Annotated in this window: 226 protein-coding genes, 4 tRNA genes and 2 pseudogenes (2 of these 232 running past the window's edge); 101 read left to right on the top strand and 131 right to left on the bottom strand. The window is 63.5% G+C overall.

The window, feature by feature from the left end; genetic code table 11:
• From EN818_RS01685 to EN818_RS01670, 4 genes are all read left to right on the top strand, one after another.
• Nucleotides 1-227 carry the 3' portion of a RidA family protein gene (locus tag EN818_RS01685; RefSeq protein WP_095805902.1) on the top strand. The gene continues 235 nt to the left of window position 1, outside the view, so the window shows 227 of its 462 coding nt (coding positions 236-462); the start codon falls outside the window, past its left edge; the stop codon is at nucleotides 225-227.
• Nucleotides 228-238: 11 nt separating this feature from the next.
• Nucleotides 239-967 (top strand): glycerophosphodiester phosphodiesterase, encoded by a 729-nt coding sequence (locus EN818_RS01680; RefSeq protein WP_095805903.1) that lies wholly within the window; start codon nucleotides 239-241, stop codon nucleotides 965-967.
• 54 nt (nucleotides 968-1,021) lie between these two features.
• Complete coding sequence (locus EN818_RS01675; protein ID WP_095805904.1) at nucleotides 1,022-2,236, top strand: GNAT family N-acetyltransferase; 1,215 nt, start codon at nucleotides 1,022-1,024, stop codon at nucleotides 2,234-2,236.
• An 89-nt stretch (nucleotides 2,237-2,325) separates the two neighbouring features.
• On the top strand, nucleotides 2,326-2,757 hold the full coding sequence (locus EN818_RS01670; RefSeq protein ID WP_095806148.1) for an HIT family protein: 432 nt from the start codon (nucleotides 2,326-2,328) through the stop codon (nucleotides 2,755-2,757).
• An 82-nt stretch (nucleotides 2,758-2,839) separates the two neighbouring features.
• Here the strand turns inward: EN818_RS01670 and clpA are convergent, their stop codons facing one another.
• The 3 genes from clpA to EN818_RS01655 form a co-directional block, all read right to left on the bottom strand.
• Nucleotides 2,840-5,299, bottom strand: coding sequence for an ATP-dependent Clp protease ATP-binding subunit ClpA (gene clpA / locus EN818_RS01665; protein WP_095805905.1), 2,460 nt, complete (start codon nucleotides 5,297-5,299; stop codon nucleotides 2,840-2,842).
• Nucleotides 5,300-5,305: 6 nt separating this feature from the next.
• A complete protein-coding gene (clpS, locus tag EN818_RS01660; RefSeq protein WP_165350036.1) occupies nucleotides 5,306-5,632 on the bottom strand; it encodes an ATP-dependent Clp protease adapter ClpS in 327 nt (108 codons plus the stop codon).
• 281 nt (nucleotides 5,633-5,913) lie between these two features.
• A complete protein-coding gene (locus EN818_RS01655; RefSeq protein ID WP_095805906.1) occupies nucleotides 5,914-6,243 on the bottom strand; it encodes a phasin family protein in 330 nt (109 codons plus the stop codon).
• A gap of 286 nt (nucleotides 6,244-6,529) precedes the next feature.
• Here EN818_RS01655 and EN818_RS01650 point away from each other — a divergent pair, with 286 nt between their 5' ends.
• Nucleotides 6,530-7,990 (top strand): D-alanyl-D-alanine carboxypeptidase, encoded by a 1,461-nt coding sequence (locus tag EN818_RS01650; protein WP_135903930.1) that lies wholly within the window; start codon nucleotides 6,530-6,532, stop codon nucleotides 7,988-7,990.
• 42 nt (nucleotides 7,991-8,032) lie between these two features.
• Here the strand turns inward: EN818_RS01650 and EN818_RS01645 are convergent, their stop codons facing one another.
• The 3 genes from EN818_RS01645 to EN818_RS01635 form a co-directional block, all read right to left on the bottom strand.
• Entirely contained in the window at nucleotides 8,033-8,731 is a 699-nt protein-coding gene (locus EN818_RS01645; RefSeq protein ID WP_095805908.1) for a molecular chaperone DnaJ, read from the bottom strand.
• A gap of 125 nt (nucleotides 8,732-8,856) precedes the next feature.
• Nucleotides 8,857-9,294: a DUF1489 family protein gene (locus EN818_RS01640; RefSeq protein ID WP_095805909.1), complete on the bottom strand. Its 438-nt coding sequence runs from the start codon at nucleotides 9,292-9,294 to the stop codon at nucleotides 8,857-8,859.
• 76 nt (nucleotides 9,295-9,370) lie between these two features.
• A complete protein-coding gene (locus EN818_RS01635; protein ID WP_095805910.1) occupies nucleotides 9,371-10,774 on the bottom strand; it encodes an L-serine ammonia-lyase in 1,404 nt (467 codons plus the stop codon).
• Nucleotides 10,775-10,971: 197 nt separating this feature from the next.
• Here EN818_RS01635 and EN818_RS01630 point away from each other — a divergent pair, with 197 nt between their 5' ends.
• Nucleotides 10,972-11,691 (top strand): DUF599 domain-containing protein, encoded by a 720-nt coding sequence (locus EN818_RS01630; RefSeq protein ID WP_095805911.1) that lies wholly within the window; start codon nucleotides 10,972-10,974, stop codon nucleotides 11,689-11,691.
• Here EN818_RS01630 and EN818_RS01625 read toward each other — a convergent pair.
• The 5 genes from EN818_RS01625 to EN818_RS01605 all read right to left on the bottom strand — a co-directional run bounded on the left by EN818_RS01625 (nucleotide 11,664) and on the right by EN818_RS01605 (nucleotide 15,600).
• Complete coding sequence (locus tag EN818_RS01625) at nucleotides 11,664-12,461, bottom strand: YdcF family protein (protein ID WP_095805912.1); 798 nt, start codon at nucleotides 12,459-12,461, stop codon at nucleotides 11,664-11,666. The two genes, EN818_RS01630 and EN818_RS01625, sit on opposite strands and share 28 nt — an antisense overlap.
• Nucleotides 12,462-12,491: 30 nt before the next feature.
• Complete coding sequence (locus EN818_RS01620) at nucleotides 12,492-14,057, bottom strand: amidase family protein (protein ID WP_095805913.1); 1,566 nt, start codon at nucleotides 14,055-14,057, stop codon at nucleotides 12,492-12,494.
• Nucleotides 14,057-14,515, bottom strand: coding sequence for a GNAT family N-acetyltransferase (locus EN818_RS01615; protein WP_095805914.1), 459 nt, complete (start codon nucleotides 14,513-14,515; stop codon nucleotides 14,057-14,059). Before EN818_RS01615 ends, EN818_RS01620 begins: the two co-directional genes overlap by 1 nt.
• Before the next feature lie 3 nt (nucleotides 14,516-14,518).
• The gene (gatC, locus tag EN818_RS01610) at nucleotides 14,519-14,806 is read right to left on the bottom strand and encodes an Asp-tRNA(Asn)/Glu-tRNA(Gln) amidotransferase subunit GatC (protein ID WP_095765337.1); all 288 of its coding nucleotides are present in this window, start codon (nucleotides 14,804-14,806) and stop codon (nucleotides 14,519-14,521) included.
• Between the two features lie 86 nt (nucleotides 14,807-14,892).
• Nucleotides 14,893-15,600 carry a metal-dependent hydrolase gene (locus EN818_RS01605; RefSeq protein ID WP_095805915.1) on the bottom strand — a complete coding sequence of 236 codons (708 nt, stop codon included), beginning with the start codon at nucleotides 15,598-15,600 and terminating at the stop codon, nucleotides 14,893-14,895.
• A 106-nt stretch (nucleotides 15,601-15,706) separates the two neighbouring features.
• Here EN818_RS01605 and ruvX point away from each other — a divergent pair, with 106 nt between their 5' ends.
• Nucleotides 15,707-16,189, top strand: a complete 483-nt coding sequence (gene ruvX, locus EN818_RS01600) for a Holliday junction resolvase RuvX (RefSeq protein WP_095806150.1) — start codon at nucleotides 15,707-15,709, stop codon at nucleotides 16,187-16,189.
• Here the strand turns inward: ruvX and EN818_RS01595 are convergent.
• The 3 genes from EN818_RS01595 to EN818_RS01585 form a co-directional block, all read right to left on the bottom strand.
• Nucleotides 16,131-16,472 carry a DUF6105 family protein gene (locus tag EN818_RS01595; protein WP_095805916.1) on the bottom strand — a complete coding sequence of 114 codons (342 nt, stop codon included), beginning with the start codon at nucleotides 16,470-16,472 and terminating at the stop codon, nucleotides 16,131-16,133. The two genes, ruvX and EN818_RS01595, sit on opposite strands and share 59 nt — an antisense overlap.
• Nucleotides 16,472-16,819 carry a hypothetical protein gene (locus EN818_RS01590; protein WP_135903928.1) on the bottom strand — a complete coding sequence of 116 codons (348 nt, stop codon included), beginning with the start codon at nucleotides 16,817-16,819 and terminating at the stop codon, nucleotides 16,472-16,474. Before EN818_RS01590 ends, EN818_RS01595 begins: the two co-directional genes overlap by 1 nt.
• 165 nt (nucleotides 16,820-16,984) lie before the next feature.
• On the bottom strand, nucleotides 16,985-18,613 hold the full coding sequence (locus EN818_RS01585) for a DNA alkylation response protein (RefSeq protein WP_095805918.1): 1,629 nt from the start codon (nucleotides 18,611-18,613) through the stop codon (nucleotides 16,985-16,987).
• A gap of 166 nt (nucleotides 18,614-18,779) precedes the next feature.
• Between EN818_RS01585 and EN818_RS01580 the strand changes: the two genes are divergently transcribed.
• From EN818_RS01580 to dprA, 4 genes are read left to right on the top strand one after another with little or no spacing between them, the layout of a single operon-like run.
• Nucleotides 18,780-19,760 (top strand): aspartate carbamoyltransferase catalytic subunit, encoded by a 981-nt coding sequence (locus EN818_RS01580; RefSeq protein ID WP_095805919.1) that lies wholly within the window; start codon nucleotides 18,780-18,782, stop codon nucleotides 19,758-19,760.
• Entirely contained in the window at nucleotides 19,757-21,043 is a 1,287-nt protein-coding gene (locus tag EN818_RS01575) for a dihydroorotase (RefSeq protein ID WP_095805920.1), read from the top strand. The genes EN818_RS01580 and EN818_RS01575 overlap by 4 nt, the downstream gene beginning before the upstream one ends.
• A gap of 59 nt (nucleotides 21,044-21,102) precedes the next feature.
• Nucleotides 21,103-21,684 carry a glycerol-3-phosphate 1-O-acyltransferase PlsY gene (plsY, locus tag EN818_RS01570; protein WP_095805921.1) on the top strand — a complete coding sequence of 194 codons (582 nt, stop codon included), beginning with the start codon at nucleotides 21,103-21,105 and terminating at the stop codon, nucleotides 21,682-21,684.
• On the top strand, nucleotides 21,681-22,817 hold the full coding sequence (gene dprA, locus EN818_RS01565) for a DNA-processing protein DprA (RefSeq protein ID WP_135903926.1): 1,137 nt from the start codon (nucleotides 21,681-21,683) through the stop codon (nucleotides 22,815-22,817). Before plsY ends, dprA begins: the two co-directional genes overlap by 4 nt.
• 71 nt (nucleotides 22,818-22,888) lie before the next feature.
• Here dprA and EN818_RS01560 read toward each other — a convergent pair whose 3' ends face one another.
• From EN818_RS01560 to EN818_RS01545, 4 genes are all read right to left on the bottom strand, one after another.
• Nucleotides 22,889-24,031 carry a hypothetical protein gene (locus EN818_RS01560; protein ID WP_095805922.1) on the bottom strand — a complete coding sequence of 381 codons (1,143 nt, stop codon included), beginning with the start codon at nucleotides 24,029-24,031 and terminating at the stop codon, nucleotides 22,889-22,891.
• A gap of 99 nt (nucleotides 24,032-24,130) precedes the next feature.
• Nucleotides 24,131-24,319: a hypothetical protein gene (locus tag EN818_RS01555; protein WP_095805923.1), complete on the bottom strand. Its 189-nt coding sequence runs from the start codon at nucleotides 24,317-24,319 to the stop codon at nucleotides 24,131-24,133.
• A 177-nt stretch (nucleotides 24,320-24,496) separates the two neighbouring features.
• Nucleotides 24,497-25,036 carry a J domain-containing protein gene (locus EN818_RS01550; RefSeq protein WP_095805924.1) on the bottom strand — a complete coding sequence of 180 codons (540 nt, stop codon included), beginning with the start codon at nucleotides 25,034-25,036 and terminating at the stop codon, nucleotides 24,497-24,499.
• Nucleotides 25,037-25,152: 116 nt separating this feature from the next.
• Nucleotides 25,153-25,228 (bottom strand) — tRNA-Lys (locus tag EN818_RS01545).
• A 302-nt stretch (nucleotides 25,229-25,530) separates the two neighbouring features.
• On the opposite strand from EN818_RS01545, the gene EN818_RS01540 reads away from it, so the two are divergent.
• The gene (locus EN818_RS01540) at nucleotides 25,531-25,986 is read left to right on the top strand and encodes a BA14K family protein (RefSeq protein WP_135903924.1); all 456 of its coding nucleotides are present in this window, start codon (nucleotides 25,531-25,533) and stop codon (nucleotides 25,984-25,986) included.
• A gap of 58 nt (nucleotides 25,987-26,044) precedes the next feature.
• Here EN818_RS01540 and EN818_RS01535 read toward each other — a convergent pair whose 3' ends face one another.
• The 15 genes from EN818_RS01535 to EN818_RS01465 form a co-directional block, all read right to left on the bottom strand.
• The gene (locus EN818_RS01535) at nucleotides 26,045-26,524 is read right to left on the bottom strand and encodes a DUF6882 domain-containing protein (protein WP_095805926.1); all 480 of its coding nucleotides are present in this window, start codon (nucleotides 26,522-26,524) and stop codon (nucleotides 26,045-26,047) included.
• Nucleotides 26,525-26,545: 21 nt separating this feature from the next.
• Nucleotides 26,546-28,039 carry a glycerol kinase GlpK gene (gene glpK, locus EN818_RS01530; RefSeq protein WP_095805927.1) on the bottom strand — a complete coding sequence of 498 codons (1,494 nt, stop codon included), beginning with the start codon at nucleotides 28,037-28,039 and terminating at the stop codon, nucleotides 26,546-26,548.
• Between the two features lie 92 nt (nucleotides 28,040-28,131).
• Nucleotides 28,132-29,859 (bottom strand): ABC transporter substrate-binding protein, encoded by a 1,728-nt coding sequence (locus EN818_RS01525; protein WP_095805928.1) that lies wholly within the window; start codon nucleotides 29,857-29,859, stop codon nucleotides 28,132-28,134.
• Nucleotides 29,860-29,935: 76 nt separating this feature from the next.
• Nucleotides 29,936-30,223 (bottom strand): DUF2160 domain-containing protein, encoded by a 288-nt coding sequence (locus EN818_RS01520; RefSeq protein ID WP_095805929.1) that lies wholly within the window; start codon nucleotides 30,221-30,223, stop codon nucleotides 29,936-29,938.
• A gap of 67 nt (nucleotides 30,224-30,290) precedes the next feature.
• Nucleotides 30,291-31,205, bottom strand: a complete 915-nt coding sequence (locus EN818_RS01515; RefSeq protein WP_095805930.1) for a carbohydrate ABC transporter permease — start codon at nucleotides 31,203-31,205, stop codon at nucleotides 30,291-30,293.
• A gap of 1 nt (nucleotide 31,206) precedes the next feature.
• Nucleotides 31,207-32,073, bottom strand: a complete 867-nt coding sequence (locus tag EN818_RS01510) for a sugar ABC transporter permease (protein WP_095805931.1) — start codon at nucleotides 32,071-32,073, stop codon at nucleotides 31,207-31,209.
• Nucleotides 32,074-33,141 (bottom strand): ABC transporter ATP-binding protein, encoded by a 1,068-nt coding sequence (locus EN818_RS01505; RefSeq protein ID WP_095805932.1) that lies wholly within the window; start codon nucleotides 33,139-33,141, stop codon nucleotides 32,074-32,076.
• Between the two features lie 10 nt (nucleotides 33,142-33,151).
• On the bottom strand, nucleotides 33,152-34,231 hold the full coding sequence (locus EN818_RS01500) for an ABC transporter ATP-binding protein (RefSeq protein ID WP_095805933.1): 1,080 nt from the start codon (nucleotides 34,229-34,231) through the stop codon (nucleotides 33,152-33,154).
• A 39-nt stretch (nucleotides 34,232-34,270) separates the two neighbouring features.
• Nucleotides 34,271-35,791 (bottom strand): glycerol-3-phosphate dehydrogenase, encoded by a 1,521-nt coding sequence (glpD, locus tag EN818_RS01495; RefSeq protein ID WP_095805934.1) that lies wholly within the window; start codon nucleotides 35,789-35,791, stop codon nucleotides 34,271-34,273.
• Between the two features lie 125 nt (nucleotides 35,792-35,916).
• Complete coding sequence (locus EN818_RS01490; RefSeq protein ID WP_095806151.1) at nucleotides 35,917-36,684, bottom strand: DeoR/GlpR family DNA-binding transcription regulator; 768 nt, start codon at nucleotides 36,682-36,684, stop codon at nucleotides 35,917-35,919.
• 168 nt (nucleotides 36,685-36,852) lie between these two features.
• Nucleotides 36,853-37,584 carry a peptidase gene (locus EN818_RS01485; protein ID WP_095805935.1) on the bottom strand — a complete coding sequence of 244 codons (732 nt, stop codon included), beginning with the start codon at nucleotides 37,582-37,584 and terminating at the stop codon, nucleotides 36,853-36,855.
• A 119-nt stretch (nucleotides 37,585-37,703) separates the two neighbouring features.
• Nucleotides 37,704-38,498 carry a transglutaminase family protein gene (locus EN818_RS01480; RefSeq protein WP_135903922.1) on the bottom strand — a complete coding sequence of 265 codons (795 nt, stop codon included), beginning with the start codon at nucleotides 38,496-38,498 and terminating at the stop codon, nucleotides 37,704-37,706.
• A 29-nt stretch (nucleotides 38,499-38,527) separates the two neighbouring features.
• The gene (locus tag EN818_RS01475; RefSeq protein ID WP_095805937.1) at nucleotides 38,528-39,469 is read right to left on the bottom strand and encodes an alpha-E domain-containing protein; all 942 of its coding nucleotides are present in this window, start codon (nucleotides 39,467-39,469) and stop codon (nucleotides 38,528-38,530) included.
• Between the two features lie 132 nt (nucleotides 39,470-39,601).
• Complete coding sequence (locus EN818_RS01470; RefSeq protein WP_176478369.1) at nucleotides 39,602-41,014, bottom strand: circularly permuted type 2 ATP-grasp protein; 1,413 nt, start codon at nucleotides 41,012-41,014, stop codon at nucleotides 39,602-39,604.
• A 166-nt stretch (nucleotides 41,015-41,180) separates the two neighbouring features.
• Complete coding sequence (locus EN818_RS01465; protein ID WP_095805938.1) at nucleotides 41,181-41,417, bottom strand: Lrp/AsnC ligand binding domain-containing protein; 237 nt, start codon at nucleotides 41,415-41,417, stop codon at nucleotides 41,181-41,183.
• Nucleotides 41,418-41,704: 287 nt separating this feature from the next.
• Here EN818_RS01465 and EN818_RS01460 point away from each other — a divergent pair, with 287 nt between their 5' ends.
• On the top strand, nucleotides 41,705-42,124 hold the full coding sequence (locus tag EN818_RS01460) for a DUF4864 domain-containing protein (protein ID WP_095805939.1): 420 nt from the start codon (nucleotides 41,705-41,707) through the stop codon (nucleotides 42,122-42,124).
• 144 nt (nucleotides 42,125-42,268) lie between these two features.
• Here EN818_RS01460 and tgt read toward each other — a convergent pair whose 3' ends face one another.
• Genes tgt through coaD form a run of 6 tightly spaced genes read right to left on the bottom strand, consistent with a single transcriptional unit; the run spans nucleotide 42,269 to nucleotide 46,600 of the window.
• Entirely contained in the window at nucleotides 42,269-43,399 is a 1,131-nt protein-coding gene (tgt, locus tag EN818_RS01455; protein WP_095805940.1) for a tRNA guanosine(34) transglycosylase Tgt, read from the bottom strand.
• Entirely contained in the window at nucleotides 43,392-44,489 is a 1,098-nt protein-coding gene (gene queA, locus EN818_RS01450) for a tRNA preQ1(34) S-adenosylmethionine ribosyltransferase-isomerase QueA (protein ID WP_095805941.1), read from the bottom strand. Before queA ends, tgt begins: the two co-directional genes overlap by 8 nt.
• On the bottom strand, nucleotides 44,489-44,935 hold the full coding sequence (locus EN818_RS01445) for a DMT family transporter (protein ID WP_095805942.1): 447 nt from the start codon (nucleotides 44,933-44,935) through the stop codon (nucleotides 44,489-44,491). The genes queA and EN818_RS01445 overlap by 1 nt, the downstream gene beginning before the upstream one ends.
• 14 nt (nucleotides 44,936-44,949) lie before the next feature.
• Nucleotides 44,950-45,462 (bottom strand): peptidylprolyl isomerase, encoded by a 513-nt coding sequence (locus EN818_RS01440; protein WP_095805943.1) that lies wholly within the window; start codon nucleotides 45,460-45,462, stop codon nucleotides 44,950-44,952.
• Between the two features lie 29 nt (nucleotides 45,463-45,491).
• The gene (locus tag EN818_RS01435; protein WP_095805944.1) at nucleotides 45,492-46,082 is read right to left on the bottom strand and encodes a peptidylprolyl isomerase; all 591 of its coding nucleotides are present in this window, start codon (nucleotides 46,080-46,082) and stop codon (nucleotides 45,492-45,494) included.
• A gap of 17 nt (nucleotides 46,083-46,099) precedes the next feature.
• Complete coding sequence (gene coaD, locus EN818_RS01430) at nucleotides 46,100-46,600, bottom strand: pantetheine-phosphate adenylyltransferase (RefSeq protein ID WP_095805945.1); 501 nt, start codon at nucleotides 46,598-46,600, stop codon at nucleotides 46,100-46,102.
• Between the two features lie 192 nt (nucleotides 46,601-46,792).
• Here coaD and EN818_RS01425 point away from each other — a divergent pair, with 192 nt between their 5' ends.
• Nucleotides 46,793-46,945, top strand: coding sequence for a hypothetical protein (locus tag EN818_RS01425; RefSeq protein ID WP_095805946.1), 153 nt, complete (start codon nucleotides 46,793-46,795; stop codon nucleotides 46,943-46,945).
• A gap of 51 nt (nucleotides 46,946-46,996) precedes the next feature.
• On the opposite strand, the gene gyrA is transcribed toward EN818_RS01425, so the two are convergent.
• A complete protein-coding gene (gene gyrA / locus EN818_RS01420; protein ID WP_095805947.1) occupies nucleotides 46,997-49,789 on the bottom strand; it encodes a DNA gyrase subunit A in 2,793 nt (930 codons plus the stop codon).
• A gap of 208 nt (nucleotides 49,790-49,997) precedes the next feature.
• Complete coding sequence (locus EN818_RS01415) at nucleotides 49,998-50,828, bottom strand: AraC family transcriptional regulator (RefSeq protein ID WP_095805948.1); 831 nt, start codon at nucleotides 50,826-50,828, stop codon at nucleotides 49,998-50,000.
• Nucleotides 50,829-50,913: 85 nt separating this feature from the next.
• On the opposite strand from EN818_RS01415, the gene EN818_RS01410 reads away from it, so the two are divergent.
• Both EN818_RS01410 and EN818_RS01405 read left to right on the top strand, forming a co-directional pair.
• Complete coding sequence (locus tag EN818_RS01410; RefSeq protein ID WP_095805949.1) at nucleotides 50,914-51,435, top strand: hypothetical protein; 522 nt, start codon at nucleotides 50,914-50,916, stop codon at nucleotides 51,433-51,435.
• Between the two features lie 170 nt (nucleotides 51,436-51,605).
• Entirely contained in the window at nucleotides 51,606-52,235 is a 630-nt protein-coding gene (locus tag EN818_RS01405; protein WP_095805950.1) for a MarC family protein, read from the top strand.
• 23 nt (nucleotides 52,236-52,258) lie between these two features.
• On the opposite strand, the gene EN818_RS01400 is transcribed toward EN818_RS01405, so the two are convergent.
• Together EN818_RS01400 and ssb are read right to left on the bottom strand one after the other, a co-directional pair.
• Nucleotides 52,259-52,684, bottom strand: coding sequence for an OsmC family protein (locus EN818_RS01400; RefSeq protein ID WP_095805951.1), 426 nt, complete (start codon nucleotides 52,682-52,684; stop codon nucleotides 52,259-52,261).
• A gap of 193 nt (nucleotides 52,685-52,877) precedes the next feature.
• Nucleotides 52,878-53,396, bottom strand: coding sequence for a single-stranded DNA-binding protein (ssb, locus tag EN818_RS01395; RefSeq protein WP_095805952.1), 519 nt, complete (start codon nucleotides 53,394-53,396; stop codon nucleotides 52,878-52,880).
• Between the two features lie 198 nt (nucleotides 53,397-53,594).
• On the opposite strand from ssb, the gene EN818_RS01390 reads away from it, so the two are divergent.
• The 8 genes from EN818_RS01390 to EN818_RS01355 all read left to right on the top strand — a co-directional run bounded on the left by EN818_RS01390 (nucleotide 53,595) and on the right by EN818_RS01355 (nucleotide 60,936).
• Nucleotides 53,595-53,975 carry a cupin domain-containing protein gene (locus tag EN818_RS01390; RefSeq protein WP_165350030.1) on the top strand — a complete coding sequence of 127 codons (381 nt, stop codon included), beginning with the start codon at nucleotides 53,595-53,597 and terminating at the stop codon, nucleotides 53,973-53,975.
• 44 nt (nucleotides 53,976-54,019) lie between these two features.
• Complete coding sequence (locus EN818_RS01385; protein ID WP_095805953.1) at nucleotides 54,020-54,334, top strand: metalloregulator ArsR/SmtB family transcription factor; 315 nt, start codon at nucleotides 54,020-54,022, stop codon at nucleotides 54,332-54,334.
• Nucleotides 54,331-54,807 (top strand): SRPBCC domain-containing protein, encoded by a 477-nt coding sequence (locus EN818_RS01380; RefSeq protein ID WP_095805954.1) that lies wholly within the window; start codon nucleotides 54,331-54,333, stop codon nucleotides 54,805-54,807. The genes EN818_RS01385 and EN818_RS01380 overlap by 4 nt, the downstream gene beginning before the upstream one ends.
• Nucleotides 54,808-54,825: 18 nt before the next feature.
• Nucleotides 54,826-55,431, top strand: coding sequence for an ATP-dependent Clp protease proteolytic subunit (locus tag EN818_RS01375; protein ID WP_095805955.1), 606 nt, complete (start codon nucleotides 54,826-54,828; stop codon nucleotides 55,429-55,431).
• Nucleotides 55,432-55,554: 123 nt separating this feature from the next.
• Entirely contained in the window at nucleotides 55,555-55,779 is a 225-nt protein-coding gene (locus tag EN818_RS01370; protein WP_245420339.1) for a hypothetical protein, read from the top strand.
• A 905-nt stretch (nucleotides 55,780-56,684) separates the two neighbouring features.
• Nucleotides 56,685-59,606: an excinuclease ABC subunit UvrA gene (gene uvrA / locus EN818_RS01365; protein WP_095805957.1), complete on the top strand. Its 2,922-nt coding sequence runs from the start codon at nucleotides 56,685-56,687 to the stop codon at nucleotides 59,604-59,606.
• 40 nt (nucleotides 59,607-59,646) lie between these two features.
• A complete protein-coding gene (locus EN818_RS01360) occupies nucleotides 59,647-60,105 on the top strand; it encodes a GNAT family N-acetyltransferase (protein ID WP_095805958.1) in 459 nt (152 codons plus the stop codon).
• A 27-nt stretch (nucleotides 60,106-60,132) separates the two neighbouring features.
• Entirely contained in the window at nucleotides 60,133-60,936 is an 804-nt protein-coding gene (locus EN818_RS01355; RefSeq protein WP_095805959.1) for a DUF72 domain-containing protein, read from the top strand.
• 580 nt (nucleotides 60,937-61,516) lie between these two features.
• On the opposite strand, the gene EN818_RS32495 is transcribed toward EN818_RS01355, so the two are convergent.
• Nucleotides 61,517-61,693 carry a hypothetical protein gene (locus EN818_RS32495; protein ID WP_095805961.1) on the bottom strand — a complete coding sequence of 59 codons (177 nt, stop codon included), beginning with the start codon at nucleotides 61,691-61,693 and terminating at the stop codon, nucleotides 61,517-61,519.
• Between the two features lie 645 nt (nucleotides 61,694-62,338).
• Here EN818_RS32495 and EN818_RS01345 point away from each other — a divergent pair.
• The gene (locus tag EN818_RS01345) at nucleotides 62,339-62,728 is read left to right on the top strand and encodes a hypothetical protein (protein WP_095805962.1); all 390 of its coding nucleotides are present in this window, start codon (nucleotides 62,339-62,341) and stop codon (nucleotides 62,726-62,728) included.
• 59 nt (nucleotides 62,729-62,787) lie between these two features.
• Here the strand turns inward: EN818_RS01345 and EN818_RS01340 are convergent, their stop codons facing one another.
• Entirely contained in the window at nucleotides 62,788-63,495 is a 708-nt protein-coding gene (locus EN818_RS01340) for a DeoD-type purine-nucleoside phosphorylase (RefSeq protein ID WP_135903918.1), read from the bottom strand.
• Nucleotides 63,496-63,561: 66 nt separating this feature from the next.
• On the bottom strand, nucleotides 63,562-66,141 hold the full coding sequence (locus tag EN818_RS01335; RefSeq protein WP_095805964.1) for an ATP-binding protein: 2,580 nt from the start codon (nucleotides 66,139-66,141) through the stop codon (nucleotides 63,562-63,564).
• A gap of 219 nt (nucleotides 66,142-66,360) precedes the next feature.
• On the opposite strand from EN818_RS01335, the gene EN818_RS01330 reads away from it, so the two are divergent.
• Nucleotides 66,361-67,074, top strand: coding sequence for a flagellar biosynthetic protein FliO (locus tag EN818_RS01330; protein ID WP_095805965.1), 714 nt, complete (start codon nucleotides 66,361-66,363; stop codon nucleotides 67,072-67,074).
• A gap of 107 nt (nucleotides 67,075-67,181) precedes the next feature.
• Here the strand turns inward: EN818_RS01330 and dksA are convergent, their stop codons facing one another.
• The gene (gene dksA, locus EN818_RS01325) at nucleotides 67,182-67,598 is read right to left on the bottom strand and encodes an RNA polymerase-binding protein DksA (RefSeq protein ID WP_095805966.1); all 417 of its coding nucleotides are present in this window, start codon (nucleotides 67,596-67,598) and stop codon (nucleotides 67,182-67,184) included.
• Nucleotides 67,599-67,838: 240 nt separating this feature from the next.
• Here dksA and EN818_RS01320 point away from each other — a divergent pair, with 240 nt between their 5' ends.
• From EN818_RS01320 to EN818_RS01305, 4 genes are all read left to right on the top strand, one after another.
• Nucleotides 67,839-68,342, top strand: a complete 504-nt coding sequence (locus EN818_RS01320; RefSeq protein ID WP_095806154.1) for a histidine phosphatase family protein — start codon at nucleotides 67,839-67,841, stop codon at nucleotides 68,340-68,342.
• Nucleotides 68,343-68,497: 155 nt separating this feature from the next.
• Nucleotides 68,498-69,970, top strand: a complete 1,473-nt coding sequence (locus tag EN818_RS01315) for a YcjX family protein (protein ID WP_095806155.1) — start codon at nucleotides 68,498-68,500, stop codon at nucleotides 69,968-69,970.
• Nucleotides 69,967-71,049: a YcjF family protein gene (locus tag EN818_RS01310; protein WP_095805967.1), complete on the top strand. Its 1,083-nt coding sequence runs from the start codon at nucleotides 69,967-69,969 to the stop codon at nucleotides 71,047-71,049. Before EN818_RS01315 ends, EN818_RS01310 begins: the two co-directional genes overlap by 4 nt.
• A gap of 135 nt (nucleotides 71,050-71,184) precedes the next feature.
• Nucleotides 71,185-71,703, top strand: a complete 519-nt coding sequence (locus EN818_RS01305; RefSeq protein WP_245420349.1) for a hypothetical protein — start codon at nucleotides 71,185-71,187, stop codon at nucleotides 71,701-71,703.
• Nucleotides 71,704-71,774: 71 nt separating this feature from the next.
• Here EN818_RS01305 and EN818_RS01300 read toward each other — a convergent pair whose 3' ends face one another.
• Nucleotides 71,775-72,041, bottom strand: a complete 267-nt coding sequence (locus EN818_RS01300; RefSeq protein ID WP_095805969.1) for a hypothetical protein — start codon at nucleotides 72,039-72,041, stop codon at nucleotides 71,775-71,777.
• Nucleotides 72,042-72,281: 240 nt separating this feature from the next.
• On the opposite strand from EN818_RS01300, the gene EN818_RS01295 reads away from it, so the two are divergent.
• Together EN818_RS01295 and EN818_RS01290 are read left to right on the top strand one after the other, a co-directional pair.
• The gene (locus EN818_RS01295; RefSeq protein WP_095805970.1) at nucleotides 72,282-74,117 is read left to right on the top strand and encodes a monovalent cation:proton antiporter-2 (CPA2) family protein; all 1,836 of its coding nucleotides are present in this window, start codon (nucleotides 72,282-72,284) and stop codon (nucleotides 74,115-74,117) included.
• Between the two features lie 10 nt (nucleotides 74,118-74,127).
• Complete coding sequence (locus tag EN818_RS01290) at nucleotides 74,128-74,676, top strand: DUF924 family protein (protein ID WP_095805971.1); 549 nt, start codon at nucleotides 74,128-74,130, stop codon at nucleotides 74,674-74,676.
• A gap of 10 nt (nucleotides 74,677-74,686) precedes the next feature.
• Here EN818_RS01290 and folK read toward each other — a convergent pair whose 3' ends face one another.
• From folK to folP, 3 genes are read right to left on the bottom strand one after another with little or no spacing between them, the layout of a single operon-like run.
• Nucleotides 74,687-75,199, bottom strand: a complete 513-nt coding sequence (gene folK / locus EN818_RS01285; protein ID WP_095805972.1) for a 2-amino-4-hydroxy-6-hydroxymethyldihydropteridine diphosphokinase — start codon at nucleotides 75,197-75,199, stop codon at nucleotides 74,687-74,689.
• A complete protein-coding gene (gene folB, locus EN818_RS01280; RefSeq protein ID WP_095805973.1) occupies nucleotides 75,183-75,542 on the bottom strand; it encodes a dihydroneopterin aldolase in 360 nt (119 codons plus the stop codon). The genes folK and folB overlap by 17 nt, the downstream gene beginning before the upstream one ends.
• Nucleotides 75,543-75,544: 2 nt before the next feature.
• Nucleotides 75,545-76,396: a dihydropteroate synthase gene (gene folP / locus EN818_RS01275; protein WP_095805974.1), complete on the bottom strand. Its 852-nt coding sequence runs from the start codon at nucleotides 76,394-76,396 to the stop codon at nucleotides 75,545-75,547.
• 82 nt (nucleotides 76,397-76,478) lie between these two features.
• Here folP and EN818_RS01270 point away from each other — a divergent pair, with 82 nt between their 5' ends.
• A complete protein-coding gene (locus tag EN818_RS01270; protein WP_095806156.1) occupies nucleotides 76,479-77,096 on the top strand; it encodes a DUF922 domain-containing protein in 618 nt (205 codons plus the stop codon).
• A gap of 227 nt (nucleotides 77,097-77,323) precedes the next feature.
• Nucleotides 77,324-78,808: an MDR family MFS transporter gene (locus EN818_RS01265; RefSeq protein ID WP_095805975.1), complete on the top strand. Its 1,485-nt coding sequence runs from the start codon at nucleotides 77,324-77,326 to the stop codon at nucleotides 78,806-78,808.
• A 21-nt stretch (nucleotides 78,809-78,829) separates the two neighbouring features.
• Here the strand turns inward: EN818_RS01265 and EN818_RS01260 are convergent, their stop codons facing one another.
• The 3 genes from EN818_RS01260 to EN818_RS01250 all read right to left on the bottom strand — a co-directional run bounded on the left by EN818_RS01260 (nucleotide 78,830) and on the right by EN818_RS01250 (nucleotide 80,751).
• Entirely contained in the window at nucleotides 78,830-79,861 is a 1,032-nt protein-coding gene (locus tag EN818_RS01260) for an NAD(P)/FAD-dependent oxidoreductase (protein WP_095805976.1), read from the bottom strand.
• A gap of 93 nt (nucleotides 79,862-79,954) precedes the next feature.
• Nucleotides 79,955-80,275, bottom strand: a complete 321-nt coding sequence (locus tag EN818_RS01255) for a 2Fe-2S iron-sulfur cluster-binding protein (RefSeq protein ID WP_095805977.1) — start codon at nucleotides 80,273-80,275, stop codon at nucleotides 79,955-79,957.
• A 107-nt stretch (nucleotides 80,276-80,382) separates the two neighbouring features.
• On the bottom strand, nucleotides 80,383-80,751 hold the full coding sequence (locus EN818_RS01250; protein WP_095805978.1) for an Hpt domain-containing protein: 369 nt from the start codon (nucleotides 80,749-80,751) through the stop codon (nucleotides 80,383-80,385).
• Nucleotides 80,752-81,041: 290 nt separating this feature from the next.
• On the opposite strand from EN818_RS01250, the gene EN818_RS01245 reads away from it, so the two are divergent.
• Nucleotides 81,042-87,134, top strand: coding sequence for a kinesin (locus tag EN818_RS01245; RefSeq protein WP_135903916.1), 6,093 nt, complete (start codon nucleotides 81,042-81,044; stop codon nucleotides 87,132-87,134).
• 98 nt (nucleotides 87,135-87,232) lie between these two features.
• Here the strand turns inward: EN818_RS01245 and EN818_RS01240 are convergent, their stop codons facing one another.
• From EN818_RS01240 to EN818_RS01225, 4 genes are read right to left on the bottom strand one after another with little or no spacing between them, the layout of a single operon-like run.
• Nucleotides 87,233-87,940: an ABC-type transport auxiliary lipoprotein family protein gene (locus EN818_RS01240; RefSeq protein ID WP_095805980.1), complete on the bottom strand. Its 708-nt coding sequence runs from the start codon at nucleotides 87,938-87,940 to the stop codon at nucleotides 87,233-87,235.
• Nucleotides 87,918-89,291, bottom strand: a complete 1,374-nt coding sequence (locus EN818_RS01235) for an MlaD family protein (RefSeq protein ID WP_095805981.1) — start codon at nucleotides 89,289-89,291, stop codon at nucleotides 87,918-87,920. The genes EN818_RS01240 and EN818_RS01235 overlap by 23 nt, the downstream gene beginning before the upstream one ends.
• A 14-nt stretch (nucleotides 89,292-89,305) precedes the next feature.
• Nucleotides 89,306-90,118: an ABC transporter ATP-binding protein gene (locus EN818_RS01230; RefSeq protein ID WP_095805982.1), complete on the bottom strand. Its 813-nt coding sequence runs from the start codon at nucleotides 90,116-90,118 to the stop codon at nucleotides 89,306-89,308.
• A gap of 1 nt (nucleotide 90,119) precedes the next feature.
• Nucleotides 90,120-91,307, bottom strand: coding sequence for an ABC transporter permease (locus EN818_RS01225; RefSeq protein WP_095805983.1), 1,188 nt, complete (start codon nucleotides 91,305-91,307; stop codon nucleotides 90,120-90,122).
• A gap of 77 nt (nucleotides 91,308-91,384) precedes the next feature.
• Between EN818_RS01225 and dgcA the strand changes: the two genes are divergently transcribed.
• On the top strand, nucleotides 91,385-92,368 hold the full coding sequence (gene dgcA, locus EN818_RS01220) for an N-acetyl-D-Glu racemase DgcA (RefSeq protein WP_095805984.1): 984 nt from the start codon (nucleotides 91,385-91,387) through the stop codon (nucleotides 92,366-92,368).
• Here the strand turns inward: dgcA and EN818_RS01215 are convergent.
• Complete coding sequence (locus EN818_RS01215; RefSeq protein WP_095805985.1) at nucleotides 92,339-93,553, bottom strand: MFS transporter; 1,215 nt, start codon at nucleotides 93,551-93,553, stop codon at nucleotides 92,339-92,341. The genes dgcA and EN818_RS01215 overlap by 30 nt on opposite strands.
• 176 nt (nucleotides 93,554-93,729) lie before the next feature.
• Entirely contained in the window at nucleotides 93,730-94,560 is an 831-nt protein-coding gene (locus tag EN818_RS01210; RefSeq protein ID WP_095805986.1) for a UDP-2,3-diacylglucosamine diphosphatase, read from the bottom strand.
• Between the two features lie 120 nt (nucleotides 94,561-94,680).
• Here EN818_RS01210 and EN818_RS01205 point away from each other — a divergent pair, with 120 nt between their 5' ends.
• Together EN818_RS01205 and EN818_RS01200 are read left to right on the top strand one after the other, a co-directional pair.
• Nucleotides 94,681-95,460 carry an SDR family oxidoreductase gene (locus EN818_RS01205; protein ID WP_095805987.1) on the top strand — a complete coding sequence of 260 codons (780 nt, stop codon included), beginning with the start codon at nucleotides 94,681-94,683 and terminating at the stop codon, nucleotides 95,458-95,460.
• 172 nt (nucleotides 95,461-95,632) lie between these two features.
• A complete protein-coding gene (locus tag EN818_RS01200; RefSeq protein ID WP_129553941.1) occupies nucleotides 95,633-97,957 on the top strand; it encodes an NADP-dependent malic enzyme in 2,325 nt (774 codons plus the stop codon).
• A 5-nt stretch (nucleotides 97,958-97,962) separates the two neighbouring features.
• Here EN818_RS01200 and EN818_RS01195 read toward each other — a convergent pair whose 3' ends face one another.
• Entirely contained in the window at nucleotides 97,963-98,583 is a 621-nt protein-coding gene (locus tag EN818_RS01195; protein WP_245420340.1) for a DUF1287 domain-containing protein, read from the bottom strand.
• A gap of 134 nt (nucleotides 98,584-98,717) precedes the next feature.
• On the opposite strand from EN818_RS01195, the gene EN818_RS01190 reads away from it, so the two are divergent.
• Nucleotides 98,718-99,923 (top strand): DUF2865 domain-containing protein, encoded by a 1,206-nt coding sequence (locus EN818_RS01190; protein WP_095805990.1) that lies wholly within the window; start codon nucleotides 98,718-98,720, stop codon nucleotides 99,921-99,923.
• On the opposite strand, the gene gltX is transcribed toward EN818_RS01190, so the two are convergent.
• Nucleotides 99,841-101,214, bottom strand: coding sequence for a glutamate--tRNA ligase (gene gltX, locus EN818_RS01185; RefSeq protein ID WP_095805991.1), 1,374 nt, complete (start codon nucleotides 101,212-101,214; stop codon nucleotides 99,841-99,843). The genes EN818_RS01190 and gltX overlap by 83 nt on opposite strands.
• Before the next feature lie 723 nt (nucleotides 101,215-101,937).
• Between gltX and EN818_RS01180 the strand changes: the two genes are divergently transcribed.
• The 6 genes and pseudogenes from EN818_RS01180 to EN818_RS01155 all read left to right on the top strand — a co-directional run bounded on the left by EN818_RS01180 (nucleotide 101,938) and on the right by EN818_RS01155 (nucleotide 108,084).
• A complete protein-coding gene (locus tag EN818_RS01180; protein ID WP_135903914.1) occupies nucleotides 101,938-105,696 on the top strand; it encodes a vitamin B12-dependent ribonucleotide reductase in 3,759 nt (1,252 codons plus the stop codon).
• A 19-nt stretch (nucleotides 105,697-105,715) separates the two neighbouring features.
• The gene (locus EN818_RS01175; RefSeq protein ID WP_165350123.1) at nucleotides 105,716-105,907 is read left to right on the top strand and encodes a type II toxin-antitoxin system HicA family toxin; all 192 of its coding nucleotides are present in this window, start codon (nucleotides 105,716-105,718) and stop codon (nucleotides 105,905-105,907) included.
• A 1-nt stretch (nucleotide 105,908) separates the two neighbouring features.
• Nucleotides 105,909-106,115 (top strand): type II toxin-antitoxin system HicB family antitoxin, encoded by a 207-nt coding sequence (locus EN818_RS01170; RefSeq protein WP_095805994.1) that lies wholly within the window; start codon nucleotides 105,909-105,911, stop codon nucleotides 106,113-106,115.
• 70 nt (nucleotides 106,116-106,185) lie between these two features.
• Nucleotides 106,186-106,553: pseudogene (locus tag EN818_RS33470) on the top strand (VOC family protein).
• A gap of 331 nt (nucleotides 106,554-106,884) precedes the next feature.
• On the top strand, nucleotides 106,885-107,115 hold the full coding sequence (locus tag EN818_RS01160; protein ID WP_095806157.1) for a hypothetical protein: 231 nt from the start codon (nucleotides 106,885-106,887) through the stop codon (nucleotides 107,113-107,115).
• Nucleotides 107,116-107,175: 60 nt separating this feature from the next.
• A complete protein-coding gene (locus EN818_RS01155) occupies nucleotides 107,176-108,084 on the top strand; it encodes a complex I NDUFA9 subunit family protein (RefSeq protein WP_095805995.1) in 909 nt (302 codons plus the stop codon).
• A 341-nt stretch (nucleotides 108,085-108,425) separates the two neighbouring features.
• Here the strand turns inward: EN818_RS01155 and EN818_RS01150 are convergent, their stop codons facing one another.
• From EN818_RS01150 to EN818_RS01135, 4 genes are all read right to left on the bottom strand, one after another.
• A complete protein-coding gene (locus EN818_RS01150) occupies nucleotides 108,426-108,896 on the bottom strand; it encodes a YbhB/YbcL family Raf kinase inhibitor-like protein (protein WP_135903912.1) in 471 nt (156 codons plus the stop codon).
• Between the two features lie 324 nt (nucleotides 108,897-109,220).
• Entirely contained in the window at nucleotides 109,221-110,339 is a 1,119-nt protein-coding gene (locus EN818_RS01145; protein ID WP_095805997.1) for a GH25 family lysozyme, read from the bottom strand.
• 100 nt (nucleotides 110,340-110,439) lie between these two features.
• Nucleotides 110,440-111,261 (bottom strand): phosphodiester glycosidase family protein, encoded by an 822-nt coding sequence (locus EN818_RS01140; RefSeq protein ID WP_095805998.1) that lies wholly within the window; start codon nucleotides 111,259-111,261, stop codon nucleotides 110,440-110,442.
• A gap of 158 nt (nucleotides 111,262-111,419) precedes the next feature.
• Nucleotides 111,420-112,292, bottom strand: coding sequence for an undecaprenyl-diphosphate phosphatase (locus tag EN818_RS01135; protein ID WP_095805999.1), 873 nt, complete (start codon nucleotides 112,290-112,292; stop codon nucleotides 111,420-111,422).
• A gap of 178 nt (nucleotides 112,293-112,470) precedes the next feature.
• Here EN818_RS01135 and EN818_RS01130 point away from each other — a divergent pair, with 178 nt between their 5' ends.
• Nucleotides 112,471-113,379, top strand: coding sequence for a hypothetical protein (locus tag EN818_RS01130; RefSeq protein ID WP_095806000.1), 909 nt, complete (start codon nucleotides 112,471-112,473; stop codon nucleotides 113,377-113,379).
• 14 nt (nucleotides 113,380-113,393) lie between these two features.
• On the opposite strand, the gene EN818_RS01125 is transcribed toward EN818_RS01130, so the two are convergent.
• The 3 genes from EN818_RS01125 to EN818_RS01115 form a co-directional block, all read right to left on the bottom strand.
• On the bottom strand, nucleotides 113,394-113,606 hold the full coding sequence (locus tag EN818_RS01125) for a hypothetical protein (protein ID WP_135903910.1): 213 nt from the start codon (nucleotides 113,604-113,606) through the stop codon (nucleotides 113,394-113,396).
• Nucleotides 113,607-113,734: 128 nt separating this feature from the next.
• Complete coding sequence (locus tag EN818_RS01120; RefSeq protein WP_095806002.1) at nucleotides 113,735-114,130, bottom strand: GFA family protein; 396 nt, start codon at nucleotides 114,128-114,130, stop codon at nucleotides 113,735-113,737.
• A 119-nt stretch (nucleotides 114,131-114,249) separates the two neighbouring features.
• Nucleotides 114,250-114,498, bottom strand: a complete 249-nt coding sequence (locus EN818_RS01115) for a ParB N-terminal domain-containing protein (RefSeq protein ID WP_095806003.1) — start codon at nucleotides 114,496-114,498, stop codon at nucleotides 114,250-114,252.
• A 142-nt stretch (nucleotides 114,499-114,640) separates the two neighbouring features.
• Between EN818_RS01115 and EN818_RS01110 the strand changes: the two genes are divergently transcribed.
• From EN818_RS01110 to EN818_RS01090, 5 genes are all read left to right on the top strand, one after another.
• The gene (locus EN818_RS01110; RefSeq protein WP_095806004.1) at nucleotides 114,641-116,293 is read left to right on the top strand and encodes a N,N-dimethylformamidase beta subunit family domain-containing protein; all 1,653 of its coding nucleotides are present in this window, start codon (nucleotides 114,641-114,643) and stop codon (nucleotides 116,291-116,293) included.
• Nucleotides 116,290-117,657, top strand: a complete 1,368-nt coding sequence (locus EN818_RS01105) for an aspartate aminotransferase family protein (RefSeq protein WP_095806005.1) — start codon at nucleotides 116,290-116,292, stop codon at nucleotides 117,655-117,657. The genes EN818_RS01110 and EN818_RS01105 overlap by 4 nt, the downstream gene beginning before the upstream one ends.
• 11 nt (nucleotides 117,658-117,668) lie before the next feature.
• Nucleotides 117,669-118,595, top strand: a complete 927-nt coding sequence (locus tag EN818_RS01100; RefSeq protein ID WP_095806006.1) for a 3-keto-5-aminohexanoate cleavage protein — start codon at nucleotides 117,669-117,671, stop codon at nucleotides 118,593-118,595.
• 181 nt (nucleotides 118,596-118,776) lie between these two features.
• Nucleotides 118,777-119,199, top strand: coding sequence for a GNAT family N-acetyltransferase (locus EN818_RS01095; RefSeq protein ID WP_095806158.1), 423 nt, complete (start codon nucleotides 118,777-118,779; stop codon nucleotides 119,197-119,199).
• Between the two features lie 2 nt (nucleotides 119,200-119,201).
• On the top strand, nucleotides 119,202-120,230 hold the full coding sequence (locus tag EN818_RS01090; protein ID WP_095806159.1) for a histone deacetylase family protein: 1,029 nt from the start codon (nucleotides 119,202-119,204) through the stop codon (nucleotides 120,228-120,230).
• A 1-nt stretch (nucleotide 120,231) separates the two neighbouring features.
• Here the strand turns inward: EN818_RS01090 and EN818_RS01085 are convergent, their stop codons facing one another.
• From EN818_RS01085 to EN818_RS01075, 3 genes are all read right to left on the bottom strand, one after another.
• Entirely contained in the window at nucleotides 120,232-121,500 is a 1,269-nt protein-coding gene (locus EN818_RS01085) for a cysteine desulfurase-like protein (protein WP_129553940.1), read from the bottom strand.
• A gap of 21 nt (nucleotides 121,501-121,521) precedes the next feature.
• Entirely contained in the window at nucleotides 121,522-122,586 is a 1,065-nt protein-coding gene (locus EN818_RS01080; protein ID WP_095806008.1) for an aldo/keto reductase, read from the bottom strand.
• Nucleotides 122,587-122,804: 218 nt separating this feature from the next.
• Entirely contained in the window at nucleotides 122,805-123,263 is a 459-nt protein-coding gene (locus tag EN818_RS01075; RefSeq protein ID WP_095806009.1) for a hypothetical protein, read from the bottom strand.
• A gap of 389 nt (nucleotides 123,264-123,652) precedes the next feature.
• On the opposite strand from EN818_RS01075, the gene EN818_RS01070 reads away from it, so the two are divergent.
• A complete protein-coding gene (locus tag EN818_RS01070) occupies nucleotides 123,653-123,817 on the top strand; it encodes a hypothetical protein (protein WP_095806010.1) in 165 nt (54 codons plus the stop codon).
• A gap of 108 nt (nucleotides 123,818-123,925) precedes the next feature.
• Here EN818_RS01070 and EN818_RS01065 read toward each other — a convergent pair whose 3' ends face one another.
• On the bottom strand, nucleotides 123,926-124,432 hold the full coding sequence (locus EN818_RS01065) for a DUF1993 family protein (RefSeq protein WP_095806160.1): 507 nt from the start codon (nucleotides 124,430-124,432) through the stop codon (nucleotides 123,926-123,928).
• Between the two features lie 144 nt (nucleotides 124,433-124,576).
• On the opposite strand from EN818_RS01065, the gene EN818_RS01060 reads away from it, so the two are divergent.
• Complete coding sequence (locus EN818_RS01060; protein ID WP_095806011.1) at nucleotides 124,577-125,626, top strand: DUF1176 domain-containing protein; 1,050 nt, start codon at nucleotides 124,577-124,579, stop codon at nucleotides 125,624-125,626.
• Between the two features lie 15 nt (nucleotides 125,627-125,641).
• Here EN818_RS01060 and EN818_RS01055 read toward each other — a convergent pair whose 3' ends face one another.
• The 6 genes and pseudogenes from EN818_RS01055 to EN818_RS01030 form a co-directional block, all read right to left on the bottom strand.
• Entirely contained in the window at nucleotides 125,642-126,499 is an 858-nt protein-coding gene (locus EN818_RS01055; RefSeq protein ID WP_095806012.1) for an alpha/beta hydrolase, read from the bottom strand.
• Nucleotides 126,500-126,610: 111 nt separating this feature from the next.
• Complete coding sequence (locus EN818_RS01050) at nucleotides 126,611-128,233, bottom strand: molybdopterin-binding/glycosyltransferase family 2 protein (protein ID WP_129553939.1); 1,623 nt, start codon at nucleotides 128,231-128,233, stop codon at nucleotides 126,611-126,613.
• Nucleotides 128,230-128,934: an XdhC family protein gene (locus EN818_RS01045; protein WP_095806014.1), complete on the bottom strand. Its 705-nt coding sequence runs from the start codon at nucleotides 128,932-128,934 to the stop codon at nucleotides 128,230-128,232. The genes EN818_RS01050 and EN818_RS01045 overlap by 4 nt, the downstream gene beginning before the upstream one ends.
• Nucleotides 128,935-128,940: 6 nt before the next feature.
• Nucleotides 128,941-129,279, bottom strand: a complete 339-nt coding sequence (locus EN818_RS01040) for an XdhC family protein (RefSeq protein ID WP_095806015.1) — start codon at nucleotides 129,277-129,279, stop codon at nucleotides 128,941-128,943.
• A 53-nt stretch (nucleotides 129,280-129,332) separates the two neighbouring features.
• A pseudogene (locus EN818_RS01035) lies at nucleotides 129,333-129,500 on the bottom strand (VWA domain-containing protein); the annotation flags it as partial.
• Nucleotides 129,501-129,615: 115 nt separating this feature from the next.
• A complete protein-coding gene (locus EN818_RS01030; protein WP_129553938.1) occupies nucleotides 129,616-130,110 on the bottom strand; it encodes a flavin reductase in 495 nt (164 codons plus the stop codon).
• A gap of 177 nt (nucleotides 130,111-130,287) precedes the next feature.
• Between EN818_RS01030 and EN818_RS01025 the strand changes: the two genes are divergently transcribed.
• Together EN818_RS01025 and EN818_RS01020 are read left to right on the top strand one after the other, a co-directional pair.
• A complete protein-coding gene (locus EN818_RS01025; RefSeq protein WP_095806016.1) occupies nucleotides 130,288-131,358 on the top strand; it encodes a branched-chain amino acid ABC transporter substrate-binding protein in 1,071 nt (356 codons plus the stop codon).
• Complete coding sequence (locus EN818_RS01020) at nucleotides 131,358-132,377, top strand: P1 family peptidase (protein ID WP_135903908.1); 1,020 nt, start codon at nucleotides 131,358-131,360, stop codon at nucleotides 132,375-132,377. The genes EN818_RS01025 and EN818_RS01020 overlap by 1 nt, the downstream gene beginning before the upstream one ends.
• Before the next feature lie 70 nt (nucleotides 132,378-132,447).
• On the opposite strand, the gene EN818_RS01015 is transcribed toward EN818_RS01020, so the two are convergent.
• A complete protein-coding gene (locus EN818_RS01015) occupies nucleotides 132,448-132,702 on the bottom strand; it encodes a DUF2171 domain-containing protein (RefSeq protein WP_095806018.1) in 255 nt (84 codons plus the stop codon).
• A 278-nt stretch (nucleotides 132,703-132,980) separates the two neighbouring features.
• Here EN818_RS01015 and purB point away from each other — a divergent pair, with 278 nt between their 5' ends.
• Nucleotides 132,981-134,288 (top strand): adenylosuccinate lyase, encoded by a 1,308-nt coding sequence (purB, locus tag EN818_RS01010; protein ID WP_095806019.1) that lies wholly within the window; start codon nucleotides 132,981-132,983, stop codon nucleotides 134,286-134,288.
• Nucleotides 134,289-134,367: 79 nt separating this feature from the next.
• Here the strand turns inward: purB and EN818_RS01005 are convergent, their stop codons facing one another.
• Nucleotides 134,368-135,180: a VOC family protein gene (locus EN818_RS01005; protein ID WP_095806162.1), complete on the bottom strand. Its 813-nt coding sequence runs from the start codon at nucleotides 135,178-135,180 to the stop codon at nucleotides 134,368-134,370.
• Between the two features lie 196 nt (nucleotides 135,181-135,376).
• Between EN818_RS01005 and EN818_RS01000 the strand changes: the two genes are divergently transcribed.
• Nucleotides 135,377-135,934 carry an alpha/beta hydrolase gene (locus tag EN818_RS01000; RefSeq protein ID WP_095806163.1) on the top strand — a complete coding sequence of 186 codons (558 nt, stop codon included), beginning with the start codon at nucleotides 135,377-135,379 and terminating at the stop codon, nucleotides 135,932-135,934.
• 15 nt (nucleotides 135,935-135,949) lie between these two features.
• On the opposite strand, the gene EN818_RS00995 is transcribed toward EN818_RS01000, so the two are convergent.
• Together EN818_RS00995 and EN818_RS00990 are read right to left on the bottom strand one after the other, a co-directional pair.
• Entirely contained in the window at nucleotides 135,950-136,723 is a 774-nt protein-coding gene (locus EN818_RS00995; RefSeq protein ID WP_135903906.1) for an HpcH/HpaI aldolase/citrate lyase family protein, read from the bottom strand.
• Nucleotides 136,724-136,880: 157 nt separating this feature from the next.
• On the bottom strand, nucleotides 136,881-137,201 hold the full coding sequence (locus EN818_RS00990; protein WP_095806020.1) for a DUF1476 domain-containing protein: 321 nt from the start codon (nucleotides 137,199-137,201) through the stop codon (nucleotides 136,881-136,883).
• Nucleotides 137,202-137,476: 275 nt separating this feature from the next.
• On the opposite strand from EN818_RS00990, the gene purC reads away from it, so the two are divergent.
• Genes purC through EN818_RS00970 form a run of 4 tightly spaced genes read left to right on the top strand, consistent with a single transcriptional unit; the run spans nucleotide 137,477 to nucleotide 139,694 of the window.
• Nucleotides 137,477-138,271 carry a phosphoribosylaminoimidazolesuccinocarboxamide synthase gene (gene purC / locus EN818_RS00985; protein WP_059185109.1) on the top strand — a complete coding sequence of 265 codons (795 nt, stop codon included), beginning with the start codon at nucleotides 137,477-137,479 and terminating at the stop codon, nucleotides 138,269-138,271.
• Nucleotides 138,272-138,328: 57 nt separating this feature from the next.
• A complete protein-coding gene (gene purS / locus EN818_RS00980) occupies nucleotides 138,329-138,568 on the top strand; it encodes a phosphoribosylformylglycinamidine synthase subunit PurS (protein ID WP_095806021.1) in 240 nt (79 codons plus the stop codon).
• A 2-nt stretch (nucleotides 138,569-138,570) separates the two neighbouring features.
• Nucleotides 138,571-139,239 (top strand): phosphoribosylformylglycinamidine synthase subunit PurQ, encoded by a 669-nt coding sequence (gene purQ, locus EN818_RS00975; RefSeq protein WP_095806022.1) that lies wholly within the window; start codon nucleotides 138,571-138,573, stop codon nucleotides 139,237-139,239.
• Between the two features lie 44 nt (nucleotides 139,240-139,283).
• Nucleotides 139,284-139,694, top strand: a complete 411-nt coding sequence (locus tag EN818_RS00970) for a hypothetical protein (RefSeq protein ID WP_095806023.1) — start codon at nucleotides 139,284-139,286, stop codon at nucleotides 139,692-139,694.
• 149 nt (nucleotides 139,695-139,843) lie between these two features.
• Here EN818_RS00970 and EN818_RS00965 read toward each other — a convergent pair whose 3' ends face one another.
• Nucleotides 139,844-140,092: a DUF1127 domain-containing protein gene (locus EN818_RS00965; RefSeq protein ID WP_095806024.1), complete on the bottom strand. Its 249-nt coding sequence runs from the start codon at nucleotides 140,090-140,092 to the stop codon at nucleotides 139,844-139,846.
• A 91-nt stretch (nucleotides 140,093-140,183) separates the two neighbouring features.
• Between EN818_RS00965 and EN818_RS00960 the strand changes: the two genes are divergently transcribed.
• The 6 genes from EN818_RS00960 to EN818_RS00935 all read left to right on the top strand — a co-directional run bounded on the left by EN818_RS00960 (nucleotide 140,184) and on the right by EN818_RS00935 (nucleotide 146,851).
• A complete protein-coding gene (locus EN818_RS00960) occupies nucleotides 140,184-141,593 on the top strand; it encodes a PLP-dependent aminotransferase family protein (protein ID WP_095806025.1) in 1,410 nt (469 codons plus the stop codon).
• A gap of 142 nt (nucleotides 141,594-141,735) precedes the next feature.
• Complete coding sequence (gene purL, locus EN818_RS00955; protein ID WP_095806026.1) at nucleotides 141,736-143,967, top strand: phosphoribosylformylglycinamidine synthase subunit PurL; 2,232 nt, start codon at nucleotides 141,736-141,738, stop codon at nucleotides 143,965-143,967.
• Complete coding sequence (locus EN818_RS00950; protein ID WP_095806027.1) at nucleotides 143,964-144,488, top strand: hypothetical protein; 525 nt, start codon at nucleotides 143,964-143,966, stop codon at nucleotides 144,486-144,488. The genes purL and EN818_RS00950 overlap by 4 nt, the downstream gene beginning before the upstream one ends.
• 103 nt (nucleotides 144,489-144,591) lie before the next feature.
• On the top strand, nucleotides 144,592-144,825 hold the full coding sequence (locus EN818_RS00945; RefSeq protein ID WP_023674714.1) for a BolA family transcriptional regulator: 234 nt from the start codon (nucleotides 144,592-144,594) through the stop codon (nucleotides 144,823-144,825).
• A gap of 210 nt (nucleotides 144,826-145,035) precedes the next feature.
• Nucleotides 145,036-145,371, top strand: a complete 336-nt coding sequence (grxD, locus tag EN818_RS00940; RefSeq protein WP_095806028.1) for a Grx4 family monothiol glutaredoxin — start codon at nucleotides 145,036-145,038, stop codon at nucleotides 145,369-145,371.
• 280 nt (nucleotides 145,372-145,651) lie between these two features.
• Entirely contained in the window at nucleotides 145,652-146,851 is a 1,200-nt protein-coding gene (locus EN818_RS00935) for a multidrug effflux MFS transporter (RefSeq protein ID WP_165350121.1), read from the top strand.
• Nucleotides 146,852-146,860: 9 nt separating this feature from the next.
• Here the strand turns inward: EN818_RS00935 and EN818_RS00930 are convergent, their stop codons facing one another.
• The 8 genes from EN818_RS00930 to EN818_RS00895 all read right to left on the bottom strand — a co-directional run bounded on the left by EN818_RS00930 (nucleotide 146,861) and on the right by EN818_RS00895 (nucleotide 152,546).
• A complete protein-coding gene (locus EN818_RS00930) occupies nucleotides 146,861-147,688 on the bottom strand; it encodes an inositol monophosphatase family protein (protein WP_095806030.1) in 828 nt (275 codons plus the stop codon).
• A complete protein-coding gene (ttcA, locus tag EN818_RS00925; RefSeq protein ID WP_095806031.1) occupies nucleotides 147,678-148,565 on the bottom strand; it encodes a tRNA 2-thiocytidine(32) synthetase TtcA in 888 nt (295 codons plus the stop codon). The genes EN818_RS00930 and ttcA overlap by 11 nt, the downstream gene beginning before the upstream one ends.
• Before the next feature lie 107 nt (nucleotides 148,566-148,672).
• Entirely contained in the window at nucleotides 148,673-149,290 is a 618-nt protein-coding gene (rpsD, locus tag EN818_RS00920; RefSeq protein ID WP_095806032.1) for a 30S ribosomal protein S4, read from the bottom strand.
• Nucleotides 149,291-149,632: 342 nt separating this feature from the next.
• Nucleotides 149,633-149,818 (bottom strand): DUF3008 family protein, encoded by a 186-nt coding sequence (locus EN818_RS00915; RefSeq protein WP_095806033.1) that lies wholly within the window; start codon nucleotides 149,816-149,818, stop codon nucleotides 149,633-149,635.
• A gap of 59 nt (nucleotides 149,819-149,877) precedes the next feature.
• On the bottom strand, nucleotides 149,878-150,678 hold the full coding sequence (gene murI, locus EN818_RS00910) for a glutamate racemase (RefSeq protein WP_129553935.1): 801 nt from the start codon (nucleotides 150,676-150,678) through the stop codon (nucleotides 149,878-149,880).
• 106 nt (nucleotides 150,679-150,784) lie between these two features.
• A complete protein-coding gene (locus EN818_RS00905) occupies nucleotides 150,785-151,396 on the bottom strand; it encodes a hypothetical protein (protein WP_095806035.1) in 612 nt (203 codons plus the stop codon).
• Nucleotides 151,397-151,474: 78 nt separating this feature from the next.
• Nucleotides 151,475-152,326: an RNA methyltransferase gene (locus EN818_RS00900; RefSeq protein ID WP_095806036.1), complete on the bottom strand. Its 852-nt coding sequence runs from the start codon at nucleotides 152,324-152,326 to the stop codon at nucleotides 151,475-151,477.
• Complete coding sequence (locus tag EN818_RS00895; RefSeq protein WP_129553934.1) at nucleotides 152,313-152,546, bottom strand: hypothetical protein; 234 nt, start codon at nucleotides 152,544-152,546, stop codon at nucleotides 152,313-152,315. Before EN818_RS00895 ends, EN818_RS00900 begins: the two co-directional genes overlap by 14 nt.
• Between EN818_RS00895 and EN818_RS00890 the strand changes: the two genes are divergently transcribed.
• Entirely contained in the window at nucleotides 152,533-153,744 is a 1,212-nt protein-coding gene (locus EN818_RS00890) for an NADP-dependent isocitrate dehydrogenase (RefSeq protein WP_095806038.1), read from the top strand. The genes EN818_RS00895 and EN818_RS00890 overlap by 14 nt on opposite strands.
• 168 nt (nucleotides 153,745-153,912) lie before the next feature.
• Nucleotides 153,913-154,572 (top strand): glutathione S-transferase family protein, encoded by a 660-nt coding sequence (locus EN818_RS00885; protein WP_095806039.1) that lies wholly within the window; start codon nucleotides 153,913-153,915, stop codon nucleotides 154,570-154,572.
• On the opposite strand, the gene EN818_RS00880 is transcribed toward EN818_RS00885, so the two are convergent.
• From EN818_RS00880 to recA, 5 genes are all read right to left on the bottom strand, one after another.
• Nucleotides 154,541-155,335: a PhzF family phenazine biosynthesis protein gene (locus EN818_RS00880; RefSeq protein ID WP_245420341.1), complete on the bottom strand. Its 795-nt coding sequence runs from the start codon at nucleotides 155,333-155,335 to the stop codon at nucleotides 154,541-154,543. The two genes, EN818_RS00885 and EN818_RS00880, sit on opposite strands and share 32 nt — an antisense overlap.
• A 48-nt stretch (nucleotides 155,336-155,383) precedes the next feature.
• Complete coding sequence (locus EN818_RS00875; RefSeq protein ID WP_095806040.1) at nucleotides 155,384-155,863, bottom strand: DUF2269 domain-containing protein; 480 nt, start codon at nucleotides 155,861-155,863, stop codon at nucleotides 155,384-155,386.
• Nucleotides 155,860-157,155 (bottom strand): SDR family oxidoreductase, encoded by a 1,296-nt coding sequence (locus EN818_RS00870; protein ID WP_095806041.1) that lies wholly within the window; start codon nucleotides 157,153-157,155, stop codon nucleotides 155,860-155,862. The genes EN818_RS00875 and EN818_RS00870 overlap by 4 nt, the downstream gene beginning before the upstream one ends.
• A 6-nt stretch (nucleotides 157,156-157,161) precedes the next feature.
• Entirely contained in the window at nucleotides 157,162-159,831 is a 2,670-nt protein-coding gene (gene alaS, locus EN818_RS00865; RefSeq protein ID WP_095806042.1) for an alanine--tRNA ligase, read from the bottom strand.
• 347 nt (nucleotides 159,832-160,178) lie between these two features.
• A complete protein-coding gene (gene recA / locus EN818_RS00860) occupies nucleotides 160,179-161,276 on the bottom strand; it encodes a recombinase RecA (protein ID WP_095806043.1) in 1,098 nt (365 codons plus the stop codon).
• Between the two features lie 281 nt (nucleotides 161,277-161,557).
• On the opposite strand from recA, the gene EN818_RS00855 reads away from it, so the two are divergent.
• On the top strand, nucleotides 161,558-162,496 hold the full coding sequence (locus EN818_RS00855; protein ID WP_095806044.1) for a carbohydrate kinase family protein: 939 nt from the start codon (nucleotides 161,558-161,560) through the stop codon (nucleotides 162,494-162,496).
• 50 nt (nucleotides 162,497-162,546) lie between these two features.
• Complete coding sequence (locus EN818_RS00850; protein ID WP_095806045.1) at nucleotides 162,547-163,464, top strand: pseudouridine-5'-phosphate glycosidase; 918 nt, start codon at nucleotides 162,547-162,549, stop codon at nucleotides 163,462-163,464.
• 2 nt (nucleotides 163,465-163,466) lie between these two features.
• Here the strand turns inward: EN818_RS00850 and EN818_RS00845 are convergent, their stop codons facing one another.
• The gene (locus EN818_RS00845) at nucleotides 163,467-163,790 is read right to left on the bottom strand and encodes a TfoX/Sxy family protein (protein WP_095806046.1); all 324 of its coding nucleotides are present in this window, start codon (nucleotides 163,788-163,790) and stop codon (nucleotides 163,467-163,469) included.
• Nucleotides 163,791-163,882: 92 nt separating this feature from the next.
• On the opposite strand from EN818_RS00845, the gene EN818_RS00840 reads away from it, so the two are divergent.
• Nucleotides 163,883-164,380, top strand: coding sequence for a GFA family protein (locus EN818_RS00840; RefSeq protein ID WP_095806047.1), 498 nt, complete (start codon nucleotides 163,883-163,885; stop codon nucleotides 164,378-164,380).
• A 144-nt stretch (nucleotides 164,381-164,524) separates the two neighbouring features.
• Here EN818_RS00840 and sufA read toward each other — a convergent pair whose 3' ends face one another.
• The 7 genes from sufA to EN818_RS00805 all read right to left on the bottom strand — a co-directional run bounded on the left by sufA (nucleotide 164,525) and on the right by EN818_RS00805 (nucleotide 171,693).
• Entirely contained in the window at nucleotides 164,525-164,902 is a 378-nt protein-coding gene (gene sufA / locus EN818_RS00835) for a Fe-S cluster assembly scaffold SufA (protein ID WP_095806166.1), read from the bottom strand.
• A 108-nt stretch (nucleotides 164,903-165,010) separates the two neighbouring features.
• Nucleotides 165,011-165,397 carry an SUF system Fe-S cluster assembly protein gene (locus EN818_RS00830; RefSeq protein ID WP_095806048.1) on the bottom strand — a complete coding sequence of 129 codons (387 nt, stop codon included), beginning with the start codon at nucleotides 165,395-165,397 and terminating at the stop codon, nucleotides 165,011-165,013.
• A 5-nt stretch (nucleotides 165,398-165,402) separates the two neighbouring features.
• Nucleotides 165,403-166,644: a cysteine desulfurase gene (locus EN818_RS00825; RefSeq protein ID WP_095806167.1), complete on the bottom strand. Its 1,242-nt coding sequence runs from the start codon at nucleotides 166,642-166,644 to the stop codon at nucleotides 165,403-165,405.
• Between the two features lie 40 nt (nucleotides 166,645-166,684).
• Nucleotides 166,685-167,956, bottom strand: coding sequence for a Fe-S cluster assembly protein SufD (gene sufD / locus EN818_RS00820; RefSeq protein WP_095806168.1), 1,272 nt, complete (start codon nucleotides 167,954-167,956; stop codon nucleotides 166,685-166,687).
• A 25-nt stretch (nucleotides 167,957-167,981) separates the two neighbouring features.
• A complete protein-coding gene (sufC, locus tag EN818_RS00815) occupies nucleotides 167,982-168,737 on the bottom strand; it encodes a Fe-S cluster assembly ATPase SufC (protein WP_095806049.1) in 756 nt (251 codons plus the stop codon).
• 27 nt (nucleotides 168,738-168,764) lie between these two features.
• On the bottom strand, nucleotides 168,765-170,282 hold the full coding sequence (gene sufB, locus EN818_RS00810) for a Fe-S cluster assembly protein SufB (RefSeq protein ID WP_095806050.1): 1,518 nt from the start codon (nucleotides 170,280-170,282) through the stop codon (nucleotides 168,765-168,767).
• A 232-nt stretch (nucleotides 170,283-170,514) separates the two neighbouring features.
• Complete coding sequence (locus EN818_RS00805) at nucleotides 170,515-171,693, bottom strand: cysteine desulfurase family protein (RefSeq protein ID WP_095806169.1); 1,179 nt, start codon at nucleotides 171,691-171,693, stop codon at nucleotides 170,515-170,517.
• A 245-nt stretch (nucleotides 171,694-171,938) separates the two neighbouring features.
• On the opposite strand from EN818_RS00805, the gene EN818_RS00800 reads away from it, so the two are divergent.
• Nucleotides 171,939-172,613 (top strand): alpha/beta hydrolase, encoded by a 675-nt coding sequence (locus EN818_RS00800; RefSeq protein WP_095806051.1) that lies wholly within the window; start codon nucleotides 171,939-171,941, stop codon nucleotides 172,611-172,613.
• A gap of 59 nt (nucleotides 172,614-172,672) precedes the next feature.
• Here EN818_RS00800 and EN818_RS00795 read toward each other — a convergent pair whose 3' ends face one another.
• Both EN818_RS00795 and EN818_RS00790 read right to left on the bottom strand, forming a co-directional pair.
• Complete coding sequence (locus tag EN818_RS00795) at nucleotides 172,673-173,488, bottom strand: phosphatase PAP2 family protein (RefSeq protein WP_095806052.1); 816 nt, start codon at nucleotides 173,486-173,488, stop codon at nucleotides 172,673-172,675.
• A 44-nt stretch (nucleotides 173,489-173,532) separates the two neighbouring features.
• Entirely contained in the window at nucleotides 173,533-175,176 is a 1,644-nt protein-coding gene (locus EN818_RS00790) for a glycosyltransferase family 39 protein (RefSeq protein WP_135903904.1), read from the bottom strand.
• 339 nt (nucleotides 175,177-175,515) lie between these two features.
• On the opposite strand from EN818_RS00790, the gene tyrS reads away from it, so the two are divergent.
• A complete protein-coding gene (gene tyrS / locus EN818_RS00785; protein WP_095806054.1) occupies nucleotides 175,516-176,769 on the top strand; it encodes a tyrosine--tRNA ligase in 1,254 nt (417 codons plus the stop codon).
• A gap of 9 nt (nucleotides 176,770-176,778) precedes the next feature.
• On the opposite strand, the gene EN818_RS00780 is transcribed toward tyrS, so the two are convergent.
• A complete protein-coding gene (locus EN818_RS00780) occupies nucleotides 176,779-180,177 on the bottom strand; it encodes a DUF3971 domain-containing protein (protein ID WP_095806055.1) in 3,399 nt (1,132 codons plus the stop codon).
• 95 nt (nucleotides 180,178-180,272) lie between these two features.
• On the opposite strand from EN818_RS00780, the gene EN818_RS00775 reads away from it, so the two are divergent.
• Together EN818_RS00775 and EN818_RS00770 are read left to right on the top strand one after the other, a co-directional pair.
• Nucleotides 180,273-180,740, top strand: a complete 468-nt coding sequence (locus tag EN818_RS00775) for a peroxiredoxin (protein WP_135903902.1) — start codon at nucleotides 180,273-180,275, stop codon at nucleotides 180,738-180,740.
• 140 nt (nucleotides 180,741-180,880) lie between these two features.
• A complete protein-coding gene (locus EN818_RS00770) occupies nucleotides 180,881-182,158 on the top strand; it encodes a M23 family metallopeptidase (protein ID WP_095806057.1) in 1,278 nt (425 codons plus the stop codon).
• 64 nt (nucleotides 182,159-182,222) lie between these two features.
• On the opposite strand, the gene EN818_RS00765 is transcribed toward EN818_RS00770, so the two are convergent.
• Nucleotides 182,223-182,298 (bottom strand) — tRNA-Val (locus EN818_RS00765).
• 218 nt (nucleotides 182,299-182,516) lie between these two features.
• Here EN818_RS00765 and EN818_RS00760 point away from each other — a divergent pair.
• Together EN818_RS00760 and EN818_RS00755 are read left to right on the top strand one after the other, a co-directional pair.
• Nucleotides 182,517-182,593: transfer RNA gene (locus EN818_RS00760), tRNA-Asp, on the top strand.
• A gap of 387 nt (nucleotides 182,594-182,980) precedes the next feature.
• Complete coding sequence (locus EN818_RS00755) at nucleotides 182,981-183,193, top strand: hypothetical protein (RefSeq protein ID WP_095806058.1); 213 nt, start codon at nucleotides 182,981-182,983, stop codon at nucleotides 183,191-183,193.
• Nucleotides 183,194-183,348: 155 nt separating this feature from the next.
• Here the strand turns inward: EN818_RS00755 and rbsK are convergent, their stop codons facing one another.
• The 3 genes from rbsK to ugpC are packed head-to-tail and all read right to left on the bottom strand — an operon-like array spanning nucleotide 183,349 to nucleotide 185,835.
• A complete protein-coding gene (gene rbsK, locus EN818_RS00750; RefSeq protein ID WP_095806059.1) occupies nucleotides 183,349-184,293 on the bottom strand; it encodes a ribokinase in 945 nt (314 codons plus the stop codon).
• Nucleotides 184,294-184,297: 4 nt separating this feature from the next.
• A complete protein-coding gene (locus EN818_RS00745; RefSeq protein ID WP_095806060.1) occupies nucleotides 184,298-184,750 on the bottom strand; it encodes an RbsD/FucU family protein in 453 nt (150 codons plus the stop codon).
• Nucleotides 184,751-184,776: 26 nt separating this feature from the next.
• On the bottom strand, nucleotides 184,777-185,835 hold the full coding sequence (gene ugpC / locus EN818_RS00740) for a sn-glycerol-3-phosphate ABC transporter ATP-binding protein UgpC (RefSeq protein ID WP_095806061.1): 1,059 nt from the start codon (nucleotides 185,833-185,835) through the stop codon (nucleotides 184,777-184,779).
• A 279-nt stretch (nucleotides 185,836-186,114) separates the two neighbouring features.
• Between ugpC and EN818_RS00735 the strand changes: the two genes are divergently transcribed.
• The 3 genes from EN818_RS00735 to EN818_RS00725 all read left to right on the top strand — a co-directional run bounded on the left by EN818_RS00735 (nucleotide 186,115) and on the right by EN818_RS00725 (nucleotide 189,928).
• Nucleotides 186,115-187,779 (top strand): sugar ABC transporter substrate-binding protein, encoded by a 1,665-nt coding sequence (locus EN818_RS00735; protein ID WP_095806062.1) that lies wholly within the window; start codon nucleotides 186,115-186,117, stop codon nucleotides 187,777-187,779.
• Between the two features lie 97 nt (nucleotides 187,780-187,876).
• Nucleotides 187,877-188,998, top strand: a complete 1,122-nt coding sequence (locus EN818_RS00730) for a sugar ABC transporter permease (RefSeq protein ID WP_095806063.1) — start codon at nucleotides 187,877-187,879, stop codon at nucleotides 188,996-188,998.
• A 12-nt stretch (nucleotides 188,999-189,010) separates the two neighbouring features.
• Nucleotides 189,011-189,928 carry a carbohydrate ABC transporter permease gene (locus EN818_RS00725; protein WP_095806064.1) on the top strand — a complete coding sequence of 306 codons (918 nt, stop codon included), beginning with the start codon at nucleotides 189,011-189,013 and terminating at the stop codon, nucleotides 189,926-189,928.
• A gap of 43 nt (nucleotides 189,929-189,971) precedes the next feature.
• Here the strand turns inward: EN818_RS00725 and EN818_RS33465 are convergent, their stop codons facing one another.
• The 3 genes from EN818_RS33465 to EN818_RS00710 all read right to left on the bottom strand — a co-directional run bounded on the left by EN818_RS33465 (nucleotide 189,972) and on the right by EN818_RS00710 (nucleotide 191,737).
• Complete coding sequence (locus tag EN818_RS33465; RefSeq protein WP_245420342.1) at nucleotides 189,972-190,166, bottom strand: hypothetical protein; 195 nt, start codon at nucleotides 190,164-190,166, stop codon at nucleotides 189,972-189,974.
• A 265-nt stretch (nucleotides 190,167-190,431) separates the two neighbouring features.
• Nucleotides 190,432-191,178 carry a creatininase family protein gene (locus EN818_RS00715; RefSeq protein ID WP_095806066.1) on the bottom strand — a complete coding sequence of 249 codons (747 nt, stop codon included), beginning with the start codon at nucleotides 191,176-191,178 and terminating at the stop codon, nucleotides 190,432-190,434.
• Between the two features lie 4 nt (nucleotides 191,179-191,182).
• The gene (locus tag EN818_RS00710; protein ID WP_135903900.1) at nucleotides 191,183-191,737 is read right to left on the bottom strand and encodes an SIS domain-containing protein; all 555 of its coding nucleotides are present in this window, start codon (nucleotides 191,735-191,737) and stop codon (nucleotides 191,183-191,185) included.
• Nucleotides 191,738-191,918: 181 nt separating this feature from the next.
• Between EN818_RS00710 and EN818_RS00705 the strand changes: the two genes are divergently transcribed.
• Entirely contained in the window at nucleotides 191,919-192,941 is a 1,023-nt protein-coding gene (locus tag EN818_RS00705; protein WP_095806068.1) for an aldo/keto reductase, read from the top strand.
• 87 nt (nucleotides 192,942-193,028) lie between these two features.
• On the opposite strand, the gene hupB is transcribed toward EN818_RS00705, so the two are convergent.
• The 4 genes from hupB to clpP all read right to left on the bottom strand — a co-directional run bounded on the left by hupB (nucleotide 193,029) and on the right by clpP (nucleotide 198,393).
• Nucleotides 193,029-193,301 (bottom strand): DNA-binding protein HupB, encoded by a 273-nt coding sequence (gene hupB / locus EN818_RS00700; RefSeq protein ID WP_027166452.1) that lies wholly within the window; start codon nucleotides 193,299-193,301, stop codon nucleotides 193,029-193,031.
• Nucleotides 193,302-193,498: 197 nt separating this feature from the next.
• Nucleotides 193,499-195,910 (bottom strand): endopeptidase La, encoded by a 2,412-nt coding sequence (gene lon / locus EN818_RS00695; protein ID WP_095806069.1) that lies wholly within the window; start codon nucleotides 195,908-195,910, stop codon nucleotides 193,499-193,501.
• 283 nt (nucleotides 195,911-196,193) lie between these two features.
• A complete protein-coding gene (gene clpX / locus EN818_RS00690; RefSeq protein WP_040969491.1) occupies nucleotides 196,194-197,468 on the bottom strand; it encodes an ATP-dependent Clp protease ATP-binding subunit ClpX in 1,275 nt (424 codons plus the stop codon).
• A 295-nt stretch (nucleotides 197,469-197,763) separates the two neighbouring features.
• On the bottom strand, nucleotides 197,764-198,393 hold the full coding sequence (clpP, locus tag EN818_RS00685) for an ATP-dependent Clp endopeptidase proteolytic subunit ClpP (protein WP_095806070.1): 630 nt from the start codon (nucleotides 198,391-198,393) through the stop codon (nucleotides 197,764-197,766).
• 343 nt (nucleotides 198,394-198,736) lie between these two features.
• On the opposite strand from clpP, the gene EN818_RS00680 reads away from it, so the two are divergent.
• Complete coding sequence (locus tag EN818_RS00680; protein ID WP_095806071.1) at nucleotides 198,737-199,330, top strand: hypothetical protein; 594 nt, start codon at nucleotides 198,737-198,739, stop codon at nucleotides 199,328-199,330.
• 64 nt (nucleotides 199,331-199,394) lie between these two features.
• Here EN818_RS00680 and EN818_RS00675 read toward each other — a convergent pair whose 3' ends face one another.
• The gene (locus EN818_RS00675; protein WP_042644432.1) at nucleotides 199,395-199,598 is read right to left on the bottom strand and encodes a DUF3126 family protein; all 204 of its coding nucleotides are present in this window, start codon (nucleotides 199,596-199,598) and stop codon (nucleotides 199,395-199,397) included.
• 229 nt (nucleotides 199,599-199,827) lie between these two features.
• A complete protein-coding gene (gene cysE / locus EN818_RS00670) occupies nucleotides 199,828-200,676 on the bottom strand; it encodes a serine O-acetyltransferase (RefSeq protein WP_095806170.1) in 849 nt (282 codons plus the stop codon).
• Nucleotides 200,677-200,800: 124 nt separating this feature from the next.
• On the opposite strand from cysE, the gene EN818_RS00665 reads away from it, so the two are divergent.
• Complete coding sequence (locus EN818_RS00665) at nucleotides 200,801-201,403, top strand: hypothetical protein (RefSeq protein ID WP_095806072.1); 603 nt, start codon at nucleotides 200,801-200,803, stop codon at nucleotides 201,401-201,403.
• A gap of 6 nt (nucleotides 201,404-201,409) precedes the next feature.
• Here the strand turns inward: EN818_RS00665 and EN818_RS00660 are convergent, their stop codons facing one another.
• The 3 genes from EN818_RS00660 to EN818_RS00650 are packed head-to-tail and all read right to left on the bottom strand — an operon-like array spanning nucleotide 201,410 to nucleotide 203,326.
• On the bottom strand, nucleotides 201,410-202,177 hold the full coding sequence (locus EN818_RS00660) for an alpha/beta hydrolase (RefSeq protein ID WP_095806073.1): 768 nt from the start codon (nucleotides 202,175-202,177) through the stop codon (nucleotides 201,410-201,412).
• 14 nt (nucleotides 202,178-202,191) lie between these two features.
• Nucleotides 202,192-202,704 (bottom strand): DUF192 domain-containing protein, encoded by a 513-nt coding sequence (locus EN818_RS00655; RefSeq protein WP_095806074.1) that lies wholly within the window; start codon nucleotides 202,702-202,704, stop codon nucleotides 202,192-202,194.
• 25 nt (nucleotides 202,705-202,729) lie between these two features.
• The gene (locus EN818_RS00650; protein ID WP_095806075.1) at nucleotides 202,730-203,326 is read right to left on the bottom strand and encodes a cold-shock protein; all 597 of its coding nucleotides are present in this window, start codon (nucleotides 203,324-203,326) and stop codon (nucleotides 202,730-202,732) included.
• Nucleotides 203,327-203,586: 260 nt separating this feature from the next.
• On the opposite strand from EN818_RS00650, the gene gloA reads away from it, so the two are divergent.
• Entirely contained in the window at nucleotides 203,587-204,027 is a 441-nt protein-coding gene (gene gloA / locus EN818_RS00645; protein WP_095806076.1) for a lactoylglutathione lyase, read from the top strand.
• A gap of 3 nt (nucleotides 204,028-204,030) precedes the next feature.
• Here the strand turns inward: gloA and EN818_RS00640 are convergent, their stop codons facing one another.
• Complete coding sequence (locus EN818_RS00640; protein ID WP_135903898.1) at nucleotides 204,031-204,300, bottom strand: SDR family NAD(P)-dependent oxidoreductase; 270 nt, start codon at nucleotides 204,298-204,300, stop codon at nucleotides 204,031-204,033.
• Nucleotides 204,301-204,621: 321 nt separating this feature from the next.
• Here EN818_RS00640 and EN818_RS00635 point away from each other — a divergent pair, with 321 nt between their 5' ends.
• Nucleotides 204,622-204,921, top strand: coding sequence for a DUF2218 domain-containing protein (locus tag EN818_RS00635; protein ID WP_095806078.1), 300 nt, complete (start codon nucleotides 204,622-204,624; stop codon nucleotides 204,919-204,921).
• A gap of 5 nt (nucleotides 204,922-204,926) precedes the next feature.
• Here EN818_RS00635 and EN818_RS00630 read toward each other — a convergent pair whose 3' ends face one another.
• Complete coding sequence (locus EN818_RS00630) at nucleotides 204,927-205,487, bottom strand: DUF1697 domain-containing protein (RefSeq protein WP_095806079.1); 561 nt, start codon at nucleotides 205,485-205,487, stop codon at nucleotides 204,927-204,929.
• Nucleotides 205,484-206,740, bottom strand: coding sequence for a threonine ammonia-lyase IlvA (gene ilvA / locus EN818_RS00625; protein ID WP_095806080.1), 1,257 nt, complete (start codon nucleotides 206,738-206,740; stop codon nucleotides 205,484-205,486). The genes EN818_RS00630 and ilvA overlap by 4 nt, the downstream gene beginning before the upstream one ends.
• A 126-nt stretch (nucleotides 206,741-206,866) precedes the next feature.
• Here ilvA and EN818_RS00620 point away from each other — a divergent pair, with 126 nt between their 5' ends.
• The 3 genes from EN818_RS00620 (at nucleotide 206,867) to EN818_RS00610 (ending at nucleotide 210,732) form a co-directional block, all read left to right on the top strand.
• A complete protein-coding gene (locus EN818_RS00620; protein WP_129553931.1) occupies nucleotides 206,867-208,270 on the top strand; it encodes a M24 family metallopeptidase in 1,404 nt (467 codons plus the stop codon).
• Nucleotides 208,271-208,371: 101 nt separating this feature from the next.
• The gene (locus tag EN818_RS00615) at nucleotides 208,372-209,448 is read left to right on the top strand and encodes an alpha/beta hydrolase (protein WP_095806171.1); all 1,077 of its coding nucleotides are present in this window, start codon (nucleotides 208,372-208,374) and stop codon (nucleotides 209,446-209,448) included.
• Nucleotides 209,449-209,568: 120 nt separating this feature from the next.
• Nucleotides 209,569-210,732, top strand: a complete 1,164-nt coding sequence (locus EN818_RS00610; protein WP_095806082.1) for an alpha/beta hydrolase — start codon at nucleotides 209,569-209,571, stop codon at nucleotides 210,730-210,732.
• A gap of 108 nt (nucleotides 210,733-210,840) precedes the next feature.
• Here the strand turns inward: EN818_RS00610 and ade are convergent, their stop codons facing one another.
• Nucleotides 210,841-212,673, bottom strand: a complete 1,833-nt coding sequence (gene ade, locus EN818_RS00605; protein WP_095806083.1) for an adenine deaminase — start codon at nucleotides 212,671-212,673, stop codon at nucleotides 210,841-210,843.
• Nucleotides 212,674-212,818: 145 nt separating this feature from the next.
• On the opposite strand from ade, the gene EN818_RS00600 reads away from it, so the two are divergent.
• The 3 genes from EN818_RS00600 (at nucleotide 212,819) to EN818_RS00590 (ending at nucleotide 214,673) form a co-directional block, all read left to right on the top strand.
• Nucleotides 212,819-213,670, top strand: coding sequence for an alpha/beta hydrolase (locus EN818_RS00600; RefSeq protein ID WP_095806084.1), 852 nt, complete (start codon nucleotides 212,819-212,821; stop codon nucleotides 213,668-213,670).
• Between the two features lie 33 nt (nucleotides 213,671-213,703).
• Nucleotides 213,704-213,916 carry a hypothetical protein gene (locus tag EN818_RS00595; RefSeq protein ID WP_095806085.1) on the top strand — a complete coding sequence of 71 codons (213 nt, stop codon included), beginning with the start codon at nucleotides 213,704-213,706 and terminating at the stop codon, nucleotides 213,914-213,916.
• Nucleotides 213,917-214,007: 91 nt separating this feature from the next.
• Nucleotides 214,008-214,673, top strand: a complete 666-nt coding sequence (locus EN818_RS00590) for an outer membrane protein (protein WP_095806172.1) — start codon at nucleotides 214,008-214,010, stop codon at nucleotides 214,671-214,673.
• Nucleotides 214,674-214,916: 243 nt separating this feature from the next.
• Here the strand turns inward: EN818_RS00590 and EN818_RS00585 are convergent, their stop codons facing one another.
• The gene (locus EN818_RS00585) at nucleotides 214,917-215,141 is read right to left on the bottom strand and encodes a hypothetical protein (RefSeq protein ID WP_095806086.1); all 225 of its coding nucleotides are present in this window, start codon (nucleotides 215,139-215,141) and stop codon (nucleotides 214,917-214,919) included.
• A gap of 365 nt (nucleotides 215,142-215,506) precedes the next feature.
• Between EN818_RS00585 and EN818_RS00580 the strand changes: the two genes are divergently transcribed.
• Nucleotides 215,507-215,767: a hypothetical protein gene (locus EN818_RS00580; protein ID WP_245420343.1), complete on the top strand. Its 261-nt coding sequence runs from the start codon at nucleotides 215,507-215,509 to the stop codon at nucleotides 215,765-215,767.
• 119 nt (nucleotides 215,768-215,886) lie between these two features.
• Here the strand turns inward: EN818_RS00580 and EN818_RS00575 are convergent.
• Nucleotides 215,887-215,972, bottom strand: a tRNA-Leu gene (locus EN818_RS00575).
• 724 nt (nucleotides 215,973-216,696) lie between these two features.
• On the bottom strand, nucleotides 216,697-217,275 hold the full coding sequence (locus tag EN818_RS00570) for an NUDIX domain-containing protein (RefSeq protein ID WP_095806087.1): 579 nt from the start codon (nucleotides 217,273-217,275) through the stop codon (nucleotides 216,697-216,699).
• A 150-nt stretch (nucleotides 217,276-217,425) separates the two neighbouring features.
• On the opposite strand from EN818_RS00570, the gene EN818_RS00565 reads away from it, so the two are divergent.
• From EN818_RS00565 to EN818_RS00530, 8 genes are all read left to right on the top strand, one after another.
• The gene (locus tag EN818_RS00565) at nucleotides 217,426-218,529 is read left to right on the top strand and encodes an NADH:flavin oxidoreductase/NADH oxidase (RefSeq protein WP_095806088.1); all 1,104 of its coding nucleotides are present in this window, start codon (nucleotides 217,426-217,428) and stop codon (nucleotides 218,527-218,529) included.
• Between the two features lie 86 nt (nucleotides 218,530-218,615).
• The gene (locus EN818_RS00560; RefSeq protein ID WP_095806089.1) at nucleotides 218,616-218,894 is read left to right on the top strand and encodes a DUF982 domain-containing protein; all 279 of its coding nucleotides are present in this window, start codon (nucleotides 218,616-218,618) and stop codon (nucleotides 218,892-218,894) included.
• Nucleotides 218,895-218,925: 31 nt separating this feature from the next.
• Nucleotides 218,926-219,165 (top strand): DUF2188 domain-containing protein, encoded by a 240-nt coding sequence (locus EN818_RS00555; protein ID WP_095806090.1) that lies wholly within the window; start codon nucleotides 218,926-218,928, stop codon nucleotides 219,163-219,165.
• A 223-nt stretch (nucleotides 219,166-219,388) separates the two neighbouring features.
• The gene (locus EN818_RS00550) at nucleotides 219,389-220,129 is read left to right on the top strand and encodes a competence/damage-inducible protein A (protein WP_095806091.1); all 741 of its coding nucleotides are present in this window, start codon (nucleotides 219,389-219,391) and stop codon (nucleotides 220,127-220,129) included.
• Between the two features lie 87 nt (nucleotides 220,130-220,216).
• On the top strand, nucleotides 220,217-221,050 hold the full coding sequence (locus EN818_RS00545; protein WP_095806174.1) for a universal stress protein: 834 nt from the start codon (nucleotides 220,217-220,219) through the stop codon (nucleotides 221,048-221,050).
• Between the two features lie 110 nt (nucleotides 221,051-221,160).
• Nucleotides 221,161-221,661, top strand: a complete 501-nt coding sequence (gene gpt / locus EN818_RS00540) for a xanthine phosphoribosyltransferase (protein ID WP_095806092.1) — start codon at nucleotides 221,161-221,163, stop codon at nucleotides 221,659-221,661.
• A gap of 211 nt (nucleotides 221,662-221,872) precedes the next feature.
• Nucleotides 221,873-222,361: an NUDIX hydrolase gene (locus tag EN818_RS00535; protein ID WP_135903895.1), complete on the top strand. Its 489-nt coding sequence runs from the start codon at nucleotides 221,873-221,875 to the stop codon at nucleotides 222,359-222,361.
• 230 nt (nucleotides 222,362-222,591) lie between these two features.
• A protein-coding gene (locus EN818_RS00530; protein ID WP_095806094.1) for a PilZ domain-containing protein crosses the window boundary here: on the top strand, nucleotides 222,592-222,871 show its 5' portion. It continues 32 nt past the right edge of the window; only the first 280 of its 312 coding nucleotides appear in the window; the start codon lies at nucleotides 222,592-222,594; its stop codon lies off the right edge, out of view.

The following is a 222,871-nucleotide window of genomic DNA, read 5'->3' as shown; positions in this document are numbered from 1 at the left end:
AGGCCGCGCTCGGCGATCTGGAAAAGATCCGCCGGCTGGTCAAGATTACGGTGTTCGTCGCTTCGGCGCCCGACTTCGTCGAGCAGCATCTGGTTGCCAACGGCGCTTCCGATTTTCTGGTCGCCGCGCTTGGCGAACGCGGCAAGCATGCCCGCTCGGCCGTCGGCACGGCCTCGCTGCCGCTCAATGCCGCGGTGGAAATCGAAGCGATCTTCGAAGTCGAGTGAACGAGCCTGATATGACCGACCTTTCCTGGCTGATTGCGCGCCCCGTCGCGCATCGCGGCTTTCATGACACGAACAAGACGCGGTGGGAGAACACGCTGTCGGCCTTCGCGGCGGCAGCCGAGCGCGGCTATGCGATCGAATGCGACGTGCATATCTCGGCCGACGGCGTCCCGATCGTCATCCACGACGGTGATCTGAAGCGCCTGACCGGCGAGGACGGTTTCATCTGGCAGCGCACTGCGGGCGAACTGGCCACGCTCAAAGTAGGCGGCACCGCCGACCATCTGCCGACGCTGCAGGAAGCGCTGGATCTGATCGACGGCCGCGTCCCGCTTGTCGTCGAACTGAAAGGCGTGCCCGGCCATGACAAGGATCTGGTGGCGAGCGTCGGCCGGCTGCTCAAGCGCTACAAGGGCAAGGTCGCGATCATGTCGTTCGACCACTGGCTGATCCGCGATTTCGCCAGGGACGCGCCGGGCATTCCGGGTGGGCTGACCGCCTATGGCAAGGAGAACCAGTTGATCGAGGCGCATTTTTCCATGCTGGCGCATGACATCGCCTTTACCTCCTATGCTGCTGGCGACCTGCCGAACCCCTTCGTCAGCTTCGTGCGTGAAAAGCTCAAGATGCCGGTGATCACCTGGACCGTTCTCGACCAGCCGGCGGTCGACCTCACCTTTAGATATGCCGACCAGATGACCTTCGAGGGATTCGAGCCCGATCTGGTCAAAATCGCCTGAGGCAGTACCTGAAACGTGACTTGTAGCGCCCTCGGCAACGCTTAAATAAGCGCCATGGATCAGGGTGAAGACGACGATGGACACGCGGCGGATGCGAACTATGCGATCCGCGTCGCGGCGGGCATCGGCGCCTTTACCTGCGAGGAATGGAATGGCTTTGCCGGAACCTCGCGGGGCGACAAAGAAAACGGCTACAACCCGCTCGTTTCGTTCGCCTTCCTAAGCGCTCTCGAAGACTCCGGTTGCGCCGTGCGACGCACCGGCTGGCAAGGCCACCACCTGAGGCTGGAGACGGCCCAAGGCAAGCTGCTCGGCGCCGTTCCCTGTTATCTCAAGTCGCACAGCCAGGGCGAATATGTATTCGATCATGGCTGGTCCGACGCGTTCGAGCGCGCCGGCGGGCGCTATTACCCCAAGCTGCAGTGCTCGGTGCCGTTCACGCCGGTGACCGGCCCTCGCCTGCTCGTCGGCAAGGGTGAGGACGCCAGCGCCGTGAAGGCGGGCCTCGCCGCCGGTCTCAGGATGGTGACCGACAGGCTTGGCGTCTCCTCTGCCCATGTCACCTTCGCGAGCGAACCCGACGTTAGGACGCTGGAAGCGGCGAGCTTCCTGCACCGCACTGACCAGCAGTTCCATTTCTTCAACGAGGGGTTTTCCAGCTATGACGACTTCCTCGCCACGCTTGCCTCGCGCAAGCGCAAGGCGATGAAGAAGGAGCGGCGCGAGGCGCTGGCGGACGGCATCAGCATCGACTGGCTGACCGGCAAGGACCTGACCGAAAAGGTATGGGACGACTTCTTTGCCTTCTACATGGACACCGGCGGGCGGAAATGGGGCCGGCCTTACCTCAACCGCCAGTTCTTCTCGCTGATCGGCGAGCGCATGGCTGACGACATTCTCCTGGTGATGGCCAAGCGCAGCGGTCGCTACATCGCGGGGGCCATCAACTTCATTGGATCGGACGCGCTCTACGGCCGCAACTGGGGCTGCATCGAGGATCATCCCTTCCTGCATTTCGAAGTCTGCTACCATCAGGCGATCGACTTCGCGATCGAGCGCAAGCTGAAGGTGGTCGAAGCTGGCGCGCAAGGCGAGCACAAGCTGGCGCGCGGCTACCGGCCGGTGACCATGCATTCGGCGCACTACATCTCCCATCCGGGCCTGCGCAATGCGGTCGCCGACTATCTGCGCCGCGAGCGTCGCGAGGTCGAACGGATGGGCGAATATCTCGAGGAGCACACGCCGTTCCGCAAGGATCTCGGGGAATAGGCCCAGGCGTGTCCCGGCTTGCCGCACCGTCTTGCCGCTTGGAACCGGCTTCGCTACACCGGACGAAACAGCAATCGGGAGTGCCGATCATGACCGAAGCCGCTTACGACCCCGGCAACATCTTCGCCAAGATATTGCGCGGCGAGATTCCGTCGCAACGCGTCTATGAGGATGACGCTGTCGTTGCCTTCATGGACGTGATGCCGCAAGGGATTGGCCATACGCTGGTGGTGCCGAAGGCGCCCTCGCGCAACATCCTCGACGCCGATCCCGCCTCGTTCGGTGCGCTTTTTGCCGTTGTGCAGAAGGTGGCTGTCGCCGTGAAGAGAGCCTTCAGCGCCGACGGCGTCACCATCCTGCAGTTCAACGAGCCCGCCTCGGGACAGACGGTCTATCACCTCCACGTCCACGTCATACCGCGCTTCGAAGGCGTGCCGCTGAAGCCGCACAGCGGGCAGATGGAGAAACCTGAGGTGCTGGCGGAAAATGCCGGCAAGATACGCGCGGCGCTCGCAAGCTGAGACAGGCGCCTCTGCATTCTCGTGCGCCGCCCTAAAAAAAAGCCCCGTCGCCGGGGCTTTTTTGCATTTTGAGAAGGACTTCTTAGCCCTTGCGCGGCAGTTGCGGCACCAGGCTGCGCTTGCCGCCGTCCTTGCCCTTCGGCTCCTGCTTCGCCACTGCCTTCTTGGCCGGCTTCTTCGCCGGGGCCTTGCGGGCTTTCGGCGCGTTCTCGGGCTCTTCCTTCTTCGGCTTCACCGGGGCCTCGTCGGCCAGCGACTCGAGCTTCAGCCCGGTCTCGCCGGTTTCCTTCTTCTCGACGGTGACGCGCACCGTGCCGCCCTTCTTCAGCTTGCCGAACAGCACCTCGTCCGCCAGCGGCTTCTTGATGTGTTCCTGGATGACGCGACCCAGCGGACGCGCACCCATGCGCTCGTCATAGCCCTTGTCGGCCAGCCAGGCGATCGCCTCGGGAGCAAGGTCGAAGGTAACGCCACGCTCGGAAAGCTGGGCTTCCAGCTGCATGACGAACTTCTGCACCACCTGATGGATCACCGGCACCGGCAGCGAGCCGAACGGAATGATCGCATCGAGACGGTTGCGGAACTCCGGCGTGAACAGCCTGTTGATCGCCTCGACGTCGTCGCCTTCCCGCTTGGTCGAGCCGAAGCCGATCGCCGCCCGCTGCGCATCCGACGCGCCGGCATTGGTGGTCATGATCAGGATGACGTTGCGGAAGTCGATCTGCTTGCCGTTGTGGTCGGTCAGCTTGCCGTGATCCATGACCTGCAACAGTATGTTGAACAGGTCCGGATGCGCCTTCTCGACCTCGTCGAGCAGCAGCACGCAATGCGGATGCTGGTCCACGCCATCGGTCAGGAGGCCGCCCTGGTCGAAGCCGACATAGCCGGGAGGCGCGCCGATCAGCCGCGAGACGGTGTGGCGCTCCATATATTCCGACATGTCGAAACGGATCAGTTCGACGCCCAGCGAGGCGGCAAGCTGCTTGGCGACTTCGGTCTTGCCGACGCCGGTGGGGCCGGAGAACAGGTAGGATCCGATCGGCTTTTCCGGCTCGCGCAGGCCGGCCCGCGCCAGCTTGATCGCCGAGGTCAGAGCGGTGATCGCGGTATCCTGGCCATAGACGACGCGCTTCAGCTCGACATCGAGGCCCTGCAGCACCTTCTCGTCGTCGGCCGAGACCGTCTTCGGCGGGATGCGCGCCATGGTGGCGATTGTTGCCTCGATCTCCCTGATGCCGATCGTCTTCTTGCGCTTGGCCTCCGGCACCAGCATTTGCGAGGCGCCGGTCTCGTCGATCACGTCGATCGCCTTGTCGGGCAGCTTGCGGTCGTTGATGTAGCGGGCCGAGAGTTCGACCGAGGCCTTGATGGCTTCGCTCGTGTAGCGGACCTTGTGGAACTCCTCGAAATAGGGCTTCAGGCCCTTCATGATCTCGATGGCGTCCTCGACCGTCGGCTCATTGACGTCGATCTTCTGGAAGCGCCGCACCAGCGCGCGGTCCTTCTCGAAGAACTGGCGGAACTCCTTGTAGGTGGTGGAGCCGATGCAGCGGATGGCGCCGGACGAGAGCGCCGGCTTCAACAGGTTCGACGCATCCATGGCACCACCGGAAGTGGCCCCTGCCCCGATCACCGTATGGATCTCGTCGATGAACAGCACCGCGCCCGGATAGTCCTCGAGTTCCTTGACGACCTGCTTCAGCCGTTCCTCGAAGTCGCCGCGATAACGCGTGCCGGCCAGCAGCGTGCCCATGTCGAGCGCGAAGATGGTGGCGTCCTGCAGCACTTCTGGCACATCGCGTTCGACGATGCGCTTGGCCAGGCCTTCGGCAATCGCCGTCTTGCCGACGCCGGGATCGCCGACATAGAGCGGGTTGTTCTTGGAGCGGCGGCACAACACCTGGATGGTGCGGCTGATCTCGCTTTCACGTCCGATCAGCGGGTCGATCTTGCCGGATCTCGCCTTGTTGTTGAGGTTGACGCAATAGGCCGTCAGCGCGTCCTGCTGCTTCTTCTTGCCGCTCTCTTCCTGCGGCTCGGCGCCGTTCTGGCCGCCCTGCTCGTCCTCTGCGCCGCGCGGCGTGCGCGACTCCGAGGCACCGGGCCGCTTGGCGATGCCATGCGAGATATAGTTGACCGCGTCGTAGCGGGTCATCTGCTGTTCCTGCAGGAAATAGGCGGCGTGGCTCTCGCGCTCGGCGAAGATGGCGACGAGCACGTTGGCGCCGGACACCTCCTCGCGGCCGGACGACTGCACATGGATGACGGCGCGCTGGATGACGCGCTGGAACCCGGCGGTCGGCTTGGAGTCTTCATCGTAGCCGGTGACGAGGTTGTCGAGCTCGGTGTCGATATAGGTCAGAACCGTGTGCTTGAGCTCGTCGAGATCGACATTGCAGGCGCGCATCACGGCGGCCGCCTCGGTGTCGTCGATCAATGCAAGCAGCAGGTGCTCGAGCGTGGCATATTCATGATGCCGCTCGTTGGCGAACGTCAGCGCCTGATGCAGCGCCTTTTCCAGGCCTTGTGAGAAAGCCGGCATGTTACCTCACTTCTTCTCCATCACGCATTGCAGCGGATGCTGATTCTGTCGGGCGAAATCCATGACCTGAGACACTTTGGTCTCGGCCACCTCGAATGTGTAGACCCCGCACTCGCCCACTCCATGATTATGAACATGCAGCATGATGCGTGTGGCGGCCTCGCGGTCCTTCTGGAAGAAACGCTCCAGCACGTGAACCACGAACTCCATCGGAGTGTAGTCGTCATTCAGGATGAGGACCCTGTAGAGACTGGGCTTCTTGGTCTTGGTTTTGGTGCGCGTGATGACAGCGGTGCCGCGACCGGGATCGTTGCGGTCGCCGTCATTCTGCATTCGCACCACGTCTGCCGTGGCAGTCAAACCGATCGTCACGTAGTCCTGCCTCTTCGAATCCCCATGCGAGTTCAACATGTAGGTTCTCGATGGCCGATTTTAAGCCCTTCTGTTTAGCTGACAATATGGCTAGGTGAGCAAACCTCAGCGAATTTCTCAATCGTGAATGCGGCAGGGGCCAAGCGGTTGCGGCCGCGCACAAAAAAACCCGGCCGCGCATGCGCGGCCGGGTCTCTTCTACGGGCCAATCGGCGGCCCTTGCCAGACAGTGACCGGCGAAATTACTTCGCTTTGGCGACGATCGATTCGAACGGCTTGTACGCTTCCTTGGCGAGTTCGGCATAGAGATCGCTGATCTTGCCGGCCTCGGCCACGAAGCTCTCGTAGCTCTGCTTGGCATAGTCGGTCTGGATCTCGATCACTTTTTCGATCGACTTGGCCGAGAACAGCTTCTCGAATGCGGCGCTGCCGGCTTCGAAGCTCTTCTTGGTGTAGTCGCCCGCCTCGGCGGCGATCGCCTGCGCGCCCTTGGTCAGCGAAGCGAAGCTCTTCAATCCGTTGTCGGCAAACTCCTTGCCGTATTTCGCGAAGTCCTCATAGGTCTGGGTCATTTCTCACTTCCCTTGGTTGAAACGCCCATTTTGCCCCGGGCGCCCTTGTGCAATGCACCCCAATATATTGTGCGCTGCACAAAAGTCAAGTTTCCCTTGATATGCAAGGGTTGCAGCGCCTGCAGCGGCTAAAAACCGAATAAAAAGAAGCTCAAATCGCCGCAAAATGGTGAACGCCGCGGTTACCATAAACGGATTGGTAACGCTGACCGCGATAGCTTGGCCGGAAGCGAGGCAGGCTCTCTCCCGCCGCCTCCGGGGCAACGAAAATTCAGGGTAAGTAGCGGTGCGTCAGACGTTGTCGGGCTTGGTCTCGAAATTCTCATTCAAGACCATCATGGTCGCCGCGCTCGCGGTCACGTTCGTCGCGGCGGATGCCGCTTCGGCTCTTGCCGCGAAGTCCGCGGCCATCGTCGTCGACGCCAAGACCGGCAAGGTTCTTTATTCGTCCGACGCGAACGGCCGGCGCTATCCCGCTTCGCTGACCAAGATGATGACGCTCTACCTGACCTTCGAGGCGCTGGCCAAGGGCAGGATCAGCAAGAACACGCCGGTGCCGTTTTCGGCGCACGCGGCCTCCGAGCCGCCGACCAAGCTCGGCGTGCGTGCCGGCGGCGCGGTGCCGGTCGAGACGGCGATCCTTTCCATGGTGACGAAGTCGGCCAATGATTCGGCGACCGCCTTGGGCGAGCTCCTCGGCGGCAGCGAAGACAATTTCGCGCGCATGATGACGGCAAAGGCACGCCAGCTCGGCATGAGCGGCACCGTCTTCCGCAATGCCAATGGCCTGCCGGATCCCGGCCAGTTCACCACCGCTCGCGACATGGCGACGCTCGGCATCGCGCTCAGGGAGCACTACCCGCAATATTACGGCTATTTCTCACAGCGCTCCTTCCTTTTCGGCCGTCAGCGCATCAACGGCCACAACCGCCTGCTTGGCAGAATCAAGGGCGTCGACGGCATCAAGACCGGCTACACCCGCGCTTCCGGCTATAATCTCGTCTCCTCCGTCGCCGACGGCGATCGCCGCCTCGTCGCAGTGGTGATGGGCGGTGCCTCCGGCCGCAGCCGCGACAATCAGATGGCCTCGCTGATCAACACCTACCTGCCGCGGGCCTCGACCCGCGGCGGCGGCAATCTGGTCGCCAAGGCAGGCAGCGACAGCCCGATCAAGACCTTGGCCAAGGTCCTGCTCCCCAAGCATGACGCGCCGACCCCGGACGAAAAGCCGGCGGTTGAGGACGTTGTGGTTGCGTCGGCGGATGACAGCGCGCCAGTCGTGGACACGCCAGTGGTGGACGCGCCGGTCGCTGAAGAGCCCAAGCCGCTTGTTCCGATCAGGAAAGTCAAGACGGTTGCGGTGTCCGCCATGGCTCCGGTCCCGGCGCCCCAGGACGTTCCATCCCAGGCTGAAACCACGTCCCCGGCCGTTGCCGCCTACGCCGAGCCGGCGCCGGCTGCCGCGCCGACCGTCGATCCGGTCAAGACGGCGTCGGTGCCTACGGGATGGGTGGTGCAGGTCGGCTCATCGCCTACGCAATCGGGGGCTCAGGCGCTGCTCGACAAAGCGAGCAAGCAGGCGCCGAGGATCCTCGCTGACGCTTCGGGCTTCACCGTCGCCTTCGACAAGGACGGGGCCACCTATTACCGCGCCCGCTTCGGCGGCTTCGGCTCGAAGACTGCTGCTTGGAAAGCCTGCGATGCGCTGAAGCGCAAGAAGATCGAGTGCTACGCCGTCCAGCAATAGGCGGTTTTTGAAATCTCCCGGAAAGTTCCGCGTCGAAGGAGACTAGTCGTGATTGGAGAGCAAGACGTCCTTGGCTTCATTGATCCGCGCCGCCAGGACAGACGTGCCGCCGACGTCGCCGTGCAGGCGCTGCATCAGGCGGCGGTGCGCCTTGCGGATATCCGCCGCGGCAGCCCCCGCTTCAAGACCAAGGATCTTGTAGGCCTCCTCCTTAGTCATGGCGCCAGGACCTGGCGCAACACTCAGCCCTTCGCCACGGTCCGGCTGCGCGTCCTTGCGCCAGACGGGAAAACGGCCGTCAAGATACGTCTCTAGGAGCTGTCGGCTCTCCGGGTCGGCGGCGAGTTCGCCGTAGAGCCGCTGCAAGTCCGCGATCCCCATGGCGCCGAGTATCTTGCCTTCGTAACGGCCTGCCAAGACAAGACCCTCGAGCTTGCCGCTCCTATGGTCGAGCTCCATCTCGAGTGCGGCAGTCCGCACGGTCGAGCGTCTCGAGGCGATAGCTCTAGCGGCTGGCCGCCTCGTCCGCATCCAAGCATACCAAAGTGCTGCCGCCGTCAGTATCAGGCCGCCAATGCCGCTGCGGCCGACCAGCAGCACCACTGCGCCGATCAGTCCCAGCAGCGCAGGTCCAAGGGTGCGCAGACTGTCCGCCATCTTTGCCGCGTCGGCACGCACGAAAATTGTCACGAAGCCGAAAAGCACCGCAAGCACAGCCGCCAATGCTATGATCACGCCCATCGGTTTGCACCGCCATCCAGATGATTGTGCATGCACTTCAAGGATGGGGTTCGGATCCGCCGCTTGCAAGTCCCACATCGGGCAAGCCGAAAGGCCAGCGCCGAAATGATGGCGCGAGCGCAGCGTTACAGGAGGCCGAGCTCGGCGAGTTCCAGCCGCAGTTTCGGAGGCATTTCGGCGAGCGCTGCCTTGCCCTTGCCGAGGTCGGCCGGCGCATCGGAAGGCTTGAGATAGCGCCAGCCCTGGAAGGCGCGGCGCGGCTGCCAGTCGGTGCGCACCACGTCAGGATCCAGCACCAGATGGCAGCGGCCGATGCCGTCGCCGTCGACGAAGGGCCGGATTTCGGTGATCAGCTGCCGGCACTGCACGTTGCCCTTGATCACCCAGTAGAGCGATCCGCCGTCCGTGATCTCTTCGCCGCGCGTCGGCACCATGCGCGTGGTATGCCAGTGCTCCGCCTTCTCGCCGGCGCGGCGCCGCTCGTCGAGACGGAAGGCGATCCACTCTTCCAGGTCCTCGACGCTGTCGCAGCCGACGCACAGTTTGATGAGATTGAGAGACATGGCCCCAAGATTTAGCCCTGCAGCCGGATGCGTCAACGCCCTGTGCGGCATCGTCCACAGGGCCAAACGACGCGGTTCAGCACTCGACCACGTTGACGGCCAGCCCGCCTAAGCTGGTTTCCTTGTACTTCTCGCTCATGTCCAGGCCGGTCTGGCGCATGGTCTCGATGGCCGCGTCGAGCGGCACGAAATGCGTTCCATCGCCCTTGATGGCAAGCGAGGCTGCTGTCACGGCTTTGACCGCGCCGAGCGCGTTGCGCTCGATGCAGGGCACCTGCACCAGACCGCCGACCGGATCGCAGCTCATGCCGAGATGGTGTTCGAGCGCGATCTCAGCTGCGTTCTCGACTTGCTGAGGCGTGCCGCCCATCACCGCGCAGAGCCCTGCCGCCGCCATCGCCGAAGCAGAGCCCACCTCGCCCTGGCAGCCGACCTCGGCTCCCGAGATCGAGGCGTTGAACTTGATGATGCCGCCCACGGCAGCGGCCGTGAGCAGGAAGTCCCGGATGCTCGGCTGGTCGGCCTCAGGGTAGAAATGCAGCCAATAGCGCAGCACCGCAGGCAGCGTTCCGGCAGCTCCGTTGGTCGGCGCCGTCACCACGCGTCCGCCGGCTGCGTTCTCCTCGTTGACCGCCATGGCGTAGATCGACAGCCAGTCGTTGGCAAGCAACGGATTGGGCCGGTTCTGCTGCCACTGCTCCTGCAGCTTCTCATGCAACCGGCGCGCGCGGCGGCGCACCTTCAGCCCGCCCGGCATGATACCGTCCTGCGACAGCCCGCGATCGATGCAGCCATTCATGGCGCTCCAGATCGCGTCGAGCCCGGTATTGAGCTCCTCGCGCGACATCTGCGTCTCCTCGTTGACGCGCTTCATCTCGGCAATGGAAAGCCCGCTCCTGGCCGCCATCGCCAGCATCTCGACGGCGTTGTTGAAAGGGTACGGCACCTTCTTGCCTTCCGTCCTCACGGAGCCCTTGGCCTTGATGCGCTGAAGTTCTTCCTCGGAGACAACAAAGCCGCCGCCGATCGAATAATAGATGCGCTTGACCAGCAGCCGGTCGGATGCGTCATAGGCATAGAAGGCCATGCCGTTGGCGTGGCCGGTGAGCCGCGTCTTGCGGTCGAGCACGAGGTCCTTTGACGGATCGAAACGATAGGTCGGATGACCGGGCGGCGAGATGTGCTTTTCATCGTTGATGCGCTCAAGGATTCCATCCGCCTCGTCCGGATCGACGGTCTGCGGCGTCTCGCCGGCCAGGCCGAGGATGACGGCGCGGTCGGAGCCATGCCCGACGCCGGTATAAGCGAGCGAGCCATGTAGGCTGGCGCCGATGCGCTCGACCTTGGCACCCGCCGGCCGGGGCCAGTCGCCGGCGAGAATTTCGTCCAGGAAACGGCGCGCAGCCGTCATCGGCCCCATCGTGTGCGAGCTCGATGGACCGATGCCGATCTTGAACAGGTCGAAAACCGAAAGGAACACGCGCCCTTGTCTCCTGAAGGCTGCTCGAATCCAAATATAGGAATTCCTACACACATATAGGAATTCGCACGATGTTTCCGCTGTTTTGAGTGTCGCGGCGCGGCCGCTGCCGACCCGCTTTGCCTCGACAGCGACATCGCCGGCGTCCAGCCTTCTCGGGCGTCGAAGCGTCCTCCGGACCTGTGTTAGAAGAATGGATGGGCGATTCCTTCAATCTGTCGACGGCCGATCTTGCGGCGCTCGCTTTCTTCCTACTCACATGGGTGCTGCACACGCTCGCCTCGGACGGCAGGCTCGTCAGCCGCGTTTCGCTGACAATGGCAATGAACGCCCAGCGCGAGGCCTGGATGCGCAACATGGCCGAGCGGGAGGTGCGCATCGTGGATACCGCCATCATGAGCGGCCTGCAGCAAGGCACCGCCTTCTTCGCCTCGAGCTCGCTCATAGCGCTCGGCGGCTGCTTTGCACTGCTCGGGGCTTCCGACCGTGTTCTAACCGTGCTGGCCGACCTGCCGTTGGCGGCGACTTCTTCCCGCGAAGCTTTCCAGACCAAGGTCTTCGGACTGGTGCTGATTCTCGCTTTCGCATTCTTCAAATTCGGCTGGGCCTACCGCCTGTTCAACTACTGCTCGATCCTCATCGGCGCAGTGCCGATCCCGCATGGCGCGGCCTCGCGCAACCCCGTCAGCGAAACGGCGGTGTGGCGGGCGACGCGCATGAACATCCTCGGCGGCAAGCACTTCAATTCCGGCCTGCGCGCGGTCTTCTTCGCGATTGGCTATCTGGGCTGGTTCGTCGACCCCGTGGTGTTCGTGATTTCGACGCTGCTGCTGCTTGCCGTGCTGGTGCGCCGCCAGTTCTTTTCGGCTGCAAGGCAAGCGGTGATCGGTCAGGGACCTGGTGCAGGGAAGAACTGATCGATCTTGCCGGTCAGCCTATAGGCGAAGAGCCCTATCCATTCGCGGATGGCCATGGTGGTCGCCTCAAGCGAGTCGGCCGGGTTGTCGCGAAACAGGCCGATGCCTTCCCGGCCGCTGGTTCGGTAGTCGACCGGCCACGGAACTGTCGGAAAACCTGCCTTGTCGAACAGCGCCTTGGCCCGCGGCATATGGAAGGCGGAGGTCACCAAAAGCCAGGTCTCGCCCGGTTTCGGCTCGATCAAGTTGCGGGTGAAGACGGCGTTCTCGTAGGTGTTGCGCGACCTGTTCTCGAGCACCAGGCGATCGGCCGAAACGCCGAGCGCGCCGAGCAGGCGCGGCGCGGTGTCGCTATCGCCTTCGGCGTCGAGGAAAAGCGAGCCGTTGCCGCCGGACACGACCACTCTTGCTTGCGGGAAGCGGCGGGCGAGGATCGCGGCTTCCACCATGCGGTCGCCGCTGCTGTTCAGTTCGTAGCCACCGCGCGCAAAGTTGATGGCGCCTTCCAACCCGCCGCCGAGCACGATGATACCGTCGACGTTCTGCGGCAGCGGCGGCTTGGGAAAGCGCTCCTCCAGCGGGTTGAGCATCATCGCGCCAAGCGAAGTCCAGGCTGAGAGGGCAAGGATCAGGAACGCGAGCCCGCCAGCCCTGACAGCAAGGCGTTTGCGGCCCAAAGCTATTGCCAGCAGACCGGCAAGCAGCAGGAAGATCGCCAGGTTGAGCGGCTGGATGAAGAACCAGAAAATCTTGGAAAGGTAGAAGAACATCCCCCAGCCCTATTCAGATGAGGGAGGACGTTACCACCACTTTTCCGGCTGAAAATTACCGGCCGCCTGTTCGATGACATGCGCTGTCTGGAACAGCGTTTCCTCGTCGAACGGCCGGCCAATGAGCTGAAGCCCGAGCGGCAGGCCCTTGCCGTCGAGGCCGGCCGGCACCGAAATCCCGGGAAGGCCGGCCATGTTCACCGTCACCGTGAAGATGTCGTTGAGGTACATCTTGACCGGATCGGAGGCCATGTCCTCGTCGGCGATGCCGAAGGCGGCCGACGGCGTCGCCGGCGTCAGGATGACGTCGACGCCGGCGGCAAAGACGTTCTCAAAGTCGCGCTTGATCAGCGTGCGAACCTTTTGCGCCTGCAGATAATAGGCGTCGTAATAGCCGGCCGACAGCACATAGGTGCCGATCATGATACGGCGCTTGACCTCGCGGCCGAAGCCGGCAGCGCGCGACTTCTCATACATGTCGACAATGTCCTTGCCGGGCACGCGCAAGCCGTAGCGCACGCCGTCATAGCGGGCGAGGTTGGACGACGCTTCGGCGGGAGCCACGATGTAATAGGCTGGCAGCGCGTATTTCGTATGCGGCAGCGAGATGTCGACGATCTCGGCGCCCGCATCCTTCAGCCAGGCGATGCCCTTCTGCCATAGCGCCTCGATATCCTGGGGCATGCCCTCGATTCGGTATTCCTTCGGAATGCCGACCTTCATGCCCTTGATTGGTCTGCCGATTGCCGCCTCGTAGTCCGGTACTGGGCGGTCGACGGAAGTCGTGTCCTTCGGATCGACGGAAGCCATGGATTTCAGAAGGATCGCGGCGTCGCGCACATCGCGCGCGATTGGTCCGGCCTGGTCGAGCGACGAGGCGAAGGCAACGATGCCCCAGCGCGAGCAGCGGCCGTAGGTCGGCTTGATGCCGACGGTACCGGTAAGCGCTGCCGGCTGGCGGATCGAGCCGCCCGTGTCGGTCGCGGTGGCGCCGGCGCACAGGAAGGCGGAGACCGCCGAAGCCGATCCGCCGGACGAGCCGCCCGGCACCAGCTGGGCATTGTCCAGCGTGCGCGCCGTCTTGGTGCCGCCGTCGGAGACGAAGCCGCCGTCGCCCTGATGCGTGGTCGGCATCACCACCGTATCGAGACGCGAACGCCGCCACGGATTGATGACCGGGCCGTAATAGGAGGTCTCGTTGGACGAGCCCATGGCGAACTCGTCCATGTTGAGCTTTCCGAGCATGACGGCGCCGTCGGCCCACAGATTGGTGGTGACGGTCGATTCATAGTGCGGCTTGAAGCCGTCGAGCACATGGCTGCAGGCCTGGGTGTGGATGCCTTCGGTGGCGAACAGATCCTTGATGCCGAGCGGAATGCCTTCGAGCGCACCGCCCTCGCCCTTGGCGAGTTTCATATCGGAGGCCTTGGCCATGTCGCGCGCCTTGTCCCCGGTCACGGCAATATAGGCATTGAGCACTGGATTGGCGCGCTCGATCGCTGCGAGATAGGCCTCCGTGATCTCGGCGGCCGTGATCTCCTTGCCGCGCAGCCTGGCGCGGGCCTCGGAAATGGTCAGATGTGTGAGATCGCTCATCAGGCAAGGCTCTTTTCGTAAAACACCGACCACTCGGAGTCGGGATAATCCAGCACCGGCCCGCAGCGCGAGAATCCGGCGCGCTCATAGACGGCCCAGGCAGCGGGGTGGCGGTCCCCGGTTTCGAGAACCAGGCGCTTCAGTCCTTCTTGCCGCGCCAGCGCCTCGACCCGGGCGACGATCTGCGCGCCGATCTTGCGGCCGCGATGCGATGGCCGCGTGTACATGCGCTTGACCTCGCCAATGGCATTCTCATGCCGCTTCAGCGCGCCGCAGCCGATGGCCAGGCCATTGTCGCGGGCAATGAACACGGTCGTATCCTGGCCGGCCATCTGCTCGACGGTCAGGTGGTAGCAATGTTCCGGCGGCGTCAGCTCGAGCAGCGCGTCATTGAGCTCCGCCACCAGCGCGCGCACGTCGTCCTGCAAGGGCGTCTCGACGGCAATCTCGATGGCCACGCTTTACTCCACCACCTTCGGAACGAGGAAGAAATTCTCATCCGTTGCCGGGGCGTTGGCGACGATGTCGGCAGCCTTGTTGCCGTCGGTGACGGCGTCCTGACGCTTCTTCATCTCCATCGGCGTGACCGAGGTCATTGGCTCGACGCCCGAGACGTCGACCTCGTTCAATTGTTCGACGAAGCCGAGGATGGCGTTCAGTTCGCCAGTCATGCGCTCGGCATCCTCCTCGCTCACAGCAATGCGGGCAAGGTGAGCGACGCGCTTCACGGTCTGAAGATCAACGGACATGTTCTATTGCCTCGGGAAAACCAGTGCGGGCTATAGCGGCGCGCCGCTTGCCGCGCAACATCGATCGTGCCGGATGGCGGGATAGCCTAGACGGTGATCGCTTTGCCGATCTCCGGCAGCGCCACCTTGACCCCTGACCCCTCCATGCCTGCCACGAATTTGTCGGCGGTCTGATCAATCAGCGGGAAGGTGCCGAAATGACAGGGAACGACGGTATCGAAGCGGAAGAAGCGCCGGCAGGCCAGAGCCGCCACGGCGCCGCCCATGGTGAAGCGGTCGCCGATCGGCACGAGGCCGATCTTCGGTTCGTGCAGCTCATTGATCAGCGCCATGTCGGAGAAGATGTCGGTATCGCCCATGTGGTAGAGGGTTTTGTCCTCGGCAAAATGCAGGACCAGGCCGCCAGGATTGCCGAGATAGGTGTTGGCCCCGCCGTGTCCGCCGAAGGAGGAGGAATGCAGCGCCTGGACGAAGGTGGTGGTGAAGGGCCCGCAGTCCACGGTGCCGCCGATATTGCCCGGATTGATTTTCTTCTCGCTGACGCCCTGGCCGACGAGATACATGCAGATCTCGAAATTCGCGACCAGCATGGCGCCGCTCTTCTTCAGCACTTCGGTCGCACCGCTGATATGATCGCTGTGGCCATGGGTCAGCAGAACATGCGTGACCCCTTCCGCCGGTCCTTCCCAGCCGCCGGTCCACGATGGATTGCCGACCAGATACGGGTCGATGAGAATGTTGGCGTCCTTGGTCTCGACGCGGAATGCCGAATGTCCGTACCAGGTCAGCTTCATGGATGGTTCCTCGATTTTCTCGTTGTCAAAGGATAGAACGCCAACAGCAAAATTAAAGTCCTGCGGCTCATCAAAAGGCCGCGCGGCACAGCACCCGGGAGAGTTGGTGAGCATCATCGCGATAGAGCAGTTGCCGGCTCGGCTGGCGGGCGGGCGCACGCTGGCCGGTCTCGACCTCGGCGACAAGACGATCGGCGTCGCGGTGTCGGACCGTGGGCTTTCCTTCGCCCATCCGCGCCCGGTCATCCTGCGCAAGAAATTCTCGGCAGACGCCGCCCAGCTGCTGGCGCAGTTGGAGAAGGACAATGTCGGCGCGATCGTGCTCGGCCTGCCCGTCAACATGGACGGATCGGAGGGGCCGCGCGCCCAAAAATCGCGTGCCTTCGTGCGCAACATGGCGCCACTTTCCGATCTGCCTTTCGTGCTGTGGGACGAACGATTATCGACCGTCGCGGCGGAACGGACGCTGATCGAGATGGATTTCTCGCGCAGGAAGCGCGCCGGGAAAATCGATTCGGCCGCGGCCGCCTTTATTCTGCAGGGAGCGTTGGACCGGCTCCAGTCGCTCGGGCGAACCGCTCGGGATTGACCGGCCCCTCGCGGCGCTGCCCGATCCATTCGGCGATCCGGCGCCGGCGGCGGAACGCCACCAACCCCAGCAGCAGGAAGCTGTCGAACACGCAGGCCCGCGCCACCATGCCCGGGATGATCGCCGGATCGACGCCGAGCACCTGGCCATAAAGCTGGAACGCCAGATCGTGCAACTGGCGGCTCAGCATGACATAGCCGAAATTGATGTCGTTGAGTGACAGGAAATACCAGCCCCAGAACAGGACCAGCGGAGCGGCCCAGAATGCGAGAAGGCTGCGCATCAGCGGCGAACTCCCCGTTTGCCGTCCGGCCGATCGGATAGGCGTGAAGGCAGGGAGGTGTTCGCGGCACTCTTGGCCATATGGTGGCTGGCTAAACCGACATCGCTTTTGTGCGCCACCATGGCCGCGACGGCCCGGCGCCGTTCGGCAATGACCGCGACCCAGGAGGCGAGCAGCGCCACCGCCACCGCATGTTCCAGACCTGGGAAGCGGCTGGCCGGCGCGGAACCGCCGAGCACGCCAAACGCCGATACAATGCCCCAGCTGCCATCCATGCAGATGTAGGCGAGCAGGGCGAAAATCAGCGCCCTTTGCAAGGCCAGAAGTGAGCTCAATACGTGCCGCATGGCATTCCTGCTTGATGAGGCAGCGGAAGGCTATGGTTAAGCGTTCCCTACTTCAGTCACGACAGTGACCCTTGCGATGCCTCCCCGCAACGGAAACCATTTGTTAAGGTTAACCGCCATCCACAGGCCAGCGCGCGTTTACAGATCAAGTCCTGGGGGCTGCGCTCAGGTCAGAGGCGGGTAAAGCGTGTCGATGATCATACGCGCGTCGTGGCGCGAATCGAGCATGCCATAGGTGGTGCGCCACTGACCTCCGAGGCGCGTCTCGACGAAGGCGTCCGCGATTCGTCCGGCCCCAAGCCGGCGCAACTCGGCGGCCGCGGCCGACAGCGCCAGTTGCTCGGTAAGCAGCCGCGCCGAACCCTCGTCGGTTCCGGCCACCTGCATTGCGGCCTTGAGCACGCCGATCGTGCCGCGACCGCCGGCGCCCAAGTCGCGGTCGATGCCGGCCAGCACCTCCTCGAACAGGGCCGGCGCGCGGCCGAGCACGCGCAGCACGTCAAGCGCCATGACGTTGCCCGAGCCTTCCCAGATCGCGTTGACCGGAGCTTCGCGATAGTAGCGGGCAAGCGGCGCCTCCTCGACATAACCGTTGCCGCCCAGGCATTCCATCGCCTCGTACAGCAGCGGCGGCGCGAGCTTGCAAACCCAGTACTTGACCACCGGCGTCATGGCCCGGGCAAAGGCCGCCTCGCCGCGATCGCTGGCAGCTTCGTCGAAAGAGCGCGCCAGGCGGAACGACAGCGCCGTCGCGGCGGCGACATCGAGCGCCATGTCGGCGAGCACGCGCTGCATGAGCGGCTGGTCGATCAAATTGGTGCCGAACACCTGGCGATGGCGCGTGTGGTGGATGGCTTCGGCGAGCCCTGCCCGCATGATCGCCGAGGAAGCGACCGCGCAATCCAGCCGCGTCAGCGTCACCATGTCCATGATCGTCTTTATGCCGGCGCCCGGCTCGCCGACCATCTCGCCGATCGCATTGACGAACTCCACTTCCGACGACGCGTTCGAGCGGTTCCCGAGTTTGTCCTTCAACCGCTGGAAGCGGAAGCCATTGCCGGAACCGTCGCCCAGGATGCGCGGTACGAGGAAGCAGGAAAGCCCTTCCGATGCCTGGGCAAGCACCAGGAACGCGTCCGACATCGGCGCCGACATGAACCATTTGTGTCCGGTGAGCCGGTAGAAGCCGCTTCCCGTGCGCTCCGCCTTTGTGACGTTGGCGCGCACATCGGTGCCGCCCTGCTTCTCGGTCATGCCCATGCCGAGGGTGAGGCCGGTCTTTTGTACCGGCGGTTTCTGGCTCTGATCGTATTTGCGCGTCGTCACCCGCGGCGCCCATTCGCGAAACAGCTTCGGGCTTGCCATCAGTGCCGCCAGTGAGGCGCTGGTCATGGTGATGGGACAGAGATGCCCCGTCTCCAGTTCGGCAGTGAGATAAAAGCGGGCGGCCCGCACCTGATGCCGCCGGCCGATCTCGGCGTCGCCATTCTCCCACACCGAGGAATGCAGGCCTCCGGCGATCGAGCGGCGCATCAGGGCATGATAGGCCGGATGAAACTCGACGAGATCCAGGCGCCGGCCCTGGCGATCATGCGTCCTGAGATTTGGCGTGTCGGTATTGGCGAGGCGGGCGAGTTCCTGCGCCTCCTGCGTCATGACGAACCGGCCGAGCCCGTCGAGATCCTTGCGCACCGGCTCGGAAAAGCGCTCCGCAAGCTGGATGAGCAACGGATCGCCCCGCCAGGCGTTGCCGCCCGTCAGCGGCGGCGGCTGGTTGATCACGTCGTCGGTCACGCCACTGTCCTTACCATCTGAAAGGCCGCGGTCGCGAATCCGAAGCCATTGCCGCGTTATAGCCCAAGCGACACAAGGCGCGCGACGAAAATACCGGGGAGAAAGCCCGCAATCCAAAGCTGGCGCTTGCGGCTGGCCGGGGCGCACCCTATAGCAGCGCCTTGAGATGACCGACGCTTCGTCCCTGCCGCTCTTTCCTCACCGCCACCTTCTGGGCATCCGCGACCTTTCCCCGGCCGATATCGAGCTGCTGCTCGACCGCGCCGACCGGGCCGTCGCCATCTCGCGGCAGTCTGAGAAGAAGACCTCGACATTGCGCGGCCGTACCCAGATCAACCTGTTCTACGAGGCCTCGACCCGTACGCAGTCGTCCTTCGAACTGGCGGGGAAACGCCTTGGCGCCGATGTCATGAACATGTCGGTGGCAAGCTCTTCGGTGAAGAAGGGCGAGACGCTGATCGATACGGCCATGACGCTCAACGCCATGCGGCCGGACATCCTGATCATCCGTCACCAGTCCGCCGGCGCTGCAGCGCTTCTGGCGCAGAAGGTCGGCTGCTCGGTGGTCAACGCCGGCGACGGGGCGCACGAGCATCCGACGCAAGCGCTGCTCGACGCGCTCACCATCCGCCGCGCCAAGGGCCCGCTGTCGAAGCTGATCGTGGCGATCTGCGGCGACATCCTGCATTCGCGCGTCGCCCGCTCCAACATCATGCTCTTGAATGCGCTGGGCGCGCAGGTGCGCGTCGTGGCGCCCTCGACGCTGCTGCCTTCGGGCATCGAACGGATGGGGGTGATCGTCGCGCGCTCCATGGCCGAGGGGCTGAAGGACGCCGACGTGGTGATGATGCTGCGCCTGCAGCGCGAGCGCATGGAGGGCGCCTTCGTGCCCTCGATCCGCGAATATTTCCGCTATTTCGGCCTTGACGCCGAAAAGCTCAAGGCCGCCAAGCAGGACGCGCTGGTCATGCATCCCGGGCCGATGAACCGCGGCGTCGAGATTGCCTCGGAAATCGCCGACGGGCCGCAAAGCGTCATCCAGGAACAGGTCGAGATGGGCGTGGCTGTCCGCATGGCCGTGATGGAAGCGCTGCTCGACCCCCGTCGCAATCATGAGGGCCGCAACCAGGAGGGGAGCGGCGCATGACGACGACAGTTTTCAGCAAGGCGCGGGTCGTCGACCCGTCGCGCGGCATCGATGAAGTCGGCACCGTCATCGTCGACGGCCGCAAGATCGCGGTCGCCGGCAAGGCGGCGCTGAACCAGGGCGCTCCCGAAGGGGCTGTCGTCATCGACTGCACCGGCAAGACGGTCATGCCGGGTCTCGTCGATGCCCGCGTCTTCATCGGCGAGCCAGGCGGCGAACATCGCGAGACCATTGCCTCGGCAAGCGTGGCGGCAGCGGCCGGCGGCGTAACCTCTATCGTCATGATGCCCGACACCAATCCCGTGATCGACAATGTGGCGCTGGTCGAATTCGTGCTGCGCACGGCGAGGGACACGGCGAGCGTCAACATCTTTCCGGCGGCGGCGATCACCAAGGGCCTCGAAGGCCGCGAGATGACCGAGTTCGGCCTGCTGCGCGAAGCCGGTGCCGTCGCCTTCACCGATGGACGCCACACGATCGCGAATGCGCTGGTGATGCGCCGCGCGCTCACCTACGCCCGAGATTTCGGCGGCGTGATCGCGCACGAGACGCAGGATGCGGATCTCGCCTCCGCCGGCGTGATGAACGAAGGTCTCTACGCCAGTTGGCTCGGCCTTGCCGGCATTCCGCGCGAAGCCGAGTTGATCCCGCTGGAACGGGATCTGGCCTTGGCGCGGCTGACACGCGGGGCCTACCACGCCGCCAAGATCTCGACGGCGATGGCGGTCGGCGCCGTAAGCCGGGCAAAGACCGACGGCGCCAGTGTCACGGCGGGCGTGGCGATCCACAACCTGTCGCTCAACGAGAACGATGTCGGCGAATACCGCACCTTCTTCCGGCTGACCCCGCCGCTGCGCGCCGAAGAGGACCGGCTGGCCATGATCGAAGCGATCAAGGACGGCACCATCGACATCATCGTTTCCTCGCACGATCCGCAGGACGTCGATACCAAGCGGCTGCCCTTCGCCGATGCCGCCGCTGGCGCAATCGGCCTGGAAACGTTGCTCGGCGCAGCACTTCGGCTCTACCACAATGGCGACATTCCCCTGCCCCGGCTGATCGAGACGCTTTCGACCGCTCCGGCAAAGCTGTTCGGCCTGCCGGGCGGCACGCTGAAGCCCGGTGCGCCAGCCGACCTCGTAGTGGCGGACCTCGATGAGCCGTGGATCGTCAGCGAAAGCGGCCTGCACTCGCGCTCCAAGAACACCTGCTTTGAGGGCGCGCGCCTTCAGGGCAAGGTCTTGCAAACGATGGTTGCGGGCCGCACAGTGTTTTCGGCCTGAGAGCACGAGAGCGGGACAGAGCGACCGATCCGGCTGAAGACAAAAAGCGGGGGAAATCAATGAGCTACGTCCTGTCTTTGCTGTTCGGCTATTTGCTCGGCTCGATTCCCTTCGGTCTGCTGATTACCCGCGCGGCCGGGCTTGGCGATGTGCGCAAGATTGGCTCGGGAAACATCGGTGCAACCAATGTGCTCAGGACCGGCAACAAGGGTCTCGCCGCCGCGACACTGCTCCTCGATGCGCTGAAGGGCACCGCGGCAGTTCTGATCGCCGGGCATTTCGGGCTGGAATTTGCGCTTTGGGCCGGCTTCGGCGCCTTTCTCGGCCATCTCTTTCCGGTCTGGCTCGGCTTCAAGGGCGGCAAGGGCGTCGCCACCTATCTCGGCGTGCTGGTCGGACTGGCCTGGCAGGGCGCTCTGATCTTCGCCGTCATCTGGCTCGCCGTTGCATTCCTGTTCCGCTACTCATCGCTGGCGGCATTGGTCGCCGCGGTAATCGTGCCGATCGCGCTCTACCTCATTAGCACGCCGCAGATCGCTGGCCTTCTCGCGGCGATGAGCCTCATCGTCATCGTCAAGCACCGCGCCAACATCTCGCGGCTGCTCGCCGGCAGCGAGGGCAAGATCGGGGCCAAGGGATGAGCGCGCCAGCCGCCGGCCCGCGCCTCAGCGACCGGCAGAGGCTTGCCTGGCTTCGCCTGATCCGCACGCCGAATGTCGGCCCGGCCTCTTTCCGCGAACTTGTCAACCGCTTCGGCTCGGCCGAGGCCGCGCTGGAGATGTTGCCCGAACTGATGATCTCGGGCGGCGCCAGCCGCATCGCCCGAATTCCGAGCATTGCCGAAGCCGAGTCGGAACTCGAGGCGGCGCGCCGGGCCGGCGCCCGCTTCGTCGGAATCGGTGAAGCGGACTATCCGCTTCTGCTGAAAACCATGGACAACCCGCCGCCGCTGCTCGCCATGAAGGGCGAAGGCGCGGTGTTCCGGCTGCCGGCGGTGGCGATTGTCGGCGCCCGCAACGCCTCGCTTGCCGGCATCAAGATGGCGCGCATGTTGGCGGCAGACCTCGGTCGCGAAGGCTATGGTATCGTTTCCGGCCTTGCACGCGGCATCGACACCCCGGCGCATCAGGGCAGCCTTTCAACCGGCACCGTCGGCGTTCTGGCGGGCGGTCTCGATCAACCCTACCCGCCTGAAAATGCCCGCCTGTGCGACGACATCGCCGAGCGCGGCGGCGCCGTGGTTTCGGAAATGCCGTTCGGCTGGCAGCCGCGCGCGCAGGATTTTCCGCGCCGCAACCGCATTGTTGCCGGCATGGCGCTGGGTCTGATCGTGGTCGAGGCGGCGCAGCGCTCCGGCTCGCTGATCAGCGCCCGCCTGGCCAATGAGATGGGCCGGCTGGTCTTCGCGGTGCCCGGTTCGCCGCTCGATCCGCGCGCCGCCGGCTGCAATGCCCTGCTCAAGGATGGCGTCACGCTCGTCACCGAGGCGGCCGACGTCCTGGGCGCATTGGCTCCGCTTGCCGGCACCCGCCCGCCACGAATTGCGCCGCTGGCCGAAGCGCCCGACCTGTCGGCACTGCCGCCGCCGGGCGAGAACCAGCGCGCCGACGTGCTGGAAGCGCTCGGCCCGACGCCGATTGCGGTGGACGACATCATCCGTCACACCGGCATGAGCGCCGCTCAAATAGCGATGGTGCTGCTCGAACTCGACCTTGCCGGACGGCTGGAGCGTCATGCCGGCGGCAACGTGTCGTTGGTGTTGGGCAGCGGCTGACATCTGACGTGCAAGGACAATGTCCGGCTCCGGGTAAATGAGCGAGGCCGCAACCTGCTTTCCTGGTCGCCTCAGCGGAACAGATACCGCGACACCTCCGGGTTGCCGCGGCGCCACATCACATTGTCCAAAAAGTAGTGATGGACGTTGATGAAGATCAGCACGATGAAGAAGAACAGCGAGGACCCGAGGACCTGCTTGTCGTAGGGTATCAGGGCAGTCATCGCCATCGGGATCAGCCAGAAACCGAGATATCCCAGCGCAGCGCCACCAACGATGAATCCCAGGACGCGCAGCCTGTAGAGCGGCCCCAGCAAGGACAGGACTTTCAATCGCGGATAGCCGACGGCACCAGAGCCGTCGCGCTCGACATTGGTCTGGTAGCGCCAGACCACCGCCAGATATTGCAGCGAATGGAGCGCCGGCACCACCAGCAGCCAAAGCGGATTTATTCTTGCAATCAGGATCCAGAGATAGAGCGACGCGACATAGGCCACGAGCCCGTTATACGGCAAGGCACGGCCATTGCGGCGCCAGCGATTGATCAGCATCGCCACGGTCGCCGCCGTCGAAGCAATGGCCGCCAGCAGGGCGATGTTGGCGATCCACGAAGGGGCTGAAAATGTATAGTATTCCAGGCCGTAGTAGTTGCCCTGGGTAACCGCGGTGTTCGTCTGCAGCCAAGCTAGGATCCACACGGCATAGCTGTTGACCAGCAGCACCTTCTTGTCCCGATCGTCGAAGAACTTGCGCTTCAGCACCGCATCCACCATCAGCATGCCGTAGCCTTGCTTGACGTAGTGCCAGCCGACGAAAAAGAACATCGCATTGGCCGCGTAGCCCAGCAGGCGCGCATTGGCCGTTGCCGCGCCATAGGCGAAGAACACACCCATGATCACCGGCACGACGATACCCGCGAAAATGTAGCGACGTTGGAGGTTCTTGTCATATCCGTCGCCCCGGACCTTCCGCCCGAAATTCCGGTAGAAGATCTGATATGAATGGGCAAAGTGCGGATAGTTTACCGCGTAGGCCACGATGACCATCGTCGCGGCCACCGGACCTTCATATTCAAGCGGCACCAGCAGCAGGATCGGCAGGATCAGGAAGGCGCTGCCGCCGAGCATGAGGAAGTCGGCGACGGGGCCGAAGAGGTATTTGCCGGGTGTCGCCGCCTTACGGGCGGAAGTCTCTACCGAAAGGTCAAGTGCCATCCTGGAGCCTCCTTCGGGAAATCAGACTTTAACCGCCCCCCACTCCGGTCACAAGGATGGGTTGTCTTGCGCCCGGCCCGAGGGGATGGATCAACGCCGTTACAAGGTCGATAGCTGCGCCCGTCCCGGCGACTGCAGTTCGCGCCCCATCTTCGCCGCCTGAAAGATCGTCATCAGAACCATGATCGGTTCGCCATCGGTCGGGTTGACCACCAGGGCCACGCGACCGAGTTCGTCGCTCATGGCGCAGGTCCAGTCTTTGACCGCGATCACCTTCTTCTTAGACATTTTGCCTCCCCTTGGACCCTCCAGACCGGCCGGAGCACACCACGCGAGTTGCACGCTTCCGTGGAAATCGGGGTATGGAGCGGCCGATCAATCCTTTCGCTGGGCAACCATGACCCCGCAAGCAGCCGCGACTGTCGGAAAGGCTGACCGACACCTGCCAAGGCTTCAGCGCTGGTTTCAGCTCGTATGATCCAGCAGCCTAGTCGTGGCGACGTCACGACGATGTTCGGAATTTGCCCGATCGATGCCGTCGACGGTTATGGCGAACATACCGTTTTCGATCCTCGCGATCCAACCTTTTGCTTTCAGGTACCAGAGATGAAACTCCAGATGTTCGCGCGGACAGCCTGACAAGCGTTCGAGTTCCTCATCACCAATCCCCGGATTGTTGACGTCTTGTCGGCGCCTCACATAAAGAAGCGACAGCAGCTTGGCCTGGATGACCACATCCCGCTCAAGACCTTTGGCGTTGCTGGCCTCCTCAGTCAGTTCACGGCGAAGGCTCAAATGTTCCTTATACTGAATGTCGTATTGCGCGCGCTTGACCGGATCTTTGAGCGTATTATGGGCTTCTACGATTTCGCTAAAGCGTGATTCATCGCCGGTTTCCCGATTGTCGGGATGATAGCGCATGGCAAAATAGCGGAATATCCGTTCGATCGTTTCGGAGTTGGCGTTGGGGCTGATTTCGAGCAGCTCGTAGTAATCGACGAACATAGTGGTGCCCCTTCCACGATATCGCTGTTGCCGACACCACGCCCCAAACCAGCATCGCCCAACCGTTTCGCCCTTGCAAGCCAGCTTGCCAGGCGAGCATGAGATTATCGGAGAATTGGTGAGCGCGATGGGATTCGAACCCATGACCTACTGATTAAAAGTCAGTTGCTCTACCGGCTGAGCTACGCGCTCCCGTGGGCTTGAAAAGACCGCCCTCGAAATTGCGCGGAACATAGGGAGACTGCCGCGACCGGTCAACCGGAAAAAGATGATGCTTCAACGCCGATTTCGACCGGCCTCGCAGGCAACGCTCGTCCCCGCCTTCAATGCCATTTCTTGCCCCGCCGATGGGGCGCCCGATTGCTGACCCGGTCACCGGCCAATCCAAGAAAACAACGCAATAACAAAGGTTTGAAGATTGGTTTGGAACCATTGCAACCTTTGTCCTGTTTTTCTCGCATAGGGACGTCCATCAACTCTCCAGGAGGAGATCAATGAACAGGATCGCATCAGGTTTGCTGGCAGCCGCCCTCTCGGGGTCGTTCGTCGCGGCAGAGATTGTGCCGGTCAGCGCCCAGCCAGCGTATGTGCCGCAAATCCAGGGCATGTCGTCGGATGTCCAGACTGTCCAATACCAAGATTGGAGAAGGCACCGCACCTTCAACCGCAACGTCGTCCGCAATAACGGCGTCGTCTACTGGAACGGCCATCGTGGCTACCGCGAATATCGCCGCGGCTATCGCCGGCACGGCGACTACTGGTTCCCGCTGGCTGCCTTTGCCACCGGCGCGTTGATTACCGGGGCCATCATCAACAGCCAGAACCGTGTCTACCGTGGTGGCGACGCGCATGTGCAGTGGTGCTACGACCGCTATCGCTCGTACCGCGCCTGGGACAATACCTTCCAGCCCTACAACGGCCCGCGTCAGCAGTGCATTTCGCCCTACTGACGGCCTCAAGTCAGTATCCAAGGCCCGCGCTGAAAGGCGCGGGCTCTCTGCATACAATTCAGTTCGCCCATCCAACTGTCTTGAAAACCAGATACAGAGCCCCACCTTCGCCCCGCGGAGAACGATAGGTCCCAAGCGCGTCGCAAAGTCGAACCGTCGCTGCACTCAAATCCCAACCCAAGGCTTCCAGGTCGTTGTCCTCGTTTGTCACATAGGGCTGACTCAATTCGTCGATCCCGTTTTCCTCTCCGAAGGAGCGGGCACGCTTGGCGTCTTCAAGAAGGCAACCGGGCAGGTTGGAATTTGCCCATGCCCAAAGCCAATTGTCGGCTTTGACGCTGGTTGAACCGGCAAGCTGGATTTCAGCGACGACCTTGGTGATCCCGTTGTCGGAGAACAGAAGCTTCCCAGCCGTCAGGTCATAGTCATAACGAGGCCAGTGGCCGAGGCGAAATTCATCTTCCAAGCGTTTGTTCTTTGCGACCAGTTCGTCGAAGGCTTCTTCTTGCCAGTCGGGATACCAGGCTGGATGCTTCATCTCTTGTCGCCTCAGCAGTCTTTAGTGCCCGCTCAGCGTCCGGCTCACCGCGTGACGCCATCCTGCAAGCTTTGCCGAGCGCGTGGCTGCATCCATGTCCGGCTTGAAGCGGCGGTCGAGCGCCCAGCTCTTGGCGAACTCCTTCGCCTTCGGCCACACGCCGGCCTTCGAGCCGGCGAGCCAGGCCGCCCCTAGCGCGGTCGTCTCCAGGATTGTCGGCCGATCGACCGGCGCATCGAGGATGTCGGCCAGCCGCTGCATGGTCCAGTCGGATGCGACCATGCCGCCGTCGACACGAAGCACGGTCTTGGCCGAGGCACCCTTCCAGTCCTTGCGCATCGCGTCGAGCAGGTCGCGCGTCTGGAAGGCGACGGATTCCAGTGCGGCGCGCGCAAACTCCGCCGGTCCCGAATTGCGCGTCAATCCGAAGATGGCGCCGCGCGCCTCGGCGTCCCAGTGCGGCGCACCGAGGCCGACGAAGGCCGGCACCAGATAGATCTGCTGCGCCGGATCGGCGGTCGCGGCAAGCGCGCCGCTCTGGTCGGCCTTGCCGATCACCTTGATGCCGTCGCGCAGCCACTGCACGGCCGCACCCGCGATGAAGATGGAGCCTTCAAGCGCATAGGTGGTCTTGCCGTTCAGCCGGTAGGCGATGGTGGTCAGAAGCCTGTTCTTCGAACGCACCAGGTCGGCGCCGGTGTTGAGCAGCGCAAAGCACCCGGTGCCATAGGTCGATTTCATCATGCCCGGCTCGAAACAGGCCTGCCCTATGGTCGCCGCGTGCTGGTCGCCGGCGACGCCAAGTATCCTCATTTCAGTGCCGAACAGGCTTTTTTCGGTCACGCCGAAATCATCGGCGCAGTCCTTTACCTGCGGCAGGATCGCGGCCGGGATCTTCAGGATGGACAGCAGTTCCTCGTCCCAGACATTCTTCTCGATGTTGTAGACCAGCGTGCGCGACGCGTTGGTGGCATCGGTGGCGTGCACTTGGCCAGCGGTCAGCCGCCAGATCAGAAAACTGTCGATGGTGCCGGCAAGCAATTCGCCCTTCTCGGCCCGCTTCCTCGCACCCTTCACCTTGTCCAGCATCCAGGCGATCTTGGTGCCGGAGAAATAGGGATCCAGCAGCAGCCCGGTCTTGCTTGTGAATGTCTTCTCCAGCCCTTGCTTCTTGAGCTTATGGCAGAGCGGCGCGGTGCGGCGATCCTGCCAGACGATGGCGTTGTGGATCGGCTTGCCGGTCGCCTTGTCCCAGATCACAACCGTCTCGCGTTGGTTGGTGATGCCGATCGCCGCCACGTCCGCGGCTGTGCGGCCGGCCGCCTTCAGCGCCGCCTTGGCGGTCGCGACCACGCTTGTCCAGATGTCCTCCGGGTCGTGCTCGACCCAGCCCGATGCCGGATAATGCTGCGTGAATTCCTGCTGGCCGACGCCTGCAACCTTCATCTTGTCATCGAACAGGATCGCCCTGGTCGAAGTGGTGCCCTGGTCGATCGCCAGCACAAAACCGCTCATTCCTGATCCCTCCACTTCTCATGCAACAGGGGAGACGGCAAAGCCGCCTCCCCTGCATTTCCTACATGGGCGAGCACGCCCGCGTCATGCGGTTACTTCTGCCAGCTCTTCACCAGCTCGTCGTAGTTGATGGTGATCGGCTTTTCCTTCTCGTTCTCGATCTTCAGCTGCGGCGCGAGGTTGCCCTTCGAGACCGCATCCTTGTTCCAGTATTCGAGATCATGCTCTTCGGCCATCTTCGGGCCGATATCGCCCTGGACCCCCGACTTCTCGATGCGGCTCATGACCTTTTCCTGCTCGGCGCAGAGCGAGTCCATCGCTTCCTGCGCCGTCTTGGCGCCCGACGAGGCGTCGCCGATCGCCTGCCACCAGAGCTGAGCCAGCTTCGGATAGTCAGGCACGTTGGTGCCGGTCGGCGACCACTGGACGCGGGCCGGCGAGCGGTAGAACTCGATCAGGCCGCCGAGCTTCGGAGCCCGCTCGGTGAAGCTCTTGTCGTGGATCGTGCTCTCGCGGATGAAGGTCAGGCCGACATGGCTCTTCTTCACGTCGACCGTCTTCGAGGTGACGAACTGCGCGTAGAGCCAGGCAGCCTTGGCGCGGTCGGTCGGGGTCGACTTCATCAGCGTCCACGAACCCACGTCCTGGTAGCCAAGCTTCATGCCGTCCTTCCAGTAGACGCCGTGCGGCGACGGTGCCATGCGCCATTTCGGCGTGCCGTCGTCGTTCAGCACCGCCTTGGCGCTGGCGTCGACCATCGAGGCGGTGAAGGCGGTGTACCAGAAGATCTGCTGGGCCACCGCACCCTGCGCCGGAACCGGGCCGGATTCGGAGAAGGTCATGCCCTGCGCTTCAGCCGGAGCGTAGGCCTTCAGCCAGTCTAGATACTTCTGGATCGAGTAGACCGCCGCAGGTCCATTGGTGTCGCCGCCACGCGCGGTGCAGGAGCCGACAGGACGCGAATTCTCGTCGACCTTGATGCCCCATTCGTCGACCGGCAGGCCGTTCGGAATGCCTTTGTCGCCATTGCCGGCCATGGACAGCCAGGCGTCGGTGAATCGCCAGCCGAGCGACGGATCCTTCTTGCCGTAGTCCATGTGGCCGTAGACCTTCTTGCCGTCGATCTCGCGGCCGGTGAAGAACTCGGCGATGTCCTCATAGGCCGACCAGTTGACCGGCACGCCGAGGTCATAGCCGTATTTGGCCTTGAAGTCGGCCTTGTTCTTCTCGTCGTTGAACCAGTCGTAACGGAACCAATAGAGGTTCGCGAACTGCTGGTCGGGCAGCTGATAGAGCTTCTTGTCGGGTGCGGTCGTGAACGAGGTGCCGATGAAGTCCTTCAGGTCGAGGTTCGGGTTGGTGACATCCTTGCCGTCGCCTTCCATCCAGTCGGTCAGGTTGCGCACCTGCTGGTAGCGCCAGTGGGTGCCGATCAGGTCGGAGTCGTTGACCCAGCCGTCATAGATGTTCTGCCCCGTCTGCATCTGGGTCTGGATCTTCTCGACGACGTCACCTTCCTGGATCGTGTCGTGCGTGACCTTGATGCCGGTGATGGCGGAGAAGGCTGGTGCCAGCACCTGCGACTCGTACGAGTGGGTGGCGATGGTTTCCGACACGACCTTGATTTCCATGCCGGCGAACGGCTTGGCAGCGTCAATGAACCACTGCATTTCCTTTTCCTGATCGGCGCGCGAGAGCGTCGAAAGCGGGCCGATCTCCTTGTCCAGGAAAGCCTTGGCCTCGTCCATGCCGGCATAGGCATTGCCGGCCCCCAGCAACAGGACAATGGCAGTCGTTGATGTTAAAATTTGCCGTCGCATGTGTTTCCTCCGTTTTAGGTTGCAAGTGCGATCTGGAGCGGCCGCCGGCACGCGGCCGCTCCAACAGTTTCCCCCTCTATACGTAGCGGAACACGCCGACGGCGTAGACTACGGAGAGAGCGAGAGCCCACCACAGGTTGGATCCGACAAGACCCAGCCAAGCGAGATGAATAAAGGCGCTGCCGAGCAGCGAAAGAAAGAGGCGGTCGCCGCGCGTCGTCTCAATGCGCAGGATGCCCACGCGAGGATTGCCGCCCGGCGAGGCATATTCCCACGCCGCCATACCGCAAAGCAGTAGGAAGATGGTGCCGAAGAACGCGGCCGTCGGCCAGGTCCACGCCATCCAGGAGAGGTCGAGATTCATGGTCACACCCTCCCCAGGGGAAAGCCCTTGGCGATGGTGCTGAGGATGAACTTATGCGTTCGTTTCATCACACTCTCCCCAGGGCGAAGCCCTTCGCGATGTAATTACGGACGAACCAGATGACGAGCGCGCCGGGGATCAGCGTCAGCACGCCGGCGGCGGCGAGCAGGCCCCAGTCCATTCCGGCGGCCGATACGGTGCGTGTCATGGTGGCAGCGATCGGCTTGGCATCGGTGGTGGTCAGCGTGCGCGCGATCAGCAGCTCCACCCATGAGAACATGAAGCAGAAGAAGCAGGCGACGCCGATGCCGCTCGCGATCAGCGGCATGAATATCTTCACGAAGAAGCGCGGGAAGGAATAACCGTCGATATAGGCGGTCTCGTCGATCTCCTTCGGCACGCCGGACATGAAGCCTTCCAGGATCCACACCGCCAGCGGCACGTTGAACAGGCAGTGCGCAAGCGCCACGGCGATATGCGTGTCGATCAGGCCGAACGCCGAGTAGAGCTGGAAGAACGGCAGCGCGAAGACCGCCGGCGGAGCCATCCGATTGGTCAGCAGCCAGAAGAACAAATGCTTGTCGCCGAGGAAACGGTAGCGCGAAAAGGCGTAGGCCGCCGGCAGCGCCACGGTGACCGAGATCACCATGTTCATCACCACATAGGTGATCGAGTTGATGTAGCCCGAATACCAGGATGGATCGGAGAAGATGGTGCGATAGTTGGCGAGCGTCGGCGCATGCGGATAGAGCGTCAGTGACGAGACGATCTCGCCATTGGTCTTGAAGCTCATGTTGATGAGCCAGTAGATCGGCAGCAGGATAACGACGATGTAGATGGTGGGCACGATCCACCACCAGCGCGATTCCTCGCCGCGCCGGCGCATCAGCCTTGCAACTTCGTCCTGCGACAGCGTGCTGCCCACGTCATCCGAAACCGTCGTCTCGCTCACCCGGTCGGATCTTTCGTTGACCCCGGTCATCTCAGCGCTCCGCGTCGTAGTTAGTCATCACGGTGTAGAACACCCATGACAACAACAGGATGATCAGGAAGTAGACCAGGGACATGGCGGCTGCCGGGCCGAGGTCGAACTGGCCGAGCGCCGTCTTGACGAGGTCGATCGACAGGAAGGTGGTCGAGTTGCCGGGTCCGCCGCCGGTGACGACGAAGGGCTCGGTGTAGATCATGAAACTGTCCATGAAGCGCAAAAGCACAGCAATCAGCAGCACGCGCTGCATCTTCGGCAGTTGGATGTAGCGGAACACAGCCCAACGCGAGGCGCCGTCGATCTTGGCCGCCTGGTAGAAGGCGTCGGGAATGGAGACCAGGCCGGCATAGCAGAGCAGCACGACCAGGCTCGTCCAGTGCCAGACGTCCATGACGATGACCGTAACCCAGGCGTCGATCGGATCCTGCACATAGTTGTAGTCGATGCCGAGCGCATTGACGTAGTAGCCGAGCAATCCGATGTCGTTGCGGCCGAAGACCTGCCAGATGGTACCGACGACATTCCACGGGATGAGCAGCGGCAGCGCCATCAAGACCAGGCAGACCGGCACGCCCCAGCCCTTCTTCGGCATGTTGAGCGCGATGAAGATACCGAGCGGCACCTCGATCGCCAGGATGATCAAGGAGAAGATCAGGTTACGCACCATCGCTTCCCAGAAGCGGTCGGAGCCAAGCAGCTCCTCGAACCACTCGGTGCCGGCCCAGAAAAAGACGTTGTTGCCGAACGTGTCCTGAACTGAATAGTTGACGACGGTCATCAGCGGGATGACGGCCGAGAACGCCACCAGCACCAGCACCGGCAGGACGAGGAACCAGGCCTTGTTGTTCCAGGTCTTTTCCATCTAGGCCCCCATCTCGACGCGCCATGAATCGGCATAGATGTTGATGCCGGCCGGATCGAAGCGAACCTTGGGTTCGGCCGGCACCTCGTCGTCCTCGCCGATGACGGCCGCGATCTCCCTGCCCTCGAGATTGGCGCGCACCACCTTGTGGCGGCCGACGTCCTCGACCTTGCTGACGGACACCGACATCCCTTCCCGGCCGAGCCGAACATATTCCGGACGGATGCCGAGCTCGACTGTGCCGGCTTCGGCCTTGGGCACGCCGGGCAGTTCTATGCGCTGTGAGCCGAGCATCACCGTCCTGCCATCGAGGGCAACCGGCAGCACGTTCATGCCGGGCGAACCGATGAAATAACCGACGAAAGTGTGGCGCGGGCGCTCGAACAGCTCGGCCGGCGTGCCGATCTGCACGATCTCGCCGTCATACATGACAACGACGCGATCGGCGAAAGTCAGGGCCTCGGTCTGGTCATGCGTGACATAGACCATGGTGTAGCCGAAGCGGCGATGCAACTGCTTGAGCTGCGAACGCAGCACCCATTTCATATGCGGGTCGATGACGGTGAGCGGTTCGTCGAACAGGATAGCGTTGACGTCCGAGCGCACCAGGCCGCGGCCGAGCGAGATCTTCTGCTTCTGGTCGGCGGTGAGCCCACGCGCCTTCTTCCTGGCCAGCGCGGCGAGATCGATCATGTCGAGCGTCTCGCGCACCTTGCGGTCGACATCGGCCTCCGGCACGCGTCGATTGCGCAGCGGGAAGGCCAGATTGTCGTAGACGGTCATGGTGTCGTAGATGACCGGGAACTGGAACACCTGGGCGATGTTGCGCTCCTGGGTCGACAGAGTGGTAACGTCCCGGCCGTTGAACAGAAGCTTGCCGTGCGAGGGATGCAGCAGCCCCGAAATGATGTTGAGCAGTGTGGTCTTGCCGCAGCCCGACGGCCCGAGCAGCGCATAGGCGCCGCCATCCTCGAAGGTGTGATGCACTTCCTTCAGCGCGAAATCCGAATCCTGCCGCGGATTGGGCAGGTAGGAATGGCGGATATGGTTGACGTCGATGCGCGCCATCGCTTCCTCCTCAGGCCGCCAGCTTCGACGCCGTCACGGCGCGGCCGTTCTGGTCGAACACCATGATATGGCGGGCATCGATGAAGACCTCGACCTCGTCGTCGGTCTCGAAATCGAGGATGCCATGCGCAAGCATCACCCAGCGCGCATCGGCGAAATCGAGATGGACGAAGCTTTCCGAGCCGGTGATCTCGGTGATGGTGACCTTGGCCCGCACCGGCACCGCGGCGGCATTGGGACGCTCGAGTGACAGATGGTGCGGCTGGAAGCCGATCGTGTAGCTGGCGTCGGCAATGCCGTTGAGTTCCGGCGGCACCGGCAGCTTGACGCCGCCTTCGAGCAGGAAATCCGGACCCTTCTTGGCAAGCACGATGGTGTTGAGCGGCGGATCGGCGAAGGTCCGCGCCGTCACCAGATCGACCGGCCTGCGGAACACTTCGACGGTCGGGCCGAACTGGGTGACGCGGCCCTCGCACAGCGTAGCGGTGTTGCCGCCGAGCAAGAGCGCCTCGTGCGGTTCGGTGGTGGCATAGACGAAGATGGTGCCGGCGGCGGCGAAGATCTTCGGCAGTTCGGCGCGCAACTCCTCGCGCAGCTTGTAGTCGAGATTGGCAAGCGGTTCGTCGAGCAGCACCAGGCTGGCATTCTTGACGATGGCGCGGGCGAGCGCTGTGCGCTGCTGCTGCCCGCCGGACAGGTTGAGCGGCGTGCGGTCGAGATAGGGCGTGAGCTTCAGCAGCGCTGCGGCGTTGCGCACCTCCTTGTCGATCTTGGCCTGCTCGACACCGGCGACCCGCAGCGGCGAGGCGATGTTCTCGTACACCGTCATCGCCGGGTAGTTGATGAACTGCTGGTAGACCATGGCGACGTTGCGTTTCTGCACCGGCTGTCCGGTCACGTCCTTGCCGTCGAACCAGACCGAGCCTGACGTCGGCGCGTCGAGCCCGGCCATCAGCCGCATCAGGCTCGTCTTGCCCGAAAGCGTCGGGCCGAGCAGGACGTTCAGCGAGCCGTGCTGAAGCGTCAGCGACACGTCGCGGATATGCTCCTGCGCGCCGACCGTCTTCGTCACGTTTCTCAGTTCCAGCATCACGCCTCCTCCCGGACTTTGCGCATCATCGAGCGGTCCTCATTCGGCCGCCGCGACGTGGCGCCGGCCACGCATGAATTCTTCGAGTGCCGCCGTCTGCTCGCGGCTGAAATGCAGGCCGCGCTTGGTCCTGCGCCACAGCACGTCCTCGGCCGTGACCGCCCATTCGTTCTCCACGAGATAGCGCACTTCGGCCTCGTAGAGGTCGGCGCCGAAATTGCGGCCGAGATCGGCAATCGACTTGGCCAGCCCGAGCAGCTTCTCGGCGCGTGTGCCGTAGAGCCGGGTCAGCCTGCGCGCCAGCCGCTGGTCGAGGAATGAATAGGCCCGCTTGAGCTTTGCCACCTGAGCCTCGAAGCCGGTCGCCGCGAAATCGCCGCCAGGCAGCGGCGCGTCATGCGTCCACGACTTGCCGCGCTTGCCGAGAAAACCTTCGATCTTCTCCAGCATCGATTCCGACAGCCGGCGATAGGTGGTGATCTTGCCGCCAAAGGCATTGATCAGAGGGGCCGCACCCTCCTCGCCATCGGCCTTCAGAACATAGTCGCGGGTCGCCTCCTGCGCCTTCGAGGCGCCGTCGTCGTAAAGCGGGCGCACGGCCGAATAGGTCCACACGATATCCGAGCGCTTGACGGGATGAGCGAAATATTCGCTCGCCGCTGCGCACAGGTAATCGATCTCGGCGTCGCTGATCTTCACGTCGTGCGGGTCGCCGGGATAATCGCGGTCCGTCGTGCCGATCAGCGTGAACTCTTCTTCATAGGGAATGGCGAAGATGATGCGGCCGTCCTTGTTCTGGAAAAAGTAGGCCCGAGGATCGTCGAACTTCTTGCGGATGACGATATGGCTGCCCTGCACCAGTCGGACATTGTGAACGTCGTTCTGGCCGACGGTCTTGGCCAGAACCTGGTCGACCCATGGTCCCGCGGCGTTGACGAGAAGCCGGGCGCGCACATCCTCGGTCTCGCCTGTCAGCACATTCTCCATCTTTATGGTCCACAGGGCGCCGTCGCGGCGGGCGCTGACCACCTTCGTGCGGGTGCGGATGATCGCGCCGCGGTCGGCCGCGTCACGGGCGTTCAGCGCCACCAGACGGGCATCGTTGACCCAGCCGTCCGAATATTCGAACGCCTTGCGAAACAACGGCTTCAGCGGCTTGCCGGCCGGATCGCTGGCCATGTCGAGCGTTTTCGTCGCCGGCAGCAGCTTGCGCCCGCCGATATGGTCGTAGAGGAAGAGGCCGAGCCGGATCAGCCAGGCCGGCCGCAGACCCTTGGCGTAGGGCAACACGAAGCGCATCGGCCAGATGATATGCGGCGCGTTCTTCCACAGCACCTCGCGCTCCATCAGCGCTTCGCGCACCAGTCGGAATTCGTAGAACTCGAGATAGCGCAGGCCGCCGTGGATCAATTTGGTCGAGCCGGAAGAGGTCCCACTGGCGAGATCGTTCATTTCGGCCAGGAAAACCGAAAATCCACGACCGACAGCGTCGCGTGCGATGCCGCAGCCGTTGATGCCGCCGCCTATGACAAAAATGTCATGGATCGGTGATGCGTCCACAGGGTTCCTCCACGATTTCGCATTGCACCATTTTTGTGTTTCGCGAAACCGTGGCGGGATTAAATCGAACTCAGAACGAATGTCAAACGAAATATCACGGGGCCGTGAAGCGGCAGTGAAAGCCGCTATTCGAGCGTCGTTTCGATCAAGCGAACCTCCCTCTCCTCGCAGATCCGGCGTACCGAGGGGATGTCGCAGCGGTCGGTGATGAAGGTGTTGACCTGCGACAGATGGCCGATGCGAACGGGTGCCGTGCGCTCGAATTTGGTCTGGTCGGAAACCAGAATCACGTGCCGGGCATTGGCGATGATGGCTTGCGCCACCTTCACCTCGCGGAAATCGAAGTCGAGCAGCGCGCCATCATGGTCGATCGCCGACGCACCGATGACGGCGTAATCGACCTTGAACTGCCGGATGAAATCGACCGCGGCTTCGCCGACGACGCCGCCGTCGGAGCCGCGCACCACTCCGCCGGCGATCACCACCTCGATCGAGGGATAAATGCGCATCCTATTGGCAACATTGATGTTATTGGTGATGACCATCAGCCCGCTATGGTCGAGAAGCGCCTTGCTGACGGCTTCCGTTGTGGTGCCGATGTTGATGAACAGCGAGGCGTTGTCGGGGATCAGTCTGGCCGCGGCGCGGCCGATCGCCTCCTTCTCGTCGGCGGCGATCTTGCGCCTCGCTTCGTATTCCATGTTTTCGATGCCGGACGGGAACAGCGCGCCGCCATGGATACGCGTCAACAAGCGCTGGTCGCACAGGTCGTTGAGGTCCTTGCGAATGGTTTGCGGCGTGACGTTGAAATGCGTGGACAGGTCGTCGACCAGAACCCGGCCATGATCCTTCGCCATCTGGATGATCTCGGCATGGCGTGGCGAAAGAAACATCCGGCGTCCCTCCACTTTCGTTTTTTTCACCTATAATGGAAAACGAAACCGAAGAAAAGGCAGTAGCCGGCTAACGAAATCGACATGACCGTAAAGGCAAACCGGTTCGCAACCGGCCCGACCTCCTTCGTCTTCCCATCATCGACCACCGGCAGGGCCGGACCAACCCTACCCGGGAAAATCCGGCAGACTGGCAAAGGCGGTCTTCAAAGCATCCGACCAGCCGTCGGAGATGGTGCGATAGTACTGGTCGTCCTGGCCGATGCGCTTTTTCAGGCCGACCCTGAAGGCGTCCGTCTCCAGAAAGAGCAGGTCGAGCGGCAGTCCGACCGACAGGTTCGACTTCAGCGTCGAGTCGAAGGAAACCAGCAGCAGCTTCACCGTCTCGGCCAGGCTCATCGCGCGATCATAGGCACGGATGATGATCGGCTTGCCGTATTTCGTCTCGCCGATCTGGAAGAACGGCGTGTCGTCGGTCGACTCGATGAAATTGCCCTCGGGATAGATCATGAACAGGCGGGGCGGGCTGCCCTTGATCTGGCCGCCGAGGATGAATGAGGCGTTGAAATAGGAATCGGCCTTCTCGCCGGCCGGCGACGATTGCGCGATGACCTCTTTCACCGTTTCGCCGACCAGTCGGACCGTCTGGTACATGGATGGCGTTTCGCGCAGCTTCTCGTGCCGGTCGCTGACAGCCTTGTTGCGCTCATCCAGCAGGCTGACCACGGCCTGGGTGGTGGCAAGATTGCCGGCAGACATCAGGACGATGACGCGCTCGCCTGGCTCTTCCCAGACATGCATCTTCTTGAAGGTGGAGATCGAGTCCATGCCGGCATTGGTGCGCGTGTCCGACATGAACACGAGCCCGCGATCGATCTTCAGGCCGACGCAATAGGTCATGGGTCTTCTTCCAGCGAATCTCGGGCCATTGCAGGAAAACTGTATGACGGTTTTGGGTCCGGAACTGCGTAAAAGAGCAAGTCCAGCCGCTCTATCGGGCGCCGGTGTGCCCTGGGAAGCTACTGTTCCACCGTGACGGTCACGGCAAGCTTCTCTTCCGCCTGGCCGAGCAAGATCCCCGATACCGGCGATGCATCGCGATAGTCGCGTCCCGTCGCCACGCGCACATAGCGTTCGTCCGGGGAGATGCCGTTGGCGGGATCGAAGGCCACCCAGCCGAGGCCCGGAACATGCGCCTCCGCCCAGGCGTGGCTTGCAGCCTGCTCGATGGCCGCGTCCATCATCAAATAGCCGCTGATGTAGCGAGCGGGAAAGCCCATGGCCCGCGCGGCGGCGACGAAGATCTGGCTGTGATCCTGGCAGACGCCGGTCTTTTGCGCCAGCGCCTCCTCGGCCGGCGTGACGACGCTGGTGGTGCCCGGCTTATAGGCGACACGCTCCCGGATCACGCCCATCAGCCTGTGCAGCCGCTCGATATCCGTCCCCTCGCCGTTCGAGGCAGCGAGCTCGCGGATGCCGCTGCCGGCGGCGGTCAATTGTGTGTCGAGGCCAAACAGCCACAAGGGCGCAAAGCCCTGATGCGGGCCCGATACGCCCGCCGTGTCGCGCGTGATCACCTCGCCCGCGGCTTCGAGCGTGATGGTGTTGTGGCCGCCCTCGGCGCTCACCAGCCGCGTGTCGTTGCCGAAATGGTCGGTGAAACGCACCTCCGCGCGCGCGCCGTCGATCTTGATCGACCAGGATTGCACGGTCTGCGTCTGTCCGCTCTGCGGCAGCAAGCGAAGTCGCTGCAGCAGATACTGCACCGGCGCATCGTAGCGGTACTCGGTCCTGTGAGTGATCTTGAGCCGCATGGCGCTCGCCCCTTACTGTTCAAGCACGCTCAATAGAACCGGTAGTCCTGGGCGATCTCGTCGCCCAGCCTAGTGTTGTCGCGGATGAAGCCGGCCAGGAACTCATGCAAGCCGGTATCGAATATGTCCTTGATCGATCCTTTTCTGAGCATCGCCTGCGTCTTTTCAGCCGTGGCGTGGCAGGCATGGCGCTCGCCATAGTCGTCGCCAAGGAATTTCAGGTGCTCGGCAAGGAAACGGTAGCAGAAGGTCAGCGAGCGCGGCATGCGGACATTGAGGATCAGGTAGTCCGCGATGTTGGTCGGCTTGTACTCCGCATCGTAGACCCAGCGGTAGGAGCGATGCGCCGAGACCGAGCGCAGGATCGATTCCCACTGATAGTTGTCGAGCGTCGACCCCACCCAGGAGATCGACGGCAGCAGCACATAATATTTGACGTCGAGGATGCGAGCGGTGTTGTCGGCGCGCTCGACATAGGTGCCGAGCTGCGAGAAATCGAAGATCTCGTTGCGCAGCATGGTGCCGTAGAACGAGCCGCGGATCAGCGCCGTCTCGCGCTTGATCGCGTCGAGAACGGTCGGCAGGTCGCGCTCGTCGATCGGTCTCGCCAGCATGCGTTTCAGCGACATCCAGGCTTCGTTGATGCTTTCCCAGGTTTCGCGAGTCAAAGCGGTGCGAACCATGCGGGCATTGTGGCGGGCCGTCTCGATCGACGACATGGTGCTCGACGGGTTCGAGGTGTCGCGCAACAGGAAATCGGAGACATTGGCGGCGGTGTAGTCCTGATACTTCTGCGAGAAGGCAAGGTCGGAGCCGGCGCTGAGCAGCACCGAGTTCCACTCCTCCGACGCATTCTGCGTGCGCGTCAGCGCCATACGCAGCCCGGCATCGACAAGCCGCGCCATGTTTTCCGCCCGCTCGATGTAGCGGTTCATCCAGTAGAGCCCGTTGGCGGTGCGGCCGAGAAGCATGTAATGGCCCTTCGGGCTAGTGAGTAGTGAGTAGTGAGTAGTGAATAGTGAGCTTTCGAACTTCGACGGAATGTGGCATTGCTTCTTTCCTCTACTGACTACCGACTACTCACCATTCCCTACGCGCTCGCTTTAGTCATCCAGCACCCACGTATCTTTCGTGCCGCCGCCTTGCGATGAATTGACGACCAGCGACCCTTCCTTGAGCGCAACGCGGGTGAGGCCGCCCGGGACGAGCTGGATGCGGTCGGAGACGAGCACATAGGGTCTGAGGTCGACATGGCGCGGCGACAGACCCTTTTCCGTCAGGATCGGGCAGGTCGACAGCGCCAGCGTCGGCTGGGCGATGTAGTTCGAGGGCTTTGCCTGCAGCTTCTTGGCGAAGTCCTGGCATTCCTTCTTGGTCGCCGCCGGCCCGACCAGCATGCCATAGCCGCCGGAACCGTGCACTTCCTTGATGACCAGCTCGTGGATGTGCTCCAGCACATATTTCAGGCTGTCCGCTTCCGAGCAGCGCCAGGTCGGGATGTTGCCGAGGATCGCTTTGCGGCCGGTATAGAACTCGACGATCTCCGGCATGTAGGAATAGATCGCCTTGTCGTCGGCGATGCCGGTTCCCGGCGCGTTGGCGATGGTGATGTTGCCGGCGCGGTAAACATCCATGATGCCCGGCACGCCGAGCGCCGAATCCGGGCGGAAGGTGAGCGGATCGAGGAAGGCATCGTCGACGCGTCGGTAAAGCACGTCGATCTGCTTGTAGCCTTCGGTGGTGCGCATCGCGACATGGCCGTCGACGACGCGCAAGTCCTGCCCCTCGACCAGTTGCACGCCCATCTGGTCGGCAAGGAAGGCGTGCTCGAAATAGGCTGAATTGTAGCTGCCGGGCGTCAGCACGGCGATAGTCGGCGTGCCCTTGGTGCTCTGCGGCCGCACCGCAGCCAGCGACTGGCGCAACAACTGCGGATAGTTCTCGACCGGCCGCACCTTGATCTGCTGGAACAGCTCCGGAAAGAGCTGCATCATCGTCTCGCGGTTCTCCAGCATGTAGGAGACGCCGGATGGCGTGCGCGCATTGTCCTCCAGCACGTAGAATTCGTTCTCGCTGATGCGGACGATGTCGACGCCGATGATGTGGGTGTAGACGCCGGCCGGCGGCCTGACGCCGATCATCTCGGGCAGGAAGGCCTCGTTCCTGGCAACCAGATCCCTGGGGACGCGCCCGGCACGCAGGATCTCCTGGCGATGGTAGATGTCGTCGAGAAAGGCGTTCAGCGCCTGAACCCGCTGCTCGATGCCTTGGGTCAGGCGGCGCCATTCCTGGCCGGAGATGATGCGGGGAACGATGTCGAAGGGGATCAGCCGTTCCGAGGCTTCCTGCTCGCCATACACGGCAAAGGTGATGCCGGTTTTGCGAAAGACGCGCTCGGCATCCTGCATTTTCTCGGTAAGTCTGGCCGGATCCTGCTCCTTCAGCCAGTGGTCGTAAGCCTGATATGGTCTTCTCAATCCGGAAACTTCCGGAAGCATTTCGTCGAACGCTGCCAATCGCGTACTCCCCTCTGAAGCCATTTCACTGACCTCGATGGAGAAAATCAAGCGCAATCGGTGATTTGAGAGGCGATGGCAGCCACTCTATGAGAAATGCTTAAGATTGAGGCAGCCTGGAGAAGGCCAAGTCAGGCCATGACTTCCGGCCGGGCAACGGCGAACGTCAGAACGCCCGGAAGGTGACGGTCGTGAAGGTGTCCTTGATTCCAGGCAGGTTCTGCACCTTCTCGTTGACGAAGTGGCCAATGTCCTCCCCGTCTTCGACATAGAACTTGGCCAGCAGGTCGTAATTGCCGGCGGTCGAATAGATCTCGGAGGCGATTTCGGCATCGGCGAGTGCGCTGGCGACCTCATAGGCCTTTCCCAGGTCGCACTTTATCTGCACGAAAAACGCCTTCATTGCCGTCCTGCCAACCTTCCCGCTGGAATAGGAGGCACTTGTGGCAGACTGCCGCCGTGCTTTCAAGCTTGTGCGGAATTCGGGCTAGCCAAGTTTTGGCGATTGCGTGCCGCATTCGTTCCAGCGCCAGACAGCCGCGACGACGATCAGCGCCGGCGCGCTGCTGGCCTGGGAGCCCGGCCCGATGTCGGCGCGGACGAGATTTCCTGCGGGACGAATGAAACCCCGGCCTGCCGGCCAGCGTATGTTAGATTGTGCTTTCACAACGCGAATTCTGGAGACAGGCCATGCACCGCGCTTTGTTCGCATTCGCACTCGTTCCGATGCTGGTTGCATCCATGGCCTTTGCCGGCGATGCCGAGATCAAGGCGGCGCAGACGGTGATCGACAGCCAGCTCAAGGCCTTTATCGCCGATGACGGCGCAGCGGCCTACAGCTTTGCCGCCCCGAACGTGAAGCGGATCTTCCCGACCGTCGACACCTTCATGAACATGGTGACCAACGGCTACGCGCCGGTACGCAAGCCGCAAACCTATTCGTTCGGCAAGGTCGAGCAGACCGGGCCGACCTCGATCATCCAGCAGGTGCTGATCGTCGGGCCTGACGGCAAGGATTACGAGGCGGTCTACACGCTCGAGCAGCAGCCGGACGGCAGCTTCAAGATCACCGGCTGCAGCCTTCGCGCATCGACCTCGGTCAGCACCTGAGCCGTGATCAGTACCGCGCCCTGCCGCCAGACATGTCGACCACCGCCCCGGTGTTGCCGTCAAAGTCGTATGTCACGGTCATGGCTGATCCCCCGGGGGCCGCATCTCTGCGCCCGAGCAGCCCCTCCGTCAATTGCGGGGGCTTTAGATGGCGGGGATGTCGCCTCGCGCCCAGCCTTCAGAAATCTCGGCCGCGCGCGCTTCGAAGGCTTGCGCCTCGATCGCGGCGCGGATGTCCCGCATCAGCGTCTGATAGTAGGACAGGTTGTTCCAGGTGAGCAGCATCGCGCCCAGCGACTCCTGCGAGCGCACCAGATGGTGCAGATAGGCACGCGAGTAATCCCGCGCCGCCGGGCAATCGCTTTCCTCGTCGAGCGGACGCGGATCGTCCGCATGGCGGGCATTCCTAAGATTGACCTTGCCGCGGCGCGTATAGGCCAAGCCATGGCGGCCGGCCCGCGTCGGCATCACGCAGTCGAACATGTCGATGCCGCGCGCCACCGATTTCAATAGATCGTCCGGCGTGCCGACGCCCATCAGGTAGCGCGGCCTGTCCGCCGGCAGTTCGGGACAGGTGATGTCGAGCATCTCCAGCATCACCGCCTGCGGCTCGCCGACCGCCAGCCCGCCAACGGCGTAGCCCTTGAGGTCCATCGCTGTCAGCGCCTGCGCCGAGCGTACGCGCATGACCGCGCTGTCGCCGCCCTGCACGATACCGAACATCGCCTTGCCCGGCTGGTCGCCGAACGCTGCCTTGCAGCGCTCGGCCCAGCGCAGCGACAATTCCATCGCTCGCTCGATCTCCTTGGGCTTGGCCGGAAGTGCGGTGCACTCGTCGAGCTGCATCTGGATATCGGAATCGAGCAGCCCCTGGATCTCGATCGAGCGTTCGGGCGACATCTCGTAGGGCGCGCCATCGATATGCGAGCGGAAAGTGACGCCCTTTTCGCTGACTTTTCTCAACTTCGACAGCGACATCACCTGGAAGCCGCCGCTGTCGGTCAGGATCGGGTGAGGCCAGCGCGCGAATTCATGCAGTCCGCCGAGCTTTGCCACGCGCTCGGCACCCGGCCGCAGCATCAGATGATAGGTATTGCCGAGTATGATATCGGCGCCGACGCCACGCACCTGGTCCATATACATGGCCTTGACGGTGCCGCCGGTGCCCACCGGCATGAAGGCCGGCGTGCGGATCTCGCCGCGCGGCATCGAGATCAACCCGCGCCGCGCCTTGCCGTCGATGGCAAGCAGCTTGAAAGAGAAGGCGTCAGTCATTGAGGTCCTTTTCGGGCTTCCTCGCCCGGAAAAGCAGGCTGGCGTCGCCATAGGAGTAGAACCTGTAGCGGGTCTCGATGGCATGCGCATAGGCCGCGCGCATTGTCTCCAGCCCGCTGAAGGCCGAGACCAGCATGAACAGCGTCGAGCGCGGCAGATGGAAATTGGTCATCAGCATGTCGGCGGTCCGGAAGCGATAGCCGGGCGTGATGAAGATGTCGGTCGGCCCTGACCATGCCTCGATCATTCCATCCTCGGTCGCGGCACTTTCCAGCAGGCGCAGCGATGTCGTGCCGACGGCCACGATCCGCCCTCCCCGCGCCCTGGCTGCGTTCAGCGCCGCTGCCGTCTCGGCGCTAACCGAGCCGGTCTCGGCATGCATCTTGTGATCGACGGTGTCATCCGCCTTCACCGGCAGGAAGGTGCCGGCGCCGACATGAAGCGTGACGAAGCGGCGCTCGACGCCCTTGGCATCGAGCGCGGCGAACAGTTCCGGTGTGAAATGCAACCCCGCGGTCGGAGCGGCGACGGCGCCCTCCTCCCTGGCATAGATCGTCTGGTAGTCGCTGCGGTCGCGCTCGTCGTCGTCGCGCTTCGAGGCGATGTAGGGCGGCAGCGGAATGTGGCCGACGGCATGCAGCGCCTCGTCGAGAAAAGGCCCGGAGAGGTCGAAACCGAGCAGCGCCTCGCCGGCTTCGCCCTTCTCGATCACCGTCGCATCGAGTTGGCCGAGGAAGCAGGAATTCTGGTCATGGCCGAAATGGATTCTGTCGCCGGCGGCAACGCGCTTGCCGGGCCGCATGAAAGCCTGCCAGCGGTCCGGTGCCACCCGCATGTGCAGGGTCGCCTCGACCTGAGCCGTGGCCTCGCCACGCTTGCGGATGCCCTTCAATTGCGCCGGGATGACCTTGGTGTCGTTGAACACCAGCACATCTCCCTGACCGAGCAGCGACGGTAGATCGCTGACGGTCCGGTCTTCCAGGCCTTGACGCGGCCTTACAACCAGCATCCTGGCGCTGTCGCGCGGCTCAACCGGGCGCAGCGCGATGCGCTCATCCGGCAGGTCGAAGTCGAACAGGTCGACGCGCATCAAAACAGCCGGATGAGCAGCGCTCCGGCGAGCAGCAAGACGGCCCCGGCGACGCGGCCAAGCGATATCTCGCGCACGGCGACACCGAGGAAGCCGACGCGGTCGACGAGCATGCCGGCGATCAGCTGGCCGGCGACGAGGAACGCCATCAAAGCTGCAGCGCCGATACGCGGCGTGAGAATGGTGGAGAGCGTCACATAGAAGCCGCCGAGCACGCCGCCGGCGACGAATAGCCACGGCGCCGGCGCCTTCCAGTCGAGCGACAGCCCCTGCAGCTTCACCACCGCGATGGCAATGATGCCGAGCACGATCGCGCCGGACAGGAAGGAAAAGGCCGCGGCCGCGACCGGAAGGCCCAGGCCGCGCGCCAGTTGCGAATTGATCGGCGCCTGGATGGCGATGAAGGCGCCGGACAGGATGCCGAGCAGGGACCAGACAGCGCCCATAGTCGTTCTTGTGCCTACTTTACGTCGGCCGCGACCTTCAGCGATACGATCTTGTCGGGATCCTGCACCGGCTCGCCGCGCTTGATCTTGTCGACATTGTCCATGCCTTCGATGACCTGGCCCCACACCGTGTACTGGCGGTTGAGGAAGGAAGCATCATCGAAGCAGATGAAGAACTGCGAATTCGCCGAGTTCGGGTTCTGGGCGCGCGCCATCGAACAGGTGCCGCGGCCGTGATTGGCGTTCGAGAACTCGGCCTTCAGATCCGGCTTGTCGGAGCCGCCCATGCCGGCGCGCGATGGCGCAAAGGTCGGCTTCGAGGAATTGCCGAACTTGACGTCGCCGGTCTGCGCCATGAAGCCCTCGATGACGCGATGGAAAACCACCCCGTCGTAAGCGCCTTCCCGCGCAAGCTCCTTGATACGGGCGACGTGGCCGGGTGCCAGGTCGGGATACATTTCGATGACGACGTCGCCCTTGGTCGTTTCCATGATGAGGGCGTTCTCGCGGTCCTTGATTTCAGCCATGTCAGAAAATCCTTTGAAAATTGAGGAAGTTATTTGCTGTCGGCGGCGATGCGGACCTTGATCATGCGGTCTGGCTCGGTGACCGTGCCGTTGTCTGCCTCGTCACCCTTCTTGATGTTGTCGACCAGTTCCATGCCGCTGACCACCTTGCCGACGATGGTGTACTGGCCGTCGAGGTTTGGCGCCGGCGCGAACATGATGAAGAACTGCGAGTTCGCCGAATTCGGATCCTGCGAGCGGGCCATGCCGACGACGCCGCGCGTGAATTGCTCGGACTGCGAGAATTCGGCCGGCAGATCGGGAAGGTCTGAGCCGCCGGTGCCGACGGCTTCCGCGTTGAAGCCCTTCTTCACGTTGCCGAACTTGACGTCGCCGGTCTGCGCCATGAAGCCGTCGATGACCCGGTGGAAGGCGACATTATCATAGGCGCCGTCGCGCACCAGCTTCTTGATCTGAGCGACATGCTTGGGCGCAAGGTCCGGACGCAGGGCTATGGTCACATCGCCGTCCTTCAACGTGATGATCATGGTGTTTTCCTTGTCGTCGGCGAAAGCCGGAAAAGATGCCGCAAGAATGCCGGCAAGCACGACAAGAAACGAAGCGAGCTTCTTCAGCTGCATGAAAGTCTCCGAAGGTGTTATTTCGCGAATTTGGCGGTGAGCGCGCCGGCAACCGCCGCCGGCACGAATGGGCGGATGTCGCCGCCCATCGAAGCAATCTGTCGAACGAGTGTGGCGGTAATGGTTCGCACCGATGGACTGGCGGGCAGGAAGACCGTTTGCAATTCGGGCGCCATGGTCTCGTTCATGCCGGCCATCTGCATCTCGTAGTCAAGATCAGTGCCGTCGCGCAGGCCGCGGATGATGATCGAGGCGCCATGCTTCCTGGCGGCGTCGATGACCAGACCGTCGAATGAGACGACCTTGATGCGTTCGCCATCGCGGCCGAATTCTGCCTTGGTCGCGGCCACGATCAGCTTGACGCGCTCCTCGAAGGAAAACAGCGGCGTCTTGCCGGGATGGATGCCGATCGCGGCAAAGACGGTGTCAGCGACCGCCAGCGACGCCTTCAGCACATCGAGATGGCCGTTGGTCAGTGGGTCGAAGGAGCCGGCGTAGACAGCAATGCGATCGGTCATGGCAGGCTTCTAGCGGGCGGGCGGGCGGAAGGCAAATCCGATTAATCGCGGAATGCGTGAACCATTTCGCCGACGTGAACGACGGATGAATGCGACGATCACGGCTGCTTCACGCAGCGTTCACTAGGTTGCCGCTTCAGGAGATGAAACCAAAGTCACATCTGTTCGTTACTAGGCGTAGGAGATGACGCAATGCTGATCTACATGCTCGCCACCGCAATGACCGTCGCCATGCTGATCGCAACCGCATTCGGGCTGCATCAGGAAGCAGGGCGAGTTCGCGTCAAAGCCCACACCAAGCGGCTCGACGGCTTTCTTGCCCGCAAACCCCATCGTCACTTCTGATCTCCAGCAACGACCGCACCGGGCGTAAGCCCGGTAGTGGCCAACCGGGTTCTATTCGGACCTCTCCTGGCCGCCATTGTCTGCGGCCGCCTCGCCTGTCGAGGCCTCATCGGTCTCCTCATCGGACTGCGGCTCCGAAATCCGCTCGACCGAGACAACCTTCTCGCCTTCCGCGGTGTTGAAGATGGTCACACCCTTGGTGGCGCGGCTGGCAAAGCGTATGCCCTCCACCGGCACGCGAATGACGGTCCCGCCGTCCGACACCAGCATGATCTGATCGTCATTGCCGACCGGGAACGTCGCGACAAGCCGGCCGATCTCGGCCGATTTCGAAACGTCGGTGGCGCGGATGCCCTTGCCGCCGCGCCCGGTCAGGCGGAAGTCGTAAGATGACGAGCGCTTGCCATAACCGTACTCGGTCACCGTCAGCACAAGCTGCTCATGCATCTTGAGGAACTCGTAGCGCTCCTCCGAAAGCTCTGCCTCCTCGCCGATTTCCTCATTGGTCAGCGCGACCTCTTCCTCCTCGCCGGCCGTGCCGGCGGAAATCCGGCGCTCCGCGGCCGCTCGCTTGAGATAGGCGGCACGCTCGGCCGGCGAAGCGTCGACATGCTCGATGATGGACATCGAGATCACCCGGTCGGTTTCGGCCATCGCGATGCCGCGCACGCCGACGGAGTTGCGGCTCTGGAAGACGCGCACGTCACTGACCGAAAAGCGTATGCACTGGCCCGAATTGGAGGTCAGAAGCACGTCGTCATTGTCGGTGCAGGTCTCGACGCCGAGGATCTCGTCACCCTCTTCCTCCAGCTTCATGGCGATCTTGCCGTTGCGGTTGACCTGGACGAAATCGGACAGCTTGTTCCGGCGCACGGTGCCGCGCGTTGTGGCGAACATCACGTCGAGCTCGCCCCAGCTGGTCTCGTCCTCGGGCAACGGCATGATGGTGGTGATGCGCTCGCCCTGCTCGAGCGGCAGCATGTTGATCAGCGCCTTGCCGCGCGACTGCGGGTTGCCAACCGGCAGGCGCCACACCTTTTCCTTGTAGACGATGCCGCGCGAGGAGAAGAACAGCACCGGCGTGTGCGTGTTGGCCACGAACAGGCGGGTGACGAAATCCTCGTCCTTGGTCGACATGCCGGAGCGGCCCTTGCCGCCGCGGCGCTGCGCCCGGTAGAGCGACAGCGGAACGCGCTTGATGTAGCCGGAATGGCTGACGGTGACGACCATGTCCTCGCGCTGGATCAGGTCCTCGTCTTCCATGTCAGCCCCGCCTTCGGCGAGTTCGGTGCGGCGCGGCGTGCCGAACTCGTCGCGCACCGCGATCAGCTCGTCCTTGACGATCTGCTGGATGCGTGCGCGGGAAGATAAAATGTCAAGGTAATCGATGATCTCGGCGCCGATCTTGTTCAATTCGTCGGCGATCTCGTCGCGGCCGAGCGCGGTCAGGCGCTGCAGGCGCAGATCGAGGATGGCGCGGGCCTGCTCCTCGGAGAGGTTGTAGGTGCCGTCCTCGTTGATGCGATGGCGTGGATCGTCGATCAGCTTGATCAGCGGAGCGACGTCGTGCGACGGCCAGCGCCGTTCCATCAACTGCTCGCGCGCCGTCTGCGGATCGGGCGCGGTGCGGATCAGCTTGATCACCTCGTCGATGTTGGCGACGGCGATGGCGAGGCCGACCAATACGTGGGCGCGCTCGCGCGCCTTGCGCAAAAGGTATTTCGTGCGCCGGCTGATCACCTCCTCGCGGAACCCGACGAAGGCCTTCAGCATGTCGATCAGCGTCAGCACCTCCGGCTTGCCGCCGTTGAGCGCCACCATGTTGGCGCCGAAGGATGTCTGCAGCGGCGTGAAGCGGTAAAGCTGGTTGAGGATGACGTCGGCGACCGCCTCGCGCTTCAATTCGATGACGACGCGGTAGCCCTGGCGATCGCTCTCGTCGCGAATATCGGAAATGCCCTCGATACGCTTCTCGCGCACCAGTTCGGCCATTTTCTCGATCATCGCCGCCTTGTTCACCTGATAGGGGATCTCGGTGATGACGATCGATTCACGGTCGTTGCCGCGCGCCTCGATGTTGACGCGGCCGCGCATGACGATCGAGCCGCGACCCGTGGAATAGGCGCTGTAAATGCCCGAGCGGCCGAGCACTATGCCGCCGGTCGGGAAATCCGGGCCGGGCACGATCTCCATCAGCGCCGGCAGGTCGATCGCCGGATTGTCGATGATCGCCATCGCTCCGTTGCATACTTCGGCCAGGTTGTGCGGCGGAATGTTGGTGGCCATGCCGACGGCGATGCCGCCCGAGCCGTTGACCAGAAGGTTTGGGAAACGCGCAGGCAGTACCTTCGGCTCTTGTTCAGCGCCGTCATAATTGTCCTGAAAATCGACCGTTTCCTTGTCGATATCCTCCAGCAGCTCATGCGCGACCTTGGTCAGGCGCGACTCTGTGTAGCGCATGGCCGCAGGCGGGTCGGCATCGATGGAGCCGAAATTGCCCTGGCCGTCGATCAGCGGGACGCGCAGCGACCAGTCCTGCGCCATTCGCACCAGGGCGTCATAGATCGAAGCGTCGCCATGCGGATGGTATTTACCCATCACATCGCCGACGATGCGCGACGATTTCACGTGCTTGCGGTTCCAGTGGTAACCGCCTTCCTGCATGGCGTAGAGGATGCGGCGATGCACAGGCTTGAGGCCGTCGCGAACATCGGGCAGCGCACGGCTGACGATCACGCTCATGGCGTAATCGAGATAGGAGCGCTGCATCTCCTCGATGATCGAAATCGGCTCGATGCCGGTAGGGCCGCCCTCCGGCCCGCGCGGTGTCTTCTGGTCGGTCAAATCAGGTCACAATCCAGTCGGGAATCACTGGCTGCTTATATAGGAAGCCGGACCGAAACTCCAATGCCGGCGGCACTTTTCCAGAGACAATTTTGGTGGGAATTTCAAAAGGATACCGCTGATTGCGACGATATGGCCAAAGCGCATTTGGCTCTCGCGGGGCAAGGTCGGCCATGACCCGCCATTCATCAGCAAGGACCGCGAGCGCTCAAGCATCTGACCCGCGGCGAGAGCGATAGGCGCCGGGAGCCTCGCCCATCTCGCGCCGGAACCGGCGGTTGAAGGTCGATAGATCGTTGAAGCCGGCATCGAAGGCGATGGTCGAGATCGCTTCGTTCGAGATGCGCAGCCGCACCGCCGCCCGGTGGAGCCTTGTCCTCAGCAGAAACTGGTAGGGCGTCATGCCGGCCACGTGCCGGAATGTGCGCAGGAAATGATAGGGACTGGTCGCCGTGCCGTCGGCCAGTTCGCTCAGCGACAGCGGCCGGTCGGCATGGAGCTCGATCATGCGCACCGCCTCGGCAACGCGTCTTTGGTCACGGCGACTGGGTGGGCGGCCTGCCTTGCCAGAGCCGGTTGCAGCCGCAATGACCGCCCCGGCAATACGCAGGCCGAGTTCCTCGAACGCGTCGACCTCGCCTGATTCCCGCGCGGCCTCCGCTTCCGCCAGCAATGGCGCCAGCGCTGGCAATGGCGGCAGGCGCGGGCCAGCGAAGGCCAGCCGCTTCGCGCCCGGCATTTCGGCGACCACGCGTTCCAAGTAGGCCGGCGCGAAATGGAAGGAGAGGCAGCGGTCGCCGGTCCCATGCTCATGGCCGCACTCGTAGCAGGCGCCGGGATTGCCGAGCAGGATGGCGCCCGGCGCAAGCATCGCTGTGCCCTCGCGCGTCCGGTAGCGGAAGGTGCCACTTGTCACGGCGGCGATGCAGAAACTGCGATGCTCTTCCTCGAAAGGCCTGGCACCGGCGCCGGCTGTGCAGACCACATCGGACACCCGCCAGCCGAACCCTGATGCGAGGTTCTTCTCAGTCGTCGTCATCACGGAAAGATAGCAATTTTCCCCAAGCGCAGAACCTCGCCGCGCCTCTATTGCTCGCCCTCTCCTGACAAACGAGGCAGCAACCATGACCGATCCCTTTGCCGAGGCCCTGCACAGCGACGAGCCCAATCCAGATCTGGCCGAGAAGCTGAAGCTCTACGGCCGCTTCATCGGCGCCTGGACATTCGACGCCACGCGTCATCTCGAAGACGGTTCGGTTCTTAAGGGGCGCGGCGAAGCGCATTTCGGCTGGGTCCTTGACGGCAAGGCAGTCCAGGACGTCTGGATCTTGCCCGCCCGCGACGCCGGTCCCTCGCCCTCTCTGGGCACGTGGACCTTCTACGGCACCACGCTGCGCGTCTACGATCCAGGCCTCGAGGCCTGGCACATCTTCTGGAGCGATCCGCGCAACCAATATTTCAGCCGCCAGCTTGGCCGCGCTGAGGGCGACGCGATCGTCCAGAAAGGCGTTGACGACACCGGCTCCTCGGTGCGCTGGAGCTTTTCGCGCATCACCGAGAATTCGTTCCGCTGGCTCGGCGAGCGCTCGCATGACGGCGGCGCGAGCTGGCGCCTCGAAGTCGAATTCCTGGCCTGCCGTGTGTGAAAGTCGATGATTACCGGCGACCGCAGCGACTTGAAACAAGAAGCCGAAGCGATCCTTCGCACCAGCTTCACAGCTTCGCGCACCATTTCTGTCGCGCCTGTTTCCAGCGTCCCGGCTTTCCTCTACCAATTGCAGAGGCTTGGGCTTCGCCCGGCGGGAGGGGATCAGCGATGCCGAGCTTCGACAACCTGTTCAACGCCTTCGTCACCATCCTGGTGACCATCGACCCGCCCGGGCTGGCGCCGCTGTTCCTCGCCGTCACGCGCGGCATGAATCGCTCGGAGCGCCAGCAGGTCTCCATACGCGCGTCGGTCATCGGCTTCCTGGTGATGGCGCTGTTTGCCGTCGCCGGCGCCTCGATCCTTTCGGTATTCGGCATCACATTGCCGGCCTTCCGCGTCGCCGGCGGCTTCCTGCTGTTCTTCATCGCCTTCGAAATGGTGTTCGAGCGCCGTCACGACCGCAAGGAGAAGATCGGCGACGTCGCGGTCACCAAGGACATGATCCACAACATCGCCGCTTTCCCGCTCGCGATCCCGCTGATCGCCGGCCCGGGCGCGATTTCGGCCACCGTGCTGTTGTCGGGACATTTCGAGGGTTTTGCGGCGCAGACGGCGCTGGTCGGCATCATCTTCGTCTGCCTCGCCATAACCTATCTGGTGTTCGTGCTGGCCGAACGCATCGACCGCATCCTGGGACAGACCGGGCGCTCGATCCTGACCCGGCTGCTGGGCGTCATCCTGGCCGCGCTGGCCGTGCAATTCGTGGCGGACGGCGTCCGGGCGCTGATGGCAGCCTGAGCGGCAGCCCTACTGCCCCCCGCCTATTTCGCAGCTGTATCAACGACCTCGAAGTCATGCGTGACGGAAGCAGTCTTTGCCATCATAGCGGTCGCCGAGCAGTATTTTTCGATCGACAGGTCGATCGCCCGTTTCACCTTGTCGTGCGACAGGGCGCGGCCCTTGACGATGAAGTGCATGTGGATGCGGGTGAAGACGCGCGGCTCGGTCTCGGCCCGGTCGGCGTCGAGCTCGACCACGCAGTCCTCGACCGCCTCCCGGCCTTTCTCGAGGATATGAACCACGTCATAGGCCGAGCAGCCGCCTGTCCCGATCAGCACCAGTTCCATCGGGCTTGGCCCCGGTGTCCTGCCTTCCGGCCCATGCGCCGTGCCCAGCACGACCTTATGTCCGCTGCCGGATTCGCCGACGAAGGTGCGCTCCTCCACCCATTTGACCCGTGCTTTCACGATGGTTCCCTTTGCGAGGCCGCCGCCCCATTGACCGACACGCGCGCGTGCATGCTCCGCCCGGGCATCAGCATGAAGATGCTAGCGCCGATCGGTGCGCGCAGATAGAACTTTATCATGCCGCTGTGCTGAGCAACCAGGCGGCGCCGATCGGCCCGCCTTCCCTCGAAGGCTCATGGCGAACTCGCGATGCTCAGAACGGAATTTCGTCGTCCAGCTCGCGCGACGCGCCGCCACCACCACCCCTGGAGCCGCCACCTCCGCGGCTGAAGCCTTCGTTCGGGTCCGACTGGCCGAAATCGGAACCGCGGCTGTTGCCGCCGCCCCCGGCATAGTTGCCGACCTGGCCGCCGCCTTCGCCGCGTGCATCGAGCATCTGCAATTCGCCGCGGAATTTCTGCAGCACGACCTCGGTCGTGTAGCGGTCATTGCCGGTCTGGTCCTGCCATTTGCGCATCTGCAACTGGCCCTCGACATATACCTTCATGCCTTTCTTCAAATACTGCTCGGCCACCTTGGCGAGCTGGTCGTTGAAGATGACGACATTGTGCCACTCGGTCTTTTCCTTGCGCTCGCCGGAGTTCTTGTCGCGCCAGCTTTCCGAAGTCGCGATGCGGATGTTGACGACCGGCTCGCCCGAATTCAGGCGGCGGATTTCAGGATCCGCTCCGAGATTGCCGACCAGAATGACTTTGTTGACGCTACCCGCCATCGTACTTCTCCGCGCTCATCCGAAACAAAACTTACGTCGCTGCACCTTACAGCCTGCAGGCCGCCGCTGCCTGCAAAGGCTGGCTTTTCCCACAAGGTTTTTGTTCTCTTTTCGTTCTAGACTTGACCTCTGCATCTGTCAAGGAATGTCAGCAACAGGTAGTGTCTCGGCCCGCAGCGCAAAAGGGGAGGCGTCCGAATGAACATCGTCACGCATAGCGATCAGCCACGCGAACTGTGGCGGGCCGGAGTGGAAACGCGGATGCATATTGCCGCCGCCAATGGCGCGGCCGAGCTTTGCATTTTCGAGCAATGGGCCGATCCAGGCGCCGGCGCGCCGACGCATTCGCATCGCGTGGAGGAAGTGCTGACGGTAATCGCCGGCGAAGCCGAGATGTGGATCGATGATCGACGTGCGGTGCTGGCCGCCGGACAGTCCCTGATCATTCCGGCACACCGCGAGCACGGCTTTCGCAACATCGGCTCCGGCGTGCTTCACGTCCACGCCGTGCTCGCGTCGTCGATCTTCGAGGCCAGCTTCGACGGAGCCGCTGAACCGGTAAGGCACTGGGCATCCTAAAACACCGCTTGCCAAATCGATAAGTATCGACTTATGCTTTGACGATGATCGAAGCAGAAATTTTCCGGGCGCTTGCCGATCCGACGCGGCGCGCCGTCTATGAACGGCTCGCGGCAGGCGAGATGACGGTGTCCGAACTGCGCGCCGGCATGAGCGTATCGCAGCCGGCCGTCTCACAGCATCTTGCCGTCTTGCGCAGCGCCGGCCTCGTCGTCGAGCGGCGCGCCGGCCGCAACGCTTACTACCGCGCCGATGCGCAAGGGCTCGATCCGCTGATCGGCTGGATCGAGCGCTACCGCGCCTTCTGGCCGGAGCGTATCGAGAAACTGAAGACGGTTCTGAAGGGAATGGACCAATGATGGCGACAAAAAATCCACAAGCCGCCCCCGCGCCGCTCAACTTCGAATGCGAACTCGCCGAGCCGCCGGAAAAAGTCTGGCGCGCGCTGACCGAGCCGGAACTGCTCGCCGCCTGGATGATGCCGAACGACATCCTGCCGCAGGCCGGCAAACGCTTCGCGTTCGTGGGACCGGACACGCCGATCGAATGCGAAGTGCTCAATATCGAGCCAGGCAAGCTGCTGCGCTATTCCTGGCGTGAGCGGTCGAGCGCCGAAGATGACAACCAACTGCCCGCCTTCGATAGCGTCGTCACCTTCACGCTCGAGCGGACGGTTTCCGGCGGCACCCATCTGCGCATCCTTCATGACGGCTTCGTGCCGGCGGCGCATGCTGCCGTCGCCATCGCTGGTGCCGGCTGCGGGCTGTCGCTCGACGCACGCAAGAACCCGATCGCCGCCAATGCGCCCTGCATGATGCTGCGCGCAGCTTGACCACAAGGAGACTTGGCCATGAGCGCCCTTGCCAATCTGGTGCCGATGGTTATCGAGCAGTCGACCCGCGGCGAACGCGCCTTCGACATCTTCTCGCGGCTGCTGCGCGAGCGCATTGTCTTCATCAACGGCGAGATCAATGACGGCGTGTCGGCGCTGGTCTGCGCCCAACTTTTGTCGCTGGAATCCGACAATCCCGACAAGGAGATCTCGATCTACATCAACTCGCCGGGCGGCGTGGTGACCAGCGGCTTCGCCATCTACGACACGATGCAGTACATCTCTTGCCCGGTGTCGACGGTCTGCATGGGCTTCGCCGCGTCGATGGCGTCCTTCCTGCTGATGGCGGGCGCACCCGGACGGCGCATTGCGCTGCCCAACACCAGGATCGTGCTGCATCAGCCGCTGGGCGGCTTCCAGGGCCAGGCCTCCGACATCCAGCGCCATGCCGAGGACATCCTGCGCACCAAACGCCACATGACGGAACTCTATGCCCGGCATTGCGGGCGCACTTACGAAGAGGTCGAACGCACGCTCGACCGCGACTATTTCATGACGGCCGAGGAGGCCAAAACCTGGGGCCTCGTCGACCATGTCTATGATACCCGTAAGAAGGCCGCGTGATGGTGAGCGCGCGGCGATTTGATCGCCGCCAGTCTGGCCTCCCCTGCGGCGCGCCCCTATAGTCCGCGCATGATCCGATCGTCGAGAAGTCCCCTGATTGCGGCTGCCGCGCTCGCAGGCGCGATGATGGCCGGCACCGCAGCCTTCGCGGATGAAAGTACGACGCAAAAGCTGCCCGGCGTCAGCGGCGACTACCGCATCGCCAAGCCGGTTGCAGAGCCGGAGCCGGACGACGCCCTGCCCGCCGGCAGCGGCGGGACTTTCAAGATCGGCGATACCGATGTCAGGATTTCCGGCAGCATAACCATCGACATGGGCGCGGGCGACATCAGGCCGCCCAACCATTGATTCCGGCGTCGGCGATTGACGCAAGCGCTTTTCAGTTCGTCATCGGCGGGCGACGCGATGAGCGAAACGACGCGCGCAGACCCGAGGATCCATGCCGCCCGAACCGATGCAGAATTCTGCTCCGTTGCATTCCTCGGCTAAGATCACGGGTTAGATCGTTGGGGCTTCGCTCCGCTTCGCGGAGCTGCGCCCAAGGACGAGGACGTGAGGTGACCCAAACTGCAAGCCCCGCCACTGCTTCCGCAGGTGGACGGGGCTTTCATGGATCTGAAATCCAATATTTGCCGGGAGTGTACTGCCGGCGTTCTGCTTCGGATGCAACGCGGCGTTCAGCCGACGATCCGACTATGGTCTCTGATTGTAAGAGGATCGGCAAGTCACGGTTTGTCGGGTTGGCGCTCACGCCCACCCTGGCACTTATGCCCGCCGTGGCTCCATCCACGCGTGGAGCCTCAAGGGACTGTCCGGTGGCGTCATGCTCCGCTCCTGGGTCCGTTGCGACAATGTCGTTGAAGCACAAATCGCTATCGCCTGCGGCGTCTCGCAAGCCACCTTTGGGTGGCGAGGCCATCGAAAGACGGCCGGCTTCGTTGACGTCTCGACACTGCTCCCCTGGGTCGGCGACGTCAACCGTTGAATAGCCGGTTACCGAAAAATGTGATCGCCTGAAGCTTACGTCCAGGTAAGTCGAACGCGGCCAGGCTGCTCTTGGCGACTGGGCGTTTCCACAGCCTTTGTCAGGAGCCTGTTCGGCCTTTGTTCTTTCCGCTTGCCGGCTCGCGCGAAAGACGGTTAAACCCCCCTTTTGGGCGTCACTCGAAGTTGCAGCGAAACGACCTACATAAGGGATGGCCGGGACGAACCCGCCAATCCAGCAAATTCCAGACCTGAGGCGGCGACCGGCGATGGCCGACCATAAATACCTATCCATTCGCGGGGCGCGCGAACACAATCTCAAGAATGTGGATCTCGACCTGCCGCGCGACAGCCTGATCGTCATGACCGGCCTGTCGGGGTCCGGCAAGTCGTCGCTTGCCTTCGACACCATCTATGCCGAGGGCCAGCGCCGTTACGTCGAAAGCCTGTCGGCCTATGCCCGCCAGTTCCTGGAAATGATGCAGAAGCCGGACGTCGACCAGATCGACGGCCTGTCGCCCGCGATCTCGATCGAGCAGAAGACGACCTCCCGCAACCCGCGCTCGACGGTCGGCACCGTCACCGAGATCTACGACTATATGCGCTTGCTGTTCGCGCGCGTCGGCGTTCCCTACTCGCCGGCCACCGGCCTGCCTATCGAGAGCCAGACGGTAAGCCAGATGGTCGATCGCGTGCTGGCGCTGGAGGAAGGCACGCGCCTCTACCTGCTGGCGCCGATCGTGCGCGGCCGCAAGGGCGAGTACCGCAAGGAACTGCTGGAACTGCAGAAGAAGGGTTTCCAACGCGTCAAGGTCGACGGCGTCTTCTACGAGATCGCCGACGTGCCGGCGCTGGACAAGAAATACAAGCACGACATCGACGTCGTCGTAGACCGCATCGTCGTGCGCGGCGATCTCGCGACGCGGCTTGCGGATTCGATGGAGACCGCGCTGAAGCTCGCCGAGGGACTGGCCGTGGCCGAGTTCGCCGACCGGCCGCTCGACGCCAGCCAGACCGGCGAGGACTCGGTCAACAAGTCGAAGAACGAGACGCATGAGCGCCTCATGTTCTCGGAAAAATTCGCCTGCCCGGTGTCCGGCTTCACCATTCCGGAAATCGAGCCCAGGCTGTTCTCGTTCAACAATCCGTTCGGCGCCTGCCCGACTTGTGATGGGTTGGGCAGCCAGCGCGCCATCGATGCCAATCTCGTCGTGCCGGACGAGAATGTCTCGCTGCGCGACGGCGCGATCAGCCCGTGGGCGAAGTCCACCTCGCCCTACTACGTGCAGACGCTGGAGGCGCTCGGCAAAGTCTACGGCTTCAAGCTCGGCGACAAGTTCAAGGATCTGAGCGCGGCGGCGAAGCAGGCCGTGCTGCAAGGCACGGGGGAGCGGGAAGTCACCTTCCAGTATGACGACGGGTTGCGTTCCTACAAGACGACGAAGACCTTCGAGGGCGTCATCCCCAATCTCGAACGGCGCTGGAAGGAAACGGAATCCGCCTGGATGCGCGAAGAAATCGAGCGCTTCATGTCGGCCACGCCCTGCCCCGCCTGCAACGGCTACAGGTTGAAGCCGGAAGCGCTCGCGGTGAAGATCGCCGGAAAGCATATTGGCGAAGTCACCGAGCAGTCGATCCGCAAGGCCGACCAGTGGTTCACCGACCTGCCGGCGCAGCTCAGCGAGAAGCAGAACGAGATCGCGGTGCGGGTGCTGAAGGAAATCCGCGAGCGGCTGCGCTTCCTCAACGATGTCGGCCTCGATTACCTGACGCTGTCGCGCAATTCCGGCACGCTATCCGGCGGCGAAAGCCAGCGCATCCGCCTCGCCTCGCAGATCGGCTCCGGCCTGACGGGCGTCCTCTATGTGCTCGACGAACCATCGATCGGTCTGCACCAGCGCGACAATGCGCGACTGCTCGACACGCTGAAGCACCTTCGCGACATCGGCAACACGGTGATCGTCGTCGAGCATGACGAGGACGCGATCCTGCATGCCGACTATGTCGTCGACATCGGCCCGGCGGCCGGCATCCATGGCGGCCAGATCATTGCCCAGGGGACGCCGCAGCAGATCATGGCGACGCCGGCCTCGATCACCGGCAAATATCTGTCGGGCGAGCTCGAAGTGGCGACGCCGGCGGTGCGCCGCGAGGCCAAGAAGAACCGGCGCATCAAGGTCATCGGCGCGCGCGGCAACAATCTGAAGAACGTGACCGCCGAGATCCCGCTCGGCACCTTCACCGCGGTCACCGGCGTGTCCGGCGGCGGCAAGTCGACTTTTCTGATCGAGACGCTGTTCAAGGCCGCGTCGCGCCGCATCATGGGCTCGCGCGAGCATCCGGCCGAGCATGACCGCATCGAAGGGCTGGAGTTTCTCGACAAGGTCATCGACATCGACCAGTCGCCGATCGGCCGCACGCCGCGCTCCAACCCGGCGACCTACACGGGTGCCTTCACGCCGATACGCGACTGGTTCGCCGGGCTGCCGGAGGCGAAGGCACGCGGCTATCAGCCGGGCCGCTTCTCCTTCAACGTCAAGGGCGGCCGCTGCGAGGCCTGCCAGGGCGACGGCGTTATCAAGATCGAGATGCACTTCCTGCCCGACGTCTACGTCACCTGCGACGTCTGCCACGGCAAGCGCTACAACCGCGAGACGCTGGACGTGCTGTTCAAAGGCAAGTCGATTGCCGACGTGCTCGACATGACGGTCGAGGAGGGAGTCGAGTTCTTCTCGGCTGTGCCGGCCGTGCGCGACAAGCTGGAGACGCTGAACCAGGTCGGCCTCGGCTATATCCATATCGGCCAGCAGGCGACGACGCTGTCGGGCGGCGAGGCGCAGCGCATCAAGCTCGCCAAGGAGCTGTCGCGCAAGGCGACCGGCAAGACGCTCTATATTCTCGACGAGCCGACCACCGGCCTGCACTTCCACGACGTGGCCAAGCTGCTCGAGGTGCTGCACGAGCTGGTCGACCAGGGCAACACGGTGGTGGTGATCGAGCACAATCTTGAAGTCATCAAGACCGCCGACTGGGTGCTCGACCTCGGCCCGGAGGGCGGCGACGGCGGCGGGGAGCTGGTCGCCTCCGGCACGCCGGAAGCGATCGTGCGCGAGAAACGCAGCTATACCGGGCAATTTCTGAAGGAGCTTCTGGAGCGGCGCCCCGGAGGCAAACGCGAAGCGGCCGAATGATGGGAAAGGTCGCCGTGGCCGCTGCTGGGATGGACCAATCATGAGGCTCGCCAGCGCTGAGGACCTCCCGGCCGTCGTCGCGCTGACCACGCAAGCCTACGCGCCCTACACTGCGCTGCTCGGCGCGCCGCCGATTCCCGTGACGGAAGACTACGCGCCTCGCATCGAGCGCGGCGAGATCTGGCTGCTTGAAGAAGGTTCGCACCTGGCCGGCCTGCTCGTTCTCGAGCGGCATGCCGATCACGCCATGATCTTCAGTGTCGCCGTCGCGCCGGCCTTCCAAGGCAGGAAGCTCGGCATTGCGCTTCTCGACTTTGCCGAGGAGCAGTCGCGGTCGTGGGGCTTGCCCGAGCTGCGGCTCTACACCAATGCGCGGATGGAGCGGAACATCGCGCTCTACACCGCCTATGGCTATCGCGAGGAGGGTCGCCGGCCCAATCCATATCGGCCGGGCTGGACCCTGGTCGACATGGCGAAGCCCGTCGGCAGAACCGCCTGATCGCAATCCGAAAGTGGGAGAATGACAATGGCCAGCCAAGGAAAGATCCGCGCCGGCATGGGCGGCTGGACCTTCGAGCCCTGGGATACGTCTTTCTACCCGGAGAAGCTCGCCAAAGCCAAGCAACTGCATTATGCGAGCCGCCAGGTACCGACGATCGAAGTGAACGGCACCTTTTACTCCAGTTTCAAGGAGCCGACCTTCGTGAAGTGGGCGCAAGAGGCGCCTGATGGCTTCGTCTACTCTCTGAAGGGCAACCGCTTCGTCACCAACCGCCGCGTGCTCGGCGAGGCTGGCGAATCGATGATGCGTTTCCTCGGTTCGGGCGTTGCCGCGCTCGGCGAAAAGCTCGGGCCGATCCTGTGGCAGTTCGCGCCGACGAAGAAATTCGATGCGGATGATTTCGAGGCTTTCCTGAAATTGCTGCCGGAAAAGCAGGATGGTGTCGCGCTTCGCCACGCAGTCGAAGTCAGGCATGACAGCTTCGTGGTGCCGGAATTCCCCGCATTGGCGCGCAAGTACAATGCCGCGATCGTCTATGCCGACCATGCCAAATATCCGGCCATTGCCGACATCACCGGCGACTTCGTGTATGCGCGGCTGCAGACCGGCAGCGACGACAATCCGGACTGCTACACGCCGAGGGCTCTCGACGAATGGGCGGCACGCGTGAAAACCTGGGCTGAGGGCAAACAGCCGTCCGACCTGCCGCGCGTCGATTCCGAGACCGACGCGCCGGCGAAGCCGCGCGACGTGTTCGTCTACTTCATCACCGAAGGCAAGGTGCGTGCGCCCTTCGGCGCCATGGCACTAATGAAGCGGGTGACTTGAAGCGGCGAGCCTTCACTGCGCAACCGGAAGCCTTCTTGGGTGGACACACTTTGCGTAGCTCCGTCGGAACTTGCCGGGCAGCTGGACCGTTTTGCCTATTCGCCAGGGGCCGGTTTTCATAGCGGCTGGGCTTAGCAGAACGCTGCCAAGGGCCGCGGCATCGGGAGACCCGGAGAAAGCGAGGTGATATGACTGTCATCCTCATCGGGGCGGTGCTTACTGTCGCCGGGGTTGTGTATATGGCGGGTGCAGTCCTCTGGCGCGGGCAACTTAGCGATCCGGCACCTGCAGCTTCGGATCGCCCCAAGCCACCCCTCGCAACGCCTGGCCCAACGCTCGAGCCCCGACGGCGCGGCCTGCGCTTCCTCGGCCTTTCACAGAATTGGCCGGGCCTGCTGATGATGGCGATCGGCTTTGTGCTGCTATTGTCGGTAATGATCCTATAACGCAGGTTGCGAAGGTCGAGCTTCGACAAGGTGCCCAGCGCCGCCGACAAAGCGCTTGCGCTGCCAAAGAGCGCGGCCGTAACCGCGCGTTCGACCGTCGTCGCACCGACTGAGCCGCAGCTCTGGCTTCGGGGTCAGTGCCGTCCGAGCACCTCGTTGTAGGCGTCGAGGTCGACGTAAAAAACCTTGGTCATTTCCCCGATCAGTTCATGCTCTTCGTAGCCTTGCGACATCAGGATGCTGATCGCCGTCATGATGTCGACGCGTTCGGTGAGGCGTCGCTTCTGATAGTCCTCGACAAAACGTTCCATCGCCGTCCCCTGGCAAGTCGTGGTTGGACGCATTGACCGACAATCACTGTTTTGGAAGGCTAGGCAGGCTTGCTTGCGTGGAGCTTGCCGGCTGAGCGCACGCGCTCCCCCTCATTCGCGACTGGTACGGAAAGCGGCCGACTCACCAAGGCCGGGAAAAGACTAGCACGCGGCCCTCGACGCGCCAGAGTTTGCCCTCTCGCGCGGCCGGGACGATTTTCGTCTGTCTGCAAATTGATGCCCGGCCGGGTGCGGTCGTTCCCCGTGCTCCGGCCGGGCGCCTTCCCCTCGAAGGCAACGCTTGTGTCGGTCTGCCACTTGCGGCCGCCGATCGGTCCTTACGGATCGCCGCGTCATTGGGCGACAAGACCAATGCGCAATAAGCCTTGCAATCGACATGCCAAACCGCGGGCCGCCGCTTGGATGCCAGGATAATCCATATTTTCAATTGGTTACCGCTAAACCGCCAAGCAGCGGAGAACCCGGTCGCACCCAGATACTGACGAAACTTTGCGCAGGACTGCCTGGATTTCACCCAGTGACTCGGCTTGCCAAATATGGATCCGGGCTGCAGCAGCGGAACTCGGCGGCGGTTGCGATGCAACCGCAAAATAGGGCAAGGTCGCCGCGCAAACGAGCGACGTCATGATCCTGCGAATTGTCCTGAGCTTCCTGTTTTTCTTGTCTGCCGCGAGCGGCGCCCGCGCCGGCTTCGCCGAAGGCAAGATGCCGGACGGCGTTTACCATTGCGAAGTCTACCTGCTCGGCATGTTCCTCAACCTCGGCGACATCACCATCAAGGGCGATCTCTACAGCGGCCCGGTCAGCTTCGGCGGCGCACCGCAGGCTTACAATTACCAGATTAACCCCAACGGCGAGATCAGCTGGCTCGGTCCGCTCGGCGGCTACACCAGCGGCGGCAACTCGATTTCCTTGACGCAGGCGACGCTCGATGACCCGGCCGGCCCGTCCTTCGACATCATCATGAAGCAGCCCGACGGCGCCTTCACCGCCTCGACCTGCACCAAGAGATAGCTGAAGTCGTTTGCGCAGCGCTCGTCCGAGGGGTCAGCGCTTCATCAAACGCTCAACCGCTAGCTTTCCGCCGCCACTTCGAGTGCCAGCCGCGTCATGTCGGTGAACAGTGCCTGGCGTTCGGAATACTCGGTCTGCTCGCCGGTGACGACATGGTCGACCACCGTCAGCAGCGACAGGGCGCGCGCGCCAAACTGTGCCGAGATACGGTAGAGCGCGCTGGTTTCCATATCGACCGCCAGCGCGCCCAGAGTGCGTGCTTCGTCAAATCGGTCGCGGCCTTGCGGGTGATAGAATATGTCGCTGCACACCGTCAGCCCCGGGCTGCAGGTGATGCCGAGATCGGCAGCGCGCCGTACCGCCAGCGCATGCAGCGCCGGATCCGGCCCCGCCGGCTCGTAAAGCCCGAACACGTCTCCGCTGATCGGGCCTTCGGCGCGGACGGCGCCCGAAATGACGACGCCCCGCAGCGCCACGGCTTCGGCAAGGGCACCGCACGTGCCGGTGCGGATCAGCGTCTTCACGCCGTGATAGTCCAGCAGCTCGTGGGCGTAGATCAGGAAGGACGAACCGCCGATCCCGGTCGACTGGATGCTGACCGCCTTGCCGCGGAACCGGCCGGTGAAACCGAGAGCGCCGCGGCGGCGATTGACGCAGCGCGGCCTTTCCAGGAAGGTTTCGGCCATCCACTGCGCGCGCTCGGGATCGCCGGGCAGAAGCACCGTCTCGGCGAAATCCCCCCTCTCCGCGTCGTTGTGCGGCGTCACGCGCTACCACCCCCATGATTGGTCCCATTTACCATCATGACAGTCTCGCGCAACGCAAGCAACTTGTCAGGATTCCAGCACTTCCTTGACGATCGTCGCCAGTTGCTTCAGCGAGAACGGTTTCGGCAGGAAGCCGAAATGCGCGTCGGCCGGCAGGTTCTTGGCGAAGGCGTCCTCGGCATAGCCTGAAACGAAGACGAATTTGATGTCGTGCTGCCGCTTGCGCAATTCGCCGAGCAGCGTCGGCCCGTCCATTTCGGGCATCACCACGTCGGAGACGACGATGTCGACCTTGCCGCCAAGGGCTTCGAACACTTCCAGGGCCTCGACTCCGGAGGACGCTTCGTGGACGGTGTAGCCGCGCGAGGTCAGCGCCCGCACACCCCCCATGCGCACCGCGTCCTCATCCTCCACCAGAAGCACGGTGGCCGAGCCGGACAGATCCCTGGCCGCCTCGGGCGGCTTTGCCGGCGCCGCCGCGGCCGCAGCCTCGCCGGACTCGCTCGCCTTCTTCACCTCGGCGACATGACGCGGCAGGAATATCCGGAAGACCGAACCCTTGCCGACCTCGGAATCGCAATAGATGAAGCCGCCGGTCTGCTTGATGATGCCGTACACCATCGAGAGGCCGAGGCCTGTGCCTTTGCCGACCTCCTTGGTGGTGAAGAACGGTTCGAAGATCTTCTTCAGCACTTCGGGCGCAATGCCGCTGCCGGTATCCTCGACCTCAACCAGCACATAGTCGGCCGGCGTGAGCTCGCGATAGGGGAAGGACTTGCATTCGTCGCTCATGACGTTGCGGGTGCGCACCGTCAGGTCGCCCCCGCCAGGCATGGCGTCGCGCGCGTTGACGGCGAGGTTGACCACCACCTGCTCGAACTGGCCGATATCAACCTTGATTGGCCACAGGTCCCGGCCGTGGTCGATCTTGAGCTTTATGTCATTGCCCACGAGGCGCGCAAGCAGCATCCGCAGGTCCGCCAGAACATCGGTCAGGTTGAGCACTTCCGGCCGCAGCGTCTGCTTGCGCGAGAAGGCGAGCAATTGCCTGACCAGCGATGCCGCGCGGTTGGCGTTCTGCTTGATGTTCATGATGTCGGGGAAGGACGGATCCGACGGCCGGTGGTTGGTGAGCAGAAGATCCGATGCCATGATGATGGCGGTGAGCACATTGTTGAAATCGTGCGCGATGCCGCCGGCGAGCTGGCCGACCGCCTGCATCTTCTGGCTCTGCGCCATCTGGCCTTCGAGCGCCTTCTGCTCGGTCGTCTCGACGGCATAGACGATGGCCGATTCCTCCGCCCCCTCGCCGCCGGTACCGTCGGCGACGGCGTTGACGTAGAAGCGCACGTGCCTGTTCTCGTTGCCCGGCAGCACGGTATCGATCGGGTCTATGTCGGCTTGGCGCTGGCGCGCCTTCTCGAAGGCGACGGCGAAAGCGGGGCGGTCGCGTTCGTGGACGACAGTGTCCAGCCGCACCCGGCGGTCGACGGCATCGCGGTCGACGACGGAGGAGAACAGTGACAGGAACGGCGCGTTGGTACGCAGGATGCGGCCGCTGGCATCGACGCCGGCAATTGCCATCGGCGTCGAATTGAAGAAGCGGGTGAAGCGGACTTCCGATGCGCGCAGATCCGCGGATGCGTCTTCGCCCTGGGTGCGGTTGAGCACGATGGTGCGGGTCGGGCCGTTGACGCCCTCGCGGCTCGCCGAAACGCGGTGCATGAAGCGGACCGGCAAGGCTTGACCGCTCATCGTCGTCAGGTCGAGGTCGATGACGGCATTGCGCGTCGTGCCGGGATCGGCCTTGACCGAACGGACCAGCGCCATACCGTCGCCGGCGACGACTTCCGGCAGCGTGATGGCTCCCGGAGTGAAGCTGGCAAGGTCGATGCCGAGCCATTCGGCAAGGGTGGCATTGATATAGGTGACGCGACCCTCCTGGTCGGCCGAGAAGAAACCGGCCGGCGCGTGATCCAGATGATCGATGGCTTTCTGCAGATCGAGGAAGAAGCGCTCCTGCTCGGCCCGCTCCTGCGAGATGTCGGCGAGCTGCCAGGCGAGCATCGGCAGGCGTTGGCCGGGCACGCTGAAGGCTCGCGCCCGGGCGCGATACCAGCGCGCCCCGGGCTCCGCGCCCGGCTTGATGGATTGCGCCAGCCGGAACTCACCATCGCCGGACTGGCCGTCGCGCAGGCCGGAAGCGAGCCGGTAGATGGTCATCGAGGCCTCGGGAACATCCGAGAGCAGGCCCTCTACGGTCTTCAGGTCGGTCGCCGATGCCGCCCCCGTCATGTCGGCATAGGCCCGGTTTGCATAGATGACGCGGCCCTTGGTGTCGGTGACCAGAAGTCCCTGTGACATCGAATCCACGAAGGCCTTCGACAGTTCGTCGCTGGTCGAGCGTGGCGCGATCTGCACGAAGCCGATGGCCGTGGCGAACAGGAAGCCGACGCCGATCATGGCGAGCACACCGAGCATCCCGAGCAGGAAGGGGTCGCCCAGACGCTCGCGGAAAAGTCCGAAGACGATGGCCGCACCGGTCAGGACGACGATGAAGACAATGAGCCTGGCGACAGCACCCGGACGCGTGTTCTGGTCGACGATTGGTACCGGATAGAAATCGCCGCGCGTTTCCTTGGCCATGTGCCCCCTGCTCGTGATTCCGATGCCCGACACCCGCGGACGGCCGGTTGAATCATATTCTCCTGTAGCGGAAAAGGCCCCGCCGGCAAATGTCAGATAAAAATGGGCAAGGGCCACGAATTCGTGTCTCAAACTGTTCACGAAGCGTGATGCCAACTTGCGGCGGCTAGTCCCAAAGGTCTACTGTCGCGTCACTTCAAGAGGCGATTGGGTGCACCGATGCTGCAGTGGCTGGATAGCGTGGCGGGTCCGGGTTATGTCGCTGCAATCCTGTGGACGTTTGCAGCGCTCATCCTGCTTATCGTCGTCCTGCTCGTCATAAAAGTCGTTCGCAACCTCACTTTTGGTACTTTCGTCGCCGGTGGCAGGAACCGCAAGACGCGCCTCGCCGTCATGGACGCCACCGCCGTCGACAGCCACCGCCGCTTGGTGCTGGTACGACGCGACGACATCGAACACCTGATCCTGATCGGCGGGCCGACGGATGTCGTCGTGGAGCGCGACATAAGGCTGGCCGCGCCGCGCCGCCCGGCGCTGACCGCCGATGGCGGGCAACAGCAGACGGCCGCGCAACGTCCACGCGCCCCTCAGCCGGCGCCGGCGCCAGCGAGGCAGCCACCGACAACGACCCCGGCTCCAGGTGCGGAGCCTGCGCGTCCCCGCTCTGCCAGCCCTGCGTCCGGGCCGGCGGCGCCAAGCCTGCCAAGCGCGAAAGTCATGCCCCTTCCCGCCTATGGCTCGAACGGCAGCGCCCGGCATGCTCCGCCGCCGCCCTCCAACGATTCGATCGACGATACGCTGATGCACGACCTGGAGGCGTCGCTGGAGGAGTCGCACCCCAAGCCGGCAAGCAACAAGCCGCCAGCGGCCAAGCCGTCGCTCGACGACGAGATGACCAAGCTGCTCGGCGAGCTTGCCAGTCACAAGCGCTGAACGGCCAGCGGTTCTCGGCGCTACAGGCAAACCGCCTCTTTGCACCTAAAACAAAAAATGGCCGGGAATCTCCGGCCATTCTTCAGTCCATGCCTGTCCGGCGCGTATCAGTCGTCGCGATAGACCTTCTCGCGGCGCTCGTGCCGCTCCTGCGCCTCGATCGACAGCGTTGCGATCGGGCGGGCGTCGAGCCGCTTCAGCGCGATCGGCTCGCCCGTCTCCTCGCAATAGCCGTAAGTGCCTTCGTCGATGCGCTGCAGCGCGGAATCGATTTTGGAGATCAGCTTGCGCTGGCGATCACGGGCACGCAGTTCGATGGCGCGGTCGGTTTCGGACGAGGCGCGATCGGCCAGATCGGGATGGTTGGCGTTTTCCTGCTGCAGGATTTCGAGAGTTTCGCGGGCTTCGCGGAGAATGTCGTTCTTCCAGGTTATAAGCTTTTGGCGGAAGTACGATTTTTGCCGTTCGTTCATGAACGGTTCGTCTTCGGAGGGTACGTAATCGGCGGTAACGATATCGCTCATTCGACTCACCCAACAACCCCAAATGTGGCGCCTATATATTCGCGGACAAGTCCCTGCACAAGCGCATTCGGCGACAGTTTCACGCATTTGTTAGTCTGAACGGCGCTACGCCCTTTGTTGAATGACCGGCGGCGAATTCATCCATGATTCGTTGTGGTTGGGGGGTGCCGGCCATTGTGCGCGGCGACTTTCTGGTGACTAATCGCGAAACGCTTGCCCATGCGCATGATGGGGGTCCGGTTGAGCAGACTTTATCTGTTTAGGCATGCAAAGGCCGGTTGGGCGCTGCCCGGGGTGCGCGACTTCGACCGTCCGCTCGACGAATCCGGTATCGCCGATGCCGAGGCGATGGGCGACGCCATGCGCACCCGCAACTACGTGCCCGATGTCACGCTTTGCTCCAATGCCAAGCGGGCCAGGCAGACGCTAGAAGGACTTGCGGGCCGGACCGACCTCGGCCGGGTGCTGTTCTTCGACACGCTCTACAGCGAGGACGCGGCTGGCTATCTCGACATCATCCGCAAGAACGGGAGCGCCGGCTCGCTTCTGGTGATCGGACACAACCCGATGACGGAAGACCTCGCCATCGCGGTTTCGGGCGACGGCGAGGAGGCCGCGCGCGGGCTGCTCAACTACGGTTTTCCTACCTCCGGCTTGGCCGTGGTGCGCTTTCCAGGCAATCTCGCCGAAGCAGACCGGGGCAGCGGCTTTCTCGAAGCCTTTCTGACGCCTGCCGATCTCTGAGGCCATTCCAAACGACGGCTCCAGCGCCTATATCGGGGCCTGACTATGGCAAATTCCAGGAAAACTGCGCAGCGGTTTTCCACCCGCAATTGCGTGAAAACAAATACTTGGAGCGTATCTGCGATCCTGGCCGCTCCAAGTCCAGGGATCTGTTTTTGGCATCATCGCTGACCACTCTTGCCGACGAGGCGAAAATTGCGCTCGACACGCTGTCGGGCCGTGCCGCGGGGCTCTTCTCTCCCTCGCTGCGCCTGGGCGTCACCGGGCTTTCCCGTGCCGGCAAAACCGTGTTCATCTCCGCGCTGGTCCACAACCTCATCCATGGCGGACGGCTGCCGCTGTTCGAGGCACAGAAGTCGGGCCGCATCGCCCGCGCCTTCCTCGAGCAACAGCCGGACGATGCCGTTCCCCGCTTCCAATACGAGGACCATGTCGCGGCTCTCGTCAAAGATCGCGTCTGGCCGGCCTCGACGCGCGCCATCTCCGAACTCAGGCTCACCATCGAGTATGAGTCGGCCTCCGGCTGGAATCGCCTGTTTTCGGCCGGAAAATTGTCGCTCGATATCGTCGACTATCCCGGCGAGTGGCTGCTCGATCTGCCGCTGCTCGGCAAATCCTTCGCCGAGTTTTCGCGTGAGGCGGTGGAACTGGCCACCCTTCCGGTCCGCGCCGACCTTTCGCAGGCCTGGCGCGAGCTGGCCTCGACGATCGACCCCGACGCCGATGCCGACGAGATGACAGCGCGCCGGCTTGCGGAGAGCTTCGCCGCTTACCTCAAGGCCTGCAAGCTCGACGAGCGTGCGCTGTCGACGCTTCCGCCCGGCCGTTTCCTGATGCCCGGCGATTTGGAAGGCTCGCCGGCGCTCACCTTCGCGCCGCTGATGAAGCTGTCCGATCGGCGGCCGCGTTCCGGATCGCTGCTGGCGATGATGGAGCGTCGCTACGAGGCTTACAAGACGCATGTCGTAAAGCCGTTCTTTCGCGAGCACATCACCCGCCTCGACCGACAGATCGTGCTGATCGACGCCCTGCAGGCGCTGAATGCCGGTCCCGCCGCGATGGCTGACCTCGAACGCGCGGTTACCGAAATCCTGTCCTGTTTCCGGCCTGGCCGGGGCAACTTCGTCACCGACCTGTTTTCAAGGCGCATCGACCGCATCCTGGTGGCGGCGACCAAGGCCGACCACCTGCATCACGAAAGCCATGACCGGCTGCAGGCGATCGTGCGCCGTTTGGCCGACCGGGCGGTGGCGCGCGCGAATTTCAGCGGCGCTGAAGTCGACGTAGCCGCCATGGCGGCGATACGCTCGACCGGAGAAGGAACGGTCAAGCAGGGGCGCGAAACACTCCCGGTAATCATCGGCACGCCGCTGAAAGGGGAAAAAATCAACGGCGAGATATTCGACGGGAAGACCGAAACCGCCATATTTCCAGGCGATTTGCCGGAGAAAGTCGACACGGTGTTCGACCTCTCCGGACCGCATGCCGAAAGCAACGAACCAGCGATTCGCTTCGTGCGCTTTCGGCCGCCAAAGCTGGAACGTACGGCCGAAGGCGCGACGCTTTCGCTGCCGCATATCCGTCTCGACCGCGCGCTGCAGTTTCTGATCGGAGATCATCTGGCATGACCGCGCCCCGCAAACCCGCGGCCTTCCGTATCGAGCCCGAGGCAGCACCAACACAGGCGCCGCCGCAGAAGCATCGCGCCGAGGAGCAGCCGGCACGCAGGCCGCGCACCGCCAGGCCGGATGTCGCGGTGGTCATTCCTTCCGAAACCGACGTGTTCGACGAGCCCGATATCCAGCAGGCCGCGCCACCGCCGGCAACTGGGCCAAGAAAACGGTCCCTGCTCGCTCGCCTGTTCTTCGGTGCCTTCGGCGTGCTGGTCTCGCTCGCGGTCGGCTTGTGGACCGACCGCCTCATCCGTGACTTGTTCGCACGCGCTGAATGGCTTGGATGGCTGGCGGCCGGCACGGCGGCTATCGCGCTTCTGTCGCTGCTCGTGATCCTTATTCGCGAATTCATGGCCATCGCGCGTCTCGCCGAGGTTGAGAAGCTGCAGAAGCGCGCCCTCGACGCCGTCGCGCGCGACGACCCCAAGGCTGCGCGCGCTTTGGTCGACGAACTCTCGGCCTTTGTGGCAGCGAAGCCCGAGACCGCGGCCGGCCGTCGCTCGCTTGCCGAATTGCGCGGCGAAATCATCGACGGCGGCAATCTGGTGCGGCTCGCCGAGACCGAGATTTTGGCGCCGCTCGACGCCCGCGCCAAGGTGATGATCCTCGAAGCCGCCAAGCGCGTGTCGCTTGTGACGGCTGTCAGCCCCCGCGCCCTCGTCGATGTCGCCTATGTCGTGTTCGAGGCGGGGCGATTGATACGGCGCCTGTCCGAACTCTATGGCGGCCGCCCTGGCACGCTCGGCTTCTTTCGGCTGGCGCGCGGCGTTCTGGCCCATCTCGCGGTCACGGGATCGATCGCCGTCGGCGACAGTTTCGTGCAGCAGATCGTCGGCCACGGGCTTGCAGCAAAACTCTCGGCAAAGCTTGGCGAAGGTGTCGTCAACGGCATGATGACGGCGCGCATCGGCATCGCGGCAATGGAGACGGCGCGTCCGCTGCCGTTCATCGCGGCGAAACGACCTGGGCTTGGCGATTTCGTTTCGGCGCTCACTTCATTTGCGTCGCGAAGGGACAGTCAGGTAGAGCCATAGGGTAAATGCGAAAACCGTCGACAGTGACGAAGCATTAACCAATCTTCTTCATGGTCGTTTCTGTTCCAAGAACAGACTCTGTCGTGCCGGGTGTCGTCCATGAAAAGCGTAATCTTGTCTTGCATCCTGCCCGCGATGGTTGCGCTCGCCGCGCCACTCGGCATAGCCGGAAAGGCTTTCGGGGCAGAGCCGGACAAGCAGTTTTTCCGCTCGGTCGAAGGCAAATGGGTCGGCCCGGGCGAGATCATCGCCGGCAAGTACAAGGGCACCAAATTCACCTGCAATTTCAACGGCTCGACGCCTGACGGCAAGGTCGGCATGACGCTCGACGGCGACTGTCGGGTCGGCGTCTTCACCCAAAAGATGTCGGCGACCGTCGAGCGCAGGGGCCGCGAAGGCTACAAGGGCAACTTCATGGGCGGCTCGTCCGGGAACGGGCTCGACATCATCGGCGGCAACGTCGTCGATCCGCAGAAGGTCGTCTTCACCATCAACCGCAATCAGTTGAATGGCGTCATGCAGGCCCGTATCCCCGGCGACAACTCGATGACCGTGACGGTGGCGGTACGCGTCAACAAGCAACTGGTCCCGGTCATCGGCATGAGCCTGAAGCGGGTCGATGCGATCGAAGTGGGTTCGATCGCGAAGAACTGACCCAAGTCGACGAGGCACAATAAAGGCGGCAGCCGTCGACTACCGCCTTCTTCAGTTCCAGAGAGCTGCGCTCAACCCTTGATGGCGGCAGTCACTTCGTCATAGGCCTTGCAGGCTTCATCGAGCGTCGTGGCGCCCTGGTATTTCGTGGTCACGGCCTGCACCTTGGCCGTAAGGTCGGCTGCCTTGGTCGGATCCTTGGTGATCGCTTCCTGAAGCGCTGCGGCCATGTCCTGCGCCTTCTTGGTGGCCATCTCCTGCGTGCATTCGGGTCCCTCCGAGCAGGCCGAGCCCGCAAGCGCCGCAACACCAACGACGACGAGCAAAAACTTCTTCATGTCAGTCATCTCCTCAAAAAAGCAACAACCTGATCGTCGCTGCCTCCAACGGCCGAAGCCGCAGGTCCCTTAGCCGCTGATTCTGGCAATACGCAACGAGACGATTGCATAAACTTGTGTAACGCCCGGCAATACAGCGGCGCCGCGGATTCTGCATTGTTCTGGCGCTACCGAGCCCCTGCCCTTGCTTCACGCTCCCGCGGCATGCAAGGAGTGATTCAAGCTAACAAGGTGACGAGCATGGCGGCAGAAGGATCGGGCAGCGATCTCGTACAGGTTGTGGCGCTGCTCGCCGCCGGCGTGGTTGCCGTGCCGATCTTCAAGCGAATGGGGCTGGGCTCCATCCTGGGCTATCTCGCTGCCGGCGTGGTCATCGGCCCGTTCGGCCTTGGCGTCTTTGCAGAATCGGAGGCTATCCTGCACGTCGCCGAGCTAGGCGTCGTCATGTTCCTGTTCATCATCGGCCTCGAAATGCAGCCGTCGCGGCTCTGGGGCTTGCGGCGCGAGATCTTCGGCCTCGGCGCGCTGCAGGTCGGCGTCTGCGCCGTGCTCTTGACCGGGGTCGGCCTGGCCGGAGGCTTTCCGATCGCGCAGTCCTTCGTCGCCGGCGCCGGCTTCGTGCTGACCTCGACCGCAATCGTCATGCAACTGCTCGAGGAACGCGGCGAGATCGCCACACCCAAGGGCCAGCGCATCGTCTCGATCCTGTTGCTCGAAGACCTGATGATCGTGCCGTTGCTGGCGCTGGTTGCGTTCCTGGCGCCTGGCGGCGCCGAGACCAGCCTGTCCGAACGGCTCACCGAGGTCGGCATCGGCATCGCCGCGATCATCGGATTGGTCGTCGCCGGGCGCTATTTGCTCAACCCGCTCTTCCGTGTCCTGGCGGATGCCCGCGCCCGCGAAGTCATGACCGCCGCCGCGCTGCTGGTGGTCCTTGGATCGGCGCTGGCCATGCAGCTTTCCGGCCTGTCCATGGCGATGGGCGCCTTCCTCGCGGGCGTGCTCCTGTCGGAGTCGACCTTCCGCCATCAGCTCGAAGCTGACATCGAGCCGTTCCGCGGCATCCTGCTCGGCCTGTTCTTCCTCGCCGTCGGCATGTCGCTCGACCTCAACATCGTAGCGCAGAACTGGCGGCTGGTGGCCATCTACGTCGTCGCCTACATGGTGATGAAGGCGGCCGGCATCTACGTCGTCGCCCGCATGCTCAGGACCAGCCATCGCGAAGCGGTCGAACGGGCCGTCTTCATGGCGCAGGGCGGCGAGTTCGCCTTCGTCCTCTACTCCGCCGCGGCCGGCGTCGGCATCATCGACGGCAACGCCAATGCCACACTGACGGCCATCATCATCATCTCGATGGTGCTCACCCCATTGGCGATCGTGGCGCTGCGCTACCTCACGCCGCGCGACGAGCAGTCGTTGGAGGGCGTCGATATCGCCGATGGGCTGACCGGCAGCGTGCTGATCATCGGCTTCGGCCGTTTCGGCCAGATCGCCAGCCAGCCGCTGCTTTTGCGCGGCCTCGACGTCTCGATCATCGACAACGAGGTCGAGATGATCCAGGCGGCAGCCGACTTCGGCTTCAAGGTCTATTACGGCGACGGCACGCGGCTGGATATCCTGCATGCCGCAGGCGCCGGCAGGGCGCGTGCCGTGCTGATCTGCGTCGACAAGCCGGACGCCGCCGTGCGGATCGCGCAATTGATCAAGTCGGAATTCCCGTTCGTCACCCTGCTGGCGCGCGCCTTCGACCGCGGAACCGCGCTGCAGCTCATCCGCGCCGGTGTCGACTACCAGTTGCGCGAGACTTTCGAATCGGCGCTCGTCTTTGGCGGCTCGGCATTGGAAGCGCTGGGTGTCGACCCGGAAGAGGTCGCCGAGGTCATCGAGGATGTGCGCCGCCGCGACAGCGCCCGCTTCGAGATGCAACTCGCCGAAGGCGTCCGCGCCGGCCAGCGCTTCCTGAAGGGCAATACCGGCACGCCGATCCCGACGCCGCTCGCCCAGCCCCGCCGCACTGGCCAGGCGCTGAACGAAGAGACGGCCGGGATGCTCAACAAGGCAGAGACGAAGAGCTGAGGAGCTACGCATGGCAGAACGCGATACGAGAGCGCTATCGGTCACCCAATTCTGGCGCGATGCCGGCGAGAACGCCTGGTTCGAGAAGAACGATGCTTTCGACACCGGTTTCCGCAATCGGTTCCTCGATCTTCACCACGCCGCCGCCCGGCGCGAATGCGATGACTGGAGCGACTATGCCGAAGGCTCGCTGGCGCTGATGATTCTGCTCGATCAGTTTCCGCGCAACTGCTTCCGCGGTACCGGGCATATGTACGCGACGGATCCGCTCGCCCGGCATTTTGCCGACAAGGCGATAGCCGCCGGGCATGATCTGGAGCTCGAGGTGGCGCTGCGCGTCTTCCTGTACCTGCCCTTGGAGCATTCGGAACTGCTTGCCGATCAGGAGCGAGCCGTACAGTTCACCGCCGCCAGGGCACCAGACTATCTCAAATATGCGGAAGAGCACCGCGATATCATCCAGCGCTTCGGCCGCTTCCCGCACCGAAACCGGATGCTCGGCCGCGAGACGACGGCGGAAGAGAAGGCGTTTCTCGACGGCGGTGGTTTTTCGGGCTGACTTACCGGTGTCAGCCCAGCCACCACTCCCGGCCCGATGGCAGGCGCTCGATCCCTGAGGCATCGACGCCGGCGAGCCGCTCGGAAACACTCCTGCCTCCAGCGGCAAGGTCGGGCGCGATCTCGGCTAGTGGCGCCAGCACGAAGGCACGCTCCAGCATGCGCGGATGCGGGACCTCGAGCCCGGTTTCATGGATGATTCGATCGCCGAACATCAGGATGTCGATGTCGATCAGGCGCGGACCCCAGCGCTCCTCGCGCACCCGTTTCAGCCGCCTTTCGACATCGAGGCAAAGGTCGAGCAGGGCGCGCGGCGCAAGCGTCGTCTCGATCGCGGCCGCCGCATTGAGGAAGTCCGGTTGATCGAGCTTTCCCCAAGGCGGCGTGCGATAGAGCGACGAGACGGCCATCACGCGCGTCGCCTCATCGCCATCCAACATGCGCAACGCGGCAGCCATGGATTTCGCGGGGTCGCCGAGATTGCCGCCAAGGCTGAGATAGACCGTGTTACTCGGGCCAGACAACGGTCACCTCGACATAATCCAGGACGCCCGGCACCGGGGCGTTCGGCTTGCGCACCGTGATCTCGGCTTTCCTGATCTGCGGAAACCGCGCCGTCAGCGCTTTCGCCACTTCCAGCGCCAGCGACTCGATCAGGAAACGCCGGTGCCCGGTGACGATCTTCTCGATGACCGCAAAGGCGATGCCGTAATTGACGGTGTCCTCGATGGAGTCTTCCTCGAGCCGGCGGCCGGGCTCGACCGTGAGCTCGGCGTCGACATAAAAGCGCTGGCCGAGCGTCTCCTCCTCGTCCAGCACACCATGCCGGGCAAAGAAGGCGCAGTTCTTCATGCGGATGATGTACATCGTCAATGTCCGGGCGGGTCGATTTCTCTGGCCAACATAGCATCGACGACGGCCAGCGCGTCCACGTTGATTGCGACATCGTGGACCCGAAACAGGTCGGCACCCTTCAGCCGAAGGATGACGCTGGTGGCCGCGGTGCCTACCGCCCGCTGGGCGGGTTCCCGGCCCGTGACCGTCCCGATGAAACGCTTGCGAGACGTCCCGGCCATCAGCGGAAAGCCGAGCTCCCGAAGTGCGGAAAACCGCGCCATCAGATCGAGGTTCTCTTCTGCTGTCTCCTTGGCGAAGCCGAAGCCGGGGTCGAGCACGATCTGGCCATCGCCGACACCGCAGGCCCGCGCGATCTCCAGCGATCTTCGCAGGAACAGGAACTGGTCTTCGATCACGTCGGGCAGTTTCTGCCGCTCGCGCCCGGTGTGCATGATGACGAGCCCGGCACCGGTCTGCGCCGCGATGCGCGCGATGCCCTCTTCGCGCTGCAAGCCCCAGACGTCGTTGACGATATGCGCGCCGGCGGCGACGGCACGCCGGGCGGTGTCCTCGCGATAGGTATCGATCGAAATCAGCGCCTCGCCGGACGCGGCGAGCGCCTCGATGACCGGCAGCACGCGCGCCTGCTCCTCCTCGGCCGTCACCGGGGCAAAACCAGGCCGTGTCGACTCTCCGCCGACATCGATGATCGACGCGCCCTCCTCCACCATGCGGCGCGCTTGGGCTAGCGCGTTCTTCGGATCGATGAAGAGACCGCCATCGGAGAAGCTGTCAGGCGTCACGTTGAGGATTCCGACGATGACCGCTTTCGGGCCAAGGTCGAGATGGCGTCCATGCGCCAGCTGCCACCGCCTCGTCGTCATTGTCCATCAACCATTCATGATCCGCGGAAAATCCGTTGCGCTGGCAACGGCCGTAAAGCAAGGTGGACCAAGAGGCAACCTGATGAACCGATCCCTGCTCTGCGCCCTGGTGCTGACACTCGCCGCCATGCCGGCCGACGCGGCGAACCTGGTCAAGACGTACAGCTATTTCAGCGTCCGCGGCCGCACTCTGGACGACATCGCAAGCCAGCTGTCGAAAAACGGGCCCGAGGTGAAAAGCACCGGATCGCGACATCCCGGCGCGACCCAGATGGCGTTCACCACGCGCGTCAGCTACGCGCAGACGGCGAATTCCTGCCGGATCGCCAACGCACAGGTCACCATAAGGGTCAAGGTTATCCTTCCTGAGTGGCGACGCCCCCGTAGGGTACAGCCCGACGTCAGGCTGTTCTGGGATACGCTCTCGGCCGACATCAAGCGGCACGAGGAGCGCCATGTCGAGATCGCCAAGAACCATGCCCGGGAACTCGAGGATGCGTTGAAGGCGACTTATCCGCAGCGGACCTGCGATGCAGCAAAGGCCCAAGCCGCCCAAATCACTGCGAGTGTCCTAGCCAGGCACGATCGCGCCCAGGTCCAGTTCGATCGCGTCGAAGGCGTCAATTTCGAAAGCCGCATCCTGCGGCTGCTGCACTATCGCTTGCAGCGCATCCAGAGCGGCCGGTTGGCGCCGGACTGAACGAGGACAGGCAGGCCGGCGCAGGCCAAACATGCCCAAGCATAGTGCCAGATGTGAAAAACTTTCGAGTGGCGGTCGAAATCGGCCTAAATCGAACGACATAAGTCTGGTTCGCAAGCCCGCGAACGCAAGCACGGAACATTCATTTAGGCTGCACACACAGCGGGCCGACCGCCCAGGCCCGGCACTTCCTGGCGGAATGCGCACCAGCCTTGAAAGAACAAGCCATGGATCAGGCCATCGACAACCGCACCGCGATGGGAGCAACCGCCTCGCCGATGAGCGAGAGCGAGAAGAACGCCATTATCGGCGGCGTTCTTCTGTCGATGCTGCTGGCGGCGCTTGACCAGACAATCGTTGCCCCCGCTTTGCCGACGATCGCGCATGCGCTGGGACATGCCGAGTATCTGCCTTGGATCGTCACCGGCTATCTTCTGACGGCAACCGCGATGGCGCCGCTCTATGGCAAGATTTCCGACGTCTACGGACGCCGGCCGGTCATCTACGCGGCCGTGCTGATCTTCCTGCTGGGCTCGCTGGTCAGCGCGCTTGCCCCCAACATGCTGGTCCTGGTCATCGGCCGCGCGGTTCAGGGCGCCGGCGGCGGCGGCCTGTTCGCCCTGACGCAGACCGTGATCGGCGACCTCGTGCCGCCGCGGGAGCGGGCACGCTATGCAGCCTGGATCTCCGGCACCTGGGCAGTCGCGAGCGTCGCTGGCCCCCTGCTTGGCGGCGTCTTCGCGGAGCACCTGCACTGGTCGCTCATTTTCTGGATCAATCTGCCGATCGGCTTCCTCGCAATGGCGATCATCAACAAGCCGCTTAGGAAGCTGCCGATCGCCGCCAAGCACCACCGCATCGATGGGCTTGGCGCGGTATTGCTGGTCATTGCCACGGCGCTCCTGCTTCTGGCCCTCAACTGGGGCGGCAGCGCCTATCCCTGGCTCTCCGCCGAAATCCTTGGGCTGGTAGCCTGTTCGGCTGTGTTCTGGGCCTTTTTCGCGTGGCGCCTGCTCAGGGCGGTGGAACCGTTGATCTCGCTCGAGGTGCTAAGCAATCCGATCGTGCTCGCCGGCACGCTGTCGATGTTCCTGCTGCAGGCGGCAAACATCGGCGCCTCCGTCTACCTGCCGGTCTATCTGCAGTCGGTCGTCGGGCTTTCGGTCAGCGAATCCGGCACGGCCATGCTCGGGCTCCTGCTTGGCACGGTCGCCGGCGCAACCTTCAGCGGCCGCATGATACCGCGCCTTGTCCATTACAAGCGCATTGCCATGTTCGGCATCGTGTTGGCCATCATCTGCATCGGGGTGCTCAGCGCCATTGCCCCACACGCCTCGCTGCTTGAGGTGGAGATCCTGACCACCCTCATCGGCTTGGGCAGCGGAACGACGTTTCCGGTCAGCACCGTGTCCGTCCAGAATGCCGTCGACCGGGCGCATCTTGGTGTCGCCACCGGCGTGCTGACTTTCCTGCGGTCGCTGGGCGGCGCACTTGGCGTCGCCATGCTTGGCGCCGTCGCGCTCGGCTACGGGCTGCCGCTCGCCGCCGAGGGCTCGCTCAGCCATATCGAGTTGACGTCGGCAATGCCCTTCGTGATGATCTTCCTGACGGCGGGCATCACGCTGGTGCTGGCGCTGGTCGCGCTGGCTTTGATGCCGGAAAAACCGCTTCGCGGCCACCCCGAGCAGGCGGCGCCGGCCCTCTCGGAATAGCGCCTGCGGCTTTGCCAGGCGCTAGTCGTGCACGCCGAGCTTCTTCTGCAGGCTTGTCGATGAGGTCGTGTACTGGAAGACGATGCGCTCGCCGGGGCTTACGATCCGCTTGGCCGCTTGCGCCATCAGGGCGACTTCGTGGAATCCGGACAGGATCAGCTTCAGCTTGCCCGGATACCAGTTGATGTCGCCGACGGCGAAGATGCCGGCAACCGAGGTCTGAAACTTCTCGGTGTCGACGGGGATCACGTTCTCATGCAGGTTGAGCCCCCATTCGGCGATCGGGCCGAGCTTCATGGTGAGACCGAAGAAGGGCAGCATGCGGGTGCACGGCACCTCGACATCGCCGTCCGGGCCTCCCTTGACGGTCGCTGACGAGAGCTGGCCATCCGCGCCCGTCAGGCCGCTCACCTGGCCGACACGGAATGACAGATGCTTCATCTCCTGCAGCGCGTACATCTTGTTGACGCTGTCGGGCGCCGCCCGGAATTCCGGACGCCGATGCACGAGGGTAACGCTCTTCGCGATCGGCTGCAGGTTGAGCGTCCAGTCGAGAGCGGAATCGCCACCGCCGACCACGACGAGATCGTGGCCCCGGAAATCCTCCATGCGCCTGACGGAATAGAAGACGCTCTTGCCTTCATAGTCCTCGATGCCCGGAATGGGGGGACGCTTGGGCTGGAACGAACCGCCGCCGGCGGCGATCACCACCACCTTGGCCTCGAACACCTCGTTCTCGTCCGTGGTGACGCGGAAGCTGCCGTCCTCAAGCTTTTCGAGGCTTGAGACCATCCGGTTGAAGGTGAACCCCGGCTTGAACGGATGTATCTGCTCGAGCAATTTGTCGACCAGACCCTGCGCCGTGATGATCGGCCAGCCGGGAATGTCGTAGATCGGCTTTTCCGGATAGAGTTCGGCGCATTGCCCGCCGGGACGGTCGAGAATATCGATCAGATGGCACTTCATGTCGAAGAGGCCAAGCTCGAACACGGCGAACAGGCCCACCGGCCCCGCCCCGACGATGAGTACGTCCGTCTTGATCGTATCGTTCATCAGTTCCGCCCCGTTTTGGGAATGGGATGGGACACTGCATGAGCGATGGGCTGCTGCCAAGCAGCGACGGGAAAAGAAAATCCGAAAGTCGGCTTAGCCCTGGCGTTCCGGCACGCGGACGACAAGCCCGTCGAGCGCGTCGCGCACCTTGATCTGGCAGGACAATCGCGAGTTCGGCTGGACGTCATAGGCAAAGTCCAGCATGTCCTCCTCCATCGCCTCCGGCTCGCCGACCTCCGCCGTCCAGGCGTCGTCGACATAGACATGGCACGTCGCGCAGGCGCAGGCGCCGCCGCATTCCGCTTCGATGCCGGGCACCGCGTGGCGGATCGCGTTTTCCATGACGGTCGAGCCGTTCTCGGCGTCCACGTCGAATTGAGTGCCGTCATTGGCGATGAAAGTCAGCTTGGTCATTTGTCACCTGAAGGAGTCGCAGCCGAGATAATCACTCCGCCGGACAAGTCAACTGCGGCGCGAAAGCGCCACCGAATGACGTTTTTCAGAAGGCGCGCTTTGCCTGGTCAGCGGCTGATGGCGGCGATGAACTCGCGCACTTCCTCGATCAGAGCGCCGAGCCTCTTGAGGACTCGGGCATCGTCGGGTTGCTTTTCGATCGCCTCGGCACATTCAGCAACGCCGAAGGCGCCAATGCCGCGCGCGGAGCCCTTCAGGCCATGCGCAAGCAGAATCCGATCCTTGGGATCGGCATCGAGGATCTTGTCGCGCACCGAAAGCGCCTGTTGCACGAACAGGGCCAGAACTTCCTGCTCGAGCGCGCGATCGTCCATTGTCTGCCGCGCCAGATGGGCTAAATCCACAGGCCGCGACCCTGCTGTCCCCGACGCATCGCCACCGGGCATGGAAAACGCAATACCAATCTCGCCACGCATGCTCGCTGCAACTCCAAAACTGCGCTCGGCCGCGGGAAAATAGGCGGATTCCCGTCGCCAGCGGGTTAACGCTTGCCCTGAAAAAATGTTGTCAGAGAGGCCACCAAATCACGCTTGCGTTAACCCTATATTTAAAGTTTTACGTATCGCCCGGAATGCATGTTTTCTTTACCCCCGTGTGTCATTACGATACGAGGGGTCCACTTTTCAGCCTCCTGCATGGGACCAGACAAGCCAGAATCAGGCCAAAACCATAAGTCCCGCGGCAGCTAGTACAGGGTAGCGAAGGCATGGCGAAGAAGCCAACGACGACGAAGTCTCTTGAGAGCGATGTAGCGGCAGAGCTTGAAAAGGCCCTGGACTTCGATTTCACCGACGACGGCGGTCTCGATATGGCGGCCTCGATGGAGGACCTGGAAGCGCAGATATCGCAGGCCGCGGATGAGCTCGCGCGCGAAGGACGCAACCAGAAGGCCGAGTCAGCTCAAATCCCTGCTTCGAAAGCGGCGTCTCAGGCCAAATCGGCAGAGTTGCGGCCGGTCGAATCGCGCAATGGCGCGCAGCCCACGGGCTTCACTCCGGCTCCCACGGGCTTCACCCCAGCCAATGACGACCGCCAGAAGGACTACCGCACGCTTTTGCACGGCCTCAACCGGCGTGCGTCAAGCACGGTGTACTGGGTCGTGGCGTTCATTTCGGTGGCCTGGATCGCCGGCGCCGGCGGACTCGCCAACCTGCTTTTCGGGTCGGACATCTGGAAGGTCCGCAGCTTCGACCAGCTCTTCGCTCGTCCTGAACTGATCGGCCTTGCGATTGCCGCGATCGTTCCGGTCATTCTGTTCTGGGCCTTTGCCGCGATGGTCCGGCGGGCCCAGGAAATGCGCATTGCCGCGCAATCCATGACCGAAGTGGCGTTCCGCCTGGCCGAGCCGGAAAACCTGGCCCAGGATCGCGTCATGATGATCGGCCAGGCCGTTCGCCGCGAGGTCGCGGCGATGGGCGAAGGCATCGAACGCACGCTGGCGCGTGCGGTGGAGCTCGAAACGCTGGTCCACAGCGAGGTCAACCAGCTCGAGCGTTCCTACTCCGAAAACGAGGTTCGCATCCGCTCGCTGGTCGATGGTCTCGGCAGCGAGCGCGAGGCCGTCGTCTCGCATGCCGAGCGCGTGCGCGCTTCCATCGCCGGCGCCCATGAAACGCTGCGCGACGAGATCGGCGCCGCCAGCGACATCATCCGTGACTCGATCCTCAATGCTTCGACCAAGCTGTCGATGACGATCAACAATTCCGGCGACACGCTGATCGATCGCATCAACGAAAGCTCGATGTCGATCTTCGATTCCGTCGAAACCCGGCTGGATACGATCACCGACCGCCTGTCGACCTCTGGCGAGGCCTTCGCCAGCCTCCTCGACACGCGCATCGCCAAGCTGACCGACACCACCGACGGCCTCACCCGCTCCTTGACGGACCTGCTCGACGACCGCACCAACGGCATGGTTTCCTTGCTTGGCGGCGCCGCGCGCACCCTGAACTCGGAGTTCGAGGCCAGCCTGAGCGGCATCGAGCGGACGCTGGCCGAACGCGGGCAGGCGCTGATCAGCGAATTCCAGACCCGCGCCGAAGCGCTGGATACGGGCACACAGAAGCTCAACGCCGCGCTCGAGGCCCGTGCCCGCCAGATCAACGAGACGCTGGTCGAGCGTGCGCGCGATATCGCCAACACCTTCGCGGAGAGCAAGGACTCGCTGTCGGCCATGATCGATCAGGGCAAGACCCAGATCGGCGCCGACATGGCCGATATCATCTCGTCGACCTCGTCCATGCTCGAGGCCCGCGCCACCGATTTCGCCGGACGCATGGAAGCCGCCCGCCACGTCGTGTCGCGTTCCTTCGACGCCGACCTCCAGCGGCTCGCCAGCGCCCGTGCCGGCATTGACGAGGCGATCGAGGACCACAGCCGCAAGCTCTCCGAAAGCAGCGACCGCATGGCCGCCACGCTGCAGGCGGACCTGGCAAAATTCGCCGAAAGCCGCGCCGATATCGACGCCGCCGTGGCCAACCAGGTGGAGAAGCTCGCCGAGGGCCGCAGCCTGGTGTCGCGCGCGCTGGAAGAGGATCTGCGCAAGGTCAACGAGTCGCACGCGGCCATCGACGCCTCGCTCGGCGCCCATCTCGAGCAGCTCGAAGAGGGTCGCAACCGTCTGTCCCAGGCTCTCAACGAAGACTCCGGCAGATTGGTCCAAGCCCGTACGATGATTGATGAAATGGTCGCCGGCCATGTCGGGAAACTGGCCGAAGGCCGCAGCATTCTGGCGCGCGCGCTGGAGGCTGATCTCGCCAAGTTGGCCGACAATCGCGCCAGCATCGATGGGCTGGTCGCAGGCCAGGTGGAGAAGATCGCCGAGGGCCGCGCGGTGCTGGCCAAGGCGCTCGAGACCGACATCGTTGGCATCAGAAAGCTGATCGAGACCCATTCAGCCAAGATCGCTGAGGATAGGGGTGAGTTGAGCCGCGCGCTGGAAGGCGACCTGAGCGGCATCCGCGACCTCATCGACAGCCACGCCGGCAAGCTCGCCGAGGATCGCAGCCTGCTGTCGCAGACGCTCGAATCCGACCTCGCCAAGCTCGCCGAAAGCCGCGCCAGCATCGACGGCCTCGTCGCCGGCCAGGTCGAGAAGCTCGCTGAAGGCCGCGATATCCTCAAGCGCGCCTTGGAGGCAGACCTCAACACGATCAGGGATACCATCGCAGGACACTCCGACAGGGTGCAGGAAGAGCGCGCGCAGCTGTCGAGGGCCCTCGAGGCCGACCTGCAGGTGGTCGGCGGCGCAATCGCCGACCACCAGAACAGGCTGGTCGAGGATCGGTCGGTGCTGACGAAGTCGCTCGAGGACGATCTGGCCAAGCTCGCCGAAAGCCGCTCCAGCATCGACGGCCTGGTCGCCGGGCAGGTCGAGAAGCTTGCCGAGGGCCGCGACATCCTCAAGCGAGCCTTGGAAGCGGACCTCAACACCATCCAGGGAGCCATTGTCGATCATTCGCAGAAGATCGCCGATCATCGCGCCGAGCTTTCCCGCGTCCTCGATGCCGATATGGCCAATGCGAGCGGCCTCATGCAGAGCCACGCAGACAGGCTTGTCGAGGACCGCGCGACGTTGTCCAAGGCCTTGGAGGACGACCTCGCCAAGCTGGCCGAAAGCCGCTCGAGCATAGACGGACTGGTCGCCGGGCAGGTCGAGAAGCTCGCCGAAGGCCGCGACATCCTCAAGCGCGCCCTCGAAGCAGACCTCGCCAAGCTGGCCGAAAGCCGCTCTAGCATCGACGGTCTCGTCGCCGGCCAGGTCGAAAAACTTGCCGAAGGTCGCGATATCCTCACCCGGGCGCTCGAAAACGACCTGCAGAAGCTCGCCGAGGGCCGCAGCGAAATCGACGGCATCATTGCCGGCCATGTCGGCAAGCTGTCGGAAGGCCGCGACCTCCTCGCCCGCGCTCTGGAGGACGATCTGGCCAAGCTCTCCGAGACCCGCCGGAACATCGACCATTCGGTGTCCGGCCACATCGACCAGATCGCCGCCAAGAGCAGCGACATCTCGGCGGCGATCGCCGCCGATGTCGAAAAGATCGAGCAGGCCTTCAGCCGCCAGACGGGCATCATCGAAGAGCGTGCCGGCACCATGGAGCGGGCCCTCTCGAACGGGGTGGACAATGTCCGCGGCGTTCTCGAAAAGACGGCCGTCTTCGTTGCCGGCGCCTTGCGCGACAAGGTCATGGAAATCACCAGCGCCCTGCATGAGCAGGCCGGTGCCGCCTTCAGCGATGCCGATCGCAAGATCGCCGAGCGCGCCGAGCAGACTTCCGCCGCCTTGCTTGCCAGGGCCGAGGATATTGCCCACGCCTTCGAGGAGGCGGACCGCCGCCTGCACGAGCGCGCCCAGGACACGTCCAGCATGCTCATGGCCCGCGCCGATGAAGCCTCCAACTCGCTGATGGCTCGCGCCGAGGAAACCGCCGACAAGCTGAATGCACGCGTCAGCGACATCGCCGGCACGTTCGACGCCGCCGACCAGAAGCTGGTTGCACGCGCGGTCGAAACCGCGCAGTCGCTGGCGGCACGCTCCGGCGACATCCTGCGCAACTTCGAAGGCGCCGACGAGCGGCTGAGCATGCGCATCACCGAGTCGGCCGAAGCGCTGGCCGCGCGCGCCGCCGATCTTGGCCGCATCTTCGACGCCGCCGACCAGCATCTGATCAATCGCATCGCCGAGGGTTCGGAAGCGCTCTCGTCGCGGGCGTCCGAGATTGCCCGCATCTTCGACGACGCCGATCAGCGGCTGGTGTCGCGGATCTCCGACAGCAGTTCGGCCATCGGCCAGCATACCGAAACCATTGTCGGAGCGTTCGCCACCACCGAGCAGCGCGTCGCCGACCGTGCCCGCCAGACCGGCCAGGAACTTGCCGTTCACGCCCGCGAGATCGAGCAGGCGCTGGCAGGCGCCGACGAGCGGCTGGCTTCGAGTGCAGCCGCGGTCGCCGCCCGCGTCGAGGAGCAGGTCGCGAGCGTCGAAAGCCGTCTCGCGTCCACAGCCGAGACAATGGGCAAGAAGCTCGACGAGCAGGTCTCCGGGGCCGAGGCGCAGCTTATCTCGCGCGCCAACGTCATCGCCGAAACCTTTACGGCGGTCGGACAGCATATCGGCCAGAGCACCAACGAGGCGGCAAAGACCATCGGCGCCAACACCCGCGAGCTCAACACCATGCTGGCCGCGCGCTCCGCCGAAATGTCCAAGATCCTCGACGAGAAGGCCCGGCCGCTGGTCGAGCGTTTCGCCCAGGGCGGCTCGGAGCTGCACAAGAGCATGGAAGAGGTCACGGCCCGCGCGACCGAGAAGCTGCGCAGCGAGAATGCGGCTCTCGTCAACGCGCTTGCCAGCCGCACGGCCGAGACGCTTTCGGCCGTCGAGGGCGCGCGCTCGACATTGGCAGACAGTGTGACCGACCTCATCGGCCGCATGTCCGACTCCAGCGCACAACTCGGTCAGTTGATCGAGCAGGCGGCAGCCAACCTCGGTCACGTCGAGGAACGTCTCACCGGCAGCACGCAGAGCTTCGCGGTGACGACCGAAAAGGCGGCGCAGACCTTCGCCAGTTCGGCGCGTCTCGTCGACACCAACACGACGCGGCTCACCGATCTGTCGTCGGCGACGTTGCGCGAGGTTGCCGCCATCGCGACCAAATTCGACGAGCACAGCCGGCTGCTGTCGAGCGCTTCGACCTTGTTGAGCTCGGCGCAGAGCAATCTCGAGCACACGCTCGAGCGGCAGTCCTCGCTGGAAGACCTTGCTGTCGGCCTGGTCAAGAAGTCGGAAGACCTCGAGAAGGTCATGCGCTCGTTCGAAGACCTCGTCGGCAAGACGATGCAGAACGCCGAGGGCCGCACGAGGGAGTCGGCGGAGAAGATCCGCACGGCAATCGCCGACGTCGTCGATTCGGCAACGCAACGCTTCGCCGACGCCACCGAGGAGATGCGGCGCACCGCCGGCTCGATCAAGAGTGAGCTGGACCTGACCCGCGCCGAACTCAAGAAGGGCGTCATCGAGATGCCCGAGGAAGCCAAGGAATCGACCTCGGCCATCCGCCGCGCCGTCGCCGAGCAGATCAGCGCGCTCAAGGAACTGTCTGACATCGTTGCGAAATCCGGCCGCAGCGGCAGCAGCGAAGGCGCCGAGCCGCGGAGCCTCCGTCCCGCCCCGCAGGCGCCTGTTGCCCGTCCCGCCGAGCAGTCGCTGCGCCGTCCGCCGGCGCCTCAGCCTCAGCCGGAGAGCCGGGCCCCGCAGGCACCGCTCGCCGAAGCAAGCCTGCGCGGCACGCTCGATCTCGAGCGCCCGGCGGAGGCGACCCGCCGCGATCCCAATGGAAAGACGGCGCAGGGCGGCTGGGTGCGTGATCTCCTGACCAATGCTTCGCGCGATGAAGAGCTGAAGCCGGCGGCGCCGGCGGAAGCGCCGCGTGCGGCTCCTGCCCAGCGCTCGCCATTGCACGTCATGGAGTCGCTCAACTCGCTGTCCGTCGACATCGCGCGCGCCATTGACCACGACGCCTCGATCGAGCTGTGGAACCGCTACAGGCGCGGCGAGCGCGACGTGTTCACCCGGCGCCTCTACACGCTGAAGGGCCAGCAGACCTTCGACGAGATCCGTCGCAAATACCAGGCCGAGGCGGAGTTCCGCGCCGCGGTCGACCGCTACTGCGACGATTTCGAGAAGCTGCTCAAGGACGTGTCGCGCAACGACCGCGACAACATCATGGCGCAGACCTATCTGACGTCGGACACCGGCAAGGTCTACACCATGCTTGCCCACGCCAGCGGCCGGCTGCAGTAGTCAGGCCGCGCCGAGAACAAAAAAGGCGGGCAAGTCCCGCCTTTTTGATGTCCTCGGCCGCACCTTCGGCTCGTCGGAGCGCTTGGGACGATTCCCGCTCAGATCACCGAATCCGTCCAGCGGACGATGTCCTTCGCCGCTTGGCCGAAGGCGCTGTCCAGCGCGCCGACATAGGCGGCGTTGCCGCTGCCGGATACCGGCGCGCTCGCGCTGAAGCTCTTGGCAGCGCGCACCTCGCCATTGCGATCGTTGAGGATACGCACGAACAGATCGACCTCGGCATGCTCGCCGCCATTGACGCGAACTTCGAAGGTTCGCACCTCGGCGATGATCCGATAGTCGATCGCCAGCCCCTCGCCCGGCTTGCCGACGCCGGCAAAGCTGCCGGACCGCTGGAAGGTTTCGGCGAGCCTGGCCTGCACGATGAGCGGCAGGCGGTCCGCCCATTGCGCGCCCTTGAGATACTGGATCGACAGATCGGATGGCCTGATCACGATGTTCTGGCTGTCCAGCGCCTTGAGCGCCGACGGCTGGGTGATCAGGATCTGGCGGCGGCTGTGGCCATGCGCGTCGACCATCGGCGCCGACAATTCGAATGTGTCGAGCGGCGCCGGCTTGCCGCCCAGCGCCGCGCAGCCGGCGACCGAGAGCGCAAGCAGCAGCGCGGCCGATTTCACTCCGCCCGATCTGACAGTCGACTTCACGCGAGATCCCCGTTGTCCCCGGATCGTAAGATCAACCCGCAATTGCGGCCCTTGTTCTTGCGGTGGGCGAAGGCCGAAGTCAACGCCGCACCCTGCCGTCATATTGCCGGACCTCGCCCTCGCCGCCCGTCAGGATCCGCTGCGGATTGCGGCTGAGGTCGGTCACTGCTTCCTCGATGCGGTTGATCGACCTGCGGCTGTCCTGGACCAGCGCCTCGACATTCTGCAGGCCCTGGCCGGAGAAGCGGGCCAGATTGTCGGTGATGGTGCCGAGCCGCGCGTTCAGCGTATCGGCGACCTCCTTGAACGATTTCAGCGTCGCCCTGGCGTCGGCCATCACGCCATTGGCCTCGCCGGAGCCAAGCAGGTTGTCGACCTTGACCAGGATGCCGTCGACGCGCACCGAAGCGTCGTTGAGTCGCTGCGCAAGCTGTTTGGCGTCCTTGATCGTCTGGTCGATATCGTCGGCCCGGTTGGCGAATTTGTTCGTCACCTTGGCGATGTCGGCGGCGGCCTGATTGGCGTTGTCGCTGGCCTTCTGGATGTTGGCCAATGCGGTGCGCACCTCCGCCGGATCGATGCCGTCCAGCACGCCATTGACCTTGTCAAGCGTGCCTTGCGTCTTCTGCGCGAAGTCGTTGATCGAGCCGACCGCCGTGTTGACGTTGTTGATGACGGTGTCGAACTGCTTCGAAGTCTCCTTCAGATTGCCGGTCACCGTGTTGACGTTGGCGACAATGCTCTTGATCTGGTCCTTGTCGACGGAATTGAGCAGCCCTTCGGCGGCCTTCAAAGTGCCGTCGAGCTTGCCCGAAACACCCTTCAGCTCGTCGGAGAGCGCGCTGACGCTGGACAGGAACTTGTCGATGCCGTCGGAATTCTTGGCCAGCGCGTCGGAGAAGGTCTGCACGTTCCGGACGGTCTGGGTCAGCGGACCGCGGACGTCCCTGGTAAAGCCTTCCAGCTCGGACAGCACCTTGTCGGCGCGCGTGAAGATATCCTGCGCCGTCTGCAACAGATTGGTCACGGCGGACGGGTTGGCGACGATCTCGGCGACCTTGCCTTCCTTTTCCGCCTGGTCGAGCAGCTTCACCTCCTTGGGATCGGCCCCCTTGAGCTCGATATTGGCCTGGCCGGTGAGGCCGGCGAGCCCGATATCGGCCTGTGTCGACTTGGTGATCGGCGTCATGCGGTCGATTTCGGTGTCGGCGATGGCGACCGTCGGGTTGTCGACGTCGATATAGACGCGCTTGACGTCGCCCACCTTGACGCCGTTGAAGAGCACGAAGCTGCCGCGGCCGAGGCCTGAAGCAGAACCCGGGATGCGCACGCGCAACAGCGTCGTCTCGCCCCTGTCGCCGATCGCGGCCGTCCAATAGACGAAGGCGAAGGCCGCAAGGATCGCGGCCAGCGTGAAGATGCCGACAATGATGTAGTTGGCTCTGGTTTCCATTGCCTCACTTATGGCTATGCGCGGGCCGCGAGATCAAGTTGGCGAGCACGTTTTCCGCGGAAATACGATTTCACCCACGGCTCCTCGCTCTTCAGCATGTCGTCGATCGTGCCTTCGACCAGCACCTTCTTCTTGCCGAGCACCGCCACGTGGTCGCAGGCGGTGAACAGCGTGTCGAGGTCGTGCGTGACCATGTAGACCGTCAGGTCCATCGTATCGCGCAGCTTGACCACCAGCTCGTCGAACTCGGCGGCGCTGATCGGATCGAGGCCGGATGTCGGTTCGTCGAGGAAGACGATATCGGGATCGAGCGCCAGCGCGCGCGCCAGTGCCGCGCGCTTGATCATGCCGCCGGAGAGCTCGGACGGAAACTTCTGCGCCGCGTCCGGCGGCAGGCCGACCAGCTCGATCTTGAGCATGGCGAGTTCGTCCATCAGCTTCTTCGGCAGGTCGAGATATTCGCGCATCGGCACCTGAACGTTCTCCAGCACCGTCAGCGCCGAAAACAGCGCGCCATGCTGGAACAGGACTCCGAGCCGCATGTCGATGCGCAGGCGATCGGCTTCGCTTGCCTTGTCGACGTCGACGTTGAACAGCTTGATCGTGCCTGACTGCTTGGGCATCAGGCCCAGAATGGTGCGCAGCAGCACAGACTTGCCGGCGCCCGAAGCACCGACGAACCCCAGGATCTCGCCGCGCTTGATGTCGAGCGACAGCTTGTCGAGGATGACCTTGTCGCCAAAGGCGACGGTCACGTCGCGCACGGAAAGCACGACTTCGCTGTCGTCCTTGTCCTGCGCTGGCTTGGGTCCGTTCGCGATCGCCATGTCAGAACTCGATCGCCGCATAGAACATGGCGAACAGCCCGTCGAGGATGATAACGACGAAGATCGACTTCACCACCGAGGCGGTGACGTGCTGGCCCAGCGATTCGGCGCTGCCGCCCACCTTCATGCCTTCGACCGAGGCGATGATGCCGATGATCATGGCCATGAAGGGTGCCTTGATCAGCCCGGCAAAAATCGTGCTGATGTCGATGGCGACACGCAGCCGGTCGAGGAATGCGGCCGGCGGAATATCGGAGTAGAGCCAGGCAGCAACGATGCCGCCGGCAAGGGCGGCGAAATTGGCGACGATCGTCAGACATGGCAGCGCGATCACCAATGCCACCAGCCGCGGAAAGACGAGCACGCCGATGGGGTTGAGCCCGATCACCTTCAGCGCGTCGACTTCCTCGCGCATTTTCATCGAGCCGATCTCGGCGGTGATGGCGCTTCCCGAGCGGCCCGCCAGCATGATCGCCGTCATCAGCACGCCGAGTTCGCGCAGGATAAGCACGCCGACGAGATCCACGACGAAAATGTCGGCCCCGAAATAGCTCAGCTGATAGGCGCCCTGCTGCGCCACGATGGCGCCGACGATGGCCGACATCAGCACCACCACGGGGATGGCGCCGACGCCCATGCGATCGATCTGGTTGAAGATGGCGGCCGGATTGACGGCATGGCCGCGGCCGAGCTTCATCTGCGCGCCCCGGATGGTGGCACCAAGGATGTTCATCGACGCGAAAAAGTCGTCGCGCATCTCGAAGACGCGTCGGCCGACCAGTTCCAGCGCGCGCAAGATGATGTTGGGCGGGCCGGCCGGGCCTGATTCGCGCTCGCGGCGGACCGCATCGCCAACCGCGCCGAGCAGGATCGAAGCGACTTCGCTCTGCCCCTGCAGGTGGACTTCGACACCCTTCTTCTCGAAGGCGCTGGCGAGACGGTCGATCAGCCAGGCGCCGGCGGTGTCGATCTTCTCGATCTTGGAAAGATCGAGGATCAGGCTTTTTGCGCCGCTGCGCTTCTCGACCTTGCGCATATCCGCGTCGATCAGCGCTACGGTGCGCGTGGTCCAGACGCCGGAGAACGCACAGCCGAGAACGCCGTCCTCCTCGCCCACGGCGACGCGCGGCTGGTGATTGGCTTCACCGGAGGCCGTGCGGCTTGCGTCGCGTTTGCGGATGTTCAACATGGCGTCCTGTTTAGCGTGGCGGAACTGGCGTGTCGATTTGCCGGCAGACCCGGGCCGCATAGCCGGAGAAGAAAAATATGGCGCGTGTCATTTCGGTCGAGCCGGAGCGCTTTCCCATCGCCGGCGCCTTCACCATCTCGCGCGGCTCGAAGACCGAGGCAGAGGTCATCACAGTCACAATCGCTCACGAAGGTCATATAGGGCGCGGCGAATGCGTCCCCTACAGGCGCTACGGCGAGACCATGGAAGGCGTGCGCGAGGCGATCGAGGCAATGCGTCCGCGCCTTGCAGGCGGGATGGACCGAGCCGCCCTGCTCACGGCCATGCCGGCCGGCGCCGCGCGCAACGCCATCGATTGCGCGCTGTGGGATCTGGAGGCCAAGCTGAGCGGCAGGCCAGTGGCAACCCGGATCTGCGCTGCCCAACCGCACGCGCTTGAAACTGCCTACACGCTCTCGCTCGGTGAGCCGGAAGCCATGGCCGCCCAGGCCCGCGCCAACGCCACGCGGCCTTTGCTCAAGGTCAAGATCGGCGGCGACAACGACTTGGCCCGCATTCGCGCGGTGACCGAGGCCGCTCCGCGGAGCCGGATCATTCTCGATGCCAATGAGGGCTGGACGGACGGCAACATCGAAGCCAATCTGGCCTTCGCCGCCCAACTCGGGATCGCGCTGATCGAGCAGCCTCTGCCCGCCGGCCGCGACGGCATCCTGCGCGAGATCGCTCATCCGGTGCCGATCTGCGCCGACGAAAGCGTGCATGAGGCAAAGGACCTCGATTCGCTGGTCGGCCTCTACGACGCGGTCAACATCAAGCTCGACAAGTCAGGCGGTCTGACGGAGGCGGTCAAGCTTAACGAACGCGCCCGTGAGCTGGGATTCGGCATCATGGTGGGCTGCATGGTCGGCACCTCGCTCGCCATGGCGCCGGCCGTCCTGCTTGCTCAGGACGCCGATTTCGTGGATCTCGACGGTCCGCTGCTGCTGGCCCGCGATCGCGAGCCAGGCCTGGTCTACCAGGGATCGCTGGTATCACCGCCGGACCGGGGACTGTGGGGCTGAACGCGCGGCAAGCCCGATCAGCGCAAGACCGGCAATCGCGATCGGGATCATCACCAGAAACCCGTCGACGCCGAGACGTTCATAGAGCGGCCCGGACGCGAGCGTCACCGCAGCCATGAAGAAGCCGTTGAAGAAATAGGCAATGCCTTGCGCGGCACCCGTACGTTCTTCGGACACCGTTTCTCCGATCATCTTCTGCAGGCCGATCAGCACCATCGCCACCGACACCGAATGCAGCGTCTGGACGCCGAAGAATCCGGCAACACCCAGTCCGAGCGGCCAGACCATCGGAAAGGCGATCCAGCGCAAGATGGCGCCGAAGCCCGCGATCATCATGACCCTGGTCACCGAGACGGAAGCGAAAATGCGGTTGAAGAACAGAAACATGCCGACTTCCGACACCACGCCCCAAGCCCAAAGCAGGCCAACGACCGAGTCGCCGATGCCGATCGACTTCCAATAGATCGACACAAAGCCGTAAAGGAATGCGTGGCTGGCGGTGATGATGCCGACGCCAAGGGTGAAATAGAGAAAATAGGCGTTGAACAGGCTCGGCGCCGAATGCTGCAGATCGGCCGCCGACAGCGGCGACGCCTTGCGTGGCCTTCCCATGCGCGGCGCCAACAAGCCCGCAATCAGCGCGGCCGCGAGCGCAACGAAGAGGATCGCCGGCACGGCTTTGGCTCCGGTTTGCGCGAGGATGAAGCCGCCCACGACATTGGCGCAGAGATAGGAGACGGAGCCCCATTTGCGCATGCCGGTGTATTTGGAGCCGAATCGGCGCACGCCGGACAGCGCCAGCGAATCGGCCATCGGCGAATGCGGCGTCCAGGCGATCGTCAAAAGCAGCGATATGGCCAGCACGATCGCGTAGGTGGCCGGCAGGAAATAGCCGGCCGAAATGATCATCGATGCCGCGACCAGCGCGATGTAGACGTTGGCACGGTCCTTCGCCCGGTCGGCAAAGGCGGTCAGCATGGGTGTCGTCACCACTCGCAGAAACATCGGCGCCGCCAGGATGACGGCGATCTGCTCGGCATGGAAACCCTTGGCCTGCAACCAGAGCGGAAAATAGGGCAGATGGATGCCAAGCGACACGAACAATGTCGCGAAGATCAGGCTCATGCGCAGTTCGAAATGGCTCGGTTTGACGAGTTGCTCGGGCGAAAGTGGCGGCAGCGACATGAATCGATCCAATTACGTTGCGTGGGACGGCCTGCAACGCGTTGCGTTCCCTAACATGAGGCAGCACACGGCGGAACTGCCTGGACCAACCGATCAGGCTGAAACTGTTGAGACGAATTCTCCGGCCCATCGCGGAAGGCGGCCGCGGCTCGCGTCGTGATCGACAATTGGAGGGGTCAGGCGGCCTTGGCCGCCCTGCCCTGGATGCCGACGATATCGACGGGCACGAGCACGTCCTTTCCGGCCGGCGCCTGCGGCTGCACATGCGCCCAGGTCAGGATCTCCATGCGGCCGTCGAAATGCTCGACCACCGCCGTGCAGCTTTCCACCCAGTCACCCGTGTTGATGTACTGGACCTCGCCATAGTTCTCGATCGCCGCGTGGTGGATGTGGCCGCAGATGACGCCGTCGACATGGGAGCGTCGCGCTTCCTCGGAGAGCACCGTCTGGAACGAGCCGATGAAGTTGACGGCCTTCTTGACCTTGACCTTGGCCCAGGACGAGAACGACCAGTAAGGCAGGCCGAGCATGTGGCGCAGCTTCGTCACGACCCGGTTGACCATCATCGCCGCGTCATAGGCGTAGTCGCCAAGATAGGCGAGCCAGCGCCGGTTGTGCACAATGGTGTCGAACTGGTCGCCATGGATGACGAGCATCCGCCTGCCGTCGGCGGTCACGTGGATGGCGCGGTCGGCAACGACGATGCCGCCGAAATGCACGCCCTGGAACTGGCGGGCGAACTCGTCATGGTTGCCGGCAATGTAGGTGATGCTGGCGCCCTTGCGCGCCTTGCGCAGCAGTTTTTGCACCACGTCATTGTGGCTCTGCGGCCAGTGCCAGTTGCGCCGCAGGCGCCAGCCATCGACGATATCGCCGACCAGATAGATGATGTCGGCCTCATGGTGGCGCAGGAAGTCGATCAGGAAGTCGGCCTTGGCCGCCTTGGAACCGAGATGCACGTCCGAAATGAACATGCTGCGGAAAGTGCGGGGCTCTGGACCGGACATCGCTTGTCACCGTTGCTTTCGCGACAGCCTATGCCCCGATTCATGCAACAACCGTATGACGGTTGCGATTGGTCCAGCCCAGGCGCTAGCCTGCCGGACCTATCAACGGAGAAAACCGCCATGGATCTCGGCATTCGCGGAAAGAAGGCCATCGTCTGCGCTTCCAGCAAGGGACTGGGGCGCGGCTGCGCGGTCGCGCTTGCGGAGGCAGGCTGTGATCTCGTCGTCAACGGCCGCAACGCCGAGCTTTTGGCCAAGACCGCACAGGACATTCGCGAAAGATTCGGGGTCGGAGTAATCGAAGTGGCAGGCGATGTCTCGAAACCGGAGGTGCAGAAGGCGCTGCTTGCCGCCTGTCCGGACCCCGACATCCTGGTCAACAACAATGGCGGCCCGCCGCTGCGCGATTTCCGCGAGCTTGACCGCGCCAAGATCCTCGAGGGCGTGACGCAGAACATGGTGACGCCGATCGAACTCATCCAGGCGGTGATCGACGGCATGGCCAAGCGCGGCTTCGGCCGCATCGTCAACATCACCTCGCTGTCGGTCTATGTGCCGATACCCGGCCTCGACCTGTCCTCGGGCGCCCGCGCCGGCCTGACATCGTTCCTCGCCGGCGTGGCGCGCACGGTGATCGACCGCAACGTCACGATCAACAGCCTGTTGCCCGGCAAGCTCGACACCGACCGGCTGCGCGGTCCGCACGAGGCCGGCACGCCGGAGGAGCCGGCCGCGGCCGCCGCGCGCAAGGCCCGCATCAGCGCCGATGTGCCGGCCAAACGCCTCGGCACGCCGGAAGAGTTCGGGCAGATCTGCGCCTTCCTCTGCTCGGTCCATGCCGGCTATCTCACCGGCCAGAACATTCCGGTCGACGGCGGCCTTTACGTCAGCGCCTTCTGATCGCGTGGACTACCCGGCAGCGTCACGGCCACAGAGTCTTCCTGTAACAATCTGAAATAACTTGGCATTTTGCGCTTCGGTAACACGAATGCCAAAATCGTGATTTGGCGTCGCGAAGAATCTTCGCCGCATGCTAAAAGGCTCGAACGCAGCAAGCACAGGGAGGGGCGCAATGGACGGCGAGAGCAAACAAACGGCCAGGTCGGATCTCGATGAGGCCGCGCTCTTCTTCCATAAGCATCCCACCCCGGGAAAACTGGAAATTCAGGCTACCAAGCCGCTCGGCAACCAGCGCGACCTGGCGCTCGCTTATTCGCCCGGCGTCGCCGCACCATGCCTTGAAATCCGTGACGATCCGGCAGCGGCTGCCGATTACACGGCGCGCGCCAATTTGGTCGGCGTGGTCTCCAACGGCTCCGCGGTTCTTGGCCTCGGCAATATCGGCCCGCTCGCCTCCAAGCCGGTGATGGAAGGCAAGGCCGTGCTGTTCAAGAAGTTTGCCGGCATCGATGTCTTCGACATCGAGATCGACGCGCCGGAAATCGAGCGCATGGTCGAGACGGTGGCAGCCCTCGAGCCGACCTTCGGCGGTATCAACCTCGAGGACATCAAGGCCCCGGAATGTTTCGAGGTCGAGGAGCAGTTAAAGGCGCGCATGCGCATTCCGGTCTTCCATGACGACCAGCATGGCACAGCGATCATCGTCGCCGCCGCGGTGCTGAACGGACTGGAATTCGCCGGCAAGAAGATCGCCGACATCAAGATCGTAACCTCCGGCGCGGGTGCTGCAGCGCTTGCCTGCCTCAACCTTTTGGTCTCGCTCGGCGCCAGGGTCGAAAACATCTGGGTCACCGATCGGTTCGGCGTCGCCCATAAGGGCCGCATCGAAGAGATGGATCGCTGGAAAGACCCCTATGTGAAGGACACGCCGGCGCGCACGCTGGCCGATGTCATTCCCGGTGCCGATGTCTTCCTGGGCCTCTCCGCCGCCGGCGTGCTGAAACCCGAACTCTTGCAGGACATGGCGCCGAAGCCGCTGATCCTGGCGCTTGCCAATCCGACTCCGGAAATCATGCCGGAAGTGGCAAGGGCGGCTCGGCCGGACGCCATGATCTGCACCGGGCGTTCCGACTTTCCCAATCAAGTCAATAACGTGCTCTGCTTTCCTTACATTTTCCGCGGCGCGCTCGACTGCGGCGCCAGCGCCATCAACGAGGAGATGAAGATGGCCGCCGTGCGGGCGATCGCCGCACTTGCGCGCGAAGAGCCGTCCGACGTTGCGGCGCGCGCCTATTCAGGCGAGACGCCGATCTTCGGCCCCGATTTCCTCATCCCCTCGCCCTTCGACCCACGCCTCATCCTGCGCATTGCGCCGGCGGTGGCCAAGGCCGCCTGCGAGACCGGCGTGGCAACGCGGCCGATCACCGATTTTGCCGCCTATATCGACAAGCTCAACCGCTTCGTCTTCCGCTCCGGGCTGGTGATGAAGCCGGTGTTCTCCTCGGCCAAGGCCTCGAGCGCCAAGCGCGTCATCTACGCCGACGGCGAAGACGAGCGCGTGCTGCGCGCCGCGCAGGTGGTGCTGGAAGAAGGCATTGCCGAGCCGATCCTGATCGGCCGTCCTGCTGTCGTCGACGTGCGGCTGAAGCGCTACGGGCTGCGGATCCGGCCGGGCGTCGACTTCGGCTTGATCAATCCGGAGGACGATCCGCGCTACCGCAACTATGTCGATCTCTTGATCGAACTCGCCGGACGGCGCGGCGTGACCACCGAGGCCGCTCGCACCATGGTGCGCACCGACAACACGGTGATCGCCGCCCTGGCGCTGAAGCGCGGCGACGCGGACGCCATGGTCTGCGGCCTCGAAGGCCGCTTCGAACGCCATCTGCGCAACGTGACGCTGATCATAGGGGCCCGCCCGGGCATCAAGGACCAGGATCTGTCGACACTGTCGATGCTGATTTCGCAGCGCGGCATCATCTTCCTCACCGACACCCACGTCTCGGTCGACCCGACGGCGGAGGAGATCGCCGAAATGACCGTGCTGGCGGCGGAGGAAATCCAGCGCTTCGGCATCGAGCCCAAAGCTGCGCTGCTGTCGCATTCGGATTTCGGCTCGCGCGATTCGCCGAGCGCACTGAAGATGCGCCAGGCGGCCATGATTCTTGCCCGCATCGCGCCCGAGTTGCAGTGCGACGGCGAGATGCATGCCGACTCGGCGCTGTCGGAGCACCTGCGCCAGCGCGTTTATCCGCATTCGCGTCTGAAGGGCGAAGCAAACCTGCTGGTGTTCCCGAACCTCGATTCCGCCAACATCACGCTGACGGCGCTGCGCGCCATGATGGATGCGCTGCATGTCGGGCCGATCCTGCTCGGCACCGACAAGCCGGCGCATATTCTGACGCCGTCGGTGACATCACGCGGCGTCGTCAACATGACGGCGCTGGCAGTCGTGGAGGCGGCGCACAAGGCCCAGGCTCTCGTGGATCTAAGCTGAGCGTCTCAAGCTGGCGCGAAGCGGAAATGCCCGGTCTGCCGGAAAGCGTATAGCGTGTCCTCCTCGCGGACGCCCTGCCCGATATTGTGAATGAGCAGCGCCCTTTCCGGCGCCGCCGGCGAGCGACTGGACGAGACAATGGCGATATGCGCCAGATTGCCGGGCAGCATCTGGGTGACGAGATCGCCGGGCCGGTAGTCGGCGGGATCCTCGCTGATGGGCAAGGAAACGCCCCGCCGTCCGAAAAAGGCTGCAAGATTAGGGACCCGGCGATGATCTATGTTGCGGTCGGGCGATTTGAGGCCCCAATCTTTCGGATAGGCGGCGAAATTGGCCAGCATGTCCTCATGCACGAGCTTCTGCAGGTCGAGACCGAAGGCACGGCGATAGGCGCGAACCACGACATCCGTGCACACCCCACGGTCCTGCGCGACGTCGCCGCCGGGATAAGCCAGGCGGACATAGGTCGGATCATAGAGCCTGGTGACGCCGATCTGCTGACGCGCCGCATCGACCAATCTGGTCCGCCAATCCGACGCGGCGGGTGTCGCCTCAGCCATGGCGACGGGTGTCGCCAGGCACATAAGACCGAGTTGCAATGCGGTTCGACGGGTAAGGACAGCCACGCTTCGCCCTCGCTCGAGTGCCCTGATTGGAGAACTGGTCCAGTGCGAAAACGTCTTTTTTAGGCTCTCGACTCGGGCATAGTCGGTTAACCGAGGAAGCGTAGCTTCGGACGGAGAGGCAATCGGGGTTTCGAATGAGAGGCGCGGGGTTGAAGCTGAGCCGCGTTGCGACGCTGCTTGCCGCGCTCGCGGCGTCGGTGTTTGCGGTGACCGAGCCGCATGCCGCCTCCTCCATGTGCCGCCAGCTCGAAGCCGAACTCGCCGCCACGCGCGGCGGCGGTGGGGCCAGCCTGATCGCCAAATATGACGACGCCATCACGCGGCAGCGCGAGCAATTGGCAAAAGCACGAAGCCGCGCCAACGCTGCCAGCTGCGGCTTCACGCTGTTTGCGCGCAATGTCAGCCAATGCGCCGCGATCAATGCCTCGATCGAGCGCATGAGTGCCAATCTCGACGCTCTGCAGGCCAAACGTGAGCGGCTGGCCAGTGGTGGCTCGAGCCGTGATCGCCGCCGCATTCTGGCGGCTCTAGACGCCAATGGCTGCCGCGGCGCCGATGAGCTCGCGCAACGACGCATGCCGGCTGAAGAAGTTGCCCGCGACGACGGCAACCTGTTCGCACAGCTTTTTGGGCAACAGAACCGGGAGATCGGGACTCTCGATACGCCTGCAGAGCCCGGCATCCCCCCGGACGACCCCAGCGAGCGCTATACGCGCCGCGTCATCAACCAGCCGGAGGGCATGGACCTGCCGGGAGCGGATGACGAATTCCGTACGGTGTGTGTGCGCACCTGCGATGGCTATTTCTTCCCGATGTCGAACGCCGCCTCCTATGGCGACTTCGAGCGCGACCAGAAGAATTGCGAGTCGAGCTGCCCCGGCACCGACATGCGGGTCTTCTACACCCGCGGCATGAACCACGATCCCGGCTCGATGACCTCGACGGCGACCGGCCGCCCCTATAGCGAGCTGCCGACAGCCTATCTCTACAAGAGGGCCAATTTCTCGCGGCCGCCGGCCTGCGGCTGCAACGCAAAGCCCGAAAACTTCGCGATTGTTGGCGGCAACGCACCCAATCCGCAAGAGTCGCAGCCGGTAGGCGAGAGCCAATCCTTCATCCGGGTTCCGGCCACCAAGCCGGACCCGGCGGTCGATCGTGAAACCGCCGCCAACCAGCAAGGCGGGCTCGACCATGATACGATCAAGCGGCAGACCTCCAAGACGCCAGCCTCGGCGCTGCCGCCGGATCAGCGCAAGGTCAGGGTCGTCGGGCCAGCGTTCCTTCCCGACCCATCAGCGGCAATAGATCTGCAAGCTCCGGCCCGGAAGAGCGGCCAGTAAGGGCGAGCCTCAGCGGCATGAAGAGCGGCTTGCCCTTGCGGCCCGTGGATTCCCTGATCCTGCCGGTCCAGTCCTTCCACACGGTGCCGTTCCACGGCTCTTCCGGCAGAAGGTCGAAGGCCTGGTGGAGGAAATCGCGGTCCTCGCCGGTAAATTCGGCCCGCTCCTGCGGACCATCGCTGAGGATGCGCCACCAGACGACGGCGTCCGACAGGCGGTCGAGGTTGCCGCGCACCGCCATCCAGAAGGGCTCGGCCTTTTCGCCGGAAATGCCAAGCACGATCAGCCGGTCGCGCGCCTCCTCGAACGACATGTGATGCATGAGCGTCCGGTTGAGCACGAAGAGTTCGTCGGGATCGAACTTTGCCGCGGACTTCGACGTCGCGGCCGGGTCGAAATGCTCGGCGAGCTCATTGAGATCGTGCGCGGCCGTGACATTCTCCGACGTGCCGACCAGCACGGCAAGCGAGGCAACGGCCATCGGCTCGATACCGTCCTCGCGCAGGCTCTCGATCGACAGCGCGCCGGTGCGCTTCGACAGCCCCTCGCCCGTGGTCGTGGTCAACAGATTGTGGTGGCCGAAGGCTGGCGGCTCGGCGCCGAGCGCCTTGAAGAGAGCGATCTGCACGCCGGTGTTGGTGACATGATCGTCGCCGCGGATGACATGGGTGACGCCCATATCGATGTCGTCGACCACCGAAGGCAGCGTGTAGAGATAGGTGCCGTCCTCGCGCACCAGCACCGGGTCGGAGAGCGAGGCAAGATCGACCGTCTCGTCGCCGCGCACCACGTCGTTCCAGTGCACCTCGGTGCGTTCCGGCTGCAACGGGTCGCTGGTGAAATTCGGCAATAGAAAGCGCCAGTGCGGCCGGCGCCCGTCGGATTCGTATTCGGCGACCTGCTCCGGCGTCAGCGTCAGCGCCTCGCGGCCATAGACCGGCGGCAGCCCGCGCGTGCGGCGCACCTTGCGGCGGAGGTCCAGTTCCTCCGGCGTCTCGTAGCAGGCATAAAGCACACGCGCCGCCTTCAGCCGCTCTACCGCCGCATCGTAGATCTCGAAGCGCCGCGACTGATATTCGGTGACGTCCGGGAAAATGCCCAGCCAATGCAGGTCGTAGAGGATGGAATCGGCAAATTCCTGTTTCGAGCGGCCGATGTCGGTGTCATCGAAACGCTGGATGTAGCGGCCCTTGTTGTTCACGGCGAACAGCCAGTTGAACAGCGCGGTGCGCGCATTGCCGATATGGATACGGCCGGTCGGCGATGGGGCAAAACGGACGGTAACTGTCATGAGCGGGGCGTAGCGGATGCGTTTGAGCTTGACAAGACGCGCCCCCGCGCGAAGGCAACAGATAGTGCAAGCCAGCTAAAATGAAAAGGCAGGGTTGGTCGGCATCGCCCCAAGACGACTGACCAAGCCGGTCAAGGAAGCACGAATCCGAAGTCGCCAAGCCGCATCGCTGTCCCCGTTATCCACACATGTGACACACAACATGTTGGGGTCACAAAACCTACAAAAACGAATCCTTGACGGTTCAAAACGAGTCGCTCTTTATAGGCCATGCGCTCCTGTTGAGGGCGTGACCGGAGAGTTCAGAGGCCGGTCTTTTTTCCCGGATTTTGTGCGTTTGGCCCACATTTCCGCCTGTTCACGAGGCTGGCGGAAGCGTTGGGATTGTTGGGGCTTGGCTGGGCGAAAGGGAGAATTGTCGGCCTGGAAAAAATGATCTGTTAACACTATATTTAGTGTTTGCAGGCAGGCTGAACCCTAGATAGTGTGGACCTCCCTCTTCCGAGGGAATCGACAAAAAAGTTTCAGTTTTGAGGGACCCGCGGGTCGGCCGGCAACCTGGGTGAACGCCTGGAAGGGCGTTTGCTTGTCTGCATGGCGGCCCCGCGACGAGGAGAATGCCGGCGTCCCTGCGATGCCGGCAAATGGCGGACTGCGCTTATCGGCTTTGGGACAGCAATCCCACAGGAAAAGCGCTATATATAGACAAAAGGGATCGGACCAATGCGCATCGAGCGTCGCTTCACCAAACCAGAGCAGTCGGCCTATGCGGAGATCGAATTCCGCAAGGCGCTGTCGGAGATCAAGAATCCCGACGGCTCGGTGGTGTTTCGCCTCGACAACATCGATGTGCCGGCCCAGTTCAGCCAGGTCGCGGCCGACATCCTGGCGCAGAAGTACTTCCGCAAGGCCGGCGTGCCGGCGCGGCTGAAGAAGGTCGAGGAGAACGATGTCCCCTCCTTCCTGTGGCGCTCGGTTGCCGACGAGGCCGAACTCGCCAAGCTGCCGGAGGCTGAGCGCTATGGTTCCGAGACCGATGCCCGTCAGGTCTTCGACCGGCTGTCCGGCACCTGGACGTATTGGGGCTGGAAGGGCGGCTACTTCAAGTCGGAAGAGGACGCGCGCGCTTTCCGCGATGAACTCGCCTATATGCTGGCCACCCAGCGCGTCGCGCCGAACTCGCCGCAATGGTTCAACACCGGCCTGCACTGGGCCTATGGCATCGACGGTCCGAGCCAGGGCCATTTCTATGTCGACCCCTTCACCGGCAAGCTGACCAAGTCGAAGTCCGCCTACGAGCATCCGCAGCCGCATGCCTGCTTCATCCAGAGCGTGCAGGACGACCTCGTCAACGAGGGCGGCATTATGGATCTGTGGGTGCGTGAGGCGCGCCTGTTCAAATACGGCTCAGGCACCGGCTCGAACTTCTCGATGCTGCGCGGCGAAGGCGAGAAGCTTTCCGGCGGCGGCCGTTCGTCCGGCCTGATGAGCTTCCTCAAGATCGGCGACCGCGCGGCCGGCGCCATCAAGTCGGGCGGCACGACGCGCCGCGCCGCCAAGATGGTCATCGTCGACGCCGACCATCCCGATATCGAGGAATTCATCGATTGGAAGGTCAATGAGGAGCAGAAGGTTGCCTCGTTGGTGACCGGCTCGAAGATCGTCAAGAAGCATCTCGAAGCGATCATGAAGGCCTGCGTCAATTGTGAGGGCAATGACGGCGACTGTTTCGACCCGGCTTTGAACACCGCGCTGAAGCGCGAGATCAAGGCGGCCAAGAAGGACGCCGTACCGGAGAACTACATCTACCGCGTCATCCAGTTCGCCCGCCAGGGCTACACTTCGATGTCGTTCAAGACCTACGACACCGACTGGGATTCCGACGCCTACCTCACTGTCTCCGGCCAGAACTCCAACAACTCGGTGTCGCTGAAGGACAATTTCCTGCGCGCCGTCGAGGCCGATGGTGACTGGCAGCTCACCGCCCGCAAGGACGGCAAGGTGCTGAAGACGCTGAAGGCCAAGGAGCTGTGGGAAAAGATCGGCTACGCCGCCTGGGCGTCGGCCGATCCCGGCCTGCACTTCAACACGACGATGAACGACTGGCACACCTGCGCTTCCGCCGGTGCGATCCGGGCCTCCAATCCGTGCTCGGAATACATGTTCCTCGACGACACGGCCTGCAATCTCGCCTCGATCAACTTGCTGCCCTACCGCAAGGATGACGGGACGATCGACATCGCCGCCTTCGAGCACACCGTGCGGCTGTGGACCGTCGTGCTGGAAATCTCGGTGATGATGGCGCAGTTCCCGTCGAAGGAGATCGCCAAGCTCTCCTACGAATACCGCACGCTCGGCCTCGGCTACGCCAATATCGGCGGCCTGCTGATGACGTCCGGCATTCCCTATGACTCCGACGAGGGCCGCGCCATCTGCGCATCGCTCACCGCGATCATGACCGGCGTCGCCTATTCGACCTCGGCCGAGATGGCTTCCGAGCTCGGCGCCTTCCCGGACTATGACCGCAATGCGCAGAACATGCTGCGCGTCATGCGCAACCACCGCCGCGCCGCTTACGGAGACAAGGACGGCTACGAGAAGCTCGCCGTCAATCCGGTGCCGCTGATCGCCTCCGACCTCAAGCAGCAGGACCTGGCCGAGCATGCCCGCGCCGCCTGGGACCGCGCAATTGAGCTCGGCGAGGAGCACGGCTATCGCAACGCGCAGGCGACCGTGATCGCGCCGACCGGCACGATCGGCCTGGTCATGGATTGCGACACCACCGGCATCGAGCCCGACTTCGCGCTGGTGAAGTTCAAGAAGCTCGCCGGCGGCGGCTACTTCAAGATCATCAACCGCGCCGTGCCGGAAGCCCTGCGCACGCTCGGCTATTCCGAAAGCCAGATCGCCGAGATCGAGGCCTATGCGGTCGGCCACGGCAACCTCAACCAGGCGCCGGGCATCAACCCGTCCTCGCTCAAGGCCAAGGGCTTCACCGACGAGAAGATCGCGGCGCTGAACGCGGCGCTGAAGTCGGCCTTCGACATCAAGTTCGTGTTCAACCAGTGGACGCTCGGCGCCGACTGGGTGAAGGAGACGCTCGGCTTCACCGACGAGCAGCTCGGCGACTTCGCCTTCGAGATGCTGCCGGCCCTGGGCTTCTCCAGGAAGGACATCGACGCCGCCAACATCCATGTCTGCGGTGCCATGACGCTGCAAGGCGCGCCCTTCCTCAAGGCCGAACACCTCTCGGTGTTCGACTGCGCCAGCCCCTGCGGCAAGATCGGCAAGCGCTCGCTGTCGATCCAGAGCCACATCCTGATGATGGCTGCCGCGCAGCCCTTCATCTCGGGCGCCATTTCCAAGACCATCAACATGCCGAACGAGGCGACGGTCGAGGACGCCAAGAACGCCTACATGCTGTCCTGGAAGCTGGCGCTGAAGGCCAACGCGCTCTATCGCGACGGCTCGAAGCTGTCGCAGCCGCTCAATGCCTCGCTGCTCGCCGACGGCGATGAGGACGAGGACGAGGCGGTCGAGCAGCTGATCGCGGCGCCCGCCGCGCAGCGCGCCGTGCAGGTGACCGAAAAGATCGTCGAGCGCGTCATCGAGCGCCTCTACCGCGACCGCGAAAAACTGCCGAACCGCCGCAAGGGCTACACGCAGAAGGCGGTCGTCGGCGGCCACAAGGTGTATCTGCGCACCGGCGAGTTCGACGACGGCCGCCTCGGCGAGATCTTCATCGACATGCACAAGGAAGGCGCCGCCTTCCGCGCCATGATGAACAACTTCGCCATCGCCATCTCGCTCGGCCTGCAATATGGCGTGCCGCTCGACGAATATGTCGAGGCCTTCACCTTCACCAAGTTCGAGCCGGCCGGCATGGTGCAGGGCAACGACGCGATCAAGAACGCGACGTCGATCCTCGATTACGTGTTCCGCGAGCTTGCCGTCTCCTATCTCGGCCGCCACGACCTCGCCCATGTCGACCAGTCGGACTTCGACAAGACCTCGCTCGGCCGCGGCATCACCGAAGGCAAGGCGACACCCTTCTCCAAGGGCCTCTATCGCGGCGCCTCGCCGAGGCTGGTCGGTGCCAGCGAGCCGAAGGGTTTTGGCGGCGCGGCCCCGACGACCACCCCTGCCCGCGCAGCGCCCACCGCCTTCGCCGGCTCCAACGTGCTGGCGCTGAAGCCGGCGAGCGACGAGGCACTCGCCTACAAGCGCGACTATGAGGAGCGCGCCAGGGAACTGGCCGAGGAGATCGTCGAAGAGGAAGCCGCCGGCGCCGAAGCCCTCTTCACCGACGCCGCTGCCAACGAGGCGGCCGAGGCCAAGAAGCTCGCTGCCACCCGCCGCCAGCAGTCGCTGCTGCAAGGCTACACCGGCAACGAATGCTCCGAGTGCCACAACTTCACCATGGTGCGGAACGGCACCTGCGAGAAGTGCGATACATGTGGAAGCACGAGCGGGTGCAGCTGAGATCTAGATGCCACCTCGATTGACTGTTCGCGAGGTTATTCGTTTGCTGGAAGTCGATGGCTGGTACCTGGTTGCAACCAAGGGCAGCCATCGCCAATATAAGCATGAAATCAAAGCCGGTCGCGTCACCGTGGCCGGCAAGCCGTCTGAAGAGGTTGCCCCAGGAACATTGAACAGCATCCTCAAGCAGTCCGGTCTAAAGGAGCGCTGACATGCGTTACGCGGTGGTAATCGAGAAAGCCGGAAACAACTTTTCCGCTTATGTGCCGGACCTACCCGGCTGCATCGCCACCGGCGCGACAGTGCCTGAGGTGGAAAATGAAATTCGCGACGCAATACGCTTCCACATCGAAGGCCTGCGTGCCGACGGGCTCGATGTCCCAAAAGGCGTCAGTTTAGCGGAGTACGTGGAGGCGTAGGCACCATGGACCATGCCTCCATCGACGATGAGACGCGCTTGCTGGTCGCTATCCTCCAGGACACATCGCGATCGACCACATCACCATCGAAGTGAGCGATCACGACAAGAGCAGGCTCTTCTACGAACAGGCCTTTTCGCCGCTGGGCTATCGCCCGTCCTTCGGCAAGGAGAGCGTGTTCTGGGCCTTCGATGTCGGCAATGGCTGCCTGTTCGAGATCCAGAGCACCGACGAGAAGCCGCCGCTCACCCATCTGCATGTCGCCTTCCGGGCGAAGAGCAATCCGAGGTCGATGCGTTCCATCGGACAGCACTCGAGGCCGGTGCGAAAGACAATGGCGCGCCCGGCCCGCGTCCGAATTATGCGGAGAATTACTACGCCTGCCTCGTGCTCGATCCCGATGGCTACAACATCGAGGCGATGATCAACGAGGCGTAGCGGGCGACCCCTCCACTTCGTCATTCGAAGGAGCGAAGCGACGCGCGCAAACCCTAGGATCCATGCCGCTACATCAAGGCGTTGCGGCGGTTCCAGAATTCTGCGCTGTTGCGCCCTACGCAATGGTTACGCATGGATCCTTGGGTCAAAAGCCCGAGGATGACGACGGCGCGGGGAATGGCCCGCTCCTTCTCCCCTTGTAATGGGATAGGCGAGGAAGCGTTCTGCCGATTCTCATGGAACTCGAGACCGAGAACGCAGTTCACTAGTGCGTGGAATCGCAGGGACTTCAAATTTGACGGTCGCGAGGACCCGAAAGCGAATGAACGCGGTGCCGCCGAAGGAAATGGACGTCGTCCTGCAGCAGCTCCCGCTGAGGATCGGCGCCTATGTGCCCGACGATCTGCTGGAGGATTGGTTCGCGCCGGGAACGGGCATGCGTCCCGTCAGCGCGGCAGCGCTTGCCGCCGCCGCCAGCTACGCACGACGGTTCGAATGTGAGTTCAAATACTATCCCGAGAGGATGGAAGGAGTGTTCTGGAAATGGGTTCCTGCGATCTGATTTGGACATCTCCGTGGAGCGACGACGACACGCTTTAGCGGCGTCAGGTGAGGAGCATCGATGAAGGTTGCGGTGTTCGGCGGGACCGGGTTCCTCGGCCGCAGGATCGTCGAGCGGCTCCTGGACAAGGGCTTTGAAGTGCGGGCGGTGTCCCGTCACGCGCGGGCAGCGGTCGGCTCGGCAGCGAAGGCGTCCGACCAGGTCAAAGCGGATATTCTGGACAGATCATCGATCGGCCCCGCGATTGCCGGATCGGATGCGGTGGTGAACGCGGTTAGCCTCTATATCGAGCATGGCGACTTGACCTTCGAAAGAATGCACGTGGCGGCAGCAGCCGATTTGGCGAGCGCCGCGCGGGAAGCCGGGGTCAAGCGGCTCGCCCATATCTCTGGGATAGGCGCGGACCCGAGATCCCGATCGAGATACATCAAGGCACGCGGGCGCGGAGAAGACGCGGTCAGGAACTCGTTTCCCGACACGATCATTTTGCGCTCGGCCGTCATGATCGGGCCGGACGACGCTTTTCTCACGACGCTCATTCGACTGGTTCGGCTGCTGCCCATCTATCCGCTGTTCGGGCAGGGAGCAACGCGGCTTCAACCCGTCTATGTTGGCGACGTCGCTGAAGCGGTGAGCCGATTGCTCGCCGGTCCTATCCAGAATGCGCCTACGTTCGAGGTCGGCGGCCCTCGTATTTTGCGTTACAGCGAGTTGGTTCGCGAAATCGCCCGAATGTTCGGCGCTCGTCCGATCCTTGTGCCCATGCCGTTTGCCGCCTGGAGCGCCCTGGCTGGCGCGGCGGAATTTCTCCCGACGCCGGCCCTCACGCGCAACCAGGTCGATCTCATGCGTCGGGACAACGTGGCGACAGGCGGCATGCCGGGGCTGCCGGAACTCGGTATCGAGCCACGGGATATCGGGCAGGTCGTCCGAATGATTGAAGAACGCGACATCAAAGCAAGGGCTTGAAGCGCGCCGTCTGAATCCGTTCGTCGCGACGCGCTTCAATGCCACCGCTGCGCGCGGAACTCTTCTGCCGTCGGCCTGGGAAATGTCGGCTCCAGCGGCGGAAACTCAGGTGGCGCGTCCGGCGGGATGTCAGGAGGTCCCCTCCCCGGTCCCGGGATGGGATCGGGTGAAGGCGGAGGAACGCCTGGCGGTTCGCCGGGCGGGTTTTCCGGCGGAGCTGGAGGCTGGGACGGCTCGGGACCGGGATCGCCCGGCAACGGTTGGGGATTGTTCGGGTCAGGATTGTTCATTGCGGGCTCCCCAATGATACGGCCTGCCCGACGGGGAAAAGCCTTTGCGGCTCAGGCGGCATGTTCGTATGTGCCCACGAGTTCCGCTGCCTCGATGGCGTGACGCCGGGCCTCCTTCCAGATTTCCTTGACGCCGGTCTGGCCGGGAATGCCGAGGCTCGGCACGTCGAGAGCCGCCAGCCGGAAATGGTAGTGGTGAACTCCGTGCCCAGCCGGCGCGTCCGGGCCATCGTAGGAGGCGTGGCCGAAGTCGTTCTTCCCCTGCTGAAGCGCTTCGGTTCCCGGCTTTCCGTCTTCCCCTTCGGCGAGGTGCTCGACGTCGGGCGATATGTTGAACACCGCCCAGTGTCCGAACGTCCCGCGCGGTGCGTCGGGGTCGTCCACGACGAGAACCAAGCTTCTCGTCCCGTCAGGGATCCCAGACCATTTCAGAGGCGGAGAAATATTTTCGCCATCGCGCGTGAAACGTTCAGGGATCGGATCGCCGTCGGCGAACGCAGGACTGGTCAGTGTCAGTGGCATGTCAGTTCCTTCCGCTTTTGACGCCACTCCCCGGACCAGCTTCGACCGGAACCGGGTCCCGTTCCTTCCGGATGGACAACACGTGCGGTTTGGTCATCGCCTGATTTTGGGAGAGCGTCTGCCTCTAGCCGCACGACGTCCCTGGTCAGTCCAACGAATGCAGTGCCCGATCGTTCCGCCGCGCCAGCAAGTTGCCGCGGGCGTGCAATTGTCGTTGTCCTGTGGGGGTATCGCGAGGTGGGCGCATTGCCGCTCAAGCGTTGACCTACGTCAAAGCCACACTGTCCACGATTCTTATGATGCCTCGGGCTATCCGAAAGCGGGTCAATCCGCGTCGGCGACCATCTGCCGGCCGCCCCCGGCCCAGGCGCGCCACTGCCGCTCGTCGCCGCCGAACACGTTGAGGTCTATGCGGCCGCTTACGCCGTGCGACAGGCCGGAACCGGAGTACTGCCAGAACAGCCACCGGCGGCCCGGATAGACTTTTGACGGGTGTGCCGCGACCGCGCGCAGCCAGAACGGATAGTCGAGGAAGGCGCCGCGCAGATTGTCGCGATAGAAGTCGGGGCTGGTGTAGATGATGGGCCGCTGGCCGTAATGGCGCTCCAGCTTGTCCATGAACACCTGCATCTTCTCCAGCACCTTTTCGCGGGAGGGCCTGCGCTTGCAGGAGGACTCGCCGTTCCACTCGACGTCGATCACCGGCGGCAGCGCGCCCTGGACCCTTGGCACGTTGCGGATGAACCAGTCGGCCTGCTCGCCGGCGGTCCGGCACCAGTAGAAGAAGTGGTAGGCGCCGCGCTTCAAGCCGGCGGCATCGGCGCCGCGCCAGTTCTTCATGAACATCGGGTCGAGATGGTCGCCGCCGTCGGTCGCCTTGATATAGGCGAAGTTGGCGCCCTGGGCGCGTAGCTTGCCCCAGTTGATGTTGCCCTGCCAGCGCGAGACGTCGACGCCGTGCACGGCAAGATGGCGGGGCGAGGCACGGCCGAAATTGATCGGCTTGGCATCGCGGAACCGATAGCGGGTGACGGGGCCGGCCAGCATGGCGGGAGCCGCCCGCGACAGCCGCTTCGGCGGCGAGACCAGCGCTGCGGCCTCGACCTGCGGCTCGGCACTGTCCTGCTGGTCGAGCGCGGGGAACGCTGCCGCCTCTTCCTCGGCGAGGCCGAAGGGCCGCGGATTCTCCTCGTCGGAACCCACATTCCCGTCGGGCAACGGCGCCGGCGGTTCGAAGCGGGTGGCGCCTGTCATCGAGGCGGTCTCCACCGTGGTCTCGGTATCCCTCGTGGCGACGGCCCTGGTCACAGGCGCGCTTGGCCGCACCACGGAGCTCGTCGTTTCGTTGGAAGGCATCTGCAAGGCATCGACGCTCGACGTGGACGAGCAGCCGGCAAGGCAAAGCGAAGCGAGCACGAAACTGACGACGCCAAAAGTCCGCATCTTTGACCTGTACGCAAAACCAAACAGACCGAAGGCAGGAACGACGCCGCCGGAAGCCCCTTTCCTAATGAGAAATTACCAACAAAGTTTGAATCAAAATTTACTTTTGGCCCGTCGGCTCGATTCGCGGCCGTTCCCACCGCCTGAACACGCCGATCATCGGCCCGAGATTCCAGTAGTCGTCGTTGCGGCCGATGGCCGGCGCGTAGAGGCTCGATATGGTGCCGTCGAGGAAAAGTGCGTTCGGGCAGCCGAGCTCGTCGCGGAACAGGCGGGCGAATTCGTGGAATGTCACGACGTCGTTCGAGATGGCGAAGACCGCGACGCCGTCGGCGCGCACGCCCACCCCGTTGCGGATTTTTCGCGAGGCGCTGTCGGGCTGGAATTTCGGATGCAGCTTGCCGTCGATGACCAGCATCGGCCCTGACTGGGTGGCGTAATCCACCCGCGGCGGACGTTTCACAAAATCCCTGGTCGCGCGCACGCCGGCCTTGCCCCCGCTGAGATAGAAGATGCCGTTCGGCTGCATGGAGAAATTGCCTGAGCCGGAGCCGGTCTTCGCCGGCGTCACCTGCCGACCCTCTTCGACATAGAGACCGACCGGCGCAAGATTGGGATGGTACATGCCGGCATTGATGCCGAAGAGCATAGTGCGCCCGGCGGCCTGCTGGGCAGTGCGGAGGTTATGCAGCGACTGGTAGAGCTTGCCGTCTTCGTCCTTCCAGAACAGCTCGATCGAGAAATGCTTCGGATCGGTCTCGCAGACGAGATAGGTCGCGGTTTCGAAGCTGAGATTGCGGCAGGGCGGCAGCGCCGCCAGCCAATGGCCGGCACTCAAGCCCGCGCCGACCGCGGCCGGCAGCGCCGATTTCACCAGCGTCGCCAGCAAAGGCAGTGAGTGCAGAAGCGTTGCCAGATCCATCAGCGCACCCGAAGCTCATGCATGTCGCCCAGAAGTGTGCAGCGGTTCTGGGACAACGACATGCATCAAAAAAGACCTAAAAGCGCGTCGCCAGAATCCGATTCGGCTTGATGCGCTTTAAGGTTCAGGTGTCGATATAGCGGATTCGGAGCAAGCCTCTAACTGAGCCAGCCGACGGCGACACCGATCAGCAGCACAACGCCGAGCAGGCCGCGATAGACGACGAAGGGCCAGGCGGAAAAGCGCTCGAGCACCCGCATCAGCCCCCATATGGCGAAGAAGGCCGAGATCGAGGCGACGACGAGGCCGACGGCCAGGATCGACCAGCCATGCGCGTCGAGATGCGCCTTGTGCAGTTCCCACAGCTCCTTGAGGCCGGCGAGCGCGATCGCCGGCAGACCGAGCAGGAAGGAGAGCCGCGCCGCCTCCGGCCGGGCGTAGCCCAGCCCAAGCGCTGCCGTCAGTGTCGATCCCGAGCGCGAGACGCCGGGAATGAGGGCGCCGACCTGGGCAACGCCGACGAGCAGGGCGTCGAGCACGGAGACCTTGTTGAGGGTCAGCCTGTGGCTGGCATAGATTTCGGAGAGCGCCAGCAACACGGCCATGACGATGCAGGCCCAGCCGATCACGGCCAGCCCTCGCAGCGGTGAATTGCAGGCGTTGAGCACGCTGGAAAGCGCAAGGCCGGCGATAACGATCGGGATGGTTGCGAGCACGATGCCGATCGCCAGCCTGAACTGGCGGTTGGCAAAATCGCGCTGCGCAAGCGCCGCCAGCGATCCCATCGCAACATGCTTCACATCGCTCCAGAAATAGCTGACAACCGCGGCAAGCGCCGCAAGCTGCATGGCCGCCGAGAAGGCAGAGCCGGGATCCTGCCAGCCGAGCACGGCCGGCACGACGCGCATATGCGCCGTCGACGAGATCGGCAGCAGCTCGGTGATGCCTTGCACGATGCCGAGAAAAGCCACCTTGGCATAGCCCAGGCCGACAAAGCCGGTGTCCAGTCCCTGCGTGCAGACGTCGGTCATCCCAGTCCTTTTCCGGTCAAAGTGAATGGTCGTTCGAAAGCCCAGGGACAGGCTTAGCCGCGTCACACCGGAAATCCAATTCACGGATTTGTAAGGTGCCGCTGATCCTGCTTGACAAGGCGAGCAGTCATATTATTCTCCACTAATCTTACACTGTAAGGTGAACTGGAGGAGGATCATGCACAGCGCCGCCCTCTCGGACCTGCAGCCGCTCGTCCCGCCGCATCCACCGGAAATCGCGATCGAGGCGGTCCAGCGTGATATGAGCCGTGCCATCGAGCGCGCCGAGGTCAATGCCTGGCTCGACCTCTACGACGCCGCGCCCGCCGGTTTTGCCGCGCGGCATGGCCTCTCCATCGCGCGTGACGGCGATCTCGTCTGGACCACCTGCACGACGATCCCGTTCATCCATTTCAACTCCGTCAAGAACCTCGGGGTCGACGGTCCGGCCTGCGAGGACCAGGTCGACGCATTGCTTGCGCATTATCGTGCGGCCGGCATCTTGCGACCCTGGTTTTATACGAACCCGCACACCGAACCGTCGCGGCTGCGATGCTGGCTGGAAGCCCGCGGTCTGCAGCATCAGGGCGGCTGGGAACGCATCTTTCGCGATGGGACGCCGTTGCCCGTCGAACCGCTCTTCCCGGCTGAAAATGTTTCTGTCGAGGAGGTCACGCCGCCGACGGCGAGCGAATGGGCGTCTTTCATCGATGGCAAGTACAGGCTGCCCACCTCGCCTTGGCTCGTGGCGCTGGTTGGCCGCCAGGGCTGGCATCACTATATGCTGAAACGTGACGGCGCGGTCGCCGCCGTGCGCTCATTGTACATCGGCCCCGACGGTGCCGCCTGGAGCGGCATCGACGCGCCGGTGCCCGGCATCATGGCGCCGAGCTTCGATCTCGACGCGGTGCTTGGCGAGAGGATCGTTCGCGACGGCATCATCGCCGGCGCGAAACTGTTCGTCGCCGACATCGAAGCGCCGAGCCCCGACCGCGACGGACCGGCCTGTCGCAACTATGATCGGCTCGGCTTCAGAATTGCGTATTTTCGCGACCACTACAGCTACCTGCCGGCGCATTCGAGCTGACGGAGGGCAAGGCTTTAGCGGTACAGCCATTGCTTCAGGCAGCTCCTGGCCACGACATGCGCAGGGGGCACGACCGCTTGATCGATGCGCGAATCGTCGGCAGCCCTGTCGCGAGCCCTCTCCAGCAGCCTGCGAAGCTCCGCCGGCTTCACATGATCGCGTTCCATCACGAGTTGAATGATCGGGTCGTTCAAAAGCTCGTACAGGGTGTTGATGCGCTCGCTCATCCGTCGCCTCCTCGATGCCTCCGCGTGAGCGCTTAGATAGGCAGGCAATGATGGCCCGCCAATGACGCTTTGCCGGCTATCTCGTGAATCGAAGATGAAATTTTTGTGCAGGCCTGCGGCGAAATGAGTCAGGCCGGCGGCGGCCCTGCGTGTTGCGGCAGGCCGTCGTCCAGCCGCACCCAGGGTTGCATGGAAGCGGTCCAGAAATGCATGTCGGGCTTGAACAGGGAGGGGTCGTCGAGCGAGCCGGAGGTGATGCCGAGGATGCCTTTGGAGTCGCGCCGCGAGAACATCGTCGTGCCGCAGGCCGGGCAAAAGCCGCGAAGGAGATCCGGCGAGGAATTGACCGTTGCCACCGGTCCCTCGATGGTCACGTCATCGATGCGGAACAGCAGTCGCGCGTTGAAGGCCGCACCGATCGCCTTCTGGCAGAGCCGGCAATGACAGATGCGCTCGTTGATCGGCGAGGCCTCCGCGCGATAGCGCACCGCGCCGCACAGGCATCCGCCCTGGTATTTCGTCATCGCAAACACTCGCTTCGTGAGAATGCCGGCACGGTAGCGGCCGGCGATACAGCGTCAATTGAAAAGCGTTGATGCGATGCGATCGCCTGCGTTGATGCAGACGGGACATGGCGACAAGGTCAACGCCGCCGTGCGTGGACGAAATAGGCGTCGATCGTCGTCTCGCCCAGCCATTTGGCGGCTTCGAGCCGATGCAGCCCTTCGATCAGAACATGCCGCTTGCCGTCATGGCGCACCTGGATCGGCATCTTCATGCCGTTCTCGAGAATGTCCTCGGCGAGTTGGCGCACGGTCTCGGGGTGCAGGGTCTTGCGCCGCGCCGCAGGCACGTAGATGTCGTCGACCTTGATCCTTTGCACGCGCAGCATCTCGGCTCCCGATACTGAACATCCCTCAGCATGAGATAATCCCTTTGCCGCCAATGGCCAAGCGCTGGCTGGCCCGATCGTTTCCATTTGACGCTTGGCCGGCCAATGGTCTCAATGACGGCATGTTGGTTTCAGGTGTCCATTGACGCGACTGCCCACCGAGTTTCCCGATTTCGGGCTGACGCCCGAGCAGCGCCGAGAGTCGGTGCGCGGCCACTATTACGAATGGCCGGGAATGGATGGCTCGAGCGGCGAGATCTGGTGCTATAGCGACCGTTTTTCCTATCGCCCAGGCGAGACGGTGAGCCTGCATGTCAGCTCGACGGCGTCGGATTTTAGCATCGTTGTCACCCGCGACGGCGGCGGCGAGACCAAGCTCCTCGCGAAGACCAGCTTGACGGCACGCTGGCAGGACACGCCGGACCAATGCTCGGTCGAGGGTTGCGGCTGGGAACCTTCCTTCGAATTCCGCATCGACGACGACTGGCCATCCGGCGCCTATCGCGTCACGGTCTCGGCCGTCGGACGCGGCGGCAAGCCGATCCGGAGCCATCACCTCTTCATCGTAGCACCCCTGCCCGGCCGCAAGCCCGGCCGCTTGCTGCAGGTGGCCGCGACCGGCACCTGGCTTGCCTACAACACCTGGGGCGGCTCCAACCACTACCAGGGCATCACCGGTCCGGACCGGGACCAATATGCCACGACGGTGTCGACGCAGCGCCCCTGGTGCCGCGGCTTCGTCGTGCTGCCCAAGGATGCGCCGCGCGTGCCGCTGGAAGTCGCGGTGCCGCCCAAGACCGTGCCGCGCTATCCACATATGGAATGGGCTTACGCCACCGGCCATTCGAAGAAATACGCCTCTTCAGGATGGGCGAGCTACGACAGCCATTTCTTCCGCTTCGCCGAGCGCGCCGGCTATGCAATCGATCTCGCCAGCCAGCACGAATTGCATTTCTCGCCTGAGATTCTCGACGGCTACGATTGCGTCGTCTTCGTCGGTCATGACGAATACTGGACCTGGGAGATGCGCGACGCGGTCGATGACTATGTCGAGTGCGGCGGTCATGCGGCGCGCTTTGCCGGCAATTTCATGTGGCAGACCAGGCTGGAGGACGAAGGCCGCCGCCAGGTCTGCTACAAGTACAAGGCCCGCGCCGAGGACCCGGCCTATCGCGGAAGCGATGTCAGACGCGCCACCAATTCCTGGGAGGCGCCGGAGATCGGCCGACCGGGCAGCGCCACATTCGGCCTCAATGCAACGCGAGGGGTCTATGCCGGCTGGGGCGGCTGTGCGCCGCGCGGCGCGCGCGGCTTCCCCGTCTACAGGCCGGAGCACTGGGCCTTCGCCGGCACCGGCATCTATTATGGCGACCTGCTGGGCGCCGACAGCCACGTCTATGGCTATGAGGTCGATGGGCTCGATTTCGAGATCCGCGGCGGCCTGCCCTACCCGACCGCCGCCAGCGGCGCGCCGGACGGTTTGCAGGTGCTGGCCGTCGGCATGGCGAGCCAGGTCGAGGAGAGCGCCGACATCCCGATCGAGGACCAGTTCCTCACCGACGAGGATGGCCGCTTCACTGCCGAGACTTTGTTCGGCGAGGCGAGCGACGCCAATCTCGACAAGGTAAAGCGCGGCAACGGCATGATCGTCAACTTCCCGCGCGGCAAGGGCGAGGTTTTCCATGCCGGAAGCTGCGAATGGGTCGCCGGCCTGCTGCGGCAAGACGCGATGGTCGAACGCGTAACGAAAAATGTCCTCGACCGCTATCTTGGCCTCGACAAGAGAGGTGAATGAGCGCCGTGCAGTCCGTTGAAACCAACCGCCGACCGAACCTTTTCCATTTTACCCGGCGGCCCCAGCCGACGGTCGACCGAGCCGAAGGCATCTACTTGTGGGACAAGATCGGCCGTCGCTACATCGACGGATCGAGCGGCGCAGTGAACGTCAATGTCGGTCACGCTAACCGCAACGTCATCGAGGCGATGAAGCGGCAGTTGGATCGCGTCAGCTTCGCCTACATCTTCCAGTTTGAGAATGAACCAGCGATCGAACTCGCCCGGGCGCTGGCCGACCGGCTGCCGAACGGGCTCGACCGCATCTATTTCGTGTCTGGCGGTTCTGAAGCGGTCGAGGCCTGCCTCAAGCTCGCGCGCCAATGGGCTGTGGCGACGGGCCAGGACAAACGCTGGAAAGTCATCGGGCGTATGCCCTCCTATCATGGCATCACGCTCGGCACGCTCGCCGTCACTGGCGATGACGTCCTCACCAAGACATTCGACCCGGTCGGCCGGCCCATGCCGTTGGTGCCGGCCCCCTATGCGCACCGCGACCTCGACAACCTGTCGATGGATCAGCGAGGCATCCGCTATGCGGACATGCTTGAGCAGAAAATCTTGGAGGAAGGGCCGCAAAGCGTGCTCGCTTTCATCATGGAGCCGATTGGCGGCGCCGCGACCGCGGCGCTCGTCCCGCCCGACAGTTATTTTCCGCGCATCCGCGAAATCTGCGATCGCTACGGCATCCTGCTTATCCATGACGAGGTGATGACCGGCATCGGACGCACCGGCAAATTCCTGGGCGGTGATCACTGGTCCTGCCGGCCGGATATCGTCGCGCTGTCGAAAGGGCTGAGCTCAGGCTATGCGCCACTCGGTGCGCTTGCGGCGACGCAGAGGATCGTCGGGCCGATCGTTGAAAAAGGCGGGTTCCTGCATGGCCATACCTATGGCGGCAACCCTGTCGCTTGCGCGGCCGGCGTTGCCGTCCTTGACGAAGTCGACCGCCTGGGCCTGATCGAGAATTCCGCCGCCATGGGCGAGGTGCTGAGGGGCGAGCTCGAAGCGCTGTCCGGCCGCTTTCCTTTCATAGCCGACGTGCGAGGCAAGGGTCTGTTCATGGGTGCGGAACTCTACGCCGACCCCGTGGCCAAGACGCCGCTCGCCCAAAGTCTCAACGCCAATTTGCGGCTCATCGATCTGGCGTTCGATCGCGGACTGATCATCTACTCACGGCGCGTGCGTGGCGGGCCGGTGAGCGACAATTTCATGGTTTGCCCGCCATTGATCACGACCCGCGACCAGATCGGTGAGATTATCGCCATCCTCTCCGACGCGCTGGAAGCACTTGCCATCGAACTTGATCTGCCAGTCAATCGCTGAGGCGCAAGGAAATGCCAGGAAAAGTCATCATCACCTGCGCGGTAACCGGTTCGGTGCACACGCCGTCGATGTCGCCGCATCTGCCGGTGACGCCGGACCAGATAGCGAAAGATGCGATCGCCGCCGCCGAGGCCGGCGCCTCGATCCTGCACCTGCATGCCCGCGACCCGAAGGACGGCCGCCCGACCGCCGATCCGGACGTATTCATGCAGTTCCTGCCGCGCATCAAGCAGGCGACAGCGGCGGTGATCAACATCACCACCGGCGGCTCGTCGCTGATGACGCTCGAACAGCGCCTGGCGGCCCCGTTGCGAGCGCAGCCCGAAATGTGTTCGCTCAACATGGGCTCGATGAATTTCGGTCTGTTTCCAATGCTGGAGCGGCCGCGTGAATGGCAGCACGAATGGGAGCCGAAGCTGCTCGAGGCGACGCGCGACGCGATCTTCAAGAACACTTTTGCCGACATGGAAATGATCCTGGAGAAGCTCGGCAAGGGCTGCGGCACGCGCTTCGAATTCGAGTGCTACGATGTCGGCCACCTCTATTCGCTGGCGCATCTGCGCGACCGCGGTCTGGTGTCAGGGCCGCTGTTCCTGCAGTTCGTGCTCGGCATTCTCGGCGGCATCGGCGCCGATCCGGACAACCTCATTCACATGAAGCGCATAGCCGACAAACTCTTCGGCGACACCTATCAGTTCTCGGTGCTGGCCGCCGGCCGTCATCAGATGCCGCTGATCTCGATCGCAGCCGCCATGGGCGGCAATGTTCGGGTCGGGCTGGAGGACAGCCTCTATGACGGAAGGCAATTGGCGAAATCGAACGCCGACCAGGTCCGCCGCATCCGCGGCATTTTGGAGGGCCTGTCGCTGGAGGTGGCCACGCCTGCCGAAGCGCGCGAAATGCTTGCGCTCAAGGGCGGCGACCGCGTGGCGTTTTGAGGATGGTTGAGATGACGGCGCCCAGCATCACCCCCCTCTGGTCTGCCGACCATCTTGAGGGGGAGATGTCCGGCAGACCAGAGGGGGGTGCCTGGGCGCCCTACCTATCGTGAGCAAAGCAGTTCTCCTCCGCCCGGGCCGCATCGATGACGTCGACACCATCCACACAGCCCTGCTCCGCATGAGCACCCATATCGGCGCACATCAGGAGATCAAATCCACGCCGGAAGACCTCAGCCGCTACGGCTTTGGCGACCAACCCGCCTTCTCGACCCTGATCGCAGAGGTACACGGCGAATTTGCAGGGCTCTGCCTGCATTTCCCGATCTTCTCGACCTGGATGGGGAGGCCCGGTGTCTATGTGCAGGACCTCTATGTCGAGGACCGCTTCCGTGGCCGGCGGATCGGCGAAAAACTGCTGCGGCGCGTGGCCAGGGAGTGCCGCGCCGCCGGCGGCGTCTATCTCAGGCTCTCCGTCGACACCGACAACGACACTGCCAAGGCCTTCTATGAGCGGTTGGGCATTGGCTGGGCGAACTATGAACAGGTTCACAAGATCGTCGGCGACGCGTTCTGCGCCTTTGCCGACGCGCCGGAGGAATGATGATGAAAGTATTCTATGCCGAGGAACAGAAGCATCACGACCCGAAGGCCTTTCTCTCCAGCGGCGCCCAGCAGCCAAATCCCGAGAAGCCGGAACGTATCGAAAGATTGTTGGCCGGTGCAAAAGCCGCTGGCCTGGCGATTGAACGTCCAAGAGACTTTGGCCTCGCCCCGATCGCCGCGGTGCATTCGCCCGAATACCTCGACTTTCTGGAGCACATTTTCGAGCGCTGGCAGCGCATCGAAGGCGCCTCGGCGGAGGTCATCCCGAACATCCACCCGATAGCCCGCAATGGCTCTTATCCGGCCTCTGCGGTCGGCCAGGCGGGCTATCACATGGCCGACACCGCCTGCCCGATCTCGGCAGAGACCTGGAACGCCGCGCTGTGGAGCGCCTGGAGCGCGGTGGAGGCGGCGGAAGCCGTGCTGGCGGGAGCACCTTCGGCCTATGCGCTCTGCCGTCCGCCGGGGCATCACGCCTTCGTTGATGTCGCCGGCGGCTTCTGCTTTATCAACAATTCGGCGGTCGCCGCGCAGGTGCTGCGCGGACAAGCGGCGCGTGTCGCGATCCTGGACGTCGACTTGCATCACGGCAACGGCACGCAAGGCATCTTCTACGCCAGGCCCGACGTGCTGACGGTCTCGCTGCATGCCGATCCGGTGCGCTTCTATCCCTTCTTCTGGGGCCACGCCGACGAGCGCGGCGAAGGCGCCGGCCTCGGCTACAATTTCAACCTGCCGCTGCCGCGCAAATCCGGCGACGCGGCATTCCTGGAAGCGCTGGCTGCGGCCTTCCAGCGCATCCGCGCCTTTGCGCCCGAAGCGCTGGTGGTGGCGCTCGGCCTGGATGCATTCGAGGGCGATCCGTTCGGCGGCCTTTCCGTGACCACGCCCGGCTTCTCGCGCATCGGCGAGGCGATTGCCGGGCTCGGTCTGCCGACGGTGATCGTCCAGGAAGGCGGCTACCTCTGCGATGCACTCGGCGAGAACCTTACTGCCTTCTTGACCGGCTTCGGCGGCAGGCGGAGCTGAGTCAGGAACGCTCCTGCCGCAGCATCGCGACAACGCGGTGCACGCTTTCCAGCGCCTCTTCGATCTCGGCCGCTGTGTTGTAATGCGCAATGCCGATGCGCACGACGCCCTGCTCGGCCGGGATGCCAAGCTGGTGAACGATCTCCCACGCATAATTGTGGCCTGACCACAGGAAGATGTTGTCGGCGTTCATCTGACGCACGATCGTCTCCGGCGCGATCCCTTCAACGGTGAAGGAAACTGTCGGCACCCGGTGGCCGACGCGTCCCGGGTCGGTGATGCCGCGGATGCTCAAGCCCTCGATTTCGGACAATCCTTCGATCAATTGCCGGACCAACCCATTCTCGTGAGCGATGGACAGTTCGAACGCCTTGGCGATCCGTTGCCGCCGCGAACCGCCCTCGCCGGCCGCCGCGCCGAGATCCGCGAAATAGTCCACCGCTGCGGTCAGCCCGGCCATCAGCTCGATCTGCGGCGTGCCGAGTTCGAACCGCTCCGGCAAGCCGTTGGAGGAGCAGCGGCATTTGTAGGGTTTCAGCGCATCGATCATGTCGCGGCGGCCCCACAATATGCCCAAATGCGGCCCGAAGAACTTGTAGGCCGAGCAGACCAGGAAATCGCAGCCGAGCGCCTGCACGTCGATCAACCCGTGCGGCGCGAACTGCACGGCATCGACGTAGACCAACGCGCCGGCCTGTCTGGCGACGGCCGTCAGCGCCTTGACGCGATTGATCGAGCCGGTGAGATTCGAGGCGTAGTTCAGCGCCACAAGCCGCGTCTTCTGCGAAACCAGCGCCTGCAAGGCGGCCTCCTCGATCTGCCAGCTCTGCTCGTCGAATGGCAGGAAGCGCACGACGAGGCCGAGATCCTCGGCAAGCTGCAGCCACGGCGAGACGTTGCCCTCATGATCCATGCGCGTGACGATGATCTCGTCACCCGTCTTCATGGTCCGGCCGAGCGTGCGCGACATGTGATAGGTGAGCGTCGTCATGTTGGCGCCGATGATGATTTCCTCGGCGCTGGCCGCACCGAGGAAATCGGCCATAGCCGCATGGGCGTCGTCGGCCACCTGTTGCGCCGCGATCGTCGTCTCGAAGAACCCGCCGAGATTGGCATTCGTCGTGAGCAGGCAGCGCGACACCGCATCGGCCACCGCCTGCGGCACCTGCGTGCCGGCAGGATTGTCGAGATAGATTCGGCGGCGGCCTTTGTCGGTCAGTGAAAGTGCCGGAAATTTGCCGCGCACGGCCTCGATCGGAAAGCTCGCCATAGACCTCCCCCTAAATTGCCGTTACGGGCAAGGATTGCCGACGCGCTGATGGATGGCGTCGACCGCTTTCTGCATATCCTCGGTCCAGGTCACCTCGACCGAGGACAGCGCCATATCGAGCTGCGCGACACTGGTGGCGCCGACGATGTTCGAGGTCACGAACGGCCGGCTCGCCACATAGGCGTTGGCGAACAGCGCCGGCTCCATTCCGAAGGAGCGCGCCAGCTCGCTGTATTCGAGCTGCGCTTCAGCCGCGTTCGGCGTCTCGTAACGCTGGCCGCGATTGAAGAGCTGCGAGCGCGAACCTGGCGGCCGCGCGCCGTGATCGTATTTGCCGGTCAGATAGCCCTGCGCCAGCGGAGAGTACGGAAGAAAGGCAATCTGCTCGCGCTCGCAGACCTCGGCCAGGTTAACCTCGAAGGTGCGGTTGACGAGATTGTAGGCGTTCTGCAGCGACGCCACGCGCGGCCCGACGCCCTTGTCGGACTCGGTGACGTAGCGCATGACGCCCCAGGAGCTCTCGTTCGACAAACCGAAGTGGCGAATCTTGCCGGCCTTGGCCAGCTCTTCGAAAACGGCGAGCGTCTCGGCAATCGGCGTCTCGCCTGCCGGAGCCTCTGCGGCATCGGCGCGTCGCGGCGCGCCGACCCGCGTGGGATTCGAGCCCCAGGGAATATCCCGGTCCGGCCAATGGATCTGGTAGAGATCGATGTAATCGGTGCCGAGCTTGGCAAGCGACTTGTCGATCGCATCGAAAATATCGCCGCGGACCAGCTTCGAAGGCCGTTCGCCGCGAAACCAGCTATTGGCCGTGCGACCGACCACTTTCGAGGCGATGACAACCTTGTCGCGGTTGCCCTTCGCCTTGATCCAGCTGCCGATGATCTTCTCGGTCCGCCCCTGCGTCTCTGCCTTGGGCGGGATCGGATAAAGCTCGGCCGTGTCGATGAAATTCACGCCGCGCGAGAAAGCCAGATCCATCTGCGCATGACCTTCCGCTTCGGTGTTTTGCTGACCCCAGGTCATCGAGCCCAGGCAGATTTGCGAAACAAGGAGATCGGTCCGACCGAGGCGGCGTTTGTGCATTGAATGTCTCCGGCGGGATGGTTTGCGCGACTGCGCTGGGAGGAAATCCAAGCATAAAGCAAAGGCCGGAGGTTCTCCAACCCCGCCGGCGCCGACTTTTGCGTGAACGCCGAGTGTCTTCTGCATGTCGCGCAAAAGTGTGCAGCGGTTTTGCGAGACGACGTGCATAGAGACAAATATCTAGCGCGTCGCCTGGATCCGTTTCAGCGCGATGTGCTTTAGCGCCGCGCTGCTGCCAAGGCTCGCCGCTTGGCCTCGTCGATCAGCATATTGGCCACCTGCATTCGGATCATGGCGCGCTGGCGCAGATGAGGGGCGACGCGGTCGGGATGGTTGGCGAAGGCGAAATTGCGCCGGATACGGCCAAAATCCGGAGCCTTGCCCGGACGGTCGAGGCCGAGCTCGCCAGCAATCGATTCGGGATCGATCGGCGGCAGTTGTTCTTCCGGCCGGTGCTCTTCTGCGGCGAGCGTCAGCCTTGCCTGATCGAGAAGCGCCCCGAATTCGGCGGCAAGATCAGCACCGGCCTCGCGATATTCGGCGGCAAAGCTCTCGCCGGAAACCTTGATGCGTCCGGAGTGAAGCTCATCCGCCACCGATAGATAGTCGAACGGAATAGACGGCCGGGCGCCCTCTTCCTCGCCCTTCTCGGAGGCGACGAACAGGTCGTCGAGCAACGAAGCGAAATCCCGCTTGCTCCCGGTGCCGATCTCAGCCTCCTTTGTCGCGGCCGCGTGCGCTGTCGGTTCGAGAGCTTAGGGCCGTCTCGTTAAGAATGCATGCCGCCGATATTAAGAATTGTCTTGCCCTGCGAGGCCAAGGGCACATGGTCAAAAGGGCCGGACTGCATCTGCTGCAGCCCGGCAGGGTCGCCAGGAGTGGCGAGGAAAAGCCGGCCCAATGCCAGCACCGTGGGCTACGTTCCAGCTTCCGTAAAAGTTTCAGAAAAAATTCGATTGTGACGAAAAAAAACCTCTGGGCATGGCAGCCATGCAATTGCTGCACTGCACAAACAACGCAAATCACCTATCCTTGGGCCGTGGAGGATCAACTAGGGGCCTGAGGAATGGGGTTCTTCACTGAAATGTTCGCCCGGCCGCGGCCGGCGGAGCAGCAGCGTTACCGCGCGGCACTCGCGCTTCTGCACGCGATGAGCAACGCCGATCGAGCCGATATCGGCATCAAGCCGGCGGATTTTCCGCGTATCGCTCGCGAAATGTCAGTGCGCTGAAAGCGCGCCGGAGCGGTTCCGGCAAGTGCCGCCCTGTCGGGCGGCATCGCGCAAAGTTTCGAGCAAAAGAGAGGTTCACGGCGACATCTGGGAACCGCCGATGTCCGCTCACCGGTTTCCAAGGAAGACCTGCTTACCGAGCGGAACGCCATTGTGCCGCAGGATGTCGTAAGCCGTCGTGATGTGGAAATAGAAATTCGGCATGGCCGCGTTGAGCAAGTAGTGCATGCCCTGCATCGTGACTTCCCGTCCGCCTAGCCGCAGTTTGATCGTCCGCTCTTCCGAGCCATCCAGGTCACCCGCCGAGAATGTCGCCAGATGATCGAGCGTCTTGGCGATGCGCGCCTGCAGGTCGGGGAAGTTGGCTTCATTGTCTTCGTATTTCGGCACCTCGCGGCCCGCAAGCCGCGACGGCGCGCCCTTGGCGTGATCGGTGGCGATCTGCACCTGCCGGATCAGCGCGAACATGTCCGGCGCAAGCCTTGCCGTCAGGAACACATGCGGGTCGATCTTTCGCTCGGTAGCGTTCTGCTCTGCCAGGGACAGGACATTGGACAGCGCCTTCAACCGCGCCGAAAAGACCGGCACGCATATGTCGTACATCGATATGGTCACGTGAGTATCTCTCCAGTCGGCCCCAGCGCCGCGGTCCATGAGCTAGCGCTTCGCGGCCCGATTCTTCAAGCAGCCCTTCCCGAAGCGTCACCGCATCGCCGCAATCGACGTGGTAGTGTTTTCGTTATCGAGCGGAGATTCCCGATGAGACGCGTCCCTCTGGCAGCGACTGCCCTGCTCTCCCTTGCCAGCATCGGCCAGTTGGCGAACGCCGCCGAGGCACCTTATCTCGACGACCGGTCGGACGCGGCAGCCGTCATCCGCTCGCTCTACAGCGCGATCAACCGGCATGAGTTCGCCCGCGCCTGGGGATATTACGGCGACACAAAGCCGGCCAAGGATTTCAACACTTTCGTCAAGGGTTATGACGGCACCGACACCGTCGAGGTCAAGACCGGTGCGGTATCGGATGAAGGTACCGCCGGCAGCATCTATTACAATGTTCCGGTTGCCATCCAGGCGACCGACAATAAGGGCGAGGCCAAGGTCTTCGCCGGCTGCTACACGCTGCGCCAGGTCAACACGCAGATCCAGGAGCCTCCCTTCCAGCCGATCTTCATCGACAAAGGCGCACTCAAGCCGTCGAGCGAGGACTTCGACCATGCTGTGCCGGCAAGCTGCGGGGACGGCCCACCGCCGCCGAAGAAGGATGAAGCACTAGAGCAGGCCAGGAAGGCCTTTGTCGCGACCTATGGCGACCAGTGCGACAAGCAGACGCCGGACGGCAAGCCGGTCGCCGAGCCCTCCGCCTACTCCATCCATTACAAGGACAAGGACGCGGGGGCCGACGAGCCGGAGCGCGAGACGCGGCTGTTCCGCTTCTTCTGCTCGATGGCCGCCTACAATGAGAGCGCGGTCTACTACATCTCTGACGATGTGTCCGGCGTCAGGCAGTTGCAGTTCGCCGCGCCGGAGCTCGACATCCGCTACGAGAACAACAACAGCGAGGGCAAGGTCGAGTCGATCCACATCATCGGCTTCCAGACTGACGATCAACTGGTCAATTCGGACTATGACGACAAGACCCAGACGATCACCGCGATGAGCAAATGGCGCGGGGTCGGCGATGCCTCGTCGAGTGGCACTTACCTGTTCCGCAACGGCAATTTCTCGCTGGTGCAGTATGACGTCGATGCGTCCTACGACGGCGAGATCAATCCCGAAACGGTTCTGGATTACAACACGCCGCCCTGAGCGACGCTGTCAGGCCTAAGGCGCCTTGGTCAGCATCCAGTTCAGCGTGCCGCGCCAATCGACCATGCGGATCGGCGTGCCATGCGTGCCGGTCTCGAAACGTACGAAGCGGGTCGGATAGGGATAGGCTTTCGATCTGGCGATGATGGAGCGGAAGAAGGCTTCCTGCTTCTCGATGGGAAACACCGGGTCCTTGCTGCCCTGGCCGAAGAAGACCGGGACGTGGCGCCTGAAGGCGGGGCTCACGAGGAAACTCTCGTCCCACAGCGAGCCGAGCAGCAACAGCCCGTTGATGCGCCGGCCGGTGTCGTTGCGGGCAGCAAGCTTCCAGCACAGCGATCCGCCCATCGAGCCGCAGGCGACGAAGATTTTGGCGCTGGGCGATTTCTCGGCATAGTGATCGATCAGCGCCGCCACCTGCGCTGCGCCCTTGTCGCCGAAATCGGAAAAATCCGGTGACAGATAGAGGCCGCTATTTTCCGCCATCAGATTTTTGATGCGGTTGAAATTGCCGCCGAAGGTGAAGTCGTCGACGCCCTGCTTGCGGCTGCCGCCCTGCCCGTGCAGGTAAAGCACGATGATGGCGGCGCCCTCGGTTTTGCCGACCGCCACATGCCGGACATCGCCGGCATCGGTCTTGAGCATCATATCCTGCTGCGTCTTGCGCACGCCGGGATCGGTATATTCCGCATGCACGCGCTTTTCCGGCACCTCGTCGCGCTGGTTGATATCGCGCATCTCGCGATAATCGAGCACCATGTAGGCGCCATTGTCGCCGGTCGACAGCGTCGCCGGATAGGCGAAAAGATCGTCCTTGAAAGGTTTCAACGAAAACGTGTCGGCGTTGGCGGCCGTGGAAAACAAGAAAAGCATTCCTGCGAGAACAGCGCGGCACGCCCCCCTCTGGCCAGAGGGGGGTAAGCACGGACGGGACGTCAAATGGAGAACCATAAGTCGAGCCATGCGAAATTTGGCTTCGGTTTGTCAATCCTGCAGGACGCCGCCCGCCCTTTCCAGCGCTTCGCGCGTGTCGACGTCGATCGAGGCGCCCTGCCCGATCTCGACATCGATGACGTCGAGCCCCTCGACCTCGACCAGATGGCGCGCGCCGGTATCGCCCTCGAGATGCGCGACCGCGGAAAACAGCGAACGCGGCAGCAGCACCGGATTGCCGCGCTTGCCCTGGTGCGCGGCGCGTACCACGGCGCGGCCGCCAGATTTGGCGAATGCGTCTATCAGGCTGTCGATATCCTTCGACGAAACCCCCGGCATGTCGCCAAGCACGATCATGGCACCGGCGGCGTCAGGCGCGACCCGCGCTATGCCCGCCTTCAACGACGAAGCCAAGCCATCGGCGAAATCCGGATTATCCACGAGCGTCAAGTCGAGACCGGCAAGCGCGGAACGTACGCGCTCCCGCTGGTGGCCCGTGACGACGATGGTGCTGACGGCCTTCGATCCCAGCGTCCGCTCGGCGGTACGGCGCACCAGCGGCTCGCCGTCGAACAGCGCCAGGAGCTTGTTCGGCCCACCCATGCGGCTGGAGCGCCCGGCGGCGAGAAGAACAATATCGACCCTCGGCTCCGATCCTGCCGATTGTGAGACCGGCAACGGCTCGCGCGGCTGCGGCCTTGTCGGGATTTCCATCAGCAATCCGCCGACGCCCATGCCGGCAATGTCGCGGGCCGTCACATCGAGCCCTGCGATCAGTCGGTCAAGCACCCAGTCGAAGCCATTCTCCTTGGGGCTCCGGGCGCACCCCGGAGCGCCGATGACGCGCTTGCCGGCTAGCGTGCCCAGCACCAGCAGATTACCGGGATCAACCGGCATGCCGGCGCGGACAACGGTTCCGCCGGCCTTCTCGATCGCGGCCGGCACGACATCGGCAAAATCGCTCATGGCCGAAGCGCCGAAGATCACCACCATGTCGTTGTCGCGCGCCAGCGCGGTCGCTGCTTCCGCCACCGGCGCGACCTCATGCGGCGTGCGGCGTTCCGCGGTCAGCCGGCCGCCGGAGCGCGCCAGCCGCGCGTCGGTGACGCGCAGCGTCTTGTCGAGCACGCTCGACTTGATGCCGGGCAGCACTGTCTGGATGACGCCGACATTGACCGGTCGATAGGCGTGGACGGCGAAGATTTCGCCGCCGGCGCAGATCTTCACCGCCGCATCGACCAGGCTCGCCGCGACGGCAAAAGGAATGATCTTCACCGTCGCCACCATCTGGCCCTTCTCGACCGGCGCATGCTGCGCCAGCGTCGCGATGGTGATTGCCGGATCGACTTCATTGATGGCGTCGATCATCTTGGGATCGACGGTGAAGACGCCGGCGGTTCCGGCATGCAGGTTGACCCGCCCCGTCGCTGCCGGCTTCACTTCGACGTTGCGGTGGTTCATCGCGGCGGCGATTTTTTCGGCTGCCGCATCCTCGCCGAGATCATCGGCGGACAGGACCGCGGCAACGACTTCCCTGACGCCGGCCGCCTTCAGCGCCGCGACATCGTTGCCGCTCAACCTGTGCGCCTTGCGCAAACGCCGCCCGCCAGCCGCCGTCGCGTGGGCAAGCACGGCGCCCTCCGCCTCATCGATCGGGACCGCACCGAACTTCACGCCACGGCGCCTTTCGCTTCCAGGCCGCGCGAGCGGAATGCACCGATCGTCTGCGCAAGGATGGCGACGGCGATCTCGCCCGGACTGGCGGCGCCGATGTCGAGCCCGATCGGCGCGTGGATGCGGGCGATCTGATCGGCGCCGGCGCCCAGTGCCAGCAGGCGCTCGACGCGCTTGGCATGGGTCTTTCGGCTGCCGAGCGCCCCGACATAGAAGCAGCCGGCATCGAGCGCTGCCTTCAGCGCGAAATCGTCGATCTTCGGATCATGCGTCACCGCGACAAGCGCGGTGTAGCTGTCGAGCGGCTCACGCTTCAGCACGTCCTGCGGCCATTCGGCATATAGTGCGACATCCGGGAAGCGCTCGGGCGTGGCAAAGGCCGTGCGCGGATCGATGATCTCGACCGGATAGCCGGCGATCCTGGCCATCGGCGCCAGCGCTTGGCTGATATGCACTGCGCCGATCACAACGAGGCGCGGCTGCGGCAGATGCGCATTGAGAAAGAAGCTGCGGCCTTCCACTTCGACGGATGCGGAATTGCCGGTGCGGAATGCCGTGGCGACCGCTGCCCCGAGATCGCCTGCCACGTGATCGCCCTCGCGCACGACGCGGTCGCGGCCGTCACCGAGATCGGTGACCAGCACCGCGGCACGCCGGGCGCGGCGTTCTTCGTTCAAGGTTTTCAGGACATAGGGGTCCATGAATGATCAGCCCAGCCGCTCGACATAGACCTTGATGCGGCCGCCGCAGGACAGGCCGACCTGCCAGGCGGTCTCGTCGGCGACCCCAAACTCCAACATTCTTGCCTTGCCCGAGCCGATGACGTCGATCGCCTCCGTCACCACCGCGCCCTCGACGCAACCGCCGGAGACGGAGCCGTGGAAATTGCCTTCGGCGTCGATGACCAGATGACTGCCGATCGGACGCGGCGCCGAGCCCCAGGTCTCGACCACGGTCGCGATGGCGACATCCTTGCCGTCCTTCATCCAGCCTTCCGCGATAATTAAGGGATCGCGGGCCTCATCGAGATAAATGCTCTTGGCCATCGTCGCTTCTCGCAAAATCTGTTTCTCTCGCCGCGCTCCCGGCAAACATATGGCTACTCCGCGCGCTTCCCGCCAGTTCTGAGCCAGCGGCGCGGGTCGACTGAAAAGGCCGGGCGCTGGTCGAGCGAAGCGCAGAGGTCTGCGAGCGCATCGAGATTGTGAACCGCGCGGAACTCGTCGACATGCGGCAGCATCGCCTTGACGCCCCGGGCGCCCGCCTCAGCGAGCGGTCGGCGACACACTCCGCGCCGGTCAAAAGGTCGAGCGTTTCGTCGATCGATTCCGGCGCGAGGCGCGGCGCGGTCATCTTGTCTCCGTGGATGCCGCCTGCCCGCTTCACAGAACGTGATAGCCGCGGTTGTGATAGATCAGCGGCCGCAAATTATCGCCGATGCGCAGACCTGTCACCTTGCCAAAAAGCACACGGTGGGTGGCGAGATCCTTGGTGTCGATGATCTCGCAATCGAAGACGGCAAGCGCCCCTTTCAGCGTCGGTGCGCCGGTCGAGATCACATCCCATTCGCCGAGGGCAAAGCGCTCTTCCGGCGGTAGGCCGGTCATGCCGGAAAAGCCGGCTGAAAGCGCCTCCTGGTCCGACGCAAGCGTGTTGAGGGCGAAGTTGCCGTTCTTGATGAAAGGCTCGTTCTTGGGGTTTTCGCGGTTGAGGCAGACCAACACGGTTGGCGGCGTGTCGGACACCGAGCAGGCCGCGATCACCGTCGCGCCCCGCCGGCCAGCGGGACCATCGGTGGTCACCACGTGAACATGGCCGGCAAAATGCGCCATCGCATCGCGATACGCCTGCGGCCCTATATCATTGATCTTCAGCACCTGATGACCACCTGTCAAAAACCAGCTCGTTATATATGGCGGCATATCGCATGCCACAAGCGAAGTGCTTGACCGCAATCCGCAAATTCGCGTGTTGCGCCCGGCTTAGCCAGCCTTTAGGTCTTTGCTGGAATAGTGTCGGACTATAGCTTCGGCACAGAGGAATTTTTCGCCCGAATGCGCCATATCACGACGACATTGGCCGCGCTGTTCTGGCTCTCGCTGGCCGCGAGCGCCCATGCCGACGGTCTGGTCGGCGTCGCGGCACCGCTCTCCGGTCCCTCCGCAGTCCTTGGCAAGCAGATCGAGAACGGCGCCAGCCCGGCGGCGCAGGCGAATGGCCTTGCCCTCAAGATCGTCGACGACGCTTGCACCGCCGATGGCGGGACAGCGGCCGCTCGGCAATTCGTGGACGCCAAGGTCGATGTCGTGGTCGGCTTTCTCTGCACCGAGGCGATCGAGGCAGCGCTTCCGATCCTCAAGGATGCCAATATCCCGGTCATCACGGTTGGGGTGCGCACCGAAAGCCTGACCGACAGGCGCGCCAAGACCGGCTGGCCGGTCTACCGGCTTGGCCCGCGCGGCGATGACGAACGCAATGCGGCGGCTACGATCCTCACCCGGCTCTGGAAGGACGATTTGTTCGCCATTGTCGATGACGGAACGATCTACGGCCGCGAGATGGCCGAGACATTGCGCGCAGCCGCGGAGCAGGCGGCGCTGAAGCCGGTCTTCGTCGACACGTTTCGGCCCCAACTGGACAACCAGATCGCGTTGATCGGGCGGCTGAAGAGGGCCGGCGCCACGAAGGTGTTCGCCGGGGGCGATGGCGACGACATCGCCATCATGGGCCGCGATGCCGGCTCTCTCAATGCAGGCATCACTTTTGCCGGCGGTGAAAATCTGCGCACGCCGCCGGGCGAGGTGCCTTTTGCTCCCGGCACGCTGATGATCGCGCCACCCGAATGGGCTGAGATCGCCGATCAGACGGTGGTGCAGGCCTTTGCTGCCAGCAAGATCGTTCCGGAAGGGTATACGCTGCCCGCTTATGCGGCGGTCGAGATCGCCAAGGCCGCACTCGCGGACGCGCAGAGCACCGGCAAAACGCTCGCCGAGACGTTGACCGGGCATGACTTCGAAACCGCGATCGGCACCATCCGCTTCGACGAAAAGGGCGACCTAACCCAGAACCCATTTCGCGTCTACCGCTTCGACGGCACGCATTTCGTGCCGCTGGAGGTGGAGTGATGTTCCGCGCCGGGCCGCGCAACCGGATCACCGACGTCGCCGGACTGAGCGTCGGCAATGCCGCCGATGCCCAGTTGAAATCAGGCGTCACGGTCGTCCTGTGCGATGAGCCGGCGGTGGCCGGAGTGCAGGTGCTGGGCGGCGCGCCGGGAACGCGCGAGACCGACCTGCTCGAACCGCACAACACCATCGAAACCGTCCACGCCATTGTGCTTTCGGGCGGTTCGGCCTTTGGCCTGGATGCGGCCTCAGGCGTTCAGGCTGCGTTGCGCGAAAGAAACATCGGCGTCGAGGTGGGCGGCTTTCGCGTGCCCATCGTGCCGGCAGCGATCCTGTTCGATCTCCGCAATGCCGGCGACAAGGATTGGGGCCGCTATCCACCCTACCGCGAACTCGGCTATGCGGCGGTGCAGGCGGCAGCGGTCGATTTCCCCATCGGCACGGCCGGCGCTGGAACCGGCGCGCTCACCTCTGGGCTTAAAGGCGGGCTCGGTTCGGCCTCCACGCTGCTCGACAGCGGCATCACCATCGGCGCGCTCGCCGCCGTCAACCCGATCGGCTCGGTGACGGTCGGGCGCAGCCGCCATTTCTGGGCCGCTCCCTTCGAGATCGGCGAGGAATTCGGCGCGCTGGGCTATCCCGATCCAATGCCGGAAGACGCCCGGCGCATCCTGTTGAAATTCCGCGACCGCCGTTTCGGGGCGCAGGCGGTGGAGGGTGGCAACACCACCATTGCCGTTATCGCAACGGACGCCGTGCTCTCCAAGTCAGCCGCCAAGCGGCTGGCGATCGCGGCGCATGACGGCTTCGTGCGTGCCATTTGGCCGACGCACACGCCGGCCGATGGCGATCTGGTCTTTGCGCTCGCCACCGGCCGCAGCGGCATCGAACTCAGCGCCGACGCCGCGATCGACCTCTATACGGCGGCGGGCGCCACCATGGCGCGCGCCATCGCCCGAGGCGTCTTTGCCGCGACACCCGCCGAAGGAGATATTTTCCCGGTTTGGTCGTCGCGCTAGTCTGGAGCCTTGAGGACGCCCATGGCGGCCTTGCGTCCGGAACTGCGGCAAGACGCTCCGAGAGCGCCGATCAGGTCGGATCGGATTTTTCCTCCTCGAAGGATACCGCGACATCCGAGTTCGCCGACAGCCGGACCTTTTGCCCATCGATCTCGGCCACCAGGCTCAGCGGAATGTAGTGGTGATGGCCCTTGTGGGAACCCATGCCGCTGTCGGCCTTGGTCAGCTTGATGCGCCGGCCATCGACCCTGTCGACGGTGCCGATATGGACGCCGTCGGCGCCGATTACTTCCATATGCTCGCGAATTTCGCTGGCGTCGGTCATGGTGGATCTCCCTTGACGTTGTCCACAACAACAGACGGCGAAGATATTGGATGCGTGCCTGAAGCGGCAGAATGACGTTTTCACCCTCCCGTACAGGGAAGTGATGAAATTGGGAGGTGAAACGCAGTCCGATGGGGCATCTCTGCCCTGCTTGCCGCCAGTCCGCTTGGGTTCGCAGCACCAATCGCGCCAGCATCTGGTTTGCGCCAGCGACGTTGAGCATTGGACCGGCCTCTGTTAGGACGCGGCCAAAACCTCTCCCAGGCAGGACCCGTACGATGATCCCTCGCTATTCCCGGCCCGAAATGGTCGCCATCTGGTCGCCCGAAACCCGCTTCCGCATCTGGTTCGAAATCGAGGCGCATGCCTGCGACGCGCTGGCCGAGTTGGGCGTCATCCCGAAAGAGGCCGCGAAAACCATCTGGGAAAAGGGCGGCGCCGCCAAATTCGACGTCGACAAGATCGACGAGATCGAACGCGTCACCAAGCACGACGTCATCGCCTTCCTCACCCACCTTGCCGAATTCGTCGGACCCGATGCCCGATTTATCCACCAGGGCATGACCTCCTCGGACGTGCTCGACACCTGCCTTGCCGTGCAGTTGACGCGCGCCAGCGACATCCTGATTGCCGATCTTGACGCATTGCTTGCGGCGCTGAAGCGCCGCGCCTTCGAGCATAAGAACACCGTCACCATCGGCCGCAGCCACGGCATCCATGCCGAGCCGACCACCTTCGGCGTCAAGCTGGCCTTGGCCTATGCCGAGTTCTCGCGCTGCCTGGAGCGGCTGGTGCATGCACGCCAAGATATCGCCACCTGTGCGATTTCCGGTGCCGTCGGCACCTTCGCCAACATCGATCCCTATGTCGAGGAGCATGTGGCGAAGAAGCTGGGACTGCAGCCGGAGCCGGTGTCGACCCAGGTTATCCCACGCGACCGCCACGCCATGTTCTTCGCCACGCTCGGCGTCATCGCCTCGTCGGTCGAACGCCTCGCCACTGAGATCCGCCATTTGCAGCGCACCGAGGTGCTGGAGGCGGAAGAATATTTCTCGCCGGGGCAGAAGGGCTCGTCGGCGATGCCGCACAAGCGGAATCCGGTGCTGACCGAGAATCTCACCGGTCTCGCCCGCATGGTGCGCTCCTTCGCCATGCCTGCCATGGAGAATGTGGCGCTCTGGCACGAACGCGACATCTCGCATTCCTCGGTCGAACGCATGATCGGGCCGGATGCGACGGTCACTCTCGACTTCGCGCTGTCGCGTCTCACCGGCGTCATCGACAAGCTGCTCGTCTATCCCGACAACATGCTGAAGAATATGAACAAGTTCCGCGGCCTGGTGCATTCGCAGCGCGTGCTTCTGGCATTGACACAGGCCGGCGTGTCACGCGAGGACGCTTATCGGCTGGTGCAGCGCAACGCCATGAAGGTGTGGGAACAGGGCGCTGATTTCCTTGAGGAACTGCTTGCCGACAAGGAAGTGACCGCGGCACTCCCCGAAGCCGATATCCGCGAGAAATTCGACCTCGGCTACCACACCAAGCATGTCGACACGATCTTCAAGCGGGTGTTTGGAGAGGCTTGACCTTTCCTTCTCCCCGTTCACAGGGAGAAGGTGCCCGAACGGTGGATAAGGGGCGGCGCTGGCCTCGGCTTGAAGTGGATCAAGCCTTGCCAGGCACCGTCCTGATCACCGTGCCCCACGGATCTTCCTGTGTCCTCTCGGCGTTCACATTGTCCGAACGCATTTCGACCCAGGCGAGCCCTGAGCGGAACGGATCGCGACGGCCGGCGCCGGCGCTGCGCCAGGCATTGGCACCGATATGATGGTGATAGTGCCCGGACGACAGGAACACCGCTTGGCCGCCATATTTGGCCACCGTGTCGAAACCGAACTCGTCATGCCACCAGGCCTCGGCGTCTTCTGGACGTCCGACGCGAAGATGAACATGGCCGACGATGGTGTTTTCCGGGGCGCCCTGCCAGCCGGCATCGCCTGCCGGCACGCTGGCAACAACCGCCGGCAGGTTCAGCCGCTCGGTCGACATGGCTATTCTGTCACCGTTCCATTTCCAGTCCTGCGGACGCCGGTCGGCATAGATTTCGATGCCGTTGCCCTCGGGATCGGTGAGATAAAGCGCCTCGCTGACCAGATGGTCGGATGCTCCTTCGATGGCGATCCGCTTGGCGGCGGCGTGGCTGATCCAGCGGCCGAGATCGGCGCGTGACGGCACCAGAAAGGCCGTGTGGAACAGACCGGCACTGTGCGGATCGTCGGGTTTCGCCGAGGCGTCCTGCTCCAGGACCAGCAGCGGACGATTGGCGGCGCCAAGCGTGATCGCGCCGTCGGCGCGGCCCAGCTCCTGCAGGCCGACAACGGCGCGGTAATAGGCGGCCAGACTTTCCGCGTCACGCGCCTTCAATCCGACCCGCGAGACGCTGACCGGTGTGGTCGCGGCAAAAGGCAATTCACTCATCGAACTCTCCATTGGGCTGCAGCCACTCCAATGGGAAGTGCGTAACCCGGTTTGTTGTCCTCGTCTTCTCCCTTCAGATCGTCCACTGCGATCGTTCACACAAGTCGGAAAGAATCGAACAGGTTGTTCACAATTGTGATGTGCCACCTCCGCCGTCATGGTTGCACGAGACAAGGCCGCTCGCTACATGCGCGCCATGAAAGTCAAGGATGCAGATATTCTCATCGTGCCGGGCTACACCAATTCCGGACCGGAGCACTGGCAGACGCGGTGGCAGTCGAAGCTGTCGACGGCGCGTCGCGTCGAGCAGGCCGAATGGACGAAGCCGGTGCGCGAGGATTGGACGGCGAGCGTGGCGAACGCCGTCAACGAGGCCGAGCGCCCGGTCGTGATCGTCGCCCATTCGCTTGGCGTGGCGGCGGCGGTGCAGGCCATTCCGCAGTTCAAGAAGCCGGTCGCCGGCGCCTTTTTCGTGGCGCCTCCGGACGTTGCCAATCCGGAGATCAGGCCGAGGCATCTGATGACCTTCGGCCCCTATCTGCGCGATCCCCTGCCCTTTCCGTCGATCGTGATCGCCAGCCGCAACGATCCGTTCTGCGCCTTCGAGGTTGCCGAAGACATTGCCGCCGCCTGGGGATCGCTGTTCATCGACGCCGGCGAGGCCGGCCACCTCAACCAGGATGCCGGCTTTGGCCCGTGGCCGGAAGGCTCGATGACGTTCGCCAAGTTCATGACCGAGCTCAAAGAACCTTGAGCGGGCGCAAGGCGCTCAGGAGCCGATCGAATCCCGCATGCTTTTCAAAAGCGTCTTGGCGCCGAGCGAAATCAGCGTGTGGTCGGAACCCATGGCGAGCAGCCGATAACCCATCGACACGACACGGCCGGCGACTGCCGGTTCAATGACGTAGATCGCCGCGTGCTTGCCGGCCTTGCGCGTGCGCTCGGCGATTGAAGCCACGGTTTCCATCATGCTTTCCAGTGTCGAATTGACGGTCGTGCCGCTCGACCAGGCGATCGAGAAATCCGACGGGCCGACAAAGATGCCGTCGATGCCGGGCGTGTCCAGGATGCCGTCGAGCGCCTCGAAGGCTGCGCGTGTCTCGACCATGGCGAAAGCCATGGTGCGCTGGTTGCTGTCGCGCAGCCATTCGGCATGGTCGCCTCTGCCATGGCGCGGGAAGGCATAGGTGGGTCCCCATGAACGCTCGCCCAGCGGCAGATATTTCATCGCCGCGGCGAACTGCCTGGCGTCGGCCACCGAATTCACCATCGGCGCGATCACAGCCTCGGCGCCGAAATCGAGCGCCCGGCTCGCCATGTCGAAGCGACCGACGGGAATGCGCACCAGCGCCGGCTTGTTCGCGGCGAGCACCGGCACCAGGCCGCGCAGCACGCTGTCTTCGTGGTGGCCGCCATGCTGCATGTCGAGGGTGACGGCATCAAAACCCTGCTTGGCGATGATCTCGACCGTCAGCGCGTCCGGAACTCCCGACCATGCGGTGAACAGGGTTTCATCGGCAGCCAGGCGGGACTTGAGCGACATCGGAACTTCCTTGTTGACGGCGCGCAGTTCATCCGGAAACGGCAGCAAAGGCAAAGAAAAACCGCCCGGCGAGGCCGGGCGGTCGATTGGTCCAGCTAGAGCATGATGCCGAAACCTGTGGAGCGGCTGTCGGGCGACATCATGCTCATCTCCAGCGTCAGCTGTTTTTGATCTGCTCGATCGCCTCCGCCATCAACTCGTCCATGGTGCGGCGGATCTGATGGTCCGACTGGTGGACGCCGGCTGCGTCGAAATCCGTGCGGATCTTGCGGAAGACATCGTGGTCGCCGGCTTCCTCGATGTCGGAAACGACGACCTGCTTGGCATAGGCCTCGGCGTCGGCGCCGCTCTTGCCCAGTTTTTCGGCGGCCCACAGGCCGAGCGCCTTGTTGCGGCGTGCCGAAGCCTTGAAGCGAAGCTCCTCGTCGAAGACGAACTTGCGCTCGAAGCCCTCTTCGCGGTCTTTCATGCTGCTCATGACGTCCCTCCGGTCAATCCGATCCGCTAGGCCTGCAATATGTGTGCTGACCCAGCACAAACCAAAAGGTCGCGACCCGGTCAATATGCTTGATCGAATGCTGCGCTGCGGCATTCGGTCCGGAAACTGGTTGATTGGCAGGATTTGCCGATTGAGCAAACATTACGATTGCGATAGACACCGGCATTGAACGCCACCGTCGCCACAACTAATTTAGGCAGACGGACAGGAACTGGTCGCTTGCCGCCTGCCCGCCAATCCAGAGAAAAAATCAGATGAAAAATCGCCGCCGCATTTATGAAGGCAAGGCCAAGATCCTCTATGAGGGCCCTGAGCCGGGTACGCTTATCCAGTTCTTCAAGGATGACGCCACCGCCTTCAACAAGAAGAAACATGAGGTGGTCGATGGCAAAGGTGTGCTCAACAACCGCATTTCCGAGCACATCTTCAACCATTTGAACCGTATGGGCATCCCGACCCATTTCATCCGCCGCCTCAACATGCGCGAGCAGTTGATCAAGGAAGTCGAGATCATCCCGCTCGAAGTGGTGGTGCGCAATGTCGCCGCCGGCTCGCTGGCCAAACGCCTCGGCATCGAGGAAGGCACGGTGCTGCCGCGCTCGATCATCGAATTCTATTACAAGGCGGACGCGCTCGACGACCCGATGGTTTCGGAAGAGCACATCACTGCCTTCGGCTGGGCAAGCCCGCAGGAAATCGACGACATCATGGCGCTGGCCATCCGCGTCAACGACTTCCTTTCCGGCCTGTTCCTGGGCGTCGGCATCCAGCTCGTCGATTTCAAGATCGAGTGCGGACGCCTGTTCGAGGGCGACATGATGCGCATCGTCGTGGCCGACGAGATCTCGCCGGATTCCTGCCGGCTGTGGGATGTCGCCACGCAGGACAAACTCGACAAGGACCGTTTCCGCCGCGACATGGGCGGCCTGGTCGAGGCCTATCAGGAAGTCGCCCGCCGCCTCGGCATCATGAACGAGAACGAGCCGCCGCGCCCCACCGGCCCGGTGCTCGTCGCCTCCTCCGAGCCGTCGAAGGGCACGAAGCACTGATTAGCGACCTGCCGCAACAGCAGGTCCGCCAGCACCACCGATCACTCAGGAGTACCGATGAAAGCCCGCATCACCGTCACTCTTAAGAACGGCGTTCTCGACCCGCAGGGCAAGGCGATCGAGCATGCGCTGTCGGGCCTGGGCTTCGACGGCGTCGGCCAGGTGCGCCAAGGCAAGGTCTTCGATGTCGAGCTTGCCGGCACCGACAAGGCCAAGGCCGAGGCCGACCTCAAGGCCATGTGCGACAAGCTTCTGGCCAACACGGTGATCGAGAATTACGCGGTGGAGATCGCCTGACCATGAAATCAGCCGTCGTCCTCCTGCCTGGCCTCAACCGCGACCGCGACATGATCGCGGCGCTGACCAAGATTTCCGGTCAGGCGCCGGTGACCGTCTGGCAGACCGACACCGAGATCCCGGACGTCGACCTGATTGCCATCCCCGGTGGCTTTTCCTTCGGCGACTATCTGCGCTGCGGCGCGATCGCCGCGCGCATGCCGGTGATGCGGGCGGTGGCCGAGAAGGCAGCCAAGGGCGTCACAGTGATCGGCGTCTGCAACGGCTTCCAGATCCTGGTCGAGGCCGGGCTGCTGCCCGGCGCCCTGATGCGCAATGCATCGCTGAAGTTCGTCTGCCGGCACGTCAAGCTCGAGATTGCCAACGCCAACACCATGTTCACGCGCCGCTACAAGCCCGGACAGATCATCCGCTCGCCGGTGGCGCATCACGACGGCAACTATTTCGCCGATGCCGAGACGCTCGCCCGCCTCGAAGGAGAAGGCCAGGTGGTGTTCCGCTATGCCGAAGGCACCAATCCCAACGGCTCGATCAACGACATCGCCGGCATCGTCAACGAGAACGGCAATGTGCTCGGCCTGATGCCGCATCCGGAGAACCTGATCGAGGCCGCGCATGGCGGCAGCGATGGCCGCGCGCTGTTCGAAAGCGCGCTCGGCGTCGCCGCTTGATCCTTTCAGACATTCCTTGCAGACCGCAGCGGCGAGGCCTGACCATGAGACTGACGATTGCTCGCCTTGCTCTGCTGGCCGCCGCCGGCGTTTCGCTGGCCTCCTGCCAGTCCGCTCCGAAGACCGCGCCGGTGTCGTCAGGCAAGAGCGCCTCGCTGCTTGCCATGGAGCAGGTGGCGATCGCCGCGCATAAATGCTGGATCGCCAGCAAGGATCCGGCCTTCAAGTCCTACCAGATGGCCAATGAACTCAATTCCTACAGCGGCACGCCGCGCTTCCTGCTGGTGCCGGCCAAGCATTACGGTGGCAAACCGCTGCTGGTCGTGCAGGCACAGGGCAATTCCAGCAAGGTCGACGTGTTCGGGCCGCTGATGGCCGAACCGCTGGGCGCCCGCATCGGCGCCGACATCGCCCGCTGGCAGGCCGGCAATCCATCCTGCGCCGCTGCCGCGTGAGGCAGCGGAGAACGGCGGCGCCAGCGTCGCGATGCGGCGCCGGCCGCCACTGTTTTCTGGGGCTATTGCTGCTCGCCATGTTTGTCGATGACGGCATCGCCCGCCTGCGGTAGTGAGCCGCAGGCCCGGTCGGGATCGCCCGAAAGCGATCAATCCCAGAATGCCCTGATGCCTTCGCGATGCGCATCGCAGCGCGAGATGCCGATATCCTTGAGCTGCTCGTCCGTCATCTCCAGCAGCGCAAGGCGTCCGCGCCGGCGCTGCAGCATGCGGTCGATCTGCATGACGACGGAACGGAACACGAGCGCCACGCGACCTGCAAAACCGCGGCGGGCCAAGGGCTCGGTCTGCGCGCGCAGCGCCGGGCCAGCGTAGTCAATTGTCTCGATTGTATCCATTGCCGTCCTGCCTTGTCTCGATTGCACCCTGACAATCGCCCCTTCGATATGCATTGACTCATCAGCCGGTGCAATATAGAAAATTGTCACCATGACAAATTGGCTCCCCGATCTCTCCGTTGGCTCCGGCCCTCTGTATCAGCGCCTTGCTGACAGCATTGAGTCAGATATCGACAAGGGCGTCATCGATGCCGGTGCGAAACTGCCGCCGCAGCGCGATCTCGCCTACGACATCGGAACAACGGTCGGCACCATCGGCCGGGCCTACCAGCTGCTGCGCGAACGCGGACTGGTGAGCGGCGAGGTCGGGCGCGGCACCTATGTGCTCGCTCAAAGCGCCGGAGACTCGAAGCCGGACCTGGAGCCTGCCGTACACGGCACACGCCCCATCGATGCGCCGGCGGGCAAGCTGCGCTTCGACAGCACCGCCGCGCCCGATATCGGCCAGGACACGATCATCGCCGAGATGCTGGCGCGAACGGCGCGGGACCATCCGCATGAGATTTCGAGCTACACGAGGGATTTCCCCGAACGCTGGTTTGAGGCGGGCAGCCGCTGGCTGGCGCGCAATTCCTTCCGCCCCTCGCCGGATTCCATCGTGCCGACGCTCGGCACGCATGCGGCGGTGATGGCGGCGATCGCCGCGCTGACCATGCCGGGCGACTATGTCGTCTTCGAGCACCTCACCTATTCACAGATCGCGCGCAGCGCCGGGCTGATCGGACGGCGAACCGCATTGGTCTTATCGGACGATGAAGGCATCGACCCCGACGATTTCGAGCGGGTCTGCGCACAGAAGCACCCGAAGGTCATGTTCCTGATGCCGACGGCGAAGAACCCGACCCTGGTGACGATGCCGGCGGAGCGGCGCCAGGCGATCGCGCGCGTCGCCCGCGAATATAATGTCGTGCTGGTCGAGGACGATCTCTATGGCGACCTGACCGACGACCCGACGCCGCTGCTTGCCGAATATGCGCCGGAGCGCACGATCGTCGCCGGTGGCCTGTCGAAGTCGGTCGCGGCCGGCGTGCGCGGCGGCTGGCTGTCCTGCCCGCCGGCCTTTCGTCATCGCATCCGCGTCGCCCACAAGATGATGACCGGCGGGTTGCCCTTCCTGCTGGCCGAGGTCGGCTCGAGGCTGGTGATGTCCGGCGAGGCAAGCGATATCCGCATGCGCTGCGTCGCCGAGATCCAGACCCGCGTCGTCACTGTCCGCGAGATGCTCGCCGGGTTCGATTTCAGAACAAGGGACAATGTGCCGTTCGTCTGGCTGACCTTGCCCGACCCTTGGCTCTCCGGCACTTTCAAGAATGCCTGCCTGGCGCAGGGGGTGCTCCTCGACGATGAGGACGAGTTCAAGGCCGGCCGTTCCGAGCAGGTCTTCCACGGTGTTCGTTTCGGCGTATCGCAGCCCCGGCAGAACCAGGATGTGGCCGGCGGCGTCGCAGTCATTCGACGGCTGCTGGACGAGGGCCGCGCCGGCTACGACAGTTTTTCCTGAGCGCCCGGCGGGCGGACGGGCTGGCTTTCATCGGCGAGGCGGTTTCCGGCGTTTTTCGTGATCCGGAGGGGTGTATCGCGCGAAAGCTTGCGATAAGAGGAGACTCAAAAATCCCCTCTCCCACGGACATAAATCGCCGCTCATGACCATTTCCAATTCCGTGCCGATTACCCCGGAACTCGTCGCCGCGCATGGGCTGAAGCCGGACGAATACCAGCGCATCCTCGACCTGGTCGGACGCGAGCCGAGCTTCACCGAGCTCGGCATCTTCTCGGCGATGTGGAACGAGCACTGCTCCTACAAGTCGTCCAAGAAATGGCTGCGCACGCTGCCGACCAGCGGCCCGCAGGTGATCCAGGGGCCGGGCGAGAATGCCGGCGTGGTCGACATCGGTGACGGCGACTGCGTCGTCTTCAAGATGGAGAGCCACAACCACCCTTCCTATATTGAGCCATACCAGGGCGCGGCGACCGGCGTCGGCGGCATCCTGCGCGACGTCTTCACCATGGGCGCGCGGCCGATCGCGGCCATGAATGCGTTGCGCTTCGGCGCGCCGGATCATCCCAAGACCCGGCATCTGGTGGCCGGCGTCGTCTCCGGCGTCGGCGGCTACGGCAACTCCTTCGGCGTGCCGACGGTCGGCGGTGAGGTCAATTTCGACCCGCGCTACAACGGCAACATCCTGGTCAACGCCTTTGCCGCCGGCCTGGCCAAGACCAACGCCATCTTCCTGTCGCAGGCCAAGGGCGTCGGCTTGCCCGTGGTCTATCTCGGCGCCAAGACCGGACGCGACGGCGTCGGCGGCGCCACCATGGCTTCTGCCGAGTTCGACGACAAGATCGAGGAGAAGCGCCCGACCGTGCAGGTCGGCGACCCCTTCACCGAGAAATGCCTGCTGGAGGCCTGCCTCGAACTGATGGCTTCCGGCGCCGTCATCGCCATCCAGGACATGGGTGCCGCCGGCCTCACCTGCTCGGCGGTCGAGATGGGCGCCAAGGGCGATCTCGGCATCGAGCTCGATCTCGACAAGGTGCCGGTGCGCGAGGAGCGCATGAGCGCCTATGAGATGATGCTGTCGGAAAGTCAGGAGCGCATGCTGATGGTGCTGCGCCCCGAAAAGGAGAAGGAAGCCGAGGCGATCTTCCGCAAATGGGACCTCGACTTCGCCATTGTCGGCAGGACGACCGACGACCTTCGCTTTCGCGTGCTGCATCAGGGCGACGAGGTCGCCAATCTGCCGATCAAGGAACTTGGCGATCAGGCGCCGGAATATGACCGCCCGTGGGTCGAAGCGAAAAAGCCGTCGCCGCTGGCCGCCGGCGATGCGCCCAAGGCCGATGTCGCCGACGCGCTGCTCAAGCTGCTCGGCGGGCCGGATCTTTCCTCGCGCCGCTGGGTGTGGGAGCAGTACGACACGCTGATCCAGGGCAACTCGCTGCAGCTTCCCGGCGGCGATGCCGGCGTGGTCCGCGTCGAGGGCCATCCGACCAAGGCTCTCGCCTTCTCCTCCGACGTGACCCCGCGCTATTGCGAGGCCGATCCGTATGAAGGCGGCAAGCAGGCAGTGGCCGAATGCTGGCGCAATCTGACCGCCACCGGCGCCTTGCCGCTCGCGGCGACCGACAACCTCAATTTCGGCAATCCGGAACGCCCCGAGATCATGGGCCAGCTGGTCGGCGCGGTGAAAGGCATCGGCGATGCCTGCCGCGCGCTCGGCTTCCCGATCGTCTCCGGCAATGTCTCGCTCTACAACGAAACCAATGGTCGTGGCATTCTGCCGACGCCGACCATCGGCGGCGTCGGCCTGATCGCCGACTGGTCGAAGATGGCGCGCATCGGTTTTGCCGCCGAGGGCCAGATGATCGTGCTGGTCGGCGCTCCGTCGAGCTGGGGCAGCCATCTCGGCCAGTCCGTCTATATGCGCGACATTCATGGCCGTGCCGACGGCCCGCCGCCGCCGGTCGACCTCGCGCATGAAAAGCGCGTCGGCGACCATGTGCGCGCGCTGATCGCGTCCGGCGTGGTGACCGCGGCGCACGACGTTTCCGATGGCGGCCTGGCCGTGGCACTGGCCGAAATGGCGATGGCCTCCGGCATCGGCGCCACCGTCCCCGGGCTTAACGGCGCCGACCCGATCCCGGTCTGGTTCGGCGAGGATCAGGGGCGTTATCTCCTGACCCTCTCGATCGACCCGCAAGGCAGCGACTGGGAAAGGATCCGCGAGGAGCAGAGCAGGCTCGGCATCTTCGCGCCGTGGATCGGCACCACCGGCGGCAGCGCGCTGAAGCTCGGCGACACGCGTGCGATACCGGTCAGCGAATTGACCGCCGTCCACGAGGGCTGGTTCCCGCGCTTCATGGACCAGGCCATTTGAACAGCCTCGCCGCCCGGGCGCTGCTGGCAGTCGTCTTCTGGCCGTCGCTGTTCTTCTTCTGGTTTCTCGGCCCGTTCGTCTTCTTCCTGCTGTCGACGACCTCGAGCGAGGTGTGCCCGCGGCTGGAAACGCGGGCCGAGTTCCTTGCCGCTGCCAACGGCACGCTGCCGATGCTCGCTGTGCAGACCCTGATCTATGCGGTTCCGATCGTCTGCCTGCTGCTATGGGACCGGCTATCGCCAGACCCGGCGCGAGCAAGGCATGTCGCCACCTGCACCAAGCTGTTTGCAGTTGCCGCAGCGATCAGCGTGTTGTGGCAGTATGGCTCGTCGCTTGCCTGCGACGGCTACGGCCAGCCCTTCTTCTTGGCGCTGTGGCGGATGACAAGCTATCTTCCAACGGTCGGTCTGGCCATCAACATCCCACTCTATGTGCTGACCTTCAGCCTCGGCCGCTCATTTTCGACCCGCGACGATATCGGCGAGAACGGTGCGGTCCATCCTCGGCAGGACAACGCATAGAGCTCTGTGGACGCAACGGCTTCAATCCGGACCAGAAAGGTTCTAGGCTTGCTTACGACTCTTATCGTACGGGCTGCACTGCGCTCGAAAACAGGATTTTGACATGGCAATGGACGCGCACGACATCGAACGGCTGATCAAGGAAGGCATTCCCGACGCCAAGGTGACGATTCGCGATCTGGCCGGCGACGGCGACCACTACGCTGCCGAAGTGGTGGCGGAGAGCTTCCGCGGCAAAAGCCGGGTCCAGCAGCACCAGATGGTCTATGACGCCCTGAAGGGCAATATGGGCGGCGTTCTGCATGCGCTGGCCCTGCAGACCAGCGTTCCGGACTAGATGCATGTCGCCCAGAAGTCTGCAGCGGTTCTGGGACAACGACATGCATCGAAACAAAAAAGGCATTGCCACTTAAGGCTTGGCACAAATCGCGCCATCTCTTGCGCCATTACCGAGGCGTCGCGGCTAACGTCTTGTTTCGGCCAACCTATGGGTTTATCTGATGGGCATGCTTCGAGCCTGGTTGTCACAGGCGTGAAAGGATCGTCCATGAGCGGCATCAACGACTACATCGACAATGAAGTGAAGAGCAACGACGTCGTGCTCTTCATGAAAGGCACGCCCGGCTTCCCGCAGTGCGGTTTTTCGGGCCAGGTGGTGCAAATCCTCGACTATATCGGCGCCGACTACAAAGGTGTGAACGTCCTGGATTCGGCGGAACTGCGCCAAGGGATCAAGGACTATTCCAACTGGCCGACTATCCCGCAGCTCTACGTCAAGGGCGAGTTCGTCGGCGGTTGCGACATCGTGCGGGAGATGTTCCAGGCCGGCGAACTGCAGGATTTCCTGGTCGAAAAGGGCGTCAGCGTCAAAGGCGCCGCCTGATTTGAGTTCGCTCCGGCCGGCTTAGCCGGCCAAAGCATTCCTGGAGCAGTGCGCAGCGGCTTTCCGTCGGAATGGCGCCAACCAACTGCTGGAACGGTTCGGCCTTCATCGAAGCCGATCGTCCCAGCGCAAATTCCGAGGCCGCCCCCACCTCGTCACGATGGTTCCCGGACAGGGAACGAGCGAAGCTGCGCCGGCCTCCCGACGCATGTTCGTTTGAAGATCGGACTTTGCCGTGGACAAGCAGGTAGAAGCGCAGCAACGGGCAAGCAGCTTGCCTATTCCGCGCTGGGAATTCATTGCGCTCTGCGCAGCGCTTATGGCGCTCAACTCGCTGGCCATCGACATCATGCTGCCGGCTCTGCAGCAGATCGGCGCCTCGCTCGGGGTCGAGAACGAGAACCATCGCCAATATGTGATCACCGCTTATATTTTGGGCTTTGGCAGCGGGCAGCTTTTCTTCGGCCCGGTCTCCGACCGGTTCGGGCGCCGCGCGCCGCTTGTCGTTGGGCTGGTCATTTATGTGGCGGCCGCTGCCGCGGCTACGGTTGCGCCGAGCTTCGCCATTCTGCTCGCTTGCCGGCTCGTGCAGGGAATCGGCGCCGCGGCGACCCGCGTCATCGCGGTCTCGATCGTGCGCGATACATTCGAAGGCCGCCGCATGGCCGAAGTCATGTCGTTGATCTTCATGGTCTTCATGGCGATCCCGGTCGTCGCGCCCGGCATTGGCCAATTCATCATGCTGTTCGCCACCTGGCACTGGATCTTCGTCACCATGGCCGTCGGCGCGCTGATCGTCTCGGCGTGGTCGCTGCTGCGCTTGCCGGAAACGCTGCACCCGGAATACCGCCGCCCGCTAACGATGCAATCCATAGTCGGCGGGTTCCGTATCGTGCTCACCAACCGCATCGCGCTTTGCTATGCCTTCGCCAGCACCTTCATCTTCGGCGCGATGTTCGGGTTCATCAATTCGGCGCAGCAGATCTATCTCGACGTCTTCCATGTCGGCGAGTTGTTCCCGCTTATCTTCGCCGGCGTTGCCGGTGTGCTTGCCTTCTCGAACTTCCTCAACGCGCGGCTCGTCGGCAAGATCGGCATGCGCCGCCTCTCGCAAAGCGCGCTGCTGCTGTTTCTCACCATCAGCCTAGTCTGGCTCGTCGTCTCGCTGGAGATGCGGATGCCGCTCTGGCTGTTCGTCGGCTTCTTTGCCGCCGCCATGCTGCCGTTCGGCGGGCTTGGCGCGAATTTCAACGCTTTGGCCATGGAGCCGCTCGGCGAACTCGCCGGCACGGCCTCATCGATCCTCGGCTTCATGCAGACCTTTCTCGGCGGCATCCTCGGCACGCTGATCGGCCAGGCTTTCAACGGCACGGTCACGCCGCTGGCCGCCGGCTTCTGCACCGTCTCATTCGCCGCCCTGCTGATGATCCTTTTTGCCGAGCGCGGACGGCTGTTCCAACCGCACAACCCGCCAGTGTGATCTGGCGGTTTAGTCGGCCCAAAGTTCGCGGCGCAACTCGTCCCAGCTATTCCTGTCCGGCGCTACGAGCAGACCGCCGCCGACATGAGACGGCAAATAGGCGCTGCCGTCGATGCGGGCGGCGTAGCCGCCAGCTTCCTGGTGGATCAGGACGCCGGCAAGATGATCCCACGGCATCAGCTTGTTGTAGACGACGAAATGCGCATGGCCGCTCGCCAGCAGCCGATATTCGTGCGCCGCGCAACGATAGCCGAATTGCGACAGCGCCTTGGTCTGGTTGCGGGCGAGCCGCGAACGCTCCGGCTCCTTCAGATACTGCCAGGATACGGCGCCCGTCATCTGTGAGATCGCCACCGGTGCGGCGACACGCACCTTCTCCAGCGCGCCATGCGCATGACGGATATGGCTGCCCGCCCCCCTGGCGCCGATAAGCCAGTCCTTCCCGACCGGATCATGGATGATGCCGGCGACCGTCTCGCCCTTGACCACGACGCCCAGCATGACGCCGAACAGCGGCACGCCCGACGCAAAGTTGAAGGTGCCGTCGACCGGATCGATGACGAAGGCAAGAGCTGCCTCGCCGAGCCCGGCCAGCAAGGCTGGATTGTCCTCGCAGGCCTCTTCGCCGATCACCAGGGCATCGGGGTAGCGTTCGCGCAGCCGTGCGGTAATCAGCCTTTCGGCATTGACATCGGCCTCGGTCACGAGGTCGGCAGCCGACGTCTTCTGGCGGATATCGCCTTCGCCCAGCCGGCGGAAGCGCGGCATGATTTCGATCCTGGCGGCGTCGGCGAGGAGATCGGCCAGCCAGTCGATCGCTTCATCGTCAAATGTCATCGGAAATGCCTTGCCCTGTGGTGAAGCGCGCATCGAGCGCGGCGAAGTCGAAGAGTTTTCGGTCGAGCAGATGCGACGGCCGCACATTCGTCATGGCGCGGATCATGGTGTCCTTCCGGCCGGGCATGCGCTTCTCGATATCGTCCAGCATCGCCTTCATGGCATTGCGCTGGAGACCTTCCTGGCTGCCGCAGAGGTCGCACGGAATGATCGGGAACTTCATCGCTCCGGCGAATTTCTCGAGATCGATCTCGGCGCAATAGGCGAGCGGGCGCAGAACCATGACGTCGCCCTCGTCGTTGATGAGCTTCGGCGGCATGGCGGCGAGACGCCCGCCATGGAAGAGGTTCATGAAAAAGGTCTCGAGGATGTCCTCGCGATGGTGGCCGAGCACCAGCGCCGCGCAGCCCTCCTCGCGCGCGATGCGGTAGAGATGGCCGCGCCGCAGCCGTGAGCACAGCGAGCAATAGGTGCTGCCCTCGGGCAACTTGTCGGTCACCACCGAATAGGTGTCCTGATACTCGATGCGATGCGCGATGCCGTTGGCGTTCAGATAGTCCGGCAGGATGTGTTTTGGAAAATTGGGCTGGCCCTGGTCGAGATTGCAGGCGAGCAGTTCGACCGGCAGCAGCCCGCGCCATTTGAGGTCGAGCAGCAAGGCGAGCAGGCCGTAAGAATCCTTGCCGCCGGAGAGCGCCACCAGCCAGCGCTCGCCGGGCTTCACCATCGCGAAGTCTTCAATGGCCTGGCGCGTCAGTCTCAGCAGCCGCTTGCGCAGCTTGTTGAACTCGACCGAGGACGGCGCATCGCGAAACAGCGGATGGCAGCCGTCGCCGCCCATCGGCTCCAGGGATTTGGCGTCTGGCAGCATGTTCATGGCGCTGAGGCCCCACGGTTCTGTTGCGCACGGATTAGCGGACGCGGCCGACAAAGAAAAGGCCGCCTCGATGGGCGGCCTTCGATCGTGAGGCTGACGGCCTGCTATCAGCGCGAATAGAATTCAACGACCAGGTTCGGTTCCATCTGCACGGCAAACGGAACGTCCGACAGGCCGGGGACGCGGTTGTAGGTCGCGGTCATCTTGTTGTGGTCGGCTTCGATGTAGTCCGGCACGTCGCGCTCGGCCAGGCCGACGGACTCCAGCACGATGACGAGCTGCTTCGACTTCTCGCGCACCTCGATGACGTCGCCCGGCTTGCAGCGATACGAGCCGATGTTGACGCGCCTGCCGTTGACGTTCACGTGGCCGTGGTTGACGAACTGGCGGGCGGCGAAGATGGTCGGCACGAACTTGGCGCGATAGACGATCGCATCGAGGCGCGACTCGAGCAGGCCGATCAGGTTCTCGGAGGTGTCGCCCTTGCGGCGGTTGGCCTCTTCATAAACCTTGCGGAACTGCTTTTCCGAGACGTCGCCATAGTGGCCCTTCAGTTTCTGCTTGGCGCGCAGCTGCAGGCCGAAGTCGGAAAGCTTGCCCTTGCGGCGCTGGCCATGCTGGCCGGGGCCGTATTCACGCTTGTTGACCGGGGACTTCGGGCGGCCCCAGATGTTTTCGCCAAGACGGCGGTCGATCTTGTATTTCGCGGATTCGCGCTTGCTCATCGCATTCCCTTTCAAAACGATATACCCGGAAACCCCATGGCCCCGGGTGAAGGAAACGCGCCCTCCTCTGGCCTCCGTTTTCGAGACCTGACAGGGTTTTCCACGCAACGCGACGGAAGACCCACGGGACACGTCAATTCGAGCAAGACCACCGATAGGCTGGCGTCGGTCTCGCCCATGCAAAAGAAACCACCGGGCGTTGCCACCCGGTGTTGGCAGGGTCGTTAAACGGAGATTTGAGCGCTGTCAAGCTTCTGACTGGCGCAGCCGGCACCCATCCGGACGCGCCGATCATCCAAGCTTCTTGCGGCGGAGGACTGAAGGCCGCGCCTTTCGGGCCGCTCAGCTGTCCTTCTTCTTCGGCAGGTCCTTGCGCTTGGTTTCGGCGAACTCCTCGAGCTGCTTCTCGCTCATCGATTCATACATTTCGCGCGAAGCGCCTTTGAGCTCGCTCTTCTTGGTCTCGCCGCGCTTTGCCGAAAGCGCGGCGCCGGCAGCCTTCTGCTGGGCTTGCGATCTGGCGGGCATGGCGGTTTCTCCTCTTGCTTGAGGAGAATCAACGCGGCGCTGCCGGCGCAGTTCCAGGCTCAAGCCGCGGTCAGCCCAAAGCCTTGAATGAGACGCCTGATGGCGAAATCGGCCTTGCCGGAGGTGAAGACGGCGATGTCGGCCTCGTTCTCGCCCGACGCTGCGCCACTGGGATCGAGCAGCGACAGGGCGCGGCGCGCGATCGCTTCGGCCGGATCGATCCAGTCCACCGGCCAGGGCGCGGTCTTGCGCATGCGATTGGCAAGAAACGGATAATGCGTGCAGGCAAGCACCACGATATCGGTGCGCTGCCCGTCATGCTCGATGAAGCACGGCGCGATCTCGGCGCGCACGGCCTCCTCGTCGACAAAGCCCTCGCGCATGTAGATCTCGGCCAGTCCCGCCAGCCGGTCGCTGCCGACCAGGCGGACATGGCACTTCTGCGCCCATTTGCTGATCAGGTCACGCGTGTACTGGCGTTTCACCGTGCCGGGCGTCGCCAGCACTGAAACGAGGCCCGAACGAGTGCGCTCGGCCGCCGGTTTGATCGCCGGCACCGTGCCGACGAAGGGATGGCCGGGGAATTTCTCGCGCAGCGCTTCGATCACCAGGGTCGAGGCGGTGTTGCAGGCAATCACCGAGATCGATGGCCGGAAACGGTCGAGCAATTTGCCGAACAGCGAAAGAATGTGTTCCTTCAGCGCCGGCTCCTCCCAGGCGCCGTAGGGGAATGCCGCATCGTCGGCGACATAGATGAAACGGCGGTCGGGCATCAGCACGCGCGCCTCGCGCAGCACCGTCAGCCCGCCGACCCCGGAATCGAACATCAGGATCGGGCGCTGGCTTGATCGTTCGTTCATGTCATCGGGACCGCAAGAAGAGCCTGGCCGGTGATTGGCCACTGGCGCTTCTATCTGGAACGATCATGGTGTTGAAGTGACAAATGCCAGCAGCTTTTGCGCAGCTTTAGAGTCCCCGCTTGCCGAAACCCGCGGGCCGCGGCCGGCCCAACGGCTGTGCTGCAGGTGCCGGTCGCGCGGCCGGCGCGGCGTTGCGCGAGGTGGCGGGCGCGGCTGCGCTCATCGCCATCCGCTCAGCGCGCGTTGGCGCCGGCACCGAACCGTCGAAGTCGAAAACGGATGTCAGTTCCTCGATGTTGCTGCCGGCAACCGGCTTCGCCCAGAGGATCGTGGCCCAGAGGCCGAATATAGACAGACCGAGCAGGTTCAGACCGCCAGGCGTGCTTTCTGGATTGCCGAACTCGATGACCAGCAGCGTGCCCGCCTGCAGGAGCGCGTAGATGGCGGAAAGCACGAAATAGGCCCAGAAGATCCAGGCCGCCCCATTGGCGTCGCGGCTCCGGCGCCAAGCGACATTGCCTCGCGCCAGAACGATCGCGAGCGATACGACCAGAACGGCGCCCGCCATTCCTTGCCGCGACGGGCCCGGCGGCGAATTGATCAAGCCCTCAAAGCCGATCGTTGCGGAAATGCAGACGACAACCGCCACGATTTCCGCCACCGTCAAGGCGCAAGAGTAGAAAAAGAAGCGCAGGCGACCGATATTGGACGTAAACATCCAGCACCCCCAGTTTCCGGCATGCTGGATCAAACCGAATAAGATTCGGTTACTGGCGAGGGTCCAAGTTAAGCGGTGCTATTCTTTGTCCTGCGCCGGCTTGCTTCGCTGAGCCGCCGCGGGAAGCCGTCTCGGATCGTCCGCCGGAGAGCCGTCGCCGCGCGGCATGGCCGGCGAGAACCTATCGAGCGACGAGATGATGCCGCGCAGCACCTTCAACTCCGGCTCGGCGAACCCCGCCCGCGTCAGCACCGCGCGCAGATTGTCGACCATCTTCGGCTTCTTTTCTTCCGGGCGGAAATAACCGCGCGCCTCGAGCGCGCCTTCGAGATAGGCAAACAGGCTGTGCAGTTGTTCCTTGCTCGCCGGCACGAGTTCCGGTCCGGAGAAATTGGTCGCGGTCTCCTCAATGAGGCCGGACTTCATCCACTCATAGGACATCAAGAGCACGGCCTGCGCGATGTTGAGCGAGGAGAAGCCGGGATCGACGGGAAAGGTCACGATCTCGTCGGCCAGGCCGACTTCGTCATTGTAGAGACCGAAGCGCTCGCGGCCGAACAGGATACCGGTGCGCTGCCCCGCCGCGGCGCGGGCCCTCAGCGCCCTGCCAGCCTCCACCGGACCTCGCACCGGCTTGAAGCCGTCGCGCTCGCGTGCCGTAGTGGCAAAGACGAAGTTGAGGTCGGCGACGGCCGAGGCCAGGTCGTCGAATACCTTGGTGGTGTCGATGACATGGTCGGCACGGCTGGCGGCAGCGCGCGCCTTCTCGCTCGGCCAGCCGTCGCGCGGATTGACCAGCCGCAGCTCGGCAAGGCCGAAATTCGCCATGGCGCGCGCGACCATACCGATATTTTCGCCAAGCTGCGGCTCGACGAGGATGATTGCCGGCCCGGCGGCAGCGGTATTGGGTAGGTCTTCACTGGTGGACATAGCTGTCGGTAATCAGGATTTGCGGCGTTTCGGCGTCCCCTGCCACATCCGACCCGGAAAATGAAGCACTCACAAGAACGAGACTTGCCATAGTGCTGCGGATCGCGGTTTGCGCGCTCAAAAAGGCTTTGATATACGCTCCGCAACCCCGGCCGAAAGCCATGTGCGCGAGGCCGTTCAGATCCCCAGCAACGAGGCATTCTTTCATGGCGAAGATCAAGGTGGCGAACCCGGTCGTCGAGCTCGACGGCGACGAGATGACCCGCATCATCTGGCAGTTCATCAAGGACAAGCTGATCCACCCCTATCTCGACATCAAGCTGGACTACTACGACCTCGGCATCGAGCATCGCGACGCCACCAACGATCAGGTGACGGTCGACTCGGCAAACGCCATCAAGAAATACGGCGTCGGCGTAAAATGCGCGACGATCACGCCCGACGAGCAGCGTGTCGAGGAATTCAAGCTCAAGAAGATGTGGAAGTCGCCGAACGGCACGATCCGCAACATCCTCGGCGGGACCATCTTTCGCGAGCCGATTATCATGAAGAACGTGCCGCGCCTTGTGCCCGGCTGGACCAAGCCGATCATCGTCGGCCGTCATGCCTTCGGCGATCAGTACCGCGCCACCGACTTCCGCTTCCCCGGCAAGGGCAAGCTGACGATCAAGTTCGTCGGCGAGGACGGCCAGGTCATCGAGCACGACGTTTTCGACGCGCCCTCGTCCGGCGTTGCCATGGCCATGTACAATCTGGACGAATCGATCCGCGAGTTCGCCCGCGCTTCGCTCAACTATGGCCTGCTGCGCAACTATCCGGTTTACCTTTCGACCAAGAACACCATCCTCAAGGCCTATGACGGCCGCTTCAAGGACATCTTCCAGGAAGTCTACGAGCAGGAATTCGAGGCCGAGTTCAAGTCGAAGAAGCTCTGGTACGAGCACCGCCTGATCGACGACATGGTCGCCTCCAGCCTGAAGTGGTCGGGCGGCTATGTCTGGGCCTGCAAGAACTATGATGGCGACGTGCAGTCCGACACAGTGGCTCAAGGATTCGGCTCGCTCGGCCTGATGACCTCGGTGCTGATGACTCCGGACGGCAAGACGGTGGAAGCGGAGGCCGCTCACGGCACCGTCACCCGCCACTATCGCCAGCATCAGAAGGGCGAGGAGACCTCGACCAATTCGATCGCCTCGATCTTCGCCTGGACGCGCGGCCTCGCCCACCGCGCCAAGCTCGACGACAATGCCGAGTTGAAGCGCTTCGCCGAGACGCTGGAAAAGGTCTGCATCCAGACCGTCGAGGCCGGCTTCATGACCAAGGACCTGTCGCTGCTGATCGGCCCCGACCAGCCCTGGCTGTCGACCACCGGCTTCCTCGACAAGATCGACGAGAACTTGCAGAAGGCCATGGGGTGAGGAGCGGTGCGCGAAGCGTTTGAAAAGCCCCAAAATGGGCTTTTCAACCAACGAGCGCCCGGAGCCATAGCGGAGGGCCGGACCGCGTGGCAAAGTCCCGGCATACCGAAGGCTCCGAAAGGAGCCTTCACTTTTTGGTACGACCGCGAGGGAAGGGAGAGCTGATCGATGGCCAAGCCAACTCTCTACGGTGCCGACTACAGCGTCTATGTGCGCATCGCGCGGATGACGCTGGAGGAGAAGGGCGTCAACTACGAACTCGTGCCGCTCGATATCTTCGCGGCTGAAGGCATTCCCGCCTGGTATCTGGAGCATCACCCGTTCGGCCGCATCCCGGCTTTCGAACATGACGGTTTTCGGCTGTTCGAGACCGGTGCCATCGCGCGCTATGTCGACGAGGCCTTCGATGGTCCGGCTTTGCAGCCGGCTGACGCCCGCGGCCGCGCGAGGATGAACCAGATCATCGGCATGTTCGACGCCTACGGCTACCGCGCCATGGTCTGGGACGTTGCAGTGGAGCGGCTCGAAAGGGCGCCGCCGGATGAAGCGCTGATCGCCGGCGGTCTCGCTCAGGCTGAGACGGTGCTCAAAGTGTTGACATCTCTAAAGGCGAAAGGACCTTGGCTGCTCGGCGATCAGTTGACGCTGGCCGATCTGCACGCGGCGCCCGTCATCGCCTATTTTGTGAAGGCGACAGAAGGGAAGGACCTGCTCGCCCGCTTCGCCGAGATCCGCGACTGGTATGCGCGCATCGCCGCCCGCCCGAGCTTCGCGCACCGAAAAGGCCGAATAGGCATCAATCGGGAAGATAAATTTCGGCCTTCATGAAGGTCCTGGCGCGGCCCGTGATCAGCACACGGTCGCCGGCGAACTCGCACAGCAAATGGCCGCCGCGCTGCGAGCACTGGAATGCCGACAGCCAGGTCTTGCCAAGTTTCTCGAACCAATAAGGCACCAAAGTCGCGTGGATCGAGCCGGTCACCGGGTCCTCGGGAATGCCAGCGCCAGGGGCGAAATAGCGCGACACGAAATCATGTGTGTTCCCGCGCGCGGTCACGACCACGCCAAGCGGATGCAAGGCCGCAATCTTCATCAGGTCGGGAACGAAGGAGCGCACGGCTTCTTCGTCGGCAAGCTCGACGAACAGGTTCTCGAAATTGCGGAAACAGGCGACCGGCTGGGCGCAGACACTGTCATGCAGCGCTTGCAGCAGATCAGCCTCGACAGGCTCGGGTGAAAAGCCCGGCAGGTCGAGCTGATAGGCCTCTTGCCTGCGTGCAGCCCTGATCTCCCCCACGCGCGTCGCAAAAGCCATGTCGCCCTGCACCCTGTAGGCCTCGGCAAGCACATGCGCAGTCGCAAGCGTTGCGTGGCCGCAGAACTCGGCCTCGTGAATCGGCGTGAACCAGCGCAGATCCCACCTTTTGCCATTCGGCCGCGCAAAAGCCGTTTCGGCAAGGTTGTTCTCATTGGCAATCGCCTGCATGACGGCTTCGGGCAGCCAGTCCTCCAAGATGAGAACCGCCGCCGGATTGCCTTGGAATATCCGGTCGGCGAAGGCGTCGACCTGGTACATGGTCAGCGTTGGCACAGGCTTCTCCTAGTGGCTTCGACTTTTCAAGCTCTGGCTTGCCCAGCCTCAGAAGCCGATTTCCGGTCGGGTCACCATCAGCCAGAGAATGGCAAGCACCGCGCCAAAGGCTGGAAAACCGCAGGCAAACCAGATGCGGAAGAGGTGCTTTTCCTCGTCCGGCAACGGCGCTCCTTCACGCATCGCCTGTTGCGCCAGATCGCGCATGCGCATCTGGATCCAGACCACCGGCAGCCAGAAGGCGCCGGTGACGACATAAAGCAGCAACGAAAACACGATCCAGCCCTGCGTGAGGGGCCAGCCGATCTCGCGCGCCAGCAGAACGCCGGTGATCGGTTGGAATACGACTGCTGTTGCTGTGAAGATGGCGTCGGCAATCACGACGGTCCCGGCGACGCGAGCGACAATCTGGGGCTTGCCCGTCCGTTGTGCCATGAGCATGAAGAATGCGATGCCCGCACCAGTGCCGAACAGCACGGTGGCACCGATCACGTGCAGCCATCGCAATATATCGGCCCAGATGCTCATCGCTCTTCCAAAATCGCGAGGGCGACCAGGACGAGGCATAGCGCGGGCACGGCCTTCACCATTGCCCCGAGAGGATCAAGCCACAGGTCCGGCGCAAGCGCCGTCGCTGCCGCAAGATAAGACAAGGTGATGGCAATCATCGCCACCAACGCCGCGCGCGCGAAGGAACGCACGAGCACCGCGGCGCCGACCAGTATGTCGGCCACGCTTCCGACAAGCACCGCCCCCAGCGCGAGGGTTGGTGACAGGCCTCGCGAGACGAGAATGTCCGCGGCCGCATCGTGTCGAACGACCCCGACGATCCCGGAGGTCATCCAGAACATCGACACAACGGCAAACACGACCGGCTTCAGTAGCCAGAGGCGCGCGAACCATCGCTCCTGCACATGTGCGGGCATGGCCGCCAGCGTTGCTTCGAGCGCGCGGGGTGGATGGCCAGTAATCTCGGACCAGGTCTTGGCATCGCCGGTAATGCCTTTTTCGAGCGCTGCAAGTGCGGCACTGCGCAAGGGAGATCGCCACCCGAGCAGGCCAAGTCCATCGGCGACCGCGCCAGCGAACCGGCCGACTATCGCCGGCACCTCAATGACTGGCGCCTTGGGCAAGCCCAGCCAGGCACGGAATTCACGAAGGACCGCCGCAAGAGGTCTCGCCCGTTTCTCGACGAGATCGACTACCTGTGCGCGCGGCAGGCCGCCGGCGACGGCGCGGGATACTGCCTCGGCGACATCCGCCACCGATACCGTCTGGATTGGCCGATCAGCCAGCACGGCAGGCACAATGACGGGAGCCGCAGCAAGAGCACGCAACAAGGCCGTGCCGCCATAGGCGGCGGGTGCGATGACAAGACCCGGCCGCAGGATCGTCCAATCCAGGGACGATGAGGCAACGATGCGGTCGCCTTCCGCCTTGGTGCGGAAGAAGGCGTTGTCGGAATCGAGGTCTGCGCCGATCGCGGAAACCTGCACCAGCCGAGGCACACCGGCCTGCTCGCAAGCAGTGACCAGAGCGGCAACCGAACCCCGGTGGATCGCGTCCAGCTGGTCGCGGGGGCCATCCTGCAGAGCGCCGGCAGCGTTGACGACCGCTTCCACGTCGGCAAGCATAGGCATCCAATCCGTCGCGCAGAGCAGCCGCGACATATCGGCCGCGACCCAACGGACCTGCGGTTTTCGCCGCTGCGCCTGGCCGACGTCGCGACCGAGCCCGACAAGGTCGTGGCCGTCTTCGATCAATCGTTCAAGGACGGCTTCGCCTATCAGTCCGTAGCCGCCGAGAACAAGGATCTTCATCCGGCTTCAAGCGGCTTCGAGTGCAGCCCTCACCGCCGCGATCGCGTCGTCGGCCTTGGAGGCATCGGGGCCGCCGGCTTGGGCCATGTCGGGACGTCCGCCGCCGCCCTGCCCGCCAAGTGCAGCCGAGGCGACGCGAACGAGATCGATCGCGCTGAAGCGGTTGGTCAGGTCGTCGGTGACCGCAACCACCACGCTTGCCTTGTTGTCCTCGCCGGCGCCGACGAAGACGATGACACCGGAACCCAGTGTCTTCTTGCCGGCATCCGCCAGCGGCTTCAGGTCTTTCGGCGCGACGCCGCTGACCGCCTTGCCAAGGAAGCCGACGCCGGCCACCGTCTCGTTGGTGGCTGGAGCATCGGCTACGGCAGTGCCGCCGCCCAGCGCCAGCTTCTTGCGCGCCTCGCTCAATTCCTTCTCGAGCTTCTTGCGCTCCTCGAGCAGGGCTTCCACGCGCGCCGGCACATCGGCTGGCGAGATCTTCAGCGTCGCCGCCGCGGCCTTGAGGCGCCTGTCCTGCTCGTCGAGATGCCTGCGCGCGGCCTCGCCCGTCAGCGCCTCGATGCGGCGCACGCCGGCCGCGACGGCGCTATCCGACAGGATACGCACCAGGCCGATATCGCCGGTCGAGCGGACATGCGTGCCGCCGCAGAGCTCGACCGAGTACGGTCGGTTGGCCTTTGCGCCATGCAGGCCCGTGCCCATCGACACGACGCGCACCTCCTCTCCATACTTCTCGCCGAACAGCGCCATGGCGCCCTCGGCAATGGCGTCGTCGACCGACATCAGGCGCGTCGTCACCGGGCTGTTCTGCACGACAATCTCGTTCGCCATGCGTTCCACTTGCTCGAGGTCCTCGGACGGGATCGGCTTGTTGTGCGAAATGTCGAAGCGCAGCCGGTCGGGCGCGACCAGCGAGCCCTTTTGCGCCACATGGGTGCCCAGCACCTCGCGCAGCGCCTCATGGATCAGATGTGTCGCGGAATGGTTGGCCCGCAGCTTCGAGCGGCGCGCATGGTCGACCTTCAGCTCGACGGCGGCACCGGTCTTGACCGTGCCGTTCGCCACCTTGCCGAGATGGACGAACAGCCCGTCGGCTTTTTTCTGCGTGTCGGATACCTCGATGGAGAAGCCGTCGCCGGAGATCACGCCGGTGTCGCCCATCTGGCCGCCGGATTCGCCATAGAACGGCGTCTGGTTGACGACCACGGCGACCGCGTCGCCCTGGCCCGCGCTGTCGACGACCTTGCCGTCCTTGACCAGTGCCTGGATCAGGCCTTCCGCCTGCTCGGTCTCATAGCCGAGGAATTCGGTGGCGCCGGTTTGCTCCCGCACCGGGAACCACACCGTTTCGGTCGCGGCTTCGCCGGAACCCGCCCAATGCGCGCGCGCTTCCGCCTTCTGCCGCTCCATCGCAGCGGTGAAGCCGGCGAGATCGACCGAGATGTTGCGCTGGCGCAGCGCGTCCTGCGTAAGATCGAGCGGGAAGCCGTAAGTGTCGTAGAGCTTGAAGGCGGTCTCGCCGTCCAGCATGTCGCCGGCGCCGAGCGTCTCCGTCGCATCCGACAGAAGGCCGAGCCCGCGCACCAGCGTCTTGCGGAAGCGCGTCTCCTCGAGCTTCAACGTCTCAGTGATCAGCGCCTCGCCGCGGCTGAGCTCGGGATAGGCCTGGCCCATCTCGCGCACCAGCGCCGGAACCAGCTTCCACATAAGCGGCTCCTTGGCGCCGAGCAGCTGCGCATGGCGCATGGCGCGGCGCATGATGCGGCGAAGCACATAGCCGCGGCCCTCATTCGACGGCAGCACGCCGTCCGCGACCAGGAACGAAGTCGAGCGCAGGTGATCCGCGATCACGCGGAACGAAGCGACGTTCTCCTGATTGTGACCGTGGCCGAGCACGGAGCATGTCGCATCGATCAGATGCCGGAACAGGTCGGTCTCGAAGACGCTGTCCACCCCCTGCAGGATGGAAGCCATGCGCTCCAGGCCCATGCCGGTGTCGATCGACGGCCGCGGCAGGTCGATGCGCTCTTCCTTCGTCACCTGCTCATACTGCATGAACACCAGGTTCCAGAATTCGAGGAACCGGTCGCCATCCTCTTCCGGGGTGCCGGGAGGACCGCCCCAGATATGCTCGCCGCGGTCGATGAAGATCTCCGAACACGGCCCGCAAGGCCCGGTGTCGCCCATCGCCCAGAAATTGTCCGACGTCGGGATGCGGATGATGCGATCGTCGGAGAAGCCGGCGATCTTCTTCCAGTAGCCGGCCGCCTCGTCATCGGTGTGATAGACGGTGACCAGCAGCTTGTCCTTGTTCAGCCCGAAATCCTTGGTGATCAGGTTCCAGGCAAGCTCGATCGCGCGCTCCTTGAAGTAGTCGCCGAACGAGAAATTGCCGAGCATCTCGAAGAAGGTGAGATGGCGCGCGGTGTAGCCGACATTGTCGAGGTCGTTGTGCTTGCCGCCGGCGCGCACGCTCTTCTGCGCCGTCGAGGCGCGCGAATAGGGCCGCTTCTCCAGCCCGGTGAAGACGTTCTTGAACTGCACCATGCCGGCGTTGGTGAACATCAACGTCGGGTCGTTGCGCGGCACCAGCGGGCTGGAGGCGACGATCTCGTGACCCTCCTTGCGGAAGTAGTCGAGGAATGTCGACCGGATGTCGTTCACGCCACTCATGGATACTGCCTTTTTCGCGAGAACCGCCGGACAGGCCGGCGGCAATATGGGCTCTGCACTGCAGAAGATAGATTGGCCTTTTAGCGGTAGCTCTTGACCCTGTCCAGAAACACGGATCGGGGCATGTCGCCCAAGGGTGAGCGGCGGTTTTGGGAAGACGACATGCACAAAACCAGGACGCAAAGCGCGTCGTCAGCGAAACGCGCTTTGGCCCAATTTTCCAACTGACGGCTCTTATCCGCGCCGCCCGCAAACGCAAACCGCCGGCACCAGGGCCGGCGGTTCGGAACACGGGATTACAGAACGCGATTACATAAGCACAGTTTAATACACCGGGATTGTGTCACCTACATGGCGCCGGCTTCGTCTCCGAAACCGTCGTCGCCACCTTCCGAGCCGCCATTCTCCAGGAATTTCTCGGCGATCAGCCCGGCATTTTGCCTCAGCGCGAGCTCGATCTCGCGCGCCGTGTCCGGATTGTCGCGCAGGAACAGTTTTGCGTTCTCGCGGCCCTGACCGAGACGCTGCGAATTGTAGGAGAACCAGGCGCCAGACTTCTCGACGACGCCAGCCTTGACGCCGAGATCGACGAGTTCGCCGGTCTTCGACACGCCCTCGCCATACATGATGTCGAACTCGACCACCTTGAAGGGCGGAGCCAGCTTGTTCTTGACCACCTTGACGCGGGTCTGGTTGCCGACGACCTCGTCGCGATCCTTGACCGAGCCGATGCGGCGGATGTCGAGGCGCACCGAGGCGTAGAATTTCAGCGCGTTGCCGCCCGTCGTCGTCTCCGGCGAACCGAACATGACGCCGATCTTCATGCGGATCTGGTTGATGAAGATGACCATGGTGTTGGAGCGCGAGATCGACGCGGTCAGCTTGCGCAGCGCCTGGCTCATCAGGCGGGCCTGAAGACCGGGAAGCGCATCGCCCATCTCGCCCTCGATTTCGGCGCGCGGCGTCAGCGCCGCGACCGAATCGACCACCAGCACGTCGATGGCGCCGGAACGCACCAGCGTGTCGCAGATCTCCAGCGCCTGCTCGCCCGTGTCGGGCTGCGAGATCAGGAGGTTTTCGAGATCGACGCCGAGCTTGCGGGCGTAGACGGGATCGAGCGCATGCTCGGCATCGACGAAGGCGCAGATGCCGCCCTTCTTCTGGGCTTCCGCAACCGTGTGCAGCGCCAGCGTCGTCTTGCCCGAGCTTTCCGGTCCGTAGATCTCGATGATGCGGCCGCGCGGCAGGCCGCCGACGCCGAGCGCGATGTCGAGGCCGAGCGAGCCGGTCGGCACGGTCTCGATCTCGACCACCTGCTCATTCTGGCCGAGCCGCATGATCGAGCCCTTGCCGAAAGCGCGCTCGATTTGCGACAGCGCCGCATCCAGAGCCTTTGATTTGTCCACTGCCTTATCCTCTACAAGCCGCAAAGTATTCTGAGCCATGATACATCACCCCTTGGTCGTCAATGAAGGCCGGACAATCCGTGATCCCTGCCGTTTTGTACCTTTTTTGTTCTCATTTGGCAAGGGGAGACAAATAGCTGAAAAACAATCAATATCTGGATTTGTTCTATCTTTGTCTCACTAAAGGTAGAGCGAACCAGGGCCATTGGTCAAAAGAGGCTTCCATATCCAGCGGCCCGAATCGCGCTCCCCGATTGCGGGGCGATGCGCCCAAACCTAGTGTGCGGACGCCAACAATCAACGAAGGCCATCTTAATCGCATGCCGACATCTCCAAGAATCCTGGCGCTGGGCGGCGCCCATATCGACCGGCGCGGCCAGGTCTCGGGCACTTACGTGCCCGCCGCCTCAAATCCCGGCATCATGCGCGAGGATGTCGGCGGCGGCGTTTTCAATGCGCTGCGCAGCGTGGTGAGGCGCGGCGTCTCGGCCTCGCTCATATCGGTGCGCGGCGGCGACGCGGCGGCGGAGACGGTGGCATCGGCGATCGCCGGAGCCGGCATCCTCGACCTCTCGGTGACATTCCTCGACCGCACAACGCCGAGCTACACGGCGCTGATCGACAGCGCGGGCGAGCTGATCGTCGGCTTTGCCGATATGGGCCTCTACGACCTCGCGTTTCCCAAGCAGCTCCGCCGCGCCAAGGTCCGCGAGGCGATCGCCGAGACGGACGCGATCCTGTGCGACGCAAACCTGCCGACGGCAGCACTCGAGCGTCTCGTGGCACTGACTGGCGACCGGCCGGTCTTTGCCATCGCCATCTCGCCGGCCAAGGTCGTGCGGCTGGAGCCGGTGCTCGGCAATTTGGCGCTTCTCTTCATGAACCGCCGCGAGGCCACGGCTCTCGCTCACGCCGAGCTGTCCGGGCATGACCTTGTCAAAGAGCTCAGGCGGACAGGGCTGAGAGCAGGTGTGGTAACGGCCGGCAGCGGCCCGGTTCTTGGCTTCGACCAGACGGGCGCCTTTGCCATCGACCCGCCGGCGCCGCGACGCATCGCCGATGTCACCGGCGCTGGCGATGCGCTTACCGGAGCCACGGTCGCCGCGATGTTGCGCGGCCTGCCCGTGCGGGCGGCCCTGCGGGAAGGTGTGGCTGCGGCAATGCTGGCCATCGAAAGCATGGACGCGGTGCCCTCCTTCACAGCGGCAAGCTTCGCCCAGGCGCTGGCCCTTGTGCCGGAGACGCGGGAAGTGGCATAGGGCCGCAAGCTCATTGTGCCGGAGCGTCTTGCTCCGGATCGGAGACAGACATGACGCCCGAAACAGCCCGCCCCTTCATCGACATTCACTCGCCAGTGGCCGAAGCGCTCGCCGCCGGGCGGCCTGTGGTGGCGCTGGAAAGCACCATCATCACGCATGGCATGCCCTACCCCGACAATGGCGCCATGGCAGCCAAGGTCGAGCAGATCATCGTGGACGGCGGCGCCGTTCCGGCGACGATCGCCGTGGTCAACGGCCGCATCAAGATCGGGCTGTCGGACGGCGAGCGTGAATCGCTCGCCATGACCGGCGGCGCCATGAAGCTCTCGCGCGCCGATATCGGCTTTGCCGTCGCCCAAGCGCGCACCGGCGGCACCACCGTGGCCGCCACGATGATCGCCGCTCACATGGCCGGCATAAGGGTGTTCGCCACCGGCGGCATCGGCGGCGTCCATAAGGGCGCGGAGAAGAGTTTTGATATTTCGGCCGATCTCGACGAACTGGCGCGCACGCCTGTTATCGTCGTCTCGGCCGGCGCCAAGGCGATCCTCGACATCGAAAAGACGTTGGAAGTGCTGGAAACGCGCGGCGTCCCGGTCATCGGCCATGGTTGCGAGATGATGCCGGCCTTTTGGTCGAGGCAATCGCCATTCCGTGCGCCTTTGACGCTTCACACAGCTGAAGACATCGCGCATTTCTACCGGACGCGCCAGGTCCTGGGCCTGGGCGGCGGCATCCTGGTCGCCAATCCGGTGCCGCAGAACGACGAAATCCCGGCGGCTGAGATGGACTTCTATATCCAGGCTGCCCAGAAGGCGGCCGAGGCGCTGAATGTCACCGGCAAGGCGGTGACGCCTTTCCTGCTGTCGAAGATCCTCGAACTGACCGGCGGCCGCAGCCTCAAGACCAACATCGCGCTGGTCGAGAACAATGCTCGGCTGGCGGCGGAGATTGCGAAGGCATTGTAGCCCTAGCCATTCGCCCGTCGCCCCGCCTCATAGGCGCGCCGCGCCCAGACGGCCATTTCATCGGGATCGTCGAAGGCGCTGTCGGGAGTGCTCCAATAGGGCATAGCCACCTCCTTGCCATGCCGCGAACCGGTATAGGTCCACCGGCTGCAGCCGGCGGCCTCGAAATCGGGGATGCTTTCTTCGTCTGCCTTGAGCATCAGCTCACCGCGAACGACGACCGCGACGATGACGCCGTCGCAATAGATGCCTTTGCCGCCGAACAGCTTTCGAATGCTGATCGGCCCCAGGCTTTCGAAAAGTTCCTCTATGCGTTCATTGTCCATGGGGCGATGATGTCACCTGCTTTCGGCCTTGTCATCGCCGCAGCCAAACCATGCTGACAGGTCGAGAGACGAGAAATTCTGGAGGATCCGCCATGCCTGTCCTGCTCAAAGGCTCCTGCCGCTGCGGCGCCGTCGAATTCGCGGTGGAAAGCCACACACCGGTGCCGTTCATGCTCTGCTATTGCTCGATCTGCCGCAAGCAGCAGGGCGGCGGCGGTTTTGCCATCAATCTCGGCGCCGATTACGAGACGATGAAGGTCAAGGGCAAACGCAGCCTCGGCGTCTATCGCGCCGAGATCGAGGACGATGAGCATCCGCATTGCGACGTCTCGACCGGCGAGCGCAATTTTTGCAGGAAATGCGGCGCGGCGCTCTGGCTCTACGACCCGACATGGCCGGACCTCGTCCACCCCTTCGCCTCGGCCATCGACAGCGATCTGCCGAAGCCGCCGGAAAAGGTGCATCTGATGCTGAAATACAAGGCGAACTGGGTCGAGCCGGTGATCGGGAGGCAAGACAAGGTGTTCGACGTCTATCCGGAGGAATCGATCGCCGACTGGCACAAGCGCACGGGCATGTGGGTGGATTAGCTCTCTTCTCCCCGTTTCACGAGGAGAAGATGCCAGCAGGCAGATGAGGGGCGGCGCAAACTTTGGAATGTGAAGACAGATAGGTCGGCGCTGCCCCTCATCCGACCCTTCACCTTCTCCCCGTAAACGGGGCGAAGGACGAACTCAGGAGGCCCGCGCCTCGGCTAGCGCCTTGAGATCAGCCGGTTTCAGCTCGACGGATTCGCCGCAACCGCAGGCCGAGCTCTGGTTCGGATTCTTGAAGGTAAAGCCGGTGCGCAGAGTCGTCTGTTCGAAATCCATCTCGGTGCCGAACAGGAAGAGCGCCGCCTCCGGCGCGACATAGACATGCGCGCCGTCGCGTTCGATGTGATCGTCCTTGGTGTTCGGCTCGGTCACCAGATCGACCGTGTATTCCATGCCGGCGCAGCCGCCCTTCTTGATGCCGAGGCGGATGCCATGCGCGTTGTCACGGGTGGCAACGATCTCGCGCACCCGCTCAGCGGCCTTTTCGGTCATCGTGATGACGGCGAAGCGTCCCATGTCATTCTCCACGTTCGCGCAGGTTCAAGGCCCGCGGAATGAGTCTGCCCTTAAGATGGTGAAATTTCAGCTTTGCTTCAAGCCAATGAATCTTGCCAGGCCGATAGCTCAATACCACCCGACCGCGACCTGCGCCTCTTCAGACATGCGCTCGGGTGTCCATGGCGGATCGAACACCATGCTGACCTCCACGCCCGAAACGCCTTCGACGGCGCCGACGGCGTTCTCCACCCAGCCCGGCATCTCGCCAGCCACCGGGCAGCCCGGCGCGGTCAGCGTCATGTCGATCTTGACCGAGCGGTCGTCCTCGATGTCGATCTTGTAGACCAGGCCGAGTTCATAGATGTCGGCCGGAATTTCCGGGTCATAGACCGTCTTCAGCGCCGACACGATGTCGTCGGTCAGCCGCGCCAATTCGTCGGCCGGGATAGCCGAGGCCGAAACGACGCCGTTCGCGGATTCCGGAGCGGTCTCTGCTGTGTTCACGTCTTCCATGCTCGTCACCCGAAGAACTTCCGCGCCTTCTCCAACGCATCGGCCAAAGCGTCGACTTCGGCCCTGGTATTATACATGCCGAAGGATGCCCTGCATGTGGAGGTCACGCCGAAGCGTTTCAACAGCGGCTGCGCGCAATGCGTGCCCGCGCGGACAGCCACACCTTGTCTATCGATCAGCATCGACACGTCATGGGCATGAATGCCCTGCAATTCGAACGAGATGATGGCGCCCTTGCCGGGCGCGTCGCCGAAGATGCGTAGCGAATTGATGGCGCGCAGCCGCTCATGCGCGTAGGTCTTGAGGTCCGCCTCGTGGGCGGCGATGCGCTCGCGGCCTACCTTTTCCATGTATTCGAGCGCCGCACCCAGGCCGATCGCCTGCACGATCGGCGGCGTGCCGGCCTCGAAACGATGCGGCGGCTCGTTGTAGGTGACGAGGTCCTCCGTCACCTCCTCGATCATCTCGCCGCCGCCCATGAAGGGCCGCATCTGGTCCAGCAGGTGCTTCTTGCCGTAGAGCACGCCGATGCCCGACGGGCCGTAGACCTTGTGCCCGGTGAAGACGAAGAAATCGCAGTCGAGGTCCTGCACGTCGATCGGCATATGCACGGCGCTCTGGCTGCCGTCGACCAGCACCGGAATGCCGCGCGCATGCGCGATGCGCACGATCTCCTTGATCGGCGTCACCGTGCCCAGCGCGTTGGACATGTGGGTGATGGCGACGAGCTTTGTGCGCGAGGTCAGCCGATTTTCGAATTCCTCGATGTGGAAAGCGCCGAGATCGTCGACCGGCACCCACACCAGCTTCGCGCCCTGCCGTTCGCGGATGAAATGCCAGGGCACGATGTTCGAGTGGTGCTCCATGATCGAGAGCACGATCTCGTCGCCCTCGCCGATCTTCGGCATGCCGTAGCCATAGGCGACCGTGTTGATCGCCGAGGTGGTGTTGGAGGTGAAGACGATGTTGTCGGTCCCCGGCGCGTTGAGGAAGCGGCGCACCGTCTCGCGCGCCTTCTCATAGGCGTCGGTCGCGGCATTCGACAGGAAATGCAGGCCGCGGTGAACGTTGGCGTATTCCTGGCTATAGGCGTGCTGGATCGTGTCGAGCACCGCCTGCGGCTTCTGCGCCGAGGCGCCGTTGTCGAGATAGACCAGCGGCTTGCCGTAGACCTGGCGCGACAGGATCGGGAAGTCGCGGCGGATCGCCTCGACGTCGTAGGGGGCGGTTTCGATCTTCTGGTCCATTTCGAAATCCTTGCCGGCCGGGGCCGCGATCCTCAACCCCTCACCCGTGCGTCAAAAACCAGCCGTCGAGCCGCGCCTCGAGCGCGTCGACCAGCGCCTCGTCGTCCAGTTCTTCGATCACCTCCGCCACGAATGCCTTCACCAGCAGGCCACGCGCGGTCTTCTCTTCGATGCCGCGCGCCATCAGGTAGAACAGATGGTTGTGGTTGATCTCGGTGACCGTGGCGCCATGGCCGCAGACGACGTCGTCAGCGAAAATCTCAAGTTCCGGCTTGGTCGAGAACTCGCCGTCGTCCGACAGAAGCAGCGTGTTGCAGGCCATCTTGGCGTTGGTCTTCTGCGCGTATTGATGCACGTTGATGCGGCCCTGGAACACGCCGCGCGCCTTGCCGGTCACAACGTTGCGGATCACTTCCGTCGAGGCGGTGTGCGGCACGGCATGGTCGAGCACCATCGTGGTGTCGGTATGCGTGTCGCCGGCGAGAAGATTGATGCCGCGCAGCTTGAAGTCGGCGCCTTCGCCGGTCGTCCTGACGACGACCTCCTGGCGCACCAGCTTGCCGCCCGCATTCATGATGAACAGCGTCAGCTTCGCATCCTTGCCGATATGCGCCTTGAACTGCGCCAGATGCGTAGCCGTGTCCGGCTGCTCCTGAACGATCAGCCAGGTCACCTCGGCGCCGTCGCCGACAACCAATTGGCTGACCGAACTGACAAGCGCGTCGCCGCCCTCGCCAGTCTGGCGCTCGACGATGGCGGCCTTGGCACCGGCGCCGACCCGCGTCAGCAGCCGCACATGCACCTGCCCGCCGGCCTGCAGGTTCTGCAGCTCGATCGGCTTTTCCAATTGGGTGCCTTCGGCGATGTCGACGAAATAGCCGTCGGCGACGAAGGCGGTGTTCAGCGCGCCGATCGCATCATCGCTGCCATAAGGATCAAGCCCGGGCGCGACGCTGCCATCGGTCAGCTTTTCCGACAGGCGCTGCACCGTGACGCCTTCGATCTCCGGCACCTTGGTGTTGGAAACCCCGTTCATCACCGGCAGCACCGCGGAGCCGTCGAGAACCGGCTCGAGCACCTTTGCAACGGCGTCGGCCTCGAAGCCAGGCACCGAGGTCAGCAAGCGGCGCAGATCCGTATAGTGCCAGGATTCGACGCGCCGGGTCGGCAGGCCGTGCTTGATCGCCTCGATCGCGTCGTCGCGCTTCAGCATCACCGCGCCGTCACCCGGCAGCAGCGATAGCCGCTCGCCGAAGGCATCGATCAGCGCCGTCTCGGCCAATGTGCGCTGGGGCTGTGCGTGCATGTTCATTGCTCTCGCCTCATTTGCGCCCATTTCACGCGGCTTGGCCGATCACGCCGGCATAGCCGTTGGCTTCAAGGTCGAGCGCCAGCGACTTGTCGCCCGACTTGATAACCTGGCCCCTGTAAAGCACATGCACGCTGTCCGGCACGATGTGCTCCAACAGCCGCTGGTAGTGGGTGATCACGACGATGGCCCGGTCGGGCGAGCGCAGCGCATTGACGCCGTCCGAGACGATCTTCAGCGCGTCGATGTCGAGGCCGGAATCGGTCTCGTCCAGCACGCAGAGTTTCGGCTCCAGCAGCTTCATCTGCAGGATCTCGGCGCGCTTCTTCTCGCCGCCGGAGAAGCCTACATTGAGCGGCCGCTTCAGCATGTTCATGTCCATGTTGAGTGAGGCGGCGGCATCCTTCACGCGCTTCAGGAAATCCGGGATCTTCAGCGGCTCCTGGTCGCGCGCCTTGCGCTGCTCGTTCATCGCCACTTTCAGGAATTCCATGGTCGCGACGCCCGGTATCTCCATCGGATACTGGAACGCGAGGAAGATGCCGGCGGTGGCGCGTTCGGCCGGATCCATTTCGAGGATCGACTGGCCGTTATAGAGGATGTCGCCTTCGGTGACCTCGTAGTCCTCGCGACCGGCGAGGATGTAGGACAGCGTCGACTTGCCCGAACCGTTCGGGCCCATGATGGCGGCGACCTCGCCGGCTTTGACCGTCAAGTTCAGGCCACGGATGATCTCGGTGCCGTCCTCGACGATGCGGGCATGCAAATTCTTGATCTCAAGCATATCTTTTTCCTGAATATCTTTTTGCGGTCAGCCGACCGAACCCTCAAGGCTGATGCCGATCAGCTTCTGCGCCTCGACAGCGAACTCCATCGGCAGCTGCTGGATGACGTCCTTGACGAAGCCGTTGACGATCAGCGCGATCGCCTCTTCCTCGGGAATGCCGCGCTGCATGACGTAGAACTTCTGGTCCTCGGAGATCTTCGACGTCGTCGCCTCGTGCTCGAACTTCGCCGTCGCGTTCTTGGCTTCCATGTAAGGCACGGTGTGCGCGCCGCACTGGTCGCCGATCAGCAGCGAGTCGCAATTGGTGAAGTTGCGGGCGTTGGTCGCCTTGCGGTGCGCCGAGACCTGGCCGCGATAGGTGTTCTGCGAGAAGCCGGCGGCGATGCCCTTGGAGATGATACGGCTCGACGTGTTCTTGCCGAGATGGATCATCTTGGTGCCGCTGTCGACCTGCTGATAGCCGTTCGACACTGCGATCGAATAGAACTCGCCGCTGGAATCGTCGCCGCGCAGGATGCAGCTCGGATATTTCCAGGTGATCGCCGAGCCGGTCTCGACCTGCGTCCAGGAGATCTTCGAACGATCGCCACGGCAGTCGCCGCGCTTGGTGACGAAATTGTAGATGCCGCCCTTGCCTTCGGCGTCGCCGGGGTACCAGTTCTGCACCGTCGAATATTTGATCTCGGCGTCGTCCAGCGCGATCAGTTCCACGACGGCCGCGTGCAGCTGGTTCTCGTCGCGCTGCGGCGCCGTGCAGCCTTCAAGGTAGGAGACATAGGCCCCCTCCTCGGCGATGATCAGCGTGCGCTCGAATTGGCCGGTGTTCTTCTCGTTGATGCGGAAATAGGTCGACAGCTCCATCGGGCAGCGCACGCCCTTCGGCACGAAGACGAAGGAGCCGTCGGTGAACACCGCCGAATTCAGCGTGGCGTAGAAATTGTCGGTGGTCGGCACGACCGAGCCCAGATATTTCTGAACCAGCTCAGGATGCTCGCGGATGGCTTCCGAGATCGAGCAGAATATGACGCCGGCCTCGGCCAGTTCCTTCTTGAAGGTGGTGACGACGGAAACGGAATCGAACACGGCGTCGACCGCCACGCGGCCCGACTTGTAGACGTTGTCGTTGGCTTCCTCCAGTTCCGAGGCGTCTTCCTTCTGCACGCCGGCGAGGATCTCCTGCTCCCTCAGTGGAATGCCGAGCTTCTCATAGACCTTCAGCAGTTCGGGATCGACCTCGTCCAGCGACTTCGGACCCGGCGTGCTCTTCGGCGCGGCGTAGTAGTGGATGTCCTGGAAGTCGATCTTCGGATAATTGACGCGCGCCCAGGTCGGCTCTTCCAGCGTCAGCCAGCGGCGATAGGCGTCCAGACGCCATTCCAGCATCCAGTCCGGCTCGTTCTTCTTTTCAGAGATCAGGCGAATAATATCTTCGCTCAGGCCCTTTGGGGCCTTGTCCATCTCGATCTCTGTCTGGAAACCGTATTTATACTGGTCGACGTCGATCTTTCGAACCCGATCGATCGTCTCCTGCACAGCAGGCATAAGCGTTCTCCATCCACGCCGGGGTCAAGGCCCGGCAGTTTTCAAACTATGGCACCGCAGGGCAACCGAGAGGCACCCGGGCGGAGTAAGCTCCATATAGTGCGTCTCCACCGGGAATTCACCCGGCCAGGCAGAAACGCACGGCTCTACCAGGCCACCAGGCCCGAATTCCTATTTCAGCGCCGGCATTTCGAGACCCGCAAATGGCCTCCATGCAACGCTTTGCCGCACTTCAGGCGGCCTTTTCCTTGCCGGCCTTGTCCCGGCCGGCTTGCCGCGCGGCGATGTCCGCCAAGGCAGTCCGGAACAAGGCCACTTCTTCCGCGCTCGTCGCCGCGCCGATCGAAACCCGCAGCGCGCCGAGGCTGTCGCCGTGCCCCATTGCTTTCAGGACATGGCTCGGTCCGACTTTTCCAGACGAGCAGGCGGAACCCGCCGACAGCGCCACGCCGGCAAGATCAAAGGCGATCTGCGCCGTCTCGGCCTTGACGCCCGCAATAGCGAAGAATGTCGTATTGGCAAGCCTCGGCGCGCCATTTCCGAAAATTTCCGCATCCGGCGTCAATTCCCGCACAATCGCCTCGATGGCATCGCGCCGACGCGCGACGGCACGCATGGCGTTCAAGCCGGCGAACGCGACCCGCGCGGCGGCGCCGAAGCCGGCAATGCCGGCAAGGTTCTCGGTGCCGGCGCGATGGCCCTTCTCCTGGCCGCCGCCGTTGACCAGCGGCTTCGGCATCATCAGGTCGGATGCAGCGACGATGGCGCCGACACCCTTCGGGCCGCCGATCTTGTGCGAGGACAGGATCAGGTAATCGGCATAACCGGCCGACATATCGATCGGAATCCGGCCCGCCGCCTGCACGGCGTCGACGATCAGCACGCCGCCAGCAGCCTTGACGATCTCGGCGATGCGGCCGATCGGCTGGATCACCCCGGTCTCGTTGTTGGCGGCATGGATCGCTACCAGGGGCAGGCCGTCGGCCTTGTCATGCGCGGCCAATGCCTTGGTCAGCGCATCGAGATCGGCAATGCCATTTCGGTCGACGCCGGTCCGCGTCACCTGCCCCGCCGCAAACCGCCCGCCGCCTAAGATGCAGGGATGGTCGGCCTCCGAGACATAGAGATGGCTCATCCGAACGGCGCCGCGACCCATCTGCCAGTCGGAGGTCAGCAGCGTCGATGCAGCCTCCGTCGCGCCTGAGGTGAACACGACATGTTCCGGCCTTGCGTTGACCAGCCTCGCCACATCGCGCCGGCCATCCTCGATCAGCCGCCGCGCTGCGCGGCCCTCGCTATGAACCGACGACGGATTGCCGGCGACATCGAGCGCAGCGACCATCGCCGCCCGCGATTCCGCGATGAGCGGCGCGCTGGCGTTGTAGTCGAGATAGGCGCGGGTTGCGGCCATTTTCCTTCGGTCGATCCTGTCAGCAGCCATTCCGCGAGGATGGAGCGTTATTTCCTTGAAATCACAAGGCAAGCCGTCCTATTTACGCGGCTTGCGGCGCGGGCGGACGGACGGATGTGTTCGGCCACCCAGTTTTGAACAATTCTAAACTAGCTTCTAGGAAGACGCTTGCCCGGCGTCAAGGCCACAGTCGGGCCACAGAAGAGTTCCGGGCCTGCGCCTTCGTATGCCACGTGGAGTGTTTTATGCCTGAGGTCATTTTCGCCGGTCCGGCCGGTCGCTTGGAAGGTCGTTACCAGCCGTCCAAGGAAAAGAGCGCGCCGATCGCCATCGTGCTGCATCCGCACCCGCAATTCGGCGGCACGATGAACAACAAGATCGTCTACGACCTCTTCTACATGTTCCAGAAGCGGAATTTCACCACGCTTCGCTTCAATTTCCGCGGCATCGGCCGCAGCCAGGGCGAGTTCGACCACGGCACCGGCGAACTTTCGGACGCGGCCGCCGCACTTGACTGGGTGCAGTCGCTGCATCCGGATTCCAAAAGCTGCTGGGTCGCCGGCTATTCGTTCGGATCGTGGATCGGCATGCAGCTCCTGATGCGTCGTCCCGAGATCGAAGGCTTCATCTCGGTCGCGCCGCAGCCCAACACCTACGATTTCTCCTTCCTCGCGCCCTGCCCCTCGTCGGGCCTGATCATCCACGGCGATGCCGACAAGGTTGCGCCGCCGAAGGACGTGCAGGCGCTGGTCGACAAGCTGCACACGCAAAAGGGCATCACCATCACGCAGAAGACGCTGTCGGGCGCCAACCATTTCTTCGCCAACGACACCGAACTGCTGATCGAGGAATGCGCCGACTATCTCGACCGGCGGCTGGCCGGCGAATTGGCCGATCCGAGGCCGAAGCGGCTGAGATAGGTTTTCGGGCCCTCAGGGCTCCTCCAGGGGTAGCTGGCCGACAGATGCTCGCGGCTCTATCACGCCAGCGATGTTTTTCTCTTCGACCTGTTGGGCCATCGCAGCCGGAAGGTGCGCTTGGACACCGGCCTTGCCGAAGACGGCCGGCGGAAGATGAAACCCAGCCGCGCGAACACCAGCCCTGACGCAATCGCGAAGGCGAGGCCAAGCCCGAAGCCGGCCACCGTGTCGCTCGGATAGTGCGCGCCGACGAAGACGCGCGTCGAGGCAATGCAGGCGGTGGCTGCCAGCGCGATATGCCAGCGCCTCGGGAAGAGAAGCAGCAGGACACCAAAAACCGCGCCCATTGTCGTGGCATGACCAGAAGGAAAGCCTGCAAAGCGCGCGTCCATGGCGAAGGGATGCAGCGACAGCACCCCAAAACTGTCGAAATAAAGCGGCCGCGCGCGGCCGATGCCGTATTTCAAAAGATTGACCGCGAGCCCGGAAAGTCCGACGGCGCAAAGCACCAGGAAAGCCAGGCAGGTCCAGTTGTAGACGAACAGGCGCGACTGGCGCGAAAGGCTCCGCCAGTCCGTCAGATTGGCCGCCACGAGGCAGAGCGCCGCGGGGATGAGATACCAGCCGCCGAGGCCGAAATCCGTGAAGAAATCGGTGACGTGGACGAAGCTCGGGCCCCACCCTGCGCGAAGCCTGCCGGCGCCGCTGTCGAGCATGAGGCCGACAGCAACGGCCAACAGAAGCCATCCTGCCACCCAAACGAGCCACGGAATCTCAGGATAGCGCGCCCGGCGCACGGCAAAACGCCGCCTCACGATCGCGATCGTATCGACAAGATTGCCGAGCGAGCGGCGGTAGAGGGTGACGGCGGACATGGCCGACGCAGAGCCTGCGGGAGCTTTCGATGGCCCGATGCTGTTCACGGAGCCACTCGATAAAGGCCGAGCGCCAGCTTGTCTCCTGACGAATAGTTGAGCCCGTCGATTTCGGTAAGGCGCTTTGCCGTCTTGCCCTGCCCCGCAAGCAAGCCGTTGAGTTTCTGCTCTTCCCCAACCGGCGCCAGCCCGAGCGCGCAGGCCGGATCGGCCAGCAGGTGCTTGGCGACCCCGTCGACATCGGTGAGCAAAGTCTTGGTGCCGACGAGGAAGACGAGGCTCGGCTCATGATAGGGCGCCGAGGCGAGCACGGTGGTATCGCATGGACGGTTGGCCTCGACCGCTGCCTTGATGGCCGGGCTCAGCCAGATCGGCTTCAGCGAGGGCGCAATCACGCCGAACAGCAGGCTGAAGGTGATGCCTGCGCCGACAGCAATCGCCGCGATGCGCCCGAGCGGGATCTGCAATTGTCGCGGGAAAGCCAGCCAGCCGGTGACGAGCGCCGCCATGGCCGCCGGGACGCTCCACCAGGAAAAGCTCTTCGACAGGTAAAGAGGGGCTCCGATGCATATCACCGCCAGGCCGACCGCAACCACGCCTAGGCCGAAGGCGGTCGCCCACCACAGCCATGTCTGCCAGCGCTTCAACGGTGCGTTCGCCTCTTCGGCCGGCAAGGTCAGCAGCCAGCCGATCAGCAGCGCCATGCCGGGATAGGCCGGCATCACATAATGCGGCAGCTTGGTCGGGATCGCCTCGAAGACCAGCCAGAACGGTATATACCAGGCTAGGCAGAAACGCAGGCGCGGGTCGTCCCAGAAGCGGTTCATGGCCTGCAGGCCCGCGCCGACCGCGATCAATCCGAACGGCCACATGAACAGCGAATAGGTCAGCATGTAGAAGCCCGGCGGCAGCCCGTGCGATTCCTCTCCCTGAGCCACCTTGTTCAGCATGTCCTTGCCGACCGCTTCCTGGAAGAAGGCGCCGCCGCTCTTCAGCGTGATGAGGATGAGCCAGGGCAGCACGATGACGAGCACGATGGCGATGCCGCGCACGAGCTTCAGTTTCAGGAGCCATCGCCAATCGCGCTCGAACGCGAACAACGTGGCGGCCGTCAGCAGCGACAAGACCGGCGCCACCGGGCCCTTGATGAGGATGCCGAGTCCCTGCGCGATCCAGAATATCCACGGCAGTTGCGCCGCCACCGGCTCGTTGCGGCGCGCCGCCAGGTAGACTTGCGCCAGCGCGCCTTGCGCGGCCACGCAGCAGGCCAGAAGCATGGCGTCTGTCTTTGCGTCGCGGCCCTCGAAAGCAGTGGCGAAGATCGCCGCCATCATCAGTCCGGCGGCGAGACCGGCTTCGGCGCCGAATAGCTTCTTGCCGGTCCAGGCGATGCCGACGACGGCAAAGGCGATGCCGAGCATCGAGACCAGCCGGTAGACCCAGATCGGCGCCGCGGCGCCGTCGCCGCTCAGCGCCACGACCGCCGACTGAAGCCAGTATATGCCGACGGGCTTCTTGTAGCGCGAAGTTTCCTGGAAGAGGATATCGACATAGTCGCCGGTCTCGACCATCTGTTTCGTCGCCTGCACGAAGCGGGACTCGTCGCGGTCGATCGGCGGCAGGCTGACCAGCCCGCCGAAAGTCATCAGCAGGCTGAACAGAAGGAGGATGAGGTAGTTTCTGTTCATCGCGGGAGCGTTCCGGACATGATCTGCGGGATTGCCCCGTCGCGGCGGCTTGTGGGCCGCCCTTGCGCGGGCGCCTCATTACGCCAGCAGAAGGGATGAGGCAAGGACGTGCGCCCGGCCGCAAGGCGGACTCGAACCGACCAACGGCGGATCGCTGGCTTGGTTTGGCGGGCGATCGGACGCAAAACCGGAAACCACTTTTGCTGATCCGCCCGTCTTTGCCTGGCGGGCGATCGGACGCAAAACCGGAAACCACTTTTGCTGATCGCCCGCGGATGCTAAACGCGCGCCTTCATGTCACGCCTGGCTGAGAGCCGGGCGATCTCCGGGAAGAAACAGATGTCCGCCTACAAGTCCGATTTCCTGCGCATCATGAGCGAGCGCGGCTTCATCCACCAGATTTCGGATGAGGCCGGCCTTGACCAGCTCTTCGCCACGGAGACGGTGAGTGCCTATATCGGCTTCGACGCAACGGCCAAGAGCCTGCATGCCGGATCGCTGATCCAGATCATGATGCTGCACTGGCTGCAGCAGACCGGGCACCGGCCGATCGCGCTGATGGGCGGCGGCACCTCGATGATCGGCGATCCATCCTTCAAGGACGAGGCGCGCAAGCTGCTGACGCCGCAGGATATCGAGGACAATCTCGTCGGCATCCGCCGCAATTTCGCGCCTTACCTGAAGTTTGGCAGCGGCGCTGGCGATGCGGTCATGGTCAACAATGCCGACTGGCTAATGGAGATCAACTACGTCAATTTCCTGCGCGATGTCGGCCGGCATTTCTCCGTCAACCGCATGCTCGCCTTTGACTCTGTCAAGCTCAGGCTCGATCGCGAGCAGTCGCTGTCCTTCCTCGAATTCAACTACATGATCCTGCAGGCCTATGACTTCGTCGAGCTCTACAAGCGCCTCGGCTGCCGCCTGCAGATGGGCGGCTCCGACCAGTGGGGCAACATCGTCAACGGCATCGACCTCGGTCACCGCATGGAGGGCGTGCAGTTGTTCGCGATGACCACGCCGCTGCTTACCACCTCTTCAGGCGCCAAGATGGGGAAGTCGGCCTCGGGCGCGGTCTGGCTCGACGGCGACATGCTGTCGCCTTACGAGTTCTGGCAGTACTGGCGCAACACCGAGGACGCCGACGTCGGCCGCTTCCTGAAGCTCTATACGACGCTGCCGCTGGACGAGGTCGCCCGCCTCGAAAAGCTCGGCGGCTCGGAGATCAACGAAGCCAAGAAGATCCTCGCCACCGAGATCACTGCCATGCTGCACGGCCGCGTGGCCGCCGACACTGCCAGCGAGACAGCCCGCAAGACCTTCGAGGAAGGCGCGCTCGCCGACACGCTGCCCAGCGTCGAGGTGGCCAAGGGGGAGCTCGAGGCCGGTATCGGCATCCTGTCGCTCTTCGTCACCGCGGGGCTCGCCACCTCCAACGGCGAGGCACGCAGGCACGTCCAGGGCGGTGCAGTGCGGCTCAACGACCAGCCGGTGACGGATGACCGGCGCATGGTGACGCGCCAAGATCTGGGCGCTGAGGGCGTCGTAAAGCTCTCGCTAGGCAGGAAGAAGCACGTTCTGGTGCGTCCGATCTGATCTGCCGGATCAGCGGTATTCGAAGATCGACCGGAATATTCCGGGCGCAATCACCGAGAGCGGGTTGATGTCGAGGCTCGGCTTGTTGGCGTTGCCCCTCAGCCGGAAGGTGACGCCGATCAGGCCGCGGTCCCGGCCGTTGCCGAGCAGCGGACCGAAAAGCGGCAGTTCGCCGAAGATGCGGTTGAGGCCGTAGACCGGCATGAAGGTGCCGGTCATATCCATGTTGTTGTTCTGATCGTAAAGGATGCCCTGGAAGGTGGTGCCGATGCGCGGTCCGCGCAGCACGCCGTTCGCCAGCCTCAGATAGCCCTCCCCCTTGTCGATCTCGGCAAAGCCGCGCTCGAACTGAACCCTCGATGTGTCGATGTCGGCCTTGACCGCCTGGTTCAGGCTGCGCGTGTCGCCGGCGGGCTTGGTCGACACGATCGAGGCGAGCTTGGGCTCGTTGACGACATAGAAGTTGCTGGCATCGACCTGGCCCTTCATCGGACCGTCGGCCGCACCCGAGAGCGACAGCGTGATCGCCCCACCCTCCATGTGCTCGTATATGTTGAGGAACCGCAGGATCGCACCGGCATCGGCCGACTTCATCCTGAGCGTGCGCCCGGCGTCGCCGGTGGTGTTGCTTACGCTGACCGCGGCGCCGGAACTCGCCGTTGCGCTGACTTCGAGTCCCTTCACCTTTGACCCGGCGCCGCTGTAATCCAGCTTGAGATTGGACAAGACCTCGTCGTGAAAGCCGGTCAGCGATTTCACGTCGGCGCTGACCGAGATCGCATCGGCCCCGGCGCCTTTTGTGGCCGTATCGACGTCGGAGGTGAACTGCTTGATCAGCGAGCGGGCATCGAGCGACTCGCCGCTGACATCGACCGCATAGCTCTTGCCCGACCGCTTCACCGAGACGGCGACATTGTCGCCCCGGTTGAGCGCGACCTTGCTGAAGCGGGCCGAGGTCAGCGCGCCGTTGACGAGAGTCACATCCCCATCGATGGAGAAGCTTTTTCCGTCGAGATCGAAATCCGACAACGTGGTGGTGCCGCCGGACTTGGCCATTGTGAAGTTAACCTTCGCGGGGATGCCGGCGCCCTTGCTCCACCCCGCCCATGGGATATCGAGTTTCGCACTGGTTAGGTCGGCGGAGACCTCCTGACTGCCCTCGCCGCTCTTGTCGATCGCCACCTTGATCGTTCCGGAAAGCAGCGGCGACAGCCCCGGCATCATCGCCGCGCGCGTCTGGTCGTCGATCAGGAGCGTAACCTTGCGGCCCCGCGGCGGCCCGTTGTCCTCGAGCGGCTCGACCAGATCGAGTGCTGCCGGAATACCGTTGAGCCTGGCGTCGGCCGAGATCACCGCCCGGTCGGGGCTGACCGTGATCGAGCCGTCGGCTTCCGTGACCGTCTGGTCCTCGAAGGGCTTGGCGAGCGACAGATCCTTGTAGTCCAGAGCCACCTGCCAATCGAGCGTCGAGGTGTCGACACCGGAGGTCAGCGGGATATCGGCGCGGACGTGTCCGGTAACCGTTCCGGTCAGGTCTTCCGGTGCCAGTCCGACATGGCGCATGGCGTTGATCGGCTCATAGGAAGCGAGTTCGGCGATCGCCGGCGCCTCGCCGGCGACGTCGATGTCGAGCGCGCCGATCACCGGCGAGTGGTTCGCCTCCTTCACCGTCAGCGTGCCGCCGCTTGCTGCCACCGTGCGGCCGCTCGCCATGAAGACGCTGCCCGAGGAGAGCGAGATGTCGACGTCGTTGCCGTGGAAGGCGACGACGCCGACCGCGTCGCGGATCGGCGGGATGCGTCCCGCCGTGTCGAAACGCGAGCCCTCGACCTGGAAGCGGCCGAACACCTCGTTGCCCGAGAGCGGAACGCCATTGCCGAGCCGGCCCGGCGCCACCTGGAACTGCAGGTTGGCATCGACGACGCGTCCGCCGAACAGATTGTCTAGCACCCAAAGGCGCGCGTTGCGCGCCGAGAACCAGGGCCACAATTGCTTGACATGCGAGACCGGCATGTCGTGCACGTTGAGCGAGAGGGAAATTCCCGGCGGACCATTGTCGATGAAGGCGAGCGCCGCCGAACCCAGTACCTCGCTCTGGCTGCCGGAGCGCACGCCGATCTGCTCGGCGACAAGCTTGCGGCTCTTCGTCTGGTAGACGCCGGCGATGCGGGCGAGGAATTTGAGCGCCGGCTCCGGCGATTCCGAAGGCGCAAGCGTCGAGCCGTCGCTGGTGAGGTCGTAGCGATAGGAGGGCTCGCCCGCCGCGCTCGCCGGCTTCGGCCCGATCGAGCCAGCGAAATCGAAGCTCGAGCGGCCGGTCTTGATCTGCAGCCTGTCGACAGAAATCTTGTTCGAGCCAGCCACCAGCGTGGCATCGGCATCGACATCGGCCGACAGTTGGCCGCGCGTGCCGAGATCGAGCACCGAGCCGGTGAGCGCCAGCGAGACCGACAGGCGCGACGGCGTTTCGCCGGACGCTTCCGCGCCCGAAAGCTTCAGCGCAACCGTCCCGAGCCGGCCTCCATCGGCAGCCGCTGTGTCGCTGGCGGTTGAGTGTGCGGCGGCGTCAGCCATCTGAAGATCGGCGTCGAGCGTCGCCACCCGCCTGGCGTTGGCGTCGCGGGTGGCGGATGCGATCAAGGTGACGTGCCTGCCGTCGACATCGGCATCGGCTGAAAGCTGCATGCTGCCCGTGCCGCTTTGGGCGACCGTCGCGTCGCCGACAGTCACGCGCTTTATCGGTCCCGAATTGGGTAATTCGAACTCGACATTGCGAAGCTCGATCCGGCGCATCGAGTCCTCGCGCACGGCGTCCAGCGCATCATTGACGCCGGCAAACACCACGGCCGCCACCTTTTCGGGATCGACAAGCCCGTCCTCGTTGCGCAGCGCCGCCGCCCAGTCGCCGCCGCCGGACGGCATTGCCGCGGTCACGATGCGCGCGTCGGAGAACCTGGCGCTCGTCAATCGCACCTCCCCCGACAGGAGCGGCAGAAGGCGGATGCCGAAGCGGACGCGACCGACATCGGCCATCGGCCTGCCGTCGGCGCTTTTCAGGCTGACATCGCTGACCTGCAGGGCAACGAAGCTCGATCCGTCGAGCGTCAGCCGCGCCGGGCCGACGGCGACGTTGACATCGACGCCGGCCAGTTTCTCGATCGCCGCCTCGGCCTCGGCCCGCAGCCGATCGGTGCCGATGCCCGAGGAGCCGAGCACATAGAGTGCAGCGGCGGCGAGAAGCACGAGCGTGCAGAGCCCGGCAAACAACCGGCCGAGAATACGGAAACGGCGGCGGACCGAAGCCCGGCCGAGCGGCGGCACGCTGCACGCGGACGGAAACGTCCCCAGGTCGGTGATCTCGTCACGCCTGAACCTGATCTTCTCGTGCTGCGGTTGCTCCTGATCCACGCAATATTCCGTTGTGACGAACTCGTCATGGACGAATCCCCGCTTCACGTTATATCGATGCCTTCCCGCGCGTAACCATAAACAGGGGCATCGATATGGCAGATCTCGAGGTGGGCGACCTTGCGCCGCAGTTCGATCTCCCGCGCGACGGAGGCGGCACTCTCAGCCTCGCCGCGTTGCGGGGAAAGCCAGTCGTACTCTACTTCTATCCCCAGGACGACACCACGGGCTGCACCAACGAGGCGATCGGCTTTTCGCAGCTGAAGCCGGAGTTCGAGAAGGCTGGCGCCGCAGTAATCGGGCTTTCGCCGGACAGCGTCAAGAAGCACGACAAATTCAAACAGAAGTACGACCTCACCGTCGATCTCGTCGCCGACGAGGAGCGGAAGGTGATCGAGGCCTTCCACCTGTGGGTCGAAAAGGCCATGTACGGACGCAAATACATGGGCGTTGAGCGCGCCACCTTCCTGATCGGCAGGGACGGACGCATAGCCCGCATCTGGCGCCGGGTGCGGGTCAAGGGTCATGCCGAGGACGTGCTGGAGGCGGTGCGAACCCGCTGAGGCTCCCGGTCCCGGCACCGCAGGGCACTCTCGCGGCCGCATACATTCGTTACCGCGAGCATCCAGTCCGCAAAGCTTTGTTAACCCTAATAATGTGTAATTCGGGCTCGTCGTCGGCGTTGCAACGAAAGCTCGGTCCCGTGAAGTCAACCGGTCAGTCAGCAGTTTTCGGCAGGCGCAAGGAACCCCACACGGTCATCATCGCGCGCGGCAACGAGATCCGGCATTTCACCATACGCCCCTGGCTGGCGGCCCTCATCGGATCCGCCCTGGCGGCAATCGCCATCGGCTACCTGCTCGCCACGTCCTATCTGGTGCTGCGCGATGACCTGATCGGCGCGGCTACGGCCAGACAGGCGCGCATGCAGCAGGCCTATGAGGATCGCATCTCCGCGCTCCGCGCACAGGTCGACCGCATTACCAGCCGCCAGCTTCTCGACCAGCAACTCATGGAAACCAAGGTCGGCGAGCTCCTGGCCAGGCAGACCCAGCTCAGCCAGCGTCACGGACGGCTTGGACCGCTCCTTGAACGCGCCGAAACCGAAGTCGGCGATGCGCCGGCGACCGGCGATGCGGCGACCAAACCCGACGACCGCGCCGAAGTGACGGGCAGCATCTCGCAGGCGCCGACCTACTCCGTCAGCCTCGGCGCCGGTGACACCAGGCCGTTCTCGCTGTGGGCGACGAGATCGGATCCGCTGGACAACGAGACTGCCGCCGATCGCGCCGACAAGCTGTTCGTGTCGATCAACGCCTCGCTCAAAGCCATCGAAACCCAGCAACTCTCCCGCATCGCCACCCTTGCCGACAACGCCTACCGGAACGCCGACGCGATCACGCAAGCACTGCAGACAGCCGGCCTGCCTGTCGACAGCGAACTCGACAAGAACGACGTCGGCGGCCCTCTGGTCCCGCTCGATTCCGCGATGATCTTCGACAGCAAGGTCAAGGAGCTGGACGAGGCCCTTGATGCGCTTGACCAGATCAAGAAAGAGGCACGTAAGCTGCCACTTACCAACCCTGCCCCCGGCCATAACGTGACCAGCCCGTTCGGCGTGCGTACCGACCCGATCCTCGGCACGGCGGCCTTGCACACGGGAATGGATTTCAGGGCCCCGATCGGCATGCCGGCCAAGGTCACCGCGGCAGGCACCGTCACCAAGGCCGGCTGGGCCGGCGGCTACGGCCGCATGGTCGAGGTCGATCACGGTAACGGCTTTTCCACACGCTACGGGCATCTCAGCGAAATCGACGTGACCGTCGGCCAGAAGCTTGCCGCCGGCGACGAGATCGGCAAGACCGGCAGCAGCGGCCGCTCGACCGGCCCGCATCTCCACTATGAAGTGCGCCACAACGGCGAAGCGGTCGACCCGCTGCGGTTCCTGATCGTCGGCAAGAAGCTCGCGCAATACCTCTAAGCTTGCAAAGCCGGCGACCCGAGAGGGGGCGCCACGGCAGACTTGTTTCGGTGATCCGACGAAATGGTGGGCGATGACGGGCTCGAACCGCCGACATCTTCGGTGTAAACGAAGCGCTCTACCAACTGAGCTAATCGCCCGCTCCGGGCCGGACCTTTAAGCAGTTAGGGCGGCATTCGCAAGGCCAAATGAACCGACGCGAGGCTGGTCGTCGAGCGGAATTCCGCAACTGCTGTGTGCCTGTCAAAAAACCTTCTCCTGTTTGCGTTTATGAACAAATGCCGCGCTTGACACCCGCAGGCGAACCCCTTATCCAGCGCCCCAACGACGAACACGGCTGACACGTGCTCGTCAGTGCGCGGGTGTAGCTCAGTCGGTTAGAGTGCCGGCCTGTCACGCCGGAGGTCGCGGGTTCGAGCCCCGTCACTCGCGCCATTTGGATCACGGATAATCCTGCCTTATCGCCGCGTCATGACATCCAGGACCGTCGTTCGCTTTCTCGTGGCAGCACTCTGCGACCGCGAGACGTCCGATCTGGGATAGTCGTGGAAACTCCATAACCCGACGAGCGCGTCGAACCAATTCTTCGCAAGACCCGATGCGGTGCCCGCAGAAAGCGGTCAGCTCCCACCAGCAGCGGTATTTTGACCTGCTCCCGATGCGAGAAGGCCGGGAGTGAGTTCACCCCTGGCCTGCCCATGGAAGACTTCTCTGCCTGCGACGCGAAGCCCAATGCGACGACCTGTGCGAGCCGTGTGTCGGAACCAATCCGGTGCGCACCGATTTCGAACTTGAAGGGATGTCAAATCCGAAGGAAGGGCAATGGCCGAAATCATCAGCTTTGAACTGGCCCAGGCGAGACAGCGCCTGAAGCGGGCCGAGCGGGCTCTTAACCGCGCTAACGAATTGCTCGACGATGGCTGCGGCGGCGTTGGTCTCAATCTTGCGCTTTGCTGCAGGATCCGGTCCGAACAGGCGCGAGTGATCGACGCACGAACGCGCCTCGGGAAGATCAATCTCACCGCGCACTACTGAGGGTCACCTCACGATCGCGACCTTCGCCCTCGAGACTGCAAAAACATAGCGACTCGTATCGTGCGGCCAGGCTTGCGCTTTTGGCTACTGGGTTATCCGGCACATCGCTTGCGCCAAATTCGCCACCGCGAGGCAAAAGTCCTTGCTGACGGAAATCAGCGCCCGGCCAGCAGCGCCTCGACTTCCTCCAGCGTCGGCATCGACGGGGCGGTGCCGGGTCGGGTTACCGAAATGCCGGCGACCGCGCAGGCAAAGCGCACGGCGTGCAGGGGCGCATCGCCCTTGGCCAGCGCCGCCGCCAGGCCGCCATTGAAGGCATCGCCCGCCCCGGTGGTCTCGACCACAGGGCCGGCGTTCACGGCGCCGACATGGTCCGAGCGATCTTTCGTGTGCAGCAGCGCGCCCTTGTCGCCAAGGGTGATGATCGCCGCGCCGCAGCCCTTCGCGAGCAGCTTGTCGGCGGCCCGGCGCGCGTCGTCGACCGACGACACCTTGATGCCCGTCAGTCCTTCGGCTTCCGTCTCATTCGGCGTGACATAATCGCAAAGCGCATAGATGCGGTCCGGCAGGCTGGCGGCCGGTGCGGGGTTGAGGATGGTGGTCACCCCTGCCCCGCGCGCGATCTCCAGTGCCTTCAGCGCCGCCTCGATCGGCTGCTCGAGCTGGGTGACGAAAACGCCCGCTGAGCGGATCAGATCGGCATGCGCCTCGATATCCGCGGGCGAGATCAGCATCGCCGCGCCCGGGCTGACGATGATGGCATTGTTGCCGCTACCCTCCTCCACGAAGATATAGGCGGCACCGGTGTAGCTGTCCGGCGTGTCGATGACGGCGCTCTTGACGCCAGCGCCGCCCCAGGTCTGCTTCGCCATATCGGCGAAGGCATCCACGCCGAGCCTGGTCAGGAAGGTGACGTCGGCGCCGAGCTTGCCGGCGGCCACCGCCTGGTTCGACCCCTTGCCGCCCGGCCCCAGCTTGAACGAATTGCCGAGGATCGTCTCGCCCATGCGCGGCTGGCGATCGGCGCGGTAGGCGGTGTCCGCGACGAAGACACCCAAAATCACGATAGGCTTAGTGACGACAGACTTGCCGGCAGCCATCTCCTTACTCCGCGTCCGGCGGAATGACGCCCTTGCGGAAGGCGAAGCAGCCATAGAAGCGGCGCTCACCGGTCTGGATGACGCAATAGGCCTTCTTGGCCCGCTCATAGAAGGCGTAGCGCTCGATCGAGATCATCGGCCACGACTTGCCTTCCGCCGCGTCGATCTCCTTCTGCACCTCCTTCTGAACCGGCGGGATCTCGTTCGGCTTGCCGACAATCTCCATGCGGGCGGCTGCATCGTTCACAAAGGTGTCGAGCGGATAGATGGACAGCACGGCCTTCGCCACCGCCGCCGCCGGCGCGTCGATGCGCAGCAGCTTGCCGAGCACGGTCCGTTTGGCAACCGAGTCGGAGGGGAAATTGGTGTCGGCGATGATCAGGTCGTCGCCATGTCCCATGGCGCGCAGCGCCTGGAGCACATCAGCATTGAGCAGCGGATCGATTCCTTTGAGCATGATTCCCTCATGAAGTCTGGTTGCGGTCAGAGACGAATGCCGGTCCCTGCGTCGAAGAGATGGACATGGTCGAGCCGCGGCCTGAGCTTCAGCGTATCGCCCGGCTTGAAGTCGTGGCGCTCGCGGAACAGCGCCACCATTTCGCCCTCGCCGAAACGCACGAACACCAGCGTTTCCGAGCCGGTCGGCTCGACCACCGAGATCGTGGCCGCGACGCCTTCGGGATGAATCTCCAGATGCTCCGGCCGCACGCCATAGACGACGGCCTGTCCTTCCTGCGCGGAACTGCCGGCCGGAAGCGGAAACGCCGTGCCTGCAATGTCGACAACCGCCTTCTCGCCTTTGCGCACGGTGCCCTTGAGCAGGTTCATCGCCGGCGAGCCGATGAAGCCGGCAACGAACAGGTTGGCCGGCCGGTCGAACAGCTGGAGCGGCGCCCCGACCTGCTCGATGCGCCCATCGCGCATGACCACGATCTTGTCGGCCATGGTCATGGCCTCGATCTGGTCGTGGGTGACATAGATGGTGGTGGTCTTCAGCCGCTGGTGCAGTTCCTTGATCTCGGTGCGCATCTGCACCCTGAGCTTGGCGTCGAGATTGGAGAGCGGCTCGTCGAACAGGAACACCTGCGGATTGCGCACAATGGCGCGGCCCATGGCGACGCGCTGGCGCTGGCCGCCGGAAAGCTGGCGCGGATAGCGCTTGAGGTAGGGATTGAGATCGAGGATGTCGGCCGCGCGCTTGACGCGTTCGGCCACCACCGCGGGATCGGTTTTGCGCAGCTTCAGAGCGAAGGCCATGTTCTGCTCGACCGTCTTGTGCGGATAGAGCGCATAGTTCTGGAACACCATGGCAATATCGCGCTTGGCGGGCGGCAGGTTGTTAACAATGCGGTCACCGATCGAAATGGTTCCGCCGGAGACTGTTTCCAGTCCCGCCACCATCCTCAACAGCGTGGACTTGCCGCACCCCGAAGGTCCGACCAGAACGACGAACTGGCCGTCGGCAATGTCGACGCTGACCTCATGCAGAACCTTGACGGGTCCGAATGCCTTGGCCACATTGGTAATCGCGACTTGAGCCATCGTCTCCCCTATCGTTTTGGGTCAAGCTAGCCATTGCCAACAGCAAGGGCAAGTCGGTATCTTATAGATAAAAAGCCATTCTTGTTGACAGGGTAATCGATTACGCGAATAGTGGAGTGCGCCAATCCGAACAACCGATCCTTGTCCCCGGAATCGGATCTCCAGGCGACGCAGGGTGGGGTCCGACGTCCCCCTATGGTATAGGAGAACCGCAGACGTTTCGGCGTCCGAGAGATTGGCAATTCAATTCACGACTGAAGTTCTGGGAGGAACCTTGCGATGAGAGTCGATCTTTACGAAAAACTGGTGCGTGCCGGGGCGTCCCGCCGCGATGTGTTGAAAGGTGCGGCCAGCATGGCTGCAATCGCCGCGGCATCGGGCGCCGGGCTTGGCGCGCTGACCCGGCCGGCCGCTGCGGCTGACGATCTGCGCGCGAAAATCCTGCAGATTCCGGGCGTCGGCAAAGGCCAGCCGACGGACGCCGACTTCCAGAAAGTCGGCGAGCTTTGCCTGGAAGCGACCAAGGCGAACGTCAAGGAAGGTGAATTCGCCGGCGTCGAGCTCACCTTCATGGGCCTCAACAACCAGAACCTCCACAACGTGCTGTTCCGCGGTTTCCTGAAGCCTTGGGAGGCCTATACGGGCGCGAAGATCAGCTGGATCGACCTCGCCCAGGCTGACTACAACGCCCGCCTGCAGCAGTCGATCGCCACCGGCACCGTCGACTTCGACATCATCGAGATGGGCGCGCCCTTCGAGGGCGACGTCTGCGGCAAGGGCCTTACCTCCGAAATGCCCGATTGGGTCAAGAAGCAGATCGACATGGACGATCTCGTCAACTACCTGAAGCCGCCGGTCGGCACCTGGGACGGGAAGCAGTACCGCGTCACCATCGACGGCGACACGCACAACTTCAACTACCGGACTGACGTGTTCTCCGATCCGGACCTCGCCAAGGCGTGGAAGGAAAGCGGCGCGACGACCGAATGGGGCGTTCCGAAGACCTGGCAGGAAGTGCAGGCCGTCACCAAGTTCCTCAAGGGCAAGCAGTTCAAGGGCCAGGACGTCTACGGCTATCTCGACGCGCCCAAGCCCTGGGGCGGTTTCGGCTTCTACTTCCTCGGCAGCCGCGCCAGCGCCTATGCCAAGCATCCCGACGACAAGGCCTGGCTGTTCGATGCCGACACCATGAAGCCGCGCATCAACAACCCAGCCTGGGTGCGGGCCATCCAGGACGTGATCGACGCGCTGCCCTCCGAGCCGCCGGATCAGATCAACGCCGACCCGAACACCACCGGCTTCCAGCAGTTCCTGGCCGGCACAGGTTCGATGATCCCCTGGTGGGGCGACATCGGCTCCAACGTCAAGACCAACGATTCCTCGGTGATCGGCGACGTCACCGGCTTCTCGATCCTGCCGGGTTCGGACGACGTCTACAACTCCAAGACCGGCAAGTGGGACAAGCTCGCCAGCGGCCCGAACTATGCGCCGAACTGCGCCTATCTCGGCTGGGGTGTCTATGTCATGGCCCGCGTCGACAGCGACGAGAAGAAGAAGAAGGCGGCGTGGTCGGCCGCGGCCCATCTCGGCGGCAAGGACCTGTCGCTGTGGTGCGCGGCCTATCCTTCCGGCTTCCAGCCCTACCGCAACTCCCACTTCAACATTCCGGAATGGGTGGCTGCGGGCTACGACGAAGCTTTCATCACTTCCTATCTCAAATCGGAAGGCGATTCGTACAACCATCCCAACGCAGCCATCGAGCCGCGCATCCCCGGCATCTTCCAGTATTATTCTACCGCCGAGGACATCCTGGCCAACACCTTCGCCGGCAAGATGAAAGCGCAGGAAGGCGCCGACGCGATCGCCGCCGCCTGGGAAAAGCTGACCGACCAGATCGGTCGCGAGAACCAGATCAAGCTCTACAAGGCCTCGCTTGGCATGTAGGCAGGCGTTATGATCAACTCGTGGCCCGGCGGCATGTCGTCGCCGGGCCATATTTTTAGACCGGCAGGACGGTCATCGGCGCAAAGAGGCGAACGGCGTGGCTGATCAGATTTCGACCGCGAATGCGTGGCCGGCACATTCCGCTTCCACCGATCTTGTTCCACCGGGCCGCAAGCGCCTCGGCTGGGCCTTGATGGCCGCGGCCTCGCTCGGCCTTCTGGCGATGATCGTGGTTCAGATTCTCTACAAGACTGAAGTCGACACGGTCGGCTTCGACAATTGGCGTCCCGTCGTCTACGCCTACGTTCTATGGGGCATAGCGCTTGGTGTCGGTCAGGTTCTGACGCGCGGCGAGGACGGCCAGCGCGCGCTGTTTCTCCTGCCGGCGCTGCTGTTCACCATCGCCATGGTGGTCTTCCCGACCCTGTTCGGCTTCTACATCGCGCTCACCGACTGGAACCTCAGCTCTTTCTCGGGCCGAAAATTCAACGGACTCGACAATTTCTGGCAGATGCTGCGCGACCCCTACTACCGCAATGCGCTGTTCAACATGGTGCTCTATGTGCTGGCGGTGCTGGTGGAATACGTCATCGCCTTCGGCTTGGCACTGCTCCTCAACGCGCAGATCAAGGCGCGAAAATTCTGGCGCGTCGTCTTCCTTCTGCCGCTGATGCTGTCGCCGGTCGCCGTGTCGTGGATGGTCGGCAAGTCGCTGATGGAATATCGGTTCGGGCCGGCTGCGACGCTGGCACGGCATCTCGGCTGGGATAACCCCGCCTTCTTCTCGAACCCGATCACGGCCCGCATCTCGATCATGGTGCTCGATGCCTGGACTTTCATCCCGTTCATGATGATCATGCTGCTTGCCGGCCTGCAGGCGATGTCGCGCGAGGTGCTGGAGGCGGCGCGCGTCGACGGCGCGACCCCGTGGCAGACCTTCTGGCAGGTCACCTTCCCGCTGATGCTGCCGGTTTCGGTGACGGCGGTGATCCTGCGCATCATCTTCAAACTGAAGCTTGCCGACATCATCATCACGGTGACCTCCGGCGGCCCCGGCGGCGCGACCGACTCGATATCGAGCTTCATCTACCGCGAGTACCGCGACCGTTCGAATGTCGGATACGGCACGATGCTTGCCATGGCGTATCTGATCATCATCATCGTGTTCGTGACCTGGCTGCTGAAACTCGCCAGCCGCTTCGTGCGTAACGTCAACTGAGCGGTCGAGATCATGAGCGTCCAGACCACCGATTACACCGTCTCCGACATCCGCTCGCCGGCCGCCTTCATCACCAGCCGCATCTTCATTTACGGAGCGCTGGTGTTCTGGGCCTTCATCTGCCTGTTCCCGATCTATTGGACGATATCGACGTCTTTCAAATCGGCGGTCGACGTCACGCAAGGCCATCTCATCCCCTTCGTGGATTACCAGCCCGACTGGAAAGGCTGGCGCTCGCTCGGGCTGTCGCCGGACTCGATCTTCCAGACCTCCACCGTGCGTGACGAGTTCCTCAAGCGTTTCATGAATTCGGTCATCACCTCGGTCGGCGCTTCGAGCCTTGCCATCGTCATCGGCAGCCTCGCCGCTTACGGTCTCACCCGCTATCGCTATCACTTCGCCTGGTTCAAGAACGAGGATATCTCCTTCTTCTTCCTGTCGCAGTTGATCCTGCCCCCAGTGGTTCTGGCGCTCCCGTTCCTGGTCCTCTACCGGGAGGTCGGGCTGCTCGACACACGCATCGGGCTGGTCCTGCTCTACACGCTGATGGTGCTGCCGATCGTCATCTGGATCATGCGCGACCAATTCAATTCGATCCCGGTCGAGCTCGAGGAAGCCGCCCTCGTTGATGGGCTCACGATCTGGGGTGCCTTCTTCCGCATCGTCATGCCGATCGCCTTGCCCGGCATGGTCGCCGCCTTCATCCTGGCGATGGTGCTGTGCTGGAATGAATACTTCTTTGCCGCGCTGCTGACATCCACCGACGCCAAGACCATCCCCGTCATGGTCGCGAGCCAGACCGGATCGCAAGGCATCAACTGGTGGTCGATGGCGGCCCTTGCCACCGCCGCCATCACCCCGCTGGCGGTCATCGGCATCCTGCTCGAACGCTACCTGATCATGGGCATGACCGCCGGTGCGGTGAAGTAGCAGTCCGTGCGGATCAATTGGCGGGCGAACCCGGACGACAGACCTACATCGCCTCAGCCGGCGCAAAGAAGCAGTTCTCATGCTCTTCGGTCGGATGCAGGCAGATGTGAAATCTCTCGTCCCCTGATGGAATGACGCTGTCATAGGGGACGAAATAACGATTCTGGTGGGTAACCTTGCGATGATCGCCCGGTCGAAGGATGATCACATAGCCACCAGCTTCAGGCGTGACCGTCATGCTGGGAATGCTGCCGCAGTCGCCTGTAGTCCTATCACCCCGACAGCAGGCTGGCGGATATGTCCAGCCGCCGTCAGCTTTGTGCGCAGATGCAGACACAGGCTCAAGGATCGCAGTCATGACAATCATGCCTGCAATGCACGCCATTCGTCGGCCTACGACCCCGCGCACCGGATGGCTCCATATGCCCTCGGCGTTGGTCGCATAGTATAATATTATGAGTATCTAATATATAGGGAGCCTTGCCACGCCTGAGAAGCGACCATCAGCGCGCCGTGAGCGCCGTCCGCAAATGCTCGAGGATCATGGCGACGCCCGTCTGGCCCAGCTCGGCCGACGCGTCCGATGCGCCTTTCGTGTACCAGCTTGTATTGTCGGCGAAGCGGCCCGCATCGACCGCCTCGGGACAGAGTGCGAGCATCAGCGAGGTCTCGCCGATGCCGGCATGGTCGAACGGATACTTGCCGATCACCGCGGCCGGCATCAGCGGGTGCACCTGGACCCAGTTGAAGACGTTCTCGCCCTGGGCGTGGCCGGCATAGTAGTCGGCCATCTTGTCGGAGCCCCACCACCCCTCGCCGCGCTCCTTCTCCAGAAAGCGAAAGATCGCTTGCCGGCCGGCGGTCTTGAAGGCGAGATCGGTCGGCATGCCGGCGACGAAGTTCTCGGTCTGGTGGTGGACAATGGCGTGGATGTTGCGAAAGCCGACGCGCAGCAGGCTGAAGAACAGCTCCTCCGCGAATGGCGCCAACTGTCCGCCGCCGACCTGGATCGATCCGCTGCCTTCCGGGGCCGCCACCGCATAGCTCGCCGCGCCATAGTAGAAGGGCGGCAGGATGACGATGTCGGCCTCCTTCTCGAACAGCTCCAGCATCTTGACGACCGCCAGCGTGTCCATGCCGACCGCCATGTGCTCGCCGTGGTATTCGAGCACGCCAAGCGGCAGCACGACCGGCCAGTTCTCGTCGATCGCCGTGCGGATCTGGTGCGGCAGCATCAATTCGTAGCGCATCGCCCTACTCCATGTTCGTATGGCGGGCGCGCATTGTTTCCGGCGTCGCGCCGGTGAGCGCCTTGAGTTTCAACACCATGATCTCGAACAGCAGGAACAGCGCGCCTTCGAACAGCGAGCCCATCGGCAGCACCGAGGTTCTGGCGGCCCCCTGATCGCTGGCCATGGTCTGCGCCGGAATGAGCAGCGCAAATTCGGCGAGCTTCGTTGCGCTGCCAGCGGCCTCCGCCGTGACCAGCAGCCGCTTGGCGCCCGCCTCGCGCGCCACCCGCATCAAGGTCAGCACCGTTGTTGTCTCGCCTGGTCCGGAACTTGCCAGGAAGACATCGCCCGGCCCCAGCGGCGGCGTGGTCATGTCGCCGACGACCGAGACCGGGAGACCGAGATGGAACAGCCGCATGGCGAAGCCTTTGAGTTGCAGTGCTTCGCGGCCACAGCCATAGACGACAATCTTGCCGGCGCCGGCCAGCATTTCGCAGGCGGCATCGACCCGGGTGTCGTCGATGCGCCGCACGACGGCGGCAAGCTCGTCCAGCGCGGTATCGAACATCTGCGTCATGACGGTTTCATCCTATCGACACTGGAAAGGCGGAACGACCGCGACAGCATTTCCAGCGAAAGGCTTGTTTTTGTTCATGCTATCACCGCGAAAATTCGTCGCCAACGAGCCGCGGCGCTTTTGCTGAGCCGCCAGCGTGATAGTGTCATGTCTGACAAATCAATCCAGGATATCGCAGCAGATGAAGACACGGCATTTCGAACGTATCGGCAATGGCGGCATCACCTTCACCGAACTCGGCTTCGGCACCGCTCCGCTCGGCAATCTCTACCGCGCCATCTCCGACGAGGACGCCAACGCCGCACTTGAGGCGGCATGGCAGACCGGCTGTCGTTACTTCGACACCGCGCCGCTCTACGGGCTCGGCTTGTCGGAGACCCGACTGAACCCGTTCCTGCGATCGAAGAAGCGCGACGACTACGTGCTCTCCACGAAGGTCGGGCGCCTGATGCGCGCCTGCCCGCCGGGCGAACGCACCGGCATCGGCAAGTTCTTCGACACGCCCTCGCGCAAGGAGGTCTACGACTACAGCTATGACGGCGTCATGCGCTCCTTCGAGGCCTCGCTGGAGCGGCTGGGCGTCGACCGCATCGACATCCTTTTCGTGCACGATGTCGACATCTTCACGCATGGCAGCAAGGAGACGTCGGACCGGCGCATCGAGGAATTCATGTCGTCCGGCTATTACGGCCTGCTGGCGCTGCGCGACCAGGGCGTGATCAAGGCGTTCGGCGGCGGCATCAACGAATGGCAGGTCTGCCAGACTTTGGCCGAGCGCGGGGATTTCGACCTCTTCCTGCTTGCCGGCCGCTATACGCTGCTCGAGCAGGAGGCGCTGGCTACCTTTCTGCCGCTCTGCGAAAAGCGCGGCATCGGCATCGTTCTCGGCGGCCCCTACAACTCCGGCATCCTGGCCACAGGTCCGAAGCCCGGCGCCTTCTACAATTATAGCGAGGCGCCAAAGGATGTGCTTGACCGCGTGGCGCGCATCGAGGCGGTCTGCAAGCGCCACGGCGTGCGGCTGATCGAGGCGGCGTTGCAGTTCCCGCTTCGGCACCCTTCAGTCGTGTCGGTGATCCCCGGCGGCCAGCGTCCGGCCGAGGTTCAAGGCAACCGCGCGCTGCTCGACACCAAGATACCGGCTGGCCTGTGGGCGGATCTCAAGCAGGACGGGCTGATGCGCGCCGATGCGCCGACGGCCTAGTCTAGTTCGAAGCTTTGGCTTTCCGAGGCGGGGGCAAAAAGAAAAGCCGGGCACGCCCGGCTTTTCTGGACTTAAAGAAAAAAGGTCTTAGTTGACCGCGTCCTTGAGGCCCTTGCCGGCCGAGAACTTCGGCACCGTGCGGGCCGGAATCTTCACTTCGGCGCCGGTCTGCGGGTTGCGGCCGGTCGAAGCAGCGCGTTTTGACACGGTGAAATTTCCGAAGCCGACAAGCCGGACATCGCCGCCCTTCTTCAATTCGCCAGTGATCACGGAGAACACCGCATCGACGGCCGACTGCGCGTCAGCCTTCGAAATGCTTGCGGAGTCGGCGACAGCGGACACCAGTTCGTTCTTGTTCATCAAAATTCCCTTCCATGAGAAAACCGGGACTTACGACTCGTCCCGGCAGGAAACGGACTTTAGAAAGAAGCGTCTCGGAACCCAAGTCGAAAAGCGACCGGGAATGCGAAAAAAGCCCGGAATTCTGCGGTTTTTAACATGAAAAAGCCGGGCGCGAAGCCCGGCTCTCTCTTTGTGCAATGCAACCTTAGCAAGATCTAATGCGCGAGCGACTTGCCAGCGTCGTCCCCGGCCTCGACATCGGCCGGAGGATTGACAGGCTCGACCCACTCGATCGGCTCCGGCATGCGGACCAGCGCATGACGCAGGACCTCGCCGACCCGTGAGACCGGGACGATCTCCATGCCGTTCTTCACATTGTCCGGAATCTCCGCCAGATCCTTGGCGTTATCTTCCGGGATCAGCACCTTCTTGATGCCGCCGCGAAGCGCTGCAAGCAGCTTCTCCTTCAGGCCGCCGATCGGCAGCACCCTGCCGCGCAGCGTGATCTCGCCGGTCATCGCTACATCGGCCCTGATCGGAATGCCCGTCAGGACGGAGATGATCGCGGTGGCCATCGCCACGCCGGCCGACGGGCCGTCCTTGGGCGTGGCACCCTCCGGCACGTGGACGTGGATGTCACGCTTGTCGAACAGCGGCGGCTCGACGCCGAAATCGAGCGCTCTGCTGCGGACATACGAAGCCGCCGCGGAGATCGATTCCTTCATCACGTCGCGCAGATTGCCGGTCACCGTCATGCGGCCCTTGCCGGGCATCATAACGCCTTCGACAGTCAGCAGTTCGCCGCCGACTTCCGTCCAGGCAAGCCCGGTGACCACGCCGACCTGATCGTCGGCCTCGACCTGGCCGAAGCGGAAGCGCGGCACACCGAGATAGTCGGCCAGATTGGCCGGCGTGATGTTGACCGTCTTCTTCTTCGTCCTCAGGATCTCGGTCACAGCCTTGCGTCCGAGCTTCATCAGCTCGCGCTCCAGGCTGCGCACCCCGGCTTCCCTTGTGTAGGTCTGAATGATGCCGCGGATCGCGTCGTCGGAGACGGAGAACTCCTTCGCCTGCAATGCATGATCGCGCACCACCTTGGGCATCAGGTGCCGCTTGGCGATCTCGATCTTTTCATCCTCTGTATAGCCGGCGATGCGGATGATCTCCATGCGATCCATCAGCGGCGCGGGGATGTTCAACGTGTTCGCCGTCGTCACGAACATCACGCTCGACAGGTCGTATTCGACCTCGAGGTAATGGTCCATGAACGTCGAGTTCTGCTCGGGATCGAGCACCTCGAGCAGGGCCGAGGACGGATCGCCGCGGAAGTCCTGGCCCATCTTGTCGATCTCGTCGAGCAGGAAGAGCGGGTTGGACTTCTTGGCCTTCTTCATCGACTGGATGACCTTGCCGGGCATCGAGCCGATATAGGTGCGCCTGTGGCCACGGATCTCGGCCTCGTCACGCACTCCGCCGAGCGCCATGCGGATGAACTCGCGGCCGGTCGCCTTGGCGATCGACTTGCCGAGCGAGGTCTTGCCGACGCCGGGAGGACCGACGAGGCACAGGATCGGCCCCTTCAGCTTCTTCTGGCGGCTCTGCACGGCAAGGTACTCGACAATGCGCTCCTTGACCTTGTCGAGGCCGAAATGGTCGGCGTCGAGCACGTTCTGCGCGAAGGCGAGATCATGCTTGACCTTGGAGTTCTTGCCCCACGGGATCGACAGCAGCCAGTCGAGATAGTTGCGCACGACGGTCGATTCAGCCGACATCGGCGACATCGACCTGAGCTTCTTCAACTCGGCCTCCGCCTTCTCGCGGGCCTCCTTGGAGAGCTTGGTCTTCTTGATGCGCGCCTCGATCTCGGCGGCCTCGTCGCGGCCGTCCTCGCCCTCGCCGAGTTCCTTCTGGATCGCCTTCATCTGCTCGTTGAGGTAGTATTCGCGCTGGGTCTTCTCCATCTGGCGCTTGACCCTGCTGCGGATGCGCTTCTCCACCTGGAGCACCGAAATCTCGGCTTCCATGAAGCCCATCGCCTTCTCGAGACGCTCCTTGACGGACAGCGTAGCTAGCATCTCCTGCTTCTCGGGGATCTTGATGGCGAGGTGCGAGGCAACCGTGTCGGCGAGCTTGGAATAATCGTCGATCTGGCTAGCGGCGCCAACCACTTCGGGCGAGATCTTCTTGTTCAACTTCACGTAGTTCTCGAAGTCGGTGACGACCGAGCGGGCCAGTGCCTCGATCTCGACCTCTTCCTCCTCCGGCTCGACCAGCGCGGTGGCGCAGGCCTCGTGGAAGTCGGGACGGTCGGTGAACGAGACGATCTTGGCGCGCGAGGCGCCCTCGACCAGCACCTTCACGGTGCCGTCGGGAAGTTTCAGCAGCTGCAGCACGTTGGCGAGCGTGCCGATGTCGAAGATGGCATCCGGCTCGGGATCGTCGTCAGCCGCGTTCATCTGGGTGGCAAGCAGGATCTGCTTTTCCTGACCCATCACTTCTTCCAGCGCCTTGATCGACTTTTCGCGCCCGACGAAGAGCGGGACGATCATGTGCGGAAACACAACGATGTCGCGCAGCGGGAGGACCGCGAAAACGCCGTCGCCGGAAGCCCTGGATGTTTTGGCCATTGTCCAACCTTTCATGTCGCGGCCGCTAATCAAGCCAGCCGCGAATCTTATATTAACGACCGAGCGTCGTTCCGCCTACCACCCTTTGTGACGGGAGTTTTACAGCACAGAATTCGGCACCTCGGCCTTCCGCTGTTAGGTGGATGCTTGCGCGGCAAAGATCAAGGGTCAACATGTCCGCTGATCCATTCCGTGAACTGGCGAGCCCCCCATTGAAGGCCCTTCACAGCAAAACGGCGCCGCACCGGCGCCGTTCCACGAAAATTGCGGCTTCAGGTCCATTTCAGGCGCTGACGTTGCCCTTCTTTTCCTTCTGCTCGGAATAGATGTAGAGCGGCCTGGCGTTGCCGGAAACGACCTCCTCCGAGATCACCACTTCGCGCACGCCTTCCAGCGCGGGAAGCTCGAACATGGTGTCGAGCAGGATCGCTTCCATGATGGAGCGCAGCCCGCGCGCACCGGTCTTGCGCTCGATGGCGCGCTTGGCGATGGCCGACAGCGCGTTCTCGTGGAATGTCAGGTCGACATTTTCCATCTCGAACAGCCGCTGATACTGCTTGACCAGCGCGTTCTTCGGCTCGGTCAGGATCTGGATCAGCGCCGGTTCGTCGAGATCTTCCAGCGTTGCCAGAACAGGCAGACGGCCGACGAACTCAGGGATCAGGCCGAACTTCAGCAGATCCTCCGGCTCGACCTGGCGGAACAGGTCGCCGGTGCGGCGATCCTCGGGCGAGGCGACGGTGGCGCCGAAACCGATCGAGGTCTTGCGGCCGCGATCCGAGATGATCTTGTCCAGCCCGGCGAAGGCGCCGCCGCAGATGAACAGGATGTTGGCGGTGTCGACCTGCAGGAACTCCTGCTGCGGATGCTTGCGGCCGCCCTGCGGCGGCACCGAGGCGACGGTGCCTTCCATGATTTTTAGCAGCGCCTGCTGCACGCCCTCGCCCGACACGTCGCGGGTGATCGAGGGGTTGTCCGACTTGCGCGAGATCTTGTCGATCTCGTCGATGTAGACGATGCCGCGCTGCGCCCGCTCGACATTGTAATCGGCCGACTGCAGGAGCTTCAGGATGATGTTCTCGACGTCCTCGCCGACGTAACCCGCTTCTGTCAGCGTCGTGGCGTCGGCCATGGTGAAGGGCACGTCGATGATGCGGGCGAGCGTCTGCGCCAGCAGCGTCTTGCCGCAGCCGGTCGGCCCGATCAGCAGGATGTTGGACTTCGCCAGCTCGACGTCGTTGTTCTTGCCGGCATGCGCAAGGCGCTTGTAGTGGTTGTGGACGGCCACCGACAGCACGCGCTTGGCGTAGGGTTGGCCGATGACGTAGTCGTCGAGGACCTTGAGGATCTCCTGCGGGGTCGGCACACCCTCGCGCGACTTCACCATCGAGGTCTTGTTCTCCTCGCGGATGATGTCCATGCAGAGCTCGACGCATTCGTCGCAGATGAAGACCGTCGGACCGGCAATCAGCTTGCGCACTTCGTGCTGGCTTTTGCCGCAAAACGAGCAATAAAGCGTGTTCTTTGAATCACCGCCGTTGTTGCCTACCTTGCTCATTTTCCTGTCCTTTCATGGACGCCCGCCGATGGTCTGACTGCTGGGCGTCTACCCCAATCTATCGCGGGAACCCGCCGGCGCCAGTGTCCCGGCTCACACAGCGAATTCCGTACGAAACACAAATCAGAAAACGCGGCAATGATTCGCAGCACCCCCACGCAAAGCTAAGCCGTCGAAAATCAACATAGCCTTAACGTAGGCAATCCCATCCGTCGAGGGAACAGGCAATTGTGGCCGAAATGCCGCAAGCCGCGCCAAAAGCACGTTTTCCCGCTATTCAGCTGACAATCAGGGCCTATGCGAGGACGCCCTCGACCGGCTCTCGCGTGGTGATGACCTTGTCGATAAGGCCGAACTCCCTGGCCTCGTCGGCGGTCATGAAGTGATCGCGGTCGAGCGTCCGCTCGATCTCGTCATAGCTCTTGCCGGTGTGCTTGACATAGACCTCGTTGAGCCGGCGCTTCAGTTTGATGATGTCCTGCGCATGACGTTCGATGTCTGATGCCTGACCCTGGAAACCGCCGGACGGCTGATGGACCATGATGCGGGCGTTCGGCGTCGCGAAGCGCATGTCCTTGTGGCCGGCGCAAAGCAGCAGCGAGCCCATCGAGGCCGCCTGGCCGATGCAGAGCGTCGACACTGCCGGCTTGATGAACTGCATTGTGTCGTAGATCGCCATGCCCGAGGTGACCACGCCGCCCGGCGAATTGATGTAGAGGTTGATTTCCTTCTTGGGGTTCTCCGCCTCGAGGAACAAAAGCTGTGCACAAACCAGCGTCGCCATGCCGTCTTCGACCGGGCCGGTGATGAAGATGATGCGCTCTTTCAGCAGGCGCGAGAAGATGTCGTAGGCGCGCTCGCCGCGATTGGTCTGTTCGACCACCATCGGAACGAGGTTCATGTAGGTTTCGACGGGGTTCTTCATGGATTACCCTTGTTGGATAAGATTCCGGCGCCGGGAACGATGAGCATTCGGGCAGAATCGGTTCTGGATCGTTAGGACCTAAATAGGATGCCGGCTCACCCTAGCGCAAGGCCGCCACTCCTAGCCACCTGGTTAAGTCGAATCAAGCGTCCGGACCGTTGAACACCTTGATCGCGCCCTGGGAAAACGGCTCTGCCGACCCGCCCCGAACGCCGCCGTCCGACACGATAGCAATTTCTTAACCGCACCGCTTAACGAAAAGCTTTGAAAGCCCTGTGCGGCAACGGAGCTTTGGCTACAGTCCTGCGTTGAACCGGCGTCCTTTTTTCAACGGGGGAATGTCATGATCCGCAACAGCTCCGTCTCCCTGGCCGCGGCCAGCCTCGCCATGCTTGCCACCATCCCGCAAACCGCAGCCGGCGGCCGGGTGCTCGAATGCTACGAAGCGCGGCACCGGCCGGCCCTCTATGACACTGTCTATGAGGATGTGATGGTCAGCCCCGGCGGGCAGTTTGTACACTATGACGCGCCCATCTACGGCACGCGCGAGAGCGTAGAGCCGATCGGTCCGGCTCGCGTCACTTATGAAGCGGTGCCGGCGGTCACGCGCACAGTCTACCGCACGGTCAAGGTCGACAATGGCGGCTACGGCTGGGAATGGCGCGTCATCCATGGCCGCAAGGTGCTGTGCAAAGTGTGGCGCAAGGCACGCTATGCGCGCATCGCCGAGACTGTGGTCGTCGAGCCTGAGCGCGTCCGGCGCGTCGTTCTGCCGGCGGAGTATGAAAGTGTCGCGCGAGAAGTGCTGGTGCGGCCCGGGCAGCGCCGCATCACAGAAATCCCGCCTTCATACCGGACCGTGGCGCGTCGGGTGGTGCTGCGGGACGGCTCGACCAGTTGGCGCCGGGTGCATATCCGGCAGCACTGTCCGGGTTAGCCGGTGGTCCGTCTGAGCTTGGTTCCGACCGGGCAGTCGCGCGCCCGGCCGGCGATGGCTTGGTTTAGCCGAGATCGATATCGAGGATCGCCATCGAGAAATTGTAGTCGCCGTCGTCCTCGTCCTTGAAGACGATGCCGAGGAACTCGTCGCCGACATAGACCTCGGCCGAGTCTTCCTTGCGCGGCCGCGCCTTCACCTGCAGCTTGGGGTTCTGGAAGACGCGCTTGAAATAGGCGTCCAGCTTTCTGATCTCGTCAGGCTTCAAAAGTCTTCTCCGAAATGTCGGGCTTGCTCGTTGGAGCGCGCTTCTGACACGCCGACAATGGCGATGTAAAGGCAAGCTGGCAGATAACCCGGGACAACAACCCGGAAACGGCGGCCGCAGCCCGGCCGCCGTCGTCGGCCGCCCAATGCACGCCGGCCGGAACACGACATCAAATCAAAAACATAAAGCGCGTCGCCTGAATCCGTTCGCCACGACGTGCTTTAAAAAGTCAGATGTCGAAGCTGACGACGTGATCCATCGTCTGCGACGGCAGAAGCTGGTCCATCTGCCGCGAAGGCTGGTCGCAACCGGTCTCGCCGACGACGCGTGCCGGCACGCCCGCGACCGTCTTGTTGTGCGGCACGGGCGACAACACCACCGAACCGGCCGCGATCTTCGAGCAGTGGCCGATTTCGATGTTGCCGAGGATCTTGGCGCCGGCGCCGATCAGCACGCCACGGCGGATCTTAGGATGGCGATCGCCGCAAGCCTTGCCGGTGCCGCCGAGGGTGACGCCATGCAGGATGGAAACGTCGTCCTCGATGACGGCCGTCTGGCCGACCACCAGGCCGGTGGCATGGTCGAGGAAGATGCCCTTGCCGATGCGGGCGGCTGGATTGATGTCGGTCTGGAACACCGAGGACGAGCGGCTCTGCAGATAGAGCGCGAAGTCCCTGCGGCCCTGGTTCCACAGCCAATGCGCCAGCCGATGCGTCTGGATGGCATGGAAGCCCTTGAAATAGAGCACCGGCATGATGAAGCGGTCGCAGGCCGGATCGCGGTCGTAATAAGCCTGGATGTCGACACGAACCGTCGTGCTCCACTCTGGATCGTCGGTGAGCATCGCCTTGAACGTCTGCCGGATGAGATCGGAACCGATATCCTGATGCGCCAGACGTTCGGCCAGCCGGTGAATGACCGCTTCCTCGAGGCTCTCCTGGTTGAGGATGGTGGAATAGAGGAAGGCCGCGAGCAACGGATCGCGATCGACTGCTTCCATCGCCTCGTCGCGGATCGAGCGCCAGATCGGATCGACCGGCTGCACCATGCTGGGGCGGGCAATCGTAATGCTGTTCATCGGCGTCTCCGGCTTGCCGGCTCTTTTTTCCGGCCGCACATATAGGCCAGATCATAGCACGGGTGAACTCAATTTTCCTTAGTGCTTTGTCAAATGGTTTTGGTTCACGCAGATTCAAGCGGCCATGGAAAACGAACCCTTGATCGACGAAGCCCTGAAAAGCGAGCTTTCGGCCCTCTATCAAGCCGAGGATCGGCACTACCACAGCCTGGCTCATATCGAGGCCATGCTGGCCCTGGCCGCGGACTGCAGGCACCTGCTCCATGACCCGGATGCCGTTGCCGCTGCGATCTGGTTCCACGACGCGGTCTACGACAGCCGGGCCAAGGACAACGAACCAAAAAGCGCGGGATTGGCGGAGCAGAGATTGTCCGGCCGCGCCGACGCGCAGCGCCTCGCCCGCATCGCAGCAATGATCAATGCCACCGCCACGCACCAGCTGCCGTCGTTCGCCGATACGAAGGCGGCACATGACGCGGCGCTGTTCCTCGACATGGACCTCGCTGTCCTCGGCGCCGAGCCGGACGCGTTCGAGGCTTATGAGACGGCAGTCCGGCGCGAGTACGATTGGGTCGAAGAGCCGATGTGGCGCGCCGGCCGCGCGGCGGTCTTGAAGAATTTTCTAGCTCGCCCGCACATCTATCACACCGACGAATTTCGGCAGCGTTTCGAACCCCAAGCCAGGCGGAACCTGGAACGCTCGCTCGCCGCGCTCCAAGCCGGGTAGCCTCGTTCAGAGCGGGTTTTCGGCATAGAACTCCAGCACGCGTTGCTTGAAGCTCTTGTCGCCGACCGCAAGCATGTGATCGCGGCCCTCGATGTGAAAGGCCGTTGCATTGGGCATCAAGGCGGCGAGTTCGTCGGGCGAGCCGCCGATGTCGTCCTTCGTTCCGACGGCGACCAGCGTCGGCGGGGCTATGCGCGCCAGGTCGTGCTCGGTCAGCAATGCGCGCGAGGTGGAAATGCAGGCGGCGAGCGCATGGCGGTCGCTGCGCGTCTGGTCGGCGAAGGCGCGAAACGAGCGGCCGCGCGGATCCGTGATGGTCGCCGGATCCTGCGCCAGCAGCGCTGCCGCGATCGGGTCCCAGTCGCCGACGCCGTCGACCATGCCGATGCCGAGGCCGCCGAACACCAGCGTCGCCACCTTGTCGGGGTCGGAGAGGGCCAGGAAGGCGGAGATGCGCGCGCCCATGGAATAACCCATCACGTGCGCGCGGCCGATGCCGAGATGCTCGAGCAGCGCGGCCGCGTCCGAAGCCATCTTCGGCGGCGTGTAGTCGGCCTCGTCATAGCTCTTGGACGACGAGCCATGGCCGCGGTTGTCAAAGGCGATCGCCCGGTAGCCCGCGTCGTTCAGCGTCTTGAACCAGCCGGGTGCCACCCAGTTGACATAGTGGCTCGACGCAAAGCCGTGGATCATCAGGACCGGATCACCCTGACCCGATGCAGGCTGGCGATCGAGGTAGGCAAGCTCGAAACCATCGTGGGAAAAGACTTGCATCGGTGCCGCCGCGATCAGTCGGAGCCGGCGTGGGACGCCTTGGCGATCACCGGATGTCGCAGAAGATCGCCGTCCTTGAGGCCTTCCTTTGCGGCCGTTCCCGCCTTCAGCTCGAGCACGAAGCGAACCGGTTGCCCCGGCGAGATGATCGCCTCCGATTCCGGTTCGCCGCGCTTGATCGCCTTGATCCTTCCGTCCTGGCCGACAAAGACCAGGTCGAGCGCCATCGGCGTGTTCTTCATCCAGAAATTCACCTCGCCCGCCTTCTCGAACACGAACAACATGCCGTGATCGTTGGCCATGGTCTGGCGGAACATCAGACCGGCCTCGCGCTCGGCCGAGCTGTCGGCGATTTCGATGGAGAAGGAATGCTTGCCGGAACCGGTTACCGCGACCAGCGGCGCGGGATCCACCGGCAGCACCATTGCCTGGCCGTCCGCCGAACTCGGCTGCAGCGAATAGACATGGACAAGGACGACGATCGCAGCGCTGACAACGCCAGCAGTCAGCCAGTTCCGACGAGCCATTCGATATCCTCTGCCGGTCTCGGCCCTAGTGCGAGACCGGCAAGGTGCCCATATCGGGATGAATTTCGGCAGCCATAAGGCCTTTGTCGCCGCGCCCGAAGCGAACCAGCACGACCTGGCCGGGCCGCAGCTCGGTAATGCCGTACCGGCGCAGAGTCTCCATATGGATGAAAATATCCTCGGTGCCCTCGCCCCGGGTCAGGAAGCCGAAGCCCTTGGTGCGGTTGAACCACTTGACCAGCGCCCGCTCGAGGCCGCTCTCAGGCGTCACCGTGACATGCGTGCGCTGTTCCTGCTGCTCGGCCGGATGGATCGCGGTCGAAGCGTCCATCGACAACACACGGAAGGCCTGCAAGCCACGTTCGCCCTGCCTGACGAGGCAGACGACGCGCGCGCCCTCCAGCGCGGTCTGGAAGCCGTCTCTTCGAAGGCAGGTCACATGGAGGAGGACATCGCCCGAAACGCCATCGTCCGGGAGAATGAAACCGTAGCCCTTGGCCACGTCGAACCATTTGATTGCGCCGGCGATTTCGACAAACTCGGCGGCATCGCCGCCGCTGTCGCGTCTCAAGGCGTCCTCAAGGCTTCCGTCTCGCCTCGTGAAAGAGGCTTTTTCCCCCATAAGAATGCCCCCTTTTTTCAACTGCAACCGGTGCTGATTCTTGACATGAGATTAACACTGCCGCTTCCGGGGTGTGCAAGACCTGACGTGCCTTTTTTCACCGTTGAGCACCGGAAAGCCTTAATAGTTGTTTGCCGGAGCTGCCGGACGCCTGTCTGCACGAGCTGAAATCGACCGCACCACCCGCTTTTTGTCGGACGATTGCCCTTTGGCCGGGCGACTTCTATGGTGCACTGCAACGCAACTCGCGAGGACTCCCCATGCGCTACCTCCACACAATGGTCCGCATCACCGACATCGATCAGTCGCTCGACTTCTACTGCAAGAAGCTCGGCATGAAGGAAGTGCGCCGCTACGAAAACGAGCAGGGACGCTACACGCTGATCTTCCTTGCTGCCCCGCAAGACGAGCAAAGCGGCATCGCCGACAAGGCGCCACTGGTCGAGTTGACCTACAACTGGGATCCGGAAGACTACAAGGGCGGCCGCAATTTCGGCCATCTCGCCTATGAGGTCGACGACATCTACGCCACCTGCCAGAAGCTGATGGACAATGGCGTGACCATCAATCGGCCGCCGCGCGACGGCAACATGGCCTTCATCCGCTCGCCCGACGGCATTTCGATCGAGTTGCTGCAGAAAGGTCCGGCAAAACCCAAGGCCGAGCCCTGGCTCTCGATGCCGAACACGGGGAGCTGGTAGCCGTCAGTCCAGCGCAACGCGCTTCTTATCGTAAGTGGCTTGAACAGCTCGATTTACCTGCTCGTCGATCGCGACATCAGCCTCGATGAATAGAACTTGGTGGCCCTCGTGGCGCAGCCTGGTCTCCAAGGCACGTCCGGCGTTGCCATTGCGGTCGACAAACGCCACTTTCGCGCCCTCCTCAAGGAAAGCAACCACTGATGCTGCACCTGCGCCGTTGGCGCCTCCGGTTATTAGAGCGGTCTGCCCTTCCAATCGATTGCGCTTACCCATACGTCTCCTCAGTCGACCTTTCTATCTGATCCAAGGCCCCATCCCGGCCTGTTGGCGCATTGTCGGTCCGTTTGATGGCCTGCGCCAGCATAAGGACTTGGCTTTATCCTGAACACCATTTTTGCATAGCGACCGAGGCCGGTTTCGAAGCTGCGCCGGGAACTCTGGCTCGCGCAAATTTGAAGCCGTTCCGGTCCAGGCGAACGAGAGCGCCCAATGGGGGCAGCGGGTCGCCCTCGCGTTTCGCAACAGGGTGCCTATCTATGCAGCTGACGGCAGCCGGCCAGGCTGACGCTTTTTCTGATCCGCGAGGAGAATTTTATGCTGACCAGCCGCGCCGACGTCGCCACCGAACATGCCAGTCGCTATCTGCAGCAGCTCTGCAAGCATTGGGCGCACAAGTTTCCGGTCGAATTCGACCCGCATCACGGCGCCATTCAGCTGTCGCTCGGCCGCACCGTCATGGATGCTGATGCCGCCGCGCTCCACATTGCTGTCGCCGCCGATGATGCGGCCACGCTGGAACGGTTGGAAACCGTCGTCGCCGACCATATCAAGCGCTTCGCCTTCCGCGAGGAACTGACCTTCGATTGGAAGCAGGCTCCAAGCGAGGCTGCATAAAACGGCTATGCGTGACCGGCCTTGCCCGCCATCTCGAGCAGGGCAAGGACGCTGCGCCAGTTCCGCGCCGTGACCGGCACCTTGAGCGTTCGCCCGATGAGATTGGCAAACACCGATTTGCCGAGCCCGTCCGGCGCATGCAGATAGAGCACGTCACCCTTGATCTCGAACCGCTCCGGCCCGGTGCATTTTTCCGCGAGCCGCTTTGTCTCCTCCGCGGTTGGCTCGCGCTCAAGCACACAGGCGTGCAGCTTGGTCGGCTCGCCGGCAACCTCCGGATAGGGGTTGTCCTTCACCATCTGCTCGAACCAGGCACAATCGCGCACCATGATGCGCGAATGGAATCCCCATTTCTTCTCGAAGGCCGCTTCGAGTTGCTTCCTCAGCGCCGCGGCATCCCCATTCGCGCAGAACACCGCGTTGCCGCTCTGCACATAGGTCGCGACGCCGCGAAAGCCGAGTTCCTCGAAGAATGTCCGAAGCTCCGCCATCTTGACGATGCGGTTGCCCCCGACATTGATGCCGGAGAAGAGCGCCACGAAGGTCTTTGCCTCGGGCCCGCTCATATGATGAACCCGGCCAGCGTCTCGTTGTCGGTGATGTCCTGATATTGCACGCCCTCGGCGTCGAAATTGGCTTTCAGCAGGTCGAAATTGCGTCGGTCCTTGGTCTCGATGCCGATCAGCACCGAGCCGAAATTGCGCGCCGACTTCTTGAGATACTCGAAGCGAGCGATGTCGTCGTCCGGACCGAGCATCTCGAGGAAATCGCGCAGTGCGCCCGGCCGCTGCGGGAAACGGATGATGAAATACTTCTTCAGGCCCTCGAAGCGTAGCGCCCTCTCCTTCACGTCCGGCAACCGTTCGAAGTCGAAATTGCCGCCCGAAACCACCGCGACGATCGTCTTGCCCCTGATCTCCTTGCGCGAAAAATCCTTGAGCGCATCGATTGCCAATGCGCCGGCGGGCTCGAGCACCACGCCTTCGACATTGAGCATTTCGATCATCGTCGCGCAGAGCCGGTTCTCCGGAATGAGCCGCATGGCGTCGGCCGTGAATTCCTTCAGGTAGCGCAACGGCTCGCGACCGATTTCCGCCACCGCCGCGCCATCGACGAAATTGTCGACCTTGGCAAGCCTTACCCGCTTGCCGCTGGCGAGACTCTCCTTGAGGCTTGGCGCTCCCGCCGGCTCGCAGAAGACGAAGCGCGTGTCGCGGTGCAGGTCGGCGAAGTAGTGCGTTACTCCGGCGGCGAGCCCTCCGCCTCCGACCGGAAGCATGATGAAGTCGGGCATGCGCCCGCCGGGCATCTGAGCGGCGATCTCGCAGGCGACCGTCGCCTGGCCCTCGATGATGTCTTTGTGATCGAAGGGCGGCACCATATGCGCGCCGGCGCTCTCGGTGAATTCGAAGGCGGCGCGGTAGCAATCGTCGAAGAAATCGCCGATCAGCCTGATCTCGACGAAATCGCCGCCGAACAGCCGCGTCTTGTCGATTTTCTGCTGCGGCGTCGTCACCGGCATGAAGACGACGCCCTTCTTGCCGAAATGGCGGCAGACGAAGGCGAAGCCCTGCGCGTGGTTGCCGGCCGAGGCGCACACGAACAGTTCCGCGTTGTTGCCGGCGGCGAGCGCCTTGCGGAAGAAGTTGAAGGCCCCCCTGATCTTGTAGGAGCGGACTGGCGTCAGGTCCTCGCGCTTGAGAAGAATGCGTGCGCCGGTCTTCTTCGACAGATAGTCGTTCTCCTGCAGCGGCGTTTCCGGAAAGATCCCGCGGATCGCCTCGGCCGCAGCGGCGACACGAGAAGGAAAACTATTCATCAGGCTACCGGCTCCGGGATCACATGGTTTGCTGCAAGCCTATTGCATAGTTTGCCTTTTGCGGCCACCGATGCAGGGTGGCCTCGCCGGGGCCGCCCCCACGATAGTCCCCGCGGAGCCCTAACCATGCCCGTTTCGGCCGTTGCCCTGAAGACCGTGTCACTCCCAGAATTCGGCGAGCCGACGGTGATGCCGCGGCTCCCGCGCTCCGCTTACCTGGCACGTATCGAAATGCTGCTGGAGCGCGCCGGCAAGGCCGGCTTCGACGCCGTGGCCGTATATGGCGACCGCGAGCATGCGGCCAACATCGCATATCTTTCAGGTTATGACCCGCGCTTCGAAGAGGCGTTGCTCGTCGTCGCTCCCGGCAGGGAACCGAGTCTGCTGGTCGGAAATGAGGGCTGGGGCTACGCCGAGCTTTGCGACGGGCCCTATCGGCGCATCCTCTACCAGACCTTTTCGCTTCCGGCGCAGCCGCGCGACCGCTCCAAGGCCTTGCCCGACATACTGGCCGATTGCGGTTTGAAAGCCGGTCAGCGCATCGGAGCCATCGGTTGGAAGCCATTCGGCGCCGACGATGCCGGCTTTGGCCAAGCGACGCTCGATCTGCCCTCCTTCATCGCCGACAGCTTGCGCGGACTTGCCGGCGAGCGCGGCTTGGTTCTGAACGCGGCGGACCTCCTGATGAACCCGGCGGATGGCCTGCGCGCCATCAACGAGGCCGACCAGCTTGCCAGCTTCGAATTCGCCGCCACCTATACCTCGCAAGGGCTGCGCAACGTCCTGCAAGGCATCGAGCCCGGCATGACCGAATTGCAGGCCGCCAGGCTGATGGGCATCAACGGCCTGCCCCAGTGCTGCCATCCGATGCTCTCGGCCGGCCGGCGTGCTGCTTACGGCCTGCCCAGCCCCAGCCTGGACTTAATCAAGCGCGGCGATCCGATCACCATGGCCTACGGTATCCGGGGCTCGCTCAATGCCCGCGCCGGCTTCCTGGCCGAAAGCGCCGCCGAACTGCCGAAGGCGATCGGCGACTACGTCGAAAAGCTGGTATCGCCCTATTTCGCCGCGGTCGTCGACTGGTACGAGACGATCGGCATCGGCGTTCGCGGTGGCGACCTGTGGAAGGCAATCCATGACCGGATCGGCGACCCGTTCTTTGGCGTGTCGCTCAATCCCGGTCACCTCATCCACATCGACGAATGGATGCACTCTCCAGTGTTCCCCGGCTCGACGATCGAGCTCAAATCCGGCATGGCGCTGCAGGTCGACGTCATCCCGGCGACCGGCACAGACTACTTCACCACCAATATCGAGGACGGCATCGCTCTCGCCGACCAGGCGCTGCGCGAGGAAATCGCGGCGCGATACCCGCAGGCCTGGGCCCGCATCGAGGCGCGCCGAGCCTTCATGGCCGAGGCGCTGGGCATCCGGCTGAAGCCGGAGGTGCTGCCCTTCTCCAACATTCCGGCCTTCCTGCCGCCCTTTTGGCTTTCGCGCAACAGTGCCATGGCCGTCACCCGGCGCTGACGAAATTTCCCCTGGGCGCGACTTACTTCCGCCGCACTTCGCCTGTCGGGGAGATTTCGCGGAGGCAGTTGGCCATTTTGGGCCGGAGCGGATTTTTCGACGTGCATCTGAAGACGATTTGCATCATTGCCCTGGCCCTGTTGACGGCAGGCTGCGGCGGGCGGAAGACAGAGGAAATTCTGGGCAGCGTTGTCGTGCCGACGACGGCGACGGAGATCGCCGGCAACCACTCGATCTTCATCGCCACCACGCGCAAGCGTTCCGACGACCCGAACCAGGTCTTCGACGGCGAACGCTCGGCGACGCTCAACTACGCCCGCGTCAACGTCACCGTTCCGCCGGTTCACCAGACTGGGCAGATCGAGCGGCGCTCGCGCGGCAAGTCGAACGACCCGACCAAATATTTCATGGCTTCCGAGGTCGTCGGCTACGACACGCAGCCGAAATTCGCCAGCGCCCTCAATACCGACATCGACGCCCGCGGCGGTCGCGTCATGGTCTTCGTCCACGGCTACAACACCGGCTTCGACGACGCCGTCTACCGGTTGACCCAGATAGTCCACGATTCCGGCTACCCCGGCACCCCGGTGCTGTTTTCCTGGGCCTCCGGCGCCAAGACCACCGACTATGTCTATGACAAGGAAAGCGCCAGCGCCGCCCGTGACCAGTTGGAGGTGACGCTGAGAATGCTCGCGCAGACAAGCGCGCGGCGCATCGATATCGTCGCGCATTCGATGGGAACCTGGGTGACGATGGAGACGCTGCGGCAGCTCGCCATCACCGGCGACCGCGATCTGAGCGGCAAGCTGGGCGACGTGGTGCTGGCCTCGCCCGACATCGATGTCGACGTCTTCAAGAGCCAGATGCGCCGCTACGGCAAGCCGGACAAGCCCTTCATCCTGCTGCTGTCGGACGACGACCGCGCGCTGAGACTGTCTGGCCTGATTGCAGGTGCCCGGCCGCGCGTCGGCGACTACAAGGACGCCGCCGACCTTGCTTCCTACGGCGTAACGGTTGTCGACCTCTCAACCATCAAGGGCAACGACAGTTTCAACCACACCAAGTTCGCCGATAATCCGGTGCTGGTGAAAATGATCGGCCAGCGGCTGCGCGAGGACGACGGCTTTGCCAGCGACCGCGAGGTGACCGACCGCATCAGCCAGGCTGCCGGCCAGTAGCTCACCTTTTCGGCGCGTGGCCAGAGCGCACCGCTGCGCTCGCACCGAACTGGGATTGTTCCGGCTTTATCGGAACAGCCGGAGACGCTATAAGAATGCGGTGCCCTTGGGGGATCCTGGGTGGTCGTGCGTTCGAAGATCGTCGTGCTTGCGTTCGCGCTCGCCCTTGCCGGCTGCGCCGGCCGCAACACCCATGAGCTGTTGAACAAGACGAATGTCGCCGTTCCCGCCTCTGCCATCGCCGCGACACATGAGATTTTCGTGGCGACGACCCGTGAGCCGGCGACGAAGGATCCGCGCCAAGTCTTCGACGGTGACCGCTCGCTGACCACCAGCTACGCCCGGGTCGACGTGACCGTGCCAAAGCTGCACCACCTCGGTGCGATCGAGCGCGCCAAGGGTTCCACCGACAGCGATCCTGCCAAGCAGTTCAGCGCCACCGAGGTGGTCCACTATGGCGACGCGCAGCAGTTCGCCAAGGCGGTCGGCGCCGACATTTCCGTTCGCGGCGACCGCGCTCTGGTCTTCGTGCACGGCTTCAACAACGGCTTTGACGACGGCGTCTACCGGCTGACGCAGATCGCGCATGATACCAATTATCCCGGCACGCCGATCCTGTTCTCATGGGCGTCGCGCGGCAAGGCGACCGGCTACATCTACGACAAGGATAGTTCCACCGCCGCACGCGACGACCTCGAGGCGACGCTGAGGATGCTTGCCAAAACACGGGTGAAGAGCATCGACATCATCGCGCATTCGATGGGAACCTGGCTGACGATGGAGGCGCTGCGCCAGCTCGCCATCACCGGCGACCGCGATCTTGGCGGCAAGATCGGCTATGTCGTCCTGGCGTCCCCTGATATCGACGTCGATGTCTTCAAGAAGCAGATGATCCGCTACGGCAAGCCAGACAAGCCGTTCGCCATCCTGCTCTCTGGTGACGACAAGGCGCTCAAGCTGTCCAGCTTGATCTCAGGCGACAAGCCGCGCGTCGGCGACTATGGCAATGCGGCCGACCTCGCCAGCTACGGCGTGGTCGTTGCGGATCTGACCAAGACCAAGAGCGGCGATCGCTTGAACCATGCCAAATTCGCCGACAATCCGGTCTTGGTTCAACTGCTCGGCGACCGGCTGCGCACCCCGGCGGCCCTGCGAGCGGCCGAACCCGAATCGGCCCGGTTGGACAATATCGGCCAGGGTATCGGCAAGGCCGTGGGATCGGTCGCCGAAGTGGTCATCACCACACCCTTCAAGGTGCTGACCATCGCCACCGACGGCGAGTGATCAGCCCAATAAGAGCGCGACAGGCCGTGATGCATGTCGCGCAAAAATGTGCAGCGGTTTTGCGAAAACGTTCATAAAACAAAGACTTAAAGCGCGCCTGGATCCGTCTCAGCGCGACGCACTTTGGACGAAAAGGTCGACCTTCTGGAACGTCGTCACGTCGACCAGGCCGACATCGGAAATTCTGAGTTCCGGAATGACGACCAGCGCCAGCAGCGAGTGCTGCATATAGGCATTGTTGAGCGAGCAGCCGACCTTGCGCATGGCTTGCGTCAACTGTTCGGCCTTGGCCGCGACGATCTCCGCGCGCTCGTTTGACATCAGCCCCGCGATCGGCATCTCGACCAGCGCCAGTTCCTTGCCTTTGGAGTAGAGCACGACGCCGCCGCCCACCTCGGCCAGTCGGTTAACAGCCAACGCCATGTCCTGCTTGTTGGTGCCGACGACGATGATGTGATGGGCGTCATGCGCCACGCTCGATGCCATCGCGCAGTCCTCGACATAGCCGAAGCCCGAGACGAAGGCGTTGGTGACGCCGCCCGTGCCCCGGTGGCGTTCAACGAGGGCGATCTGGCAGACGTCGTTGCGGCGGTCCATGGCGACCAGCCCGTCCTCGACCGGCAGGTCGGCCTCGAGCGCCCGCGTCGGCGCCTGGTTCTCGATCACGCCGATCACCCGGGCCCGCACCTCGTTGGCGCCCTGAGGTGCGGAGATGTCGAAATCCGCGGCGTTGAGTTTCTTGCCGAGCCTGACCGTGTTCTTCGCCGATTTCGGATAGTCGTAGGCGGGAATGTCGATCTCGAGCTTGCCGGCCTTGGCCAGCCTGATGCCGCGGCCATAGACCTCGTCTATTGCCATTTGAGCAAGATCCGAGACGATCAACAGGTCGGCCAGCCGCCCCGGCGCGATCGATCCGATTTCGCGCTCCAGCCTGAAATGCTGCGCTGTGTTGAGCGTCGCCATCTGGATCGCGGTCACGGGCTTCAGGCCTTGGCTGATGGCATGCCGCACCACCCTGTCCATATGGCCTTCGTGCACCAGCGTGCCCGAATGGCTGTCGTCCGTGCACAGGATGAAATTACGGGGGTCGATGCCGCCTTCGGTGACCGCCTTGATCTGCGCTGCAACGTCGTACCAGGCGGAACCCAGCCGAAGCATCGCCTTCATGCCCTGGCGCACCCTGGCGATCGCATCCTCCGCTCGCGTCCCTTCGTGGTCGTCCTCGGCGCCGCCGGCGACATAGCCGTGAAACGGCAGCCCAAGATCGCGCGAGGCATAGTGCCCGCCGACCGTCTTGCCTGCCCTGACAGTCTCGGCGATCTCGCCCGACATCACCGGGTTGTTCGCGGCGACGCCCGGAAAGTTCATCACTTCGCCGAGCCCGATTATATTTTCCCAGGTCATCGCCTCGGCAACATCGGCGACCGTCAGTTCGGCGCCGGCATGTTCCAGCCCTGGCGCCGACGGCACGCAGGAGGGCATCTGCACATGCACGTTGATCGGCATTGCGACGGCCTCGTCATGCATCAGGCGAACGCCCGGCAGGCCCAGCACATTGGCAATCTCATGCGGATCGATGAACATCGAGGTGGTGCCGTGGGGGATCACCGCGCGGCAGAATTCCGTCACCGTCACCATGCCGCTCTCGACATGCATATGCGCGTCGCAGAGCCCCGGCACCAGATAGCGACCGTCGGCATCGACCACCTTGGTCCCCCGCCCGATCGCATGGCCGGCATTGGGCCCGCAATAGGCGAACCTTCCGGCCGCAATCGCGAGATCCGTGCCAGCGATGATCTCGCCCGAGTGGACATTCACCCAACGTCCGTTGCGGATGACGAGATCGGCGGGCTTGCGCCCCATCGCTACGTCGACGAGATGCGTCGCCACCTCCGTCCAGGGCTTGGGCTTTGCGGCGTTTGCGGGTCTGGCATCTGTCATCGGCGTGTCCTCTGTTGCTGCCAATCTGGCAAAAGTCGGCACCCGGAGCCAGAGCCGTTTGCCCGACCGCGGCGGGCAAGCGCCAATGTTGACTATTCGAGTGAGAAAGCGATGCTGCGTATCCACTGAACTGTAAGAGGGAACCATGACCCGTTTCTGGAAAGCGTTCGCCGCCGTCATCCTGTTCATCACGTCAACCACGTTGGTGGCTGCCGAGGAACGCTGGCAGACCTTGCCGGAACCGGCCGGGATGCCCAAGCCGGAGCAAAGCGGCTATGCGCCGGTCAACGGCATTCAGATGTATTACGCTGTTTTCGGCACAGGTGAGCCGGTGCTGCTCATTCACGGGGGGCTTGGCCATGCCGACATCTGGGCCAGCCAGGTGGCAACACTCTCCAAGACCCACAAGGTGATCGTCGCCGACAGCCGCGGCCACGGCCGTTCTACCCGCACGGATGAGCCCTTTGGCTACGACCTTATGGCCTCCGACTATCTGGCGCTGCTGGACTACCTCAAGATCGACAAGACCGCCCTTGTCGGCTGGAGCGACGGCGGCATCATCGGCATCGACATAGAGCTCCATCATCCGGAGCGGCTGACGAGGCTGTTCGCACAGGCCGCCAATGTCACCACCGACGGCGTCGACCCCGGCGTGATGACCAACAAGACCTTTGCCGCCTACATCGAACGCTCCGGGCGGGACTACAAGAAGATGTCGAAGACGCCGGACCAGTATGACGCCTTCGTCGCGCAAATCAGCCACATGTGGGAATCGCAGCCGGCCTGGACCAAGGAACAGCTCGGCAAGATCACCACGCCGACAGCCATCGTCGCCGGCGACCATGACGAGGCGATCAAGCGCGAGCACACCGAATACATGGCTTCCGTCATTCCCGGCGCGAAGCTTATCATCCTGCCCAACGCCAGCCATTTCGCCATGCTTCAGGCGCCCGACAAATACAGCCAGGCGGTGGCGGACTTCATTGACGCCAAGTAGCGCAAATTCACACGGCTTCTAGCGGACGGAAAAATGGCACAGACGGTCCGCTTTGCAATCTTCGCCGCATCGGCCGGCTTGGCTGGCCTCGCCTTCTTTGTCCTGCATTCTTTCTGGACGTGGGCCGGGCCGGTCCTGATCGTCGTCGTCGGCTCCGTGCTTGCCGAACATGCTTTCAAAAAGCTGGCCTCCCACGACGACAAGCAGCGCGATCTGGAAGACCGCGTGCGCAATCCACCGATGTAGACCAGTGTTGCATGGAAGCAATTCCGTTTCGCTGAGAATGCGTCTAGGTTGTGGCGAGGAGTTTTTCGAAACCGCCATTTCGGAGCGCTCGATGCGTCGGCTGACATTTGCCAGTGCTGGCTTTCTCACCCTGATGTCCGGGTCGGCTTTGGCCGCGGATGTCGGCGCCGACCTGCCCATGACCGCGCCCGGCTTTGACTGGACCGGCTATTATGCCGGCATGCAGGCGGGCTATGGCTGGGGATCGGCTGACATTACCGGCACCGAGGGCGAGCCTTTTTCGGTCTCGACCAGCCCCAAGGGCGGTTTCGTCGGCGGTCATATCGCCGGACTCTGGCAGTTCGACCAGGCGGTACTGGGCGCGGAAGCCGACCTGAACTATGCCTCGATCAATGGCACGACCGAAGCAGAGCCTGGAAACACCTTCGGCACCGACATCACCTGGTTCGGGTCGATGAACGCCAAGGCTGGCTATGCGGCGGATCGCCTGCTGGTTTACGGCATCGGCGGCGTCGCCTTCGCCGGCATCGAGACCTCGCAGGCTGCGGGCACGGCCTTTGCACAGACCCGCACCAGCACCGGCTGGACGCTCGGCGCCGGCGTCGACTATGCATTCACCAACAATGTCGTCGTCGGCGCGCAGTACCGCTACTACGATTTCGGCACGGAGCACTTCGATGTCCCGGACGGCTTCACCGACCGCGACCAGGACGTCAAGCTTCAGACGCTCGGCGTGAACTTCAGCTACAAATTCTGATTGCCGCCGTCGTAACCCGCGAAACATTGACGTGGCCGGCGCCCGCAGGGGGCGGGGGGAATGGGTTGGACCTGATGGACGCCGGCCTCGGCGGATCAGGTCCGCCGCATGCACCATCTTAGACTTCTCCCATGGCGGCGAAATTCCGTGATCGCACCACTTTCCGGCCCGCCTTCGGACCCCAGGGAGACGACGGAGAACCTCGCAATAAGCCAGACTGTTGCATGTTCGGCTTGGTCGCGATCAGGCTGCCGACGCCGCCTTTCCGGTGGGCATGGCGGCGAGGCATTCTTCAAGCCGCTCCAGCCGCGCCTTCTGCCGCCGCAGTTCATGCGCGATCTCGTGCAGGTTCCATTTGGCTTTCGAGTTGGCGGCCTGGATCAGATCCAGCTCGAGCTGGACGATCTCGCTGCGCAACTGCAGCGCCTCGGCTTCCCGCAGTCCCTTGATCCAGCCCGCCCCACGCATGGTCTGACGCGTTCCCAGCCGTCTACGCCCTCGGATATGATGGCGCCAAGGTGCTAACGAGAGTGATCCGCACAATCTCGCATTTTAAATACCGCTAACATTGCGAGGCCTCTCAGGCAGGCGTTTGCGCCATGCATCTCGCCATGTCCCACAGTGCTCTAACCGATCTGCGGCTGAAATGACGCGGTCTGCTTTGAGCAGTTTCATGGCAGGGCCAAGCATCGAGCATGGCGGGACGACTGGTTCACAAGAATGATCATCGCCTGGCCCCCTCATCCATAAGGAGAGGAGTGGAGGAATTGCAACCGTTGAGGCCCATGCGGGTTGCTGCTAGGCTGTTCGGGCGGCAAGGAGAGGAAGGGGGAATGCACATGCTCAGTCGCAGCTCATTCTATCGCATGGCCGTCATTTGCGGCATGTTCGCGATCTCGGTGGTCGGCAACGGTCTGGACATCCCTGCAGCGCAAGCAAAGGCAGTCGTGATCCAGAAGACGACTATCTACATCACCACGCTGCCCAAGGGATGCGTGAAGACCACCTACAGCGGCGGAATCGTGGTCTGGAAATGCGGCACGAAATATTACCAGCCCTACAAGGGCCGCTTCGTCCTGGTTTACATCAAGTAGGCCGCTCGGTCCGCGAGGGATAGCGAAACCAGCCGGGCAAGATCTGTCACCGGCCGCGGTCCATCCGGGGTTCCCCGTTGGGCGTAGGACTTGCTTTGCCCGAAAGCACCGCAGACTCCTGGTGCGGACGACGGGAATCGAACCCGTACGATCGGAGATCGAGGGATTTTAAGTCCCTTGCGTCTACCACTTCCGCCACGTCCGCGCCCGTTGCTTTTCGAGGCTCCGGATCAAAACGTCAACCGCTCAAAGCCTGCCGCGTGGGCGAAAGTGCCGAACCTACCCGACGATCGAGCGCAATTTCCGATGCTAGATCGGGATGATGGTCTTGGCATCGATGATGATGCGGCCGTCGGCAGGCCGACCAGCGACGCAGGCTGGGACAGTACCGGCCGACAACACCACTCAGCGCGAGCGGCGCGCACAGGCCGGCCCGGGGCCCCGCATGTAGTAGAGCTCCGGCCGGTAGCGCGGTGCGACGAATTCGCGAAAGGCTGAGGCCAACCGAGTGATCAAGGACCACATGAAATGCCTCCTATGACCTTGTGACGGTCGGCGGACATGGCGGCAAAGACCGCGACGCCGACGCCGATACGGCCGCAGCTGATGCACCGCTTGAACAAAAGATTGAATGGGATTGGATTTCAGTCAGAAGTCGCCAGGCAGTCTCGGATGAGAAGAAGGCTATCCCGAGGGCCGTGGCCAAGAACAGTGCGGGAAGTCCAAACAGAACCTTGTGCGACAGCATTGTCCCAACCTCACACACGCCGGTGTTGATGTGGAACAGGGTCTACGCGCCCGGCGCGCCTGAAATTGCAACAGCAAGAACCGTGCCACGCTTGCATACGGACGAAGGAACTGCCCGACCATCAGCAGAAAGCCTGCGCTGCCGGGCAGCCAGCCTTGCCGCGTCGGCGAAAGTGCCGAATCTATCCGACGATCGCGTGCAATTTCAGATGCTGGATCAGGATGATCGTTTTGGCGTCGATGATACGGCCGTCGGCAATACCGGCCAGCGCATCGTCGAGCGACACTTCCAGAACCTCGATGTCCTCGCCCTCTTCCGGCGCGCCGCCGCCGTCGGAAATGCGGTCGGCGGGCGTGTAATGCGCTATGAAGAACCAGAGCCGCTCGGTCACGCTGCCGGGGCTCATATAGGGCGAGAACAGCCGTTCCACGTCCCTCAACCGATATCCGAGCTCCTCCTCCGCTTCCTTGCGGATGCAGGTTTCCGGGTCGTTTTCGTCGAGCAGACCTGCACAGGCCTCGATCAGCGGCTCACGATGGCCGGTGACATAGGCCGGATAGCGGAACTGCCGCACCAGAAGCACGGTCGACCGGTCCGGATCGTATGGCAGGATCACCGCGCCGTCGCCGCGATCGTATGTCTGCCGGACCTGTCGCTCCCAGGTTCCGTCACGGCGGCGATAGTCGAGCACCGTCTTTTTCAGAACCGCCCAGTCATCGGACAGGATTTCCTCGGAGCGGACGCGAACGCGATCTTCCATGACGATCTCCCTGCTGAGGCGGGCAGCGGTAGCCCGGAACTTGTCCCCGTGCAATCCAGTGAAGCTGCTGGTCCAGCAGGTGTTTGACTTCTCGTCTGGCCGCGGCCGCATCACTTGCCTAAATAGGCTTGTCCCTTCCGGAGCCCTTCCATGACCTCATCGCTTTTCCGGCCGATCACCCTTGGCGGCATCACCTTTCCGAACCGCATCGCCGTGGCGCCGATGTGCCAGTACTCGGCGCAGGACGGCTCGGCCAGCGATTGGCATCTCTACCACTGGATGAATCTGGCCATGGCGGGTGCCGGCATGGTCACGGTCGAGATGACCGATGTCGAACGGCGCGGACGCATCTCGCATGGCTGCCTTGGCCTCTATTGCGACGATAACGAAGCGGCTGCGCGGCGCGCGCTCGATGCCGCCAAGCGTGTCGCCGCGCCCAACACCAAATTCGGCGTCCAACTGGCTCATGCCGGCCGCAAGGCCTCCAACCGCAAACCTTGGGAAGGCGGAGGTCCCTTGCAGCCCGGCGAGGACCCCTGGCAGACAGTCTCGGCCTCGGCCGTTGCCTACGACACTGGCTGGAATGTACCGCGCGCGCTCGGGGAAGAAGAAATCCTGAGGCTCGTCGAGCACTTTGCCGACGCCGCCCGGCGGGCCGAACGCGCAGGCTTCGATTTCATCGAACTGCATGCCGCGCACGGATATTTGATCTTCCAGTTCCTCTCGCCACTCTCCAATCAGCGCACCGACCGCTGGGGTGGCCCGCTGGAAAACCGCATGCGCTTTCTCCTTGAGATCGCCAGGGCGGTAAGGAAAGCCGTTCCGAACCTGATGCTCGGCGCTCGTCTTTCGGTCAAGGAATGGGTCGATGGCGGTTTCGACGTCGAGGATGCCATCGAAGTCGCTAAGGCGCTGAAGGCGGAGGGCCTTGCCTATCTCTGCTGTTCCAGCGGCGGCAATTCGCCGCTGCAGAAGCTGCCGAGCGGGCCGGGCTACCAGGTGCATCTGGCCGAGGCCGTGCGCAAGGGTGCCAGCATTCCGACGCGCGCGGTGGGATTGATCGACGATCCGAAACAGGCCGAGGCGATCGTCGCCGATGGCCGCGCCGACATGGTGGCGCTGGCGCGCGCCTTCCTTGCCGATCCACGCTGGGGCTGGCGCGCGGCGGCGGCATTCGGCGAGGAAATCCACCCCGCGCCGCAGCTGGCGCGTTCGGTCACGACGATGCGGCACTGGATGAAGCCGGCCAGCTGAATCTGCGAACCGACGCAGGCTGAGACCTTTGGGCGCAGGGGTTTTGCCACGATTGCAACCAAATTGCCCGCTTTGCGTTGGCGGCCATGACAGACAACAAGCCGTTTGAAAAGCCGGTGGTGGTCGAGCTCGGCCATGTCGGCAAATATCGCCAGATCCGCAGCACCCGGGAAGCCGCCGAGTGCCTGATGACCGTGTGGCCACTCAATCGCGGCCAGCGGCATCGTGATGCGTTGGACACTTGCCTCAAGGCGCTGGAGGGATATCGTTCGACCGCGGACGCTCGCCGCGCCTTGATAGAGGCAGCCGAGGAATCGGAAGTATTGGTTCCCGAAGACAGGTTGCCGGACGCAAGACTGCATTGAGCAGGCAGGAGCTTCTGAAGCGGAGGATCCCATGGCGAAACTGACCTACAAGATCGTCGAGCACGATGGCGGCTGGGCCTACAAGGTCGGCTCGACCTTCTCGGAGACGTTCCCCACCCACCAGGACGCGCTGCGCGCTGCCGAAATCGCTTCGGCCGAGCAGCAGATCGCCGGCACCACTGACGGCATCCAGTACGAGGACGCCGACGGCAAATGGCACGACGAACTGGCCGACGGCCGCGACCGGCCCCAAACCGAAGTGTCGGACTAGCTCTTCGCCTCTCCCGCCCCCGCGGAGCGCGCCCGAGCCGTTCATTCCGGCCGCTCGGAGCGGGACGGTCACTTGCCGCAATACCCGTCGTTGACGTTCTGCCCGACATCGGCGCCAAGCCCGGGCGCACCTTACCCTGTCACAAGAGCGCAAATTGCTTGTCGCATTGCTGCCTCGCACAGGTCGCGCTATCTCAGGCGACCCTCGTCCGCCGGAGCTCGCCATGCCTGAAATCGTCACCGCCGCCATGCTCGTCATCGGCGACGAGATCCTGTCCGGCCGCACCAAGGACAAGAATATCGGTCACCTCGCCGACATCATGACCGCGATCGGTATCGACCTGAAGGAGGTGCGCATCGTTCCGGACGAGGAGGACGAGATCGTCGCCGCCGTGAACGCCGTTCGCTCCCGCTACGCTTACGTCTTCACCACCGGCGGGATCGGGCCCACCCACGACGATATCACCGCCGATTCCGTCGCCAAGGCGTTCGGCGTGCCCTGCGAATACGACGCCAAGGCCTACGCCATGCTGGAGGCAAGCTATGCCCAGCGCGGCATCGAGTTCACCGAGGCGCGCAAGCGCATGGCGCGCATGCCGCGCGGCGCTGACCACATCGACAATCCCGTCTCGACCGCGCCCGGCTTCCGCATCGGCAATGTCCATGTCATGGCCGGCGTGCCAGCGATCTTCCAGGCCATGCTCGACAATGTCGTGCCGACGCTGAGGGCCGGCACCAAGATGCTGTCGGCGACTGTGCACTGCCCGTTCGGCGAAGGCCTGGTCGGCGGACCGCTGGCCGACATCCAGAAGGCGCATCCGCACACAATCATCGGCTCCTACCCGAAATATGGCGACGGCAAGTTCTGGACCGAACTTGTCGTCCGCGCCCGCAGCGAAGACGCCCTCGAAGCCGCGCGGAAGGACGTCGAGGCCATGGTTGCGGGCTTCGCCACCGCTGGTTGACCGGCGGCGCTGCCCCCGCCGGAACCAAGCGCCGCACTGGCACGTTTCCTTGGCGCGCCGATGCGCCGGCAATTTGAGGGAACCATCATGCGCTTCAAGACAATCGTCGCCATTCTCCAGAACGAACAGGACGCCGAGCGTGTGCTCGACTGCGCCATTCCGCTGGCCGAGCGTTTCGAAAGCCATCTCGTCGGCATCCACGCCGAGGCGCTCCCGGTGCCTTACACTTCCGCCACCGGTTTCCCCGACACCGAATTCCTGCAGGTCTCGTCGGAGATGAACAAGGAGCGCGCCGGCAAACTTAAGGCTGTGTTTCTGGGGCGCGTCGAGGAATCCGGCCTGTCCTTCGAATGGCGCAGCCTTGAGAGCTTTTCCGGCGACAGTGCGCTGACCGGCATTTCGAGCGTTCGCGCGGCGGACCTGATCATTGCCGCGCAGCGCGATACCGGCGGCGATCCCGGCGCCGATGTCGACACGCTGGTCTACGATGCCGGCCGCCCGGTGCTCGTCGTGCCGCATGCAGGCCCGAACATCACCACCTTCAGGCGCGTGCTGCTTGCCTGGAACGGCAGCAAGGAGGCGGCCCGCGCCGCCTTCGATGCCCTGCCCTTCATTGTCGAGGCGGACAAGACCGACATTCTGGTCATCGATCCGCCGGAGACGCTCGACGAAACGCCGGAGGCTGCCGGCGCCGAAATCGCCGCGGCACTTTCCCGCCATGGCGCCAATGTCAGCGTCTGCGTGCAGAAATCGGCCGGCCATTCCGTCGACGACATGATCCAGGCCAGGATCGCCGAATCCGGCGCCGATCTGCTGGTGCTTGGCGCCTACAGCCACTCATGGCTGCGCCAGCTATTGTTCGGCGGAGTCACGCGGACGGTTCTGCGTACGGCGGACGTGGCGGCATTCCTTTCCAGATAAGTCCAGCCTTCGCCAGCCCGACCTTGCCAAGCCAGGTTCTTTCCGGCTAATTCCGCCTGCATTCCATCGTGTTTGCGCGCTCGGCGCGCGCCTTGCGGAGTGCGTCAATCATGTCCCTTCCCGAAAAAGCCTTCCCGGTCTCCTGGGATCAGTTCCATCGCGACGCCCGTGCGCTCGCCTGGCGGCTTTCAGGCACCAACAAGGGGCAATGGAAGGCGATCGTCTGCATCACGCGCGGCGGCCTCGTGCCCGCCGCCATCATCTCGCGCGAACTCGGCATCCGGGTCATCGAGACGGTCTGCGTCGCTTCCTACCACGACTACACCAGCCAGGGGCAGTTGCAGGTGCTGAAGGAAATCTCCCCGGCCCTGCTCGCTGACGACGGCGCCGGCGTGCTGATCATCGACGACCTGACCGACACCGGCAAGACCGCGGGCATCGTGCGCGCCATGATGCCGAAGGCGCATTTCGCCACTGTCTATGCCAAGCCGAAGGGTCGGCCGCTGGTCGACACATTCGTCACCGAAGTCAGCCAGGACACCTGGATCTACTTCCCTTGGGATATGGGCTTCACCTACCAGAAGCCGATCGCCGACGATCACGCCGGCTGATTCGTCAAAAAAGTTATTTTCTGTCCGGCCCTCCTCCAAGAGCATGCTTTGCTTCGCCACGCCCTAAGCGAAAAGGACGATATTTCGTGAAATCGTCCCACTTTGGTTGAGCTTAACCAATCGGAGTGAAGTTTTTTACTTTTGTTGTCCACGATACCTCGTAAGATTCGGAAGGTGATAACGATTCTGGAGGCTGGGGGCAGCTTCTTCAATGCTGACGAAGCCGACGATGCACAATCTCATGGCCGAAAGAGTCCGCAAGCTCTTCGGCACGGCGCCGTGCCGTCTCCAGGTCGCCGCCCTGCCTTGGCGCGAGGGCGAAGACGGCGTCGAGATCATGCTGATAACCAGCCGCGATACCGGACGCTGGGTCTTGCCTAAAGGCTGGCCTGAAGCCAGGGAGCCGCTTTGCGAGGCGGCTGCCCGCGAGGCGGGCGAAGAGGCCGGATTGCGCGGCACCATCTCGCATTTCGAGGCCGGCCGTTACTTCTACGGCAAAGTGCTTGCTTCCGGTGAGGAAGTGCCCTGCGAAGTGGTCGTGTTTCCGCTCAAGGTCGAGCGTATCGCCGATCGCTGGAAGGAAAGGCGGGCGCGGACCCGCAAATGGGTCGGCTCCGCGGACGCGGTTCGCATGGTCAACGAGCCCGATCTTTGCCACATCATCGCAAATTTCTGCGCCGATCCTCATCGGCTGGGCTGAGTCATCAAACAGCACTGCAATTTGCAGCCTGAACGCGTCGCACTGGAACGGATTCGGGCGTCGCGCTTTAAGTGTTTGTTTTGATGCATGTTGTTGGCCGGAAATGCTGCACGCGTGAGGATGACATGCATCAAAGCGCGTCGCGCTGAAGGGACGCGCATTGCGCCCGGCTTGATTGGGTGCTTTGTTGCGGCATCCGGGGGCGGAGATTTGTCTTTTGGCGTTTTGTTATGGCCAGCACCCGAAACCCGCCCGAACAGGGCTCCAGCGAGCATCGACGCCAGCATCGCCAGCGGGTGCTCAAGGGTGGGACGATCATCGCCGGCATCCAGAATTCCGAGGTGAGTTGCACCTTGCGCAACCAGAATGCCGGGGGCGCCGAGTTGAAGGTCGCGCCGGAATCGCGCGTTCCTGATCAGTTTCTGCTCTACGTTCCGGTCGATGGAGTAGCCTACCGGGCACAAGTGCGCTGGCGCCGCAATGACCGCGTCGGTGTCCAGTTCACCGGCA

The organism is Mesorhizobium sp. M3A.F.Ca.ET.175.01.1.1, assembly GCF_004791945.1.
Classification (GTDB): Bacteria; Pseudomonadota; Alphaproteobacteria; order Rhizobiales; family Rhizobiaceae; genus Mesorhizobium.
The sequence above is the reverse complement of the archived record's forward strand: the minus strand, read 5'-3'. Positions and strand labels throughout refer to the sequence as shown.

Coding starts and splice junctions, on each gene's coding strand:
- EN818_RS01590 (WP_135903928.1), bottom strand. CDS start 16,819: ATGCGGCACGTATTGAGCTCACTTCTGGCCTTGCAAAGGGCGCTGATT.
- EN818_RS01000 (WP_095806163.1), top strand. CDS start 135,377: ATGAAAGTCAAGGATGCAGATATTCTCATCGTGCCGGGCTACACCAAT.
- EN818_RS01070 (WP_095806010.1), top strand. CDS start 123,653: ATGGGGTTCTTCACTGAAATGTTCGCCCGGCCGCGGCCGGCGGAGCAG.
- EN818_RS01435 (WP_095805944.1), bottom strand. CDS start 46,082: ATGCAGCTGAAGAAGCTCGCTTCGTTTCTTGTCGTGCTTGCCGGCATT.
- EN818_RS01490 (WP_095806151.1), bottom strand. CDS start 36,684: ATGTTTCTTTCGCCACGCCATGCCGAGATCATCCAGATGGCGAAGGAT.
- EN818_RS01460 (WP_095805939.1), top strand. CDS start 41,705: ATGCACCGCGCTTTGTTCGCATTCGCACTCGTTCCGATGCTGGTTGCA.
- EN818_RS01255 (WP_095805977.1), bottom strand. CDS start 80,275: ATGACCAAGCTGACTTTCATCGCCAATGACGGCACTCAATTCGACGTG.
- purQ (WP_095806022.1), top strand. CDS start 138,571: ATGAAATCAGCCGTCGTCCTCCTGCCTGGCCTCAACCGCGACCGCGAC.
- EN818_RS01360 (WP_095805958.1), top strand. CDS start 59,647: ATGAGGCTCGCCAGCGCTGAGGACCTCCCGGCCGTCGTCGCGCTGACC.
- EN818_RS01415 (WP_095805948.1), bottom strand. CDS start 50,828: ATGACGACGACTGAGAAGAACCTCGCATCAGGGTTCGGCTGGCGGGTG.
- EN818_RS01525 (WP_095805928.1), bottom strand. CDS start 29,859: ATGCGACGGCAAATTTTAACATCAACGACTGCCATTGTCCTGTTGCTG.
- EN818_RS00850 (WP_095806045.1), top strand. CDS start 162,547: ATGACGCCCGAAACAGCCCGCCCCTTCATCGACATTCACTCGCCAGTG.
- EN818_RS00960 (WP_095806025.1), top strand. CDS start 140,184: ATGACAAATTGGCTCCCCGATCTCTCCGTTGGCTCCGGCCCTCTGTAT.
- EN818_RS01630 (WP_095805911.1), top strand. CDS start 10,972: ATGGGCGATTCCTTCAATCTGTCGACGGCCGATCTTGCGGCGCTCGCT.
- lon (WP_095806069.1), bottom strand. CDS start 195,910: ATGGCCAAAACATCCAGGGCTTCCGGCGACGGCGTTTTCGCGGTCCTC.
- EN818_RS00705 (WP_095806068.1), top strand. CDS start 191,919: ATGAAGACACGGCATTTCGAACGTATCGGCAATGGCGGCATCACCTTC.
- EN818_RS01235 (WP_095805981.1), bottom strand. CDS start 89,291: ATGGAAACCAGAGCCAACTACATCATTGTCGGCATCTTCACGCTGGCC.
- EN818_RS00795 (WP_095806052.1), bottom strand. CDS start 173,488: ATGTCCGCCGTCACCCTCTACCGCCGCTCGCTCGGCAATCTTGTCGAT.
- EN818_RS00560 (WP_095806089.1), top strand. CDS start 218,616: ATGACAGACAACAAGCCGTTTGAAAAGCCGGTGGTGGTCGAGCTCGGC.
- sufD (WP_095806168.1), bottom strand. CDS start 167,956: ATGAACATGCACGCACAGCCCCAGCGCACATTGGCCGAGACGGCGCTG.
- EN818_RS00660 (WP_095806073.1), bottom strand. CDS start 202,177: ATGCAAGTCTTTTCCCACGATGGTTTCGAGCTTGCCTACCTCGATCGC.
- folB (WP_095805973.1), bottom strand. CDS start 75,542: ATGTACATCATCCGCATGAAGAACTGCGCCTTCTTTGCCCGGCATGGT.
- EN818_RS00890 (WP_095806038.1), top strand. CDS start 152,533: ATGGCGAAGATCAAGGTGGCGAACCCGGTCGTCGAGCTCGACGGCGAC.
- EN818_RS01290 (WP_095805971.1), top strand. CDS start 74,128: ATGGCAGAACGCGATACGAGAGCGCTATCGGTCACCCAATTCTGGCGC.
- clpA (WP_095805905.1), bottom strand. CDS start 5,299: ATGCCGGCTTTCTCACAAGGCCTGGAAAAGGCGCTGCATCAGGCGCTG.
- EN818_RS01540 (WP_135903924.1), top strand. CDS start 25,531: ATGAACAGGATCGCATCAGGTTTGCTGGCAGCCGCCCTCTCGGGGTCG.
- EN818_RS01330 (WP_095805965.1), top strand. CDS start 66,361: ATGCTGCAGTGGCTGGATAGCGTGGCGGGTCCGGGTTATGTCGCTGCA.
- clpS (WP_165350036.1), bottom strand. CDS start 5,632: ATGCAGAATGACGGCGACCGCAACGATCCCGGTCGCGGCACCGCTGTC.
- glpK (WP_095805927.1), bottom strand. CDS start 28,039: ATGAGCGGTTTTGTGCTGGCGATCGACCAGGGCACCACTTCGACCAGG.
- EN818_RS00590 (WP_095806172.1), top strand. CDS start 214,008: ATGCGTCGGCTGACATTTGCCAGTGCTGGCTTTCTCACCCTGATGTCC.
- EN818_RS01240 (WP_095805980.1), bottom strand. CDS start 87,940: ATGACGGCAGGGTGCGGCGTTGACTTCGGCCTTCGCCCACCGCAAGAA.
- EN818_RS01465 (WP_095805938.1), bottom strand. CDS start 41,417: ATGAAGGCGTTTTTCGTGCAGATAAAGTGCGACCTGGGAAAGGCCTAT.
- EN818_RS01675 (WP_095805904.1), top strand. CDS start 1,022: ATGGATCAGGGTGAAGACGACGATGGACACGCGGCGGATGCGAACTAT.
- EN818_RS00945 (WP_023674714.1), top strand. CDS start 144,592: ATGGCAATGGACGCGCACGACATCGAACGGCTGATCAAGGAAGGCATT.
- EN818_RS00570 (WP_095806087.1), bottom strand. CDS start 217,275: ATGGAAGATCGCGTTCGCGTCCGCTCCGAGGAAATCCTGTCCGATGAC.
- EN818_RS01345 (WP_095805962.1), top strand. CDS start 62,339: ATGATCCTGCGAATTGTCCTGAGCTTCCTGTTTTTCTTGTCTGCCGCG.
- EN818_RS01200 (WP_129553941.1), top strand. CDS start 95,633: ATGGACGGCGAGAGCAAACAAACGGCCAGGTCGGATCTCGATGAGGCC.
- EN818_RS00545 (WP_095806174.1), top strand. CDS start 220,217: ATGCGCTTCAAGACAATCGTCGCCATTCTCCAGAACGAACAGGACGCC.
- EN818_RS01210 (WP_095805986.1), bottom strand. CDS start 94,560: ATGTCCGGTCCAGAGCCCCGCACTTTCCGCAGCATGTTCATTTCGGAC.
- EN818_RS01090 (WP_095806159.1), top strand. CDS start 119,202: ATGAAAGTATTCTATGCCGAGGAACAGAAGCATCACGACCCGAAGGCC.
- sufC (WP_095806049.1), bottom strand. CDS start 168,737: ATGCTTGAGATCAAGAATTTGCATGCCCGCATCGTCGAGGACGGCACC.
- EN818_RS01140 (WP_095805998.1), bottom strand. CDS start 111,261: ATGGATCTGGCAACGCTTCTGCACTCACTGCCTTTGCTGGCGACGCTG.
- EN818_RS01605 (WP_095805915.1), bottom strand. CDS start 15,600: ATGAAGCTGACCTGGTACGGACATTCGGCATTCCGCGTCGAGACCAAG.
- EN818_RS00550 (WP_095806091.1), top strand. CDS start 219,389: ATGCCTGAAATCGTCACCGCCGCCATGCTCGTCATCGGCGACGAGATC.
- uvrA (WP_095805957.1), top strand. CDS start 56,685: ATGGCCGACCATAAATACCTATCCATTCGCGGGGCGCGCGAACACAAT.
- EN818_RS01640 (WP_095805909.1), bottom strand. CDS start 9,294: ATGTCTCTCAATCTCATCAAACTGTGCGTCGGCTGCGACAGCGTCGAG.
- gltX (WP_095805991.1), bottom strand. CDS start 101,214: ATGACAGTTACCGTCCGTTTTGCCCCATCGCCGACCGGCCGTATCCAT.
- EN818_RS00650 (WP_095806075.1), bottom strand. CDS start 203,326: ATGGGGGAAAAAGCCTCTTTCACGAGGCGAGACGGAAGCCTTGAGGAC.
- EN818_RS00825 (WP_095806167.1), bottom strand. CDS start 166,644: ATGGACCAGAAGATCGAAACCGCCCCCTACGACGTCGAGGCGATCCGC.
- purB (WP_095806019.1), top strand. CDS start 132,981: ATGATCCCTCGCTATTCCCGGCCCGAAATGGTCGCCATCTGGTCGCCC.
- EN818_RS00885 (WP_095806039.1), top strand. CDS start 153,913: ATGGCCAAGCCAACTCTCTACGGTGCCGACTACAGCGTCTATGTGCGC.
- EN818_RS01245 (WP_135903916.1), top strand. CDS start 81,042: ATGGCGAAGAAGCCAACGACGACGAAGTCTCTTGAGAGCGATGTAGCG.
- purC (WP_059185109.1), top strand. CDS start 137,477: ATGAAAAATCGCCGCCGCATTTATGAAGGCAAGGCCAAGATCCTCTAT.
- EN818_RS01515 (WP_095805930.1), bottom strand. CDS start 31,205: ATGACCGGGGTCAACGAAAGATCCGACCGGGTGAGCGAGACGACGGTT.
- EN818_RS01150 (WP_135903912.1), bottom strand. CDS start 108,896: ATGCCACTGACACTGACCAGTCCTGCGTTCGCCGACGGCGATCCGATC.
- EN818_RS01670 (WP_095806148.1), top strand. CDS start 2,326: ATGACCGAAGCCGCTTACGACCCCGGCAACATCTTCGCCAAGATATTG.
- EN818_RS01145 (WP_095805997.1), bottom strand. CDS start 110,339: ATGCGGACTTTTGGCGTCGTCAGTTTCGTGCTCGCTTCGCTTTGCCTT.
- EN818_RS01265 (WP_095805975.1), top strand. CDS start 77,324: ATGGATCAGGCCATCGACAACCGCACCGCGATGGGAGCAACCGCCTCG.
- EN818_RS01155 (WP_095805995.1), top strand. CDS start 107,176: ATGAAGGTTGCGGTGTTCGGCGGGACCGGGTTCCTCGGCCGCAGGATC.
- EN818_RS00995 (WP_135903906.1), bottom strand. CDS start 136,723: ATGTCGCTCAAGTCCCGCCTGGCTGCCGATGAAACCCTGTTCACCGCA.
- EN818_RS01115 (WP_095806003.1), bottom strand. CDS start 114,498: ATGCTGCGCGTGCAAAGGATCAAGGTCGACGACATCTACGTGCCTGCG.
- EN818_RS00640 (WP_135903898.1), bottom strand. CDS start 204,300: ATGGGTAAGCGCAATCGATTGGAAGGGCAGACCGCTCTAATAACCGGA.
- EN818_RS01270 (WP_095806156.1), top strand. CDS start 76,479: ATGAACCGATCCCTGCTCTGCGCCCTGGTGCTGACACTCGCCGCCATG.
- EN818_RS01375 (WP_095805955.1), top strand. CDS start 54,826: ATGAGCGCCCTTGCCAATCTGGTGCCGATGGTTATCGAGCAGTCGACC.
- EN818_RS01260 (WP_095805976.1), bottom strand. CDS start 79,861: ATGAACGATACGATCAAGACGGACGTACTCATCGTCGGGGCGGGGCCG.
- EN818_RS01580 (WP_095805919.1), top strand. CDS start 18,780: ATGACCGACGCTTCGTCCCTGCCGCTCTTTCCTCACCGCCACCTTCTG.
- purL (WP_095806026.1), top strand. CDS start 141,736: ATGACCATTTCCAATTCCGTGCCGATTACCCCGGAACTCGTCGCCGCG.
- EN818_RS01645 (WP_095805908.1), bottom strand. CDS start 8,731: ATGGGCGTGATCATAGCATTGGCGGCTGTGCTTGCGGTGCTTTTCGGC.
- EN818_RS32495 (WP_095805961.1), bottom strand. CDS start 61,693: ATGGAACGTTTTGTCGAGGACTATCAGAAGCGACGCCTCACCGAACGC.
- sufA (WP_095806166.1), bottom strand. CDS start 164,902: ATGGGACGCTTCGCCGTCATCACGATGACCGAAAAGGCCGCTGAGCGG.
- EN818_RS00655 (WP_095806074.1), bottom strand. CDS start 202,704: ATGGCTCGTCGGAACTGGCTGACTGCTGGCGTTGTCAGCGCTGCGATC.
- EN818_RS01355 (WP_095805959.1), top strand. CDS start 60,133: ATGGCCAGCCAAGGAAAGATCCGCGCCGGCATGGGCGGCTGGACCTTC.
- EN818_RS00755 (WP_095806058.1), top strand. CDS start 182,981: ATGGCCGAAATCATCAGCTTTGAACTGGCCCAGGCGAGACAGCGCCTG.
- EN818_RS01505 (WP_095805932.1), bottom strand. CDS start 33,141: ATGGCGCGCATCGACGTCAACCATATCCGCCATTCCTACCTGCCCAAT.
- gatC (WP_095765337.1), bottom strand. CDS start 14,806: ATGTCCGTTGATCTTCAGACCGTGAAGCGCGTCGCTCACCTTGCCCGC.
- EN818_RS00970 (WP_095806023.1), top strand. CDS start 139,284: ATGAGACTGACGATTGCTCGCCTTGCTCTGCTGGCCGCCGCCGGCGTT.
- tyrS (WP_095806054.1), top strand. CDS start 175,516: ATGTCCGCCTACAAGTCCGATTTCCTGCGCATCATGAGCGAGCGCGGC.
- EN818_RS01410 (WP_095805949.1), top strand. CDS start 50,914: ATGACCGATCCCTTTGCCGAGGCCCTGCACAGCGACGAGCCCAATCCA.
- EN818_RS01500 (WP_095805933.1), bottom strand. CDS start 34,231: ATGCTGGAACTGAGAAACGTGACGAAGACGGTCGGCGCGCAGGAGCAT.
- EN818_RS01305 (WP_245420349.1), top strand. CDS start 71,185: ATGGTTGCGCTCGCCGCGCCACTCGGCATAGCCGGAAAGGCTTTCGGG.
- EN818_RS01085 (WP_129553940.1), bottom strand. CDS start 121,500: ATGGCGAGCTTTCCGATCGAGGCCGTGCGCGGCAAATTTCCGGCACTT.
- EN818_RS01425 (WP_095805946.1), top strand. CDS start 46,793: ATGCTGATCTACATGCTCGCCACCGCAATGACCGTCGCCATGCTGATC.
- murI (WP_129553935.1), bottom strand. CDS start 150,678: ATGAACGAACGATCAAGCCAGCGCCCGATCCTGATGTTCGATTCCGGG.
- EN818_RS00800 (WP_095806051.1), top strand. CDS start 171,939: ATGCCTGAGGTCATTTTCGCCGGTCCGGCCGGTCGCTTGGAAGGTCGT.
- dksA (WP_095805966.1), bottom strand. CDS start 67,598: ATGAGCGATATCGTTACCGCCGATTACGTACCCTCCGAAGACGAACCG.
- EN818_RS00585 (WP_095806086.1), bottom strand. CDS start 215,141: ATGCGTGGGGCGGGCTGGATCAAGGGACTGCGGGAAGCCGAGGCGCTG.
- EN818_RS00580 (WP_245420343.1), top strand. CDS start 215,507: ATGCACATGCTCAGTCGCAGCTCATTCTATCGCATGGCCGTCATTTGC.
- EN818_RS00620 (WP_129553931.1), top strand. CDS start 206,867: ATGCCCGTTTCGGCCGTTGCCCTGAAGACCGTGTCACTCCCAGAATTC.
- EN818_RS01560 (WP_095805922.1), bottom strand. CDS start 24,031: ATGGCACTTGACCTTTCGGTAGAGACTTCCGCCCGTAAGGCGGCGACA.
- EN818_RS33465 (WP_245420342.1), bottom strand. CDS start 190,166: ATGACGGTCACGCCTGAAGCTGGTGGCTATGTGATCATCCTTCGACCG.
- EN818_RS00635 (WP_095806078.1), top strand. CDS start 204,622: ATGCTGACCAGCCGCGCCGACGTCGCCACCGAACATGCCAGTCGCTAT.
- EN818_RS01120 (WP_095806002.1), bottom strand. CDS start 114,130: ATGACGAAATACCAGGGCGGATGCCTGTGCGGCGCGGTGCGCTATCGC.
- EN818_RS00725 (WP_095806064.1), top strand. CDS start 189,011: ATGAGCGTCCAGACCACCGATTACACCGTCTCCGACATCCGCTCGCCG.
- EN818_RS01020 (WP_135903908.1), top strand. CDS start 131,358: ATGTTCCGCGCCGGGCCGCGCAACCGGATCACCGACGTCGCCGGACTG.
- EN818_RS01025 (WP_095806016.1), top strand. CDS start 130,288: ATGCGCCATATCACGACGACATTGGCCGCGCTGTTCTGGCTCTCGCTG.
- EN818_RS00830 (WP_095806048.1), bottom strand. CDS start 165,397: ATGGAAGACGTGAACACAGCAGAGACCGCTCCGGAATCCGCGAACGGC.
- EN818_RS00715 (WP_095806066.1), bottom strand. CDS start 191,178: ATGCGCTACGAATTGATGCTGCCGCACCAGATCCGCACGGCGATCGAC.
- EN818_RS00775 (WP_135903902.1), top strand. CDS start 180,273: ATGGCAGATCTCGAGGTGGGCGACCTTGCGCCGCAGTTCGATCTCCCG.
- EN818_RS01100 (WP_095806006.1), top strand. CDS start 117,669: ATGCCAGGAAAAGTCATCATCACCTGCGCGGTAACCGGTTCGGTGCAC.
- EN818_RS01125 (WP_135903910.1), bottom strand. CDS start 113,606: ATGAGCGAGCGCATCAACACCCTGTACGAGCTTTTGAACGACCCGATC.
- EN818_RS01385 (WP_095805953.1), top strand. CDS start 54,020: ATGATCGAAGCAGAAATTTTCCGGGCGCTTGCCGATCCGACGCGGCGC.
- EN818_RS00565 (WP_095806088.1), top strand. CDS start 217,426: ATGACCTCATCGCTTTTCCGGCCGATCACCCTTGGCGGCATCACCTTT.
- EN818_RS01180 (WP_135903914.1), top strand. CDS start 101,938: ATGCGCATCGAGCGTCGCTTCACCAAACCAGAGCAGTCGGCCTATGCG.
- EN818_RS01620 (WP_095805913.1), bottom strand. CDS start 14,057: ATGAGCGATCTCACACATCTGACCATTTCCGAGGCCCGCGCCAGGCTG.
- EN818_RS01480 (WP_135903922.1), bottom strand. CDS start 38,498: ATGCGGCTCAAGATCACTCACAGGACCGAGTACCGCTACGATGCGCCG.
- EN818_RS01225 (WP_095805983.1), bottom strand. CDS start 91,307: ATGTTGAACATCCGCAAACGCGACGCAAGCCGCACGGCCTCCGGTGAA.
- recA (WP_095806043.1), bottom strand. CDS start 161,276: ATGGCTCAGAATACTTTGCGGCTTGTAGAGGATAAGGCAGTGGACAAA.
- cysE (WP_095806170.1), bottom strand. CDS start 200,676: ATGAACAGCATTACGATTGCCCGCCCCAGCATGGTGCAGCCGGTCGAT.
- EN818_RS01230 (WP_095805982.1), bottom strand. CDS start 90,118: ATGGCGATCGCGAACGGACCCAAGCCAGCGCAGGACAAGGACGACAGC.
- sufB (WP_095806050.1), bottom strand. CDS start 170,282: ATGCCTGCTGTGCAGGAGACGATCGATCGGGTTCGAAAGATCGACGTC.
- EN818_RS01040 (WP_095806015.1), bottom strand. CDS start 129,279: ATGGCCAAGAGCATTTATCTCGATGAGGCCCGCGATCCCTTAATTATC.
- EN818_RS01205 (WP_095805987.1), top strand. CDS start 94,681: ATGGATCTCGGCATTCGCGGAAAGAAGGCCATCGTCTGCGCTTCCAGC.
- EN818_RS00990 (WP_095806020.1), bottom strand. CDS start 137,201: ATGAGCAGCATGAAAGACCGCGAAGAGGGCTTCGAGCGCAAGTTCGTC.
- ugpC (WP_095806061.1), bottom strand. CDS start 185,835: ATGGCTCAAGTCGCGATTACCAATGTGGCCAAGGCATTCGGACCCGTC.
- EN818_RS00900 (WP_095806036.1), bottom strand. CDS start 152,326: ATGTCCACCAGTGAAGACCTACCCAATACCGCTGCCGCCGGGCCGGCA.
- hupB (WP_027166452.1), bottom strand. CDS start 193,301: ATGAACAAGAACGAACTGGTGTCCGCTGTCGCCGACTCCGCAAGCATT.
- dgcA (WP_095805984.1), top strand. CDS start 91,385: ATGGCGCGTGTCATTTCGGTCGAGCCGGAGCGCTTTCCCATCGCCGGC.
- EN818_RS00745 (WP_095806060.1), bottom strand. CDS start 184,750: ATGCTCAAAGGAATCGATCCGCTGCTCAATGCTGATGTGCTCCAGGCG.
- EN818_RS01575 (WP_095805920.1), top strand. CDS start 19,757: ATGACGACGACAGTTTTCAGCAAGGCGCGGGTCGTCGACCCGTCGCGC.
- EN818_RS00595 (WP_095806085.1), top strand. CDS start 213,704: ATGGCACAGACGGTCCGCTTTGCAATCTTCGCCGCATCGGCCGGCTTG.
- EN818_RS01005 (WP_095806162.1), bottom strand. CDS start 135,180: ATGAGTGAATTGCCTTTTGCCGCGACCACACCGGTCAGCGTCTCGCGG.
- EN818_RS01485 (WP_095805935.1), bottom strand. CDS start 37,584: ATGACCTATTGCGTCGGCCTGAAGATCGATCGCGGGCTCGTGTTCATG.
- EN818_RS01215 (WP_095805985.1), bottom strand. CDS start 93,553: ATGTCGCTGCCGCCACTTTCGCCCGAGCAACTCGTCAAACCGAGCCAT.
- EN818_RS00870 (WP_095806041.1), bottom strand. CDS start 157,155: ATGAAGATCCTTGTTCTCGGCGGCTACGGACTGATAGGCGAAGCCGTC.
- EN818_RS00630 (WP_095806079.1), bottom strand. CDS start 205,487: ATGAGCGGGCCCGAGGCAAAGACCTTCGTGGCGCTCTTCTCCGGCATC.
- EN818_RS00915 (WP_095806033.1), bottom strand. CDS start 149,818: ATGCCCGCCAGATCGCAAGCCCAGCAGAAGGCTGCCGGCGCCGCGCTT.
- EN818_RS01440 (WP_095805943.1), bottom strand. CDS start 45,462: ATGGCTGAAATCAAGGACCGCGAGAACGCCCTCATCATGGAAACGACC.
- EN818_RS01380 (WP_095805954.1), top strand. CDS start 54,331: ATGATGGCGACAAAAAATCCACAAGCCGCCCCCGCGCCGCTCAACTTC.
- EN818_RS01300 (WP_095805969.1), bottom strand. CDS start 72,041: ATGAAGAAGTTTTTGCTCGTCGTCGTTGGTGTTGCGGCGCTTGCGGGC.
- EN818_RS01655 (WP_095805906.1), bottom strand. CDS start 6,243: ATGACCCAGACCTATGAGGACTTCGCGAAATACGGCAAGGAGTTTGCC.
- EN818_RS01080 (WP_095806008.1), bottom strand. CDS start 122,586: ATGCACAAACGCCGCCTCGGTCGGACCGATCTCCTTGTTTCGCAAATC.
- EN818_RS01595 (WP_095805916.1), bottom strand. CDS start 16,472: ATGCGCAGCCTTCTCGCATTCTGGGCCGCTCCGCTGGTCCTGTTCTGG.
- clpX (WP_040969491.1), bottom strand. CDS start 197,468: ATGAGCAAGGTAGGCAACAACGGCGGTGATTCAAAGAACACGCTTTAT.
- EN818_RS00790 (WP_135903904.1), bottom strand. CDS start 175,176: ATGAACAGAAACTACCTCATCCTCCTTCTGTTCAGCCTGCTGATGACT.
- EN818_RS01555 (WP_095805923.1), bottom strand. CDS start 24,319: ATGTCTAAGAAGAAGGTGATCGCGGTCAAAGACTGGACCTGCGCCATG.
- alaS (WP_095806042.1), bottom strand. CDS start 159,831: ATGAGTGGCGTGAACGACATCCGGTCGACATTCCTCGACTACTTCCGC.
- EN818_RS01190 (WP_095805990.1), top strand. CDS start 98,718: ATGAGAGGCGCGGGGTTGAAGCTGAGCCGCGTTGCGACGCTGCTTGCC.
- EN818_RS01055 (WP_095806012.1), bottom strand. CDS start 126,499: ATGCTTTTCTTGTTTTCCACGGCCGCCAACGCCGACACGTTTTCGTTG.
- EN818_RS00680 (WP_095806071.1), top strand. CDS start 198,737: ATGATCCGCAACAGCTCCGTCTCCCTGGCCGCGGCCAGCCTCGCCATG.
- EN818_RS00735 (WP_095806062.1), top strand. CDS start 186,115: ATGAGAGTCGATCTTTACGAAAAACTGGTGCGTGCCGGGGCGTCCCGC.
- EN818_RS01520 (WP_095805929.1), bottom strand. CDS start 30,223: ATGAATCTCGACCTCTCCTGGATGGCGTGGACCTGGCCGACGGCCGCG.
- ssb (WP_095805952.1), bottom strand. CDS start 53,396: ATGGCGGGTAGCGTCAACAAAGTCATTCTGGTCGGCAATCTCGGAGCG.
- EN818_RS01250 (WP_095805978.1), bottom strand. CDS start 80,751: ATGCGTGGCGAGATTGGTATTGCGTTTTCCATGCCCGGTGGCGATGCG.
- EN818_RS01310 (WP_095805967.1), top strand. CDS start 69,967: ATGACCGCGCCCCGCAAACCCGCGGCCTTCCGTATCGAGCCCGAGGCA.
- EN818_RS01390 (WP_165350030.1), top strand. CDS start 53,595: ATGAACATCGTCACGCATAGCGATCAGCCACGCGAACTGTGGCGGGCC.
- ilvA (WP_095806080.1), bottom strand. CDS start 206,740: ATGAATAGTTTTCCTTCTCGTGTCGCCGCTGCGGCCGAGGCGATCCGC.
- queA (WP_095805941.1), bottom strand. CDS start 44,489: ATGCGCGTCGACCTGTTCGACTTCGACCTGCCGGATGAGCGCATCGCG.
- EN818_RS01370 (WP_245420339.1), top strand. CDS start 55,555: ATGATGGCCGGCACCGCAGCCTTCGCGGATGAAAGTACGACGCAAAAG.
- dprA (WP_135903926.1), top strand. CDS start 21,681: ATGAGCGCGCCAGCCGCCGGCCCGCGCCTCAGCGACCGGCAGAGGCTT.
- EN818_RS01095 (WP_095806158.1), top strand. CDS start 118,777: ATGAGCACCCATATCGGCGCACATCAGGAGATCAAATCCACGCCGGAA.
- rbsK (WP_095806059.1), bottom strand. CDS start 184,293: ATGGCTGCCGGCAAGTCTGTCGTCACTAAGCCTATCGTGATTTTGGGT.
- EN818_RS00855 (WP_095806044.1), top strand. CDS start 161,558: ATGCCGACATCTCCAAGAATCCTGGCGCTGGGCGGCGCCCATATCGAC.
- grxD (WP_095806028.1), top strand. CDS start 145,036: ATGAGCGGCATCAACGACTACATCGACAATGAAGTGAAGAGCAACGAC.
- EN818_RS01535 (WP_095805926.1), bottom strand. CDS start 26,524: ATGAAGCATCCAGCCTGGTATCCCGACTGGCAAGAAGAAGCCTTCGAC.
- EN818_RS01550 (WP_095805924.1), bottom strand. CDS start 25,036: ATGTTCGTCGATTACTACGAGCTGCTCGAAATCAGCCCCAACGCCAAC.
- EN818_RS01510 (WP_095805931.1), bottom strand. CDS start 32,073: ATGGAAAAGACCTGGAACAACAAGGCCTGGTTCCTCGTCCTGCCGGTG.
- EN818_RS01130 (WP_095806000.1), top strand. CDS start 112,471: ATGCACAGCGCCGCCCTCTCGGACCTGCAGCCGCTCGTCCCGCCGCAT.
- EN818_RS01060 (WP_095806011.1), top strand. CDS start 124,577: ATGAGACGCGTCCCTCTGGCAGCGACTGCCCTGCTCTCCCTTGCCAGC.
- EN818_RS00845 (WP_095806046.1), bottom strand. CDS start 163,790: ATGGACAATGAACGCATAGAGGAACTTTTCGAAAGCCTGGGGCCGATC.
- EN818_RS01170 (WP_095805994.1), top strand. CDS start 105,909: ATGCGTTACGCGGTGGTAATCGAGAAAGCCGGAAACAACTTTTCCGCT.
- tgt (WP_095805940.1), bottom strand. CDS start 43,399: ATGACTGACGCCTTCTCTTTCAAGCTGCTTGCCATCGACGGCAAGGCG.
- EN818_RS01335 (WP_095805964.1), bottom strand. CDS start 66,141: ATGGCCAAGGAAACGCGCGGCGATTTCTATCCGGTACCAATCGTCGAC.
- EN818_RS00535 (WP_135903895.1), top strand. CDS start 221,873: ATGCTGACGAAGCCGACGATGCACAATCTCATGGCCGAAAGAGTCCGC.
- EN818_RS01445 (WP_095805942.1), bottom strand. CDS start 44,935: ATGGGCGCTGTCTGGTCCCTGCTCGGCATCCTGTCCGGCGCCTTCATC.
- ade (WP_095806083.1), bottom strand. CDS start 212,673: ATGACAGATGCCAGACCCGCAAACGCCGCAAAGCCCAAGCCCTGGACG.
- EN818_RS00930 (WP_095806030.1), bottom strand. CDS start 147,688: ATGACATTTGACGATGAAGCGATCGACTGGCTGGCCGATCTCCTCGCC.
- EN818_RS00905 (WP_095806035.1), bottom strand. CDS start 151,396: ATGTTTACGTCCAATATCGGTCGCCTGCGCTTCTTTTTCTACTCTTGC.
- EN818_RS00875 (WP_095806040.1), bottom strand. CDS start 155,863: ATGAGCATCTGGGCCGATATATTGCGATGGCTGCACGTGATCGGTGCC.
- EN818_RS00600 (WP_095806084.1), top strand. CDS start 212,819: ATGACCCGTTTCTGGAAAGCGTTCGCCGCCGTCATCCTGTTCATCACG.
- ttcA (WP_095806031.1), bottom strand. CDS start 148,565: ATGAACATGCTGCCAGACGCCAAATCCCTGGAGCCGATGGGCGGCGAC.
- gpt (WP_095806092.1), top strand. CDS start 221,161: ATGTCCCTTCCCGAAAAAGCCTTCCCGGTCTCCTGGGATCAGTTCCAT.
- gloA (WP_095806076.1), top strand. CDS start 203,587: ATGCGCTACCTCCACACAATGGTCCGCATCACCGACATCGATCAGTCG.
- EN818_RS00805 (WP_095806169.1), bottom strand. CDS start 171,693: ATGGCCGCAACCCGCGCCTATCTCGACTACAACGCCAGCGCGCCGCTC.
- EN818_RS01625 (WP_095805912.1), bottom strand. CDS start 12,461: ATGTTCTTCTACCTTTCCAAGATTTTCTGGTTCTTCATCCAGCCGCTC.
- purS (WP_095806021.1), top strand. CDS start 138,329: ATGAAAGCCCGCATCACCGTCACTCTTAAGAACGGCGTTCTCGACCCG.
- EN818_RS00840 (WP_095806047.1), top strand. CDS start 163,883: ATGCCTGTCCTGCTCAAAGGCTCCTGCCGCTGCGGCGCCGTCGAATTC.
- EN818_RS01015 (WP_095806018.1), bottom strand. CDS start 132,702: ATGACCGACGCCAGCGAAATTCGCGAGCATATGGAAGTAATCGGCGCC.
- EN818_RS00665 (WP_095806072.1), top strand. CDS start 200,801: ATGGAAAACGAACCCTTGATCGACGAAGCCCTGAAAAGCGAGCTTTCG.
- EN818_RS00965 (WP_095806024.1), bottom strand. CDS start 140,092: ATGGATACAATCGAGACAATTGACTACGCTGGCCCGGCGCTGCGCGCG.
- clpP (WP_095806070.1), bottom strand. CDS start 198,393: ATGAAGAACCCCGTCGAAACCTACATGAACCTCGTTCCGATGGTGGTC.
- EN818_RS01045 (WP_095806014.1), bottom strand. CDS start 128,934: ATGGACCCCTATGTCCTGAAAACCTTGAACGAAGAACGCCGCGCCCGG.
- EN818_RS00555 (WP_095806090.1), top strand. CDS start 218,926: ATGGCGAAACTGACCTACAAGATCGTCGAGCACGATGGCGGCTGGGCC.
- EN818_RS01475 (WP_095805937.1), bottom strand. CDS start 39,469: ATGCTTCTCGGCCGCACCGCCAACGGGCTCTACTGGATGAACCGCTAC.
- folP (WP_095805974.1), bottom strand. CDS start 76,396: ATGACGACGAGGCGGTGGCAGCTGGCGCATGGACGCCATCTCGACCTT.
- EN818_RS01405 (WP_095805950.1), top strand. CDS start 51,606: ATGCCGAGCTTCGACAACCTGTTCAACGCCTTCGTCACCATCCTGGTG.
- plsY (WP_095805921.1), top strand. CDS start 21,103: ATGAGCTACGTCCTGTCTTTGCTGTTCGGCTATTTGCTCGGCTCGATT.
- EN818_RS01680 (WP_095805903.1), top strand. CDS start 239: ATGACCGACCTTTCCTGGCTGATTGCGCGCCCCGTCGCGCATCGCGGC.
- EN818_RS01135 (WP_095805999.1), bottom strand. CDS start 112,292: ATGACCGACGTCTGCACGCAGGGACTGGACACCGGCTTTGTCGGCCTG.
- coaD (WP_095805945.1), bottom strand. CDS start 46,600: ATGACCGATCGCATTGCTGTCTACGCCGGCTCCTTCGACCCACTGACC.
- EN818_RS01295 (WP_095805970.1), top strand. CDS start 72,282: ATGGCGGCAGAAGGATCGGGCAGCGATCTCGTACAGGTTGTGGCGCTG.
- rpsD (WP_095806032.1), bottom strand. CDS start 149,290: ATGAGCAAGCGCGAATCCGCGAAATACAAGATCGACCGCCGTCTTGGC.
- EN818_RS01105 (WP_095806005.1), top strand. CDS start 116,290: ATGAGCGCCGTGCAGTCCGTTGAAACCAACCGCCGACCGAACCTTTTC.
- EN818_RS00710 (WP_135903900.1), bottom strand. CDS start 191,737: ATGACGCAGATGTTCGATACCGCGCTGGACGAGCTTGCCGCCGTCGTG.